Source organism: Neorhizobium populisoli, assembly GCF_019430945.1.
Lineage (GTDB): Bacteria > Pseudomonadota > Alphaproteobacteria > Rhizobiales > Rhizobiaceae > Neorhizobium > Neorhizobium populisoli.
This window is the reverse complement of the sequence record NZ_JAHYCB010000001.1, coordinates 398,028-626,326: the sequence shown is the minus strand read 5'-3', so window position 1 is coordinate 626,326 and position 228,299 is coordinate 398,028. Positions and strand designations below refer to the sequence as shown.

219 protein-coding genes and 8 tRNA genes (2 of these 227 cut by a window edge) are annotated in these 228,299 nt (G+C 59.7%); 143 read left to right on the top strand and 84 right to left on the bottom strand.

Annotation, left to right across the window (positions count from 1 at the left end; translation table 11 throughout):
* On the bottom strand, positions 1-639 hold the 5' portion of the coding sequence (locus KX729_RS03055; protein WP_219740943.1) for an aldo/keto reductase. 348 nt of this gene lie to the left of the window's left edge; the window shows 639 of its 987 coding nt (coding positions 1-639); the start codon lies at positions 637-639; the stop codon falls past the left edge of the window.
* A gap of 121 nt (positions 640-760) precedes the next feature.
* On the opposite strand from KX729_RS03055, the gene KX729_RS03050 reads away from it, so the two are divergent.
* Positions 761-1,996: a metallophosphoesterase family protein gene (locus KX729_RS03050; protein ID WP_219740942.1), complete on the top strand. Its 1,236-nt coding sequence runs from the start codon at positions 761-763 to the stop codon at positions 1,994-1,996.
* A 3-nt stretch (positions 1,997-1,999) separates the two neighbouring features.
* Positions 2,000-5,452: a YhaN family protein gene (locus KX729_RS03045; RefSeq protein WP_219740941.1), complete on the top strand. Its 3,453-nt coding sequence runs from the start codon at positions 2,000-2,002 to the stop codon at positions 5,450-5,452.
* A gap of 2 nt (positions 5,453-5,454) precedes the next feature.
* Here KX729_RS03045 and KX729_RS03040 read toward each other — a convergent pair whose 3' ends face one another.
* Positions 5,455-6,297, bottom strand: a complete 843-nt coding sequence (locus KX729_RS03040; RefSeq protein WP_219740940.1) for a DUF6030 family protein — start codon at positions 6,295-6,297, stop codon at positions 5,455-5,457.
* Between the two features lie 456 nt (positions 6,298-6,753).
* Between KX729_RS03040 and KX729_RS03035 the strand changes: the two genes are divergently transcribed.
* The 4 genes from KX729_RS03035 to KX729_RS03020 all read left to right on the top strand — a co-directional run bounded on the left by KX729_RS03035 (position 6,754) and on the right by KX729_RS03020 (position 17,863).
* On the top strand, positions 6,754-7,938 hold the full coding sequence (locus tag KX729_RS03035; RefSeq protein ID WP_219740939.1) for a polysaccharide biosynthesis/export family protein: 1,185 nt from the start codon (positions 6,754-6,756) through the stop codon (positions 7,936-7,938).
* A 246-nt stretch (positions 7,939-8,184) separates the two neighbouring features.
* Positions 8,185-15,618 carry a type I polyketide synthase gene (locus KX729_RS03030; RefSeq protein WP_219740938.1) on the top strand — a complete coding sequence of 2,478 codons (7,434 nt, stop codon included), beginning with the start codon at positions 8,185-8,187 and terminating at the stop codon, positions 15,616-15,618.
* Positions 15,618-17,051, top strand: a complete 1,434-nt coding sequence (locus KX729_RS03025; RefSeq protein ID WP_025554415.1) for an aminotransferase class I/II-fold pyridoxal phosphate-dependent enzyme — start codon at positions 15,618-15,620, stop codon at positions 17,049-17,051. Before KX729_RS03030 ends, KX729_RS03025 begins: the two co-directional genes overlap by 1 nt.
* A 26-nt stretch (positions 17,052-17,077) precedes the next feature.
* A complete protein-coding gene (locus KX729_RS03020) occupies positions 17,078-17,863 on the top strand; it encodes an SDR family oxidoreductase (RefSeq protein ID WP_219740937.1) in 786 nt (261 codons plus the stop codon).
* Between the two features lie 17 nt (positions 17,864-17,880).
* Here KX729_RS03020 and KX729_RS03015 read toward each other — a convergent pair whose 3' ends face one another.
* Complete coding sequence (locus KX729_RS03015) at positions 17,881-18,666, bottom strand: metallophosphoesterase family protein (RefSeq protein ID WP_025554419.1); 786 nt, start codon at positions 18,664-18,666, stop codon at positions 17,881-17,883.
* A 307-nt stretch (positions 18,667-18,973) separates the two neighbouring features.
* On the opposite strand from KX729_RS03015, the gene KX729_RS03010 reads away from it, so the two are divergent.
* From KX729_RS03010 to KX729_RS02995, 4 genes are all read left to right on the top strand, one after another.
* Complete coding sequence (locus tag KX729_RS03010; RefSeq protein ID WP_219740936.1) at positions 18,974-19,729, top strand: glycosyltransferase; 756 nt, start codon at positions 18,974-18,976, stop codon at positions 19,727-19,729.
* Entirely contained in the window at positions 19,726-20,298 is a 573-nt protein-coding gene (locus KX729_RS03005; RefSeq protein ID WP_219740935.1) for an LbetaH domain-containing protein, read from the top strand. The genes KX729_RS03010 and KX729_RS03005 overlap by 4 nt, the downstream gene beginning before the upstream one ends.
* Complete coding sequence (locus tag KX729_RS03000; protein ID WP_219740934.1) at positions 20,295-21,206, top strand: glycosyltransferase family 2 protein; 912 nt, start codon at positions 20,295-20,297, stop codon at positions 21,204-21,206. Before KX729_RS03005 ends, KX729_RS03000 begins: the two co-directional genes overlap by 4 nt.
* A 70-nt stretch (positions 21,207-21,276) precedes the next feature.
* Positions 21,277-22,254, top strand: coding sequence for an acyltransferase (locus tag KX729_RS02995; protein WP_219740933.1), 978 nt, complete (start codon positions 21,277-21,279; stop codon positions 22,252-22,254).
* A 63-nt stretch (positions 22,255-22,317) separates the two neighbouring features.
* Here KX729_RS02995 and KX729_RS02990 read toward each other — a convergent pair whose 3' ends face one another.
* The 4 genes from KX729_RS02990 to KX729_RS02975 all read right to left on the bottom strand — a co-directional run bounded on the left by KX729_RS02990 (position 22,318) and on the right by KX729_RS02975 (position 27,063).
* Positions 22,318-24,267, bottom strand: coding sequence for an SGNH/GDSL hydrolase family protein (locus KX729_RS02990; RefSeq protein WP_219740932.1), 1,950 nt, complete (start codon positions 24,265-24,267; stop codon positions 22,318-22,320).
* A 340-nt stretch (positions 24,268-24,607) separates the two neighbouring features.
* A complete protein-coding gene (locus tag KX729_RS02985; RefSeq protein ID WP_219740931.1) occupies positions 24,608-25,243 on the bottom strand; it encodes a hypothetical protein in 636 nt (211 codons plus the stop codon).
* Entirely contained in the window at positions 25,192-26,787 is a 1,596-nt protein-coding gene (locus KX729_RS02980; RefSeq protein WP_219740930.1) for a right-handed parallel beta-helix repeat-containing protein, read from the bottom strand. Before KX729_RS02980 ends, KX729_RS02985 begins: the two co-directional genes overlap by 52 nt.
* A gap of 200 nt (positions 26,788-26,987) precedes the next feature.
* Positions 26,988-27,063: transfer RNA gene (locus tag KX729_RS02975), tRNA-Val, on the bottom strand.
* A gap of 290 nt (positions 27,064-27,353) precedes the next feature.
* Between KX729_RS02975 and KX729_RS02970 the strand changes: the two genes are divergently transcribed.
* The 25 genes from KX729_RS02970 to KX729_RS02850 all read left to right on the top strand — a co-directional run bounded on the left by KX729_RS02970 (position 27,354) and on the right by KX729_RS02850 (position 51,291).
* Positions 27,354-27,430 (top strand) — tRNA-Asp (locus KX729_RS02970).
* A gap of 63 nt (positions 27,431-27,493) precedes the next feature.
* Positions 27,494-27,570 (top strand) — tRNA-Asp (locus KX729_RS02965).
* Positions 27,571-27,849: 279 nt separating this feature from the next.
* The gene (locus tag KX729_RS02960; protein WP_025554758.1) at positions 27,850-28,215 is read left to right on the top strand and encodes an NADH-quinone oxidoreductase subunit A; all 366 of its coding nucleotides are present in this window, start codon (positions 27,850-27,852) and stop codon (positions 28,213-28,215) included.
* Entirely contained in the window at positions 28,206-28,787 is a 582-nt protein-coding gene (locus KX729_RS02955; protein ID WP_025554760.1) for a NuoB/complex I 20 kDa subunit family protein, read from the top strand. Before KX729_RS02960 ends, KX729_RS02955 begins: the two co-directional genes overlap by 10 nt.
* Before the next feature lie 18 nt (positions 28,788-28,805).
* Entirely contained in the window at positions 28,806-29,408 is a 603-nt protein-coding gene (locus KX729_RS02950; RefSeq protein WP_219740929.1) for an NADH-quinone oxidoreductase subunit C, read from the top strand.
* Positions 29,409-29,485: 77 nt separating this feature from the next.
* Positions 29,486-30,676 carry an NADH-quinone oxidoreductase subunit D gene (locus tag KX729_RS02945; protein ID WP_219740928.1) on the top strand — a complete coding sequence of 397 codons (1,191 nt, stop codon included), beginning with the start codon at positions 29,486-29,488 and terminating at the stop codon, positions 30,674-30,676.
* The gene (locus KX729_RS02940; RefSeq protein ID WP_219740927.1) at positions 30,676-30,942 is read left to right on the top strand and encodes a hypothetical protein; all 267 of its coding nucleotides are present in this window, start codon (positions 30,676-30,678) and stop codon (positions 30,940-30,942) included. Before KX729_RS02945 ends, KX729_RS02940 begins: the two co-directional genes overlap by 1 nt.
* Positions 30,943-30,958: 16 nt before the next feature.
* Positions 30,959-32,074, top strand: coding sequence for an NADH-quinone oxidoreductase subunit E (locus KX729_RS02935; RefSeq protein WP_219740926.1), 1,116 nt, complete (start codon positions 30,959-30,961; stop codon positions 32,072-32,074).
* Between the two features lie 11 nt (positions 32,075-32,085).
* Positions 32,086-33,390, top strand: coding sequence for an NADH-quinone oxidoreductase subunit NuoF (gene nuoF / locus KX729_RS02930; RefSeq protein WP_025554832.1), 1,305 nt, complete (start codon positions 32,086-32,088; stop codon positions 33,388-33,390).
* Positions 33,391-33,395: 5 nt separating this feature from the next.
* Positions 33,396-34,169 carry a helix-hairpin-helix domain-containing protein gene (locus KX729_RS02925; protein ID WP_219740925.1) on the top strand — a complete coding sequence of 258 codons (774 nt, stop codon included), beginning with the start codon at positions 33,396-33,398 and terminating at the stop codon, positions 34,167-34,169.
* Positions 34,170-34,228: 59 nt separating this feature from the next.
* Entirely contained in the window at positions 34,229-36,310 is a 2,082-nt protein-coding gene (nuoG, locus tag KX729_RS02920; protein WP_219740924.1) for an NADH-quinone oxidoreductase subunit NuoG, read from the top strand.
* A gap of 8 nt (positions 36,311-36,318) precedes the next feature.
* Positions 36,319-37,362, top strand: coding sequence for an NADH-quinone oxidoreductase subunit NuoH (gene nuoH, locus KX729_RS02915; protein ID WP_219740923.1), 1,044 nt, complete (start codon positions 36,319-36,321; stop codon positions 37,360-37,362).
* Positions 37,363-37,414: 52 nt separating this feature from the next.
* On the top strand, positions 37,415-37,906 hold the full coding sequence (gene nuoI, locus KX729_RS02910) for an NADH-quinone oxidoreductase subunit NuoI (protein ID WP_219740922.1): 492 nt from the start codon (positions 37,415-37,417) through the stop codon (positions 37,904-37,906).
* 163 nt (positions 37,907-38,069) lie between these two features.
* Entirely contained in the window at positions 38,070-38,684 is a 615-nt protein-coding gene (locus tag KX729_RS02905) for an NADH-quinone oxidoreductase subunit J (protein ID WP_219740921.1), read from the top strand.
* Between the two features lie 22 nt (positions 38,685-38,706).
* Positions 38,707-39,015, top strand: a complete 309-nt coding sequence (nuoK, locus tag KX729_RS02900) for an NADH-quinone oxidoreductase subunit NuoK (RefSeq protein WP_219740920.1) — start codon at positions 38,707-38,709, stop codon at positions 39,013-39,015.
* A gap of 7 nt (positions 39,016-39,022) precedes the next feature.
* Complete coding sequence (gene nuoL / locus KX729_RS02895; protein ID WP_219740919.1) at positions 39,023-41,023, top strand: NADH-quinone oxidoreductase subunit L; 2,001 nt, start codon at positions 39,023-39,025, stop codon at positions 41,021-41,023.
* Positions 41,023-42,534: an NADH-quinone oxidoreductase subunit M gene (locus KX729_RS02890; RefSeq protein WP_219740918.1), complete on the top strand. Its 1,512-nt coding sequence runs from the start codon at positions 41,023-41,025 to the stop codon at positions 42,532-42,534. Before nuoL ends, KX729_RS02890 begins: the two co-directional genes overlap by 1 nt.
* Positions 42,535-42,552: 18 nt before the next feature.
* Positions 42,553-43,995 carry an NADH-quinone oxidoreductase subunit NuoN gene (gene nuoN / locus KX729_RS02885; RefSeq protein WP_219740917.1) on the top strand — a complete coding sequence of 481 codons (1,443 nt, stop codon included), beginning with the start codon at positions 42,553-42,555 and terminating at the stop codon, positions 43,993-43,995.
* 2 nt (positions 43,996-43,997) lie between these two features.
* Complete coding sequence (locus tag KX729_RS02880) at positions 43,998-44,768, top strand: biotin--[acetyl-CoA-carboxylase] ligase (RefSeq protein ID WP_219740916.1); 771 nt, start codon at positions 43,998-44,000, stop codon at positions 44,766-44,768.
* A gap of 8 nt (positions 44,769-44,776) precedes the next feature.
* Positions 44,777-46,444, top strand: coding sequence for a ribonuclease J (locus KX729_RS02875; protein WP_219740915.1), 1,668 nt, complete (start codon positions 44,777-44,779; stop codon positions 46,442-46,444).
* Positions 46,445-46,506: 62 nt separating this feature from the next.
* Positions 46,507-46,911: a methylmalonyl-CoA epimerase gene (gene mce, locus KX729_RS02870; protein ID WP_219740914.1), complete on the top strand. Its 405-nt coding sequence runs from the start codon at positions 46,507-46,509 to the stop codon at positions 46,909-46,911.
* A gap of 149 nt (positions 46,912-47,060) precedes the next feature.
* Positions 47,061-47,330, top strand: a complete 270-nt coding sequence (locus KX729_RS02865; protein ID WP_219740913.1) for a DUF1467 family protein — start codon at positions 47,061-47,063, stop codon at positions 47,328-47,330.
* Positions 47,331-47,874: 544 nt separating this feature from the next.
* Positions 47,875-49,200, top strand: coding sequence for a proline--tRNA ligase (gene proS / locus KX729_RS02860; RefSeq protein WP_219740912.1), 1,326 nt, complete (start codon positions 47,875-47,877; stop codon positions 49,198-49,200).
* An 82-nt stretch (positions 49,201-49,282) separates the two neighbouring features.
* On the top strand, positions 49,283-50,590 hold the full coding sequence (locus tag KX729_RS02855) for a lipoprotein-releasing ABC transporter permease subunit (RefSeq protein ID WP_219740911.1): 1,308 nt from the start codon (positions 49,283-49,285) through the stop codon (positions 50,588-50,590).
* 14 nt (positions 50,591-50,604) lie between these two features.
* Positions 50,605-51,291, top strand: coding sequence for an ABC transporter ATP-binding protein (locus KX729_RS02850; RefSeq protein ID WP_219740910.1), 687 nt, complete (start codon positions 50,605-50,607; stop codon positions 51,289-51,291).
* A gap of 12 nt (positions 51,292-51,303) precedes the next feature.
* Here the strand turns inward: KX729_RS02850 and KX729_RS02845 are convergent, their stop codons facing one another.
* Both KX729_RS02845 and KX729_RS02840 read right to left on the bottom strand, forming a co-directional pair.
* Complete coding sequence (locus KX729_RS02845; protein ID WP_219740909.1) at positions 51,304-51,882, bottom strand: hypothetical protein; 579 nt, start codon at positions 51,880-51,882, stop codon at positions 51,304-51,306.
* A 23-nt stretch (positions 51,883-51,905) separates the two neighbouring features.
* Positions 51,906-52,466: a hypothetical protein gene (locus KX729_RS02840; protein WP_219740908.1), complete on the bottom strand. Its 561-nt coding sequence runs from the start codon at positions 52,464-52,466 to the stop codon at positions 51,906-51,908.
* A gap of 410 nt (positions 52,467-52,876) precedes the next feature.
* Between KX729_RS02840 and dnaE the strand changes: the two genes are divergently transcribed.
* The gene (gene dnaE / locus KX729_RS02835; RefSeq protein ID WP_219740907.1) at positions 52,877-56,374 is read left to right on the top strand and encodes a DNA polymerase III subunit alpha; all 3,498 of its coding nucleotides are present in this window, start codon (positions 52,877-52,879) and stop codon (positions 56,372-56,374) included.
* A gap of 81 nt (positions 56,375-56,455) precedes the next feature.
* Here dnaE and KX729_RS02830 read toward each other — a convergent pair whose 3' ends face one another.
* The 4 genes from KX729_RS02830 to KX729_RS02815 all read right to left on the bottom strand — a co-directional run bounded on the left by KX729_RS02830 (position 56,456) and on the right by KX729_RS02815 (position 60,345).
* The gene (locus tag KX729_RS02830) at positions 56,456-57,826 is read right to left on the bottom strand and encodes a L,D-transpeptidase family protein (protein ID WP_219740906.1); all 1,371 of its coding nucleotides are present in this window, start codon (positions 57,824-57,826) and stop codon (positions 56,456-56,458) included.
* Positions 57,827-57,954: 128 nt separating this feature from the next.
* Positions 57,955-59,247, bottom strand: coding sequence for a DNA polymerase IV (locus KX729_RS02825; protein ID WP_219740905.1), 1,293 nt, complete (start codon positions 59,245-59,247; stop codon positions 57,955-57,957).
* Positions 59,248-59,390: 143 nt separating this feature from the next.
* On the bottom strand, positions 59,391-60,035 hold the full coding sequence (locus KX729_RS02820; RefSeq protein WP_219740904.1) for a hypothetical protein: 645 nt from the start codon (positions 60,033-60,035) through the stop codon (positions 59,391-59,393).
* A 13-nt stretch (positions 60,036-60,048) separates the two neighbouring features.
* On the bottom strand, positions 60,049-60,345 hold the full coding sequence (locus KX729_RS02815) for a DUF3572 domain-containing protein (RefSeq protein WP_219740903.1): 297 nt from the start codon (positions 60,343-60,345) through the stop codon (positions 60,049-60,051).
* 132 nt (positions 60,346-60,477) lie between these two features.
* Between KX729_RS02815 and KX729_RS02810 the strand changes: the two genes are divergently transcribed.
* On the top strand, positions 60,478-60,849 hold the full coding sequence (locus KX729_RS02810; RefSeq protein ID WP_085423079.1) for a response regulator: 372 nt from the start codon (positions 60,478-60,480) through the stop codon (positions 60,847-60,849).
* 15 nt (positions 60,850-60,864) lie between these two features.
* Complete coding sequence (locus tag KX729_RS02805) at positions 60,865-62,235, top strand: PleD family two-component system response regulator (RefSeq protein WP_219740902.1); 1,371 nt, start codon at positions 60,865-60,867, stop codon at positions 62,233-62,235.
* Positions 62,236-63,020: 785 nt separating this feature from the next.
* Here KX729_RS02805 and rpmG read toward each other — a convergent pair.
* From rpmG to topA, 6 genes are all read right to left on the bottom strand, one after another.
* The gene (gene rpmG, locus KX729_RS02800) at positions 63,021-63,188 is read right to left on the bottom strand and encodes a 50S ribosomal protein L33 (RefSeq protein WP_003547442.1); all 168 of its coding nucleotides are present in this window, start codon (positions 63,186-63,188) and stop codon (positions 63,021-63,023) included.
* Positions 63,189-63,278: 90 nt separating this feature from the next.
* On the bottom strand, positions 63,279-64,466 hold the full coding sequence (locus KX729_RS02795; protein ID WP_219740901.1) for an MFS transporter: 1,188 nt from the start codon (positions 64,464-64,466) through the stop codon (positions 63,279-63,281).
* A 10-nt stretch (positions 64,467-64,476) separates the two neighbouring features.
* A complete protein-coding gene (locus tag KX729_RS02790) occupies positions 64,477-65,130 on the bottom strand; it encodes an NUDIX hydrolase (RefSeq protein ID WP_246617394.1) in 654 nt (217 codons plus the stop codon).
* 32 nt (positions 65,131-65,162) lie between these two features.
* Positions 65,163-65,651, bottom strand: coding sequence for a DUF983 domain-containing protein (locus KX729_RS02785; RefSeq protein ID WP_219740899.1), 489 nt, complete (start codon positions 65,649-65,651; stop codon positions 65,163-65,165).
* Between the two features lie 2 nt (positions 65,652-65,653).
* Positions 65,654-68,002 carry a ribonuclease R gene (gene rnr / locus KX729_RS02780; RefSeq protein ID WP_219740898.1) on the bottom strand — a complete coding sequence of 783 codons (2,349 nt, stop codon included), beginning with the start codon at positions 68,000-68,002 and terminating at the stop codon, positions 65,654-65,656.
* Positions 67,999-70,683 (bottom strand): type I DNA topoisomerase, encoded by a 2,685-nt coding sequence (gene topA / locus KX729_RS02775; protein WP_219740897.1) that lies wholly within the window; start codon positions 70,681-70,683, stop codon positions 67,999-68,001. The genes rnr and topA overlap by 4 nt, the downstream gene beginning before the upstream one ends.
* Before the next feature lie 245 nt (positions 70,684-70,928).
* On the opposite strand from topA, the gene KX729_RS33440 reads away from it, so the two are divergent.
* Positions 70,929-71,162, top strand: a complete 234-nt coding sequence (locus KX729_RS33440; protein ID WP_246617352.1) for a hypothetical protein — start codon at positions 70,929-70,931, stop codon at positions 71,160-71,162.
* On the opposite strand, the gene dprA is transcribed toward KX729_RS33440, so the two are convergent.
* From dprA to KX729_RS02750, 5 genes are read right to left on the bottom strand one after another with little or no spacing between them, the layout of a single operon-like run.
* Positions 71,115-72,257, bottom strand: a complete 1,143-nt coding sequence (gene dprA / locus KX729_RS02770; protein WP_219740896.1) for a DNA-processing protein DprA — start codon at positions 72,255-72,257, stop codon at positions 71,115-71,117. The genes KX729_RS33440 and dprA overlap by 48 nt on opposite strands.
* Positions 72,258-72,261: 4 nt before the next feature.
* Positions 72,262-72,879 carry a glycerol-3-phosphate 1-O-acyltransferase PlsY gene (gene plsY / locus KX729_RS02765; RefSeq protein WP_219740895.1) on the bottom strand — a complete coding sequence of 206 codons (618 nt, stop codon included), beginning with the start codon at positions 72,877-72,879 and terminating at the stop codon, positions 72,262-72,264.
* A gap of 31 nt (positions 72,880-72,910) precedes the next feature.
* Entirely contained in the window at positions 72,911-73,321 is a 411-nt protein-coding gene (locus tag KX729_RS02760; RefSeq protein WP_219740894.1) for a hypothetical protein, read from the bottom strand.
* Positions 73,318-74,625 carry a dihydroorotase gene (locus tag KX729_RS02755; protein WP_219740893.1) on the bottom strand — a complete coding sequence of 436 codons (1,308 nt, stop codon included), beginning with the start codon at positions 74,623-74,625 and terminating at the stop codon, positions 73,318-73,320. The genes KX729_RS02760 and KX729_RS02755 overlap by 4 nt, the downstream gene beginning before the upstream one ends.
* Positions 74,622-75,563, bottom strand: a complete 942-nt coding sequence (locus KX729_RS02750; protein ID WP_219740892.1) for an aspartate carbamoyltransferase catalytic subunit — start codon at positions 75,561-75,563, stop codon at positions 74,622-74,624. Before KX729_RS02750 ends, KX729_RS02755 begins: the two co-directional genes overlap by 4 nt.
* Positions 75,564-75,761: 198 nt before the next feature.
* On the opposite strand from KX729_RS02750, the gene KX729_RS02745 reads away from it, so the two are divergent.
* The gene (locus KX729_RS02745; RefSeq protein WP_219740891.1) at positions 75,762-77,414 is read left to right on the top strand and encodes an acyl-CoA dehydrogenase family protein; all 1,653 of its coding nucleotides are present in this window, start codon (positions 75,762-75,764) and stop codon (positions 77,412-77,414) included.
* Here the strand turns inward: KX729_RS02745 and KX729_RS02740 are convergent.
* Complete coding sequence (locus tag KX729_RS02740) at positions 77,396-78,331, bottom strand: AEC family transporter (protein ID WP_219740890.1); 936 nt, start codon at positions 78,329-78,331, stop codon at positions 77,396-77,398. The genes KX729_RS02745 and KX729_RS02740 overlap by 19 nt on opposite strands.
* Before the next feature lie 180 nt (positions 78,332-78,511).
* On the opposite strand from KX729_RS02740, the gene KX729_RS02735 reads away from it, so the two are divergent.
* The 3 genes from KX729_RS02735 to KX729_RS02725 all read left to right on the top strand — a co-directional run bounded on the left by KX729_RS02735 (position 78,512) and on the right by KX729_RS02725 (position 79,785).
* Complete coding sequence (locus KX729_RS02735; RefSeq protein ID WP_219740889.1) at positions 78,512-79,156, top strand: TetR/AcrR family transcriptional regulator; 645 nt, start codon at positions 78,512-78,514, stop codon at positions 79,154-79,156.
* 120 nt (positions 79,157-79,276) lie between these two features.
* Positions 79,277-79,456, top strand: coding sequence for a hypothetical protein (locus tag KX729_RS02730; protein ID WP_219740888.1), 180 nt, complete (start codon positions 79,277-79,279; stop codon positions 79,454-79,456).
* A complete protein-coding gene (locus tag KX729_RS02725; RefSeq protein WP_219740887.1) occupies positions 79,453-79,785 on the top strand; it encodes a DUF6105 family protein in 333 nt (110 codons plus the stop codon). Before KX729_RS02730 ends, KX729_RS02725 begins: the two co-directional genes overlap by 4 nt.
* Here KX729_RS02725 and ruvX read toward each other — a convergent pair.
* On the bottom strand, positions 79,722-80,216 hold the full coding sequence (gene ruvX, locus KX729_RS02720) for a Holliday junction resolvase RuvX (RefSeq protein ID WP_219741204.1): 495 nt from the start codon (positions 80,214-80,216) through the stop codon (positions 79,722-79,724). The two genes, KX729_RS02725 and ruvX, sit on opposite strands and share 64 nt — an antisense overlap.
* A 365-nt stretch (positions 80,217-80,581) precedes the next feature.
* On the opposite strand from ruvX, the gene KX729_RS02715 reads away from it, so the two are divergent.
* From KX729_RS02715 to KX729_RS02695, 5 genes are all read left to right on the top strand, one after another.
* Positions 80,582-81,289: a metal-dependent hydrolase gene (locus tag KX729_RS02715; RefSeq protein WP_219740886.1), complete on the top strand. Its 708-nt coding sequence runs from the start codon at positions 80,582-80,584 to the stop codon at positions 81,287-81,289.
* A gap of 108 nt (positions 81,290-81,397) precedes the next feature.
* Positions 81,398-81,685, top strand: a complete 288-nt coding sequence (gatC, locus tag KX729_RS02710) for an Asp-tRNA(Asn)/Glu-tRNA(Gln) amidotransferase subunit GatC (protein WP_219740885.1) — start codon at positions 81,398-81,400, stop codon at positions 81,683-81,685.
* Between the two features lie 57 nt (positions 81,686-81,742).
* On the top strand, positions 81,743-83,224 hold the full coding sequence (gene gatA, locus KX729_RS02705) for an Asp-tRNA(Asn)/Glu-tRNA(Gln) amidotransferase subunit GatA (RefSeq protein WP_219740884.1): 1,482 nt from the start codon (positions 81,743-81,745) through the stop codon (positions 83,222-83,224).
* 20 nt (positions 83,225-83,244) lie between these two features.
* Positions 83,245-83,712 carry a GNAT family N-acetyltransferase gene (locus KX729_RS02700; RefSeq protein ID WP_219740883.1) on the top strand — a complete coding sequence of 156 codons (468 nt, stop codon included), beginning with the start codon at positions 83,245-83,247 and terminating at the stop codon, positions 83,710-83,712.
* Between the two features lie 21 nt (positions 83,713-83,733).
* Positions 83,734-84,003, top strand: coding sequence for a hypothetical protein (locus KX729_RS02695; RefSeq protein WP_219740882.1), 270 nt, complete (start codon positions 83,734-83,736; stop codon positions 84,001-84,003).
* A gap of 48 nt (positions 84,004-84,051) precedes the next feature.
* On the opposite strand, the gene KX729_RS02690 is transcribed toward KX729_RS02695, so the two are convergent.
* A complete protein-coding gene (locus tag KX729_RS02690; RefSeq protein WP_219740881.1) occupies positions 84,052-84,309 on the bottom strand; it encodes a YjhX family toxin in 258 nt (85 codons plus the stop codon).
* Positions 84,310-84,618: 309 nt separating this feature from the next.
* Here KX729_RS02690 and KX729_RS02685 point away from each other — a divergent pair, with 309 nt between their 5' ends.
* Positions 84,619-85,128 (top strand): GNAT family N-acetyltransferase, encoded by a 510-nt coding sequence (locus KX729_RS02685; RefSeq protein WP_219740880.1) that lies wholly within the window; start codon positions 84,619-84,621, stop codon positions 85,126-85,128.
* Between the two features lie 2 nt (positions 85,129-85,130).
* Here KX729_RS02685 and KX729_RS02680 read toward each other — a convergent pair whose 3' ends face one another.
* On the bottom strand, positions 85,131-85,448 hold the full coding sequence (locus tag KX729_RS02680) for a DUF1294 domain-containing protein (protein WP_219740879.1): 318 nt from the start codon (positions 85,446-85,448) through the stop codon (positions 85,131-85,133).
* A 140-nt stretch (positions 85,449-85,588) separates the two neighbouring features.
* Between KX729_RS02680 and gatB the strand changes: the two genes are divergently transcribed.
* Both gatB and KX729_RS02670 read left to right on the top strand, forming a co-directional pair.
* Positions 85,589-87,091, top strand: coding sequence for an Asp-tRNA(Asn)/Glu-tRNA(Gln) amidotransferase subunit GatB (gene gatB, locus KX729_RS02675; protein ID WP_219740878.1), 1,503 nt, complete (start codon positions 85,589-85,591; stop codon positions 87,089-87,091).
* Positions 87,092-87,096: 5 nt separating this feature from the next.
* Positions 87,097-87,603, top strand: coding sequence for a GNAT family N-acetyltransferase (locus tag KX729_RS02670; RefSeq protein WP_219740877.1), 507 nt, complete (start codon positions 87,097-87,099; stop codon positions 87,601-87,603).
* A gap of 12 nt (positions 87,604-87,615) precedes the next feature.
* On the opposite strand, the gene KX729_RS02665 is transcribed toward KX729_RS02670, so the two are convergent.
* Positions 87,616-88,038: a hypothetical protein gene (locus KX729_RS02665; RefSeq protein WP_219740876.1), complete on the bottom strand. Its 423-nt coding sequence runs from the start codon at positions 88,036-88,038 to the stop codon at positions 87,616-87,618.
* A 64-nt stretch (positions 88,039-88,102) separates the two neighbouring features.
* Between KX729_RS02665 and KX729_RS02660 the strand changes: the two genes are divergently transcribed.
* The 3 genes from KX729_RS02660 to KX729_RS02650 all read left to right on the top strand — a co-directional run bounded on the left by KX729_RS02660 (position 88,103) and on the right by KX729_RS02650 (position 89,616).
* The gene (locus KX729_RS02660) at positions 88,103-88,567 is read left to right on the top strand and encodes a GNAT family N-acetyltransferase (RefSeq protein WP_219740875.1); all 465 of its coding nucleotides are present in this window, start codon (positions 88,103-88,105) and stop codon (positions 88,565-88,567) included.
* Positions 88,568-88,682: 115 nt separating this feature from the next.
* Positions 88,683-89,081 (top strand): NADH:ubiquinone oxidoreductase subunit NDUFA12, encoded by a 399-nt coding sequence (locus tag KX729_RS02655; protein WP_219740874.1) that lies wholly within the window; start codon positions 88,683-88,685, stop codon positions 89,079-89,081.
* Positions 89,082-89,172: 91 nt separating this feature from the next.
* Positions 89,173-89,616, top strand: a complete 444-nt coding sequence (locus KX729_RS02650) for a DUF2155 domain-containing protein (RefSeq protein WP_376775900.1) — start codon at positions 89,173-89,175, stop codon at positions 89,614-89,616.
* A 3-nt stretch (positions 89,617-89,619) separates the two neighbouring features.
* On the opposite strand, the gene KX729_RS02645 is transcribed toward KX729_RS02650, so the two are convergent.
* The 6 genes from KX729_RS02645 to KX729_RS02620 all read right to left on the bottom strand — a co-directional run bounded on the left by KX729_RS02645 (position 89,620) and on the right by KX729_RS02620 (position 94,548).
* Complete coding sequence (locus tag KX729_RS02645; protein WP_219740872.1) at positions 89,620-90,552, bottom strand: DUF2167 domain-containing protein; 933 nt, start codon at positions 90,550-90,552, stop codon at positions 89,620-89,622.
* A gap of 127 nt (positions 90,553-90,679) precedes the next feature.
* Positions 90,680-91,297, bottom strand: a complete 618-nt coding sequence (gene aat / locus KX729_RS02640; protein WP_219740871.1) for a leucyl/phenylalanyl-tRNA--protein transferase — start codon at positions 91,295-91,297, stop codon at positions 90,680-90,682.
* Positions 91,298-91,354: 57 nt separating this feature from the next.
* Positions 91,355-92,701, bottom strand: a complete 1,347-nt coding sequence (gene accC, locus KX729_RS02635) for an acetyl-CoA carboxylase biotin carboxylase subunit (protein ID WP_219740870.1) — start codon at positions 92,699-92,701, stop codon at positions 91,355-91,357.
* Between the two features lie 10 nt (positions 92,702-92,711).
* Positions 92,712-93,179, bottom strand: coding sequence for an acetyl-CoA carboxylase biotin carboxyl carrier protein (gene accB / locus KX729_RS02630; RefSeq protein ID WP_219740869.1), 468 nt, complete (start codon positions 93,177-93,179; stop codon positions 92,712-92,714).
* Positions 93,180-93,207: 28 nt separating this feature from the next.
* Positions 93,208-93,645: a type II 3-dehydroquinate dehydratase gene (aroQ, locus tag KX729_RS02625; RefSeq protein WP_219740868.1), complete on the bottom strand. Its 438-nt coding sequence runs from the start codon at positions 93,643-93,645 to the stop codon at positions 93,208-93,210.
* Between the two features lie 141 nt (positions 93,646-93,786).
* Positions 93,787-94,548, bottom strand: a complete 762-nt coding sequence (locus tag KX729_RS02620) for a DsbA family protein (RefSeq protein WP_219740867.1) — start codon at positions 94,546-94,548, stop codon at positions 93,787-93,789.
* Between the two features lie 278 nt (positions 94,549-94,826).
* On the opposite strand from KX729_RS02620, the gene KX729_RS02615 reads away from it, so the two are divergent.
* Positions 94,827-95,213 carry a hypothetical protein gene (locus tag KX729_RS02615; protein WP_219740866.1) on the top strand — a complete coding sequence of 129 codons (387 nt, stop codon included), beginning with the start codon at positions 94,827-94,829 and terminating at the stop codon, positions 95,211-95,213.
* 99 nt (positions 95,214-95,312) lie between these two features.
* Here KX729_RS02615 and KX729_RS02610 read toward each other — a convergent pair whose 3' ends face one another.
* Entirely contained in the window at positions 95,313-98,267 is a 2,955-nt protein-coding gene (locus KX729_RS02610; RefSeq protein ID WP_219740865.1) for an Rne/Rng family ribonuclease, read from the bottom strand.
* A 643-nt stretch (positions 98,268-98,910) separates the two neighbouring features.
* On the opposite strand from KX729_RS02610, the gene KX729_RS02605 reads away from it, so the two are divergent.
* The 3 genes from KX729_RS02605 (at position 98,911) to prfB (ending at position 104,114) form a co-directional block, all read left to right on the top strand.
* Positions 98,911-100,158 (top strand): N-acetylmuramoyl-L-alanine amidase, encoded by a 1,248-nt coding sequence (locus tag KX729_RS02605; RefSeq protein ID WP_376775899.1) that lies wholly within the window; start codon positions 98,911-98,913, stop codon positions 100,156-100,158.
* Between the two features lie 259 nt (positions 100,159-100,417).
* Positions 100,418-102,874, top strand: coding sequence for a penicillin-binding protein 1A (locus KX729_RS02600; RefSeq protein WP_219740864.1), 2,457 nt, complete (start codon positions 100,418-100,420; stop codon positions 102,872-102,874).
* A gap of 108 nt (positions 102,875-102,982) precedes the next feature.
* Positions 102,983-104,114 (top strand): peptide chain release factor 2 gene (gene prfB / locus KX729_RS02595; protein WP_219741202.1). Its coding sequence is split into 2 segments (ribosomal slippage): positions 102,983-103,051 and positions 103,053-104,114, totalling 1,131 coding nucleotides; the frame shifts between segments, so codons are not numbered across the junction.
* Between the two features lie 71 nt (positions 104,115-104,185).
* Here the strand turns inward: prfB and KX729_RS02590 are convergent.
* The gene (locus tag KX729_RS02590) at positions 104,186-105,388 is read right to left on the bottom strand and encodes a multidrug effflux MFS transporter (RefSeq protein WP_219740863.1); all 1,203 of its coding nucleotides are present in this window, start codon (positions 105,386-105,388) and stop codon (positions 104,186-104,188) included.
* A gap of 170 nt (positions 105,389-105,558) precedes the next feature.
* On the opposite strand from KX729_RS02590, the gene KX729_RS02585 reads away from it, so the two are divergent.
* Positions 105,559-106,227 (top strand): TetR/AcrR family transcriptional regulator, encoded by a 669-nt coding sequence (locus KX729_RS02585; RefSeq protein WP_219740862.1) that lies wholly within the window; start codon positions 105,559-105,561, stop codon positions 106,225-106,227.
* 44 nt (positions 106,228-106,271) lie between these two features.
* Here the strand turns inward: KX729_RS02585 and KX729_RS02580 are convergent, their stop codons facing one another.
* Positions 106,272-107,045: an NAD kinase gene (locus tag KX729_RS02580; RefSeq protein ID WP_219740861.1), complete on the bottom strand. Its 774-nt coding sequence runs from the start codon at positions 107,043-107,045 to the stop codon at positions 106,272-106,274.
* A 245-nt stretch (positions 107,046-107,290) separates the two neighbouring features.
* On the opposite strand from KX729_RS02580, the gene KX729_RS02575 reads away from it, so the two are divergent.
* A tRNA-Thr gene (locus tag KX729_RS02575) sits at positions 107,291-107,366 on the top strand.
* A gap of 70 nt (positions 107,367-107,436) precedes the next feature.
* On the opposite strand, the gene KX729_RS02570 is transcribed toward KX729_RS02575, so the two are convergent.
* Entirely contained in the window at positions 107,437-107,760 is a 324-nt protein-coding gene (locus tag KX729_RS02570) for a hypothetical protein (protein WP_219740860.1), read from the bottom strand.
* 247 nt (positions 107,761-108,007) lie between these two features.
* Here KX729_RS02570 and KX729_RS02565 point away from each other — a divergent pair, with 247 nt between their 5' ends.
* From KX729_RS02565 to KX729_RS34365, 3 genes are all read left to right on the top strand, one after another.
* Complete coding sequence (locus tag KX729_RS02565) at positions 108,008-109,141, top strand: cache domain-containing protein (RefSeq protein ID WP_219740859.1); 1,134 nt, start codon at positions 108,008-108,010, stop codon at positions 109,139-109,141.
* 8 nt (positions 109,142-109,149) lie between these two features.
* Positions 109,150-110,235, top strand: coding sequence for a ligand-gated ion channel (locus KX729_RS02560; protein ID WP_219740858.1), 1,086 nt, complete (start codon positions 109,150-109,152; stop codon positions 110,233-110,235).
* A 183-nt stretch (positions 110,236-110,418) separates the two neighbouring features.
* Positions 110,419-111,459, top strand: a complete 1,041-nt coding sequence (locus KX729_RS34365; protein ID WP_219740857.1) for a calcium-binding protein — start codon at positions 110,419-110,421, stop codon at positions 111,457-111,459.
* A gap of 87 nt (positions 111,460-111,546) precedes the next feature.
* Here KX729_RS34365 and KX729_RS02550 read toward each other — a convergent pair whose 3' ends face one another.
* The 4 genes from KX729_RS02550 to KX729_RS02535 all read right to left on the bottom strand — a co-directional run bounded on the left by KX729_RS02550 (position 111,547) and on the right by KX729_RS02535 (position 115,444).
* Entirely contained in the window at positions 111,547-112,851 is a 1,305-nt protein-coding gene (locus KX729_RS02550; RefSeq protein ID WP_219740856.1) for a UDP-glucose dehydrogenase family protein, read from the bottom strand.
* A gap of 218 nt (positions 112,852-113,069) precedes the next feature.
* Entirely contained in the window at positions 113,070-113,843 is a 774-nt protein-coding gene (cysQ, locus tag KX729_RS02545) for a 3'(2'),5'-bisphosphate nucleotidase CysQ (RefSeq protein ID WP_219741201.1), read from the bottom strand.
* Positions 113,844-113,924: 81 nt separating this feature from the next.
* Entirely contained in the window at positions 113,925-114,464 is a 540-nt protein-coding gene (locus KX729_RS02540) for a DUF982 domain-containing protein (RefSeq protein WP_219740855.1), read from the bottom strand.
* 101 nt (positions 114,465-114,565) lie between these two features.
* On the bottom strand, positions 114,566-115,444 hold the full coding sequence (locus KX729_RS02535) for a TrmH family RNA methyltransferase (protein ID WP_219740854.1): 879 nt from the start codon (positions 115,442-115,444) through the stop codon (positions 114,566-114,568).
* A gap of 203 nt (positions 115,445-115,647) precedes the next feature.
* Here KX729_RS02535 and KX729_RS02530 point away from each other — a divergent pair.
* The 4 genes from KX729_RS02530 (at position 115,648) to tuf (KX729_RS02515) (ending at position 118,183) form a co-directional block, all read left to right on the top strand.
* Positions 115,648-115,732, top strand: a tRNA-Tyr gene (locus KX729_RS02530).
* A 24-nt stretch (positions 115,733-115,756) separates the two neighbouring features.
* A tRNA-Gly gene (locus KX729_RS02525) sits at positions 115,757-115,830 on the top strand.
* Positions 115,831-116,245: 415 nt separating this feature from the next.
* Positions 116,246-116,740 (top strand): histidine kinase, encoded by a 495-nt coding sequence (locus KX729_RS02520; protein ID WP_219740853.1) that lies wholly within the window; start codon positions 116,246-116,248, stop codon positions 116,738-116,740.
* A 267-nt stretch (positions 116,741-117,007) separates the two neighbouring features.
* The gene (gene tuf / locus KX729_RS02515; RefSeq protein ID WP_219740837.1) at positions 117,008-118,183 is read left to right on the top strand and encodes an elongation factor Tu; all 1,176 of its coding nucleotides are present in this window, start codon (positions 117,008-117,010) and stop codon (positions 118,181-118,183) included.
* A 102-nt stretch (positions 118,184-118,285) separates the two neighbouring features.
* Here the strand turns inward: tuf (KX729_RS02515) and KX729_RS02510 are convergent, their stop codons facing one another.
* Positions 118,286-119,362, bottom strand: a complete 1,077-nt coding sequence (locus KX729_RS02510; RefSeq protein WP_246617390.1) for a capsular biosynthesis protein — start codon at positions 119,360-119,362, stop codon at positions 118,286-118,288.
* Between KX729_RS02510 and KX729_RS33430 the strand changes: the two genes are divergently transcribed.
* Positions 119,279-119,572 (top strand): hypothetical protein, encoded by a 294-nt coding sequence (locus KX729_RS33430; protein WP_246617410.1) that lies wholly within the window; start codon positions 119,279-119,281, stop codon positions 119,570-119,572. The genes KX729_RS02510 and KX729_RS33430 overlap by 84 nt on opposite strands.
* 163 nt (positions 119,573-119,735) lie before the next feature.
* On the opposite strand, the gene KX729_RS33425 is transcribed toward KX729_RS33430, so the two are convergent.
* Positions 119,736-120,050 carry a hypothetical protein gene (locus KX729_RS33425; protein WP_246617409.1) on the bottom strand — a complete coding sequence of 105 codons (315 nt, stop codon included), beginning with the start codon at positions 120,048-120,050 and terminating at the stop codon, positions 119,736-119,738.
* On the opposite strand from KX729_RS33425, the gene KX729_RS02505 reads away from it, so the two are divergent.
* The 10 genes from KX729_RS02505 to rpoC all read left to right on the top strand — a co-directional run bounded on the left by KX729_RS02505 (position 119,994) and on the right by rpoC (position 133,702).
* Positions 119,994-121,139 carry a capsular biosynthesis protein gene (locus KX729_RS02505; RefSeq protein ID WP_246617389.1) on the top strand — a complete coding sequence of 382 codons (1,146 nt, stop codon included), beginning with the start codon at positions 119,994-119,996 and terminating at the stop codon, positions 121,137-121,139. The genes KX729_RS33425 and KX729_RS02505 overlap by 57 nt on opposite strands.
* A 111-nt stretch (positions 121,140-121,250) precedes the next feature.
* Positions 121,251-121,326: transfer RNA gene (locus KX729_RS02500), tRNA-Trp, on the top strand.
* 195 nt (positions 121,327-121,521) lie between these two features.
* Positions 121,522-121,722: a preprotein translocase subunit SecE gene (gene secE, locus KX729_RS02495; RefSeq protein WP_219740850.1), complete on the top strand. Its 201-nt coding sequence runs from the start codon at positions 121,522-121,524 to the stop codon at positions 121,720-121,722.
* Between the two features lie 15 nt (positions 121,723-121,737).
* Positions 121,738-122,268, top strand: coding sequence for a transcription termination/antitermination protein NusG (gene nusG, locus KX729_RS02490; RefSeq protein WP_219740849.1), 531 nt, complete (start codon positions 121,738-121,740; stop codon positions 122,266-122,268).
* Positions 122,269-122,449: 181 nt separating this feature from the next.
* Positions 122,450-122,881, top strand: coding sequence for a 50S ribosomal protein L11 (gene rplK, locus KX729_RS02485; protein ID WP_219740848.1), 432 nt, complete (start codon positions 122,450-122,452; stop codon positions 122,879-122,881).
* Between the two features lies 1 nt (position 122,882).
* Positions 122,883-123,578, top strand: coding sequence for a 50S ribosomal protein L1 (rplA, locus tag KX729_RS02480; protein WP_219740847.1), 696 nt, complete (start codon positions 122,883-122,885; stop codon positions 123,576-123,578).
* 378 nt (positions 123,579-123,956) lie between these two features.
* Positions 123,957-124,478: a 50S ribosomal protein L10 gene (gene rplJ, locus KX729_RS02475; protein WP_219740846.1), complete on the top strand. Its 522-nt coding sequence runs from the start codon at positions 123,957-123,959 to the stop codon at positions 124,476-124,478.
* Between the two features lie 68 nt (positions 124,479-124,546).
* Positions 124,547-124,924, top strand: coding sequence for a 50S ribosomal protein L7/L12 (gene rplL / locus KX729_RS02470; RefSeq protein WP_219740845.1), 378 nt, complete (start codon positions 124,547-124,549; stop codon positions 124,922-124,924).
* 249 nt (positions 124,925-125,173) lie between these two features.
* Positions 125,174-129,307: a DNA-directed RNA polymerase subunit beta gene (rpoB, locus tag KX729_RS02465; protein ID WP_219740844.1), complete on the top strand. Its 4,134-nt coding sequence runs from the start codon at positions 125,174-125,176 to the stop codon at positions 129,305-129,307.
* 189 nt (positions 129,308-129,496) lie between these two features.
* Positions 129,497-133,702, top strand: coding sequence for a DNA-directed RNA polymerase subunit beta' (rpoC, locus tag KX729_RS02460; protein WP_219740843.1), 4,206 nt, complete (start codon positions 129,497-129,499; stop codon positions 133,700-133,702).
* A 175-nt stretch (positions 133,703-133,877) separates the two neighbouring features.
* Here rpoC and KX729_RS02455 read toward each other — a convergent pair whose 3' ends face one another.
* Positions 133,878-134,588, bottom strand: a complete 711-nt coding sequence (locus KX729_RS02455; RefSeq protein WP_219740842.1) for an acid phosphatase — start codon at positions 134,586-134,588, stop codon at positions 133,878-133,880.
* A gap of 288 nt (positions 134,589-134,876) precedes the next feature.
* On the opposite strand from KX729_RS02455, the gene KX729_RS02450 reads away from it, so the two are divergent.
* Entirely contained in the window at positions 134,877-135,965 is a 1,089-nt protein-coding gene (locus KX729_RS02450; RefSeq protein ID WP_312990539.1) for a helix-turn-helix transcriptional regulator, read from the top strand.
* Positions 135,966-135,969: 4 nt separating this feature from the next.
* Here the strand turns inward: KX729_RS02450 and KX729_RS02445 are convergent, their stop codons facing one another.
* Positions 135,970-136,263: a transcriptional regulator gene (locus KX729_RS02445; protein ID WP_219740840.1), complete on the bottom strand. Its 294-nt coding sequence runs from the start codon at positions 136,261-136,263 to the stop codon at positions 135,970-135,972.
* A 484-nt stretch (positions 136,264-136,747) separates the two neighbouring features.
* On the opposite strand from KX729_RS02445, the gene rpsL reads away from it, so the two are divergent.
* The 33 genes from rpsL to KX729_RS02280 all read left to right on the top strand — a co-directional run bounded on the left by rpsL (position 136,748) and on the right by KX729_RS02280 (position 157,147).
* Positions 136,748-137,119 carry a 30S ribosomal protein S12 gene (gene rpsL / locus KX729_RS02440; protein WP_003547537.1) on the top strand — a complete coding sequence of 124 codons (372 nt, stop codon included), beginning with the start codon at positions 136,748-136,750 and terminating at the stop codon, positions 137,117-137,119.
* Positions 137,120-137,203: 84 nt separating this feature from the next.
* Positions 137,204-137,674, top strand: coding sequence for a 30S ribosomal protein S7 (gene rpsG / locus KX729_RS02435; protein ID WP_219740839.1), 471 nt, complete (start codon positions 137,204-137,206; stop codon positions 137,672-137,674).
* 33 nt (positions 137,675-137,707) lie between these two features.
* A complete protein-coding gene (fusA, locus tag KX729_RS02430; protein WP_219740838.1) occupies positions 137,708-139,807 on the top strand; it encodes an elongation factor G in 2,100 nt (699 codons plus the stop codon).
* A 66-nt stretch (positions 139,808-139,873) separates the two neighbouring features.
* Positions 139,874-141,049, top strand: a complete 1,176-nt coding sequence (gene tuf / locus KX729_RS02425; RefSeq protein ID WP_219740837.1) for an elongation factor Tu — start codon at positions 139,874-139,876, stop codon at positions 141,047-141,049.
* 325 nt (positions 141,050-141,374) lie between these two features.
* Positions 141,375-141,683 (top strand): 30S ribosomal protein S10, encoded by a 309-nt coding sequence (gene rpsJ, locus KX729_RS02420; protein WP_003547547.1) that lies wholly within the window; start codon positions 141,375-141,377, stop codon positions 141,681-141,683.
* 37 nt (positions 141,684-141,720) lie between these two features.
* Entirely contained in the window at positions 141,721-142,362 is a 642-nt protein-coding gene (rplC, locus tag KX729_RS02415; protein WP_219740836.1) for a 50S ribosomal protein L3, read from the top strand.
* A gap of 13 nt (positions 142,363-142,375) precedes the next feature.
* Positions 142,376-142,996 (top strand): 50S ribosomal protein L4, encoded by a 621-nt coding sequence (gene rplD / locus KX729_RS02410; protein WP_219740835.1) that lies wholly within the window; start codon positions 142,376-142,378, stop codon positions 142,994-142,996.
* The gene (locus KX729_RS02405; protein WP_219740834.1) at positions 142,993-143,286 is read left to right on the top strand and encodes a 50S ribosomal protein L23; all 294 of its coding nucleotides are present in this window, start codon (positions 142,993-142,995) and stop codon (positions 143,284-143,286) included. Before rplD ends, KX729_RS02405 begins: the two co-directional genes overlap by 4 nt.
* Before the next feature lie 11 nt (positions 143,287-143,297).
* Positions 143,298-144,131 carry a 50S ribosomal protein L2 gene (gene rplB / locus KX729_RS02400; protein WP_219740833.1) on the top strand — a complete coding sequence of 278 codons (834 nt, stop codon included), beginning with the start codon at positions 143,298-143,300 and terminating at the stop codon, positions 144,129-144,131.
* 16 nt (positions 144,132-144,147) lie between these two features.
* Positions 144,148-144,426: a 30S ribosomal protein S19 gene (gene rpsS, locus KX729_RS02395; RefSeq protein ID WP_219740832.1), complete on the top strand. Its 279-nt coding sequence runs from the start codon at positions 144,148-144,150 to the stop codon at positions 144,424-144,426.
* Between the two features lie 2 nt (positions 144,427-144,428).
* Positions 144,429-144,818: a 50S ribosomal protein L22 gene (gene rplV / locus KX729_RS02390; protein WP_219740831.1), complete on the top strand. Its 390-nt coding sequence runs from the start codon at positions 144,429-144,431 to the stop codon at positions 144,816-144,818.
* Positions 144,818-145,564: a 30S ribosomal protein S3 gene (rpsC, locus tag KX729_RS02385; protein WP_219740830.1), complete on the top strand. Its 747-nt coding sequence runs from the start codon at positions 144,818-144,820 to the stop codon at positions 145,562-145,564. Before rplV ends, rpsC begins: the two co-directional genes overlap by 1 nt.
* 38 nt (positions 145,565-145,602) lie before the next feature.
* Complete coding sequence (gene rplP, locus KX729_RS02380; RefSeq protein ID WP_219740829.1) at positions 145,603-146,016, top strand: 50S ribosomal protein L16; 414 nt, start codon at positions 145,603-145,605, stop codon at positions 146,014-146,016.
* A 12-nt stretch (positions 146,017-146,028) separates the two neighbouring features.
* Positions 146,029-146,229 carry a 50S ribosomal protein L29 gene (gene rpmC, locus KX729_RS02375; RefSeq protein WP_219740828.1) on the top strand — a complete coding sequence of 67 codons (201 nt, stop codon included), beginning with the start codon at positions 146,029-146,031 and terminating at the stop codon, positions 146,227-146,229.
* A gap of 11 nt (positions 146,230-146,240) precedes the next feature.
* Positions 146,241-146,477 (top strand): 30S ribosomal protein S17, encoded by a 237-nt coding sequence (rpsQ, locus tag KX729_RS02370; protein ID WP_219740827.1) that lies wholly within the window; start codon positions 146,241-146,243, stop codon positions 146,475-146,477.
* 245 nt (positions 146,478-146,722) lie between these two features.
* A complete protein-coding gene (gene rplN, locus KX729_RS02365) occupies positions 146,723-147,091 on the top strand; it encodes a 50S ribosomal protein L14 (protein ID WP_105374405.1) in 369 nt (122 codons plus the stop codon).
* Positions 147,092-147,106: 15 nt separating this feature from the next.
* A complete protein-coding gene (rplX, locus tag KX729_RS02360; protein WP_219740826.1) occupies positions 147,107-147,415 on the top strand; it encodes a 50S ribosomal protein L24 in 309 nt (102 codons plus the stop codon).
* A complete protein-coding gene (gene rplE / locus KX729_RS02355) occupies positions 147,408-147,965 on the top strand; it encodes a 50S ribosomal protein L5 (RefSeq protein WP_219740825.1) in 558 nt (185 codons plus the stop codon). Before rplX ends, rplE begins: the two co-directional genes overlap by 8 nt.
* Positions 147,966-147,998: 33 nt before the next feature.
* On the top strand, positions 147,999-148,304 hold the full coding sequence (gene rpsN, locus KX729_RS02350) for a 30S ribosomal protein S14 (protein WP_219740824.1): 306 nt from the start codon (positions 147,999-148,001) through the stop codon (positions 148,302-148,304).
* Positions 148,305-148,316: 12 nt separating this feature from the next.
* On the top strand, positions 148,317-148,715 hold the full coding sequence (gene rpsH / locus KX729_RS02345) for a 30S ribosomal protein S8 (RefSeq protein ID WP_219740823.1): 399 nt from the start codon (positions 148,317-148,319) through the stop codon (positions 148,713-148,715).
* A gap of 43 nt (positions 148,716-148,758) precedes the next feature.
* Positions 148,759-149,292, top strand: a complete 534-nt coding sequence (rplF, locus tag KX729_RS02340) for a 50S ribosomal protein L6 (protein ID WP_219740822.1) — start codon at positions 148,759-148,761, stop codon at positions 149,290-149,292.
* A gap of 12 nt (positions 149,293-149,304) precedes the next feature.
* Entirely contained in the window at positions 149,305-149,667 is a 363-nt protein-coding gene (gene rplR, locus KX729_RS02335; RefSeq protein ID WP_219740821.1) for a 50S ribosomal protein L18, read from the top strand.
* 206 nt (positions 149,668-149,873) lie between these two features.
* Positions 149,874-150,443 (top strand): 30S ribosomal protein S5, encoded by a 570-nt coding sequence (gene rpsE / locus KX729_RS02330; protein WP_219740820.1) that lies wholly within the window; start codon positions 149,874-149,876, stop codon positions 150,441-150,443.
* A gap of 14 nt (positions 150,444-150,457) precedes the next feature.
* Positions 150,458-150,667, top strand: coding sequence for a 50S ribosomal protein L30 (gene rpmD / locus KX729_RS02325; RefSeq protein WP_219740819.1), 210 nt, complete (start codon positions 150,458-150,460; stop codon positions 150,665-150,667).
* A 10-nt stretch (positions 150,668-150,677) separates the two neighbouring features.
* Complete coding sequence (rplO, locus tag KX729_RS02320) at positions 150,678-151,160, top strand: 50S ribosomal protein L15 (RefSeq protein WP_219740818.1); 483 nt, start codon at positions 150,678-150,680, stop codon at positions 151,158-151,160.
* A 248-nt stretch (positions 151,161-151,408) separates the two neighbouring features.
* Positions 151,409-152,749: a preprotein translocase subunit SecY gene (gene secY / locus KX729_RS02315; protein WP_219740817.1), complete on the top strand. Its 1,341-nt coding sequence runs from the start codon at positions 151,409-151,411 to the stop codon at positions 152,747-152,749.
* Complete coding sequence (locus KX729_RS02310) at positions 152,746-153,330, top strand: adenylate kinase (RefSeq protein ID WP_219740816.1); 585 nt, start codon at positions 152,746-152,748, stop codon at positions 153,328-153,330. The genes secY and KX729_RS02310 overlap by 4 nt, the downstream gene beginning before the upstream one ends.
* A 237-nt stretch (positions 153,331-153,567) precedes the next feature.
* Positions 153,568-153,936, top strand: a complete 369-nt coding sequence (gene rpsM, locus KX729_RS02305) for a 30S ribosomal protein S13 (RefSeq protein WP_219740815.1) — start codon at positions 153,568-153,570, stop codon at positions 153,934-153,936.
* A gap of 112 nt (positions 153,937-154,048) precedes the next feature.
* Entirely contained in the window at positions 154,049-154,438 is a 390-nt protein-coding gene (gene rpsK / locus KX729_RS02300) for a 30S ribosomal protein S11 (protein WP_007766864.1), read from the top strand.
* 164 nt (positions 154,439-154,602) lie between these two features.
* Complete coding sequence (locus tag KX729_RS02295) at positions 154,603-155,613, top strand: DNA-directed RNA polymerase subunit alpha (protein ID WP_219740814.1); 1,011 nt, start codon at positions 154,603-154,605, stop codon at positions 155,611-155,613.
* Positions 155,614-155,747: 134 nt separating this feature from the next.
* Complete coding sequence (gene rplQ, locus KX729_RS02290) at positions 155,748-156,173, top strand: 50S ribosomal protein L17 (protein WP_219740813.1); 426 nt, start codon at positions 155,748-155,750, stop codon at positions 156,171-156,173.
* Between the two features lie 78 nt (positions 156,174-156,251).
* Entirely contained in the window at positions 156,252-156,653 is a 402-nt protein-coding gene (locus tag KX729_RS02285) for a ribosomal maturation YjgA family protein (RefSeq protein ID WP_376775913.1), read from the top strand.
* Positions 156,650-157,147, top strand: a complete 498-nt coding sequence (locus KX729_RS02280) for a DUF6985 domain-containing protein (RefSeq protein WP_219740812.1) — start codon at positions 156,650-156,652, stop codon at positions 157,145-157,147. Before KX729_RS02285 ends, KX729_RS02280 begins: the two co-directional genes overlap by 4 nt.
* A gap of 18 nt (positions 157,148-157,165) precedes the next feature.
* Here the strand turns inward: KX729_RS02280 and msrQ are convergent, their stop codons facing one another.
* Together msrQ and msrP are read right to left on the bottom strand one after the other, a co-directional pair.
* Positions 157,166-157,807, bottom strand: a complete 642-nt coding sequence (gene msrQ / locus KX729_RS02275; RefSeq protein WP_219740811.1) for a protein-methionine-sulfoxide reductase heme-binding subunit MsrQ — start codon at positions 157,805-157,807, stop codon at positions 157,166-157,168.
* Positions 157,807-158,751 carry a protein-methionine-sulfoxide reductase catalytic subunit MsrP gene (gene msrP / locus KX729_RS02270; RefSeq protein ID WP_219740810.1) on the bottom strand — a complete coding sequence of 315 codons (945 nt, stop codon included), beginning with the start codon at positions 158,749-158,751 and terminating at the stop codon, positions 157,807-157,809. The genes msrQ and msrP overlap by 1 nt, the downstream gene beginning before the upstream one ends.
* A gap of 205 nt (positions 158,752-158,956) precedes the next feature.
* Between msrP and KX729_RS02265 the strand changes: the two genes are divergently transcribed.
* From KX729_RS02265 to KX729_RS02245, 5 genes are all read left to right on the top strand, one after another.
* Positions 158,957-159,367 carry a DUF4112 domain-containing protein gene (locus KX729_RS02265; RefSeq protein WP_219740809.1) on the top strand — a complete coding sequence of 137 codons (411 nt, stop codon included), beginning with the start codon at positions 158,957-158,959 and terminating at the stop codon, positions 159,365-159,367.
* Between the two features lie 155 nt (positions 159,368-159,522).
* Positions 159,523-161,358 (top strand): dihydroxy-acid dehydratase, encoded by a 1,836-nt coding sequence (gene ilvD / locus KX729_RS02260; protein WP_219740808.1) that lies wholly within the window; start codon positions 159,523-159,525, stop codon positions 161,356-161,358.
* 96 nt (positions 161,359-161,454) lie between these two features.
* Entirely contained in the window at positions 161,455-161,679 is a 225-nt protein-coding gene (locus tag KX729_RS02255) for a DUF433 domain-containing protein (RefSeq protein ID WP_219740807.1), read from the top strand.
* Positions 161,676-161,840, top strand: coding sequence for a DUF5615 family PIN-like protein (locus tag KX729_RS34515; protein ID WP_219740806.1), 165 nt, complete (start codon positions 161,676-161,678; stop codon positions 161,838-161,840). The genes KX729_RS02255 and KX729_RS34515 overlap by 4 nt, the downstream gene beginning before the upstream one ends.
* Positions 161,806-162,009 carry a DUF5615 family PIN-like protein gene (locus KX729_RS02245; RefSeq protein WP_246617351.1) on the top strand — a complete coding sequence of 68 codons (204 nt, stop codon included), beginning with the start codon at positions 161,806-161,808 and terminating at the stop codon, positions 162,007-162,009. The genes KX729_RS34515 and KX729_RS02245 overlap by 35 nt, the downstream gene beginning before the upstream one ends.
* Before the next feature lie 13 nt (positions 162,010-162,022).
* On the opposite strand, the gene KX729_RS02240 is transcribed toward KX729_RS02245, so the two are convergent.
* Both KX729_RS02240 and KX729_RS02235 read right to left on the bottom strand, forming a co-directional pair.
* The gene (locus KX729_RS02240) at positions 162,023-162,385 is read right to left on the bottom strand and encodes a lysozyme inhibitor LprI family protein (RefSeq protein ID WP_219740805.1); all 363 of its coding nucleotides are present in this window, start codon (positions 162,383-162,385) and stop codon (positions 162,023-162,025) included.
* 32 nt (positions 162,386-162,417) lie between these two features.
* Entirely contained in the window at positions 162,418-162,798 is a 381-nt protein-coding gene (locus KX729_RS02235; RefSeq protein WP_219740804.1) for a YkvA family protein, read from the bottom strand.
* 135 nt (positions 162,799-162,933) lie between these two features.
* On the opposite strand from KX729_RS02235, the gene KX729_RS02230 reads away from it, so the two are divergent.
* Both KX729_RS02230 and KX729_RS02225 read left to right on the top strand, forming a co-directional pair.
* Complete coding sequence (locus tag KX729_RS02230; protein ID WP_219741198.1) at positions 162,934-164,334, top strand: DegQ family serine endoprotease; 1,401 nt, start codon at positions 162,934-162,936, stop codon at positions 164,332-164,334.
* Between the two features lie 13 nt (positions 164,335-164,347).
* The gene (locus KX729_RS02225; RefSeq protein WP_219740803.1) at positions 164,348-165,664 is read left to right on the top strand and encodes a replication-associated recombination protein A; all 1,317 of its coding nucleotides are present in this window, start codon (positions 164,348-164,350) and stop codon (positions 165,662-165,664) included.
* Between the two features lie 16 nt (positions 165,665-165,680).
* Here the strand turns inward: KX729_RS02225 and KX729_RS02220 are convergent, their stop codons facing one another.
* The 3 genes from KX729_RS02220 to KX729_RS02210 all read right to left on the bottom strand — a co-directional run bounded on the left by KX729_RS02220 (position 165,681) and on the right by KX729_RS02210 (position 167,606).
* Positions 165,681-165,992, bottom strand: coding sequence for a DUF1883 domain-containing protein (locus tag KX729_RS02220; protein WP_219740802.1), 312 nt, complete (start codon positions 165,990-165,992; stop codon positions 165,681-165,683).
* A gap of 319 nt (positions 165,993-166,311) precedes the next feature.
* Entirely contained in the window at positions 166,312-167,310 is a 999-nt protein-coding gene (locus tag KX729_RS02215) for a ketopantoate reductase family protein (RefSeq protein WP_219740801.1), read from the bottom strand.
* Between the two features lie 77 nt (positions 167,311-167,387).
* On the bottom strand, positions 167,388-167,606 hold the full coding sequence (locus KX729_RS02210) for a hypothetical protein (protein WP_219740800.1): 219 nt from the start codon (positions 167,604-167,606) through the stop codon (positions 167,388-167,390).
* A 230-nt stretch (positions 167,607-167,836) separates the two neighbouring features.
* Here KX729_RS02210 and ftsZ point away from each other — a divergent pair, with 230 nt between their 5' ends.
* The 3 genes from ftsZ to KX729_RS02195 all read left to right on the top strand — a co-directional run bounded on the left by ftsZ (position 167,837) and on the right by KX729_RS02195 (position 170,647).
* On the top strand, positions 167,837-168,859 hold the full coding sequence (gene ftsZ / locus KX729_RS02205; protein WP_219740799.1) for a cell division protein FtsZ: 1,023 nt from the start codon (positions 167,837-167,839) through the stop codon (positions 168,857-168,859).
* Positions 168,860-169,051: 192 nt separating this feature from the next.
* A complete protein-coding gene (locus KX729_RS02200) occupies positions 169,052-169,837 on the top strand; it encodes a class I SAM-dependent methyltransferase (protein ID WP_219740798.1) in 786 nt (261 codons plus the stop codon).
* 108 nt (positions 169,838-169,945) lie between these two features.
* Complete coding sequence (locus KX729_RS02195; RefSeq protein WP_219740797.1) at positions 169,946-170,647, top strand: DUF1223 domain-containing protein; 702 nt, start codon at positions 169,946-169,948, stop codon at positions 170,645-170,647.
* Between the two features lie 204 nt (positions 170,648-170,851).
* Here the strand turns inward: KX729_RS02195 and KX729_RS02190 are convergent, their stop codons facing one another.
* Positions 170,852-171,760, bottom strand: coding sequence for a hypothetical protein (locus KX729_RS02190; protein ID WP_219740796.1), 909 nt, complete (start codon positions 171,758-171,760; stop codon positions 170,852-170,854).
* A 253-nt stretch (positions 171,761-172,013) separates the two neighbouring features.
* Positions 172,014-173,123: an acyltransferase family protein gene (locus KX729_RS02185; protein ID WP_246617350.1), complete on the bottom strand. Its 1,110-nt coding sequence runs from the start codon at positions 173,121-173,123 to the stop codon at positions 172,014-172,016.
* A gap of 378 nt (positions 173,124-173,501) precedes the next feature.
* Between KX729_RS02185 and KX729_RS02180 the strand changes: the two genes are divergently transcribed.
* Entirely contained in the window at positions 173,502-174,155 is a 654-nt protein-coding gene (locus tag KX729_RS02180) for an outer membrane protein (protein WP_219740795.1), read from the top strand.
* Positions 174,156-174,541: 386 nt separating this feature from the next.
* Here the strand turns inward: KX729_RS02180 and KX729_RS02175 are convergent, their stop codons facing one another.
* From KX729_RS02175 to KX729_RS02165, 3 genes are all read right to left on the bottom strand, one after another.
* Positions 174,542-175,816, bottom strand: coding sequence for a peptidoglycan L,D-endopeptidase MepK (locus KX729_RS02175; protein WP_219740794.1), 1,275 nt, complete (start codon positions 175,814-175,816; stop codon positions 174,542-174,544).
* Between the two features lie 1,128 nt (positions 175,817-176,944).
* The gene (locus tag KX729_RS02170) at positions 176,945-177,778 is read right to left on the bottom strand and encodes a hypothetical protein (protein WP_219740793.1); all 834 of its coding nucleotides are present in this window, start codon (positions 177,776-177,778) and stop codon (positions 176,945-176,947) included.
* A gap of 71 nt (positions 177,779-177,849) precedes the next feature.
* The gene (locus KX729_RS02165; RefSeq protein WP_219740792.1) at positions 177,850-181,638 is read right to left on the bottom strand and encodes a vitamin B12-dependent ribonucleotide reductase; all 3,789 of its coding nucleotides are present in this window, start codon (positions 181,636-181,638) and stop codon (positions 177,850-177,852) included.
* An 870-nt stretch (positions 181,639-182,508) separates the two neighbouring features.
* Here KX729_RS02165 and KX729_RS02160 point away from each other — a divergent pair.
* Together KX729_RS02160 and KX729_RS02155 are read left to right on the top strand one after the other, a co-directional pair.
* Positions 182,509-182,721 (top strand): hypothetical protein, encoded by a 213-nt coding sequence (locus KX729_RS02160; RefSeq protein WP_219740791.1) that lies wholly within the window; start codon positions 182,509-182,511, stop codon positions 182,719-182,721.
* Positions 182,722-182,791: 70 nt separating this feature from the next.
* Positions 182,792-185,857, top strand: coding sequence for a M10 family metallopeptidase C-terminal domain-containing protein (locus tag KX729_RS02155; RefSeq protein WP_219740790.1), 3,066 nt, complete (start codon positions 182,792-182,794; stop codon positions 185,855-185,857).
* Positions 185,858-185,921: 64 nt separating this feature from the next.
* On the opposite strand, the gene gpt is transcribed toward KX729_RS02155, so the two are convergent.
* From gpt to KX729_RS02140, 3 genes are all read right to left on the bottom strand, one after another.
* Positions 185,922-186,419 carry a xanthine phosphoribosyltransferase gene (gene gpt, locus KX729_RS02150; RefSeq protein WP_219740789.1) on the bottom strand — a complete coding sequence of 166 codons (498 nt, stop codon included), beginning with the start codon at positions 186,417-186,419 and terminating at the stop codon, positions 185,922-185,924.
* A gap of 121 nt (positions 186,420-186,540) precedes the next feature.
* Complete coding sequence (locus KX729_RS02145) at positions 186,541-187,380, bottom strand: putative universal stress family protein (protein ID WP_219740788.1); 840 nt, start codon at positions 187,378-187,380, stop codon at positions 186,541-186,543.
* 131 nt (positions 187,381-187,511) lie between these two features.
* The gene (locus KX729_RS02140) at positions 187,512-188,285 is read right to left on the bottom strand and encodes a competence/damage-inducible protein A (protein WP_219740787.1); all 774 of its coding nucleotides are present in this window, start codon (positions 188,283-188,285) and stop codon (positions 187,512-187,514) included.
* A gap of 249 nt (positions 188,286-188,534) precedes the next feature.
* Between KX729_RS02140 and wrbA the strand changes: the two genes are divergently transcribed.
* Positions 188,535-189,134: an NAD(P)H:quinone oxidoreductase type IV gene (gene wrbA / locus KX729_RS02135; protein ID WP_219740786.1), complete on the top strand. Its 600-nt coding sequence runs from the start codon at positions 188,535-188,537 to the stop codon at positions 189,132-189,134.
* Between the two features lie 77 nt (positions 189,135-189,211).
* Here the strand turns inward: wrbA and KX729_RS02130 are convergent, their stop codons facing one another.
* The gene (locus tag KX729_RS02130) at positions 189,212-189,802 is read right to left on the bottom strand and encodes a hypothetical protein (protein WP_219740785.1); all 591 of its coding nucleotides are present in this window, start codon (positions 189,800-189,802) and stop codon (positions 189,212-189,214) included.
* A gap of 220 nt (positions 189,803-190,022) precedes the next feature.
* Between KX729_RS02130 and KX729_RS02125 the strand changes: the two genes are divergently transcribed.
* Both KX729_RS02125 and KX729_RS02120 read left to right on the top strand, forming a co-directional pair.
* Positions 190,023-190,108, top strand: a tRNA-Leu gene (locus KX729_RS02125).
* Between the two features lie 91 nt (positions 190,109-190,199).
* Entirely contained in the window at positions 190,200-190,871 is a 672-nt protein-coding gene (locus KX729_RS02120) for a metallophosphoesterase family protein (protein WP_281423204.1), read from the top strand.
* Between the two features lie 21 nt (positions 190,872-190,892).
* On the opposite strand, the gene KX729_RS02115 is transcribed toward KX729_RS02120, so the two are convergent.
* Positions 190,893-192,350 (bottom strand): TrkH family potassium uptake protein, encoded by a 1,458-nt coding sequence (locus KX729_RS02115; protein WP_219740783.1) that lies wholly within the window; start codon positions 192,348-192,350, stop codon positions 190,893-190,895.
* A 117-nt stretch (positions 192,351-192,467) separates the two neighbouring features.
* On the opposite strand from KX729_RS02115, the gene ilvA reads away from it, so the two are divergent.
* A complete protein-coding gene (gene ilvA / locus KX729_RS02110; RefSeq protein WP_219740782.1) occupies positions 192,468-193,742 on the top strand; it encodes a threonine ammonia-lyase in 1,275 nt (424 codons plus the stop codon).
* Here ilvA and KX729_RS02105 read toward each other — a convergent pair.
* Together KX729_RS02105 and KX729_RS02100 are read right to left on the bottom strand one after the other, a co-directional pair.
* Positions 193,735-194,733, bottom strand: a complete 999-nt coding sequence (locus KX729_RS02105; protein ID WP_219740781.1) for an alpha/beta hydrolase — start codon at positions 194,731-194,733, stop codon at positions 193,735-193,737. The two genes, ilvA and KX729_RS02105, sit on opposite strands and share 8 nt — an antisense overlap.
* Before the next feature lie 279 nt (positions 194,734-195,012).
* Positions 195,013-196,032: a glycerophosphodiester phosphodiesterase family protein gene (locus KX729_RS02100; protein ID WP_219740780.1), complete on the bottom strand. Its 1,020-nt coding sequence runs from the start codon at positions 196,030-196,032 to the stop codon at positions 195,013-195,015.
* Positions 196,033-196,136: 104 nt separating this feature from the next.
* Here KX729_RS02100 and KX729_RS02095 point away from each other — a divergent pair, with 104 nt between their 5' ends.
* The 3 genes from KX729_RS02095 to KX729_RS02085 all read left to right on the top strand — a co-directional run bounded on the left by KX729_RS02095 (position 196,137) and on the right by KX729_RS02085 (position 201,140).
* A complete protein-coding gene (locus KX729_RS02095) occupies positions 196,137-196,460 on the top strand; it encodes an HlyU family transcriptional regulator (protein ID WP_219740779.1) in 324 nt (107 codons plus the stop codon).
* A gap of 190 nt (positions 196,461-196,650) precedes the next feature.
* A complete protein-coding gene (amt, locus tag KX729_RS02090; protein WP_312990537.1) occupies positions 196,651-199,764 on the top strand; it encodes an ammonium transporter in 3,114 nt (1,037 codons plus the stop codon).
* An 86-nt stretch (positions 199,765-199,850) separates the two neighbouring features.
* Positions 199,851-201,140 carry a GGDEF domain-containing protein gene (locus KX729_RS02085; RefSeq protein WP_219740777.1) on the top strand — a complete coding sequence of 430 codons (1,290 nt, stop codon included), beginning with the start codon at positions 199,851-199,853 and terminating at the stop codon, positions 201,138-201,140.
* On the opposite strand, the gene KX729_RS02080 is transcribed toward KX729_RS02085, so the two are convergent.
* A complete protein-coding gene (locus KX729_RS02080; RefSeq protein WP_219740776.1) occupies positions 201,137-201,754 on the bottom strand; it encodes an FMN-dependent NADH-azoreductase in 618 nt (205 codons plus the stop codon). The two genes, KX729_RS02085 and KX729_RS02080, sit on opposite strands and share 4 nt — an antisense overlap.
* A 141-nt stretch (positions 201,755-201,895) precedes the next feature.
* Between KX729_RS02080 and KX729_RS02075 the strand changes: the two genes are divergently transcribed.
* Positions 201,896-202,864 carry a LysR family transcriptional regulator gene (locus KX729_RS02075; protein ID WP_219740775.1) on the top strand — a complete coding sequence of 323 codons (969 nt, stop codon included), beginning with the start codon at positions 201,896-201,898 and terminating at the stop codon, positions 202,862-202,864.
* Positions 202,865-202,969: 105 nt separating this feature from the next.
* On the opposite strand, the gene KX729_RS02070 is transcribed toward KX729_RS02075, so the two are convergent.
* Positions 202,970-203,998: a CorA family divalent cation transporter gene (locus tag KX729_RS02070; RefSeq protein ID WP_219740774.1), complete on the bottom strand. Its 1,029-nt coding sequence runs from the start codon at positions 203,996-203,998 to the stop codon at positions 202,970-202,972.
* A gap of 271 nt (positions 203,999-204,269) precedes the next feature.
* Between KX729_RS02070 and KX729_RS02065 the strand changes: the two genes are divergently transcribed.
* Entirely contained in the window at positions 204,270-204,830 is a 561-nt protein-coding gene (locus KX729_RS02065) for a DUF2087 domain-containing protein (protein WP_219740773.1), read from the top strand.
* Positions 204,831-204,837: 7 nt separating this feature from the next.
* The gene (locus tag KX729_RS02060; RefSeq protein WP_219740772.1) at positions 204,838-205,737 is read left to right on the top strand and encodes an alpha/beta fold hydrolase; all 900 of its coding nucleotides are present in this window, start codon (positions 204,838-204,840) and stop codon (positions 205,735-205,737) included.
* Between the two features lie 9 nt (positions 205,738-205,746).
* Here the strand turns inward: KX729_RS02060 and KX729_RS02055 are convergent, their stop codons facing one another.
* The 4 genes from KX729_RS02055 to KX729_RS02040 form a co-directional block, all read right to left on the bottom strand.
* Positions 205,747-206,583 (bottom strand): PhzF family protein, encoded by an 837-nt coding sequence (locus KX729_RS02055; protein ID WP_219740771.1) that lies wholly within the window; start codon positions 206,581-206,583, stop codon positions 205,747-205,749.
* 262 nt (positions 206,584-206,845) lie between these two features.
* A complete protein-coding gene (locus KX729_RS02050) occupies positions 206,846-208,834 on the bottom strand; it encodes a bifunctional 2',3'-cyclic-nucleotide 2'-phosphodiesterase/3'-nucleotidase (protein WP_219740770.1) in 1,989 nt (662 codons plus the stop codon).
* A 115-nt stretch (positions 208,835-208,949) separates the two neighbouring features.
* Positions 208,950-210,593: a DUF6892 domain-containing protein gene (locus KX729_RS02045; RefSeq protein WP_219740769.1), complete on the bottom strand. Its 1,644-nt coding sequence runs from the start codon at positions 210,591-210,593 to the stop codon at positions 208,950-208,952.
* A 101-nt stretch (positions 210,594-210,694) separates the two neighbouring features.
* Positions 210,695-211,039, bottom strand: a complete 345-nt coding sequence (locus KX729_RS02040) for a PilZ domain-containing protein (RefSeq protein WP_219740768.1) — start codon at positions 211,037-211,039, stop codon at positions 210,695-210,697.
* A gap of 235 nt (positions 211,040-211,274) precedes the next feature.
* Between KX729_RS02040 and KX729_RS02035 the strand changes: the two genes are divergently transcribed.
* Positions 211,275-212,108, top strand: coding sequence for an EamA family transporter (locus KX729_RS02035; RefSeq protein WP_219740767.1), 834 nt, complete (start codon positions 211,275-211,277; stop codon positions 212,106-212,108).
* On the opposite strand, the gene KX729_RS02030 is transcribed toward KX729_RS02035, so the two are convergent.
* Positions 212,103-212,564 (bottom strand): Lrp/AsnC family transcriptional regulator, encoded by a 462-nt coding sequence (locus tag KX729_RS02030; RefSeq protein ID WP_219740766.1) that lies wholly within the window; start codon positions 212,562-212,564, stop codon positions 212,103-212,105. The genes KX729_RS02035 and KX729_RS02030 overlap by 6 nt on opposite strands.
* Before the next feature lie 153 nt (positions 212,565-212,717).
* Here KX729_RS02030 and ald point away from each other — a divergent pair, with 153 nt between their 5' ends.
* Entirely contained in the window at positions 212,718-213,836 is a 1,119-nt protein-coding gene (ald, locus tag KX729_RS02025; RefSeq protein WP_219740765.1) for an alanine dehydrogenase, read from the top strand.
* 37 nt (positions 213,837-213,873) lie between these two features.
* On the opposite strand, the gene KX729_RS02020 is transcribed toward ald, so the two are convergent.
* Positions 213,874-214,545 (bottom strand): hypothetical protein, encoded by a 672-nt coding sequence (locus KX729_RS02020; RefSeq protein ID WP_219740764.1) that lies wholly within the window; start codon positions 214,543-214,545, stop codon positions 213,874-213,876.
* Positions 214,546-214,743: 198 nt separating this feature from the next.
* Between KX729_RS02020 and KX729_RS02015 the strand changes: the two genes are divergently transcribed.
* Positions 214,744-215,418, top strand: a complete 675-nt coding sequence (locus tag KX729_RS02015; protein WP_219740763.1) for a PadR family transcriptional regulator — start codon at positions 214,744-214,746, stop codon at positions 215,416-215,418.
* Between the two features lie 75 nt (positions 215,419-215,493).
* Here KX729_RS02015 and KX729_RS02010 read toward each other — a convergent pair whose 3' ends face one another.
* From KX729_RS02010 to KX729_RS01985, 6 genes are all read right to left on the bottom strand, one after another.
* Entirely contained in the window at positions 215,494-215,997 is a 504-nt protein-coding gene (locus KX729_RS02010; protein ID WP_219740762.1) for a DUF1203 domain-containing protein, read from the bottom strand.
* Between the two features lie 69 nt (positions 215,998-216,066).
* Positions 216,067-216,720 (bottom strand): hypothetical protein, encoded by a 654-nt coding sequence (locus tag KX729_RS02005; RefSeq protein WP_219740761.1) that lies wholly within the window; start codon positions 216,718-216,720, stop codon positions 216,067-216,069.
* Positions 216,721-216,799: 79 nt separating this feature from the next.
* Positions 216,800-217,354: a GNAT family N-acetyltransferase gene (locus KX729_RS02000; protein ID WP_219740760.1), complete on the bottom strand. Its 555-nt coding sequence runs from the start codon at positions 217,352-217,354 to the stop codon at positions 216,800-216,802.
* A gap of 4 nt (positions 217,355-217,358) precedes the next feature.
* Positions 217,359-218,225 (bottom strand): 3-mercaptopyruvate sulfurtransferase, encoded by an 867-nt coding sequence (sseA, locus tag KX729_RS01995; protein WP_219740759.1) that lies wholly within the window; start codon positions 218,223-218,225, stop codon positions 217,359-217,361.
* A 75-nt stretch (positions 218,226-218,300) separates the two neighbouring features.
* Entirely contained in the window at positions 218,301-219,038 is a 738-nt protein-coding gene (locus tag KX729_RS01990) for an alanyl-tRNA editing protein (protein WP_219740758.1), read from the bottom strand.
* A 38-nt stretch (positions 219,039-219,076) separates the two neighbouring features.
* Positions 219,077-220,114: a cysteine synthase A gene (locus tag KX729_RS01985; RefSeq protein WP_219740757.1), complete on the bottom strand. Its 1,038-nt coding sequence runs from the start codon at positions 220,112-220,114 to the stop codon at positions 219,077-219,079.
* 344 nt (positions 220,115-220,458) lie between these two features.
* On the opposite strand from KX729_RS01985, the gene KX729_RS01980 reads away from it, so the two are divergent.
* Positions 220,459-221,103 (top strand): ChrR family anti-sigma-E factor, encoded by a 645-nt coding sequence (locus KX729_RS01980; protein ID WP_219740756.1) that lies wholly within the window; start codon positions 220,459-220,461, stop codon positions 221,101-221,103.
* Positions 221,104-221,148: 45 nt separating this feature from the next.
* Here KX729_RS01980 and KX729_RS01975 read toward each other — a convergent pair whose 3' ends face one another.
* Together KX729_RS01975 and KX729_RS01970 are read right to left on the bottom strand one after the other, a co-directional pair.
* On the bottom strand, positions 221,149-221,391 hold the full coding sequence (locus KX729_RS01975; RefSeq protein ID WP_219740755.1) for a DUF982 domain-containing protein: 243 nt from the start codon (positions 221,389-221,391) through the stop codon (positions 221,149-221,151).
* A gap of 143 nt (positions 221,392-221,534) precedes the next feature.
* A complete protein-coding gene (locus KX729_RS01970; RefSeq protein ID WP_219740754.1) occupies positions 221,535-221,924 on the bottom strand; it encodes a DUF1236 domain-containing protein in 390 nt (129 codons plus the stop codon).
* A 361-nt stretch (positions 221,925-222,285) separates the two neighbouring features.
* Between KX729_RS01970 and KX729_RS01965 the strand changes: the two genes are divergently transcribed.
* Complete coding sequence (locus KX729_RS01965; RefSeq protein ID WP_219740753.1) at positions 222,286-222,921, top strand: alpha/beta hydrolase family protein; 636 nt, start codon at positions 222,286-222,288, stop codon at positions 222,919-222,921.
* Here the strand turns inward: KX729_RS01965 and KX729_RS01960 are convergent, their stop codons facing one another.
* The gene (locus tag KX729_RS01960) at positions 222,922-223,977 is read right to left on the bottom strand and encodes a LacI family DNA-binding transcriptional regulator (protein ID WP_219740752.1); all 1,056 of its coding nucleotides are present in this window, start codon (positions 223,975-223,977) and stop codon (positions 222,922-222,924) included.
* A gap of 65 nt (positions 223,978-224,042) precedes the next feature.
* Entirely contained in the window at positions 224,043-225,230 is a 1,188-nt protein-coding gene (locus tag KX729_RS01955) for a glycoside hydrolase family 88 protein (protein WP_219740751.1), read from the bottom strand.
* A gap of 195 nt (positions 225,231-225,425) precedes the next feature.
* Here KX729_RS01955 and KX729_RS01950 point away from each other — a divergent pair, with 195 nt between their 5' ends.
* The 3 genes in view from KX729_RS01950 to KX729_RS01940 are tightly spaced (at most 48 nt apart) and all read left to right on the top strand, a layout consistent with a single transcriptional unit that may run on beyond the window.
* Complete coding sequence (locus KX729_RS01950) at positions 225,426-226,340, top strand: carbohydrate ABC transporter permease (protein WP_376775912.1); 915 nt, start codon at positions 225,426-225,428, stop codon at positions 226,338-226,340.
* Positions 226,333-227,220, top strand: a complete 888-nt coding sequence (locus tag KX729_RS01945; RefSeq protein WP_219740749.1) for a carbohydrate ABC transporter permease — start codon at positions 226,333-226,335, stop codon at positions 227,218-227,220. Before KX729_RS01950 ends, KX729_RS01945 begins: the two co-directional genes overlap by 8 nt.
* A 48-nt stretch (positions 227,221-227,268) precedes the next feature.
* Positions 227,269-228,299, top strand: the 5' portion of a protein-coding gene (locus KX729_RS01940) for an ABC transporter ATP-binding protein (protein WP_219740748.1). Its footprint extends 67 nt past the window's final position; the window shows 1,031 of its 1,098 coding nt (coding positions 1-1,031); its start codon is at positions 227,269-227,271; its stop codon lies beyond the right edge, outside the window.

The following is a 228,299-nucleotide window of genomic DNA, read 5'->3' as shown; positions in this document are numbered from 1 at the left end:
GATCCTGCCGGAGAGCAGTCCGCTTGCGAGCGGCACGCGTACGATCACCGCGACATTCTTTCTCTTGGCTTCCTTGAAGAACAGGTCGGCCGGTCGCTGGCGAAAGATATTGTAGATGATCTGGATGCTGGTGACGTCGGGATATTCGATCGCCTTCAGCGCCTCTTCGACCTTCTCGACGCTGACGCCGTAATTCTTGATCTTGCCGGCCTTCTTGAGGTCATCGAGCGCACCGAACACTTCCGGGCGATAGAGCACTTCGGTCGGCGGGCAGTGCAACTGCACGAGATCGAGGCTGTCGATTTCGAGGTTCTTCAGGCTACGGTCGATGAAGCCTTCAAGGTTCGCCTTGGTGTAACCGTCCGCCACATGCGGGTTCAACCGACGGCCAGCCTTGGTGGCGACCATCGGGCGGGCGTCGCCGCGCGATTTCAGCACGCTGGCAATGATCTTCTCCGAGCGCCCGTCGCCATAGACGTCGGCGGTGTCGATAAAGGTAACGCCGGCATCAAGTGCAGCTTCCAGCGCCGCACGGCCGTCCGCCTCGCTGATTTCGCCCCAGGAGCCGCCGATCTGCCAGGCTCCGAAGCCGATTTCACTGACGTTGAAGGATGTGCGTCCGAACGCGTGCTGTCTCATGGGTGTTCTCCGAATGAATGAGAATGGGACTATCCACAGGCTGCGGATACCCGAGCTTTCTTCGTGCCCGGCATTTGCCTAAAACACCTGTTCATCTCCGGCAATCAAAACAAGCGATTCGATGAGTTCTTTCCGTTTCATTCATGCCGCCGACCTGCATCTCGGCAGCCCCTTCCAGGGGTTGGCGATGAAGGATGTCGCGATTGCCGAGATGTTCATCGAGGCGAGCCGCAAGGCGTTTTCCGCGCTGGTGGATCAGGCCGTCGAGCGTAAGGTCGATTTCTTCATCGTCGCCGGTGACGTTTATGATGGCGATTGGAAGGACAACAAGATCGGCCTGTTCTTCAACCGCGAAGTCGCGCGGCTGGAGCGCGCCGGCATCCCGGTCTTTCTGCTCAAGGGAAACCACGACGCCGAAAGCGTCATCACCAAAACGATCACTCTGCCGAAGAATGTCAGCGAGTTTCCGGTCAATAAACCTGGTACCTTTAAGCTGGAGCACTTGAAGGTGGGCCTGCACGGGCAGGGTTTTGCGGAGCGGTCGGCGGTCGAAAACCTCGCGCTCGCCTATCCGAAACCGGAGCCCGGCTGGTTTAATATCGGCGTGCTGCACACCTCGTTGACGGGCCGCGAACCGCATGCGCCCTACGCGCCATGCTCCGTCGAGGACCTGCGTTCACGCGGCTATGACTACTGGGCGCTCGGCCATGTCCACGATTTCGAAATTGTCTCGACCGACCCTTTGGTCGTTTTTCCCGGTAACCTGCAGGGACGCTCGATCCGCGAGCAGGGGGCAAAGGGCGCTGTGCTGGTGACCGTCGAAGACGGTCGCATTTCTTATGAGCGGATCATCACCGATCATGCCCGCTTCGGTGAGCTTGCCCTTGAGATAGCGCCTGACGATGATGTTCTGATGATCCTGCGCCGGATCGAGGCCAGGCTGGAATCGATTGCCGGAGATATGCAGGATCGGCCGTTGGCGCTACGAATCCGTCTAACCGGACAAAGCCGCCTGCGCAATGAAATCACGGCGCGTCCTGCCGATTTCCGCGATGAGGTGCAGGCCGCCTGTCACCGCAGCCATGCGGACATCTGGCTGGAAAAGCTGGAAATGCGGCTCGACCCCATATCTGTTGGTGCTGCGCTTCCAACCGATATACTCGGCCTTGAAAGTTTGATCCCGTCCGGCGCGTTCCCGCCTGAGCTTCTGGCAGATGCCGAGACGAAAATCGCCGAGATCGCCTCGCGTCTGCCAGGCGGTATCGGCGCGGGCGAACTGCCGCTTGGCGACGATGCCGCCGCGTTGTTGGCGGAAGCTCGCGATCTGCTCCTCTCTCGTGCGGCAAAGGCGGGCTGATCCATGCGCTTCCACCGCCTTGATATCCTCCGTTATGGAGCCCTGACCAACCGGGCATTGACCTTCCGGCCGGATGCGAAACTGCATGTCATCTACGGTCCGAACGAGGCAGGCAAATCCTCGGCTCTCTCGGCGATTTCGGATCTGCTCTTCGGTTTTCCATCCGCGGCAGAGATGAGCTTCCTGCACGATCCGACATCCCTGCGCGTCGGGGCGGAGATCGTGGCACGTGATGGGATGAAGCTCGAATTCCGCCGTCGCCGTGGCCGCAAGAATACACTTTTGGCGGCAAACGACGCGGAGGACGCGCTGCCGGAAGATGCCTTGGCGCCTTTCCTCGGCACCCTGTCCCGCGACGTCTTCCAGCGCGCCTTCGGCCTCGATTCCGGCTCGCTTCGCGCCGGCGGCGAGACCATGCTGAAAAGCGGCGGCGAGATCGGCAGCTTGCTGTTTTCCGCCGCTTCAGGTTTGACGGGACTTTCCACTCTCAGAAAGTCGTTCGATGCCGAAGCGGACAGTATTTACAGCCCGCGCAAGTCGAAGGATCGGTCGTTCTATCAGGTTCTCGATGCTCACGACGAGGCTCGCAAGGCCGAGCGTGACAATGAGCTGAAGGCCGGGGACTGGAAAGGCCTGCTCAAGGAGCAGGCGGAAGTCGAAGCCGATCTTCAGCTCGTCCAGGCCGAACGCAGTGAAACGAAACATGCTCTGGAGCGCCTGCGCAAGCTGATCAGGCTGGAGCCGGTGCTGCGCGAAATCGACCGTGAGCAGGATCAGTTGGCGCAATTTAAGGCGCTGGCCACGCTGCCTGCCGGTTATGAAGATCGTCTCTCGGAGGTCATGGACAACAGGCGGGAGAGCGCGGAAGCGCTTCGGGCGGCTGAGGCAGATGTCGAACGCCTCAGGCAGGATGTTGCCACCGTGCATGTGGATGACGCGCTGATCGCGGCAATGCCGAAGATCCTCGCGGCATATGCGGAGAAAGGAGCCTATCTCAAGGCTCGCGAAGATATCGCCCGCGTGCAGGGCGAGGTGGATGATTTCGATCTTCGCCTCTCGCAGGCCGCGCGCCGTCTCGGTTTTGCGCCGGTGGAAGAACTTCAGCGCGCCCAGCCGACGGATCCCGATCTCGTCCGTCTCCGCAAGCTGGTGGAGGAGGGCGCCGAGCTCGACCGAAGCCTGATCCAGCTTCGCAAGCGGATCGAGGAAGAGCGCGATGCTCTCAGACGTCTTGAGGCAGATGGCGCCGGTGCCCGCTTGATCGATCCTAAGCCTTGGGCAGATCAGCTTGCGGCGCTTCGGCCCGAGCTTGCCGACCTTGCGAATATCGATTCGGCCAAGGTCCGAATGGCTCGCGCGGAGAGCGATCTCGCGTCCGCTGCCGGCAGGCTCGATCCGCCGGTCAAGGACGTTACGCGACTGTTATCCGCTCCGCTGCCGGACATTGCTACGCTAACGCACCACCGTCGTCTGATCGAAACGGCCAAAGCCGAGGCTCAGCAGGCAATGCAAAAGCTGGAGGCGGTCAGGGAAGACGCAAAGTCCGTTGCTTCGCAGCTGGAAAGACTGGAAGGCCAAGGGCGTATCGTCTCGCGCGATGACATCGCCACGGCCCGTGCGCGCCGCGATGCCATCTTCGAGACATTCGCGACCAGACCATCGGCCGATGCGCCGGAAGAGCTGCGAATCTCCATCATCGAAACGGATGAACTTTCGGACGCGGCTCTCTCCGATGCTGAACGGGTTTCGCAGCATGCGCAGCTGACATTGCGTATGCGCGACATTCGCCAGGCGATCGCATCTGCCGAGGCAATCGTCAAAGAGGCGGAGATTGCTTCTTCCGACGCGGTGACCGAATTCGAGGATCTTTTCCACGCGGCTCCCGTGGCTCCGTCCACGCCGGAGCGGATGATCGAATGGCGCCGCGGTGTCGACGGGGTTTCGCTTCTCTCCAGCGCCTTGAACGATACTGCCGATCAGCTGGAGACCCTGCGCCTCAGGGAGGAGGCCGTTCGTCCCACCTTGATCGGCCTCGCCGAAGCGATCGATCTTGCCCATGCAGCCCTGCCTCCGATGGCGCTTGCCCGCGCGCTCGAACGACGCATTGGCGAGATTGCCGAACGCTGGACGGAGGGACGGTCTCTGGATCGCCTCCGCCGCTCGGCGCAGGAGGCGCTGGAGAGACTGGAGGAGCGTGAGGCGGAGCAGCGCCGGGATATCGAACTCTGGCGCAAGAATTTTACCCATGCTGCCGTGATGGCAAGCCTTTCCGAGGATGCGACAGTCGAAATGGCGGTCGCCGCGCTTGAGGTCTGGCGAACGGTTCCGGATCTGCTTTCCGAGCGGGAAAATCGCGATCGGCGGGTGCGCGGCATGACCAGGGACATGGAGCATTTCGAAACCGCGCTTCAGGAACTCTGCCGTGAAGCGGCGCCGGATCTTGCGACACTTCCGGCCGATGCAGCGGCGGGCATGCTGAATGACCGGGCCATGGATGCCAAGGCCGCGGAAAATCACCTTTCGACGCTTGCGGTCGCGCTGGAGCGTGCCGAGTTGTCGTTGGCCCATCATCTCGACGAAAAAGCTGCAATCGAGGTCCGATTATCCAAGTTGTCACAATCCCTTCCGGAGAATGGCGATGATCTCGAAAAGGTGCTGGAAGCAATACGGGAGTGGACGCGTGTCGAGACAAGTCTTCGGCACTGCCGGGTTCGATTCGCGGAACAGGCCGATGGTGCGGATGAGGAGGATATCCGCTCGAGGCTCGCAGGTTTCGACCGGGTCGCCGCGGCACTGGAAATTGAAAGGCTCGAGGCCGAGGACAATCGCCAGGTCGAGCGGCTTGCGGCAATTCGGACCGCCGAAGCTGATAACCAGCGGCGCCGGCGCGAGCTGGAAATCGGCATCGGCGCTGAGCGCGCCGTCTTCCAGAAGCTTGCCGCTGAGCAGGAAGCGAAGGAGCTGGCGCGGCGTTGGGTAGTGCTGAAACTCGCCGCAAGCCTGCTTGCCAGTTCGATGGAAGCCTACCGGGAGCGGCAGGCCGATCCGGTGATGACACGCGCCGGGCAAGTTTTCGCCGATCTGACGGGTGGCAGGTTCTCACGCCTTGTCCAGCTCTACGATGAGCGGGACGAGTTACAGCTTGCCATGGAGCGCAAGACGGGCGAACAGGTGCCGCTTTCCGGCCTTTCGGAAGGTACGGGCGATCAGCTTTATCTAGCTCTGCGCCTGGCTTTCCTTGAAGACTATTGCAGCAAAAACGAACCGGCGCCGCTTGTGCTGGACGACATCTTCCAGACATTCGACGACGAACGCACTGCGGCGGGCTTGAGAACGCTGGCGTCAGCTGGCGGGAAGTTCCAGACCATCCTTTTCAGCCACCAGAAAAGTCTGGTGGATGCGGCGTTGCAGACGCTTGGTGAAGAGGTTGATATCGTCCAATTGGATCGGGCCTGAAATCAGGAGGCCGGCCCGCCCTTTACCGGACGAAGCGCCAGGCATCCGACCGGCATTCGGTAGACACTGGTCGCTGTGCTGTCCGGCTGCGTCTCGGGAGCGTCGCCGCATTTGATTGTCTGAGGTCGGGGCAGGATCAATAGATTGTAGCGCCGCTCGTCGGTGATCTCCTTGCTGAAGGTCATCCGATAAGTCTCGACGATCGATGTAAACTCCCGGCGCGTCGAGATCATCTCCTTGATGTAGGAACGGGTCTCCGGCGTCATTGGCAAGCCAAAGCGTTCGATCGCGGCCGTCGCCTCGTCGATCACCGCCTGATCGGAGGTCGAATCGACGAGACTGAGCTTGATGCGGAAATTGCGTATTGTGTCGGGCAGGGCACCGCGTGCCTGGACGAACAGGGACGCCTTTTCACTTGCCGATCCGAATTCCTGGAAAAACAGGCATTCCCAATCGTTGCCGGCCGGGGTGAAGGTGGCTTCGGTCGCCTTTTCGGTCTTCAGCGAAGCGCAACGCTCTTCGGCAGTGCGCGTTTCAGGAGCTTCGAAAGTCGCCGCCCGCTCAAGTCCCGCCTTTATCAACCAAGGGGGATAGTGCTCCGAAGGTGGGGAAATCTTCAATCGGCCGACCCGGATATTCTGCGTGGGCGGCGCAAGGAAATAGTGCTCAAGACCAAGCCGCTGCACGAGGCGCCGATAATTTCGTCCGTCATTGACCGCAAGCACGGTCGCCGCCAGACCCGCCAGCACAACCATCAGGAAAAGGCTGAAAACCAGCACGCCGGACCGGCGCCGTCGGCGCAGGTCCGCGGGGGTCAGTCCTTCGGCCTCATCCTCTTCCCGCATCGTCCCAATCGATCCCGCTCTTCGTCCGATCGGGGAAACTCCGGCGGTCGGCGAGGGCGAGTAACATATTATGCCGGTGGCTAAAACAGATCATCACAAAGCATAGTAAAATATGAGAGAGGCGGGAAGGTTGGGACCAGCCCAATCGCTGGATTGAAGCCGGGGCCGTAGGGCACGAGCAAGCGTGTGTTAAGGCCGATCAGGAGTGCCATGGCTGCCGGATTAACCATGTTACTTAGATAGCATTTAACTCAACTTGTTTATGTTCCCTTTGGAATATTAGTATCTTGCCAGTCTATGGCCTTAAAAGCGCACAGGATTTTTATTTCTGTGGTTGAGTACGATCCGACTTGATTGTCGGCTGCTCTGTGTGCTTTTCAGAGGGCAACCGGATTCACGAGGGTATCTGGCTTCTGTCGCATACCCTCAAACCGGAGCTGATTTGGAGTATCGAATTTGTTTCGACTGACTGCGATCATTATCTGTGCGGCGCTCGCAGGCTGCACGGCTGTACCCGGTGAAGGCCCGCTTACCGCTGATATCAAGGCGGATGCAGGCCGGTCGCCTGAGCAGGTCGGCCGTGCCGATGCTGCGGTATTCGACGTTGTCAACGTCGACAGCCGGAGCGCCAAGCTCGTATCCGACTATGTCGCCACAGCGCTCAATCGCCGATTCGGGATTGGCGGCGGTGTGGGGCGCGTCGTCATCGGCGTCGGCGATCAACTGAAGGTTAGCATTTTCGAAGCCGGAGCGGATGGTTTGTTTTCGACGGCTGAGTCCAAGCAGACCAGCCTCGATGTTGTCATTCAACCGGACGGTACTGCGGCAATTCCCTATGTCGGTACCATTCGTTTCGCAGGTAAGACGCTGGAGGAAGCGCGTCAGGCGATTCTAGGCTCCCTCGCAAAGAAAGCTGTCGAGCCGGATGTGGTCGTCGCCAGCGTGAATACCGCCTCCCGTCGTGTGACAGTTTCGGGCGCTGTAACAACTTCTGCTCAGGTGCCGCTCGGTCTTGTCGGTGAGAAGATCACGGATGTCATCGCCAAGGCAGGCGGTCCGACGGGGCAGCCCTACGAAACCTACGTGACGCTCGTTCGCGGCAGGAAAACCGGAACGGCGCTTCTTTCGTCTGTGATCGGTAATCCAAACGAAAATATTTACGTTCAGCCTGGGGACCAGATTTTTGTCTCCCGCGATCCTCGCACCTTCACCCTGCTTGGCTCGGTCAAGTCGAATGCGAGGGTCAATTTCGGCGCCAGTGACCTCAATCTGCTTGAGGCTGTCGCTCTCGGCGGCGGTGGCGACGATGCGGCCGTCGATGCGAAAGGCTATTTCCTGTTCCGCTATGAGGAGCCGGATGTGGTCATGAGTCTGCTAGGTACGCAGCGCTTCAACGAATTGCTTGGCAAGGGCATGAGAACTGATCGGGAAGGCCGTTATCCGATCGTCTATAGCTTCGACATGAGCCACGCCGACAGCTTGCTGGTCGGGCAAACGTTCCCGATTAAAAATCGTGACGTCATCTATGCTTCGCGTCACAATACGGTCGATTTGCGCAAATTCCTGGCAATTGTTGGCGCGCCGATAGGTGTTGCGTCTCAGGGCGCCAGCACGGCTTATAGTTTCGGACGCATTAACTAAAGCGTTCGACCAGGATGGTTTTAACCCTGCCCGGTTTCTCGGGCAGTTTTTTTTGTATACTGTCTTCCGACGGCCGTTGCTCCGGAAAGCAATGTTTTTCCGGTAAATTGCGACAGTTCTGTATTTTACTGACGCCTGTGGGAAAGCTATTTTTTGGTGACAACCCACGATAAGTGTGTTGTTAAGGTCGTCTGGCGGGACGGCTTGTACGATTTGCCACGGTAGATTGATAAACACCGAGTGACCATGACGATAGAAATCATCGGCAGGGCGAGTATTGCCCCGGGTGCGAATTCCGTAACCGAGCTTCAGAATGTCCTGACCGAAGGGCGCTGCACTATCACGCAGATCCCGGGCGATCGATGGGACATGGCACGCTTCTGGCATCCGTCTCAAGGAATTCCGGGCAAGACCTATACGTTTGCAGCTGGCGTTCTCGATAATCTCTACGATTTCGATCCTGCCGTTTTCGGGCTTTCGCAGCGCGAGGCGCTGCAGATGGATCCGCAGCAGCGCATCGTTCTCAATCTGGTATGGCAGGCCCTCGAAGACGCCAATATTCCCGTCAGCAAGCTGGCTGACGAGCGCGTCGGTGTTTATGTCGGGGCGTCGAATCTGGAAGCCGGTAATCTGCTGACGGAAGATCCGGCGGCTGGTAGCCCGTATTTCATGACCGGCAACACGCTGTCGATCGTCTCGAACCGTATCTCGCATGTGTTTGGCCTGAAGGGGCCGAGCATGACGATCGATACAGCCTGTTCCTCCTCGCTGGTCGCTCTCGACCAGGCTGCTGCCGCTCTGGAAAAGGGTGAGATTGACACTGCCATCGTTGGCGGCGTCAACATTCTCGTCCATCCGCTTTCCTTTGTCGGCTTCGCCCAGGCCCGTATGCTGTCGCCGGAAGGTCTGTGTCGTGCCTACGACACGAATGGCCACGGATATGTACGGTCGGAAGGCGGCGTAATGATCGTCCTGAGGCGCACCGACCGCGTTCGACAGGAGAAGGATAGAAGCTACGCCCGCATTCACGCTGTCGCAGTGAATTCATCGGGTCGTACGAACTTCATCAGCCTTCCATCGCGTGAGGCTCAAGCCGATCTGCTGCATTCGATCTACGATAACAGCGCGATTGACGTGAACCGGCTGGCCTTCATGGAAGGGCACGGCACAGGTACGCGCGTCGGCGACCCGGCAGAAGTCTGGGCTATCGGTGAAGTCGTCGGCAAGAAGCGCCGCGCGCCGCTTCCGATCGGTTCGATCAAGACCAATATCGGCCATACCGAACCGGCATCTGGTCTTTTCGGCCTCTTGAAGGCGATGATTGCGTTGGAGAACAATACTCTCCCGCCGTCGCTTCATATCGAGAAGGTCAATGAGGATATCGATTTCGAAGACCTCAATGTTCGGGTCAATACCTCGCCGGTAAAGCTTCTGCCTGCCAAGGAGCCGCGTTTCGCTGGCATCAACTCTTTCGGTTTCGGCGGCACTAACGCGCATGTGGTGATCAGCGATCCCGAGCGCCTGGCGCCGCTCGATCCGCCGCGTAGCGAAAGCGCTCTGTTCGTGGCCACGGCCCATTCTGCGTCGGCCCTGTCGAAGCTGCTTGAAGACTATCGCGATCGTCTCTCGCAGGCTTCGTCGGACGAGGCCCGTCGGGTCGTGTCTGCCGCTGCAGCCAACCGCGAGGCTCTCCGTCATCGCTTTGCCGTCGAGGCGAAGGATGCGGATGGCGTGCTGAAGGCGCTGGAAGCCCATCTGACAGGCGAAGCCTCGCAGGGCGAACGGGGCGAAGCTCCGGCCCAGGCAGCCAAGATTGCCTTCGTCTTTTCCGGTAACGGCGCCCAATGGGCGGGCATGGGTGTCGAAGCTTATAACGAGAACCGCCATTTCAGGCAGTGTTTCCAGTCGTTCAGTGCTCTCTTCGAATATCATCTCGGAGAAAAGCTGACCGACGTGCTCGTTTCGTCCGATCTCCCGCTGCGTCTTGGCGATACCAAAATCGGCCAGCCGTTGCTGTTTGCAGTCCAGGCATCGCTTTCCGATTGTCTGGCGGCGCTGGGCGTGCGGCCGGAAGTCGTTTTCGGTCATTCGGTCGGCGAGATCGCGGCTGCCTACGCAGCCAAGACCCTGACGGCGGCGGAAGCCGTGGCGATCGTGTCCAAGCGCTCCAGGTATCAGGATATCTTCGCTGGCCAGGGCAAGATGGCAGCCGTCGTCCTGAATGAGGAGGCGGCACTCGCCTTTGCCAAGTCGCATGGCCTCGACAACGTCTGCATTGCCGCGATCAACGCTCCGAATTCGGTCACCATTTCCGGTCCAGTCGAGGAAGTCCAGGCTTTCCGCGATGCCGCCCGCAAGGCACAGATCGTCGCGCATGTTCTGGATATCAACTATCCGTTCCACCACCCGATCATCGATAGCGCGAAGGACGCCTTCCTGGCGGATCTTCCCGAAATCGAGCCCGAAACCGGTTCATGCACCTATATTTCGACGGTCACCGGCAAGGTCCAGGATGGTCGTGGTCTCGATGCGGAATACTGGTGGCACAACGTCCGAGAGCCGGTCCTATTCAAGTCTGCGGCTGAAACCGCACTGGAGTTGGGTTGCAACCTGTTCATCGAAATTTCGCCACGGCCGATCCTCGGCAATTATGTGAGCGAAGTCGCCAAGCAGCATTCCGCGCAGGCAGTCGTCACCTCCACACTCCAGCGCGAGGTTCCGGTACCGGGTCGCGATCCGGTGGCGCAGTCCTTTGCCCGCGCAGTCGCGTTCGGCGCGTCGCCGCTGATGTCGCGGCACAGTGGCAAGCGCAATGCTTTCGTCAATTTGCCGCGTCTGCCGTTCGAGCCGATCGAGCTGAAAAACCCGTCGACCACGGACGAACTCGACGTGTTCGGCCGAGAAGGCAGGAAGCCATTCACGCTGCTCGGCTGGCGTTCCGACCCCAATGCGGCGCACTGGAAGAATCATATCGACGCTCGGCTTTTCCCCGATCTGGCGGAACATGTCGTTGATTCCCGTGCTATCCTCCCGGGCAGTGGTTTCATCGAAATCGCTGTGACGGCAGCGCAGCGCTACTACGGCACTGCCGAAGCCGAGGTCACCAATCTCGAGATCGTGAGGCCGCTCGAACTACGGCAGGACCGCATCGTCGAGCTCTCGACATTGTTGTCGCCGGAGACGGGCTATATCGAAATCCGCTCGCGCGAACGTCTGAGCAACGACGACTGGACGGTGCATGCGATTGCGCGCAGCCGCCGGCCGATCGAAGGCGAAGGCGAGGCCGTGCTGAAGAAGCCTGACGGCGAACAGCCTTCGATCGTTGGCGCGCGTCAGGCCTATGAGACAGCCGAGCGTTTCGGCCTGCAATACGGGCCGCATTTCCAGCTGCTTTCGGAAGCCCGCTCTTATGGCCGGAATTTCATCGAAGTGGATTTGAAGCCGGCCATGGCCGCCGCTCATCCCTTCATCGAATACAACCTGAATCCGTTTTCCGTCGACGCCGCGTTCCACGGTCTGGTCGCTCTGTTCGACCAGCTGTCGGGCAGCGAAGCCGGTTCGCCGTACATTCCGGTCCGTTTCGGCTCCGTCAAGGTGTCGGGCGCGACCGGCCGTATCGCCCGCGCCGCGATCGAGATCGAACGCTTCAGCGGCTTCTCGATCAAGGTCCGCTTCCAGATGTTCGATGCGGCGGGCAACCACATCGCGACGTTCGACGATTGCCGTTTCCGCCGTACCGCGCTGAGACGACATCACACGCTTGCATCCGTGGCCTTCCACTATGACAGCGTGCCGTCCGCTCTGACCGTGACGCAGGCTGCAGGTTCTCTCCATGCTCTCGCACCGTTCGCGCCTTCCACAGCGGGTAATCCGGACAATGCGACCCTTCTGATCGATGCGGCCATCTACCGAGCCTGTCATGAGATCGCGGCACTTCTGGCTGACCATCGTGGCATTGTTTCCACGCGCCGCCTTCCAGGCGATGGCGCCTTCCGCGCCTTCCTGACCAGCTGTTTCTTCATCCTTGAGGATGCAGGCATCGCAACGGCGGATGAGGGCGAGTGGCATGTGCCGCGTGAATTTACCCTGCCGCCCGTCAGTGAGATCCTGCAGGAAATCTATCGCGAGGACGCGGGCCGCGTCGCCGAAGCCGTGATGATCAACAATGCCTATCGCGATGCGTTGGAGCGGATGTCGGTCGCTGCGCGGCGTGACGACGGCGACAAGCTCGACACGACGAGCGAGGCGACCGTTGATCATGTTTTGGTCCATTCTCCGCTTGCAAGCCGGCATTTCACAGCAGTTGTAGATGCCGTCGAACAGGCCCTGGCAGCTGGCAAGGGCCGTATTCGCCATGTTCTGGAAGCGGGTTCTACCTCGATTACCATGAGCCGCCGCCTTGCCGCTGCCGCTTCTGCCAACGGTGCCTCGCTGGTTATCCTCGAACCGCGCGAAAGTGTTCGCCGGACGATGGAAATCGCCTTCGAGAACGACGTGAATGTGCTCCTGCCGGATACCGCAAAGTTGACGGTTCTGCCGGTTGCGGATCTCGTCGTGGCCGCCGGTGTGCAGACCCGCACGTTGCTGGCCGGGCATGATGGCATTCGTTCGGCAATCCGTGCGGCCGCTTCGGCAGGTACGCGGCTGGTTTTTGCGGACCGTGCGCCCTCGGCCTTTCATGACTTCGTCTTCGGCCAGTCCGAAGGCTGGTTCGAAAAGACCAAATCCGCTGATTTCCCGATTGGCCAGCTCAACACAATCCGGCAGGTCGAAGAAATTTTCGCCTCGCTTGGTTTTGCAAAGCCGGACGTCTCTGAGCGTGTCTACCCTGAAGGTTCGCTGATCGTCACCACCGCGCAGTCGGAAAGCCAGGCAGCGGAAAAGGCCGCCGGGTTTGAAGGTAGCGTGCTGCTCCTCGCGGAGCAGGCGGGCCGGACGATGACCTTTGCCAAGGGCAAGGTGCAGGTCCTCCGCGCCGATTGTGGCCAGGACGCTTTGCAGGCTGCTCTGAACGGTTTCCAGGGGCCGATCCGCATCGTTTATGGTGCGGAGCGTCTGGGCAACCGTGCGGCTTCGGCCCTTTCTCAGGATCGCCTACACCGGCTTGGTGTTCTGGCGGAAACCCTGTCTGCGCATCTGCGACAGGCTGGATCTTCTGCCGGCCGCCCGGAAATCGTCATCGTTGCCCCCGGCGGTTCTCCGCTTGCCGAGGGCCGGACGGATGCCGCGAATGCCGGCCTCTGGACGTTCGCACGCGTGTTGCAGAACGAGTACGACACCGTCGATGTCCATCTCCTGGATGCCGAAACGGGTGAGGCAACGACCGCACATGCGATCGAAGCGATCTTCTCCGAAGCGGCGATCAACCGTGAATGGATGATCGCCGGCGGTAACCTGCGTGAAGTGCGGGCCGCCAGCGGTCCGTTCCCAACGTCGGATGTGATGGTCAGCGATTTCAAGGCAGCCACGATCCGCCAGCTGGTTGCCAGCCGCGTCGACAGCATTGCCTGGGAAGCCTGCGACCTGCCGGCGCCCGCAAGCGAAGAAGTCGTTATCGCCGTAGAGGCGACGGGTCTCAACTTCCGTGACGTTATGTGGGCCATGGGCCTGTTGCCGGAAGAGGCTCTGGAAGACGGCTTCGCAGGCGCGACAATTGGCATGGAGCTTTCCGGCCGCGTTGTGCAGGTCGGCTCTTCCGTGACCGATCTCGCTCCGGGCGACCGTGTGATGGGTATCGCGCCGGCTGCATTCTCGACCCATGTGAAGGTTCGTCGCGACGGTGTCACGAAGTTCCCCGACCGCCTGGACTTCGCAGCCGCCGCCACGGTGCCGGTTGCTTTCCTGACGGCCTATTATGCCATGGTGCAGCTCGGCCATATCGAACGCGGCGAAACGATCCTGATCCACGGCGCCGCCGGCGGCGTCGGCTTGGCTGCGCTGCAGATCGCCAAGCTCAAGGGCGCGACGGTCATTGCCACGGCAGGGACGGTCGAAAAGCGCCGTTTCCTGGAAGCGCTGGGTGCCGATCACATCTTCGATTCCCGTTCGTTGGACTTTGTCGCCCGCGTGCGCGGCGTGACCAAAGGCGAAGGCGTCGATCTGGTGCTCAACTCGCTCTTCTCCGAAGCGATGGAGCGCAGCATCGAACTGGTGAAGCCGTTCGGCCGCTTCCTGGAACTCGGCAAGCGCGATTATTATTCGGACCGCAAGATCGGTTTGAGGCCGTTCCGCCGCAACATCAGCTATTTCGGCATCGACGCCGACCAGCTGTTGGTGAACCTACCGGCCGTGACCAAGAAGATTTTCGCGGAAATCGGACGTCTGTTCAGCGAAGCAAAGCTTTCGCCGCTTCCTTATCGTGCCTTCGCGCATGATGAGATCGGCAGTGCTTTCCGCCTGATGCAGAATGCCGGCCATATCGGCAAGATCGTCGTCCGGCCTCCGGTCAGCGGCAGGGATCAGGTTCTTGCTGCTCCGGGCAAGTCATTGCGCTATTCGCCGGAGGGTATTTTCCTCGTGGCGGGCGGCATTGGCGGCTTTGGTCTCGCGGCCGCGGACTGGCTCGTTTCCAAGGGTGTCTCGCGCATCGCGCTCTGCTCGCGCCGCGGCATCGCGGACGCCGAGACGCTTGCGGCGATCGCCGAATGGCAGAAGAAGGGTACGTTTGCGACCGTTCACGCCTGCGATATTACCGATGAAGCGGCGGCCGACGCGCTCCTGAAGGAACTGCGTTCCGAAGGCCCGCTGAAGGGCATCATCCATGCCGCCATGGTGCTGGACGATGCGCTGATTTCCAACTTGACGCCGGAGCGCAACAAGCCCGTCGTCGACGTGAAGGTGAAGGGGGCTGAAATCCTGCATCGCCTGACGTCGGGTGACGCGCTTGAACTCTTCCTGCTGTTCTCGTCGGCAACGACTATGCTCGGAAACCCGGGCCAGTCGAACTACGTGATCGCCAACGGCTATCTCGAAGGTCTGGCGCGGCAGCGTCGGGCTGAAGGCCTGCCGGCGCTTGCCGTCGGTTTCGGCGCGATTGCCGATACCGGGTTCCTCGCCCGCAACGCCGAGGTCAACGAGCTGCTTTCGAAGCGCATCGGCAAGACGGCGATGAAGGCGCGCGAGGCGCTTGAACAGGTCGAGCGATATATCGTCGAAGACACGGGTCAGATCGACGCGGCGGCGGTCATGATCGCCGAAGTCGATTGGAATGCGGTGCGCATGCTGCCGATTTCCAAGACGGCGATCTTCGAAACGCTTCTCCGTCATGCCGGCAGCAATACGGCATCGAGCGATGGAGACACGATCGACCTGGAAGAGCTGATCGCCGGCAAGTCGGCTGAAGAAGCCCAGCAGCTTCTGCACAAGCTCGTCGCGGCCGAGATCGCCTCGATCCTGCGCGTGACTGAAGATTCGGTGACCCCGGATAAGATCCTCAAGGAGATCGGTCTGGACAGTCTGATGGCGATGGAGCTCGGCATGGGCTTCCAGCAGAAGACAGGGTTTGATATTCCGTTGAGTGGCGTCGGCGACGACACCACGGTCGGTGACGTGGTAACTCGCCTTCGTGAGCGTGTGTCGAAGCATAGCGACGAGCCGGCGGAAGATGCCTCCGCTCAGAACGAAGCTGTCGGCAGCCTCGTCAAGCGACACTCGGTTACCCAGAAAGCAGCGACTCAGTGATGAATAACAAGTCGGATGACGGAAAACCCTCAGGGCTCGGCGCTGAGGGCAAGCGCGGTTTGCTGGATAAAATGCGCCAGGCAAACGAATCGTCCGGTCGCAATCGTGCTGCGCGGCTCAGCCGCCAGCCACAGGCGCCGGTGCGCCAGGTCCAGCGCTTCGAAGATCTTCCGGAATATCAGCGGGTACAGTTCCAGCGTACGGTTGGTGAGGTGACGGGTGTCGCAAACCCCTTCTACCGTTCCCATGACCGGGCGGCAGGCGCGACAACCGCGATGGGCGGCCGCGAATTCATCAATTTCGCTTCCTACGACTATCTTGGCACTAATACGGACCCGCAGACGATCGAGAAGGCCAAGGCGGCGATCGACCAGTTCGGCATATCTGCGTCTGCAAGCCGGGTGGTCGCCGGTGAAAGGCCGATCCACACCGCACTCGAAGAAGAGCTTGCGACGGTTTATGGCGTCGATGCCGCCGTCTGCTTCGTCAGCGGCTATCTGACCAATGTCGCGTCGATCAGCTGTCTGATGGGGCCGCAGGATCTGGTGATCCATGACGAGTTCATCCACAACAGCGCGCTTGCCGGCATCAAGCAGTCGGGCGCGACCCGTCGTCTGTTCCGCCACAACGATATCGAGAACCTCGAATCGGTGCTGCGCACGCTTTCGTCCGAGTTCCGCCGGATCATGGTCATCGTCGAAGGCGTCTACTCGATGGACGGCGATATCACCGATCTGCCGGCGCTTGTGGAATTGCGGTCCCGCTACGGTTTCTGGCTGATGGTGGACGAAGCCCATGCGCTCGGCGTCCTCGGCAAGACGGGCCGCGGGACGTTCGAGCATTACGGTGTCGATCCGCACGAGGTCGATATCTGGATGGGCACACTGTCAAAGACGACGTCGAGCTGCGGAGGCTATATCGCAGGCTCGCAGGCCTTGATCGATGTGCTGAAGGCCGAGGCCGGCGGTTTCGTCTACAGCGTCGGCCTGGCGCCGGTATTGGCGGCTGCGGCGCGTTCCGGCCTGGATATTCTGCGTAACGAGCCGGAGCGCACAGAGAAGCTGCATCGCAATGGTGCGCTTTTCCTGGAATATGCCAAGGCGGCTGGCCTCGATACTGGTCTCAGCCTCGGCTTTTCCGTTGTGCCGGTGATCGTTGGAGATTCGCTGAGGGCCGTGCAGCTGTCCAACGTCCTGTTGGAAGAGGGTGTGAACGTCCTGCCGATCATTCATCCCGCCGTGCCGGAAGGCATGGCTCGGCTACGCTTCTTCATCACGTGCGACCACACGGAAGAGCAGATCCGCCACTCGGTGGAAGTGACCGCAGCGAAGCTGAAAGAGCTTCATGCCAGCAATTTCGGCCTTGCGTCGCTTGACGTGGAAAAGGTCATGCAGCTGGCGCCGATGATGCAGGCAAGCGGCGGCAAGCCTTGACCAACTGAAGCTGGGGGCGGTCGGATATGCACGTCATCGTCACCGGCGGATCGAGCGGAATAGGGCTTGAGGTTGCCCGTATCTACGGCCTGCGCGGTGCTCGACTAACCTTGATAGGGCGAGACGATGCGCGGCTTGTGGAGGCCCGTCGCAATCTGGTCGACATCAGCAATATTCCCGAAGAAAATATTCACATCGGATCTGCCGACACAGGCGCAGGTCCGGATATCGCAGCGGTCTTCAAGACCTCCGAAGAGACTTTCGGGCCCTGCGACATCCTGGTAACGTCGGCCGGCATTGTCGATCCGGGCGTCTTCGACGAATTGCCCGGCGAAGCTTTCGACTATCAGGTGACGACCAACGTCCTCGGCATCGCCAATTCCGTCCGTGCGGTTTATTCCAGCATGAAGAGGCGAGGGCAGGGCCGGATCATGATCATCTCGTCTGGCGCGGCGCTGATCGGCATCTATGGTTATACCGCCTATTGCGCGTCGAAATCGGCGCTGACCGGCTTCGCCGAAGCATTGTCCTTCGAGGCGCTCGGAACGGGGGTGACGATCAGCCTCTGTTTTCCTCCCGATACAATGACGCCGCAATTCGAGCGGGAGATCGCCAAGCGACCGCGCGAGGCGCAGATGTTGATGGGCGCAGTCGCACCCTGGAGCGCGGATGCCGTCGCAAGGAAGATCGTCCGCGCGATCGATCGCAAGAGGCCGAAACTCTATTTCGGTTTCGCGCTGACCGCGCTCGGTCTTTACGGGCCTTTCATCAAGCCCTTTCTGAACTGGTGGTACCGGTTCCGGCTTGGCTGATCTGATCGGCGGATGCGTCAGAGAATGATGGCGCGCTCGCCCTCGATCTTCAGCACGGCGAGCTTGCCGGTGTAATAGGCGCCGGTATCGATGCCGATCCGTCCCGGCCCGCGGTCGGGTTCGGGTTTCGGTGTGTGGCCATGGATGACGACCAGCGGCAGCTTGGGGCCTTCGGCCAGAAACGGCTCACGAATCCACATCATGTCTTCGTCGCGCTGGTCTTCGAGAGGAATACCTGGCTTGATTCCGGCATGGACGAAAAGAAAGCCGCCGACTTTGAGGCTGATCGGAAGCTCGGTCAGGAAGTTGCGATGGGAGGCAGGCACGGCTTCGGCCAGGAGGTCCTCCATCTGGGGACCCTTGCTTTTGCTTCGCGTACCGACGTGATGCAGATCGATGCCATAGGACATCAGCGTCTGCTCTCCGCCAAGACCCAGCCATTCCGCATAGGCTTTCGGCTGGTCCAGGTAGCGCAGGAAGACGTCGTCGTGATTGCCGCAGAGCGGCAGCCGCTTCAGGCCGAATTCGCTTGGCCGGATCAGATAGTCGAGAACATGGCGGGATCGCGGACCTCTGTCGACATAGTCGCCAAGCAGAACCACAAGCCCCTGGCGCGAGGTCGCATCGATATCCGCCTTGATGCGGCTTTCGGCTGCCTTCAGCTCATCGAGACAACCATGTACGTCGCCAATGGCATAAATCGGATAGGCCGGAGCGGCGGCGCCGAGGTCTATCCTCCGGCGCTTGGATTGAGGCGGCGGCTCCTGCCGTTGGCCTGAAAACCAGTCAATCCATTTCCGCATGCGCCTTGCCGTCTCCGATTCCAGAATCAAATCGACAATGGGAAATGGCTCCCTAAAGGAACATTAACAATGCCGTGACCCGGCAATTTCTCTTCGAAATGCCGGATATATGCAGCAGAAGTCGCGCGATGAGAGATTTGCCGCCGGCGAGTGGCTCGACAGAGCTTCGCCAGCAGCGTATTGGATGCTCTATTTTCCGGCTAAGTATCAGATATTATTCCAGAAAAGAGGATTTTGAGGAGATTGGATTGTTTCACGGTCAAGTAAATTGAAGAAGCTAATATCGTGGCTCTATCAGGATCGTTTTTTGAAACGCGCTGCAGCGCTTCAAATTCTGACGGAAAAAGAACGCAGCGCTGTCGCGCATTATTCCAAGTCCCAGATTGTCAAAGAAATCCCCAATTACGTGATGCCCTTTTCAAAGGATTCGGAACGACCGTCATGGTGGCGTTCCTCGTTTGAAGGTAAAACGACCTATGTATTTTTGGGGCGCATTCACGAGAAAAAGGGATGTATCGAGTTCTTAGATGCTTGGGCAGATCTATGCCAGAGTAACAGCGAATTTGCGCAGGGTTCAGTGCTTGTGTTCTGCGGTTGGATAGATGGCTTGACCGGGTTTGAGGCGCATCTGGAGCAAGTGAATGTGCAATTCGGCAACGTTTTTTTTGCCGGCCCCCAATATGGCGAGGAAAAAAGCCGAACGCTTGCTGCCGCTTCGTTTTTTGTTCTCCCTTCGAAAAGTGAAGGGCTGCCTGTAGCAATATTGGAAGCATGGAGTGCGGGCATCCCGGTAATCATGACACCGGAGTGCAACCTCTCTGTGGGATTTAGCCGTGAGGCGGCGTTAGAAACCGGGTTCAATCGCCATGAGATCGTCGCAAGCCTTTTTGAGGCAAGCCGCATGAGCCTTGTTGATCGAGATCGGATGGGTGCCCGTGGAGCGGAGATTGTCCGGGAGTTATATTCTAGGCAGAAGGTCGGAGATGCGCTGCTGGCGCTCTATCGAGAAAGTACGGGCTCGATGGAGATTACTTCACAACGAGTGAGAGATGTCCGGCAATGACACCGCTTGACCACAAACAATCGAAGCCGCGTGATGGAGGCCCCAGTTTCTCCAAACGGCATCGGTTGATAAGATTCGCCTGGAATCTTGCTTGGACCATGCTTGCCGTTTGGACGCCGGTACCTCTTTACGGCTGGCGGCGGTTTCTCTTGAACGCTTTCGGAGCTGATATCCACCGAACGGCAAAGATTTATCCAAATGTTCGCGTTTGGTATCCCCGCAATCTTAAAATGGCAGAATATTCCTGCCTCGCTCCGGAGGTGAATTGCTATTGCATGGATCGTATCGAGATAGCCGCTTATGCGCTTGTCTCTCAGGGCGCCTACCTTTGTGGAGGTACGCACGATATCGACGATCCAAATTTTCAGCTCATCGTGAAGCCAATCACGATCAAGGCAAATGCCTGGGTCGCTGCGGAAGCATTTGTCGGTCCAGGTGTGACGATAGGGGAAGGCGCAGTACTTGGTGCCCGCGCCGTGGCATTCAAGAACCTGGAGCCATTTACGGTTTATGCCGGCAGCCCAGCTAAGCCCATCAGGAAGCGCATGATCAACGGAGCGGCCGCTTGAGCAATCTCGCTGTTGTCATTCTCACTTATAACGAAGAGCAGCATATCGCGCGAGCTATCGAGAGCGTCCGCACAATCGCGGCCGAAATCTTCGTCGTAGATTCGTTTTCATCGGACCGCACTGTCGAGATCGCCGCTTCGCTTGGCGCTGTCGTCCTTCAGAACCCATTCGTGAACCAGGCAAAACAATTCCAATGGGGTCTTGATAACGCTGCCATCACCGCTGAATGGGTCATGCGACTTGACGCGGACGAGGTGATCGAATCCGAATTGGCTTCGGAGATTAGAGATAAATTGCCTGCTCTCGGAGCCGATGTTGCCGGAGTCAATTTAAAGCGCAAACACATCTTCCTTGATCGATGGGTCCGACATGGCGGGCGGTACCCGCTCATCCTAACACGCATTTGGCGCAAGGGGCAGGGACGCGTGGAAGACCGGTGGATGGATGAACATATTCTGGTCTGGGGAGGCCGTACGGTACTCTTCGACGCTCCGTTTTCCGACCATAACCTGAATGATCTGGGTTTCTTTACCGACAAGCATAACAAGTATGCGGCTCGCGAAGCCGTCGATGTCCTCAATCGGCGTTATAGTCTGTTTTCTGAAGACGTTTCGTTGAAAAGTGAGACATCTTCGTTACAGGCATCACTGAAGCGATTTGTCAAGGAGAGGGTTTATAATAAAATCCCGTTTCCGGCCTCAAGTCTGGCCTATTTTTTGTACCGGTATATTTTTCAGCTTGGTTTTTTAGACGGACGAGAAGGCCTCATCTATCATTTTTTGCAGGGTTATTGGTATCGTTTCCTTGTTGGCGCAAAGGTACTGGAGTTTGATAAAGCGATCCGACATTTGCCGACAGCCGAAGAAAAGCGAACCGAACTCGCACGCCTGACGAAGCTTAAGCTGTAGGGCGTCTGGCCTGATTCCCGTCGAGTCTGGAGATAAAATGACGCTAACGAGCAGCCATAGAAGACTGGCGATGCTGGATGTCATGCGATTTTTCGCAGCGATCGGCGTGATCTTCGTACATGTCTCATTCGTTGCGCGACCGTCGCCCGATATGGGGGAGTTCCTGCGTTTTCTCATGCGGTGGGCCGTACCATTTTTCTTTCTTCTGACCGGATATTTCCTACGATCGGAATCGGGTCTGCCGGTCGTGACGACTGACAGATTACGTAAATTGATCGTAATTTTAATTGCGGCAAATGTAATTTATATTCCGGTTTTAATTGCTTTCGATGGCATTACTGCAATGGATGTGAAGATAATTTTATCCGGAGCGTGGTTTCATTTATGGTTTTTGAGCTCGCTGGTCGTGGGACTGCTCACGTTTTTGCTGATCCCTAAACTGGAGATTTCGAGAAAATATATTACTGTAGTCTCTGTGACCTTCATTTTGTTGGCTCACATTTTCGATATAGTTTCATCATTCGATCCAAAATATATCCCGATCGCGCGTTTTTGTCGCTTCCTGATGGCTGGGCCGCTTATGTGGGTCGGTTTTCTGCTGGTGGATTGGCGCCGCTGGCGGCCTAACTCCTCCGGCGCGTTAGTTTTGCTCGCAAGCGGAGTGCTGGTCTGCTTCGCAGAGACGCTTTTTTATTCGAAAATCCAAACAAGCATATTTGACCGACAATATTCACTGGGCAGTCTCGCCATAGCTGTCGGGGCCATTCTCTGGGCCAGCGAGACGCAGAGGCAGGCTTGGGACCCGCTAGTGAAAATTGGTCGTGATTGTTCGTTGATGATTTATATAATACATCCGATTTTCTTGAAGGTGACGGCGATACTCGTTGGCCTTCTGGGGGTGACGGCGTCGTTGCCCTATTGGCAGGTACTAATCGGCGGCGTTTTTTCCATCTGTGCTGCATTGCTGATTGACCGATATTTACCTGTGGTCGCTAATCTTCTGAGGGGAGAGATGCCGTCGCTTCGGAAAGATTTTCACGCACGTTGATCGATATCTCGGATGGTGACAACGGGCGACGAAGACGCCGCCCGTTGTCATTTCGAATGAGCCTTAAAGTCCGTTTGCAACAATCAGCGCAACGACTTCGTCAGCAACGGCAGCCATTGCGGCATTAGTCAGATGGACGGTGTCCTGTAACAGCGACTGGCAGACGACTCCGGCCGAAATGTCTTTCAGATCCTGAGCAGATCCTGCCGCAAGTGCATTCATGAGTGGCGTAGGATCGAAGCTATGGACCCCGCTTGCCGCAATGTAATCGCGGATGGTTTCCATATCGGATGTGTAGGACGTTTTAATCCCGTTCGACGACGGCCCCACCGATACGCTCGGCACGAAAATGATCTTGGCTGCGTCGCCATGCCATTCGATAATGTCGTCGATCAAGCCACAAGTATAGGCAACTGAGGTATAGCTGTTTGCCGATCCGTCCCAGATGATAAGAGGTTTCCCTTTGATGGAGGGGCTGCTGAGCAGGCGGTCACGGACCTGTACCAATGTGGAGCCGCCGACAGCAGTATTGATGACCGTACGGCCGCTATCCGAGCGGACGGCACCAGAGAGCGAGACACCATTGGCGCCAGCCGTATAACTATCGCCTTCTGCCCAGATGTCGCTTGCATCGAAATGGGTTGAAGCATGCTGTAGCCACCAGTTAGGCTGCTGTTGAGGAATATAGCATCCCTTTCGGAAGCCGCTCCATGCATTGCCGGCCAGATTGCCGGCAAAACGCATAATTGCATAGCTTTCGATCTGCGTTGCTCCTGTCTTGACGAAAGGCGCACTGCCATTCACGCACGCGGTAAACACGGCATCCTTCCAGGCAATCGCAATCCGGATGGGGGCGCCGTTTGCGACCGTGGCCATGTTCGCGCCCTCCGCCCAGACATTGGTCTGGAAGGCGAAAACTGAGCCCGAAATCTGGCCGGTTGAGGCTGAGCGTGTAAAGCGAATGTAGTCGCGATCTCCGCTTTGCCCTGTAAGCGTATTGCTCAACTCAAACAGAACCTGATCGGTACCTGAGCTATCGGCAATGCCTTCGATAACGATCGTTCCTTCCGCCTGATTGAATTGAGCGAAAGGCTTGACTTCCGTCAGGACTACATCGTCGAAATATGATGTGCCTGTCGTGGAATTTGCCTGGTAGACGCCGGCGTAGCGCTGGCCGGAAGATGCCGACGGTACGATCACCGACTGTTCCCCCATGACCGAATTGAAGTTCGCGCCGATATAAATTCCTCCCGTCATACCGAGGTTGAGCGCCGATGCCGGGGCGAGCTGACCGCTCGTATTCGTCCCGCGCCGGCCCTTGAGACGCCAACGATAGGCCTTGCGTAAAAGCGGCAGATTGAAGCGCCAGCGAGCGCCGCTACCACCCGACGTCAATTCAAGCTCCCCGCCGACCGAGGCGATGGATGAGCCGCTCCCCACGGCGGTTAGCGCTGTCGTTGCCGAAAGATCGGCGACGCCGGGAAACTCGTTCGCAGCGCCGGGGATATCGTAAGGGCCGAACGTGCGCACGCCGGAGGTGCGTATGCCGGAAACGCCTGGCGTGGTCAGGAAATCTGTCTCAGATGAATATACGGTCTCGTTATACCAGCCGCGATTGTTCTCTGCGTCGAGAACGAAAGGAACGGGGGCACCAAGGTGATCGCGGGGAACCCATGACGGGATGGGCTCTTCGACACTGAGCGTCTGGGTGATCGTCTGCGACCATCCGGTTTCGTTGGAGGCGATGACTGTCAGCGTATAGGTTCCGACACCGAGGTCGCCGCCCACGCGAATTTCGTTGCCGACGACTTCTAGGTTGGAGTTCTGATCGTCAGTAAGGGTATAGGTAATATCCACTGGAGGCTCCGTGAAAAAAGCACCAACGACATAGCCGACTGTGGCGTCAGAGGTCAGTGGTGCATTGGGACTGAAATTGATGTGCTGGGGAATGGCGCTTTGTGCTCGTTGCAGAGCAGAAAGACCGCAGATGCCTACATCCAAGAGAAGCATCACGACGCTATTCGGTAAGCAGCTAGCGCCTTGGCTACGCTGCTATTGCACCCGATGTTGCGAGGTTCTTCATGTCGCAACTGTCCGAAATGCTGAATTGGGGGCTTTCGCCAGCAACTGAGCGGCGGACTTGAGCATCGTCCGCGGGAATAAGAGCTTGAAATAAGATGGGCTGCCATTTCGGTCTCCTGTCAAACAAAACGAAGACGCAGTCTTTCCGTGGCATGCGCTTCGTAATGTCCGATTGTAGGGACGGGCTGGCAGGCGGGGATGATTTAGAGTGATATGAGCTCGATATCAGCTTAAAGATAATTTTTTAACAGGTGAGAAAGTCTAAGCTATCTTATTGGGAGGACAGTCGTTTTATAGGCGTCTGAACATTTTTGAATTTATTGTTTCGCAATATCAGATCTTCCACGCCTAATCCGATGTTGACGCCTATGTCGTTATATTCGACTTGATTATCTTCAATGAGGACGTTGCGAACCGCGGGGAACTGGCGCGATCGGCCGTCCACGATAATTGATGAGCCGGATTGCAACTGGTTGCCACGGATGACGATCCCGAGCGTAAGCAGGGTTGTATTGCCTTCGAACTGCCGCCCGGTGGCGTCGATTGCTGATGACCTTACCAAAGGAACGGAAGCAATCTTGTTGTCGAGAAACTGAATATAGAAATTGGGCTGCGCCTGATAATAATTGAGCGCGGTCGCAACGAGGCCGCTGCTGCGCTCTGTGCTGTTTTCCGCAAAGACATGCTTATAGCCAGTGCCGAATATCTGGGCAGGTCCCGTATCGGTAAAGCTGTTGCCGATGACGAGGAAGTTTTCCTGCATGCTTGTGATGGAGACAACGGACTTCTCGTCAATCAGACCGGAGATATCCCGATCCAGTTCCAGCGAATCGCCTTGGTGCCGTACGACATGCGCTAATAGGCCCAGACCGCGCCCTTGCAGCACAAAAAAACCGGCCCCGTCCAATTGCCGTCTTTTCGAGTGCCCAAACCCTCTGGGTTCGCTATCTTGACCGTGTTGGGGGACGTTACCGTGACCGCTCCCCGATAGTAACCGCCAGGACCATCCGAGGTCATGGCTTCCCGATCCCAACCCAGTATCGTTTCAAAGCTGTTGTGGCGTATCAGGACATTGCGGGCAAACGGCCCGTCGAATGTATTGATTCCTCCACCAGCCGCTTGCATGTCGTGGCCAACGATGCGGTTGTTCTCAAAAATCACGCCATCGGGCGCCGAAATTCCGTACCAGCCCAAACGGCCGTTACGAAACGTATTGTTGGTGACATAGGCGCCAGCTGTTTGCGTCAGAACGATCGGTCGCATCGACGTCAATATATCGCAGCCCTCGACTCGAATGTTGCGGCCGCCCAACAGAAGTCCGACGACGCCGTCGCGTCGGTGACGTTGCATCGGCTCAAGTCTCTCCCGCAACTGATCTTTTTGCAGGTGACCGGTAAACGCGCTGGCGCGGACGATGACGTTTCGAATGGTAATGTTCTGTCCGACAGTTGCGCCGGACGCCAGATCAAGGCCGCCTTTGACAATGTGGAAATGCCGTTGGGCGTAGATCGTCAGGTCTTCGACTGCAAAATCCCGCACCCCCTGGATCAGCGAATCGGGAGGCGTGTCGGCGTCCTTCCAGATCAGGGTAACAAGGCCGGAGCCTTCACCCTTCAAACTGACGCCGTCGGGAATGGTCAGAGAATCCGTGAAGCGATAGACTCCATAGTGCAGAAGCAGGGTGCCGCCGCCGCGTCTGCTCAGCGCCTGGAGGGACGCATTGATCCGCGCCGTATCGTTATTGGACGGTGCGTCTGGCTGGTTGGCAAAAAGCTCCATGACCGGCCTATCGGTGGGCGCAGACGCCTCCACGACAATTTTTCCCGCATCACGCCAGGCGGACAGATCGCCCGCGCCGTTCCAAAGCTTGACCTGATAGACGCCGGTCTTGAGTGATTCTGGAATGGGATAGGTCGCGGACCACATATCCGGCGTGGTGGCCCTGATTTCGGTAGCCTTGCCGTCGGTCGAGGTCAATTGTGCTACGGAGCCGTCTTTGATTGCGATATTACGGCCCGAAATACGCAGCCATCCCCCGGGCGTCACCGCGGTCCCGCGGTCTCCCTGGCTCCAATAGATGTCGGGCGCATTGATTTGAAAAACGGCGCGATCGGCGCCGGACTGAGCCGAAACGGAAAAAACACCAGTCTGGAACTGGGCGGGGAGAACAAAGGAAAGCGTATTTTCCGATTTCCCCAATATTTCCGCCTGCGTCGCTGCGGACTTTTTCAGATCGGCAGCAGAATCATCCAGCCTTGAAACTTCGACTCTGTCGACTTCTGCGAATCCCGAACCGCTTACCTGTACAGTCTGTCCAGGCTGAACCGGATCACTTGCCCAGAAAACCAAAGGCTCGGCGGCGCCTGCTTGGTGCGCAAGGGCAAGGCTGACAAACGTAGCGACGAATGCGGAATAAAAGCTGCGAGATTTATTCGAGGTTCCGAGGGTCATAGGCCAAATCATCGCTGTTCCGCCGTCAATTGTGGGCTACGGCAAGTTAAATGCCGCGCATGACGGCACTTTATAGCGAGTTCATTGCAACGCAATAAAGTCTGGCTGCAGTTGTAGGGATTCCGACCGCACAACGGCCAGATATCACCAAGAATACCTGGAAATGCGTGAAGAAAACAAATCTGACATTCAGGGAAAAATGGTGGGCGATGAGAGACTCGAACTCCCGACATCCTCGGTGTAAACGAGGCGCTCTACCAACTGAGCTAATCGCCCGTTCGCGTTTCGGATCATTCGTCCGCCGCGTCGGTGGCCGTGATCTATGCGGATCGTGGAAAAACCGCAAGAGCCTTCATGATGTTTTTTTGAAAATTTTGGGGAGAGCCTTACAGAACGTCGGCGTGACAAGGGCAGGGGTGTGGAAAGCGTCCGGCCGTCATTCTTTTGTCTTGAAGCCTGCTTGACACCCGAACGCGAACCTCCTAGTAAGCCGCCAACCGAGCGGTCGAGGCCGCCCGGAGCGGAGGGTTCGCCCTTCGGAGGGCGAAGGTCCTGGAGATAAAAGTGCGGGTGTAGCTCAGTCGGTTAGAGTGCCGGCCTGTCACGCCGGAGGTCGCGGGTTCGAGCCCCGTCACTCGCGCCATTCTCCTCCTCGAATTCTGCCTTTCGGTTTCGGCCGTCGGGTTTGCCGCATGCGGCAATATGCGCGGGTGTAGCTCAGTCGGTTAGAGTGCCGGCCTGTCACGCCGGAGGTCGCGGGTTCGAGCCCCGTCACTCGCGCCATTTTTCTCATAAATCCTCCGTGTCTGCTGATCCCTATTGCTGGTTGATCGGCATGTCTTCCGCCCGTTGCAAAGCGCACCTATCGTGCTTGTGATGATACGGTCTGGCGTAATCGTTTGAATTGCTCCATTTTGGCACAGGATGGTATGTTCAAAAGGCTTGCGCCACAGCGCGGGCTGCGCTAGTCACGGCATTATTGCAATGCACGTTCGCTTAGCCCGTGCATTGGGTTTCAGAAAGCGTCGCCAGACGCTTCAAGGCTAGCTGGGATCGAATACAATGAGTGAACTCCTCACTTCCTATATCCCGATCGCGATTTTCATCGGAATCTCCTTGGTGATCGGTATCGCGCTTCTGGTGGCGCCGTTTGCCGTCGCCTACAAGGCGCCCGATTCGGAAAAGCTGTCGGCTTACGAATGCGGCTTCAACGCCTTCGACGACGCCCGTATGAAGTTCGATATCCGATTCTATCTGGTCTCGATTCTCTTCATCATCTTCGACCTCGAAGTCGCCTTCCTGTTCCCTTGGGCTGTCTCGTTCGGTGACATGGGCTGGTTCGGTTTCTGGTCGATGATGGTGTTCCTCGGTGTTCTGACCATCGGCTTTATCTATGAATGGAAGAAAGGAGCGCTCGAATGGGAGTAGTCGATAACGGCAGCACCCTTGTCGCGCCTCAGGCCAAGGGTATCATTGATCCCAATACCGGTCGTCCGATCGGTGAAAACGACGCGTTCTTCGGCGAGATCAACAATGAACTCGCCGACAAGGGCTTTCTCGTCACCTCCACCGACGAGCTGATCAACTGGGCTCGTACCGGCTCGCTGATGTGGATGACCTTTGGTCTTGCCTGCTGCGCAGTCGAGATGATGCAGCTCTCCATGCCGCGTTACGACGTCGAGCGTTTCGGCTTTGCGCCGCGCGCTAGCCCACGCCAGTCCGACGTGATGATCGTCGCTGGCACGCTGACCAACAAGATGGCGCCCGCGCTCCGCAAGGTCTATGACCAGATGCCGGAGCCGCGTTACGTTATCTCCATGGGTTCCTGCGCCAATGGCGGCGGTTATTACCACTATTCCTATTCGGTCGTTCGCGGTTGCGACCGCGTCGTGCCGATCGACATCTACGTACCGGGCTGTCCCCCCACGGCAGAGGCGCTGCTTTACGGCGTGCTTTTGCTGCAGAAGAAAATCCGGCGGACCGGCACGATCGAGCGCTGACGGCTTGAGGACAAAATGATGAGTGAAGCCCTTATTGAGCTTTCGACCTATATCCGTGAAGCGCGTCCTGCGCTCGTCGATGATGCTGTGCTCGCCTATGACGAGCTGACGCTGACGACGAGCGGCGAGAGCCTGCTTCCGTTGCTCACCTTTCTGCGCGATGACGTGCAATGCGGTTTCATCAGCTTCATCGACATTTGCGGTGTGGATTACCCGGCGCGCGCAAAGCGCTTCGACGTCGTCTACCACCTCCTGTCGCCGCGCCAGAACATGCGCATCCGCGTCAAAGTGGCGACCGCCGAGGATGAGCCTGTTCCGTCGGCTTTCGGTATCTATCCGGGTGCCGACTGGTTCGAGCGCGAAGCCTGGGACATGTACGGCATCCTGTTCACCGGCCACCCGGACCTTCGCCGCATCTTGACGGATTACGGCTTTGAAGGTCACCCGCTGCGCAAGGACTTTCCGACGACTGGTTTTGTCGAGGTTCGTTACGACGACAACGCCAAGCGCGTCGTCTATGAACCCGTCGAACTGCGTCAGGAATTCCGCAATTTCGATTTCCTGTCCCCTTGGGAAGGTACGGATTACGTGCTTCCGGGTGACGAAAAAGCTAAGGCCTGAGACCGGCGCGATCGCGCCGGCCAACCGCACTTCTTTCCCGCTTGGCGCGGTGATCCGCCCGGCATGGAGCGAGCAGCATGACCGAACATAACGTCCGCAATTTCAATATCAACTTCGGACCGCAGCATCCGGCGGCGCACGGCGTGTTGCGTCTTGTCCTGGAACTGGACGGCGAAATTGTGGAACGCGTCGATCCGCATATCGGCCTGCTGCATCGCGGCACCGAAAAGCTGATCGAAACCAAGACCTACCTGCAGGCACTGCCCTATTTCGACCGCCTCGATTACGTGGCGCCGATGAACCAGGAGCATGCCTATTCCCTGGCCGTCGAAAAGCTTCTCGACATCCAGATTCCGATCCGCGGCCAGCTGATCCGTGTGCTTTATTCGGAAATCGGCCGCATCCTGTCGCATCTTCTGAACGTCACGACCCAGGCCATGGACGTCGGCGCGCTGACGCCGCCGCTCTGGGGCTTCGAAGAGCGCGAAAAGCTGATGGTGTTCTACGAGCGCGCCTGCGGTGCCCGCATGCACGCCGCTTATGTTCGTCCGGGCGGTGTTCATCAGGATCTGCCGCATGAACTGGTCGAGGATATCGGCAAGTGGTGCGACGAATTCCCGTCCAAGCTCGACGATATCGATGATCTCTTGACCGGCAACCGAATCTTCAAGCAGCGTAACGTCGATATTGGCGTGGTGAAGCTGGAAGACGCATGGGCCTGGGGCTTCTCGGGCGTCATGGTTCGCGGTTCGGGCGCTGCCTGGGACCTGCGCCGTTCGCAGCCTTACGAGTGCTATTCGGATCTCGAATTCGATATCCCGATCGGCAAGAACGGCGACTGCTACGATCGTTACCTGATCCGCATGATCGAGATGCGCGAAGCGTGCAAGATCATGAAGCAGTGCGTCAACCGTCTGCTTTCCGATGCCAAGACCGGCCCGTTCTCCTCGACGGACGGCAAGGTCGTGCCGCCGAAGCGTGGCGAGATGAAGCGCTCGATGGAAGCGCTGATCCATCATTTCAAGCTCTACACCGAAGGCTATCACGTGCCGGCCGGTGAGGTTTATGCCGCGGTTGAAGCTCCGAAGGGCGAATTCGGCGTCTTCCTCGTCGCCGATGGCACCAATAAGCCGTATCGCTGCAAGATTCGCGCTCCGGGTTATGCCCACCTCCAGGCCATGGACTTCATCTGTCGCGGCCACCAGCTGGCGGACGTGTCGGCAGTCCTCGGTTCGCTCGATATCGTGTTCGGTGAGGTGGACCGCTGATGATCCGCGCCGTTACCGTCATTGCTGGCCTGGCTGTTGCCGCACCGGCTGCGTTCGCGCAGAAGGCTCCGGACACATCGCCTCAGAACGGCTCGACGGCATCAGGCGGATCAAGGTCGATGCGCGATCTTCTGTCCGACGGGTACGAGATCAAGGCATCCGTTCCCAACGGAACAAAGTTCATAGTGTTCATGCAGAAAGACAAGTCTGCCTATGCCTGCGAATTCGTGACGCTCACGACTTCGCGGTGTGGATCCATAAACTGATAAGGCGTGGAAAAGAATGTCCGTTCGTCGATTAGCCGAAGACAAGGTGCAGCCGGCAGCATTCGGCTTCAATGAAGAGAATGCTGTCTGGGCCGATGCAACGATCAGGAAATATCCGGAAGGCCGGCAGCAGTCTGCCGTCATCCCGCTCCTGATGCGTGCGCAGGAACAGGATGGCTGGGTCACCAAGGCGGCGATCGAATATGTGGCGAACCGGCTGGAAATGCCGTTGATCCGTGTTCTCGAAGTCGCGACTTTCTATACCCAGTTCCAGCTGAAGCCGGTCGGTACCCGCGCCCATATCCAGGTTTGCGGCACCACCCCCTGCATGCTGCGCGGCGCCGAAGACCTGATGAAGGTCTGTCAGCACAAGATTCATCACGACCCGTTCGAGCTCAATGCCGACGGCACGCTGTCGTGGGAAGAGGTCGAATGTCAGGGCGCGTGCGTCAACGCACCGATGGTCATCATCTTCAAGGATGCCTATGAGGACCTGACGCCGGAACGCCTGGAAGAAATCATCGACGCATTCGAAGCCGGCAAGGGTGCTGAAGTAAAGGCTGGTCCGCAGATCGCCCGCGATTTCTCCGCTCCGGAAGGCGGCGCGACGACGCTGCTCGAAGACATCAAGCCGGTTCGCACCAATCTCGAGCCGCAGCCGGCTCCTGTCGTCGACGCAGCCCCGGTTCCACCGGCGGAAGCTGCACGTCCGAAGGACACGGCTCCCGAGACCGATCCCAAGTTGAAGACGCCGGTAACCGCTCCGGCTGCTGCCGCGGCAAACGCCAAGGCTGCCGAAGCCGAGCCGGTCGCCACGAAGTCTGCAGCCAAGGCCGAAAAACCTTCGCTCGACGATCCTCGCCGCCCAAAGGGCATCGACAAGCCGGCAACTCCGGACGATCTGCAGCTCATCTCCGGCGTCGGTCCGAAGATTGAGTCGATCCTCCACGATATCGGCATCTTCACCTTCGCCCAGATTGCAGCCTGGAAGCAGGACGAGATCGAGTGGGCGGATGGTTATCTGAATTTCCGTGGCCGCATCGAACGCGACGACTGGGTCAAGCAAGCTGATGCGCTGGCCAGGGGCGGTGAAGCCGAATACATTAAAGTCTTCGGCAAGAAGCCGCGGTAAGAGGGTGAGACATGCTTAAGGATCAAGATCGCATTTTCACCAATATCTACGGCCTCAAGGACAAGTCCCTGAAAGGCGCGATGAGCCGCGGCCATTGGGACGGCACCAAGATCATCCTTGAAAAGGGTCGTGACTGGATCATCAACGAGATGAAGGCTTCCGGTCTTCGCGGTCGTGGCGGCGCAGGCTTCCCGACCGGTCTCAAGTGGTCCTTCATGCCGAAGGAGTCGGACGGTCGCCCGCATTATCTCGTCGTCAATGCCGACGAGTCGGAGCCGGGCACCTGCAAGGATCGCGACATCATGCGCCACGATCCGCATACGCTGATCGAAGGCTGCGTGATCGCCGGTTTCGCGATGGGCGCCCACACGGCCTATATCTATCTGCGTGGCGAATACATGCGCGAGCGTGAAGCCCTGCAGGCCGCGATCGACGAATGTTACGATGCCGGCCTTCTCGGCAAGAACAACAAGAACGGCTGGGATTACGATATCTACCTGCATCACGGTGCGGGCGCCTATATCTGCGGCGAAGAGACGGCCCTGCTCGAAAGCCTCGAAGGCAAGAAGGGCCAGCCGCGCCTGAAGCCGCCGTTCCCGGCAAACATGGGTCTCTATGGCTGCCCGACCACGGTCAACAACGTCGAATCGATCGCCGTTGCCCCGACCATCCTGCGTCGCGGAGCTGGCTGGTTCTCCTCGATCGGCCGCCCGAACAATGTCGGCACCAAGCTCTTCATGATCTCGGGCCACGTCAACAAGCCCTGCACGGTCGAAGAGGCCATGGGCATCCCGTTCCGCGAACTGATCGACAAGCATGCCGGCGGCATCCGCGGCGGCTGGGACAATCTGCTCGCCGTCATTCCCGGCGGCGCATCCTGTCCGGTCATCAAGGGCGAGGACATGGGCGACGCGATCATGGACTTCGACGGCATGCGCGACAAGAAATCGTCGTTCGGCACTGCCGCGATCATCGTCATGGACAAGTCGACCGACATCATCAAGGCAATCGCCCGCTTGTCGGCCTTCTTCAAGCACGAGAGCTGCGGCCAGTGCACGCCGTGCCGCGAAGGCACCGGCTGGATGTGGCGCGTCATGGAGCGCATGGTGAAGGGCAATGCCCAGAAGCGCGAAATCGACATGCTGCTGCAGGTGACCAAGCAGATCGAAGGTCACACCATCTGTGCGCTGGGTGATGCGGCCGCCTGGCCGATCCAAGGTCTCATCCGGAATTTCCGGCCTGAGATCGAAGCACGTATCGATCAGTACAGCCACAATGCCACGGCGCATGGCGCCGTTCTGGAAGCTGCGGAGTAACGACATTGGTACAGTCGGGCAAAGATCGGGATACGGAGGCGACGGAACGTCCGGCGCACGATCCCGCGCGCCCGGCAAACCCGATGTCCGACCTGCCGTATTTTTCCGAGGCATTGTCGCTTAACCCGCTTCTGGCAAACCCTGCCGCAGCCATGGCTGCGGCAACCGCGATCGGTTTCGGTTTTGCAAACCAAATGGCAAGTGCGTTCTTCGGCGTGATGCAGGGGGCGCTTGAAACGGCCAATCGTCAGGGCGCTGTGAAAGAGGCAGAGGTGGCTCCGGTCAAGGCTGAAGCGCCGGTCGTCGCCGAGCCCGCCAAGGCTCCCGAGGTGGTCGCCGAAGCAGTCGAACTGCCGAAGGCGAAGCCCGCGAGTAAGCCGGTTGCCCAAAAAGCGACTGTGCAGCCCGTGGGTATGGTCATTCCGGAAGCGGCTGTGAAGCCGAAACCAAAAAAGGCCACGAAGCTTGCAGCCGGAATTGCGCCGGCGGCGGTTGTCGAGCCCGCGCTACAGGCAGTCATCGCGTCTGCGCCGGAGGCCGTCATCAAGGCGGCAGCGAAGACCAGGAAGGTTTCGGTAAAACCGGCTGACGGCGACCTGAAGGGAATTTCAGGCATCGGCCCGAAGCTGGAAGGCCTTCTGAAAGAGAAGGGCGTTACCGTCGCCAAGATCGCGGCCTGGACGAACAAGGATATCGCCCGGTTCGACAAGGAACTGGGTTTCGAAGGGCGCATCGTTCGAGACGACTGGGTCGGCCAGGCGAAAGCTCTGTTGAAATAAAAAGGATTATGTCCCGTGAGTCGCGGCTCGAGGGATGAACTGAGGACGTAAGTGAGACGATGGTTAAGCTGAAGGTTGACGGCAGGGAAGTCGAAGTTCCGGATCATTTCACGCTGCTCCAGGCGTGCGAGGAAGCCGGTGCCGAGGTTCCGCGCTTTTGTTTCCACGAGCGTCTTTCGGTGGCGGGTAACTGCCGCATGTGTTTGATCGAGGTAAAGGGTGGCCCTCCGAAGCCGGCGGCATCCTGCGCAATGGGCGTGCGCGATATCCGCGGCGGCCCGAACGGCGAATTGCCGGAAGTCTTCACCAACACGCCGATGGTCAAGAAGGCCCGCGAAGGCGTGATGGAATTCCTGCTGATCAACCATCCGCTGGATTGCCCGATCTGCGACCAGGGCGGCGAATGCGACCTGCAGGACCAGGCGATGGCCTTCGGTATCGACAGCTCGCGCTACACTGAAAACAAGCGCGCCGTCGAAGACAAGTATATCGGCCCGCTGGTCAAGACCGTGATGAACCGCTGCATCCACTGCACGCGCTGCGTCCGCTTCACCACCGAAGTCGGCGGTATTTCCGAACTCGGCCTGATTGGCCGCGGTGAAGATGCCGAGATCACCACCTATCTCGAACACGCCATGACCTCCGAGCTGCAGGGCAATGTCATCGACCTTTGCCCGGTCGGCGCGCTGACCTCGCGTCCGTTCGCCTTCACGGCTCGCCCGTGGGAATTGAACAAGACCGAATCGATCGACGTCATGGACGCGCTCGGCTCGGCGATCCGCGTCGATACCCGCGGCCGCGAAGTGATGCGCATCATGCCGCGCGTCAACGAGCAGGTGAATGAGGAGTGGATCTCCGACAAGACCCGCTTCATCTGGGATGGCCTGAAGACCCAGCGCCTTGACCGTCCTTATGTTCGCAAGAACGGCCGCCTGGCAGCCGCTTCCTGGGGTGAAGCCTTCGGCGCTATCAAGGCAGCCGTTTCGGGCGTTGCTGCCAGCAAAATCGGCGCGATCGCCGGCGATCTTGCTTCCGTCGAAGAAATGTACGCGCTGAAGGAACTGATCCGTTCGCTTGGCTCGGAGAACCTCGACTGTCGCCAGGACGGGACGGCGCTTGATCCGTCGCTCGGCCGCGCAAGCTACCTCTTCAACCCGACCATCGAAGGCATCGAACAGGCCGGCGCTCTGCTGCTGATCGGCGCCAACCCGCGCCTCGAAGCGGCCGTCCTCAACGCCCGCATCCGCAAACGCTTCCGCCGCGGCAATTTCCCGATCGGCGTGATCGGCGAAGTCAACGAACTGCGTTATCCTTACGAATATCTGGGTGCCGGCACCGATACGCTTGCCGATCTCGCTTCGGGCGCCAACGGCTTCGTCGACAAGCTGCGCGCTGCCAAGAACCCGATGATCATCGTGGGGCAGGGGGCTCTGACGTCTCCGAATGGCGCGGCGATCCTCGCTGCCGCTGCCCAGTTGGCCGGTTCGGTGGGCGTTCTGACGGAGGAGTGGAACGGTTTCGCCGTGTTGCATACCGCAGCAGCGCGTGTCGGCGGCCTCGACCTCGGCTTCGTGCCGGGTGCGAACGGTGTCGATGCGGCTGCTCAGCTTTCCGGCATGGACGTTCTCTTCCTGCTCGGTGCCGACGAACTCGAGTTCTCGAAGAAGGGCGCCAAGTTCACCGTCTATATCGGCAGCCACGGCGATGCCGGCGCGCATCATGCCGACGTCATCCTGCCGGGTGCGGCCTATACCGAAAAGTCCGGAACCTGGGTCAATACCGAAGGCCGCGTTCAGATGGGCAACCGCGCCGGTTTCGCACCGGGCGATGCCCGCGAAGACTGGGCGATCCTGCGCGCACTTTCCGACGTGCTCGGAAAGAAGCTGCCCTTCGATTCGCTGCCCGCGCTGCGTGCAAAGCTTTACGCTGACTACCCGCATTTCGCGGCGATCGACGAGATTGCAGCCGGCTCGGTGAACGAAATTGCCGCACTCGGACAAAAAGCCGGTGACATGACCAAAACCGGGTTTGCGTCGCCGATCAAAGACTTCTATTTGACGAACCCGATCGCTCGCGCATCCGCCGTCATGGCGGAGTGCTCGGCATTGGCCCGCAACAATTTCCAGGCTGCGGCGGAGTAATTCAGACCATGGACTCGTTCTTTTCCATCTACGTTTGGCCGGGCCTGATCATGGTCGCGCAGTCGCTGCTGCTGCTGGTCTGCCTGCTCGTCTTTATCGCCTATATCCTGCTTGCCGACCGTAAGATCTGGGCAGCCGTCCAGCTGCGCCGCGGCCCGAACGTCGTCGGTCCCTTCGGTCTGTTCCAGTCCTTTGCAGACTTGCTGAAGTTCGTCTTCAAGGAGCCTGTCATCCCGGCCGGCTCGGACAAGGCGGTTTTCCTGCTCGCTCCGCTGGTCGCCGTGACCCTGGCGCTTGCCACCTGGGCGGTCGTGCCGGTTGCGGATGGCTGGGTTATTTCCAACATCAATGTCGGCATCCTCTACATCTTCGCGATCTCGTCGCTCGAAGTGTACGGCATCATCATGGGGGGCTGGGCTTCGAACTCGAAGTACCCGTTCCTCGGCGCGCTCCGTTCGGCAGCGCAGATGGTGTCCTATGAAGTGTCGATCGGTTTCGTCATCGTCACCGTTCTGCTGTGCGTCGGCTCGCTGAACCTGACCGACATCGTCAATGCCCAGCATGACGGTCTCGGTACCATGATCGGCCTGCCGGCCTCCTTCCTCGACTGGCACTGGCTGGCGCTCTTCCCGATGTTCGTGGTGTTCTTCATCTCGGCACTGGCTGAAACCAACCGCCCGCCCTTCGACCTTCCGGAAGCGGAATCGGAACTGGTTGCCGGTTTCATGGTCGAATACGGCTCCACCCCGTACATGATGTTCATGCTGGGTGAATATGCCGCGATCGTCCTGATGTGCGCGCTGACCACCATCCTGTTCCTCGGTGGCTGGCTGCCGCCGGTCGATATCTGGATCCTCAATTGGGTACCGGGCATCATCTGGTTCATCCTGAAATGCCTGCTCGTCTTCTTCATGTTCGCCATGGTGAAGGCCTTCGTACCGCGCTACCGCTACGACCAGCTCATGCGTCTTGGCTGGAAAGTCTTCCTGCCGATCTCGCTCGCCATGGTCGTCATCACCGCATTCGTGCTGAAGCTGACGGGATGGGCATGAGAATGTCGATTGACAATTCCCGTCAAGCCTCTGGCGTCATTGGAGAATAACGATGGCAAGTCTCTCAGCAGCCGTCAATTCGGTCTTCCTGAAGGAATTCGTCGGGGCGTTCTTCCTGTCGATGCGCTATTTCTTCAAGCAGAAGGCGACGATCAACTACCCGTTCGAAAAAGGCCCGGTTTCGCCGCGCTTCCGCGGCGAGCACGCGCTGCGCCGTTATCCGAACGGCGAAGAGCGCTGCATCGCCTGCAAGCTGTGCGAGGCGATCTGTCCTGCCCAGGCGATCACCATCGAGGCAGGTCCGCGCCGCAATGACGGCACCCGCCGCACGGTGCGTTACGATATCGACATGGTGAAGTGCATCTATTGCGGCTTCTGCCAGGAAGCGTGCCCGGTCGACGCCATCGTCGAGGGCCCGAACTTCGAATTCTCGACCGAGACGCGCGAAGAACTCTATTTTGACAAAGCGCGTCTGCTTGAGAACGGCGACCGCTGGGAGCGGGAAATCGCCCGCAATATCGCTCTGGATGCGCCCTACCGCTGAGGCAGGACGCATTCTTCCCGGTGCTGCTTCAGTCTGGCCCTTGGTCAGCGAGCGAAGTGCCGGTGACATCTGGATGAAATGCCCGGTGCGTAACACTCCGCCGGGTTTCGACGGGTAGGGCTTGTGAAGCCCGATCCTGGTTGAGGGACGAAAAGGCACCACGATGGGTCTGCAGGCTATCTTCTTCTATCTCTTCGCGTTCGTCGCGGTGGCGTCGGCGTTCATGGTCATTTCGGCCAAGAACCCGGTCCACTCGGTGCTCTTCCTCATTCTCGTCTTCTTCAACTCGGCGGGCCTCTTCCTGCTGACGGGCGCCGAGTTCCTGGCGATGATACTGTTGGTCGTTTATATCGGCGCGGTCGCGGTTCTCTTCCTCTTCGTCGTCATGATGCTCGACATCGATTTTGCGGAATTGCGCTCCGGCGTGCTGCAATATGCGCCCGTCGGCATCCTGATCGGCCTGATTGTCGCAGCCGAGCTGGTCGTCGTGGTCGGCGGCAGCGTGCTGACGCCGCAGGCCGCCAAGGCGATCACCATGCCGATCCCGAACCCGGCGGTGCGCACCAACACCGCGGCGCTCGGCGATGTGCTCTATACGAATTATGTCTACTTCTTCCAGCTCGCCGGCCTCGTGCTGCTGGTGGCGATGATCGGCGCGATCGTGCTGACGCTCCGTCACCGTCAGCACATCAAGCGCCAGGATATTTCTGCACAGGTTGCGCGCACGCCCGAAACCGCCGTCGAGGTGGTCAAGGTCAAGCCGGGCCAGGGCGTCTGAAGCGGTTACAAGGAACAGAAAAATGGAAATCGGTCTTTCCCATTATCTCACGCTCAGCGCCATCCTGTTCACGATCGGCGTCTTCGGCATCTTCCTGAACCGCAAGAACGTCATCATCATCCTGATGTCGGTGGAGCTCATCCTGCTCTCGGTCAACCTCAACATGGTGGCCTTCTCGTCTTTCCTGAACGACATCGTCGGGCAGGTCTTCGCATTGTTCATTCTGACCGTCGCGGCCGCGGAAGCCGCTATCGGTCTTGCAATTCTCGTCGTCTTCTACCGTAACCGCGGCTCGATCGCGGTCGAAGACGTCAATATGATGAAGGGCTGATCGGGTCATGATCTACAAGGCAATTGTCTTCCTTCCCCTGATCGGCTTCCTGATCGCCGGCCTTTTCGGCCGCCAGATCGGTGCCAAGGCATCCGAATACATCACCAGCGGCCTGATGATCGTCGCGGCCGTGCTGTCATGGATCGTCTTCTTCAACGTCGCGCTCGCCCACGGCGAAGCCGGCGAGGTGATCAAGGTTCCGGTCATGCGCTGGATCCAGTCCGGCGGCATCGATGTCGAATGGGCTTTCCGCGTCGATACGCTGACGGCGATCATGTTCGTCGTCGTCAATTCCGTCTCGACGCTCGTGCATGTCTATTCGATCGGCTACATGCACCACGATCCGCATCGGCCGCGTTTCTTCGCCTACCTGTCGCTCTTCACCTTCGCGATGCTGATGCTCATCACGTCGGACAATCTGGCCCAGATGTTCTTCGGATGGGAAGGCGTTGGTCTGGCGTCCTACCTGCTGATCGGCTTCTGGTTCAAGAAGCCGTCCGCTTCGGGCGCCGCGATGAAGGCCTTCATCGTCAACCGCGTCGGCGACTTCGGTTTCGTGCTCGGCATTGCCGGCGTCTTCGTTCTGTTCGGCTCGATCAGCTTCGAGACGATCTTCGCGGCTGCCGCCACCTACCTGCCGCATGAAGGTTCGCCGGAAGCCGCCCAGGCGGTCGTCAACATTTTTGGCATGACGCTCGACAAGGCGAACGCCATCACCGTCGTCTGCCTGCTGCTCTTCATGGGCGCCATGGGCAAGTCGGCGCAGTTCCTGCTCCACACCTGGCTGCCGGACGCGATGGAAGGCCCGACACCGGTCTCCGCGCTCATCCATGCCGCAACCATGGTCACCGCCGGCGTTTTCCTCGTCGCCCGCATGTCGCCGCTGTTCGAACTGTCGCCGAATGCGCTGCTCGTCGTGACGATCATCGGCGCGATCACCGCCTTCTTCGCGGCGACCGTCGGCCTCGTGCAGAACGACATCAAGCGCGTCATCGCCTATTCCACCTGCTCGCAGCTCGGCTACATGTTCGTGGCGCTCGGCGTCGGTGCCTATGGCGCGGCGATCTTCCACCTCTTCACGCACGCCTTCTTCAAGGCTCTGCTGTTCCTTTGCGCCGGCTCGGTCATCCATGCCGTCGATGGCGAGCAGGACATGCGTTACATGGGCGGCCTGCGTCCGCATATCAAAGTCACCTTTGCGATGATGATGATCGGTACCTTCGCCATCACCGGCGTCGGCATTCCGTTCACGCCGGTCGGTTTCGCCGGCTTCTTCTCGAAGGACGTGATCATCGAGGCTGCCTACGCATCGCACTCGGCTGCTTCCGGCTTTGCCTTCACGCTGCTGGTCATCGCCGCGATGTTCACCAGCTTCTATTCCTGGCGCCTGATCTTCCTGACCTTCTTCGGAAAGCCGCGTGCGAGCCACGAAGTCATGCACCACGTGCATGAGAGCCCGCAGGTCATGCTGGTCCCGCTTTATCTTCTGGCGATCGGCGCGGTCGTGGCAGGCTTCGTATTCGAAGGCTACTTCTACGGCGAGGAATATGCCGAATTCTGGAAGGGCGCGCTGTTCACCTCCGAACATAACGAACTGCTGCACGAATTCCATCACGTGCCGGCGCTGGTGGCCCTGAGCCCCTTCATCGCCATGGTGATCGGTTTCGTCACTGCCTGGTATTTCTACATCAAGTCGCCGTCCACGCCGCGTCGTCTGGCCGCTTCCCAGCAGGGCCTCTACCAGTTCCTGCTCAACAAGTGGTACTTCGACGAACTTTACGACTTCCTCTTCGTCCGCTCCGCCAAGGCGCTCGGCCGGTTCCTTTGGAAGAAGGGTGACATCGGCGTCATCGACACTTACGGCCCGAACGGCGTTGCCGCCCGCGTCGTCGACGTCACCAACCGGGTCGTCAAACTGCAGTCCGGTTACCTTTATCACTATGCGTTCGCGATGCTGATCGGTATCGCCGCCCTCGTCACCTGGATGATGCTCGGGAGCTCAATCTAATGACCGACTGGCCAATTCTCTCGACGGTCACCTTCCTGCCGCTGGTCGGCGTCCTCCTTCTGCTTCTGACGAAGGAAGACGGCCAGTTCGGTCGCCGCAACATCCTGAACGTCTCGCTGTTCACGACGGTCTTCACCTTCATCGTCTCGCTCTTCATCTGGATCGGCTTCGACAATTCGAACCCGGGCTTCCAGATGGTCGAGAAGCACGAGTGGCTGAGCAGCGGCATCTCCTATCATCTCGGCGTCGACGGCATTTCCATGCTGTTCGTCATCCTGACGACCTTCCTGATGCCCTTCTGCGTGCTCGCAAGCTGGGAATCGGTCGGCAAGCGCCTCAAGGAATACATGATCGCCTTCCTGCTTCTGGAAGTGGTCATGACCGGCGTCTTCGTCGCGCTCGATACCGTTCTGTTCTACGTCTTCTTCGAAGCGACGCTGATCCCGATGTTCGTCATCATCGGCGTCTGGGGCGGCAAGGATCGCGTCTACGCGTCCTACAAGTTCTTCCTCTACACGCTGCTCGGCTCGGTCCTCACCATGCTCGCCATCATGGCGATGTACTGGCAGGCCGGCACGACCGACATTACCGAGCTGCTGAAATACGGCTTCCCGGCCGGCATGCAGACCTGGCTCTGGCTCGCCTTCTTCGCAGCCTTCGCCGTTAAGATGCCGATGTGGCCTGTGCATACCTGGCTTCCGGACGCCCACGTTCAGGCGCCGACGGCAGGTTCCGTCATCCTGGCCGGTGTCATGCTGAAGCTCGGCGGTTACGGCATGATCCGGTTTTCGATCGCCATGCTGCCGATCGCCTCGGACTATTTCGCGCCCTTCGTCTTCTCGCTGTCCGTCATCGCGATCATCTACACATCGCTGGTGGCGATGATGCAGGAAGACATCAAGAAGCTGATCGCCTATTCGTCTGTCGCCCATATGGGTTATGTGACGATGGGTATCTTCGCCGCCAACGTTCAGGGCGTGCAGGGTGCGATCTTCCAGATGCTGTCGCACGGCATTGTCTCCGGCGCGCTCTTCCTCTGCGTCGGCGTGGTCTATGACCGCCTCCACACCCGCGAGATCGCGGCCTATGGCGGTCTGGTCAACAACATGCCGAAATACGCCGTGGCCTTCATGATCTTCACCATGGCGAATGTCGGCCTGCCGGGCACGTCCGGCTTCATCGGCGAATTCCTGACGATCATCGGCGTCTTCCGGGTCAACACCTGGGTGGCACTCTTCGCGGCAACCGGCGTCATCCTGTCGGCTTCCTACGCGCTGTGGCTCTATCGCCGGGTGATCTTCGGTTCACTCGACAAGGAAAGCCTGAAGAGCCTGCTCGACCTTTCGACCCGCGAAAAGATCATTCTCTATCCGCTGATCGCGCTCACCATCTTCTACGGCTTCTACCCGGCACCGATCTTCGATGCCACGGCGGCCTCCGTGGACCTGCTGGTAAACAACTATTCCGCAGCCCTTGCGGCGGCGAAAACCCTTGCACTCAACGTGCACTGAGACGGGACACGACTGGACATGACCGCTGAACTCCTTTCCCAAAGCCTGCAGCTCTCCATGCCGGAGCTTATCCTGGCTGTGGGTGCGCTCGTTCTCCTGATGATCGGTGTCTTTTCCGGTGAGAAGTCGTCGGTGACGGTCACCGGACTGGCGGTGGCGCTGCTCGCCGTCGCCGGCCTCTGGCTGATCTTCGCACCCGCCGAAGGCCAGGCCTATGGCGGCGCTTTCATCCTCGATCCCTTCGCCCGCTTCATGAAGGTTCTGGCGCTGATCGGCTCGATCACCGCCATGGTCATGTCGGTCGGCCATGCGAAGTCTGACCAGCTGAACCAGTTTGAATTCCCGGTCCTGCTGGTGCTTTCGACGCTCGGCATGCTGGTGCTGATCTCGGCAAACAGCCTGATCTCGCTTTATCTCGGCCTCGAACTGATGTCGCTGGCGCTCTACGTCGTGGCTGCTTTCAACCGTGACAGCCTGCGTTCGACGGAAGCCGGCCTCAAGTATTTCGTCCTTGGCGCGCTCTCCTCCGGCATGATGCTTTACGGCATGTCGCTGGTCTACGGCTTCACCGGCAATACCGGCTTCGATGGCATTGCCGCCGTGCTTTCCAGCGAACACCGTCACCTCGGCCTCGTCTTCGGCATGGTCTTCATGCTGGCCGGCGCCTGCTTCAAGATTTCCGCCGTGCCGTTCCACATGTGGACGCCGGACGTTTATGAAGGCGCACCGACCCCGGTTACCGCCTTCTTCTCCGCCGGCCCGAAGGTCGCGGCCATGGCGATCTTCGTCCGCCTCGTCTCCGACGCCTTCCTGCCGATCGTCGCCGACTGGCGCCAGGTTGTCGTTTTCGTGGCGATCGCCTCGATGCTGCTCGGTTCGTTCGCAGCCATCGGCCAGCGCAACATCAAGCGACTGATGGCCTATTCGTCGATCGGTCACATGGGTTACGCGCTGGTGGGCCTTGCCGCCGGCACCGAGACCGGCGTCTCGGGCGTCGCGCTTTATATGGCGATCTACATGGTCATGACGCTTGGCACCTTCGCCTGCATCATGGCGATGCGCCGCAAGGAGGGCGGCAATGTCGAGAATGTCGACGATCTCGCCGGCCTGTCCTCCACCAAGCCGTTCATGGCGATCGTGCTGACCGCGCTGATGTTCTCGATGGCAGGCATTCCGCCACTCGCAGGTTTCTTCGCAAAGTACTTCGTTTTCGTCGCCGCGATCCAGGCCAAGCTTTATGTCTTGGCCGTCATCGGCGTCCTGTCTTCTGTCGTCGGCGCCTACTACTATCTGCGCATCGTCAAGCTGATGTGGTTCGATGAAGCCAAGGGCGAGTTTGCCCGCATCTCCGGCGAACTGCGTCTGGTCTTCGGTCTTTCCGGTCTGTTCGTCGTCGGCTACGTGCTGTTCGGCGGCCCGATCGGCACGGCTGCAAGTGCTGCCGCGAAGTCCTTCTTCTGAGAATGGCAGTCAGCGGCCGACGCTTCTCGCTCGATGCGTTTCGTCATGAAGCCCTGAGCGAAGTCGGTTCCACCAATAGCGAATGTCTCGCCCGCGCTCGCGCGGGCGATTCCGGTTTGTTATGGCTCACGGCCACACGCCAGAACGCCGGTAGAGGCCGTCGTGGCCGCGCGTGGACCTCCGAGCCGGGCAATCTCTATGCCTCCCTGCTACTGATCGATCCGGCCGAGCCCGAACGCCTGGGCTCGCTGCCATTGGCGGTCGCCGTGGCCGTTCATGCCGCTCTTCGCTCCGTCCTGCCACCTGGCGGTGATGCGCTGGAGGTAAAGTGGCCGAACGACATCCTGATTGGCCGCAGGAAGACCTGCGGCATTCTGCTGGAAGGCGAGGGACTGCCGAATGGTCGCCGGGCGCTGGTGATCGGCATCGGCATCAACATCCGCCATATGCCTGACAATGCGCCCTATGGCGTGACCCGGCTCGCAGATCACGGCGCCAATATTTCGCCTGAAGAATTGTTCGCCCACCTCTTTCGGGAAATGGCCGATGTGCTCGGAACCTGGAATGAGGGACGCGGTATCGCTGAAATCAGCCGGCGCTGGCGGGAAATCGCCTGCGGTATCGGTGAAAAAATCACCGTGAACCTCCCTGACCGCTCGCTTGTTGGCACGTTCAGGGGTATCGATGAACGAGGATTTCTGCTGCTCGACACCGAAGATGGCCTGGCTGTGCCGATTGCCGCCGGTGATGTGTTTTTCGCAAGAACGGAATAATAAAGAATATGTCTAAACAGGAAGAACTGGTGTTCCTGCCGCTCGGCGGCGTGGGCGAGATCGGCATGAACCTCGCTCTCTACGGCTATGGCACGCCGGAGAAACGCCAGTGGATCATCGTCGATTGCGGCGTGACTTTTCCGGGTCCGGATCTACCGGGCGTCGATCTCGTTCTGCCGGATATCCGCTATCTCGCCAACCAGCGCAGCAATGTGAAGGGCATGATCATCACTCATGCGCATGAGGACCACTACGGCGCGATGAACGATCTGTGGCCAGGCCTCAACATACCGGTTTATGCCTCGCCCTTTACCGCCGGCATGCTGGAAGCCAAGCGCAACTATGAAGGCTCGCGCGCCGAAATCCCGGTGACGATCTTCAAGGCAGGCGACAAGATCAATGTCGGCCCGTTCGAGATCGAAGCCGTTGGCGTCAACCATTCGATCCCGGAGCCGATGTCGCTGGTCATCCGCACGCCGCTCGGCAATGTCGTGCATACCGGCGACTGGAAGATCGACCATGCGCCGTCGCTTGGGCCGATGACGGACGAAGCCCGGTTCCGGAAGCTCGGTGACGAGGGCGTCCTGGCGCTGATGTGCGATAGCACCAATGCAATGCGCGAAGGCGTTTCGCCCTCTGAAGAAGAAGTCTCCGAAGGCCTTCGCAAGGTTATCGAAAGCGCCGAAGGCCGCGTGGCGATCACCACATTCTCCTCGAATGTCGGCCGTATCCGCTCGATTGCACAAGCCGCAGAGGCCGCCGGCCGCGAGGTGCTGTTGCTCGGTTCGTCGCTGAAGCGCGTCGTCGCGGTCGCACAGGATATCGGCATTATGGAGGGCCTGAAGCCCTTCATCGCCGAGGATGAGTTCGGTTATATCCCGCGCGACAAGGTCGTGGTCATCCTGACCGGCAGCCAGGGCGAACCGCGCGCAGCTCTTGCCAAGATCGCCCGCGATGAAATGCGCAACGTAGCGTTTGCCGCGGGTGATACGGTCGTGTTTTCCTCACGCGCCATCCCGGGCAACGAGAAGGCGATTATCGAGATCAAGAACGGCTTGATCGAACAGGGCATCAAGGTGGTGACCGATGGCGATGCGCTGGTGCATGTCTCCGGCCACCCGCGTCGCAACGAACTGCTCCAGATGTACGAATGGACGCGGCCGCAAATCCTCGTGCCCGTACACGGCGAGGCGGCCCACCTCGTGGCCCAGGCCGAACTTGGCGCTTCCGCCGGCATCAAGACCATCCCGCGCGTCCGCAATGGCGACATGCTGCGGCTGGCGCCGGGCCCTGCCGAAGTTATCGATGAAGCGCCGCATGGCCGCGTCTTCAAGGACGGCAAACTGATTGGCGATTTCGAGGAGATGGGCATCGGCGACCGCCGCAAGCTCTCCTTCGTCGGCCATGTCTCGGTCAACGTATTGCTGGACAACCGCTACGACTTCCTGACCGATCCGGATGTCGTCGCTTTCGGTCTGCCGGAATTCGATGACGAGGGTGAAGCAATCGAAGATGCGCTCTACGACGCGGTTCTCGGCGCCATCGAAAGCGTCCCGCGTGCACGCCGCAAGGACCTCGATATGCTGCGCGAAGCGGTACGGCGGGCGGTTCGCGCGGCCGCCAACGAGGCTTGGGGGAAGAAGCCGGTGGTAACGGTGTTTGTGACGCGGGTGTAAAAGGGCTTCGAAGCTCGGGTGAGGGGATCTGCAGCCGGCCGCATAACTTCGGAGGAGACATCATGCTCGGACGCGTCAACCACATCGCCATAGCAGTATCGGATCTCGCCGCCGCGACTGCCACCTATCGGGATACGTTGGGCGCCCGCGTATCCCAATCGCAGGCTCTGCCGGAGCATGGCGTCACGGTCGTCTTCGTCGAACTGCCGAACACCAAGGTCGAGCTTCTCGAACCGCTCGGTGAAAATTCGCCGATCGCAGCTTTCCTGGAAAAGAACCCATCCGGTGGCATGCACCACATTTGCTACGAGGTAGAGGACATCCTCGCCGCCCGGGACCAATTGAAGGCTGCCGGTGCACGCGTGCTGGGCGATGGCAATCCGAAGATCGGTGCGCACGGCAAGCCGGTGCTTTTCCTGCACCCGAAGGATTTCAACGGTACGCTGGTCGAACTGGAGCAGGTCTGACTGCCGCGTTTTATATCCTTTCAAGGCTTTATGCGAATTTCCGGATTCTTTTTCGCAAGGTGCGGCATTGCGTCATCGCCCGCCCGTTTGAGGTTGCCGGACATTCAGCCTATAAGGCCGAACATCTTCTCTAGCCCGGACAAATGATCATGTCGCTGCTGACGGTTGCCGCCGTTTTCTTCATCATCTGGTGGACGGTGCTGTTCATCGTCCTGCCGCTCGGCTATCGCAGCCAGGAAGAGGATGGCGAGGTGGCGCTCGGGACCAGCGAAAGCGCGCCCACGAAGTTTCGCGGTGGCAAGGTGCTGCTTTTGACGACGGTGATCTCCATCGCCATTCATGTCGGCTATTATCTGCTTTCGTCCTATTTCGGCGTCGGGATCGCTGACATCCCGAACATCGTGCCGGACTTCCAGTAAAGGTGAGGGGGCGGGTGCTTTAAATCCGTTGCCTGTCATTCAGCTGTCACGATTTTGAGGCAATAGAGCGTCGATCAGGCGGCTGAGATCAAAGGCGCCGGCAGACAGATAAGCAAAAAAAAACAAGGCGGTTAAGCCTTGTTTTTCAGTTTCGCGTGATCCTTAACCGTTGCCGGGGCAGCGTGCGAGCGCGCCTAAGATCTGATCCTCCCAAGACTTGACCGCGATTGGCAAGAATTTGAACTCCTTGCCTCTTTTGTGAGCTGAACGTAGCCCAACAGATAGGCTTTGTCATCCGCTTTTTTTGTATTTTTGACACAGTTTGATAAAATTTTCCCGTTGACACAAATGTCGCACGCCTGCCACGAAATCCCCACTTTTTGTGGTTCTGCAGGTTGCGGACCTGAATCGAGAACAGCGTGCTAATCCTGCCGAAGCGGGTTCCCATCAGGGCCTGGAACGGCTATGTACCCTGCCGATATCACCCAATAAATGGCCGATTCCCGATGTTTTGAGGGTAGGCCCGGCAACCTCGGAAATCTCGATGCGCCTGTCCCGCTATTTTATGCCCATCCTGAAGGAAAACCCCAAGGAAGCGGAAATCGTTTCGCACCGGCTGATGCTGCGTGCGGGCATGATCCGCCAGCAGAGCCAGGGCATCTATTCCTGGCTGCCGCTCGGCAAGCGGGTACTCGACAAGGTCAACAACATCATCCGCGAAGAGCAGAACCGCTCTGGCGCGGTCGAGCTTCTGATGCCGACGCTGCAGTCCGCCGAACTCTGGCAGGAAAGCGGTCGTTACGACGCCTATGGCAAGGAAATGCTGCGCATCAAGGACCGTCAGGAGCGGCCGATGCTTTACGGCCCCACCAACGAGGAAATGATCACGGACATTTTCCGGTCCTACGTCAAATCCTACAAGAACCTGCCGCTCAATCTGTATCATATCCAGTTGAAGTTCCGTGACGAGATCCGTCCGCGCTTCGGCACGATGCGCTCGCGCGAATTCCTGATGAAGGATGCCTATTCCTTCGACCTGACGAAGGAAGCTGCCGAGCACGCCTATCGCAAGATGTTCACCGCCTATCTGCGCACTTTCTCGCGGCTTGGTCTGCGCGCCATTCCGATGCGCGCCGATACCGGCCCGATCGGCGGCAATCTCAGCCATGAATTCATCATCCTGGCGGAAACCGGCGAGTCGGAAGTCTTCAGCCACAAGGATTTCGTGAACTTCGACATTCCGGCCGAAGACATCAGCTTCGACGACGTCGCCACCATGCAGGCTGTGTTTGACAAGTGGACTTCGGTCTACGCTGCGACCTCCGAAATGCATGACGAGGAAGCCTTCAACGCCATTCCTGAAGGCGATCGCCTTTCCGCGCGCGGCATTGAAGTCGGCCACATCTTTTATTTCGGCACGAAATATTCCGAGCCGATGGGCGCCAAGGTGCAGGGACCGGATGGCAAGGAGCACCTTGTCCACATGGGTTCCTACGGCATCGGACCGACACGCCTTGTTCCCGCCATCATCGAAGCATCGCATGACGAGAACGGAATCATCTGGCCGGCTTCGGTCGCGCCGTTCGACGTCGTGGTGATCAACATGAAGCCCGGCGACGATGCATGCGACCGGATTTCGCAGATTGTCTATGGCGGCCTTCAGACGGTCGGCAAGGATGTGCTCTACGACGATACGGATGAGCGCGCCGGCACCAAGTTCGCCACCGCCGACCTGATCGGCGTGCCGTTCCAGGTGATCGTCGGTCCGCGCTCCGCCGCAGCCGGCGAAGTGGAACTGAAGAACCGCAAGACCGGCGAGCGCGAAACGCTTACCGTCGAAGCGGCCATGAACAAGCTTGCCGGGCGCTGATCCGGCAGCAAGCCGGAGTGGATGCGGGCGATAGCCGCCCGTATCTGCCTAACAGAAGAATGCGCAAGGTTGAGGAGACGGCATGGCGAGCGTCGCGGCGAACGGTGAGGCGAACACGAAGGAACGGTCGCCTTCTGCCGGTCCATTTTCGGCCTTCGAACGCATGGTCGCCTGGCGTTATCTCCGCTCGCGCCGCAAGGAAGCATTCATCTCCGTCATTGCAGGCTTTTCCTTCGTCGGCATCATGCTCGGTGTCGCGACGCTGATCATCGTCATGGCCGTGATGAACGGTTTTCGCACCGAACTGATTTCCCGTATCCTCGGCATCAATGGCCACATGATCGTCCAGCCGATCGATGGTCCGCTGACCGATTACGCCGAGTTGACACGCAAGTTCGCGGCTGTTCCGGGTGTCCGGATGGCTCTGCCTCTGGTCGAGGGCCAGACGCTGGCATCCGGCCGCGGCGGTGCAGGCTCCGGTGCCCTGGTGCGCGGCGTGCGGCCGGAAGACCTGGAAAAACTCACCGAAGTCTCGGGTAACATCAAGTCGGGCGACATGGTCGGTTTCGCGGCCGGGCAGGGCGTTCTCGTCGGCTCACGGCTCGCGGCGCAACTCGGCCTGAGCGCCGGAGAGCAGATCACGCTGATCTCTCCGGAAGGCGACGTGACGCCGATGGGCGTCAATCCACGCGTCAAATCCTACACGGTTTCCGGTATCTTCGAGATCGGCATGTCGGAATATGACGCGACGATCATCTATATGCCGCTTGAAGAATCGCAGATTTATTTCAACGCCGACGGCCTCGTGCAATCGATCGAGCTATTCATCGATAATCCGGACAATGTCGACGGCCTCCGGCCTTTGATCGAAGCGGCTGCCGGCCGGCAGATCTTCATCACCGACTGGCGCCAGCGCAACCAGACCTTCTTTTCCGCCCTGCAGGTGGAGCGTAACGTCATGTTCATGATCCTGACGCTGATCGTGCTCGTCGCCGCGCTCAACATCATTTCCGGCCTGATCATGCTGGTGAAGGACAAGGGCAGCGATATCGCCATCCTGCGCACCATGGGGGCAGGGGCGGGCGCCATCATGCGCATCTTCTTCATGACGGGTGCGGCGATCGGCATCGTCGGCACGCTGGCCGGCGTCGCGCTCGGCGTCGTCGTCTGTCTCAATATCGAATCGATCCGTCAGTTCTTCTCCTGGGTGTCCGGCACGATCCTGTTCGATCCGGAACTTTATTTCCTCAGCCAGCTTCCGGCGGAAATGAGCCTCAGCGAGACGATGACCGTCGTCGTCATGGCGCTGACGCTCTCCTTCATCGCCACCATCTTCCCGGCATGGCGGGCCTCCAGGCTCGACCCGGTCCAAGCCCTTCGCTACGAATAGGACTTTCACGCTTCATGCCACCTCGCAAACCCGTCCTGCAGCTTTCGGGCGTTGAACGTCACTACGGCCAGGGAGAAACCACGCTTTCGATCCTGAAGGGCGCTGATTTCGAGATGAGGAGCGGCGAGATCATCGCGCTTGTCGCGCCGTCCGGCACCGGCAAATCGACGCTGCTGCATCTCGCTGGCCTGCTGGAGCATCCGGATGGCGGCGAGGTGATGATCGGCGGCCATGCCTGCAACGGTCTGCTGGATAGCGAGCGCACCGCAATCCGCCGCTCCGAAATCGGCTTTGTCTATCAGTTCCATCATCTGCTGCCTGAGTTCTCGGCAATCGAGAATATTATGATGCCGCAACTGATAGCTGGCCTCACCAAGGCGGATGCTCGGGAACGGGCGGCGCAACTGCTCGATTACATGCGCATCGGCCACCGCGGCGAGCACCGCCCGGCGGAGCTTTCCGGCGGCGAACAACAGCGTGTCGCGATTGCCCGCGCCGTTGCCAACGCGCCGCGCCTGCTGCTTGCAGACGAGCCGACCGGCAACCTCGATCCGAAAACGGCATCCTACGTATTCGATGCGCTGGAGGCGCTGGTCCGCCAGTCCGGCCTCGCCGCGCTGATTGCTACCCACAATCACGAACTGGCCGGGCGCATGGACCGGCGGGTGACGATCGAGGGCGGCAAGGTCGTGGAACTTTAGGCCAACTCGCGTTCATTCCCCGCAGATTGAGCGGAGTACATTCTGGTCGAAATCTGCGATCGGGATAACCTTTGCGGGCTGCGGTTTGAGGTCCTTGTCGTCGATCTTCAGTTTGCCGGTGAGAACATTGTAATCGCAATTGCCGTGGGATCGAATTCCGAGCGTATCGTAGAAGCTGTAGGTGAAGCCCGCGACCACGAAGCGGTCCTCGCGATAAGCCACAGTCACCGTCTGCTCCCACATGTTGCGCCCGCTCGTATCGCTTTTTGAATATATGGCGATCGAGCCGTTGGGGCGTGCTTCGACCGAGGCGTCCAGTCCGTACTGGTCGTATTTATCGAAATTGCCCGTAACCTTCTCTCGTGCCCGCGTGACGAGCTTCAACTGCGAGCGGTCGCCTTCGCGGAGATAGAAATAGATGTCGATCAGAAACGAGTCCCTGCTCTTGGCGACCATGAGCACGAGATCGGTCTGCTTGTCACGATTCCAGTCCCCCGTTGCCGCGCTGATGATACGCGTCGGATCAATGGGCTCTTCGGCGAGGGCCGGCATTGCGAAAAGGAATGCCGTAGCGGCGACGGATAGTTTCATAATGATGTGTCCCCCCAAAAAATCTAGCGTCGGCAGGCCTGTTGTCCGGTGTCGTTGGACCAATGGTCCAGCGGAGTAGCGCTGGCCGCAGTGGTGATGGCTTTACCGTTTTTCATGCCCTTGCCGGTCAGCATGTTGACCTCGCAGTCAAGCGGATAGGGCACGTTCTCTTTCAGACTATAACCGGCCACGATGAAATCGCTGTTGCGGTAGGCGATCGTCAGCTTGATCTCGTAGTGCCGTTGTTCCGGCGTATCGTTTTTCGCGGTCACCAGGATTGAACCATTGGGTAAGGAAGCGATCGCAAGCGATTCTCCCGCATAGATAAATGAGTCCTGCACGGTATTGGGTGCTGCAGATTTCAGCACCATCCGTCCCTCGCTGGGATCAGCGAGATAAATATAGATGCCGTTGTCGTCACCGCTACGGCCGGGCGGCGGCTGGCGGATCATGGCGAGATCGATATCGCCGTCTTTATCGAAGTCGCCGGTCGTCACTGCCGCGATCCGGCCCGGGTCGATTGCCTCCTCGGCAAGTGACGGGTTCGCAGCAAGAAGCGCGGCCAGCAAAACGGATGTTTTCATTCGCTCGGTCCTTCCATTCGCGGCAATCCTAACGAAGTCAAGACAGCAGGAAAAGCCGGCGGATGCCGCCGAATTTAACCATATTGCGGAAACCGTGTTTCTTGTTTTGTTCTTCTGTTGACTCTCAAACAAAATGAGAACAAATTAAAAACATAAGAGAACACGGGAGACGATGATGACTGACCTTCTTCGTGATATTGCCGCATTCGCTTCGATCGCCACCTTCGTGGCCAGCCTGTCGATGATCATGATGGCTATGTAATCAGCGGTGGCTGCCACTTTCTGACGGTGGCATCCTGCTCGCTCGCCGGCGCTTCGCTCGAAACACGTTGGGCGAGGAAATCCGAACTGGACTCTCGGCATGCGGCGCCGGACAATAGGGCCGATTCATTTGAAGGGCATGGCGCGGCATGGCGGACGATAAGGCAGGTGTGAAAACCGAAACGGAAGAGCTGGGAGACACCCCGCAATTCGTGCACCTTCGGGTTCATTCCGCCTATTCGCTTCTCGAGGGCGCGCTGCCGCTCAAGAAGATTTTGGGAAAGGTGGTCTCGGATAATCAGCCCGCGATCGCAGTGACCGACACCAATAATCTCTTCATCGCGCTGGAATTTGCGCAAAAGGCGATCGGTGACGGGATTCAGCCGATTATCGGCTGCCAGCTGTCGATCGACATGCAGGACCAGACCGAAGAGCGGCGCCCGGGCGTGCAGCTCGCCAAGCTGCCGTCGATCGTCGTCCTGGCCGCAAGCTCTGCGGGTTACGATCGTCTCGTCGATCTCGTCAGCCGCGCCTATTTGGGCGGCGAGGGCCACAGCGCCATCCACATTGCACTGTCCTGGCTCGAAGAGGGAGGGACAGATGGCCTGATTGCCTTGACCGGGGCCAAGACCGGCCCGGTCGATATGGCCATCAAGGAAGGCAATGCGGCTCTGGGCGAGGCGCGGCTGCACAAGCTCAAGCAGGCGTTCGGCGATCGGCTTTATGTCGAGCTGCAGCGTCACGGCGCTTATGATCGCCGGCACGAGCAAAGAATGATCTCGCTTGCCTATGAGCACGACCTTCCGCTGGTCGCGACCAACGAAGCCTTCTTCCCGTCCAAGGCCGATTACGATGCCCATGATGCGCTGATGGCGGTCGCCCACAATGCGATCGTGTCGGACGACAGCCGCTTCCGCCTGACGCCAGACCATTATCTCAAGAGCCGCAAAGAAATGGCGAAACTGTTCGCCGACCTGCCGGAAGCGCTGGAGAACACGGTCGAGATCGCCAAGCGCTGCTCGTTCATCCTGAATACGCGCAACCCGATCCTGCCCCGCTTCACCGGCGCGACGGATGATCCCGCGGAGGCCGAACGTGCAGAGGCCTCGGAACTGCGCCGCCAGTCCGTGGAGGGCCTCGAGAACCGCATAGCCACGCTCGGCATGACGCCCGGTTACACCGAGAAGGATTATCGCGAGCGGCTGGATTTCGAGCTCAGCGTCATCGAGAAGATGAAGTTCCCCGGCTACTTCCTGATCGTTGCCGACTTCATCAAATGGGCCAAGAATCACGACATTCCGGTCGGGCCCGGCCGTGGTTCTGGTGCGGGCTCGCTGGTCGCCTATGCGCTGACCATCACCGACGTCGATCCGCTGCGCTTCTCGCTTCTGTTCGAACGCTTCCTCAATCCGGATCGCGTTTCGATGCCGGACTTCGATATCGACTTTTGCCAGGATCGCCGCGAAGAGGTGATCCGCTATGTGCAGCAGAAATACGGCCGCGAACAGGTGGCCCAGATCATCACCTTCGGTTCGCTGCAGGCGCGTGCCGCATTGCGCGACGTCGGCCGCGTGCTGGAGATGCCGTATGGTCAGGTAGACCGGATCTGCAAGCTGGTGCCGAACAACCCGGCCAATCCGACGCCTTTGTCGAAGGCGATCGAGGAAGAGCCCAAGTTCCAGGAAGAGATCGACAAGGAGCCGGTGGTCGGCCGCCTTCTCGATATCGCCCAGAAGATCGAAGGCCTCTACCGGCATGCCTCGACCCACGCCGCTGGCATCGTCATCGGCGACCGGCCGCTGTCGAAACTGGTGCCGATGTATCGAGACCCGCGTTCCGATATGCCGGTCACCCAGTTCAATATGAAATGGGTGGAACAGGCCGGCCTCGTGAAGTTCGACTTCCTCGGCTTGAAGACGCTGACGGTGCTGAAGACGGCTGTCGATTTCTGCAGGAAGCGCGATATCGAGGTCGATCTTGCGAAAATCCCGCTGGACGACAAGCTGAGCTACGAGATGCTGTCTCGCGGCGAGACGGTCGGCGTGTTCCAGGTGGAAAGTGCCGGCATGCGCAAGGCGCTGATCGGCATGCGACCTGACTGCATCGAGGACATTATCGCGCTCGTGGCGCTTTATCGTCCGGGTCCGATGGAGAACATCCCGACCTACAACGCCCGCAAACACGGCGAGGAGGAAATCGAGTCGATCCATCCGATGATCGACTATCTGCTGAAGGAAACGCAGGGCGTTATCGTCTACCAGGAACAGGTCATGCAGATCGCGCAGGTCCTGTCGGGCTATTCGCTCGGCGAGGCCGATCTTCTGCGCCGTGCCATGGGTAAGAAGATCAAGGCGGAGATGGATCAGCAGCGCGAGCGTTTCGTCGACGGTGCGATCAAGAACAAGGTTTCAAAGCCGCAAGCCGACAACATCTTCGAACTGCTCGCAAAATTCGCAAACTACGGCTTCAACAAGTCGCACGCGGCAGCTTACGCGATCGTCTCATACCAGACGGCCTATATGAAGGCGCATTACCCGGTCGAGTTTCTGGCCGCGTCTATGACCTACGATATGGCCAACAGCGAAAAGCTGAACGACTTCCGGCAGGATGCCGGGCGTCTCGGTATTTCCGTCATCCCGCCGTCGATCCAGACCTCGTTTCGACATTTCGAAACCGGAGAGAACCGCATCTATTACGCACTCGCGGCGATCAAGGGCGTCGGCGAATCCGCGGTCGAGCACATTACCGAAATACGCGGCGACCAGCCGTTCAAGAGCCTTGAGGATTTCTGCCTTCGCATCGATCCTAAACAGGTCAACCGGCGCGTGATGGAAAGTCTGATTTCCGCCGGTGCCTTCGATTGTTTCGGCACCGATCGGGCGGAACTGATCGGCGGCCTCGACCGCATCATCGGTTACGCCCAGAGCGCCCATCAGGAAAAAGCCAGCGGCCAGATGGGCTTTTTCGGCGCATCCTCGAGCGCCGGCCCTGAAAAACTGATCCTGCCGCCGTTCAATCCTTGGACGCCGTCCGAAAAGCTGATGCGCGAGTATCAGGTGCTCGGCTTTTATCTCTCGGCCCATCCGCTGGATTCCTACGCCAGCATCCTTACCAAGATGCGGGTCCAGACGTTCGCCGAATTCTCCGTCTCGGTTAAGGGCGGCGCAACCTTCGGCAAGCTCGCCGGCACGGTGACCAGTCGTCAGGAGCGCAAGACGCGCACCGGCAACAAGATGGGCATCGTCGCCTTCTCCGATGCCTCCGGCCAGTACGAAGCGGTGCTTTTCTCAGAAGGGCTGGCTCAATATCGCGACCTTCTGGAGCCCGGCAAATCGCTGCTGATCACCGTCCAGGCGGAAGAGCGGCCGGAAGGTATCGGGCTTCGCATCCAGACGGCGCAGTCGCTCGAAGAGAAGTCCGTGCAGATGCAAAAGGCCCTGCGTGTTTATGTGCGCGACTCAGGCCCGCTGCGCACCGTAGCGCGGCATCTGAATGCCAGGGGGGATGGACTGGTGTCTTTCGTCGTCATCAAGGATGACGGCAAACGCGAGATCGAGGTGGAGCTCACCGAAAAATACCGCATCTCGCCAGAGATAGCCGCAGCACTCAGGGCGGCACCCGGCGTGCTGGATGTCGAACTCGTCTGATTTTTATCCATTAAAAGTAGAACCCGCGGATCAGCTCTGATCCGCGGGTTCTCTGTTTTCGAACTGCGTTGGATGGAGGCCTCAATAGAGGCCGATGCCGCCGCGCTTTTCCGCCTTCACCTTGACCGGGCGCGGCTTGGTGATCGAGCTTTCCATCTCCGCCTTGGCTTCCGCAACCTGCGTTGCGGGCTTGGTGATGGTGATGAAGTCGGTGCCGTCGCCGGTATCCGGGCCAAGACCCTGATCGTTGATGGTGATCGATGTACCGTCGGCCATCGCGGACTCGATCCGGTCCCGCACATCTGCCGGCATTTCTATACGGTCGAGAGCCTTCGCGGCAGCATTCGGCGCGAACGGGTTGTCGTCGACGGTGATTCCGAGACGCTGCCTGGTGGCGTCGGGCAAGCCGTTCGGCAACGTCACGCCATGCCATTCGGCCGTTTCAGTGCTGCGATCGATCTTGTCAACGGTGAAGAAATGCGTGCCGAGCGCCATTTCGGGGTTCTTGATGCCGACCGGCGCCTCGAAGAGAGGGGCGAAATCCTGCCGTACCATGATCTGGCCTGCCGGTGGACGTGGCTTTCCTGCCGCTTCGTAAAGCGCGCTCAGGAATTCCGGCGTCACCATCCCGCCTTTTTCAGAAAGGTTCTTCCAGCGCTTGAAGCCCGATATGGCACTTCGCGTCAACGGTCCCGCATAACCGTCCGAACCGCCGGTTTCAAAACCGAGATCCTCAAGGATCACCTGCGCATCCATCAGCGCCTCGCGATCGCCGCGGCGGGTAATGAGAATGCGAAGCGGTGCTGCATCCGCAGCAACCGGTGTTGCGCCCGTAGCCGCCGCCGGCGGCGTCATGACGGGGTGAGAGGCGGCCGGATTATCCGGAGTGATATTCATCGCCACCTCGACCGGCTTTGCCTCGTTCTTGATCGATGACGTCCGCAATTCGACATCCGGGAAAAGCGGGCCGTTGGGCAGCGATTTGTGCGGCTTGAATAGGTTGACGTCGGCGATCAGCACCGGGGTCACCGGCGCATCGGTGACGATCACATGTGCGCCGCGCTCGGTCATGCCGAAAAGCGTTTTTGCAAATGCGCCGGGCATCCGGATACAGCCATGCGAGGCCGGGTAATTCGGCACGACGCCTTCATGAAGCGCGATACCGGACCAGGTCAGCCGCTGCATCCAGGGCATCGGCGCGTTCGAATAGATATTCGATTCGTGGTATTTCTTCTTTTCGAGGATCGAGAAGATGCCGCTCGGCGTCGTGTGACCGGCCTTGCCGCTGGAGATCTTGGTCGTCGCGACGACGGCTTCGCCATCGTAGACGACCATCGACTGCTTGTCCTTGGAGACGATGATCTGGAGGGTGCGGGCACCTTCCGCAAACGCAGTAGACGACAACATCGTCGCAGACAGGAGACCAACCCCGAACACTAGGTGACGCAACATACCGGACCTCTTACGCAATACTTTGGACCGCCGCATATTAGGGGATGAGGTTTAATGAAGATTTTCGAGCCGGCGAATAGTTTTAAAGTGATGACCGGAAACGGATCACTTTTCATTGAACCGGGAGGTCATTGATCGCGCCGGCGGTCGCCGAACGTGTAGCCGGTCTCGATCGTCGCCTTGCCGAATTTGTCGCGCAATTTGTCCATGGCTGCCTCCGCCGCCGCCCGCCGCCCGGCCTGCTGGTCCACGAGATCGGGCGGATCGGCGCGGCCGGGATCCGTCAGGTCAGTCACGCCGATGCCGAGAAGGCGGAATTTCGTCCCGTCCGTTTCCCGTTCCATCAGGGACAGGCCGGTGCGGAAAATGCGATCGGCGAGCTGAGTCGGGTCTTCGAGCCGCTTGTTGCGGGTCCGGCTTTTGAAATCGGCAGTCTTCATCTTCAGCACGACGGTGTTGCCGGCAATGCCATGTTTCTTCAGTCGTGTGGACACCTTTTCCGATAGCCGCCGCAGGATCGGCACGAGATCGTCGTGTCGGGAAATATCGTCGAAGAAAGTCGTTTCGGCAGAAACGCTTTTCGCCGCCTCGTTCGGATGCACCTCGCGGTCGTCCATGCCACGGGATAGACGATAGAGCCGCTGGCCCATGGAGCCGTAGCGGCGCATCAGATCGCCTTCCTCCATCGTTTGCAACTGGCCGATTGTGCGGATACCGTCCGCCTCCAGCGTTGCGTTGAAGGCCTTGCCGACGCCCCAGATCGTCGTGACGGGACGTGCCGCCAGGAACTCAAGCGCCTCTTCCTGACCGATCACCGAAAAACCGCGCGGTTTCTGCAGGTCGGAGGCGACTTTGGCGAGGAATTTGCAATAGGAGAGACCGACCGAGATCGAGATGCCGAGCTCCTCCTGGACCCTGTTGGCGAGCCTGGCGAGAATGCGCGCCGGCGGGTCATGATGCAGCCTCTCGGTACCGGAAAGCTCCAGAAAGGCCTCGTCGATCGAAAGCGGCTGCACCAATGGCGTCAGGTCCATCATCATCTGCCGTACCTGCCGTCCGACGGTGACGTATTTTTCCATGTTGGGGCGAATGACGACGGCGTCCGGGCAAAGTTCCAGTGCCTTGAACATCGGCATCGCCGAACGCACCCCGTTGATGCGGGCGATATAGCAGGCCGTGGAGACGACGCCGCGTTTGCCGCCGCCGATGATGACCGGTTTGTCGGCAAGCTCCGGATTGTCGCGCTTTTCGATCGTCGCGTAGAACGCGTCGCAGTCGATATGCGCCAGCGTCAGGTCAAAGAGCTCTTTATGGTAGACGAGTCGGGGGCTGCCGCAGGCGCGACAACGGCGCATTTCCGCCTTCTGCCCGGCAAGGCAGTCGCGACAAAAGCCGGATGTCTTGTCAGGCGCGCTCATCATCTCAGGAACAAAGGTTGAACATTGCTACGCTAGGCCCTAAGTTCATCACTCACAAGCAGCGTCGCGAGGTTTTCCTCTCGAAATAACGGTGAATTTCGTGTCGCCGGAGGAGGCATAGCGGCGACCGATACGAGCCGGGCAAATTAGGTTTTGGAACCGATATGCGTGCGGATAAGCTCTGCAGCATGGGCCCAGTCCGTCGCCCGGGTCACGCCTTCCGGCTTCGGCGCCAGCAGATGCAGAGCCGAGTCGGGCATCATGTGCAGGAGAAGAGAATGGGGCAGGTGATCGCGAACCGAATGCAGGTTATGCGCCATGTCGTCGATGAAGACCGATGGCAAGGCCCGTTCGGCATGCAGGCGGCGCATGATCGGTCCCTTGGGCTCCTCGCTGGCGATCAGCGGGAAGGGAAGCTCAAGCCTGTCCAGCAACCGCCGGCGCTGATCGCGATAACGCGGCGGCATGGCGGTGAGGAACACGACATCGGCATCGTCGGAAAGCGACGTCAGTGTCTGCACAGCCAGTTCAAACGGCATCTGCCAGGTTTCTTGCGCCTCGAAGAAGGTTTCGATCAGCCGCCGCACGTCTGCATGCTCGAGGGCGATCTGTGTCTCGATCGAGACGATATTGCCAGTGAGTCGGAAGGAGCGCGGCAGCAGCTCATGGCCTTCGCCGCGCAGAAAATCTTGGAAGGGCGCCGCGAAATGCAGAACCACGTCATCGACGTCGCAAACGACGAGCGGACGTTCGCCAAGCCGGACATGGGAAATATCGAGAATTTCGGTCATCGTAAAATCCGGCTTAATAGTCGACGGGGCCGGAATAATGGCGCGAAGCCGCAGCCACGGCTTCCGGCTTTGTGCCCGTCGCTTCGCAGAAGGCGAGCAGAGTGGGTTCATGCTCCATCAGGAAGTCGATCATGCCGGCCAGAAAGCCCGGATCGTTCACCGCGGTCCGAAGCTGGTTCGGCTGGACACCTGAGAGAGCCAGGAAGCGTCCGAACATGTCGGGTTCGTTCGCCAGCCAGCCCAGAATGGCGCCGGCCGTTTCTTCCGCATGAGCCGCATTGCCTGCGAGATTTGTCGGTTCGCGCCGCATTGTCCGTCAAGTTACCTTTTCTTCAACCAAATAGCCTTACCCTGCCTGAGAGGGGCTCCTTGGAATCGACTGTTCCGGGAGCTTATAGACTGAAGGCACGCTTGCAAGGCGGGATTTAAGGAACGCATCACCATGCCCAAACGGGTCATGATCGTCGAGGACAACGAGCTGAACATGAAGCTCTTCCGCGACCTGATCGAAGCATCGGGATACGATACCATCCAGACCCGCAACGGCATGGAAGCGCTTGATCTCGCGCGCAAGCATCGTCCCGACCTCATCCTCATGGATATCCAGCTTCCCGAGGTCTCCGGCCTCGAAGTCACCAAGTGGCTGAAGGAAGACGACGAACTGCACATCATTCCGGTGATCGCGGTGACGGCTTTTGCGATGAAGGGCGACGAGGAGCGTATCCGCCAGGGCGGCTGCGAGGCTTATGTTTCCAAGCCGATCTCGGTGCCGAAATTCATCGAAACCATCAAGACCTATCTCGGCGATGCGTGAGGTTAAAGGGGCGGCATGACGGCGCGTATCCTTGTAGTCGACGATATCCCGGCCAACGTGAAGCTGCTCGAAGCGCGGCTTCTGGCCGAATATTTCGACGTGTTGACGGCCGATGACGGCTACAAGGCGCTGGCGATCTGCGACAATACGCATGTCGATCTGATCCTGCTCGACATCATGATGCCTGGTATCGATGGTTTCGAGGTCTGCGAGCGGCTGAAGGCCAATCCGCGAACCGCCCATATCCCGGTCGTCATGGTAACCGCGCTCGACCGGCCTTCCGATCGCGTGCGCGGCCTAAAGGCTGGTGCCGACGACTTTCTGACGAAGCCGGTCAACGACCTGCAGCTCATCTCCCGCGTCAAAAGCCTCGTGCGGCTGAAGACGCTGAGCGACGAATTGCGCATTCGTGCCGACACCGCCAACAATATCGCCCTGGAAGACATCCTGAAGGGGCTGGACGGCCGTGACGAGACTTCCCAGGTCTTGCTGGTCGACGGCCGCGCAAGCTCGCAGGAGCGCATCATAAAGGCGCTGAAGCCGGTTGCCGAAGTCATTGCCATGTCGGACCCGCAGGCCGCGCTTTTCGAGGCTGCGGAAAACCCGGTCGACCTTGTGATCGTCAATGCCAATTTCGAGGACTACGATCCGCTCCGGCTATGCTCGCAGCTGCGTTCTCTGGAGCGCACCCGCTTCCTTCCGCTGCTGCTGGTGACGGAAATGGGAGCCGACGAAATCATCGTCCGGGCGCTCGATCTCGGGGTGAACGATTATATCGTCCGCCCGATCGATCCCAATGAACTGGTGGCGCGCGTGCTGACCCAGATCAAGCGCAAGCGTTATAACGACCGCCTGCGCACCAGCGTGCGCCAGACGATCGAGCTTGCGGTGACGGATGGCCTGACCGGTCTCAACAATCGCCGTTATCTCGACAACCATCTGAAGGTTCTGTTCAACCGCGCCGCTGCCCGCGGCCGTCCGCTCTCGCTCTGCATCACGGATATCGACCGCTTCAAATCGGTCAACGATACCTATGGCCATGATGCCGGTGACGAAGTGCTGAAGGAATTTGCCGCCCGCATCCGCTCCACGGTGCGGGGAGCGGATCTCGCATGCCGGTATGGTGGCGAAGAATTCGTCGTCGTCATGCCGGATACGGATGCTGCGGCCGCGGCCGCCATTGCCGAACGGCTGCGTGGCATCGTTGAAAGCTTCCCGTTTCATTTGAAGACGGCGGGCAAGATGCTGAACATCACGGCGTCGCTCGGGATCTCCTGCAACACGTCAGGCGCCGAAACGCCGGAGCAGCTTCTGAAGCAGGCTGACCGCGCGCTCTACGAAGCGAAGAATAACGGCCGAAACCGGGTCGTGGCCGCTGCTGCGTAAGAGAATCATTTAATTCTAAAATAATAGATCGCCGGTCAATTTTACCGGTTCAGTTGTGGATAACGCCGTTTGCAGGTGGCCATTTTTGGTTGCCGACAACTTTTTGCGGGTGCGAAGTAAGGGAAGAGTTTTCGTGAATAATGCGGGCGAAAATCTCTTGCCGCAGCGCATTCAAGAAAAATCGAATGTATCAGCGCGCGGCGATTATGCGCAGTCTACAGAATAGCTGATGATTTTAGCATTGATGTTTTTGCATGGCTTGAGATTAGAGACGGCCTTCCACCAAGATATGCTTCAGGCTTGCAAAGCGTTTCTGAGTGTTTAAGCGAAATAAAAAGTACCGTAACCTAAGAACATCTTTTGATTTAGATCAAAGAAAAGTCGTCAAATGCCGTTTGTCGATGCGAATTTTAACCAATAACCGAAGGTCATGCGGTATGGGATTAAGAATCTGTTGATTTTCTTCCCGTTTTGCGCAATTTTGACCTCAGCAAACAAAAGGTTCCCGAGAGGGACGCCGATACCCCATGATGCTCAGGTCCGCCGCATCTCCTGGGTCGTGGGGTCGGTCGACTGGCAGGCATACCAAAGCGGTTCCTCGTGCCGTGATTGCAGGCTGGTCGACCCCCATTTGAAAGCGCCGCTTCAGAAGCTCTGGAGCGGCGCTTTTTTGTTTCTACGCACTATGTCCCATTTTGGATCACAGGACACCTTAAAAATAACCAAATAAAAAGGCGCCGGACCCAGTCGGGCGGCGCCTTCCGACAAAACCTGTCGATCAAGTCTTACTTGATCTTGGTTTCCTTGAACTCGACATGCTTCTTCGCGACCGGATCGTACTTGGTCTTGGTCATCTTGTCGGTCATCGTGCGGCTGTTCTTCGTGGTGACGTAGAAGAAACCGGTGTCAGCCGTCGACAGCAGCTTGATCTTGATGGTCGTAGCTTTCGCCATGGTGTTCTGCCTCTAAGAAAAATGAAAGCCGTGAACGCGGTGGGGCCCACGGCGAAACGTGGCGCGAAATTACAAATCACGCCCGAAAAGTCAACCTCGTTTTGATCGGAAAATTACCCGGCAAAGGGAAACTACCACGTAAAAGCCGAAGAAACCGGCCAGAGCCCAGGCGTAACCGTCATTTCCGCCCACATCCATGGCCGCACCGATGCTCTGCGGACCGGCAACAGTGCCGACCGCATAGCAGAAGATGAAGGCCGCATTGGCCGCCGCCAGGTCGGGACCGCTCAGCCGCGCGCCGAGATGCGCCAGGCCGACCGTATAAAGGCCCGAGACGCAGCCGCCCCAGAAAAACAGGATAACCGCCATCATGATCCAGTGATCGATCAGGTAGGGCAGCGCGAGCGAGCCAAGCACGCCGAGCACGGCCATCGCGGCCAGAAGCGGTCGTCGGTCCTTCAGGCGGTCGGAATAGAGGCCGAGCGGGATCTGGAAGGCCATGTTGCCGATTCCCATCACCGTCAGCAGAACCGCTGCCTGTGCTTCGCTGAGCTGCTCACGCAGCGCGTAGATCGGAAACAGCGACAGCCCGCCGGACGAAACGGCGCCAAAGGCGAAGACGGCGGCGGTGGCTGTCGGGACCAGGAATATGTAGTGGAAGAAGTGGCGATCCGGCTTGGTGTCGATAACCGGGCTCTCGTGTCGCGCAATGAAGATCGGGATGACCGCCAGCATGATGATCGCCGCACCGGTCAGGAACGGATAGATGCCCTCGCTGCCCAGCGCCGAGAAAATCAATGGGCCGACGGCGAAGCCGATGGCCAGCACGGTTGCGTAGATCCCGAGCACCAGCCCCCGGCGCCTCGGCGGCGCGGCTTCGTTGATCCAGAATTCCGACAGAATGAACAGCGTTGTGGTGGCGCCGTGGAAGGTGAAGCGCAGCGGGAACCACATCCAGAACTGGTCTGCGTAATAGAAACCCATGGCGCTTGCCGCGGCGATCACCACCGCCGCCATCATGACCTGCGCCACGCCAAAGTCATGCGCAAGCTTGGTGGTGATGGGAGCGGCGATCATCGAAGCGACGCCTGCCATGGCGGCATTGAGGCCGATCAGCGTCGAGGAAACCTTGAGCTTGTTCTCAAGGATGATGCTCAGCAGCGGCAGGCCCAGGCCGATGGCGATGCCAACGGCGCTGATGGCGGATATGGCGGCGATCAGCGACGGCCAATGGATATGCTCCACATGACCGTTGGCGTCGGTCGTCGGCTGAGGCATTCAATGTTCCTTACAGTCGGCTGCGGACGAACTGTCCACGACGCATGAAGTAGAAGTTGACAGGGCTTCCGAACGGCAGGGCGGGATCGGTGTCCATCAGGCCCCTGACATCCTCCAGTACCGTCTTGGTAATGGCCGGGAGTTTCAGACTGGAAAGGCCCTGGATGTCAAGCCAGCGGAGGTCCTGAAGCTCGTTAGAATCGGTCAGATGGTTTACGTCGAAGCCTGTTTCGTCCAGAAACGCCAGGAAGAACCGGGTATCGAAGCGGCGAACGTTGCCAGGTGGCGTAATCGCCCGCGCAACGTAGCGAAGACGGGAAAGGTTGGGGGCGCCGTCTGCGATCGACAGGCCGGTCTCTTCACGAAGCTCGCGTAGCGCGGTCAGGGCCAGTGCGCGGGCGCGGCTGTGTCCCATACGCGCCGACCCGCCGGCGAGAAGCTTTTCCGTCACTTGCGGGTCGAGATCGGCGGCGAAGGGCAGGGCGTAGTCCTTGGGATCGCGCCGCCCACCCGGAAAGACATAGACATCCGGCATGAACACATGCGCGCTGCCGCGCTTTCCGACCAGAACACGGGGGCCGCCGCCGGATCGGTCGATCAGTATCAGAGAAGCTGCGTCCTTAGGCTTCACGCCGGCAATGCGGGCGTGCTTCAGCGCGTCCATGGCGGACGGGACGTGTTCCTCTTCAGAGGACGTCATGCCGTCGGCTCGTTCTGGCGCGGCTTGGCGATCGGCTCGATGGCGTCGTCCTCATGGCCACTGAAACCGTGCATGCGATAGGCCCATTGCAGGCCGATCACGCCGCCCTTGATCGGCTGGATGGTCACAAGTGCCGCCAGCACCGCAAGCGGCACCCAGATGGCGAGATGAACCCAGGGCGAGACGCGCAGCACCATGTCGGTCAGCATATAGCCGGTCATCAGCACGTGGCCGACGACGACGATGACGAGATAAGCCGGCAGGTCGTCAGCGCGCTGGTGGAATATCTCCTCGCCACAAACGGCGCAGGTATCGACCGGCTTCAGGAAGGCGCGAAACAGGCGGCCTTCACCGCAGTTCGGGCAGCGGCAAAGCATGCCGCGCTTGATCGAGCGGCCGAGAGGGCGTTCGGTTTTCGCGTCGCCGCCGAACCGAACCACCGTGTCGCCGTTGCCCTCAACCTGACTTTGCCCCTGGCCCTGCATTCCTATCTCCTTCGACCTCTGGGAGGCCGTGTTCCTGGCGTCGGGCGGCCGCGCCGCCCCGATTTGTGGAACGAGCGAGTCGCAGTCGGCAGCTTCTTGCCTTCGCTCAGCATCTCGAATGTCAGAGAGCCGGCGAGCGGTATGGCCGCCTTGAGCCGGACATCGACCGAATCGCCGATCTGATAACCGAGACCCGACTTCTCACCCGAAAGCGCCTGATGCGCCTCGTCGTAGATGAAGTAGTCGTTGCCGAGCGTGGATATAGGGATGAATCCGTCCGCACCATAGGTCGGCAGCGAGACAAAAAGTCCCGCCTTGGTCACACCGGACACGCGGCCTTCGAATTCCTCGCCGATCTTTTCCGAAAGATGGTGCGCGATCAGCCGGTTGATCGTATCGCGCTCGGCCGCCATCGCACGCCGCTCGAAGGTCGAGATTTCCGCCGAAATATCGTCGAGCTGCGCTTCCTCGTCTGGCGTGATGCCACCTTCGCCGAGCCCCAGCGAACCAACCAGCGCACGATGCACGATCAAGTCGGCATAACGGCGGATCGGTGAGGTGAAATGCGCATATTTCATCAGGTTGAGGCCGAAATGGCCGATATTGTCCGGGCTGTAGATCGCCTGGCTCTGGGAGCGCAGCACCATCTCGTTGACCATCACCTGATGGGCAGTGCCTTCCGCCTTCGACAGGATGCCATTGAAGGAGTTGGAGCGCATCTGGCCGCCCTTGGCCATGGGAATGCCCAATGTGGCCAGGAATTCGCGCAGCGTCTCCTGTTTGGCAAGCGACGGGCCGTCATGGATGCGGTAGATCAGCGTCTGCTTTTTCTTCTCCAGCGTTTCCGCCGCGGCGACGTTCGCCTGGATCATCATCTCTTCGATGAGCTTGTGCGCGTCGAGCCGCTCTGGCACATGCACGCGATCGACCGTGCCGTCGGGCTTCAGAAGAATCTTGCGCTCCGGCATGTCGAGTTCGAGCGGCTGGCGACGGTCGCGGCCGCGCTTCAGCACGCCATAGGCATGCCAGAGCGGCTTCAGGATCGTGTCGAGCAACGGCCCCGACTTGTCGTCCGGCTTGCCGTCGATCGCCGCCTGAGCCTGCTGATAGGAGAGTTTGGCGGCACTCTTCATCATGATGCGATGGAAGGTATGGCCTGCCTTGCGGCCTTCCTTCGAAAAGGTCATGCGCACGGCGAGCGCCGGCCGGTCTTCGCCTTCGCGCAACGAGCAGAGATCGTTGGAAATCCGCTCCGGCAGCATCGGCACGACGCGATCCGGGAAATAGACTGAGTTGCCACGCTTCAGCGCCTCGCGGTCGAGCGCCGAATTCGGCCGGATATACCAGGAGACGTCGGCGATCGCCACGGTGACGATCACGCCGTCCGGATTGTCGGGCGAGGGGTCGAGCTCGGCATAGACCGCGTCGTCATGGTCCTTGGCGTCGGCCGGATCGATGGTGATCAGCGGCACGTCGCGCCAGTCTTCGCGCTTCGACATGCTGGCGGGCTTGGCGTCGGCTGCCTCATCCATCACTTGCTTCGGGAAGATGTGGGGAATGCCGTGAGCATAGATGGCAATCATCGAGATCGCCCTTTCCGAGCCCACCGAACCGACAACCGTCAGAACGCGGGCACGCGGCAGGCCGAAACGGCCAGAGCGCACGACTTCCGACTCGACCAGATCGCCATCCTTGGCATCGCCGATGCCATCATGCTCGATCACCATTTCCTCACCGCGCCGGTCGATCGGCAGCAGGCGAAGTTCGCCATCGGCAAGCTTGTGGACGACGCCGAGCGAGGCGCCGCGGCGCTTGTCGATGATCTTGATGACGCGGGCGGTATAGGCCGGGCCGCTGCGATCCTTGTTCGGAAAGATCTTCGCGAGGATGCGGTCGTTGAGGCCGACGGCAGGCGCTTTGCCCTTACCGCGGCTCTCGGAAGACTGGCGGATCAGCACAGCCGGTGCCGCGCCTTGTTCTTCCGGCCATTCCGTAGGCCGGCCGATCAGTTCTCCGTCCTTGTCGCGGGTGGTGATGTCGAGCACCGTCACCGGCGGCAGGGCGCCCGGACGGCTGAGCGATTTGCGGTCCTTCTTGAGAAGGCCGTCGTCTTCGAGTGTGCGCAACAGATCTTTCAGCTCGACGCGGGTCTCGCCTTTCAGGCCAAAAGCCTTGGCGATTTCACGCTTGGAAGCCTTGTCCGGATTGTCGGAAATGAATTCCAGCAACACTTCGCGCGGCGGAACGGCGCCATGGATGATCACCGGCTTTTCGCTGGAATTGGCCTTGTCGCGCCCGGCTCTGTCCGGGCGCCGATCCGATGGTCTCGATCTGTCGCGTGGTTCTCTCACGTTTCCGTCTTCTTCGCCTTCGGGGCCGCTTTCTTTGCGGGTGCTTTTTTCGCGGCCGTCGTCTTAGCCTTGGCGGGTGACTTTTTCGTGTCGCCCTCGGCCTTCGCCGCCGCCTTCTTGGCTGGCTTTGCCTTCCCCTTGGCCGGTGCCGCCTTGCCGCCCTTTTCGATGATGAAGGCCATCGCCTGTTCCATCGTCACGGATTGCGGGTCGAGGCCCTTCGGCAGGGTCGCGTTGACCTTGCCCCAGTTGACATAGGGGCCGTATTTGCCGTCGCGCACGGTGATCGCGCCGCCATCCGGGTGATCGCCGAGTTCCTTCAGCGCCGCCGGTGTGCCGCGTGTGCGCCCGCCGCCGGCCGCCACCGCCGCCTTCTTTTCGGCGATCACGGTCACGGCGCGATTGAGACCGATCGAGAACACATCCTCGATACTTTCGAGATTGGCATAGCTGCCGTCATGCAGCAGGAAGGGTCCATACCGTCCAAGCCCGGCAGAGACCATCTTGCCCGATTCCGGGTGCTGGCCCACATCGCGCGGCAGGTTGATCAGCGCCAAAGCCTTCTCGTGGTCGATATCTTCCGGCTTCCAGCCCTTGGGCAGCGACGAGCGCTTGGCTTCCTTGCCTTCTCCGCGCTGGATATAAGGTCCGAAACGGCCCGAACGCAGCGTCAGTTCCTCGCCGGTATGCGGATCGGCACCGAGCGCCTTCGGCTCGTTGAGGCCGTTCGCGTCGGCTTCGGCGCCGCCTTCAGAGGAAAGCTGACGGGTGTAGTTGCATTCCGGGTAGTTCGAGCAGCCGACAAAGGCGCCGTATTTGCCGAGCTTGAGCGACAGGTTGCCGGTGCCGCAGACCTGGCAGATACGCGGGTCCGAACCGTCTTCTCGCTTCGGGAAGACGAGCGGCGCCAGTGCCTCGTTCAGGGCGTCAAGCACGTTGGTGACGCGCAGTTCCTTGGTGTCTTCGATCTGGCCGAAAAAATCCTGCCAGAATTCGCGCAGAACCTGCTTCCAGTCGAGTTCGCCCGCCGAAATCTTGTCGAGCTTTTCCTCGAGATCGGCCGTGAAATCGTATTCCACGTATTTCGTGAAGAAGCTTTCGAGAAAAGCCGTGACCAGCCGGCCCTTGGAATGCGGGATCAGCTTACGCTTGTCCATCGTGACATATTCACGGTCGGACAGCGTCTTCAGCGTCGCGGCATAGGTGGAAGGACGGCCGATGCCGAGTTCTTCCATCTTCTTGATCAGCGAGGCTTCCGAATAACGCGGCGGCGGCTCGGTGAAGTGCTGGCTGGCATTCACTTTATTCTTGTCGAGCTTTTCACGCGCATTGATCGGCGGCAGGCGACCATCTTCCTCGTCGTCATCCGACTTGTCGGTATCTTCGCGGCTGTCGACATAGGCGCCGAGGAAGCCGTCGAAACGAACGACGGAACCGACGGCACGCAGGCCGGCCTTCTGGCCATTGTTGTCGGCCAGGATTTCGACCGTGGTGCGCTCGATTTCGGCCGATGCCATCTGGCTGGCAATGCCGCGCTTCCAAATCAGTTCGTAAAGACGCGCCTGGTCGGAATCGAGGAACTTCCTCACCTGGTCCGGGGTGCGGTTGAAATCGGTCGGGCGGATCGCTTCGTGGGCTTCCTGGGCGTTTTTCGCTTTGGTGGAATAGAAGCGGGCCTTTTCCGGCAGGTAGCGGTTGCCGAACTGATCGACGATGGCGGCGCGCGCCGCTTCGATCGCTTCCGGCGCCATCTGTACGCCGTCGGTACGCATGTAGGTAATGAGACCGACGGTTTCGCCGCCGATATCGACACCTTCATAAAGCTTCTGCGCCACCTGCATGGTGCGCGACGCGTTGAAGCCGATATTCGACGATGCGGCCTGCTGCAATGTCGAGGTGGTGAACGGAGGGCCCGGATTGCGCTTGACCGGCTTTGCCTCGACCGTGTCGACCGTATAGGCGGCGCCGTCGAGCAGCGCCTTCAGCCGGTTGGCTTCCTCGCCGGTCTTGACCGAGCGACCCTGCAGGCGCTTGCCGTCTGCGGAAACCAGCTTGGCTTCGAACTCGTCGCCGCGCGGAGTGCGCAGCAGCGCCGACAGGTTCCAGTATTCTTCCGAAACGAACCGCTCGATTTCCGACTCGCGGTCGCAGACGAGGCGCAGCGCCACCGATTGCACGCGGCCGGCAGATCGCGCACCCGGCAGCTTGCGCCACAGGACCGGCGAGAGATTGAAGCCGACGAGATAGTCCAATGCGCGGCGTGCCAGATAGGCATCGACCAGCGGCACGTCGATATCGCGCGGATTGGCCATCGCGTCGAGCACGGCCTTTTTGGTGATCGCGTTGAACACGACGCGCTTGACCGGCTTGTCACCGATCAACTTCTTTTTCTTCAGCAGGTCGAGCACGTGCCAGGAAATGGCTTCGCCTTCGCGATCCGGGTCGGTCGCGAGGAACAGGCCATCGGAACCCTTCAGGGCGTCGGCAATGTCCTTCATACGCTTCTGCGACGCGGGATCGACCTCCCACAGCATTTCGAAGTCCTGGTCGGGAAGTACCGAGCCGTCCTTGGCGGGAAGATCGCGCACATGGCCGAAAGAGGCGAGAACCTTAAAACCGGAGCCGAGATACTTATTGATAGTCTTGGCTTTGGCTGGAGATTCTACAACAACAACATTCATCTTGCTTCTCTGGAATAGAGGCTTTGCCCGGAACCGCGGCGGCCCAGGCGAAAATCTTGACTTTCCGACATGGAGGGCTCTTGCGCCGTGGTCAAGAGGCGACGGTCAAATATGGGGAACAAAACCGCTCAACTTCAAGAGGTTCTGCAATTGGTTGCAATTCTAAATAAATGCACTATGGTCCAAATCAACCATAAAAAGTGAATTTAATTGGACTTAACGTGCCTTCACGCGGGAACGGGGACATGGTTTCTTATAACGAACTGAATGGCCGACGGGACGACCCGAACAGGGAAAATATCGCGTATATAAGACAGATGCTGGGAGAGCTCCGGCAGGTCGCCTTAGGGGAAGGGGCGGATATGCTCTGCTACCTGATCGAGATGGCCTATGTGGAGGCGGGCGACGTCCAGGCGGGCCGGCGTCCCCGCTCACTCCTGCATCGAGAGCGAGACAAGCCCACCAGCGTGTCGGTGTAATCTTCCCGCGAGATCGAGTTCCAGCAGGATGAGATAGACGGAGGAGGGCGGCAGGCCGGTATGCCGGATGATGTCGTCCACCTCGACAGGAGTGGGGCCAAGCGCCGATACAAGCCTTGCCCGATCGTCGTCATCGGGCGGCAGCATGTCGGCAATCTTTTCCGGCTCTTCCACCACTGATCCCGAAAACAGGTCCAGTTGCGAAAGCGGCGCCAGCGCCTCGATCACATCCGCCGAGCCGGTCGTAACGATCGCGCCCTGTTTCAACAGGCCATTGGTCCCGTGGCACCGCGGGTCGAGCGGTGAGCCCGGTACGGCAAAGACCAGCCGCCCGGTTTCGGTCGCAAGCCGGGCCGTGATCAGTGAGCCGGAGCGCTCGGCGGCCTCCACCACGACGACACCCAGCGATATGCCGGAAATCAGACGATTGCGGCGAGGGAAGTCACGAGCCCGCGGCTCCCAGCCGAACGGCATTTCGCTGACGGCCAGGCCCGCGCCATCGGTAATCTCTTCCAGCAGGGGAATGTTTTCCGGCGGATAGGGCTGGTCGAGCCCGCCGGCCAGCACGGCGATCGTGCCAGCCTCAAGGCTGGCGCGATGGGCTGCCGTATCGATGCCGCGGGCAAGGCCGGAAGTGATCGTATAGCCCGCCCGGCCACAATCGCGGGCGATCATCGCGGCGAATTTCGCTCCGGCGATGGAGGCGTTGCGGGAGCCGACGATCCCGACGGACGGATGAGCGGTGGCGTCGAGATTTCCCTTGGCGGCGAGAAGCGGAGGGGCGCCGTCGATCTGCCGTAGCGCCTGCGGATAATCCGGTTCGCCGATGCCGATGAAGCGCGCGCCGTGCCTTTGGGCGGCTTCCAGTTCCCGTTCTGCTTCGGCTTCGGAGGCAATCCGGATCGCCCGCATTGCGCCGCCGCGGGCCGAAAGCTCCGGCAGGGCCGCAATCGCATTTTCCGCCGTGCCGCAATGATTGATGAGATCGCGGAAGGTTGCCGGGCCGACATTGTCGGAGCGGATCAGCCTTAGCCAGGCGATCCTTTGCCTTTCCGTCAGCGCAATTCCCGTTCGTCTTGCGCTGCCGTCCGGCATGTCCTTATCCCTTTTGGCCGATCTTGCCTTCCGTGCCGGCGATCAGCCGTTCGATATTAGTCTTGTGCTTGTACCAGGAGATCAGCGTCATGACGGCCATGACGATCGAGATCTTCGGCTCACCTATGAACCACAGCACAACCGGGATGACAAGCGTTGCAACCAGGGCGGAGAGCGACGAATATTTGCTGAGCTTGGCGATGGTGAGCCAGACGAAGGCGAACACCAGAACCATGGCCGGCGCGATGCCGAGCAGGGTGCCGATATAGGTCGCCACACCCTTGCCGCCTTTGAACCCCAGCCAGATCGGGAAAAGATGGCCCATGAAGGCCGCAAAGCCGGCCAGAAGCCCGGCTTCCTTGCCGAAGAAATACCAGCCAATCGCGGCCGCTGCGGTCGCTTTCAGCGCATCGAGAAGCAAGGTTGCCGCGGCGAGCTTCTTGTTGCCGGTGCGCAGCACGTTGGTCGCACCGATGTTTCCGGAGCCGATCGAACGGATATCGCCGAGGCCGGCCGCACGGGTCAGAAGCAGGCCGAAGGGGATCGAGCCCAGCAGGTAGCCGAGGATCAGCGCGGCCGCCGCGATGGGCAGGGTGATCTGCCAGTTGAAAAGATCGGTCATGTATGTCCCCCGCAGCCTATTCTCTATCCCGTCAACTTCTTGCGCGTAACGCTTCAAGAACCTTGCGCATTTCACGTTTTCGCTTCCTGCGATGCTTCGAGAGATAACGATAGATATCTCTTTCCGCGTCCTGCACTTCCCCGATAGGATTGGCGACATTTGTAAACGGCTGCAACATTTTCTTCAGCTTCCGTTCGTCGGCATAGCGAAAACGTCGTGCAATATATCCGACGCCGAGAATGGCGGCGGAGAGAACGTACCGATCTGTTTCGGCTCTTAGCAGGCGCTCGAATCGATCCACTAGCCAATGATAGTCATCGATCATGTCAGCGGCTCGAAAGGCCGCCAGCCTTTTATCGTCGCTTGAGCCGCTCTCCATTATGCCGTCGAACTCAGCCTGGCCAATGGGCTTCAGCGCCTCGTAGAACAATTGTTCGGTCAAAACGACTTCTCGGGAGAATATGTGTAGCGTAGCGATCCTGAAACATAAGTCGCCACAGCCCGCCCAGAGAACCGCGCATCCTCGAACGGCGTATTCTTCGAGCGCGAGAGAAGCATATCCTTCGAAACGAGCCAAGGCTCGTCGAGATCGATCAGCGTGATATCCGCTTTCGCACCGGGCTTCAGCGTGCCGGCATCGAGGCCGAAAATCTGTGCCGGGCGGGTAGACATCGCATCGATCAGGCGCATCAGTGGCACGCGCCCGCTGTGATGCAGGCGAAGGGCGGCTGCGAGCATGGTTTCAAGCCCGATCGCGCCGTCTGCTGCATCCGCGAAGGGCAGACGCTTGGTATCGACGTCCTGCGGGTCGTGAGATGAGACGATGATGTCGATCGTGCCGTCCGCCAGCGCATCGGCCATGGCGATCCGATCGTCTTCGGAACGCAGCGGCGGCGAAAGCTTGAAGAAGCTGCGATATTCGCCGATGTCGTTTTCGTTGAGCGACAGATGGTTGATCGACACGCCGCAGGTGACATTGGCGCCGCGCGAACGGGCAACCCGCATCGCCTCGGCCGATTCCGCCACGGAAATCTTGGCGGCATGATATTTCGCGCGCGTCAGACCCGCGATGCGCAGGTCGCGCTCCAGCGGAATGATTTCTGCTTCCTTCGGCACGCCGGAAAGGCCGAGCCAGCTGGCAAACAGGCCTTCGTTCATCACGCCGTTGCCGAGGTATTTTTCTTTCAGTTCAAGCGAGATGACGGCATCGAATTCGCGCGCATAAGTCATCGCACGGCGCAGCAGCAGGCTGTCGTTGAGGCCGTGACGACCGTTGGTGAAGGCAACCGCACCGGCTTCCTGCAGCAGGCCGAACTCGGTCATTTCCTTGCCTTCAAGGCGCTTGGTCAGCGCCGCCGCCACGTGGACGTTGACGACGGCCTTGTCGCGGGCGTTCTTCTGCACGAATTCGACAAGCGCGATATCGTCCAGCACCGGATCGGTATCCGGCATCATGATGAAGGACGTGATGCCGCCGGCCGCTGCCGCGCGGCTTGCCGATTCGATCGTTTCGGTGTGCTCGGCGCCGGGTTCGCCGACATAGACGCGGGCATCGATGAGGCCTGGCGTTGCGACGAGGCCCTTGCAGTCGCGAACGGTCGCACCTTCCGGAGCGCCCTGGTTCTGCGCATCCTTGCCGGCGGCAAGAATGCGGCCATCATCGCCGATGATGATCGTGCCGATTTCATCGAGATTGCGCGACGGGTCGATGATGCGAAGGTTTTTGAGGACCGTTGCGGAGGTCATGCGCGCTCTCCCTGGTTCTGCGAGACGAGCAGCGCCTCCATCACGGCCATGCGCACCGCAACCCCCATTTCCACCTGTTCCTCGATCACGCTCTGCGGACCGTCGGCCACCTCAGACGCGATTTCGACGCCGCGGTTCATCGGGCCGGGATGCATGACAAGCGCATCGTCCTTGGCTGCTTTCAGCTTTTCGGCATCGAGCCCGTAGAAGCGGAAATATTCGCGCACCGACGGCACGAAGGCGCCGGCCATGCGCTCGCGCTGCAGGCGCAGCATCATCACGACATCCGCATCCTTCAAGCCTTCTTCCATCGAGTGGTAGACCTCGACGCTCATGTCGCGAATGCCGGAGGGAAGAAGCGTCGAGGGTGCTACGACCCGCACTCGCGCACCCATCGCGTTCAGCAGCAGGATATTGGAGCGCGCTACGCGCGAATGCAGCACGTCGCCGCAGATCGCCACGATGATGCGCGATAGCTTGCCCTTGGCGCGGCGGATGGTCAGCGCATCGAGCAGTGCTTGGGTCGGATGTTCATGCTGGCCGTCGCCGGCGTTGACCACCGAGCAGGCGACCTTCTGGGCCAGAAGTGCGGCGGCACCGGCCGATGAATGGCGCAGCACCAGCACGTCGGGGCGCATGGCATTCAGCGTCATCGCCGTGTCGATCAGCGTTTCGCCTTTCTTCACCGATGAATTGCCGACCGACATGTTCATCACGTCAGCGCCGAGGCGTTTGCCAGCGAGCTCGAACGAGGACTGCGTCCGCGTCGAGGCTTCGAAGAAGAGATTGATCTGGGTAAGGCCCCGAAGCGTGGACGTCTTCTTTTCCCGCTGCCGGGAAATCTTCACGGCCTCGTCGGCCTTGTCGAGAAGAAAGGTGATGTCCTGTTCGGTGAGACCCTTGATGCCGAGGAGGTGGCGATGGGGGAAGAAGACCATATTTGGTGTCTCCGCTTGCGTTCGGCGGTCTATAAGGTCTGTAGGGGTGGGCTGCAAGCGTTGAAGAGGATATCCGATGCCTTGTTTTGCACGTGTCCACCGGCGATTTGAGAAGTGGTGATCGCCTTTTGTGAAGAACCCTTGAATTCGTGGCTCCGCGCCGTTCCCACGGTTGTTAACTTCCGCTAGAACGCAGCCATGAACCAGATGTCGCGCGCCGAAGAAAAATTTGCCGAATTGAACCAGCCAAAACTCTGGTCCGGCATCAATGCCTACCGTTCCGATCCGCTTGTGGTCGATCTGACGAGCACGCTGCACCGCACGATCCGTGAGGAATACGATCAGCTCGGCCGTTACGTCACCTCGCCGGAAGCGCAGGAACTGGCGCGCATGGCCAACGAAAATCCGCCGAAGCTGAAGACCCATGGTCCGCGCGGCGAGCGGCTGGATGTGGTCGAATACCATCCGGCCTGGCATGCGCTGATGCGTCGTTCGATGCAGACCGGCCTGCATTCCTCCGTTTGGGAAAATATACCCGAAGCCAAGAGCCACGAGCACAAGGTCCGCGCGACGCGCTTCTATCTGACCTCGCAGCTCGAATGCGGCCATCTTTGTCCGCTGACCATGACCAGCGCCTCGGTCGCCGCCTTGATGGCCTCGCCGCGCGTCCAGAAGGAATGGGCGCCGAAAATCCTGTCGCGCAAATACGATTCGACCAACAAGCCGGCGCTGCAGAAGACGGCCGCGACGCTTGGCATGGGCATGACGGAAAAACAGGGCGGCACGGATGTTCGCGCCAACCGCTCGACGGCCGAACGCGTGGGCGAGGGCATCTATCGCCTGTCGGGCCACAAGTGGTTCATGTCGGCGCCGATGAGCGACGGTTTCGTCATGCTTGCCAAGACGAACGAAGGCATCGGCTGTTTTCTCGTGCCGCGCATGCTGGAAGACGGCACCGCGAACGGCCTGCAGTTCCAGCGGCTTAAGGACAAACTCGGCAACCGTTCCAACGCGTCTTCCGAAGTCGAATTCACGGATGCCTTTGGCTATCTGCTCGGCGAGCCGGGCGGCGGCATCCGCACCATTCTCGATATGGTGACGCTGACCCGGCTCGATTGCGCTCTGGCATCTGCCGGCATCATGCGCGCTTCGTTGGCCGAAGCCGTGCATCATACCCGCGGCCGCAGCGTGTTCGGCAAGAAGCTCGTCGATCAGCCGCTGATGACGCGGGTGCTGGCCGACATGGCACTTGATGTCGCCGCCGCCACGGCGCTTTCCTTCCGTCTGGCCGATGCTTTCGACCGCGCCGCCTCCAATCCCGGTGATGCCGCCTTCGCCCGCGTCATGACGCCGGTCATCAAATACTGGAACTGCAAGATCGCCCCGTCGCTGATCTATGAAGCGATGGAATGCCTCGGTGGCAATGGTTACGTGGAAGAGCGTCCGATCGCCCGGCATTATCGCGAAGCGCCGGTCAATGCGATCTGGGAAGGTTCAGGCAACGTCATGGCGCTCGACGTGCTGCGCGTCCTGTCGCGGGGCAGGGACCTGTTCGACACGGTCCTGGCCGGTTTCGAACGCGATCTCGGCGCATCCGGCCGCAAGACGGTAGAGGTGCTGCGCGCCGCCATGGCGCTCTGTGAAACCGATGAAGGTGCCGCCCGTCTTCTGGTCGAGCAACTAGCGCTGGCCGCCGCTGCCGCCGAACTCGTGCGGCTCGGTGCAGGCAAGATCGCCGACGCCTTTCTGGAAACGCGACTGGCGGGCGGCTGGCGCTCCACCTACGGAATGCTCGATTCGCGCTTCGACGCCCGTTATATCGTCGACCTGCTTTATCCTGCCGCTACGTAAGCCACGGTCGCCATCACGGCGGGGATGGTCACGAAAGAGGCTATGACCTGCACTGTTGCGGCGGCGGCATAAAGATCTGCATCGCCGTTGAGCTGCTTGGCGAGAAGATAGCCGTTCATTGCGGTCGGCACGGCGGCGGACAACGCCAGCAGTATCAACCCGTCCCCCTTGATGCCGAAGATCGTTCCGACGCCAACCGCGACGATCGGGAAGACGATCAGCTTCAATACGACGGCAAGAAGCGTCGCCGGCTTCGGTTTCAGCGCATCCAAGATCCTCAGGCCGGCGCCGACCGTGATCAGGCCGAGGCTGAGCGAGGCTTGCGACAGAAGGTCGACCGTCGTCATGACCGGTTCGTAAATATGGATGCCGCTGAGATTGACGAGGATGCCGAGCGCGGTCGAAAGGATCAGCGGGTTGGTGATGATCCGGTAGAGGATCGCCCGGTAATTCCGGTCGCGGCCGGAAAACCACAAGAGTACCGTAACATTGATCAGGTTGAGCGGAATGATGATCGCCGCCATCACCAGGCCGACCATGACAAGCCCTGCCGGTCCATGTGTCTTGGCGGCGATCGCCAGTGCCATGAAGGCGTTCCAGCGCGTCGCGGTCTGGAAGATCGAGGTATAGGCCGCCGGGCTGACGTGCAGCTTGGATAACAGCGGCCATGCTATGAGCAGCCCGCCGGACATGACGCACACAGAAACGATCGCCGCAAAACTGACGGAGAGGTTTTGCGTGTTCGAAAAATCCGCCTTCGCCATCGTCATGAACAGCAGGGCAGGGAAGAGAACCCAATAGCTGAACTGTTCCAGCCCATCCCAGAGTTCGACATTGATGACCGGCGCCCGCTTCAGCGCGATGCCGAGCAGGACGAGCAGGAAGATGGGAAGAATGCTTTGGAAAACGATGAGCATGGGAGGGACGCCGGCGGGAAAATCTGCGCTTGGTTAGTCCTCTCGTGCCGATAGTGCAATGCACGAGCGCTCATTCACGCAAAGCGAGCGCAATCCTGTGCATGGCCGCTGCCGACGCTTGCGATGCAACGGGCCTCAGATTATCGCGGGACGGAGCAATATAGTTAATACAGGCGAATCATGCTGCAGATCCCGGACGTTACCGCCAAGGAAGGTTCAGCACCGAAGCTGCGTAACCGCGCCAGCACCGAACGGGCGATCTTCGTAGCGGCTCGCGATCTCCTGGCGGAGCAGGGGTTCCAGGGTTTCGGCATCAATGCTGTTGCCCGGCGCGCCGGCTGCGACAAGCAGCTGATCTATCGCTATTACGGCGGTCTCGATGGCCTGATCGAGGCGATCGGCGCCGATCTTGGCACCTGGGTCAACGATCGCATCCCGCAGGATACCGGCGGAGCCTTCCTTTTGACCTATGGCGACCTGATGGAAAAGCTCGCCATCTATTTCATGGAAGCGCTGCGCAACGATCCGCTTGTCTGCAAGATCGTCGCCTGGGAGGTCTCGCAGGACACGCCACAGGTACGCCGGCTTTCGGAGGCGCGCACCAAGGCGCTCGGCAAATGGCTTGAAAAGATGCGGGGCTCGCTGACGCCGCCAAAAGGCGTCGATACCGCGACCACCAATGCGCTGCTCTTCGCAGCTATTCAACACCTTGTGATTTCGGCTGCCGTCAGCGGCCAGTTTGCCGGCGTGCCGCTCAAGTCGGCCAAGGATTGGGACAAGGTCCAAAGCGCCATAAACCGCCTTGTCCGGGCCATTTACGGCTGATCGCCGGGTTTTCCACAGCCGCATCTCCGATGTTAACCATATTACCGGGTTTGCGTTGCGGGAAATCCGCCACGCTCTAGTTTGTCGTTAACGCATTGTTAACCACGAGTTTGGCCGGTTATGTTCGCAGTCGGAACCGTCGTCAGGGAAAGGGCATTGCTGATCGCCATGACGGCAATCTTTGCAATGCTGGCGCTCGATATCGCCGTTCCCGCGCTGGTCCTGAGCCTCATGGCATTGTCGCGATGGCTCGTGGTGCCGGAAATGTATCCGGCTGAGCCGAGAGGAAAGACCGCATGAAGTGGTTCCTGATCTTGTGGGCGGGTCCCGTCCTGCTGCTGACGAGCTGGTATGGGCTCTCCTATTACGACATGAGCTTCGGCTTCTTCATGTTGACGCGCCAGACCCATGACCTGGTCTTCCAGATCTATGGCAATATTCTCGGCATTCCGCCGGAAACCATCCCGCCGCTCGTCGCCCGCGCCATCGCTTTCGACAGCCTGGTTGTGTTTGCGATCATCGCCTTCCGCAAGCGCAGGCAGATCGCCGCCTGGTGGCAGAAGCGTCAGGCGTCGCGCTCGTCGGTTACCGTTCTGCCGAGCGACAAGAGCCTGTCCAGCGCGCCCTGAAGAATGAAGCTGGCCGCAGCGGAATCGATCCGCTCGGCCCGTTTGGCCCGTGACACATCCATTTCCAGAAGTGCCCGTTCGGCTGCGACCGTCGATAGCCGCTCGTCCCAGAAAACGAAGGGAAGGGCAGTCTTGTCGCTCATCGACCGCACGAAGGCACGCGTTGCCTGAACCCGCGGACCGGCCGAACCGTCCATATTCATCGGCAGGCCGATCACGAAGCCGGCGACCTTTTCCTTTTCCGCAAAAGCCAGCAGGACCTCCGCATCCTGGGTGAACTTCACCCGCTTGATGACCGGCCGGGGCGATGAGAAACGCCGGCCGAGATCCGACATGGAAAGCCCGATCGTCTTGGTGCCGAGATCGAGCCCGGCAATCGCCTGTCCAGGCTGAAGATGCTCGGCCAGTTCCTCGATCGTCATCACTGTCATGCGTTCGTCATCCCTGAAAGGATAGGAACGCATGTCCTATACCTGTCCCACTTTTCTTTGGCGGCATATAGGTTATCTGGAAGCGTGTCGAACTTTGAAATCGTCCGGCGGCATGTTATGGTTTTGATCAGGAGGTGAGACGACTTCCCTTCCGGTGGGAGCCGGGCTTTCGCCCGACCCCCGTTTTCTTAGCTGATTGTCAGGGTGAACCGCAAAGTCCTGAACCTGATCGTCAGCGTAAGCCGGATCTTCAATCGTCTCACCTCCTTTCGTTTGCCAAGGCATTCGCCTCGACGATTTCCTTCTATCAAATTTCGCGCATTTGTTGAGATTTTGCGCCAAACTCTACTGAAGGGAGTTGTCCTATGAAGATCACCTGGCTCGGCCATGCCGCGTTTCGTATCGAAACCGCCAAGGCGAAAATCCTGATCGATCCGTTCCTGACCTACAATCCCGCCTTTGCCGGCCAGGATATCAAGGACGCGACGGAAGGTCTGACCCACATCCTGCTCACTCACGGCCATGGCGACCATGTCGGCGATACCGTGCAGATCGCCAAGGATACCGGTGCCGTTGTTCTCGCCAACTACGACCTCGGCGTCTGGCTGCAGAAGAAGGGCGTCGAGAAGCTCGAAATGGGCAATACCGGCGGCACGATCGGTTTTGACGGCTTTGGCTTTACCGCCACTTTCACCAACGCGCTGCATTCCTCTGCCTCGCTCACCGAAGACGGCGTTTCGCACTGCCTCGGCAATGCCAACGGCCTGATGATCCATTTCGAAGACGAGCCGTCGGTTCTCCACATGGGCGACACCGACATTTTCTCCGACATGGCGCTGATCAACGAACTGCATGTGCCGGATATCGGCATCGTGCCGATCGGTGACCGCTTCACCATGGGCGGTGCCGTTGCCGCGCTGGCCTGCCAGCGCTTCTTCGACTTCAAACACGCGCTGCCGTGCCACTATGGTCTGCCGGGCGTTGATCAGACGGCGGAAAAATTCGTCAAGGGCATGGAAGGCTCTCGCACCCGCGTCGAAGTCCCCGCTCCGGGCGGCAGCGTTTCCTATTGATCTTTTGCAAACATCCCGGCGCGCTTCATATTTGAGGCGCGCTGCCTGTTGCGGGAAGCGGGCATGGTCAGTATAGCGAGTAGGAATTTTCTTGCTTGGAGCTATGCCATGTCCGTCGATCTCGCCACTGTGAAGCGCGTCGCGCGCCTTGCCCGCATTGCGGTTACCGAGGAAGATGCCAATCGCATGGTCGGCGAACTCAATGGCATCATCAATTTCGTCGAGCAGTTGAGCGAAGTCGATGTTTCCGGCGTCGAGCCGATGACATCCGTCACGCCGATGGACATGCGCAAGCGCAAGGACACCGTCAACGACGGGAGCAAGGCAGCCGATATCGTTGCCAACGCGCCGAATACCGATCGCGATTTCTTCCTGGTGCCGAAGGTCGTCGAATAAGCGCTTGAATAAAGTGCATCCGACCTTTTCCCGCATTCGAACGATTTGAAGAAGACCATGACCGAACTCACCAGCCTCACCATTGCCGAAGCCCGCGAGAAGCTGAAGGCCAAGGAAATCACCTCCGTCGAACTGACGACAAGCTATCTGAAGGCGATCGATGCGGCGAACGAGGTGTTCAACGCCTATGTCGCTGTGACGCCGGAAAAGGCGATCGAGATGGCCAAGTCTTCCGACGCCCGCCGCGCATCCGGCACGGTTGGCGCTCTGGAAGGCATTCCGCTCGGCATCAAGGACCTGTTCGGCACCCGCGACGTCCACACTCAGGCCTGCAGCCACATTCTCGACGGTTTCAAGCCGAAATACGAATCGACCGTTACCCAGAACCTCTGGGATGACGGCGCGGTCATGCTCGGCAAGCTGAACATGGACGAGTTCGCGATGGGCTCTTCCAACGAGACGTCGTATTACGGTGCGGTGGTCAACCCCTGGAAGGCGAACGGCTCCAACCAGCAGCTCGTGCCAGGCGGTTCGTCCGGCGGTTCGGCTGCAGCCGTTGCCGCGCATCTCTGCGCCGGCGCCACCGCGACCGATACCGGCGGCTCGATCCGCCAGCCGGCCGCTTTCACCGGTACCGTCGGCATCAAGCCGACCTATGGCCGCTGCTCGCGCTGGGGCGTCGTGGCATTTGCTTCCTCGCTCGATCAGGCTGGCCCGATTGCCCGCGACGTGCGCGATGCGGCCATCATGCTGAAGTCCATGGCTTCAGTTGATGCCAAGGATACGACCTCCGTCGATCTGCCGGTGCCGGATTACGAAGCAGCACTCGGCCAATCGCTCAAGGGCATGAAGATCGGCATTCCGAAGGAATACCGCGTCGATGGCATGCCGGAAGAGATCGAAAAACTCTGGCAGCAGGGCATCGCCTGGCTGAAGGACGCCGGTGCCGAGATCGTCGACATCACCCTGCCGCACACCAAATACGCCCTGCCGGCCTATTACATCGTTGCGCCTGCCGAAGCCTCGTCGAACCTCGCCCGTTACGACGGCGTGCGCTACGGCCTGCGCGTCGACGGCAAGGACATCGTCGACATGTACGAAAAGACCCGCGCCGCCGGCTTCGGCACCGAGGTCAAGCGCCGCATCATGATCGGCACTTACGTTCTTTCGGCAGGTTATTACGACGCCTACTACCTGCAGGCCCAGAAGGTCCGCACGCTGATCAAGCGCGACTTCGAAATCGTTTTCGACGCCGGCGTCGATGCGATCCTGACGCCCGCAACTCCGTCCTCCGCCTTCGGCGTCGCTGACGAGAACCTCGCCGCCGATCCGGTCGCCATGTACCTGAACGACATCTTCACGGTCACGGTCAACATGGCTGGCCTGCCGGGCATCGCGGTTCCAGCCGGCCTCGACAAGAAGGGCCTGCCGCTCGGTCTGCAGCTCATCGGCAAGCCGTTCGAGGAAGAAACTCTCTTCCGCACCGCCCATGTCATCGAACAGGCCGCCGGTAAGTTCTCGCCGGCCAAGTGGTGGTAAGCGGACTAAAAATCCGGATGATGACGACCGCCGATCATCCGGCGGTCGTGAGCACAGGCTTCGCGGCCTGGCTATCCAGCGACGCTTTCAAAGGCGTCGATCTTGGCGTGGACGTCGTGGAACGGACAAGAAAGGCATATGCCGACTTTCCGCCACAGACGCGAGCCGAAGTTTATGTTGCCGATCTCGATGGCGAGGTCATAGGCTGGGGCGCTCGCGATGGAGCGCCGAATTACATTTCCGATCTTTGGGTGCATCCTGATCACCAGGGCAAGGGAGCCGGCAAGGCGCTTTTGCTGCACATCTGCGACCTTATTCGGTCGGAAGGGCACGACAAAGCCACGCTGCACACTCAGGCCAACAATACAGGCGGCATACGTCTCTATGAACGTTGCGGATTCGTCATCGTCTGGCGCGGCATGGAGCATTCGAAGAGCATGGGCATCGATCTCGAAAAGGTACATTTGGAGAAGCTGCTCGACGCGTAACCTGCATTCCGGGAGACTTGCATGGCCACGACTGATCTCTCACGTCTGATAGAAGCATTCGATAGGCTCGCCGCCGCCGGCTTCCATATGGGTGCCGAGTGGGAAGCGGTTCACAATATCTGCCAGGCTCACGAGGGCGAAAAGCCGTTCGACTGGGGCCACGCACTTTGCCATCGCATCGAAGGCGATGATTGGAATGCCGACTACTGGTATCGCCGCGCCGGCAAGGCGCGCACCGGGTCGATTGCTGATGACTGGGCTGTGATGAAGGTCGAACTGACGGTTGCCTAGCGCGTGTGAAGTTGCCGCGCGCCGTTGCGACGCGCGGCTTTTCCTAATTCACCGATTATCCTGCTCGGCCCTCACGAGCACCAATCCCCTTTCGGTGATCCGGTACGGCTTGCCGCCTTGGGATTTGATTGCTTTCTTCTGCCTGAGTTTTCGGAAAACGATCAAGTCTAGACCTGAAAATGCCCAGCCTTCGCGAGTAACGAGCTGCAGCTTCTCGATCTTTCGGTTTTCGTCACGGGTTATCTCGATCCTGCCGCCCTGGGCGAGCAGGTGGAGGATGCGCTGTTCGGCGCGGGAAATGTCCATTGTATTGATGTCCGGAGAAGCGCCTCCCTGGAGGCGCACAAAAACGTTGCCGGCGCTTGTTCAGCGTCGGGGTGGTCGTTTTGTCTGGGCCGGTGCGCTTTTAAGGCGGGCCGGCCCCTCAGCAGGTCTCTCTGAACGAGAACATCAAAACTCCATGACGCGAGGCCACTCGAATGGTTGCGGCCTGACGATGGAATCGTCGCTACCGAGGTTTTCCCCAACCGTCAAGCGTAGCAAGTCATCTGTCGACATGTTCCGCTGGTAAAAGCCAAAACAGAGTGTTCTACTGATCGGACATCAGGGGAAGACATGGCCACAATTCGCAATGCGCGGGAAGACGAAGCGGATATCCTGGCGGAAATCGGTTTCCGCTCGTGGGAAAAGGCCATGATTTCAATCGGTGAGGTGACCGACATGCAGGAAAGCGCCCGCGCGGCCTTCCTGAATTTCACCCGTTCGTCCTGGCTGACGATCACCGTTGTCGAGCAGTTCGGTTCCGTGACTGGTTGGGCTGCGCGCGAAAAGCTGGACGAGCTGATCACCGACTTCTGGATCGATCCGCATTATCAGGGGCACGGGCTTGGTCGCGCGCTCCTGGCCGAAATCGAGGCCGAAATCATCCATCAGGGTTTCGAGACGGCGCGTGTCGAAACGCACGCGCGCAATAACGAGGCGGTCGGCTTCTTCGAAAAGAACGGCTATGCGATCAATTGGCTGTCTGTCGCCTATTCCCCGAAGATCGATCGCGACGTCCAGTCGGTCGGCATGTCGAAGCAGCTTGTGGTAGATGAGGTCGATACGTACGGACCAGGCCTCTGATTTCAGGATATAGTCTTCAGAAGGAAGGCTGCAGTGCCGGAAAATAGGAAAAGTGCCGCCAAGCCCAATACGATGTGAAGCACCACGATTGCCGCAAGATATGTCCTGAACGGTTCTTTGCGGGTTTTGTGATTGAATAGCTGTTGTGCAACGATGGCGCCCAGACTCCCTCCGACAAAAGCAAATGTCAGCAAGGTGGATTCGCGCACCCGCCATCGGCCCTCGATGGCGGCGATCTTATCCCAGCAATACGCGCCGAATGCCAGGACGTTCACCAGCAGATAAGCCAGAAGAAAGATTGAAAGGCTTTCGGATTGCATTTTCTATCATTTGCACTCTAAGGTTAAGTTTAAACTAATCCGCCTTTCGACATTCTCGCTCGCCGCCGCGTTGTGCTTGCACGCGGCCGCTGTTTGCTCTACTCCCAAAATGAACGCCACGACCATTCCAAGAGCATAAAATGACCCTTGTCGACGTCCGCACGCCCGATCCGAAACGCTTCATCCCCGGCGCCACTGGCGATTGGGAAGTCATCATCGGCATGGAGGTGCACGCTCAGGTCCTGTCGAATTCGAAGCTCTTCTCCGGCGCCTCGACCGAATTCGGCAAGCCGGCCAATGCTAACGTCTCGCTCGTCGATGCGGCCATGCCTGGCATGCTGCCTGTTATCAACGAGGAATGCGTGGCCCAGGCCGTTCGCACCGGTCTCGGCCTGAAGGCGCAGATCAACAAGCGGTCGCTCTTCGACCGCAAGAACTATTTCTATCCCGACCTGCCGCAGGGCTATCAGATTTCGCAGTTCAAGGACCCGATCGTCGGCGAAGGCCAGATCGTCATCTCGCTCGGCCCGGATCGCCAGGGCCAGTTCGAGGATATCGAGATCGGCATTGAGCGTCTGCACCTGGAACAGGACGCCGGCAAGTCGATGCACGACCAGCATCCGACCATGTCCTATGTCGACCTGAACCGCTCCGGCGTGGCGCTGATGGAAATCGTCTCAAAGCCTGACATGCGCTCGTCCGATGAAGCCAAGGCCTATATGACCAAGCTGCGCTCGATCGTCCGTTACCTCGGCACCTGCGATGGCAACATGGACGAAGGTTCGATGCGCGCCGACGTCAACGTTTCCGTGCGCCGTCCGGGCGAAGGTTTCGGCACGCGCTGCGAAATCAAGAACGTCAACTCCATCCGCTTCATCGGCCAGGCGATCGAATACGAAGCGCGCCGCCAGATCGGCATTCTGGAAGACGGCGGCTCGATCGACCAGGAAACTCGCCTCTTCGATCCGGGCAAGGGCGAGACCCGCTCGATGCGCTCTAAGGAAGATGCGCATGACTATCGCTATTTCCCCGATCCGGACCTGTTGCCGCTCGAATTCGACGATGCCTTCATCGAGAAGATGCGCGCCGGCCTGACCGAACTGCCGGATGACAAGAAGGCCCGTTTCGTCAGCGAGCTCGGCCTGTCGATCTACGACGCTTCGGTCCTCGTTTCGGAAAAGGCGATCGCCGATTATTTCGAAGCCGTTGCCGAAGGTCGCGATGGCAAGATCGCCGCCAACTGGGTCATTAACGACCTGCTGGGCGCCTTGAACAGAACCGGCAAAGATATTGAAGAGACTCCGGTTTCGCCCGCCCAGCTCGGCGCGATCATCGACCTCATCAAGGCCGAAACGATTTCCGGCAAGATCGCCAAGGACCTCTTCGAGATCGTCCTCACCGAAGGCGGCGACCCGGCGGAAATCGTCGAAACCCGCGGCATGAAGCAGGTGACGGATACCGGCGCGATCGAAAAGGCCGTCGACGAAATCATCGCCGCCAATCCGGATCAGGTCGAGAAGGTCAAGGCCAAGCCGACGCTCGCCGGCTGGTTCGTCGGCCAGGTCATGAAGTCGACGGGTGGCAAGGCCAACCCGCAGGCCGTCCAGGCGCTCGTCAAGGCGAAGCTCGGCATCGAAGAATAAGGCCCATGGTCTACTTCGTCAGAACCGCAGGCGAGGAGGACGTGGAGAAAATCCGCGCCCTTCTGGCCGAGACATTCCACGCCACTTATGACCCGTTCTACGGCGCCGACAAGGTTGCGCGCATGGTGAGCGGCTGGCATTCCGCGAATGCGATCCGCGCCCGCATCCAGAAGAAGGATGGCGAGTTTCTGGTGGCTGACAGCGGCCGGGATATCGGCGGCATCGGTTATGCCGCCAAATATCCCAAGATGGAAAAGACGGCGATGCTGCATCAGCTCTACGTCAAGCCGTCCTGCCAGAATGAGGGCATCGGCCGCGATATCTTCGCGGAGATCGAGACCTGCTTCCCGGATGCGGAAATCATGCGCGTCGAGGTGGCTCTGCAGAATACGAGGGCGCTATCCTTCTACGAACGGCTCGGTTTTGCCGAGGTCGATCGCATGGAGGAATGGGGTGCCCCCAATTCCGGCCTGCCGGCCTTCATTCTCGAAAAGCGGCTGGCGACCGTCTGAGCTGGTTCGAGCTCATTGCTCGAAAGCCTCGCCTTCCTCGTTATAGATCGTCACGAGACTGCAATCCGAAAGGTCCTTGCGGCGCTTCAGGTTGCAGATGGTCTTGGAGGCCTGGATCGCGGCTTCCTTGCTGTCGAAGCCGCAAAAAGTCTCATGCCAATGCGGGCCTTCCTTGGATTGGGCGAAGATGTCGATGCTCCACCAGGCGGGGAAGCAGGCGGTCGTCTCCAGGCAATCTTCGGCCGTACCGCCGTCCTTGATGCATTTCTTCTTGGCGCAATCGAGCGCCTTGCGCACGGTTGACGCAAAGCAGACACCGCTGCTCATTTCCGGCGCCTGCGCAAAGCCCACCGCGCCGCGGCCTTCGGCAGCTGCAACCATCGGCCACGACAGGACGATGAGTGTGAAGAAAAGTGCCGTCAGTCTTTGTAACATTGCCAAATCCCCTTAAAGTCCGCCGGCAACATTCATTGCATAGGCGTGACTGAAAGGAAAAGACGTGTCGGAAAACATTCTCATCCGCCGGGCGCGGGAAGCCGATCTTGCCGCGCTGATCGCGCTCTTTGCTGCCGATGATCTGGGCGGCCATGGCGATACGACCGACCAATCCGCTTTCGAGGATTATCTCAAGGCTTTTCACGTCATCGACGCCTCGCAGAATGAACAGCTTTTCGTCGCGGAAGCGGATGGCGAGGTCGTCGGTACGTTCCAGCTCGTCTTCACCCGAACGCTGAGCGGCCGCGGATCGCTGTCGATGATCATCGAGGCGGTTCAGACGAGAGCCGATCAGCGCGGCAAGGGCATCGGCGCGCAGATGATCGGTTATGCGATTGAAGAGGCGAGGCGCCGTGACTGCCCGCTCGTCCAGCTGACGTCGAATGCAAGCCGAACCGATGCGCACCGTTTCTACGAGCGACTTGGTTTCGCCAAGAGCCATGCGGGTTTCAAGATGAAGCTCAAATAGGTGTGCGACAACGGGAATCACTGGACATCCGCCCCCTGAGGCGGCATAAGCGGGAATGGCCGCTCATGCGGCCGAACCTGTTGCTCACCTGCTTGTTCAAGCCGACGGAAAGCTCATGAAAAACCTCCTGCTGCAGATCTTCACCTGGTGGAACGGACAGACCATGGGCACGCGTTTCTTCACCTGGCGCTTCGGCAAGAAGGTCGGCGAAGACGAGTTGGGCAATATCTATTACGAAGGCCCGATGACCTCCTGGGGCAAGCCCAAGCGTTGGGTCATCTACAAGGATTACGCGGAAGCTTCCGCCATTCCGGCCGGCTGGCACGGCTGGATGCATTACCGCACCGACACGCCTCCGTCCAAGGAGGACTACAAGGCGCGTGAATGGCAGCAGGCTCATAAGGTCAACCTCACCGGCACGCCTTATGCCTACCGCCCGCAGGGTTCGCTTGCCGCCACCGGCGAGCGCCCGCGCGTCACTGGCGATTATGACGCCTGGACGCCCGGCAACTGATCTGCTGATCAGCCTCACACCGGCACCGCTTTTAGCCACAATCGCACTCTAGGTCTCGGCGCGGACGGGAAGTGTCGAGACGGGAAATATGATGGGATTGATGACGGGTTCTCCAGCGAAGTCTTGGGGCAAGCGAACTGTCGGCGCGCTCGTGGCGCTCGTCTCGATCCTTGCCGCGGATGGCGTTTCCGCAGCCCGCATTTCCAATCCCGTCGCCGTTTTCAAGGGCATTGACAAGATCACAGGCCGCATCACCACGTTCGACGTTTATGTCAACGAAACCGTCCAGTACGGCGCGCTGCAGGTAACCCCGAAGGTTTGCTATTCACGCGACGAGACCGAAGCCCAGAAGGTCGACGGTTTTATCGAGGTCGACGAGATCACCCTGGACCGCAAAATCCGCCGCATCTTCACCGGCTGGATGTTTGCCGATAGCCCCGGCCTCAACGCCGTCGAGCACCCGATCTACGATATCTGGCTGACCGGGTGCAAACAGAATTCCGACGTGCCGCCGCCCGCCAAGGCGACGAACTGATCATCACGCAGAGGGTGTCTTGTTGCGCTTGAACAGGCCGGTCAGGGCTTTATAGCCGCCGGCAATCGCCGCAATCACGACAAAGAAGCCGCCCTTTTTCAGCAAAGCCAGTATGATCGCGAAAAGTCCGAACTTTGCCGCAACCTTGGCGCCTGCGCCGGCGGCGATCATTCCCGCCATGCCGTAAGCAGCAATCGCGTCGCCGCTCTGAAAGTCGGTATAACCGGCCCCCTTGTCGAACGATGCCATCTTGGTTGCCGAAGGAATGGCTTCCCTGATTTCCGCAAGCTGGTCGAGGCTCGCCACGAAATTGAACTGCAGCACGCCCTCGCGCCCCAGGATACGGATCGAATAATTGAGCGTGTGCGCGGCGGACATGTTCTTGCCGAACACCAGGTCGCGTGCCCAGTGCAGCGCATGGACCGGTTGGTCGTAGCGCGGCGGAGAAGCCCAGCCAATCAGGGTGATCGGCTCGAAGCCCTGCTTCTCGCGCTCGACATTGTTTTCGGAAATGCCGCTTTTGATCTGCTGCAGCAGTTCGTCATAGTCGATCGTCGCGGCGTCCGCGTCCGAGACATAGCCATCGGCATCATAACCAATCACCGATCCCCAGGAAGCCCCCTCCGAGGGGAGATATTTGGTCGGGAAGATCATGCCGAGCGTATCGCCGGCGGCGGTCGCCGGATTGCCCCAGACATCGACCAGCACCTTCTTGGTATCGGCCGGCGACAGATAGTAGAAATTGCTCGGAACGTTGAGGCTGGCCTTGGCGGCCGGCAGCTTCACAATTCCCTGCTGGAAGTCGAAATCCTTGAAGAAGGCCTTTTCCTCATCGGAAAATTTGCTGGCGTCCGGGAAGATCTCTTCAAGTGTCTTGGCCGCAGCCGGGCTGGAAAGTGATGCAACAATAATGGCGGTCGCTAAAGCATATCTCATTGAAAATCCCTAGTTTACGAGACCACCTTAACGTGTCGGATTGTCGATGCAAACACGAAGGAAAGCGCACTGGTTGATTTTTGAAATGGCGCAACGGCCGCAGTCACGAAGCAGGAAAACGTTTTCCTCAGAATTCCCGGTGAGGCGTATCGACGGCGTCCCGCAGCAGCTTGATATAGCCGTCTTTCGGCACATCGATCGCGCCAAACGTTTTCAGATGCTCGGTCGTGAATTGCGTGTCGAGCAGGATGAAGCCTTTTTGCTTCAGACGCTTGACCAGATGGACAAGAGAGATTTTCGACGCATTGGTTCGCCTCGAAAACATGCTTTCGCCGAAGAAGGCGGCGCCGAGCGATACGCCATACAGTCCGCCGACCAGTTCGTCGCCGTCCCAGGCTTCGACGCTATGGGCATGGCCCATGCGGTGAAGCTCGGTATAGAGCTTGCGGATGGTGGAATTGATCCAGGTACTCGGCCGGTCCGTGGCCGGCTCGGCGCACATGCCGATGACCTCTTCGAATGCGGTATCGAAGCGGATATCGAACGGCTTTTTGCGGATCGCCTTTTCAAGGCTTTTTGAGACGTGAAAATCGTCGAGTGGCAGGATGCCGCGCATTTCCGGCTCGACCCAGAAGATTTCCGGATCCTCGGCCGATTCGGCCATGGGAAACAGGCCTATGGAATAGGCTCGCAACAGAACGTCCGGAGTAATTGCCGGGTAATACCTGCCGCGCCGCCCTGCCATGCTTCTCCCTGAAAAATGACGCCCAAAGCGGTTTTCAGCTTCAGGCGTCAGATCTGGTTAGTGTGCTTTGTCGCCGGCCAGATAGTTTTCTAGCCAGTGAATGTCGTAATCGCCGTTGGCGATGTCCGGATTGTCCACGAGGTCCTGGAAGAGCGGCAGCGTCGTCTTGATGCCGTCCACGACGAACTCGTCCAGCACGCGGCGCAGGCGCATCATGCATTCGACACGGGTGCGGCCGTGCACGATGAGCTTGCCGATCAGGCTGTCGTAATAAGGCGGGATCTTGTAGCCCGCATAGGCGCCCGAATCGACGCGCACGCCAAGGCCGCCCGGCGCATGGAAATGCGTGATCGTGCCCGGAGACGGAACGAAGGTGCGCGGGTCTTCTGCGTTGATGCGGCACTCGATCGCGTGACCCTGGAAAACGATGTCTTCTTGGCGCACGGAAAGACCGGCGCCGGAAGCGACGCGGATCTGCTCGTGCACCAGGTCGATGCCGGTGATCGCTTCGGTGATCGGATGTTCGACCTGAAGACGGGTGTTCATTTCGATGAAATAGAACTCGCCGTTTTCGTAGAGGAACTCGATCGTGCCGGCGCCGCGGTACTTCATCTTCTTCATGGCGTCAGCGCAAATCTGGCCGATCTTCATGCGCTGGTCGACATTGAGGGCAGGGGAGTTGGCTTCTTCCCAGACCTTCTGGTGACGACGCTGCAGCGAGCAGTCACGCTCTCCGAGATGGATCGCATTGCCTTCGCCGTCGCCGACGACCTGGATCTCGATATGCCGCGGCTTGCCGAGGTATTTTTCCATATACACGGCGCCGTTGCCGAAGGCGTTGAGCGCTTCGGTGCGGGCCGTATTGAAGGCTTCGTCGAGATCGGCTTCGGTCTTGGCAACCTTCATGCCGCGTCCGCCGCCACCGGCCGTCGCCTTGATCAGGACAGGGAAACCGATCTGCCGTCCGATCTCCAGCGCGTTCTCGGGCGTCACTTCGCCTTCGGAGCCCGGAACGACCGGAATTCCGAGTTCGACAGCCGTCTGCTTGGCGGTGATCTTGTCACCCATCAGGCGGATGTGCTCGGCGGTCGGGCCGATGAACGTAATGCCATGCGCCTCGAGGATATCGGCGAATTTGGCGTTTTCCGACAGGAAGCCGTAGCCCGGATGCACGGCGTCGGCGCCGGTGATCTCGCAGGCGGCGACGATCTGGTGGATGTTGAGATAGCTTTCGCGTGAGGGCGGCGGGCCGATGCAGACGCTTTCGTCGGCAAGGCGCACATGCATCGCGTCGGCGTCTGCGGTAGAATGCACAGCGACGGTGGCGATGCCGAGTTCCTTGCAGGCGCGCAGGACACGAAGGGCGATCTCACCGCGATTGGCTATGAGGATCTTCGAAATCATCAGCTCGACCTTATTCGATGATGACGAGCGGCTGGCCATACTCGACAGGCTGCGAGTCGCTCACCAGGATTTCCGTGATCTTGCCCGAGCGGGGCGACGGGATCTGGTTCATCGTTTTCATGGCCTCGACGATCAGGAGGGTCTGGCCTTCCTTCACGGTGGCGCCGACTTCGATGAAGTTGCGCGAGCCGGGGGCCGGAGCGAGGTAGATGGTGCCGACCATCGGTGAGGTGACGGCGTTCTTGTTGTCAGCTGCGGCAGCGGGCGCTGCAGCGGCGGCTGCCGGAGCGGCCGCGACGGCTGCCGGAGCGTAAGCCTGCGCCATCGGCGCCTGAACGTATTGCGTCGTGCCGGCGCGCGATACGCGAATGCGCAGGTCGTCCTGTTCGACTTCGATCTCGGTCAGGTCGGTATCGTTGAGGATGTTCGCGAGGTCGCGGATCAGTGCTTTGTCGATCCCGTTCTTTTTCTCAGACATGGCAAACCCTATTCTTCTGTTTATCTTGTCAGGCGGTAATGGTTTTCAAGGCGTGCAGCGCCAGAATGTAGCTCTGGGTGCCAAAGCCGCAGATCACGCCCTTTACCGCTGGTGCGATTGCCGAATGATGGCGGAATTCTTCCCGCGCATGGACATTCGATATGTGAAGCTCGATTACCGGCACGGAGATGGCCTTGATGGCGTCGTGCAATGCGATCGAGGTATGCGTATAGGCTCCAGCGTTGATGGCAACGCCGACAGCCTTCTCTCCGGCTTCATGAATCCAATCGATGAGCGTGCCTTCGTGATTGCTCTGCCGGAAGTCGACGGTCAGGCCGAGTTCCTTGCCGGCGGCGATGCAATCATTCTCGACGTCCTTGAGGGTCTGGCCGCCGTAGATGCCCGGTTCGCGTTTTCCCAACATGTTGAGGTTGGGCCCGTTGAGGACGAAGACCGTCTTGCTCATCACTGATATTGTTCCATCCAGAAATTCAGGGCCACCTATAGACCGCTAGGACGACAAGGAAAAGCCCCCGCCGCGCCGAAAGGGCGCGGCGTCCACTGTCATGGAACCTGTCATGGGTGTCGCGCGCTCAGCGGATGGCTTTCAGCACGTCGCCTTGCCGCATGCGCGGACGTTGGCGACCTTCTGCTCGATCGTCTCGAGGCCGACCGCGCCGAACACGGCTTCGTCGCCGACCACATAGGTCGGGGTGCCGGTAATGCCGATATCGTTCGCCAGCTGATAGGCTTCCTTTACGATATCGTCGTTCGGCTTGTCGGTCATCGACTTGCGGATCTGTGCTTCATCAACGCCCAGAGACGCTGCGACGGCAATTGCCGTCTTTTCCGTAGCATGTGCCTGGCCGCCGAGCAGCTTGCGGTGGAATTCGGAATATTTCTGCGGCGCGACAAGACGCACGGCATTGGCGACGCGATGTGCGGCAATCGAATCCGGTCCGAGGATCGGGAATTCCTTGAGAATGAACTTGACGTTCTTGTCCTTCGACAACACGTCGTCCATGTCGGAAAGCGCCCGCTTGCAGTAACCGCAATTGTAGTCGAAGAACTCGACCACGGTCACGTCGCCCTTAGGATTGCCGAGTGTGATGTCGGTCGGGGAGGAGAAGATGGCCGACTTGTTGTCGGCGATCGCCTTGGTCGACTGCTCGACCCGCTGGTTCTGCTGCTTCGACTGCAGCGCGTCCTGCACTTCCAGCAGCACCTCCGGATTCTGCAGGAGATATTCGCGGATAAACGCGCCCATCTCCTTTTTCTGCTGGTCGTCCAGCGCAAATGCCGGAGCGGCGGCCGAAGTTGCGAGCGCCAGCATCGTGCCGGCGGCAATCGTCTTGAAAAGGCGGGTCATCGATATCCTCTTGAGATGCGGGCGCGAATCCGGCTCACCATCATGTCGGTTTGCGCCGAAACTAAGCCAGTCTTACGGAAGACGAAACCGCAAATTGATTGCCATGTGGTTGATGGCTCTTCACAACTGCGTAATGGGCCGCTCGTGACCGCAAAAAGACTCTTGCCTCAAGGGTTTGGGAGCATTTCCGGATTCAGTCTCCTATGCCGTTGAAGTGGTTTGTGAGTTTGGGTTCGTTGAAAATTGTGTTTGGTGGGCAGCACTCTGGAGCAAGTCAGATGACGGAAGAGGTTTCAGCGAGGATCGTCGATCAACGAATCCGAAATCGGATAATCGAAGCTGTCGAGATGCTGGCTGATGGTGCTGAAGGCCTAGGGCATGTCGGTTTTGTCGAGTTCTTCGAAAGCTTCTATGATTGGATTCCCTATGGATCTCAGCTCCATCCGAACAGTGCATTGAACGATGAAGAACGCATCGAGTTAATCGATCTTGCCGAATTTTTGGATCGGGCCTGTGATGCCACTCCTTCAGATATGACGGCAGTGGAGTTTATAGCGACCGGATGGCCGGATCGTATCCAGCCACGGGCTCGAGAGGTCCTAGCGGTATTTGTCGGGAGAGGGAAGTTCGACGAAGAGCGCGAAGAGGAGCGACCGAGCCGGTAAGCCATATTGGTGAAGGCGTATCCAACCGAGTTCACGTATGATCGCAAATAAAAACGGCCGCGTCTGACGCGGCCGTTTCGGTATTCTCATTCAAACGGCTCAGAAGAAGCCCCGGCGCTGCCACCAGCCGGCTTTCTTCGGCTTCGTGGGTTCGCCATCGCCTTCCGGCGCAGCGGTCGGCTCGGAGCTCTTCACGACCGCTTCAGCCGAGGACGAGATGTTCGAGGCGCGATTGGCACGAGCGGGCTTTGCGTCTTCCGCCGGTGCCGTTTCCGCCGGTGCTGCAGCCGCAGGCTCTGCAGCAGGCACGGGTTCCGCGGCAACCGCTACGGGCTCTTCAGCGGCTTGCGGAGCTTCGCCGAGTGCGGCTTCCACCTGTTCGACCACGGCTTCCACCGGAGCCTCGACGACCGGAGCGGCTTCCGCGACGGGTGCTTCGGCAGAGGTCGCAGCCTTGCCACGGCGCGAGCGGCGCGGCTTGGCGGCGGGCACTTCCGCCGGTGCGGCTTCCGCCTCCACCGTTTCGATCACGGCTTCGAATGCAACGGTTTCGGATGCTTCCGCGTCCGATGCGTCATCGTCACCCTCATCGGCGTCGTCGCCTTCCGAGGCTTCGCCCGAAGCGTTCAGTTCGCCTTCTTCACCATTGCGATTGCGGCGGCCGCCACGCTTGCCACGGCGGCGGCGCTTGCGGCGCGAACCTTCGTCGCCTTCGCCATCCACATCGCCTTCAGCAGAAACGGCTGCGGCATCTGCTTCGGTGGCATCGTCGTCGCCTTCGTCGCCATCCTCGTCGTCGCCGGCATCTTCGCCATTCGCCTGCGCGGATTGGCCTTCACCATTCCGTTCGCCATTGCGGTTGCGACGACGGCGGCGGCGCTTGCGCTTGCGGCCGTTTTCATCGGTCTGGGCGCGATCCTGCGAAGCCTGCTGCGGTTTAGCTTCGACGAGTTCTTCCTCTTCTTCCTCATCGGCCTCGATGATGACGTCGTCTTCATCCTCTTCGACGGGGATAGCCGCGAACTGCATCAGGCTTTCGATCTTGACCGGGTTCTCGACCGGCTCGCCGCGATCGATCGCGAAGTGGGCGGAGCCGATGCTGATATCCGACTCGATGAAGATGGAGACGCCGAAACGGTTCTCGTAATCCATCACGGTCTGGCGCTTGTGGTTCAGGAGATACAGCGCAATGTCCGGCGTGGTGCGGACGGTGATGTCGTGGGTGGTGTTCTTGAGGAGGTATTCCTCGATGCCGCGCAATACATGCAGGGCGACCGACGACTGCGAACGGACATGACCCGTGCCACCGCAATGCGAGCAGACCTGCGTCGTCGATTCGAGAACCGAGGCGCGAATACGCTGGCGCGACATTTCGAGCAGGCCGAAATGCGAGATGCGGCCGACCTGGATGCGGGCGCGGTCGTTCTTCAGGCAATCCTTCAGCTTCTTCTCGACGGCGCGGTTGTTGCGCTTTTCTTCCATATCGATGAAGTCGATGACGATCAGGCCGGCAAGGTCGCGCAGACGCAGCTGGCGAGCGACTTCTTCCGCCGCTTCCAGGTTCGTCTGAAGCGCGGTTTCCTCGATCGAATGCTCGCGGGTCGAACGGCCGGAGTTGACGTCGATCGCCACCAGCGCTTCCGTCTGGTTCATGATCAAGTAGCCGCCGGACTTCAGCGTCACCTGCGGCTGCAGCATACGGTCGAGCTGCGCCTCGATGCCCGAGCGGGCGAAGATCGGGTGCAGGTCGCGATAGGGCTGAACTACCTTGGCGTGGCTCGGCATCAGCATCTTCATGAAGTCTTTCGCTTCACGATAGCCTTCTTCGCCGGACACGATGATCTCGGAAATGTCCTTGTTGTAGAGGTCGCGGATCGAACGCTTGATCAGCGAGCCTTCTTCGTAGACGAGGGTCGGAGCCGTCGACTGCAGCGTCAGCGTGCGGACGTTCTCCCACAGGCGCATCAGGTATTCGAAGTCGCGCTTGACTTCGACGCGGGTGCGGTTTGCACCGGCGGTACGCAGGATGACGCCCATGCCCTGCGGCACGTCGAGCTCGCGGGCGATTTCCTTCAGGCGCTTGCGGTCCTGCGGCTGAGTGATCTTGCGGGAAATACCGCCACCACGTGCCGTGTTCGGCATCAGGACGGAATAACGACCGGCGAGCGACAGGTAGGTCGTGAGAGCGGCACCCTTGTTGCCGCGCTCTTCCTTGGCGACCTGCACGAGCAGGATCTGGCGGCGCTTGATGACTTCCTGGATGCGGTACTGTTTGCGCGGCTTGCGCACGACGCGATCCGGAACCTCTTCCATGGCGTCTTCGGCGCCGACGGATTCGATCACTTCCTTCTCGTGATGCTCGTCATCGTCATCATCATCGTCGTCATTGCGGCGACGGGAATCGACGTCTTCCGAGATCGAGTCCGTATCGACCATCGCGGCCATTTCGCCCGGCTTCGAATCGTCGTCCGCAAAGCTTTCGTTATTTTCGGCTGCGGCGCTTTCTTCGGCAGGCGCTTCCGCGACGGGAGCCTCTTCTGCGGCAGCTTCAACCGGCTTCTTGCGGGAACGGGTGCGCTTCGGCTTGGCTTTCGGCTTTTCGGCGGCTTCTTCGGCCGGCGCTTCTTCCGCAACAACCTCGGCAGCGGCTTCCGCCGGCTCGGCCTTTTCTTCAGCGGGCGCGTTGACGATGCCGATATCCGGCTGATCCTCATGGGCAAGATCGACCACCGGATCGGCAGATTCTGCTTCCGCGATCTTGCGCTGGTCTTCCGCTTCCTGCTGCATCAGCGCCTGACGGTCGGCGAGCGGGATCTGGTAATAATCCGGATGGATTTCAGCGAATGCCAGGAAGCCATGGCGATTGCCGCCGTAGTCGACGAACGCCGCCTGCAGGGAGGGTTCGACCCTCGTCACCTTCGCCAGATAGATATTGCCGCGTATCTGTTTCTTGTGCTGCGACTCGAAATCGAATTCCTCGATCCGGTTGCCGCGCACGACGACTACGCGCGTCTCCTCTTCATGAGACGCGTCGATAAGCATTTTGTCTGCCATTGAAATTCTGCTCCTCGGCGCAGCCGGGGGAGTGCAGAAAGGCCCGCCTCGAAGAGAACAGGCCTTTCAAGCAATTCGGTCGATGCGCCGGATAAAGATATTCTCGCCTGGCGGGTTTGTGACGGCAACCGGAAGGATGACGGGGCTCCTCGCTCCCTCAGTCTCTCCAGATTTTCAAAAAGGTGCCGCGACATCAAAGACCAAACGAGAATGACGATACGATAGGCCCCGAAAATCAAATCATCAGGACCCGATGAGTGTGCTCCGTGTGAGCGTGGGTGGCATGCCACCCGGGGGATTGTTCCGGCCACCGCCGGATGGGATCGAGTATCAGGACAAAGTGTGGCGACGGCGGATGACTGTCGGTCTTCGGCGCCAGTTCCAATGCGGCTGGCAGCCTTCCACAGACTATCCCGTCAACACTTTAACCCTCATGCGCGTTGTATGGTTTATCTGTCACAATAGCAAGGGAAAAGCCGGGTTTGCCATATTCTGGATGGAATTGGACGGCTTAAGAGTGTCTTGGGACGGGCGGATGATTCGCACTTTTTAACATGCAAATGCCCTTTGAAATGGGCAATTTGATGTAAATTAAGGAAGCGGCGGCGGGGCTTCGAATGCAGGTTCAGTTTTGAAGGCGGATTTGAGTGCGAAGGTAAAAAAGGCCTGCGCGGCGACGCTGCGGGTTTTTTTCGCGCGAATCGGTCTCGCTTTTCTCTTTTTGGTAGGCGCGATCTCGGCGCTGGCTGCGGCGCCGGAAATTTCGCCGTCGCGGCCGCTTCTGGCCTTTGCGGCGCGTGTCGCCGGAGACGAGGCACGCACTCGCATTGTCATCGATTTCGAAAAGAAGCCCGAATTCTCCGTTCATTATGTTTCTGCGCCCGAGCGTATCATCGTCGACCTGCCGGCGACGGCTTTCGGCTTTCCGGCCGATGATCTTGCTGCCCGTGGCCTGTTCAAGGATATCCGCTACGGCACGATGGACGAGCGCAGCGCCCGAATCGTGCTGACCGCCAGCCGTCCGGTGAAGCTCGCCGTCGCCAATGTCCAAGCAAACGATAATGGTAGCTTCCGCCTTGTGCTCGATGCCGAGATGACGACGAAGGAGACCTTCGCCAATCTGGTCAAGACGCAAGATTGGGCAAACCAGTCGGTGGCGCAGCCCGATCCGTTGGCGATGGTGGATCAGCAGGACAATGTCTTCACCGTTGCCGTCGATGCAGGTCATGGCGGCATCGACAATGGCGCGACAGGGGCGGGTACCAAGACGCCCGAAAAGACGATCACCCTTGGTTTCGCCAAGCTTCTGGCGGAAAAGCTGAACAAGATCGACGGCGTAAAAGCCTTCCTGACCCGCGATGACGACACTTTCCTGTCGCTTTCCGAGCGCGTCACGGTTGCCCGACAGGGCAAGGCGGACCTGTTCATCTCCCTGCATGCCGATACTTTGGGGCAGAAGGATATCCGCGGCGCCACCGTCTATACCCTTTCCGACAAGGCGTCGGACCGCATGGCGGAAAATCTCGCCCAGCGCGAAAATCTCTCCGACGAGCTTGCCGGTTTCAGTATTCAGGCGGGACCGCCGGAAGTCGCCGATATTCTGCTCGACCTTGCCCGCCGCGAAACGCAGGCATTTTCGATAGCTTTGGCGAGCAATGTCGTGAATTCCTTCGAAGGCCAGATCGGGCTGATCAACAATCCGCATCGCTATGCCGGGTTCCAGGTGCTGCGCGCGCCGGATATTCCGTCCGTGCTGCTGGAACTTGGCTTCCTTTCCAATCCGGAAGACGAGAAACAGCTGCTCGATGAAGCATGGCGCGGCAAGGTGACCGATCGTATTGCCGATGCGGTTCGTCGATATCGGGAAAAAGCGCTGGCAAACGGCGGTTGAAACGCGCGCTATTGGCGTGACCCGCATGCCACAGCTGAAAACCAATCTCCGTTGCACACAGCGCCTACGCGTAATTCGGGACGGCGAGCCCTATTTTACTCACATTCAAGCGGTTACTCGGGGCGAGTTGGCGCAGTGAATGACGCAGGGTTGATCCCGCTAGAGCCTTGCGCTCGTTCGATCACCGTGCAAAACGCCTTAAATCATGCGATGGTGCGTATTGCGCGCCGATGAAAGAAAGCTGAACGGTAGCTTCGATATGATCAGATTGATTGGTTATCTCTTTGGCCTGGCCTGCGTCCTGTTTCTGGTCGTGGCTGCAGGCGTAGGTATCTACCTCACCGGGATGACCAAGGACCTGCCCAACTACGAAGTTCTGGCTTCCTACGAACCGCCGGTCGCCACCCGCGTGCATGCCGGCAACGGCGCCCTGATGGCGGAATATGCCCGCGAACGGCGCCTTTTCCTGCCGATCCAGGCGGTTCCGGACCGGGTCAAGGCAGCCTTCCTGTCGGCGGAAGACAAGAACTTCTACAGCCATCCGGGCATCGACATCACCGGCCTTGGCCGCGCCATTCTCTCCAACCTGCAGAATTTCGGTTCCGGCCGCCGCCCCGAGGGCGCCTCGACGATTACCCAGCAGGTCGCCAAGAACTTCCTTCTGTCCGCCGACCAGACGATCGACCGCAAGGTCAAGGAAGCCATCCTTTCTTTCCGAATCGAGCAGACCTATTCTAAGGACAAGATCCTCGAGCTTTATCTGAACGAGATCTTCTTCGGCTTGAATTCCTACGGTATCGCCGGTGCAGCGCTGACCTATTTCGACAAGTCGGTCACCGAGCTGACGACGGCAGAAGCCGCCTATCTTGCGGCCCTGCCGAAAGGCCCTGCCAACTATCATCCTTTCCGCCGCGAAAAGGCAGCGCTTGAGCGCCGCAACTGGGTCATCGATCGCATGGCCGAAAACGGCTACATCACCCAGGACGATGCCGCCGAAGCCAAGCAGCAGCCGCTCGGCGTCAAGCAGCGCCGCACCGGCACGCATCTTTTCGCCTCCGATTTCTTCTCCGAAGAGGTGCGCCGCCAGCTGATCGAGCGTTACGGCGAAAAGTCGCTCTACGAGGGTGGTCTTTCCGTCCGCACCTCGCTTGATCCCGACATGCAGGTCATTGCTCGCCGCGCGCTGCAGAGCGGCCTGATCGACTATGACGAGCGCCGTGGTTTCCACGGCCCGATCGCGCAGATCGCCGCTTCGGGCGACTGGGGTCCGGAACTCGCCAAACAGAAATTCCTGAGCGACGTGCCGGAATGGAAGCTGGCTGTCGTGACCGATGTCACCGCGAAAGCTGTCGGCATCGGCCTGCAGCCGCCGACGGACGGCGCCGGCAAGGTCGATCCCGCCCGCGAAATCGGTACGATCGCCGCAGACGATATGAAATGGGCCTATCGCGACTCCAACGATGCCCGCAAGCCGGCCAAATCGCCGGACGGCGTTCTGAAGCCGGGCGACGTCATCTATGTCGAGGCGATCAACGAGCAGGCCAAGACCTACAAGCTGCGCCAGCCGCCGAAGGTGCAGGGCGGCTTTGTCGCCATGGACCCGATCACCGGCCGCGTTCTCGCCATGGTCGGCGGCTTCTCCTACGGCCAGTCGGAATTCAACCGTGCCACGCAGGCGATGCGCCAGCCGGGCTCGTCCTTCAAGCCGTTCGTTTATTCGGCGGCACTAGACAACGGCTACACGCCTGCATCAGTCATTCTCGACGCTCCGATCGAGATCGTCTCGGGCGGTCAGGTCTGGCGTCCGGACAATTACGGCGGTGAAGCCGGCGGCCCGTCGACGCTGCGCACCGGTATCGAAAAGTCGCGCAACCAGATGACCGTCCGTCTTGCCCAGGATATGGGCATGGAACTGGTCGCGGAATATGCAGAGCGTTTCGGCATCTATGACAAGATGCTGCCGGTTCTGGCCATGTCGCTCGGCTCGGGCGAAACCACCGTCATGCGCATGGTCTCCGCCTATGCGGTGCTCGCCAATGGCGGCAAGCAGATCAAGCCGACCGTCATCGACCGCATTCAGGACCGTTACGGCAAGACGATCTTCCGCCACGAAGAGCGCAATTGCGACGGCTGCAATGCCAAAGACTGGTCCAACCAGGAAGAGCCGACTGTCGTCGACAACCGCGAACAGGTTCTCGACCCGATGACGGCCTACCAGATCACCTCGATGATGCAGGGCGTCGTGCTGCGCGGCACGGCTGCCGGCAAGATCCCGGTCAAGGATCGCGACGTCGCCGGCAAGACCGGCACCACCAACGACGAAAAGGATGCCTGGTTCGTCGGTTATACCCCTAACCTCGTCGCAGGCCTCTATATCGGCTTCGACACGCCAACCCCGCTCGGCCGCGCCGGTACGGGTGGTGGTCTGGCAGCGCCGATCTTCGGCAAGTTCCTGGCCGAAGCCGCCAAGCTGACCCCGCCCGCCAAGTTCCACGTGCCGGAAGGCATGCAGCTCGTGGCCGTCGACCGCAAGACCGGCATGGCCGCCAGCGAAGGCGACGCCAACACGATCGTCGAGGCGTTCAAGCCCGGCACCGGCCCGGCCGACACCTTCCAGGTCATCGGCGATGGCGAATACATGACCCAGGACCAGATCTTCTCGAATTCCCCGCAGGCGCAGCAGGCCGTCACATCCGGCATGCCGGGGCTGTTCTGATCCTTCTCTGACACGTTGCAAACAAGGCTCGGGCTTTACATCCGGGCCTTTGGCAACTATGTCGGGCGCACTTTCATCTTCCAGACATAGAGAGTGAAAACCAACGCCATGCGTGCGGAAATCATCAATGTAGTCGACGAAATCAAGCAGGCCATAAGCCTGCTGAGGAGGCATCTTTGACTGGGATCAGGCGGTAAGACGACTGGACTGGTTGAATAACAAGTCAGAGGATCCCAACCTCTGGAACGATGCCCAGGAAGCCCAGAAGCTGATGCGCGAGCGCCAGCAGCTCGATGACGGCATCGGTGGCGTCAAGGCCATGGAACAGCAGCTCAACGATAATATTGAGCTGATCGAGCTTGGCGAGGAAGAGGGCGACGAAGCGATCGTCAAGGAGGCCGAGGACACGCTGAAGGCGCTGAAGGTCGAGGCCGGACGCCGTCAGGTGGAAGCCATGCTGTCCGGCGAGGCCGACGGCAACGACACCTATGTCGAAGTGCATTCCGGCGCCGGCGGTACCGAAAGCCAGGACTGGGCGAACATGCTTCTGCGCATGTACACCCGCTGGGCGGAACGCCAGCGCTTCAAGGTCGAGCTTCTGGAAGTGCATGACGGCGAAGAGGCCGGCATCAAGTCGGCGACCATTCTCGTCAAGGGCCACAATGCCTATGGCTGGATGAAGACCGAATCAGGCGTTCACCGCCTTGTTCGCATCTCGCCCTATGATAGCAACGCGCGCCGGCACACGTCCTTCTCGTCGATCTGGGTCTATCCGGTCATCGACGACTCGATCAGCATTGAGATCAACGAAAGCGACTGCCGCATCGATACCTACCGATCGTCGGGTGCAGGCGGCCAGCACGTCAACACCACCGACTCGGCGGTGCGCATCACGCACATGCCATCAGGCATCGTCGTGCAATGCCAGCAGGAGCGCTCGCAGCACAAGAACCGCGCCAAGGCGTGGGACATGTTGCGCGCCCGTCTCTACGAAGCCGAATTGAAGAAGCGCGAGGAGGCCGCCAATGCCGAAGCCGCTTCGAAGTCGGATATCGGCTGGGGTCACCAGATCCGTTCCTACGTTCTCCAGCCCTATCAGCTGGTGAAGGACCTGCGCACCGGCGTTGCCAGCACAGCTCCGGACGACGTTCTGGATGGCGATCTCAACGAGTTCATGGAAGCAGCGCTCGCCCACCGCATCAGCGGCAAGGCGGATGTCGATGTCGGCGACGTCGACTAAGCTTTCCCATCGAGAAGACGAAAAACGCCGGGTCGCGAGACCCGGCTTTTTCATGCGTGTTTTCCGGTGGTCTATTCTGCCGCGGCCATCGCGCCTTGCCGGCTGCGCAGTACCGCGAGCGACAGCAGGAAGACGACCACCGAGCAGATTGCGATCACCGTCACCATCGGCCGCGAGGTGCCGTCGACGAACAGGCCGCCGAGACCGACGACGATCGCCGAGGTGATGAACTGGATCGTGCCCATCATCGCCGATGCCGTGCCGGCGATCCGGCCATGATGTTCGAGCGCCAGAACCGCCGCCGTCGGAATGATCATGCCCAGAAAGCCGTAACCGCCGAACAGGAAAGCGGCCATGACGTCGAGACGATCGACGCCGAGCGAAGTGACGAGCGCCAGCGCCACCATCATCGTCGCATAACCGGCAACCGCGCCGCGGATGACCTTCCGCAGGCCGATCTTGCGGGACAGCCAGCCATTCAGCTGCGACATGCCGATAAAGGCAACCGCGTTGCAGGAAAAGACCACGCTGTAGAAGGATGGCGACAGCCCGTAATGCTCGATCAGCACGAAGGAGGAGTTCGCCACATAGATCATGTAGCTCGACATGCCGAACGACGCCATCAGCACAAGGCCGAGGTAATAGCGGTCGCTGAGCAGCGTTCCATAGGACTTCAAGGCGCTGGCGATGCTGCTTTCGCTGCGGGCCGCCGGCAGACGGGTTTCTTCCAGGAAGAAGAACGCCACGGCGAGACCGACCAGGCCGGCCGCGACCATGACGAGGAAGATCAGCCGCCAGTCGCCGAACACGGTGACGATGCTGCCGGCCAGCGGAGCGAGGATCGGCGAAACGCTGAACACCAGCATCAGCCGCGACATCAACTGCGCTGCGGCCGGGCCGGTATGCAGGTCGCGAACGATTGCCCACGAGATGACGACACCGGCGCAGGCGCCCATGCCTTGCAGGAAGCGGAAGGCAATCAGCCATTCGATCGACGGCGACAGCGCGCAGCCGACGGCGCCGATCCCGTAAAGCACGAGCCCGACGTAAAGCGGCCGCTTGCGTCCGAACATGTCGGAGAGGGGACCATAAACGATCTGCGAAACCGCCATGGCAGCGAAGAAGGAGATGAGGCTTGCCTGAACCGCGTGGCTGTCAGCCTTCAGATTTTCAGCGATGGTGGGCAGGGCCGGGAGATACATGTCGAGCGCAAAAAGCCCGATCGCGGAGAGCAGCCCAAGGACGAGGGCATGCGAAGACGTTTCTCTTTGCATTTGGAAAAAACCTTTCCCGTCACCACATCTACCGTGTTAACGGCAGGGCGAGGACGACTATGGGAGATGAATATGAAAGCCTGCCGCGAGTGGGAGGATGGGCACTGGCGATCATGTAAAAGATTTTGGACACAATTGTCCAATCAGTCAAGTGCCGCTATGGTCATGTCATGAAAAATTCGTCAGCCGAACTCACGCACGATAGTTCCAAGGGTACCGGGACCTGGCCGCCGGCGCAGAACAAGCGCCAGGCGATCCTCAATGCTGCGGCCGATGTTTTTGCCGAGGAAGGCTTTGCCGGCGCCAGTATCGATGCGATCGCGGTCAGGGCAGGGGTCTCCCGCCAGACGATCTACAATCAGCTTGGCGACAAGGACAATCTCTTCAAGGTAGTGGTCGCCGAGATCACCGACCGGTCGAGCGCCGGCTTTTTCCGTGTGCTGGACACGTTTCCGGTCGCGCCTGCCGACCTTGAAGCTGAAATGACAGCTTTCTCCGGCCAACTCCTGCGCAAGGCAATCTGCGACCCGAACGGTCGCTGGCTGCGCAAACTGGTCGAGACGGAAGGTGCCCGGTTTCCGGAACTTTTCGAGACCTGGAAGGAATACGGTCCGGGCAAGAAATATCCGGCGATTGCGGCGCGGCTCGCGCAGCTTGCACATGGCGGATATCTGGAACTGGACGATCCGGCCCTTGCAGCCCGCCAATATATGGCGCTTCTGGCCACCGACTTACGTTACGACCAGCAGATTGGCCGCCAGACGCCCGAATCGGAAATAGACCAGATGGCCGCCAGCGCGACCCGCACGTTTCTGCGCGCTTTCGCCAGCCGTCGCTGAATACCCTTGAGATAATGCCTGCCGTTCGGTCGGCTGACCTTGAGTCAGTTGTTGAACTGTTCGGCGAGAATCCGGTCGGACCAGGAATGATCCGGATCGGAGAGGATGCGTGCCGTCAGGTCCGTCGATTGCGCCACCTTCACATGCACGACGGATTTGACCTCGCTATTGTCGGCAACCGCATTCACCGGCCGTTTGTCCGGCTCGAGGATATGCAGTTCGACACAGACATGATTCGGCAAAAGCGCACCCCGCCAGCGCCGCGGCCGGAAGGCGGAAACCGGTGTCATGGCGAGCAGCGGCGCCTCCAGCGGCAGGATCGGGCCGTGGGCGGAAAGATTATAGGCCGTCGAACCGGCCGGCGTCGCGATCATCAGTCCGTCGCAGATCAGCTCTTCCAGCCGCACATGGCCGTCGATCACGACCCTCAACTTGGCTGCCTGGTAGGATTGCCGGAAGAGATAGACCTCGTTGATCGCCAGCGCTTCGGAAACGGAGCCGTCCTCTGAGGTCGTGGTCATCTTCAGCGGATGAAACTCGTTGGCGACAGCCGCCTCGACCCGGTCTCGCAGGTCGTCCGTGCGATAGTCGTTCATCAGGAAGCCGACGGACCCACGGTTCATGCCATAGACGCTTTTGCCGCTGGTGAACATCTCGTGCAGCGTCTGCAGCATGAAACCGTCTCCGCCGAGCGCGACGATCACATCGGCATCCTCGACCGGCACATTCCCGTAAAGCCCTTCGAGCTCTTGAAGCCCCGCCTGTGCTTCGGAGGCGGTGGAGGCGATAAAGGATAGCTTTTTCGGCTGAGACGACATGAAAGGCCTTCAACAATGCGGCATGGCAGCCGCTTTACGCTTCAACCCGTTGAACTAACACGGTCACGTGACAATCCCGTGCTGTCGCAAGCGGCCTGTCGTACAGGAAAAACCCGTGTAAAGACAAGCGCTTTGCCAAGCCGGCAAGACGTGTCCCGTCCCCTTTATTGGGAAAGGATTTCCAACTTCACGGTGATTTTCCCTTTACAGAAAGACAAAATCTGCTAACTCCGCGCCTGTAGATTGCCCTTGTAGCTCAGTTGGTAGAGCACCTGATTTGTAATCAGGGGGTCGCGGGTTCGAACCCTGCCGGGGGCACCATTTTTCCCCATTGTCGATATCGGTTTTTCGGCCGGACAGCGTCGGGTCGTCTCGGTGGCCGGCGCCCGCTTTAAAGAATGGATATTTCCAATATGACTTCACCTTCCAGTGTTGTTCCATCCGCATAGGGACTGGAACTGACCGAAAGGGTGGAGCGGCCGAGCGGAACTTTGAATGGCGGGGAAAATACAAATGGATGGCCGGGTATTCCTTTGCCGCTTGCCACGACCGTGCCGTTGACCGTGATGACGAAATCCTTGGCTTCTGTAGAAGTTTGGCCGTTGATCGAAAGCAGCGCTGAATGAACCGATAGCGGGAGCGCAATGAAGGGCCTGGCTGTGAAAGCCATGGTTCCGCGCGACGTGGTTGCCGAAAATTTGCGCTTTATCTTCATGAAATCTCCAAGCGAAAAACGGATGAGCCTTTAGGGGGCGTATATTCCGATCCACGTTGGCATATACCGCCCGCCCCGTCGAGCCATTGAAACCCATCGATGCTCCTTAAACCCCCGGCAATTTGGAGTGGAATAATTGCGGGTCGCCCGAATGAGCATTTTTGACATCCTGGTTTTCCTCATCCTCGTTGGCTTAGAATCTGATATAAATCCCTACAGGCCCGGGGGCGGGCCTTAGGGGGTTAAAATGAAATTCAGGAAATCGGCTCCGGCCGCCATCGTGATTGCTATCGCGGTGGTTATCGGCGCAACGACATTCTCCTCCATGCGGCTCTTCGCCGGCATGGTCGGCGATGTGGAGAAGCAACAGTTCACGCTGATGCAGTCGATCGTCGAAACAGCGCTTTCCGACGCACAAAACAAGGCTTTGGCGCGGGCCGAGCTGATTGCCGATCTGCCGCGTGTCCAGCAGCTCTTCGCTGCGCAGGATCGCGCGGGCCTGATGGCTGAACTCGGCAAGATGTTCACCAATCAGAAGAACCGCCACGGCGTCGACCAGGCGCAGTTTCATCTTGCGCCGGCACAATCCTTCCTTCGCCTGCACGATCCGAACAAGTTCGGCGACGACCTGACGACGACGCGGCCCATGGTGGTTGCACTCAACCGGGACAAGGTTCCGCTGAAAAGCGGGGCGATCGCCGCCAATGGCCCAGGCATTTTCGGCGGCACGCCGGTCTTCGATGCGAGCGGCAAACATCTCGGCAGTTTCGAGGTCGGCATCGCCTTCGGACCGCTGCTGGCCTCGTTGAAATCGGCATATAATTTCGATCTCGGCGTGTTTGTCGAAGAGAAGCCGCTGCGCGAATTGGCCAAGGGCATCGATCCGGAGCGTCTCGGGGATCAGAATCGTTTCGGCAAATATATCCGCTTCGAATCGACCAATGGCGTTCTGATGTCGTCCGTTGCCACACCGGAAGACCTTGCCGTCGTCAACGAGCCCGTCACTTATGTACGCGAAGTGAATGGCATCGTCCGCGGCGTCGTTCTGCTGCCGCTTACGAATGTTTCCGGCACGCCGCTTGGGGTCATCGTCGCCACGGCGGATTTCAGCGGCTCGCGCGCCGCCGCCGACCGCACGTTCATCTGGCAGGCCGCTTTTGCCGGTATCGCCATCCTGCTTCTAGCCGGCGTGGTGGTCACCATCCTGCGCGGTTTCATCACCCGTCCGCTGCAAGTTCTGTCGGAAGGTTTCGAGAAGGTTTCCAACGGAGACACGCTTACCGAAATCGGCGGTGCCGATCGCTTTCCGGACGAAATGCGGCCGATCGCCCAGTTCTACGACAAAGTCCGGGCCCATCGGCTCGCCAACGCTTCGAAATGAGGCCGGCGATGACCCTTCCTTTCCGTTCTCTTTTCCTGGCGCTAGGGCTGGCCGTGATCGCCTTTGTTGCGTCTGCGGCGGCGCAGAATGATACCGGTCTGCCGCCCGACAAGGGCCTGCCGGTCGAGGTACAGCTCGGCATCGCCTTCGTCGACATTTCCGGCTTCGATGAAAACAAGGGCCAGTTTTCCGCCACGATCGATATCCGGGCGCGATGGGACGATCTGCGTCTCTCCGATCCCTCGGCGCCTGCCGGTGCGCCGCCGCAGACGCTGATTGGCGATGCGGCACGCGAAAAGATGAAATCCATCTGGGTTCCACCGCTGGTGATCGCCAACGCGGATGGGGAGCCGAGCCAGTCCGATTATGGGCTGCGGATCTACCCGACCGGACGCATGGAGCTGATGCACCGCGTGACGGGCAATTTCGCCGTCGATATCGACCTCAATCGTTTCCCGTTCGATCGGCAGGACCTGCCGGTGCGTGTGCGGGTAAAGGATTATCCGGTTGGTCAGGTCGCGCTGCGGATTACCCAACCCGATATCGAGTTCAGCCGGCCGTCTCAGGACGTCGAAATCCAGGACTGGATGATCGGTCTTGTCGATATGCGAACCGGCGCGGCCAAGGGGTGGTACAATAGTGCCGAATCTCAGGTCGTTGCGGCACTCGACATGCAGCGAAAGCCGGGCTTGATCGTTGCATCGATCTTTATTCCGTTGATGGCTTCGCTGCTCATCCCGCTTCTGGCCATCTGGCTGAACCGGACGGAAGATGGAATTTTCCAGGTCGATACGTTCGAGTTGGTGAATATCATCATCGGCGGGCTTTTTGCGGTCATTGCCCTGAATTTTACCGTCTACAGCAGCTTTACGGCGCTGTCGGTGGGGGACAACACGGTCAACCGGCTGTTTGCGTTAAACTATCTGACGCTCGCGGCGGCCCTGGTCATCAATATCCTCTTCTCGCGGTTCAACGTGGTCGAGAAAATGTTCGGTCGCTACGTTCAGGAACAGGCCTACGCGGCGGTCATGTGGGCGCTGCCGTTGATCGTGGCGCTGCTGGTGGCGACTTTCATGTTCACGGCCTATGTGTGAAGTGTTGCTTCTGGAAGCCCGCAGTGTCGCGCCACGGGCTCCTTTCACACTAAGGCCGCCGGCTCGGCCATTAACCTAGATGAACGGCAGACAACGACCTGTTATGGCTAGGTTTATTCTGTCCTGATAATATCGCGGCAGTCTTCCCAATTTTAGAAGGCAAACTGTTCTCAGGAGGCCAGCGTGGCGGCAGTAGTCAAGGGTACGAATAGCAGCAATACCATCTATCAGGATGATTACGGCCACGACCTCACCATCTACGGTTATGCCGGCAATGATCGCATCTATCTGAACCTCACCGGCAAATACGGCGGCTTCAACACCGTCTATGCGGGCGCAGATAACGATCTGGTGCGCAACTATTTCGAAGGCGGCAATCGCGTCGATCTCGGTTCCGGCAACGATTCGTATATTGCTACCGGTTTCTCGACCTCCTCCAAATATTATGACGTCGTCTACGGCGGCCTTGGCAACGACAAGTTCGAAGTATCGACCTATCACAGCGATTATTACGGCGAAGAGGGGAACGATGCTTTCTTCTCGGTCGGCTTCCGCAACTATTTCAATGGCGGCTCCGGCAATGACACGATCAGCTATGAGACGCAGGACGAGGATTCCGATCTTTCCGGCCGCGGCATGTCGATCGACCTGCAGAAGGGTGTCGCAGCAACCAAGGGCACGAGCTACAAGGAAACGCTGGTCAGCATCGAGAATGCCATCGGCACCGGTGTAGCGGATACGATCTACGGTTCCTCCGTCGCCAACAAGCTTTGGGGCGACGGTGGCAACGACATTCTGGACGGCAAGGCCGGCAATGACACGCTTTACGGCGGCAGCGGCAATGACAAGCTCTATGGCGGTTCCGGTAATGACAAGCTCTACGGCGGTTCCGGTATGGATTACCTGAATGGCGGCACGGGTGCCGACACGTTTGTCTTCACGACGTGGTCGGAGAGCGCCGTCGGATCCAAGCGCGATGTCATCCAGGATTTCTACGCCAGCGAAGACGACTATATCGACCTGCACGCCATCGACGCGGACACCACGTTCGGCGGCAACCAGAATTTCGAATTCATCGGCTCAAAGGCGTTTTCTGGCGAGGCAGGCGAACTGCGGTTCAGCGGCGGTATTGTTTCCGGTGACGTGAATGGCGACGGGGTCGCGGATTTCCAGATCGCGGTAACCGGCGTCACCAAGATGTATGCCGGCGATTTCTATCTCTGAAGCTGATCGACATTCCAAAAAGAAAGCGCCGGGGAAACCCGGCGCTTTTTCGTTGTCCATATTGGCCGTCTTTGAGGCAGGACGATATCAGTCCGCCTTGCCGACGCCGGTATAGGTGAAGCCATGCGCCTCGACTTCCGGCGCACGATAGACATTGCGCAGGTCGACGAGGATCGGGCTCTTCATCACGGATTTCAGTCGTTCGAGGTCGAGCGCACGGAATTCGTTCCACTCGGTCACGAGAACCGCCACATCGGCGCCTTCCGCAGCCTGATAGGGGCCGCTGGCAAACTCGATATCCATCATCTGTTTGGCATTTTCCATGCCTTCCGGGTCGTAGCCGGAGACAATCGCGCCGGCATCCTTCAGCGTCTGGACAACGGCGATGGCCGGGCTGTCGCGCATATCGTCGGTATTCGGCTTGAAGGTGAGACCGAGCACGGCAACCTTCTTGCCGCGCACGTCGCCGCCCACCGCCGCGATAACCTTGCGGCCCATTGCACGCTTGCGGTTGTCGTTGACGGCAATCGTCGTCTCGATCAGGCGAACCGGTGCGTCATAGTCCTGCGCAGTCTTGGCCAGCGCCAGCGTGTCTTTCGGGAAGCAGGAGCCGCCATAACCCGGACCGGCATGCAGAAACTTCGAGCCGATACGGCCATCGAGGCCGATGCCGCGGGAAACGTCCTGTACATCTGCGCCGACGCGCTCGCAGAGATCCGCCATTTCGTTGATGAAGGTGATCTTCATCGCCAGGAAGCCGTTTGCGGCATACTTGATCAGCTCGGACGTACGACGCGAGGTGAAGAGCAGCGGCGACTGGTTGAGATAGAGCGGGCGATAGACTTCCGTCATGACAGCGCGGGCGCGCTCGTCGGACAGGCCGACGACGATACGGTCAGGGCGCTTGAAATCTTCGATCGCCGCGCCTTCGCGCAGGAATTCTGGATTGGAAACGACAGCGAAATCGGCTTCCGGATTGGTTTCCCGGATAATGCGCTCGACCTCGTCGCCGGTGCCGACCGGCACGGTCGACTTGGTGACGATAACGGTAAAGCCCTTGATCGCAGCAGCGATCTCGCTGGAAGCTGCATAGACATAACCAAGGTCGGCATGGCCGTCACCGCGGCGCGAAGGCGTGCCGACGGCGATGAAAACGACGTCTGCTTCAGCGACGGCTTCGGTCAGGTCCGTGGTGAAGGACAGGCGGCCGGCCTTCACATTGCTCTCGACGAGCGCGTCCAGGCCGGGTTCAAAGATCGGGATAATGCCCTTCTTCAAGGCCTCGATTTTTTCCACAGCCTTGTCGACGCAAATGACATCGTGCCCGAAATCCGCAAAGCACGCACCAGAGACCAGGCCGACATAACCCGATCCGACCATTACAATACGCATAAAGCAGTCCTCTTTACGGTTGGGCAGAATATCCGCCCGCAATTCAAGTTTTTCCTAGCGCATCCTGTTTTTATTGCAATGCATCATGCGAGACAGGATTAATTCCACTTGGGAATTGCGCGCTTTTACCCCGCTGGTTGGAGATAGCGGGAGAGCGGAAATGCGACGCGGAATATTGGCGCGGCAGGTGACGCCGATATGACGATACGGCTTTGGCGTCAGCGCCCCCGGGAGATGAAATCCGGATTGACGAAATCTATGGCGCCATACGGGCCGATCTTGCCATATCGCAGCGGCACGCCGTGAATGTCGGTGGTCAGGCCTCCCGCCGCGCGCAGGACTGCGTCGCCTGCGGCGGTATCCCATTCCATCGTCCGGCTGAAGCGGGGGTAGAGATCGGCTATGCCTTCGGCGAGCAGACAGAATTTCAGCGACGAGCCGATGCACTGGATATCGCACACGCCGGATTTCTGAAGGAAGTCCTCCGTCTCGGCGGAGTTGTGCGACCGGCTCGCGACTACGACTGGAGGTGTCCTGGCCGGGCGGGCAGCAATAGTCTGCCGGCTTGTCACCTGGAAGTGACCGTCGATGACAAGCTTGCTTGCCTCACCACTCCCACCGAGATAGGCGACGGAAAGGGCGGGGGCGTAAACGGCGCCCAGCACCGGAAAGCCGTCTTCGATCAGCGCGATGTTGACTGTAAAATCGTCACGCCTGTTGACGAATTCCTTGGTGCCGTCGAGTGGATCGACGAGAATGAAAGACCGGCCGCTGATGTCCGGTATCCGGCCTGCAGCGACCGATTCTTCGGCGACGACCGGAATTTCCGGGCAGTGACGCTCAAGCTCCGCAAGGATGATGGCTTCGGCGCGCTCGTCCGCTTCCGTCACGGGAGAATGGTCGGCCTTGTAGCTGGTGTTCGGCCCGGCGCGATAGACGTCCATGATGGTCTGGCCGGCGAGCAGGGCGGCTTTTTCGAATGTGTCGAGCAATGCTTTCATGAAAGGCAGGCCAAGTACGGATCGGAGCCTTCCCATGACATATTTGAACGCTTCAGGGGAGTCGCAAACCACTCATCGCATCTGTCGGCGCAGCTTGCGTCGCACCTCTATGTCAAACAGGCCGGTGCCGCTTCGGAAAATCTTCACGGCAATCAGCATCAGGGTTTCGCCGAGGTGGCGGACCAGCTCGGAGATATGCGCATGTTCGGTATTTGAGGAGGAGGGCGCGATCCCCTTGCGGGCATAGGCCGGGGTGGGGCTTGCGTTGCGCGGGAGCGCGATCGGGGTATCCGGGCGAGGGAAAATATAGCCGCGATCTCCCTCTGCACTGACGGGCGGCCCCCAGCGCTCTTCGAGAAAGGTTTCCGGCAGGATGTGATAACCGGCATCAAGCACGGCATCGATAAACACCGCCCGGGCCAGACCCGGTTGCGCCTTGCCTTTCAAGACGTCCCGGCAAGTCAGAACGGCGGTGGCTTGGGCGTCGGTTCGCCTCGAATGCCAGTCGCCGAGGAGAAGAATAGCTGCGTCCAGCGTATCTCCGACCCGGATAATTCCGGGCCTTCCGTACATTTCCAGGACGACCGGCTTTTTCCATGCGCCACGATCCATGCGTCTCTCCCGCATATTGACATTAGGAGATATGCATATGGGCCTTGTGCAGGGGTGGATTCGCAATCGATGATTTGCATCGATCCGGGGAATACAGCTCGCTACTTGACCTTCGCCAGATGCTGCCGGGTGGCATAGAGAGCCACAGCTGCAGCATTCGAAACATTGAGGGATTTGATCTCGCCGGGCATGTCCAGTCGCGCCAGATCCGACACGGTCTCGCGGGTTTTCTGCCTGAGACCTTTTCCTTCTGAACCGAGCACCAGAGCGACACGATCACCCCGGAACGTGCCTTCGATCGGGGCAGGGCCCTCCGAATCAAGGCCGATCGTCTGGAAGCCGAGCTTGTGAAGTTCGGCGACCGCATCGGCGAGATTGGTGATCTGTATATAAGGGATGAGTTCAAGCGCTCCGGAGGCCGACTTGGCAAGCACGCCGGATTCGGTCGGGCTATGTCTCTGGGTGGTGATGATGGCGCCGGCGCCGAACGCAACGGCGGAGCGCATGATCGCGCCGACATTGTGCGGATCGGTGACCTGATCGAGGACGAGAAGCAGCGGGCTGTTCTTCAGCGCGTCCAGCCGGCGTGCCGGCAGCGCTCGGGTCTCCAGCATCACACCCTGGTGGATTGCTTCCGGGCCGAGCACATTGTCGATATCCTGCGGCGCGACGAATTCTACGGGAAACTTCAATGCTTCCGCTTCGCCGATATCCAGCCGCGCAAACGCATTCTGGGTGACCGAAAGCTTCACCAGCCTGCGTTCCGGATTGTCGATCGCCGCGCGCACCGTATGCAGGCCATAAAGGAAGACCTGTTCCGGCTGAAGCTGCGGCGGCTTCCAGTCCTTGTTGGATTTCTGTCGCTTTTGCTGCGGCGTCGGGATTTCGCCCCGCTCACGCTTGGCATCGCGCACGTTGCGGCGAAGCGTTGCATAGTGGCTGTCACGGCCGGATTTGTCTGGTGTTTTGTCCTTGCTCATGAGGCTTTATAGCTATCTAGGCTTCGCCGGCAAAGCCCTCGCTCATCCACAGGCTGAAAAGAAGGACTGAATTATTTTCGTCATTTTTGCACATTCATCGTGTTGACAGACTGAAATCATCCGGCCATATACGCGGCGCAGACGACGGGGCGACCAGCCAACGAAGTCTTGCAAACTTGGTCTAACGATCCGGACGAATAACTGGAGAGATGCCCGAGTGGTTAAAGGGGACGGACTGTAAATCCGTTGGCTCAGCCTACGTTGGTTCAAATCCAACTCTCTCCACCATTCGTCTCAGATCGGACCACCCCCGCGGGTATAGCTCAATGGTAGAGCAGCAGCCTTCCAAGCTGAATACGCGGGTTCGATTCCCGCTACCCGCTCCATCTCTTCCATAAAGTAATCCTCGTCAACGCAGGCAAGCACTCGTTCGTATTGCGCGCGCTCCGTTGCCTGCTCTGTGTTTATTTTTCGCATCCGGAGCCTTTGCGGCAGGCGATCTGCAGGCTGTTCATTCCTGCGAGATCGATAGCCAAGATTCTCGCGCCATGCTATATTTCCCCCGCCCGCATTCGTGACTTGATGTTGGGCATGGGGAGAGGGGTAAACAGGTGAAATGCCACATCGGGGCGTGTCACCTGGCTGGGTTTCAAGTTGCGTTCCTGAAATGCGTTCTGACTATTTTTGACAATCCATCATTCTCTCCTGGCGGCGCTGTAGAGTCTTTAATCGTGCCCGGTAGAACGTCGGTCGCCGGTATATCAAGACCGCTTCAATCGCTTTAGAGATGGAAACCTATCCATGAAGAAATTTCTTCTCGCCGCGGCAGTCGCAACCATGTTGCTGCCGTCCGCTTCGTTCGCCGCCACCTTGCTCTTCCCGACCGATGATCCGGTCGCACAGATATCGATCCCGGATTCCTGGGGCCCGGAAGAGACGGATTACGGTATTCAGGCGAACTCCGATGATGACGCGATCTACATCGCGTTCGACGTCGCCGACGACAAGACCACCGAAAAGGTCATCAACGATGCTTTCGCGTTCCTGCAGAACAACGGCGTAACCGTTGACACCGCGACCCAGAAGCAGGGGCAGGACAAGCTGAACGGCATGGACATGGTCACTTTCGATTGGAGCGGCAAGGACAAGGACGGTGACGTCTCGATCGGCATCGCTCTCATCGCCGCCAAGCCTGGCAAGCTTCTGGTCGCTACCTACTGGGGTTCCAAGGGCGAACAGGAAGCGCATGCCAAGGAACTGACCGGCATCCTCACCTCGCTGAAGCCGGCCAAGTAACCTTGTAAGGATAGGTCGGCACCGTCGATCGTCCGATGAACAGAGCCGTCGCACTCCTCGTCACAGGGGGCGGCGGCTTTTGCATTTATGCATTGCGCCGAATGCGATGGCAGGCAAATTTCGCGTTGTTTTTGCACACTTCGATAGCGGGAACCCTTGTCCTGCCGCCCGTCGTAATTATGTCTTGCGCATTCTGGTGGAAAGCCTTAAACGGCGACACCAAACCCGGCTTCCGGGTCCACCTCTTATGTTCACAGGATGCATTCAATGGCAAAGAGCAAGTTTGAGCGCAATAAGCCGCACGTCAACATCGGCACGATTGGTCACGTTGACCATGGCAAGACGTCGCTGACTGCCGCAATCACGAAGTATTTCGGCGAGTTCAAGGCGTATGACCAGATCGACGCAGCGCCGGAAGAAAAGGCACGTGGCATCACCATTTCGACGGCACACGTCGAATACGAGACGCCTGCTCGTCACTATGCTCACGTTGACTGCCCCGGCCACGCCGACTACGTCAAGAACATGATCACCGGTGCCGCACAGATGGACGGCGCGATCCTGGTTTGCTCTGCAGCTGACGGCCCGATGCCGCAGACCCGCGAGCACATCCTGCTCGCTCGCCAGGTTGGCGTTCCGGCAATCGTCGTGTTCCTGAACAAGGTCGACCAGGTCGACGACGCAGAACTTCTGGAACTCGTCGAACTGGAAGTTCGCGAACTTCTGTCGTCCTACGACTTCCCGGGCGACGACATTCCGATTGTCAAGGGTTCGGCTCTGGCCGCTCTCGAAGATTCCGACAAGAAGATCGGCGAAGACGCGATCCGCGAACTGATGGCGGCTGTCGATGCCTACATCCCGACGCCTGAGCGTCCGATCAACATGCCGTTCCTGATGCCGATCGAAGACGTGTTCTCGATCTCGGGTCGTGGTACGGTCGTGACCGGTCGCGTCGAGCGCGGCATCGTCAAGGTTGGTGAAGAAGTCGAGATCGTCGGCATCCGCGCCACCTCGAAGACGACGGTTACCGGCGTTGAAATGTTCCGCAAGCTGCTCGATCAGGGCCAGGCCGGCGACAACATCGGCGCTCTCGTTCGCGGTGTGAACCGTGACGGCGTCGAGCGTGGCCAGATCCTGTGCAAGCCGGGTTCGGTCAAGCCGCACAAGAAGTTCATGGCAGAAGCCTACATCCTGACGAAGGAAGAAGGCGGCCGTCATACGCCGTTCTTCACCAACTACCGTCCGCAGTTCTACTTCCGCACGACGGACGTCACGGGTATCGTTTCGCTGCCGGAAGGCACGGAAATGGTTATGCCTGGCGACAACGTCACGGTTTCGGTCGAGCTGATCGTTCCGATCGCCATGGAAGAAAAGCTGCGCTTCGCAATCCGCGAAGGCGGCCGTACCGTCGGCGCAGGCATCGTTGCCTCGATCATCGAGTAATTTCGATCGATCATTGAAATAAGAAAGGCCTCGCTGGAAACAGCGAGGCCTTTTTGCTTGTCGGCATTTCGGATGAATTGTGGCCGCCGCTGAGTCAGGCGTTCATGGGGGCGCCACGCCGAAAAGCTCGCTCTCGTAACGGAAGTCCCTCACACCCCGTGGCTTTCGAAGTCCGATCGGCAGTCTCGGCTCCGGTTCCATCAGCCTCTCGGCAATGTTTTCCGCGCCGGTACGGATTGCCTCGCGGCCGATGAAACCGCCACGGACCTGCGTGGTGGCGGCAAGCGCGCGGTTGAAGGTGTCGAACAACGTTCGGTCCGGTGCCGGAGGATTGCGCCAGAAATCCGCAAGGCTTCCCTGCGACGTCAGGCCGTCAATGTCGTATATCGCCGAGCCCAAAGCTAAGACCGGCCGCCCTGCGCCAAGCGCGGTCAGGCCGACCGTGGAATTGACGGTTACGATCCCGTCGGCGACCTCTATCAATGCGTCCGTGCTCCCGCCATCTGCCAGGAAAACGCGCTCCGGCACGCCATGCTGTCGCGACGCTTCCTCAATCCTCTCCTTCCACCGCGACAAGCCGTTGTCGATCGGATGGACCTTGAAAAGCAGTCGGCTTCGCTTCGGCGCATGCCGCGCGAAGGAGGCGATCGTTGCCTCCACGATACGGAAGATGTCTCCGCTCGGTGCATAATTGCGGAGCTGATAATCTCCCGGCAGTTGCAGGGGGAACAAAAAGAAATGCGGTTTGCCGTCGGGGCTGGGCGTCAGGCTTGCTGCGATTGCCTTGTCCGCTCGTGCCTTGCGACGACGCACCGTCAGTCCTTTCCATACCCATCCACCGTATTCCAAAACGGGATGTACCGGGCCGTGTGCGCGGTAATGCGGATGAAGCAGCCAGCCAAGCAATACATTCGGGATATGGAAGGTAAGATCGTAGACCGCGTAAGTCAGGAAGCTTGAAGCGAACAGCCCGCCCTTCACGACAGGCGGCTGACCGGCTGCAAATGATTGCAGCGCGGCAAGCTGGTTCGGAAAGCGCGAATGTGCCGTCATGCCGTCAGGTTCTATTGTCAGCCAGTCGGGCCGAAGATAGCCGTGTTCGAGGATATGGACGTTGATTCCTCGCTCAATTCCAAGTTCCGCAGCCGCTGCATGAAGCGCCCTGCCATCACCCAACATGACGAGATCGGTTATATTGTGATCGCTGATGTAGCGATCGAGATACACCGGCCAGTCAATCGCCTTGCCTCGGTAAAAATCGCTCCAACGCGGCCACCAAAACACCACATCTCCGATGCAGACCGAAATTTTACGGACGGAAGCGCCTTTCTTTTCAAGAGCTTTCGCGAGGATGCGCAGGAATGGCGACGCCGGCCCCTGAAGAAATAGAAACCTGCGCGACGATACGTCCCGCATGCTGTGGTCAGAGGCTGGCAGCTCATCGTTTAGCATTGACGGAGAGGGGGCCTTCATGAAAATAGGCGCTGGTCCTTACAGTTAAATCTCATAGTTGAATTCGCTTTCGTAATTTAGTTGAACGTGCCTCCGAGTCTCAAGCAGCATTGGCTTCCGCATGACCAAAGTTTTGTTTCTGCAAGGTCCCCCCTCGACGTTCTGGTATCAGCTGGCTGATACGTTCGAGGCGGAGGGGATCGAGACCAAGCGGGTCAACTTTTCTTTCGGCGACCAGCTCTACTGGCGCAAAAGCGGTGCTATCAACTATCGCGGCACGCTGCGCAAGTGGCCGCGTTTTCTGGCTGACCTGATTCGCCGCGAAGAGATTACCGACATTCTCTATTATGCCGACCGGTTGCCCTATCACCGGTTCGCGGCCCGTATCGGACGGAAACTCGGTGTTCGGTGTCATGCCGTGGAATTCGGCTACCTCCGGCCTGACTGGATCACGCTGGAGCGCGACGGGATGGGGCGGTTTTCCCACTTCCCCAGCGATCCGGATCATATCCGCCAGATCGCCGCAAAGGTCGAAGCGCCGGACCTTCACGCCCACTACGGCCATACGTTCGGCCAGGAGGCGACCAACGAGGTCATCTATAACCTGTCCTCCTATTTCGGTCGTTGGATGTTCCCGTTCTATCGGTCGGACAAATACTACGATTCTCTTGTCGACTATCTGTCCTGGTTGCCCCGCATGTTCAGGAAGCGCCACGATCTGCCGGAAGGCTTGCTCGAAGACAGCACCAAGAAGAATTACCTGATCGCGTTGCAGCTTCAGAGCGATTATCAGATCCGCGCAAACTCTCCCTACCGGCATCTGTCGCAGATGCTCGAGCAGGTGATGGGGTCCTTTGCGCGGCATGCGCCGGAAAACAGCCGGCTCATTATCAAGCAGCATCCTCTGGATAACGATCTTGAGGGCTGGAGGAAGATCGTAGAAAAACTCACCGATCGGTTCCGGCTACAGGGCAGGGTCTGTTTCATCGAGATCGGCAATCTTCCTGCGATCCTCAGTGCCTGTCACGGGGTCGTCGTCGTCAATTCGACGACAGGGCTTCACAGTTTGCGTGCGGGAGTGCCAACGATCGCGCTGGGAGCCGCGGTCTACGATGTTCCGGGTCTAACCCACCAAAGCGGAATTGACAGCTTCTGGCGTCATCCCAGTGAGATCAATCAGACGCTTTTGGCGGATTTCATCAAGGCGCTTGCGGGCAGCGTGCAAATCAAGGGCAATTTTTATCACGCGGAAGGACGGCGCCTCGGGGCCGAGAGAATCGTGGCCCGGATTCGCGACGGTCTGGTCAATGAGCCGGGTGCATATGTCGAGAAACCGCCGCGGTTTGCCTGGCGCCGGTTGCCGATGGCGGCGGAGCGGCGCGCACAATCCACAGGCCTTCTCGATCTCGCCGGCAAGGAAATCCTGGGTGGCTCGCCGGAAACAGCGCTTTCCGTGGCCGGTTTCGCCGACCTGCCGGATGGGCATGGCGGAAAGCTGAGATAGAACGCACAGATAATCGAAAAAATGCTCTTGCAATGCGTGACGCATCGCCTTAAAGGGAGCGCCTAGCCCGCTGACAGGGATCGGAAGTTCCGGTTCGGAAGTGGGAGCTGAAGGGGTGTAGCTCAGTTGGTAGAGCGGCGGTCTCCAAAACCGCAGGTCGTCGGTTCAAGCCCGGCCGCCCCTGCCATTTTCAGATGATTGCGCGAAACGATCCGCAGCAGAATTCCTCTGACAAGGCAGCCGTATATATGACGGTAAAATGAATCGAATGCTGTTTTCCTCTTGTGAAAGCGGGAAGCGGTGTTTATGTAGGTCAAAACAGACACGCGGTGCGTGGGGCTGAGAGAGTTCAGCTTTACGCGCCGTAATTGCGTGGGCAGCGATGGCATCGAAAACCAATCCCGTTACGTTTCTGCGCCAGGTGCGCTCTGAAGCGTCCAAAATTCATTGGCCTTCCCGTCGTGAGACCATGATCTCGACGGCCATGGTTTTGGTTATGGTCGTATTTGCCGCGCTGTTTTTCTTCGCTGCAGATCAGTTGATGGGTTGGCTTCTGCGCCTGATCCTGAACGTCAGCGTTTGATTCTGGAGAATAAAAATGGCGGCGCGCTGGTACATCGTCCACGCATATTCAAACTTTGAAAAGAAGGTTGCCGAGGACATCGAGAACAAGGCTCGCCAGAAAGGGCTTGAGCACCTGTTCGAGAAGATCCTCGTGCCGACCGAGAAGGTCGTGGAAGTGCGCCGCGGCCGCAAGGTCGATTCCGAGCGCAAGTTCTTCCCGGGCTATGTCATGGTTCGGGCGAACCTGACGGACGAGGCTTATCACCTCATCAAGAACACGCCGAAGGTGACGGGCTTCCTCGGTTCCGACAACAAGCCGGTTCCGATCCCGGACTTCGAAGCCGATCGCATTCTGGGTCAGGTCCAGGAAGGTGTCGAGCGGCCGAAGTCCTCGATCTCCTTCGAGATCGGCGAACAGGTTCGCGTTTCCGACGGCCCGTTCGCGTCGTTCAACGGCGTCGTTCAGGATGTCGACGAAGAGCGCTCCCGCCTCAAGGTGGAAGTCTCGATCTTCGGTCGCGCCACCCCGGTCGAGCTGGAATACGCTCAGGTCGAGAAGGTCTGATAGATTTTTAAGAATGAGGTCTGCTGTTTTTCAGCAGGCCTCGTGCGGCGTTTGCCGCAACCCGCGTGGAAGGTGAGGGGTCTTAGCCGGACCTCAACGATCCGCACCACGCAACCGCAGCCGCCGGGCATGCCCGGCATAAAGGACCGGGAGACCGGTCCGTTACGAAAGGCAGAGAGCAATGGCTAAGAAAGTTATGGGCCAACTCAAGCTGCAGGTGAAGGCAGGGTCGGCTAATCCGTCCCCGCCGATCGGTCCTGCACTTGGTCAGCGTGGCATCAACATCATGGAATTCTGCAAGGCGTTCAATGCCGCCACGCAGGAAATGGAAAAGGGCATGCCGATCCCGGTCGTCATCACCTATTTCCAGGACAAGTCCTTCACGTTTGCTATGAAGCAGCCGCCGGTTTCGTACTGGCTGAAGAAGGAAGCGAAGATCACCTCCGGTTCGAAGACCCCGGGCAAGGGCGCCAAGGCTGGCACCCTGACCAAGGCTCAGATCGAAACGATCGCCAAGGCGAAGATGAAGGATCTCAACGCTGCCGATCTCGAAGGCGCAATGGCCATGATCGAGGGCTCTGCCCGCGCCATGGGCCTGGAAGTGGTGGCATAACATGGCAAAGCTTGCAAAGCGTATTCAGAAGATCCGCGAAGGCGTTGATCCGACCAAGCTCGTAGCGCTCACCGACGCCATCTCGATGGTCAAGGTTCGTGCGACCGCGAAGTTCGACGAAACCGTTGAAATCTCCATGAACCTCGGCGTTGACCCGCGTCATGCCGACCAGATGGTTCGTGGCGTCGTCAATCTGCCGAACGGCACCGGCCGTGACGTTCGCGTTGCTGTCTTCGCACGTGGCGCCAAGGCTGACGAAGCCAAGGCTGCTGGTGCTGACATCGTCGGCGCAGAAGACCTCGTCGAAATCGTCCAGGGCGGCAAGATCGACTTCGATCGCTGCATCGCGACCCCGGACATGATGCCGCTCGTCGGCCGCCTCGGTAAGGTTCTCGGCCCGCGCGGCATGATGCCGAACCCGAAGGTCGGTACCGTCACCATGGACGTCACCGGTGCCGTCAAGGCTTCCAAGGGTGGTGCTGTCGAGTTCCGCGTCGAGAAGGCTGGTATCATCCACGCCGGCATCGGCAAGGCCTCGTTCGAAGCCAAGGCTCTGGAAGAAAACATCAAGGCATTTGCCGACGCCGTCATCAAGGCGAAGCCGGCTGGCGCCAAGGGCAACTACGTCAAGCGCGTTGCGATCTCCTCGACCATGGGTCCGGGCGTCAAGATCGATCCGTCGACCGTTACGGCCTGATTATGAATTGCCGGTGCCTTCGGGCGCCGGCCGATTGAATTCTCGGTCCTTCGGGGCCGGGGATTTCCGGAGAAATCCGGAACTCCTGTCCGAGATTGCGGGTGGCTTAAATCCCTCGGGATGACAGCCTTAATCATCTGACCTGCATGAGACGGGTAAGAACACGAGTTTTAAGGACGCCAAGCGTCCCCGAGTTCGGTTCGAGCCTAGTGTGCCTTGTGCCTGGAGCCATTCGGCGACAGTGCGGGGGGACAGGATCCTCAAGCGTCGCTTGGGGTCCTCATCAAGGGATCGACAGATCCTGAGTAAGGCCCCTTGAGGCAAAGGCAAACCCGGTAGGGCCTGCAGGATTGCGGTCCTACCTACTGGAGACAGACAGTGGAAAGAGCGGAAAAACGCGAATTCGTCACGGAGCTGAGCGAAGTCTTCAAGGCTTCTGGTTCGGTTGTCGTGGCCCACTATGCTGGTGTCACAGTTGCGCAGATGAACGACTTCCGTTCGAAGATGCGCGCTGCTGGCGGCACCGTCAAAGTCGCGAAGAACCGCCTGGCCAAGATCGCTCTTCAGGGCACGGACGCCGAAGGGATGACAAATCTCTTCAAAGGCCAGACGCTGATTGCTTACAGCGTCGACCCGATTGTGGCTCCGAAGGTCGTCTCGGACTTCGCCAAGACCAACGACAAGATCGTTGTCCTCGGTGGCGCCATGGGAACGACCACGCTCAACGCCGAAGGTGTCAAGTCGCTTGCGACCCTGCCTTCGCTGGACGAGCTGCGTGCAAGACTGCTGGGTATGATTCAGACCCCGGCCACCCGCATCGCAGGCGTCGTTCAGGCACCGGCAGCTCAGCTTGCCCGCGTGTTCGCAGCTTATGCCAAGAAGGACGAAGAAGCCGCATAAGGCGGAACTTCGCTGTTCAAACCCAACCTCGTTCGTTTCGAACCGAACATTGATAAGGAACTATCAAAATGGCTGATCTCGCAAAGATCGTTGAAGACCTCTCTGCTCTGACCGTTCTGGAAGCTGCTGAGCTTTCCAAGATGCTCGAAGAAAAGTGGGGCGTTTCTGCCGCTGCTCCGGTTGCTGTTGCTGCCGCTGGCGGTGGTGCAGCTCCGGCTGCAGTTGAAGAAGAAAAGACCGAGTTCGACGTCATCCTCACGGATGCCGGCGCTAACAAGATCAACGTCATCAAGGAAGTCCGCGCCATCACCGGTCTCGGCCTCAAGGAAGCCAAGGACCTCGTCGAAGGCGCTCCGAAGGCTGTCAAGGAAGCCGTTTCCAAGGCTGAAGCCGCTGACCTCAAGAAGAAGCTTGAAGACGCCGGCGCCAAGGTCGACGTTAAGTAATATCGGAATGCGGTGGGAGAAGTTCGCTTCTCCCACCCGTTTCCCCGAACTTATTACCCAGGGACCGTGAAAACGGTCCCTGGGTAATGGGTTCTCAAGAGGATAGTCCCGAATCGAACCGAAAAGGCAATCCGGCCTGGCGTGTTCGAGAAGTGGGACGAGATTGAGAAATTCCATTGTTGACGTGGGATCGACTGGCCAGCGAACCCCGTCCGTTGCAGGCCCGGATGCAATTTTGAAGGAGCGACGATGGCTCAGACCCTTTCCTTTAATGGTCGTAGGCGCGTACGCAAGTTTTTTGGAAAAATCCCCGAAGTCACTGAGATGCCGAACCTCATCGAGGTTCAGAAGGCGTCCTATGACCAGTTCCTCATGGTTGACGAACCGAAGGGCGGCCGCCCGGACGAAGGTCTGAACGCCGTCTTCAGGTCCGTCTTCCCGATCACCGATTTTTCCGGCGCCTCCATGCTCGAATTCGTGTCCTACGAATTCGAACCGCCGAAGTTCGACGTTGACGAATGCCGCCAGCGCGACCTGACCTACGCAGCGCCGCTCAAGGTGACGCTGCGCCTCATCGTGTTCGATATCGACGAGGATACAGGCGCGAAGTCCATCAAGGACATCAAGGAACAGTCCGTCTACATGGGCGACATGCCGCTCATGACCGACAACGGTACGTTCATCGTGAACGGCACCGAGCGCGTTATCGTGTCCCAGATGCACCGTTCGCCAGGTGTGTTCTTCGACCACGACAAGGGCAAGAGCCACTCTTCCGGCAAGCTGCTCTTCGCTGCCCGCGTCATCCCGTATCGCGGTTCCTGGCTCGATATCGAATTTGACGCCAAGGACATCGTGTTCGCCCGTATCGACCGTCGCCGCAAGATCCCCGTAAGCTCGCTGCTGATGGCTCTCGGCATGGACGGCGAGGAAATCCTCTCGACCTTCTATTCGAAGTCGAACTACGAGCGTGACGGCAAAGGCTGGCGCATTCCCTTCAATGCGGAAACGCTCAAGGGTGCCAAGGCTCTCTCCGAAATGGTCGACGCCGATACCGGCGAAGTCGTCGTGGAATCCGGCAAGAAGCTGACCCCGCGTCTGCTCCGTTCGCTGACCGAAAAGGGCCTCAAGGCCCTCAAGGCAACCGACGAAGACCTCTACGGCAACTTCCTCGCTGAAGACATCGTCAACTACCAGACGGGTGAAATCTATCTGGAAGCCGGCGACGAGATCGACGAGAAGACGCTGAAGGTCATTCTTGACCACGGTTTCGACGAGATCCCGGTTCTCGGCATCGACCACATCAATGTCGGCGCCTACATCCGCAACACGCTGTCGGCAGACAAGAACGAGAACCGTCAGGACGCTCTGTTCGATATCTATCGCGTCATGCGTCCGGGCGAACCGCCGACCATGGAATCGGCCGAAGCCATGTTCAACTCGCTGTTCTTCGATGCGGAGCGTTACGACCTCTCCGCCGTCGGCCGCGTCAAGATGAACATGCGCCTCGACCTCGACGTCGCTGATACCGTCCGCACGCTGCGCAAGGACGACATCCTGGCCGTGGTCAAGATGCTGGTCGAACTGCGTGACGGCAAGGGCGAGATCGACGACATCGACAACCTCGGCAACCGCCGCGTCCGTTCTGTCGGCGAGCTGATGGAAAATCAGTATCGCCTCGGCCTGCTCCGCATGGAGCGCGCCATCAAGGAACGCATGTCGTCGATCGAGATCGACACTGTCATGCCGCAGGACCTGATCAACGCGAAGCCGGCAGCTGCCGCGGTTCGCGAATTCTTCGGCTCCTCGCAGCTGTCGCAGTTCATGGACCAGGTGAACCCGCTTTCGGAAATCACCCACAAGCGCCGTCTTTCGGCTCTTGGCCCGGGTGGTCTGACCCGCGAGCGCGCAGGCTTCGAAGTCCGCGACGTTCACCCGACCCATTACGGCCGTATCTGCCCGATCGAAACGCCGGAAGGCCCGAACATCGGTCTGATCAACTCGCTCGCAACCTTCGCCCGCGTCAACAAGTACGGCTTCATCGAAAGCCCGTACCGCAAGATCACGGACGGCAAGGTGACAACGGACGTGATCTACCTCTCCGCCATGGAAGAGGCCAAGTATTACGTTGCGCAGGCCAACTCGGAACTGTCGTCGAGCGGTGAATTCGTTGAAGAATTCGTTGTTTGCCGTCATGCCGGCGAAGTCATGCTGGCTCCGCGCGACAACATCAACCTGATGGACGTCTCGCCGAAGCAGCTCGTCTCCGTTGCCGCGGCTCTGATCCCGTTCCTGGAAAACGACGACGCCAACCGCGCCCTCATGGGCTCAAACATGCAGCGTCAGGCCGTTCCGCTGGTTCGTGCCGAAGCTCCGTTCGTCGGCACCGGCATGGAACCGGTCGTCGCCCGCGACTCCGGTGCAGCTATCGCTGCCCGCCGTGGTGGTGTGGTCGACCAGGTCGATGCGACGCGTATCGTTATCCGCGCCACCGAAGACCTCGATCCGTCGAAGTCGGGCGTCGATATCTATCGTCTGCAGAAGTTCCAGCGTTCCAACCAGAACACCTGCGTCAACCAGCGCCCGCTGGTCACCGTCGGTGACATTCTGAACAAGGGTGACATCATCGCCGACGGCCCGTCCACGGATCTGGGCGACCTGGCACTCGGCCGCAACGCGCTCGTCGCGTTCATGCCGTGGAACGGTTACAACTACGAAGACTCGATCCTGATGTCGGAACGCATCGTCGCTGACGACGTGTTCACCTCCATCCACATCGAAGAATTCGAAGTGATGGCCCGCGACACCAAGCTTGGTCCGGAAGAAATCACGCGCGACATTCCGAACGTTTCGGAAGAAGCGCTGAAGAACCTCGACGAAGCCGGTATCGTCTACATCGGCGCCGAAGTTCAGCCGGGCGACATCCTGGTCGGCAAGATCACCCCGAAGGGCGAAAGCCCGATGACGCCGGAAGAAAAGCTTCTGCGCGCCATCTTCGGTGAAAAGGCTTCCGACGTTCGCGACACGTCCATGCGCATGCCTCCGGGCACGTTCGGCACGGTCGTCGAAGTTCGCGTCTTCAACCGTCACGGCGTCGAAAAGGACGAACGTGCGATGGCGATCGAACGCGAGGAAATCGAACGCCTCGCCAAGGACCGCGACGACGAGCAGTCAATTCTTGACCGTAACGTCTATAGCCGTCTGCTCGACATGCTGCGTGGCCAGGTATCGGTTGCCGGTCCGAAGGGCTTCAAGAAGGGCGTCGAGCTTGCGAACGCCATCGTCTCTGAATATCCCCGCTCGCAGTGGTGGATGTTTGCGGTCGAGGACGAGAAGGTCCAGGGCGAGATCGAAGCTCTGCGTGGCCAGTACGACGAATCCAAGTCGCGCCTTGAACAGCGCTTCATGGACAAGGTCGAAAAGGTCCAGCGCGGCGACGAAATGCCTCCGGGCGTCATGAAGATGGTCAAGGTCTTCGTCGCTGTGAAGCGCAAGATCCAGCCGGGCGACAAGATGGCCGGCCGTCACGGTAACAAGGGCGTCGTCTCGCGTATCGTTCCGGTTGAAGACATGCCGTTCCTCGAAGACGGTACGCATGTCGATATCTGCTTGAACCCGCTCGGCGTGCCTTCGCGCATGAACGTCGGCCAGATTCTTGAAACCCATCTCGCATGGGCATGCGCAGGCATGGGCAAGAAGATCGGCGACATGCTCGAAGAGTACCACAAGACCCTGGACATTTCCGACCTGAAGCGTGAGCTGACGGACGTATATGCCAGCCAGGCCAAGGACGAAGTCGCTCATTTCGATGACGCTTCGCTCATCAAGCTGGCCGAGCAGTCCAAGCGCGGCATCTCGATCGCCACGCCGGTCTTTGACGGTGCGCATGAGCCTGACGTTGCAGCGATGCTGAAGAAGGCGGGTCTGAACGAGTCCGGTCAGTCGGTTCTGTACGATGGCCGTACCGGCGAAACCTTCGACCGCAAGGTCACCGTCGGCTACATGTACATGATCAAGTTGAACCACCTCGTGGACGACAAGATCCATGCGCGTTCGATCGGTCCGTACTCACTCGTCACCCAGCAGCCGCTCGGTGGTAAGGCGCAGTTCGGCGGCCAGCGCTTCGGGGAAATGGAAGTCTGGGCTCTGGAAGCCTACGGCGCCGCCTATACCCTGCAGGAAATGCTGACCGTGAAGTCGGACGACGTGGCTGGCCGTACCAAGGTCTACGAAGCGATCGTTCGTGGCGACGACACGTTCGAAGCGGGCATTCCGGAGAGCTTCAACGTTCTCGTCAAGGAAATGCGTTCGCTGGGTCTGTCGGTCGAGCTGGAGAATTCCAAGCTCGATGAGAACGCTGGTCAGCTGCCGGACGCAGCCGAATAAAGAACGAGTAGGGCGCGCGCTCCAAGAAGCGCGCGCCACTCCCGCCGCCGGTTCCCGCCGGCTGGGCCGGGAAACTTTCGCCGCATTTCGCGGCTAAGACCGTATCTGAGCTTCGGTCCGCCCGTCCCGGGAAATCGGGCGGCATCGATAGCAAGCTGAGGGCTTTTTTAGCCCCTAAAGGAGCTAGGCATGAACCAAGAGGTCATGAACCTTTTCAATCCGCAGGTGCCTGCACAGCACTTCGACTCGATCCGGATTTCGATCGCGTCGCCGGAGAAGATTCTCTCCTGGTCCTACGGCGAAATCAAAAAGCCGGAGACCATCAACTACCGTACGTTCAAGCCGGAACGCGACGGCCTGTTCTGCGCGCGTATCTTTGGTCCGATCAAGGACTATGAGTGCCTGTGCGGCAAGTACAAGCGCATGAAGTACAAGGGCATCATCTGCGAAAAGTGCGGCGTCGAAGTCACGCTGTCGCGCGTTCGCCGCGAGCGTATGGGCCATATCGAGCTCGCAGCTCCGGTTGCCCATATCTGGTTCCTGAAGTCGCTTCCGTCGCGTATCTCGACGCTCCTCGACATGACGCTGAAGGATGTCGAGCGCGTTCTCTATTTCGAGAACTACATCGTGACTGAGCCGGGCCTGACCGCGCTCAAGGAAAACCAGCTTCTTTCCGAAGAAGAGTACATCATTGCCGTCGATGAATATGGTGAAGACCAGTTCACGGCGATGATCGGTGCTGAAGCCATCTATGAAATGCTGGCTTCCATGAACCTTGAGAAGATCGCCGGTGACCTTCGTGCGGACCTTGCTGAGACCACTTCGGATCTCAAGCAGAAGAAGCTGATGAAGCGTCTGAAGATCGTCGAGAATTTCATCGAATCCGGCAACCGCCCGGAATGGATGATCATGAAGGTCGTTCCTGTCATCCCGCCGGACCTGCGCCCGCTGGTTCCGCTCGATGGCGGCCGTTTTGCGACCTCCGACCTAAACGATCTCTATCGCCGCGTCATCAACCGTAACAACCGTCTGAAGCGCCTGATCGAACTGCGCGCTCCGGGCATCATCATCCGCAACGAAAAGCGCATGCTGCAGGAATCTGTGGACGCGCTGTTCGACAACGGCCGTCGTGGCCGCGTCATCACCGGCGCCAACAAGCGTCCGCTGAAGTCGCTGTCCGATATGCTGAAGGGCAAGCAGGGCCGCTTCCGCCAGAACCTTCTCGGCAAGCGCGTCGACTATTCCGGTCGTTCGGTCATCGTGACCGGTCCGGAACTGAAGCTGCACCAGTGCGGCCTGCCGAAGAAGATGGCGCTCGAACTGTTCAAGCCGTTCATCTACGCCCGCCTCGACGCCAAGGGTTACTCCTCGACCGTCAAGCAGGCCAAGAAGCTGGTTGAAAAGGAAAAGCCGGAAGTCTGGGATATCCTCGACGAGGTCATCCGCGAGCATCCGGTTCTGTTGAACCGCGCACCGACGCTGCACCGCCTGGGCATCCAGGCCTTCGAACCGATCCTGGTCGAAGGCAAGGCCATCCAGCTGCACCCGCTCGTCTGCACGGCCTTCAACGCCGACTTCGACGGTGACCAGATGGCTGTTCACGTGCCGCTGTCGCTCGAAGCCCAGCTCGAAGCCCGCGTCCTGATGATGTCGACGAACAACATCCTGCACCCGGCAAACGGTGCACCGATCATCGTTCCGTCGCAGGACATGGTTCTCGGCCTGTACTACCTCTCGATCATGAACGAGAACGAGCCGGGCCAGGGCATGGCCTTCTCCGACATGGGCGAACTGCTCCATGCACTGGAAAACAAGGTCGTCACGCTGCACGCCAAGATCAAGGGTCGTTTCAAGACGGTCGACGAGAACGGCAAGCCGGTCTCCAAGATCCATGACACGACGCCTGGCCGCATGATCATCGGCGAACTTCTGCCGAAGAACTTCAAGGTCCCCTACGAGACCTGCAACCAGGAAATGACCAAGAAGAACATCTCCAAGATGATCGACACGGTCTACCGTCACTGCGGCCAGAAGGACACGGTGATCTTCTGCGACCGCATCATGCAGCTCGGCTTTACCCATGCCTGCCGCGCCGGCATTTCGTTCGGCAAGGACGACATGATCATTCCGGACACCAAGGTGAAGATCGTCGGTGATACCGAAGCTCTGGTGAAGGAATACGAGCAGCAGTACAATGACGGCCTGATCACTCAGGGCGAAAAGTACAACAAGGTCGTCGACGCCTGGGGCAAGGCAACCGAAAAGGTCGCCGAAGACATGATGGCCCGCATTAAGGCTGTCGAATTCGACGACAACGGTCGCCAGAAGCCGATGAACGCGATCTACATGATGTCCCACTCGGGTGCCCGCGGTTCTCCGAACCAGATGCGCCAGCTGGGCGGCATGCGCGGCCTGATGGCGAAGCCGTCGGGTGAAATCATCGAGACGCCGATCATCTCGAACTTCAAGGAAGGCCTGACCGTTAACGAGTACTTCAACTCGACCCACGGTGCCCGTAAGGGCCTTGCAGACACCGCTCTGAAGACCGCGAACTCCGGTTACCTGACCCGTCGTCTCGTCGACGTGGCGCAGGACTGCATCGTCAACCTGGTCGATTGCGGCACCGAAAGCGGCCTCACCATGACGGCGATCGTTGACGCCGGTCAGGTCGTGGCTTCCATCGGTGCCCGCGTTCTCGGCCGTACCGCTCTTGACGATATCGATCATCCGGTCACGGGTGAGCGCATCGTTGATGCGGGCAAGATGATTCTTGAACCGGATGTCATCGAGATCGAAAAGGCCGGCATCCAGTCGATCCGCATTCGCTCGGCACTGACTTGCGAAGTCCAGACGGGCGTCTGCTCTGTCTGCTACGGCCGCGACCTTGCTCGCGGTACGCCGGTCAACATGGGCGAAGCCGTCGGCGTCATCGCGGCACAGTCGATCGGCGAGCCGGGTACCCAGCTGACCATGCGTACGTTCCACCTTGGTGGCACGGCAAACGTGGTCGACTCGTCGTTCCTGGAAGCGTCTTACGAAGGCACGATCCAGATCAAGAACCGCAACATGCTGCGCAACTCGGAAGGCGTTCTCGTCGCGATGGGCCGCAACATGGCGATCACCATTCTCGACGAACGTGGCGTCGAGCGGTCGTCGCAGCGCGTGGCTTACGGTTCGAAGATCCTTGTCGACGATAGCGACAAGGTTCGTCGCGGTCAGCGTCTGGCCGAGTGGGACCCCTACACACGCCCGATGATGACGGAAGTCGCCGGTACGGTTCAGTTCGAGGACGTCGTCGACGGTATCTCGGTTTCGGAATCGACCGACGAATCCACCGGCATCACCAAGCGCCAGGTCATCGACTGGCGCGCGACCCCGCGTGGCGTGGATCTGAAGCCGGCAATCGTCATCAAGGACGCTTCCGGTGCGATCATGAAGCTGTCGCGTGGTGGTGAAGCCCGCTTCAACCTCAACGTCGAGGCCATTCTGTCCGTAGAACCGGGCCAGAAGGTATCCCAGGGCGACGTGCTTGCACGTATCCCGATGGAAAGCGCCAAGACCAAGGACATCACCGGTGGTCTGCCGCGCGTCGCAGAACTGTTCGAAGCTCGTCGTCCGAAGGACCACGCCATCATCGCTGAGATCGATGGTACGATCCGCCTCGGCCGCGACTACAAGAACAAGCGTCGCGTCATGATCGAGCCGGCGGAAGACGGTGTCGAACCGGTCGAATACCTGATCCCGAAGGGCAAGCCCTTCCATCTTCAGGAAGGCGACTACATCGAAAAGGGCGACTACATCCTCGACGGCAATCCTGCGCCGCACGACATCCTGGCGATCAAGGGCGTGGAAGCACTCGCTTCCTACCTCGTGAACGAAATCCAGGAAGTCTACCGTCTGCAGGGCGTTGTCATCAACGACAAGCACATCGAGGTCATCGTCCGTCAGATGCTGCAGAAGGTCGAGATCACCGACTCTGGCGACAGCCAGTATATCGTCGGTGACAATGTCGACCGGATCGAGCTGGATGAAGCCAACGAGCGTCTTGCCGAAGAAGGCAAGAAGCCCGCTTACGGCGATCCGGTTCTGCTCGGCATCACCAAGGCATCGCTGCAGACGCCGTCCTTCATCTCGGCCGCATCTTTCCAGGAAACCACCAAGGTTCTCACGGAAGCTGCGATCGCCGGCAAGATGGACACGTTGCAGGGTCTAAAGGAAAACGTCATCGTCGGCCGTCTCATCCCGGCTGGTACGGGCGGCACCATGACCCAGATCCGCCGCATCGCCACTTCGCGCGACGACCTCATCCTCGAGGAGCGCAAGAAGGGTTCAGGCGCCGGTTCTGCCACCCCGATGCTGCAGGACATGAACCCGGAAAATACCCCGGCCGAGTAATCGGTCGGAACTTTCCGATAGAATTGAGAAAGCCGCCCGGAGCAATCCGGGCGGCTTTTTGCATATGGAGTTGAGGTGGAAGAACCAGGATGACGGCGGAGCGATGGGCGCCGTTTCAGAAACATGAAAGCCGCCGGATTGCTCCGGCGGCTTTTCACATCTCTGATTGAAGACTTTACATTCCAAGCGCGGTGCGCAGCTCTGCCTTGGCGGCCTCGAATTCAGCCTTGTAGTCGTCATGCTGCATGATCGTCTGGGCGATCGAGATGCCCGAGATGCGGCCGGCCTCGATATCGGACGGATAGTGAATGCCGCCGATGACGCGGTTCCAGCCGAATTCCCAGGCGCGAGCCATGATCGCATCCTTTTTCTCCGGCAGCATATTGGCGAGCACGACGCCCATCAGCGTGCCGACCGTCGTATGGCCCGACGGATAGGAGCCGGACTTCGACAGCGGAACGACCGGCTTGACGAGGTCGGGATAAAGAAGGTGAGGGCGGGGGCGCTTCCAGACATCCTTGGCCGGATCGACGACGGCCGCTTCGGTCTCGACGACGCGGTCGAAGAAGGCGGCGAGCTTCGGCAGGTTGTCCTTGGTGAACTTCGGATTGTTCACGACATCGGCGAAACGCCAGACGTTTTCCTCGACGTCGGCAATGGCGCGGTCTTCCATGGCCTTGGTGCGGGTAACCTGGATGGAAAGGAGCTCGCCGACTTCCTGCTTGGTCTTGGCGGAATCATTGGCTGCCGGCGGCGGAAGCAGATTGAGAAGATTGACTTCCTTCGCGTCGGTAAAAGGCTTGGCCTTTTCTTCGGCGAGAACTGGCGATGCGACGGCGAAGGCGAAAGCCAGGCCGAGCGAGATGAACTTGGAAGCGGTGCGCATGTCGGATTCCTTGATCTAGCGGTGACTGCGCAGCGAGCACTAGAGAGCGATTATTTTACTTCCATGACAGTCAACCGGTTTGGAAGATTAACTTTTATCCATGTTTTCAATGCATTATCCAGAGTGGTTCGGTGGCGGAAAGACAACCTTGCGAATCCTGCCGAGGGGCGTGCCCAGGATATGACGCCAGATCGGCGGAACAATATTGCGGCAGAGAGCTTCAAATTGTTGATGTTCCAGAAGAAATGCTTTTAAAAATTCGCCTGGGAAATGCGGAGGAACTCGTCGGTGGCGACTGAACTCGACGATATCATAGCCACTATTTACGAGGCCTCGGTCTTTCCGGAACGCTGGCCTGCCGTTATTTCCGCTATCTGCAAAACGGGCGATTTCTTCATCGGAGCAACCACGGCAAGCAGCGGCGCGCTCGGCACCTGGATGCTCACCCCGAACGCCGGCATATTATTCGATGATTTCGTCGCCGGTGGCTGGGCCGAAAGGAACGAGCGACTGGAGAGGGCCGTGAAAAAAGGCCAATATTCCTTCGTTCAGGATTTCGACCTGTTTTCCGAAAACGAATGGCAGGAATTGCCCATCTATCGTGACTTTCTTGTTCCGCGCGGTTTCGGCTACGGCACCGCGACGGTGATCCCCACGCCCGGTGCGCGCCAGATGGTGGTGATCTTCGAGCGCAGGCTCGAGCAAGGACGGATCGGTCCCCAATCGATCGACATGCTCAACCGCCTGCGGCCGCATCTGGCTCGCGGCATGCTTTTGTCAGCCGAGATGGAACGGCAAAGCGCTCAGAAAATGCTGATCGGCCTGTCCGCCATCGGTGCGCCTGCGGCAGTTGTCGCAGCCGACCGCCGCGTCATTGCCGCCAACGGTGATTTCGAAGAGTTGAACCAGATCACGTTTCTCAGCCGCGACATGCTTGCCCTCAAGGATCCCAAGGCGCATTCGCAGCTTGTCGAGGGCTTGAAATTGTTCAGTGGTGACGCCGTGCAATCCATCCCCTTGCCTGGCGGCGATGATAGGGACGCATGTGTCCTGCATATCGTGCCGCTGCAGAAGGATGCCCGCGATCTTGCGCCTTCGGCTGCGGCAATCGTCGTTGTCTCGAAACCGACGGAAACGCCGGACGGCGTTTTCCCGATCCTGCGCGGGCTTTATGATCTGACGAGAGGCGAGGCGAGGGTGGCATCCGAAATGCTGTCCGGCCATGCTCTGCCGGTCGTGGCCGAAAACCTGAACCTGTCGCATGAGACGGTTCGCAGCGTCGCGAAGTCCATCTATGCAAAGACGGCAAGCGCCGGACATGCCGACCTGATCCGCCGGCTGTCCGTTGTCACGCGGTATTCGCCGCAAGGCAATTGAGCGGTTATTCGAAACGGATGATGGCGACTTCGCCTTCGAGCGCGCCCTGATAGGCCGATGCGTGCGGCTCTTCGTTCGGCTCGTCGGTCAACACGCCGATCTGGTCGAGGTCGGCCTCGATGAAACCTTCCTCGGTGAGGGCATTCAACGCCTCGCGCACGGCAGAATCGTCGTCGGGGGCGCGCAGCATGATGTGAAGGTCGATGCCTTCGCCGCCCTTCACTTCATATCCCTTGCCGATGATGATAAAGACCATCGGGCCGTCGAGGTTGTTGTCGTTGTCGGGGTTGGCGATCATGGTCTGCTCCGAAGGCGATTCCCGGTCATTAGCCCAAAGGGCTGACCGAAAGGATTGTTCCAGCCTTCTTTAGTGTGGTCTGATGCGATTCCCAAACACTATTGGCGCGGACGCGCAAAATGTCACGAAACCTTGTCTGCCAAGGTTCCCGAAAGGGCGGCAAACCAAGGGTTTCGGGCATTAATTTCCCGGTAGCACTTGACGGGCAGGGGGGAAAACAGTACACGCCCCGCATCGGATGCGATGTGAGGCTTGTCCGTCCGGGATGACTCGTTCCGGAATACGCCTCAAACAAGCCTCCATACGCACGTTTAAGACACGAATGCTGCACGCATGACGCATGAGGAATGCGTCCTCTGCCTTCTGTGGTTCATCCGGATACGGATCGGGCCACGTTTAGCGCATGAGGAAATGTGTGTGCCGCCGCCGGAAACGGCACCATATCGGCCCGAGAGGGTACTGAAAACACGTAAGGGATGGGTATATGCCTACCGTAAACCAGCTGATCCGTAAGCCCCGTCAGGCAAACGTAAAGCGTAACAAGGTTCCTGCACTGCAGGAAAACCCGCAGAAGCGCGGCGTTTGCACCCGCGTCTACACGACGACCCCGAAGAAGCCGAACTCGGCTCTCCGTAAGGTTGCCAAGATCCGTCTGACCAATGGCTTCGAAGTCATCGGCTACATTCCGGGTGAAGGTCACAACCTGCAGGAACACTCTGTCGTCATGATCCGTGGCGGCCGCGTCAAGGACTTGCCGGGCGTTCGTTACCACATCATCCGCGGCGTTCTCGATACCCAGGGTGTCAAGAACCGTAAGCAGCGCCGTTCGAAGTACGGTGCGAAGCGTCCGAAGTAATCCTTCGGGCTTTCCAGATTTTTTGGCGCTGCGCGAGGTTCTCCGCGTGATAAAGCGCCCCGTAACAATTGAGAGACAAGAAGTATGTCCAGACGCCATAGTGCAGAAAAGCGCGAGATCAACCCGGATCCGAAGTTCGGTGATCTCATCGTTACGAAGTTCATGAATGCCATCATGCTCCACGGCAAGAAGTCTGTTGCCGAAAGCATCGTTTACGGCGCGTTTGACGTCGTGCAGGGCAAATCCAAGGGTGATCCGCTGGCCGTCTTCCATTCGGCGCTCGACAATGTCGCGCCGCATGTTGAAGTCCGTTCGCGCCGCGTCGGTGGTGCGACCTACCAGGTTCCGGTCGACGTGCGTCCGGAACGCCGCCAGGCTCTCGCGATCCGCTGGGTTATTGCTGCTGCCCGCAAGCGCAACGAAACGACGATGGTCGATCGCCTTTCCGGCGAACTCATGGACGCCGCAAACAACCGCGGCTCGGCTGTCAAGAAGCGTGAAGACACGCACAAGATGGCTGACGCGAACCGCGCATTCTCGCACTACCGTTGGTAATCCTCATCCGATCGAATTTCGAAAGGCAGTCCTATGGCTCGCGAGTATAAAATCGAAGACTACCGAAATTTCGGTATCATGGCGCATATCGACGCCGGCAAGACCACGACCACCGAGCGTATCCTTTATTACACCGGTAAGTCGCACAAGATCGGCGAAGTTCACGACGGCGCAGCCACGATGGACTGGATGGAGCAGGAGCAGGAGCGTGGCATCACGATCACGTCTGCTGCGACCACGACCTTCTGGAAGGGCCGTGACGGCAAGATGCGCCGCTTCAACATCATCGACACCCCCGGCCACGTCGACTTCACCATCGAAGTCGAACGTTCGCTGCGCGTTCTCGACGGTGCGATCGCTCTTCTCGACGCCAACGCAGGCGTAGAGCCGCAGACGGAAACCGTCTGGCGTCAGGCCGAGAAGTACAACGTTCCGCGCATGATCTTCTGCAACAAGATGGACAAGACCGGTGCGGACTTCTATCGCTCGGTCGAGATGATCAAGACCCGCCTCGGCGCAACGGCTGTCGTCATGCAGCTGCCGATCGGTGCAGAAACCGAGTTCAAGGGCGTTGTCGACCTGATCGAGATGAACGCTCTCGTCTGGCGCGATGAATCGCTTGGCGCGCAGTGGGACGTCGTGGAAATTCCGGAAGATCTCAAGGATCGTGCCGAAGAATACCGCGAGAAGCTCATCGAGACGGTCGTCGAAGTCGACGAGCAGGCTCTGGAAGACTACCTGAACGGCATCATGCCGGACAACGAGAAGATCCGCGCCCTGGTTCGCCGCGGCACGATCGACGTCAAGTTCCACCCGATGTTCTGCGGCACTGCCTTCAAGAACAAGGGCGTTCAGCCGCTTCTCGACGCCGTTGTCGAATACCTGCCGTCGCCGCTCGATATTCCGGCGATCAAGGGCATCGACTTCAAGACCGAAGCTGAGATCGAGCGTCACGCTGACGATAGCGAGCCGCTTGCGATGCTGGCGTTCAAGATCATGAACGACCCCTTCGTCGGTTCGCTGACGTTCGCCCGCATCTACTCGGGCAAGCTCGAAAAGGGCGTATCTGTCATCAACACGGTCAAGGACAAGCGCGAGCGTGTCGGCCGTATGTTGCAGATGCACTCGAATTCCCGTGAAGACATCGAAGAAGCCTTTGCAGGCGACATCGTTGCTCTCGCCGGCCTCAAGGAAACCACCACTGGCGATACGCTCTGCGATCCGCTGAAGCCGGTTATTCTTGAGCGCATGGAATTCCCCGAGCCGGTCATCCAGATCGCGATCGAGCCGAAGTCCAAGGGCGACCAGGAAAAGATGGGCCTCGCGCTCAACCGCCTGGCAGCTGAAGACCCGTCGTTCCGCGTCAAGACCGACCAGGAATCCGGCCAGACGATCATTGCAGGCATGGGCGAACTTCACCTCGACATTCTCGTCGACCGTATGCGTCGCGAGTTCAAGGTTGAAGCCAACGTCGGTGCTCCGCAGGTTGCTTACCGCGAAACCATCACGCGCCAGCACGAAGAAGACTACACGCACAAGAAGCAGTCCGGTGGTACCGGTCAGTTCGCGCGCGTCAAGATCGTCTTCGAACCGAACCCGGAAGGCGAAGAGTTCAAGTTCGAGTCCAAGATCGTCGGTGGTTCTGTTCCGAAGGAATACATCCCGGGCGTTCAGAAGGGTATCGAAAGCGTTCTGTCTTCGGGTCCGCTCGCTGGCTTCCCGATGCTGGGCGTCAAGGCGACCCTCATCGACGGCGCCTTCCACGACGTCGACTCGTCGGTTCTCGCCTTCGAAATCGCATCGCGTGCCTGCTTCCGTGAAGCAGCCAAGAAGGCCGGCGCTCAGCTGCTCGAGCCGATGATGAAGGTCGAAGTCGTGACGCCGGAAGATTATGTCGGCGACGTTATCGGCGACCTGAACTCCCGTCGTGGCCAGATCCAGGGCCAGGAACAGCGCGGCATAGCGATCGTGATCAACGCTCACGTGCCGCTGGCGAACATGTTCAAGTACGTCGACAACCTGCGCTCCATGTCCCAGGGCCGCGCGCAGTATTCGATGACTTTCGACCACTACGCACCGGTTCCGAACAACGTCGCAACCGAAATCCAGGCTAAGTACTCCGGTCAGAAGTGACCGGGGTAACCCCGCCCAACAATTTGAGAGATAACCCCTGACGGGGAAAAGAACGGAGAGCCGGAAATGGCAAAGAGCAAGTTTGAGCGCAATAAGCCGCACGTCAACATCGGCACGATTGGTCACGTTGACCATGGCAAGACGTCGCTGACAGCCGCGATCACGAAGTATTTCGGCGAGTTCAAGGCGTATGACCAGATCGACGCAGCGCCGGAAGAAAAGGCACGTGGCATCACCATTTCGACGGCTCACGTCGAATACGAGACGCCTGCTCGTCACTATGCTCACGTTGACTGCCCCGGCCACGCCGACTACGTCAAGAACATGATCACCGGTGCCGCACAGATGGACGGTGCGATCCTGGTTTGCTCTGCAGCTGACGGCCCGATGCCGCAGACGCGCGAGCACATCCTGCTCGCTCGCCAGGTTGGCGTTCCGGCAATCGTCGTGTTCCTGAACAAGGTCGACCAGGTCGACGACGCAGAACTTCTGGAGCTCGTCGAACTGGAAGTTCGCGAACTTCTGTCGTCCTACGACTTCCCGGGCGACGACATTCCGATCGTCAAGGGTTCGGCACTGGCCGCTCTCGAAGATTCCGACAAGAAGATCGGCGAAGACGCGATCCGCGAACTGATGGCGGCTGTCGATGCCTACATCCCGACGCCTGAGCGTCCGATCAACATGCCGTTCCTGATGCCGATCGAAGACGTGTTCTCGATCTCGGGTCGTGGTACGGTCGTGACCGGTCGCGTCGAGCGCGGCATCGTCAAGGTTGGTGAAGAAGTCGAGATCGTCGGCATCCGCGCCACCTCGAAGACCACCGTCACCGGCGTTGAAATGTTCCGCAAGCTGCTCGACCAGGGTCAGGCCGGCGACAACATCGGCGCTCTGGTTCGCGGTGTTAACCGTGATGGCGTCGAGCGTGGCCAGATCCTGTGCAAGCCGGGTTCGGTCAAGCCGCACAAGAAGTTCATGGCAGAAGCCTACATCCTGACGAAGGAAGAAGGCGGCCGTCATACGCCGTTCTTCACCAACTACCGTCCGCAGTTCTACTTCCGCACGACGGACGTCACGGGTATCGTTTCGCTGCCGGAAGGCACGGAAATGGTTATGCCTGGCGACAACGTCACGGTTTCGGTCGAGCTGATCGTTCCGATCGCCATGGAAGAAAAGCTGCGCTTCGCAATCCGCGAAGGCGGCCGTACCGTCGGCGCAGGCATCGTTGCCTCGATCATCGAGTAATTGATCCAAATAAATCGACGCAGACCAGATCTGCGTCGGTTGCATGGATTTCTTTTAAGCAAGCGGCCCAAAGCCGCTTGCTTATGACATAAAAATGTAGCAAATGGCGCGCGAGCGCAATTTGCCCCTGCTTCGGTTCATTGATTGAATCAATGGGTGGGGCGGCAATCAATAGACATAAGGTGGGCCGAATGGCCCGAAGACTGGAATGGGATGCAGCTCGCGTCCTCTTCGATCTTTGAAACCGGTGGTCCCGCCTTAGGAAAACGAACAACCCGTGTCCTGTCGTTAGGCACGGAGGTACAGATAACAAGGATAACGTCGAATGAACGGCCAAAATATCCGCATTCGCCTTAAGGCATTCGATCACCGGATTCTCGACGCTTCTACGCGCGAGATCGTGTCGACGGCGAAGCGCACCGGAGCTAGTGTCCGGGGCCCCGTTCCGCTTCCGACCCGCATCGAGAAGTTTACGGTTAACCGGTCCCCCCACATCGACAAGAAGAGCCGCGAGCAGTTCGAGATGCGCACCCATAAGCGCCTTCTCGACATCGTTGACCCGACGCCCCAGACGGTAGACGCGCTGATGAAGCTCGATCTCGCCGCAGGCGTCGATGTTGAGATCAAGCTCTGAGACCGAGGTCTCGAGCTGAGTGAGAAGGATTGAACCGATGCGTTCAGGTGTAATTGCACAGAAGGTGGGTATGACCCGCGTCTACAATGACGCTGGCGAGCATATCCCGGTAACCGTATTGCGGCTGGAGAACTGCCAGGTCGTCGCACAGCGCACTGTCGAGAAGAACGGTTATACCGCTCTTCAGCTGGGTGCAGGCGCGGCCAAGGTGAAGAACACCTCCAAGGCTGAGCGCGGCAGTTTTGCTGTCGCCAATGTCGAGCCGAAGGCGAAGCTCATCGAGTTTCGTGTTTCCGAAGACAATTTGATCGAAGTCGGCACCGAGCTGAAGGCGGACCATTTCTCCGCTGGCCAGCTGGTTGACGTAACCGGTACCTCGATCGGTAAGGGTTTCGCCGGCGCCATGAAGCGCCATAACTTCGGTGGTCTGCGTGCCACGCACGGTGTGTCCGTTTCGCACCGTTCGCATGGTTCGACTGGTAACAACCAGGATCCGGGCAAAGTCTGGAAGGGCAAGCGCATGGCTGGTCATATGGGCCAGACGCGTATCACCACGCAGAACCTCGAAGTTGTCTCCACCGATGAAGGCCGCGGCCTGATCCTCGTCAAGGGTGCCGTCCCCGGCTCCAAGGGCGCCTGGATCGAAGTTCGCGATGCCGTCAAGTCGGCCGCGAAGTAAGGGAGCCAGGAACATGGAATTTAACGTCAAGACCCTTGAGGGAAAAGACGCCGGCAAGGTCTCCCTGTCAGATGCGATCTTCGGCCTCGACCCTCGCGAGGACATCCTCGCACGTATGGTGCGTTACCAGCTCGCCAAGAAGCAGCAGGGTTCGCACAAGACGCTGACCCGCGCCGAAGTGTCGCGCACCGGCGCCAAGATGTACAAGCAGAAGGGTACGGGCCGCGCTCGTCACCATTCGGCACGCGCTCCGCAGTTCCGCGGCGGTGGTCGGGCTCATGGTCCAGTTGTCCGTAGCCACGAGCATGACCTTCCCAAGAAGGTTCGCGCTCTTGCCCTGCGTCACGCCCTGTCTGCAAAGATGAAGGCTGAAGACCTGATCATCGTCGACAACCTGGTTGCTGCTGAAGCAAAGACCAAGCTGCTCGCCGGTTCGTTCGAGACGCTCGGCCTCACCAACGTGCTCTTCATCGGCGGCGCCGAGCTTGACAATAACTTCAAGCTTGCTGCTCAGAACATCCCGAACGTGGACGTTCTGCCGGTACAGGGCATCAATGTTTACGACATTCTGCGTCGCGGCAAGCTCGTGCTGTCGAAGGCCGCAGTTGAAGCTCTAGAGGAGCGTTTCAAGTGACCGATCTTCGCCACTATGATGTGATCGTATCTCCCTCGATCACCGAAAAGTCGACGCTGGTATCCGAACAGAACCAGGTTGTCTTCAACGTTGCCAAGACTGCTTCGAAGCCTGAAATCAAGGCTGCCGTAGAAGCACTCTTCGGTGTGAAGGTCACTGCCGTCAATACGCTGGTCCGCAAGGGCAAGGTGAAGCGCTTCAAGGGCTTCACCGGCAAGCAGAAGGACGTCAAGAAGGCTGTCGTCACCCTGGCCGAAGGTCAGACGATCGACGTCTCCACCGGTCTCTGAGGTAAAGTACAATGGCACTTAAAAGCTACAATCCGACGACCCCGAGCCAGCGTCAGCTGGTCATCGTCGACCGCTCGGGCCTCTGGAAGGGCAAGCCGGTCAAGACGCTCACCGAAGGTCTGTCCAAGAAGGGCGGCCGCAACAACCTCGGTCGCATCACCGTGCGCTACCAGGGTGGTGGTCACAAGCGTTCCTACCGTCTCGTTGACTTCAAGCGTCGCAAGTTCGACATCGAAGGCACCGTAGAGCGTCTGGAATACGACCCGAACCGCACCGCGTTCATCGCGCTCATCACCTACACGGATGGCGACCAGGCCTACATCCTCGCTCCGCAGCGCCTCGCTGCCGGCGATAAGGTCATCGCTTCCGACAAGGCTGTCGACGTGAAGCCGGGCAACACCATGCCGCTGCAGTACATTCCGGTTGGCTCGATCGTTCATAACGTCGAGATGAAGCCGGGCAAGGGCGGTCAGATCGCCCGTTCGGCAGGCACCTACGTTCAGCTCGTCGGCCGCGACCAGGGCATGGCGATCCTTCGCCTGAACTCCGGCGAACAGCGCCTCGTTCCGGGCTCCTGCCTGGCAACCATCGGCGCCGTTTCCAACCCGGACCACGGCAACATCAACGACGGCAAGGCCGGTCGTTCCGTATGGCGTGGCAAGCGTCCGCACGTTCGCGGCGTTGTCATGAACCCGGTCGACCATCCGCACGGCGGTGGTGAAGGCCGCACCTCCGGTGGTCGCCATCCGGTGACCCCGTGGGGCAAGCCGACCAAGGGCAAGCGTACGCGTTCGAACAAGTCCACGGACAAGTTCATCATGCGTTCGCGCCACGTGAAGAAGTAAGAGAGGAAGTCGTTCAATGGCTCGTTCAGTATGGAAAGGTCCGTTTGTTGACGGCTATCTTCTCAAGAAGGCTGAGAAGGTGCGCGAAGGCGGACGTGCAGAAGTCATCAAGATCTGGAGCCGTCGCTCCACGATCTTGCCGCAGTTCGTTGGTTTGACGTTTGGCGTCTACAACGGTTCGAAGCATATTCCGGTCGGCGTCAACGAAGACATGGTCGGACATAAGTTCGGTGAATTCGCTCCCACCCGTACCTATTACGGTCACGGCGCGGACAAGAAGGCGAAGAGGAAGTAATCATGGCGAAGGCTAAGACCGAACGCCGGCTGAAGGACAACGAGGCGCAGGCAGTTGCGCGCACGCTCCGCGTCAGCCCCCAGAAGCTGAACCTCGTTGCCGCTCTCATCCGCGGCAAGAAGGTGGATCGCGCGCTCGCCGAACTCGAGTTCTCCCGCAAGCGTATCGCCGGCACCGTGAAGAAGACCCTCGAGTCTGCTATCGCAAACGCCGAAAACAACCATGACCTCGATGTCGACAGCCTGGTCGTTGCAGAAGCATACGTCGGCAAGTCGATCGTGATGAAGCGCTTCCACGCTCGTGGCCGCGGCCGTGCATCGCGCATCGAAAAGCCGTTCGCGCATCTGACGATCGTCGTTCGCGAAGTCGAGGAAAAAGGGGAGGCCGCATAATGGGCCAGAAAATTAATCCGATCGGCTTCCGCCTCGGCATTAACCGTACCTGGGACAGCCGTTGGTTCGCCGACAATGCCGAATACGGCCAGCTGCTCCACGAAGACCTGAAGATCCGCGCCTACCTGATGAAGGAACTCAAGCAGGCCGGTATCGCCAAGGTCGTCATCGAGCGTCCGCACAAGAAGTGCCGCGTCACGATCCACTCGGCTCGCCCGGGTCTGATCATCGGCAAGAAGGGTGCAGACATCGAAAAGCTTCGCAAGACGCTTTCCACGATGACCAACTCGGAAACGCACCTCAACATCGTTGAAGTGCGCAAGCCGGAAATCGACTCGACGCTCGTCGCCCAGTCGATCGCCCAGCAGCTCGAGCGCCGCGTGGCTTTCCGCCGTGCGATGAAGCGTGCCGTTCAGTCGGCCATGCGTCTCGGTGCAGAAGGCATCAAGATCACCTGCGCCGGCCGTCTCGGTGGTGCAGAAATCGCCCGTACGGAATGGTACCGCGAAGGTCGCGTTCCGCTTCACACGCTGCGTGCAGACATCGACTACGGTACGGCTGAAGCCGAAACCGCATTCGGCATCTGCGGCATCAAGGTCTGGATCTTCAAGGGCGAAATCCTTGAGCACGATCCGATGGCTTCTGAGCGTCGTGCGATGGAAGGTGATGCACAGGGTCCCGCAAGCCGTGAACGCGGCGATCGTGGCGACCGTGGTGATCGCCGTCGCGAACGCGAAAACGCTTGATCAACGCTGGCGAAAGATAAGCTCGGAGAAGTAATAAAATGTTGCAGCCAAAGCGTACCAAGTACCGCAAGCAGTTCAAGGGTCGCATCAAGGGTGTGGCCAAGGGCGGCTTCGACCTGGCTTTCGGCGAATTCGGCCTGAAGTCGCTGGAACCCAACCGCGTCAACGCCCGCGAGATCGAGGCGGCCCGCCGCGCGATCACGCGTGCCATGAAGCGCGCCGGTCGTGTCTGGATCCGCGTGTTTCCGGACGTTCCGGTCACCGCCAAGCCGACCGAAGTGCGTATGGGTAAAGGTAAGGGCGGCGTCGAATACTGGGCGTGCAAGGTCAAGCCCGGTCGTATGATGTTCGAGATCGATGGTGTTCCGGAGGAACTCGCTCGCGAGGCCCTCACTCTCGGCGCCGCCAAGCTCTCGGTTAAGACGCGCTTCGTACAGCGCATCGCAGAGTAAGGAGAAGGCAAGATGAAAGCCGAAGACGTTCGCGGCCTCACCGCCGATCAGCTCAAGGACAAGCTTGGCGACCTGAAGAAGGAGCAGTTCAACCTGCGCTTCCAGAAGGCCACCGGTCAGCTCGAAAAGTCCTCGCGCATCAACGAAGTTCGCAAGGACATCGCTCGCGTGAAAACCATTGCCCGCCAGAAGGCGGCAGAAGCCAAGGCCTAAGGAAGAATAATATGCCGAAACGCATTCTGCAGGGCGTAGTCGTTTCCGACAAGAACGAGAAGACCGTTGTTGTCCGCGTCGAGCGCCGCTTCGCGCATCCGCTGCTTCAGAAGACGGTCCGCCGTTCGAAGAAGTACAAGGCGCATGACGAAAACAACCAGTACAAGGTAGGTGATATCGTTTCCATCGAGGAATGCGCACCGATCTCCAAGGACAAGACCTGGACGGTTATCTCCGCCCAGGCCTAATTAATACAGTTTTGTGCCGGGCAGGGGCTTTGGGCCTTGCGTCCGGCACAGAATCCTGTAAGAAGCACGCCACTGGCGTGGAACGCTCGGCAACGAGCGTTCTTTTGCTTTGAGCGCAGGGAAGGTCCTTTTAAGGAAACCACCTTGGCAAGACCCCACCCGCGCACATGAAATTCTGTCCATAGCCGGCTCCGAGCGTTTCTGACGCCCGGTCGCTCCGGTTCATTAGAAAAAGGCGACCTGACATGATTCAGATGCAAACAAACCTCGACGTGGCGGATAATTCCGGCGCACGTCGTGTCATGTGCATCAAGGTGCTGGGCGGCTCCAAGCGCAAGTATGCTTCGATCGGCGACGTTATCGTCGTTTCGATCAAGGAAGCTATCCCGCGCGGCCGCGTCAAGAAGGGTGACGTGATGAAGGCGGTAGTTGTGCGTACCGCCAAGGACATCCGTCGTCCGGACGGCAGCGTCATCCGCTTCGATAACAACGCAGCGGTTCTCATCGACAACAAGAAAGAGCCGATCGGCACCCGTATCTTCGGACCGGTTCCGCGCGAACTTCGCGCCAAGAACCATATGAAGATCATCTCGCTGGCTCCGGAAGTTCTGTAAGAGGGAGCGGGACACATGAACAAGATCAAGAAGGGCGACAACGTCGTCGTATTGGCAGGCAAGGACAAGGGCCGTACCGGCGAAGTTCTCCAGGTCATGCCTAAGGAAGATCGCGCATTCGTGCGTGGCATCAACATGGTGAAGCGCCACCAGCGTCAGTCTCAGACGCAGGAAGCCGGCATCATCAACAAGGAAGCGTCCATTCATCTGTCGAACATCGCGATCGTCGCGAAAGACGGCAAGCCGACCCGCGTTGGCTTCTCCGTCGTCGACGGCAAGAAGGTGCGTGTCGCCAAGCGTACGGGAGATGTGATCGATGGCTGAGGCAAAGTATGAGCCGCGGCTCAAGGCAGACTACAACGCGCGCATCCGCGCCGCGTTGAAGGAGCAGTTCTCCTACGCAAACGACATGATGATCCCCAAGCTGGACAAGATCGTCATCAACATGGGCGTGGGCGAAGCTACCGCCGACTCCAAGAAGCCCACTGTCGCAGCTGCCGACCTTGCAGCGATCGCCGGCCAGAAGCCGGTCATCACGAAGGCCCGCAACTCGATTGCAGGCTTCAAGGTTCGCGAACACATGCCGATCGGCGCGAAGGTTACCCTGCGCGGCGCCCGCATGTACGAATTCATGGATCGCCTGATCAACATCGCGCTTCCGCGCGTTCGCGACTTCCGCGGCCTGAACCCGAAGTCCTTTGACGGCCGTGGCAACTTCGCCATGGGCCTCAAGGAACACATCGTGTTCCCTGAGATCAACTACGACAAGGTTGATCAGATGTGGGGCATGGACATCATCGTTTGCACGACGGCTACCAAGGACGACGAAGCACGGGCTCTTCTGAAAGAGTTCAACTTCCCGTTCCGCCAGTAACCGTAACGACGAGCGTTAAAAAGGAACTCCGATATGGCGAAGACCAGCGCAGTTGAAAAGAACAAGCGCCGCCGCAAGACCGTTGCCAACCAGGCTGCCAAGCGTGCAGTCCTGAAGGCGACCATCATGAACCAGGAACTTCCGATCGAAGAGCGGTTCAAGGCAACTATCAAGCTCGCCTCGCTTTCGCGCGATGGCTCGAAGACGCGTATCCGCAACCGTTGCGAAGTCACCGGTCGTCCGCGCGCTTTCTATCGCAAGCTCAAGATGTCGCGTATCGCGCTTCGTGAGCTGGGCAATCTCGGCAAGGTGCCGGGCATTGTTAAGTCGAGCTGGTAAGGAGATCGTTAGATGACCATGACTGATCCCTTGGGCGATATGCTCACCCGTATCCGCAACGGCGCAGCCCGCCGCAAGTCGACCGTTTCCACGCCTGCTTCCAAGCTGCGTGCACGCGTTCTCGACGTTCTGCAGGCTGAAGGCTACATCCGCGGTTATTCGGAAATCGATTACGGTAACGGCAAGGCCGAGATCGAAATCGAACTCAAGTACTATGAAGGCGCGTCGGTGATCCGCGAGATCGGCCGCGTGTCCAAGCCGGGCCGCCGAGTTTATGTCTCGGTCAAGTCCATTCCGCAGGTGTTTAACGGCCTCGGTATCACTATCCTTTCGACTCCGAAGGGTGTGATGGCCGATCACCAGGCTCGCGAACAGAACGTAGGCGGCGAGGTTCTCTGCTCGGTCTTCTAAGATCAGAGCAGGGGAACTCCATAACGGACAGACAGGATTAAAAATGTCTCGTATCGGTAAAAAAGCCGTCCAGGTTCCGGCAGGTGTGACGGCGACCGTCGATGGCCAGAAGGTCACCGCAAAGGGCCCGAAGGGCGAGCTGTTTTTCGTCGCCAACGACGAAATCAAGCTCGGCTTCGAAAACAACTCTGTTTCGGTCGCCCCGGTCAGCCAGACCAAGGATGCTCGTTCCAAGTGGGGCATGTCCCGCACGATGATCGAGAACATCTTCAAGGGTGTTAAGGACGGTTTCGAACGCAAGCTCGAAATCAACGGCGTCGGTTACCGCGCATCACTGCAGGGCAAGAACCTGCAGCTGCAGCTCGGCTTTTCCCACGACGTGGTTTATGAAGCCCCGCAGGGCATCACCATTGCCGTGCCGAAGCCGACGGAAATCGTCATCTCCGGCATCAACAAGCAGCAGGTCGGTCAGGTAGCCGCGGAAATCCGCGAATACCGTGGTCCCGAGCCCTACAAGGGCAAAGGCGTCAAGTACGCTGAGGAACGGATCGTCCGCAAGGAAGGCAAGAAGAAGTAAGGACGCGGAATCATGGCAACTCGTAAAGAAGCACTCACCAAGCGTGCGAGCCGTGTTCGCCGCCAGATCAAGAAGGTCGCAAACGGCCGTCCGCGTCTGTCGGTTCACCGCTCCTCGAAGAACATCTACGTTCAGATCATCGACGATGTCGCCGGCCGCACGCTTGCTGCCGCTTCGACCCTCGACGCAGGTCTGCGCACCTCGCTCAAGACCGGTGCTGACGTTGCAGCTGCTGCTGCCGTCGGCAAGCTGGTCGCCGAGCGTGCCGAAAAGGCTGGCGTGAAGGAAGTCGTGTTCGATCGCGGCGCCTTCATCTATCACGGCCGTATCAAGGCACTTGCCGAAGCTGCCCGCGAAGGCGGTCTGAGCTTCTAAGAAATTTCGCCCGATCTTTCCCGTGAAGGGGAGGGTCGGGCGAATTGCGGTTCGCCGCACCTTCCGGAATTTCCGGATTCCGTCGCAATGCCGGGAAATTTCCTGGGATCGCTTGGAATAAGACGGAGCCGATCAGAACGAAAAGTTCGATCTGCTTCATTGGGTTAACCTGCCGTTCCACCCGCAAAAGAAAAAGGACAAGGACAATGGCACAGGAAAGAAAGGGCCAGCGCGAAGACCGCCAGGCCCGTGAAGAGCGCGACAGCGAATTCGTTGACAAGCTCGTAGCAATTAATCGCGTCGCCAAGGTCGTCAAGGGCGGCCGTCGCTTCGGTTTCGCAGCTCTCGTCGTCGTCGGCGACCAGAAGGGCCGCGTCGGCTTCGGCCATGGCAAGGCACGTGAAGTGCCGGAAGCCATCCGCAAGGCGACCGAATCCGCCAAGCGCGACCTGATCTTCGTACCGCTGCGCGACGGCCGTACGCTGCATCACGACGTCAATGGCCGTCACGGCGCCGGCAAGGTTCTGCTGCGCTCGGCCAAGGCCGGTACGGGTATCATCGCAGGCGGCCCGATGCGCGCTGTCTTCGAAACCCTCGGCATGCATGACGTCGTCGCCAAGTCGACCGGTTCCTCGAACCCTTACAACATGGTTCGCGCTACCTTCGACGCTCTGAAGCACCAGGTACACCCGAAGGACGTAGCAGCACAGCGCGGCATCAAGTATGCAACGCTTCAGGCTCGCCGCGCCGCTTCCGGCAATGCCGCGGAAGAATAAGAGGGACCTGACTCATGGCTAAGGCTACGAAGAAGACAGAAGCAAAGACGGTTACCGTTCAACAGACCGGCAGCCCCATCCGCCGCCCGGCCGTACAGCGTGCAACGCTGATCGGTCTCGGCCTCAACAAGCTGCACCGGACCAGCACTCTGGAAGATACCCCTTCCGTTCGTGGCATGATCCGCGCTGTCCAGCATCTCGTCCGCGTCGTTGACGAGAAGTGAGGATTTGACCATGAAACTCAATGAGATCAAGGACAACGAAGGTTCGTCCAAGGACCGTATCCGCGTAGGTCGCGGTATCGGTTCCGGCAAGGGCAAGACCGGTGGTCGCGGCGTCAAGGGTCAGAAGGCTCGTTCGGGCGTTGCCATCAACGGCTTCGAAGGCGGTCAGATGCCCATCTACCGTCGCCTGCCGAAGCGCGGCTTCACCAACATCTTCAAGTCTGAATACGCAACCGTATCGCTCGGCCGTATCCAGACCGCGATCGATGCCGGCAAGCTGGATGCCAAGGCAACCGTTGACGCAGCCGCCCTCAAGGCAGCCGGCGTCATCCGTCGCCCGAAGGACGGTGTCCGTATCCTCGCCGACGGCGAGCTGACGGCAAAGGTTTCGATCGAAGTCGCCGGCGCCTCCAAGGCTGCCGTCGAGAAGATCGAAAAGAGCGGTGGCTCGATCAAGCTGCTCGTCGTAGCTGCTGAATCTGCCGCAGAATAAATCGTTTAGAATCGCCCGGTTTGAGCTTCACACCGGGCGATTTTATCTCCATATGTGAGCCTCACGATCCATTCGGTCCACCGGACTTTCACCAGGTACCAGCTGGCCGGGATCATACGGAAAACAGGGTGAGGCATCCGGTTGCTTTCGCAATCTCCGCGCCCGGTTTTTTGAACCAGAATTGTTAGACGACTTTCCGGACCAGGCACTTTCCCCGCCGCCGGAGAATGGGTCGGGCGGAGAATTGCATGGCGTCTGCAGCGGAACAACTTGCCTCCAATCTGAATTTTTCCACCTTCGCCAAGGCAGAGGATCTCAAGAAGCGGCTGTGGTTCACGCTTGCTGCTCTCCTCGTTTACCGCCTCGGCACGCATATCCCGCTTCCGGGCTTGAACCCCGAAGCGTATGCGCAGGCCTTCCGCGGCCAGGCCGGCGGCATCCTCGGCCTCTTCAACATGTTTTCGGGCGGCGCCGTCGAGCGCATGGCGATCTTCGCGCTCGGCATCATGCCTTACATTTCCGCATCGATCATTGTGCAGCTGATGACTTCGGTCGTTCCCTCGCTTGAAAACCTCAAGAAGGAAGGCGAACAGGGCCGCAAGATCATCAACCAGTACACCCGTTACGGTACCGTCCTTCTCGGCACGCTGCAGGCCTATGGTATCGCGGCCGGCCTCGAGAGCGGCAACGGTCTCGTTCTCGATCCGGGCTGGTTCTTCAAGCTTTCCACTGTCGTGACGCTGCTTGGCGGCACCATGTTCCTGATGTGGCTCGGCGAGCAGATCACCTCGCGCGGCATCGGCAACGGCATCTCGCTGATCATTTTCTCCGGTATCGCCGCAGGTCTTCCGACCGCGCTCGCCGGTACGCTGGAACTGGGCCGCACCGGCGCTCTGCCGACGGCACTGATTCTCACAGTTCTCATCGTTGCGATCATCGTCATTGCACTGATCGTCTTCGTCGAACGCGCCCAGCGCCGTCTGTTGATCCAGTATCCGAAGCGTCAAGTTGGCAACCGCATGTTCCAGGGCGATACGTCGCACCTTCCGCTGAAACTCAACACGTCTGGCGTCATTCCGGCGATCTTCGCGTCCTCGCTGCTGCTTCTGCCGGCGACTGCTGCGGGTTTTGCCGGCAATAGCGAACTTCCCAGCTGGGCGACCGCGATCATCTCGTCGCTCGGCCACGGCCAGCCGCTGTTCATGCTGCTTTACGGCCTGCTGATCGCCTTCTTCGCCTTCTTCTACACGGCTATCGTCTTCAATCCGAAGGACACGGCCGATAACCTGAAGAAGCATGGCGGCTTCATTCCGGGCATCCGTCCGGGCGAGCGTACCGCTGAGTATATCGATTATGTGCTGACCCGGATCACGGTCATCGGCGCGATCTACCTTGTCGTCGTCTGCATTCTGCCGGAATTCCTGGTGGCCCGCACCGGCGTGCCATTAGCCCTTGGTGGTACTTCGCTTTTGATCATCGTGAGTGTAACCCTTGATACGGTTGCGCAGATTCAGGGACACCTCATTGCTCAGCAGTATGAGGGCCTGATCAAGAAGTCGAAATTGCGTGGAGGAAAGAGGGGACGATGAGACTGATTCTGTTAGGACCGCCGGGCGCGGGTAAGGGGACCCAGGCCCAGCGGATCGTGGAGAAGCACGGCATCCCGCAGCTCTCCACGGGTGATATGCTGCGTGCGGCGGTAACCGCCGAGACGGAAGTCGGCAAGCGCGCCAAGGCTGTCATGGACGCCGGCAACCTCGTTTCCGACGAAATCGTCAATGCGATCGTTTCCGAACGCATTGACCAGCCGGATTGTGCCAACGGCTTCATACTCGACGGTTATCCGCGCACCTTGGTGCAGGCTGACGCAGTCGAGGTGATGCTCAAGCAGAAGGGTCTGGCGCTGGACGTTGCGATCGAATTGGCTGTTGACGATTCGGCCATGGTCGGCCGCATCCTCCACCGTGCGGAAGAAGCCCGCGCCGCCGGCCAGCCGGTCCGTAAGGACGACAACGCAGAAATCTACGCCGATCGTCTGCGTGCCTATTACAAGAGCACGGCGCCGCTGATCGGCTACTATCATGCCAAGGGCAAGCTGAAGAGCATCGACGGCATGGCGTCGATGGACCAGGTTACCGGCGAAATCGAAAATATCCTGTCGGCTCTTTGAGCCGTCATTGAACTATTAAAGAATCTTGGGGTCGGCGGTTGCAATTCAACGCTGATTCCGTTAAACACCGCGCCAACTCGCGACATGTTTGAGCGATTGGCGCGGATTTCCGCAAGGGCATCCGGGGCTGATCGTTTTGAGCTGTCTCGTATGGTATTGAACTGGCGGCTCAAGATGGTCGCTTTCATGGAAGAAGTACCGCTTGCCGGATGGCAACCGGAACCAAGGAGAATAGGCGTGGCACGTATCGCTGGCGTCAACATCCCGACTGCGAAGCGCGTTGTCATCGCGCTGACCTACATTCACGGGATCGGCCCGAAATTCGCACAGGAAATCATGGAGAAGACCGGTCTGGCCGCTGACAAGCGCGTCCACCAGCTGACCGACTCCGAAGTCCTGCAGATCCGCGAAACCATCGACCGTGATTATCAGGTCGAAGGCGATCTTCGTCGCGAAACCGCGATGAACATCAAGCGTCTGATGGACCTTGGCTGCTACCGCGGCCTGCGTCACCGTCGTGGCCTCCCGGTCCGCGGTCAGCGCACGCACACCAACGCCCGCACCCGCAAGGGCCCGGCGAAGGCGATCGCAGGTAAGAAGAAGTAATTTTGGATGGACGTCGCAAGCGGACAGGGTTCTGTCCGCTGTTTTGTGACGTTTCGTTCCAAGGTGGAGCCGCTGGAATTACGGCGGTGCAGAGATCAACGAAAGGGATAAAATGGCCAAGGAAGCCACCCGCGTCCGTAGACGCGAGCGTAAAAATATCACGTCGGGCGTTGCCCACGTCAATTCTACCTTCAACAACACGATGATCACCATCACCGACGCACAGGGCAATGCTATTGCCTGGTCGTCTGCTGGTGCCAAGGGCTTCAAGGGTTCGCGCAAGTCGACCCCGTTCGCGGCTCAGATCGCTGCCGAAGACTGCGCCAAGAAGGCTCAGGAGCATGGCATGAAGTCGCTGGAAGTCGAAGTTTGCGGTCCGGGTTCCGGCCGTGAATCGGCTCTGCGCGCTCTCCAGGCTGCCGGCTTCATGATCACCTCGATCCGCGACGTGACCCCGATCCCGCACAACGGCTGCCGCCCGCGCAAGAAGCGCCGCGTCTGATCGTCGGAATTCGAGAAGCCGCCGAGCCCTTTGAGGATTGGCGGTTTCTTCGTTGAGTTCGGGCATGGCCGCCTGATCCTCCGTGGAGGGTTCGGCGGCTTTGCCTGTATAGCCGACACGGTTGCCACGATTGGATGGTGGCAACGAACGGAAGGTATCTAGTGATGATCCAGAAGAACTGGCAGGAACTGATCAAGCCGAACAAGGTGGACTTCACCTCGTCTGGCCGTACCAAGGTAACGCTTGTTGCCGAACCTCTTGAGCGCGGCTTCGGCCTGACGCTCGGCAACGCGCTTCGTCGCGTGCTTCTGTCGTCGCTTCGCGGCGCTGCCGTCACGGCAGTCCAGATCGACGGCGTATTGCATGAATTCTCGTCGATCCCGGGTGTGCGGGAAGACGTGACGGACATCGTGCTCAACATCAAGGAAATCGCCATCAAGATGGATGGCGATGACGCAAAGCGCATGGTCGTGCGCAAGCAGGGCCCGGGCTCGGTCGTTGCCGGCGACATTCAGACGGTCGGCGATATCGAAATTCTGAACCCCGACCATGTCATCTGCACCCTCGACGAAGGTGCGGAAATCCGCATGGAATTCACGGTCAACAACGGCAAGGGTTATGTCCCGGCCGAGCGTAACCGTGCAGAAGATGCTCCGATCGGTCTCATCCCGGTCGACAGCCTCTATTCGCCGGTCAAGAAAGTGTCCTACAAGGTGGAAAACACCCGCGAAGGTCAGGTTCTTGACTACGACAAGCTGACCATGACCATCGAAACCGATGGCTCGGTCACGGGTGAAGACGCCGTAGCCTTTGCCGCCCGCATCCTTCAGGACCAGCTCTCGGTCTTCGTCAACTTCGACGAACCGCAGAAGGACGTCGAGGAAGAAGCCGTTACCGAACTCGCGTTCAACCCGGCACTCCTCAAGAAGGTCGACGAACTGGAACTTTCCGTCCGTTCGGCCAACTGCCTGAAGAACGACAACATCGTCTACATCGGCGACCTCATCCAGAAGACCGAGGCGGAAATGCTCCGTACTCCGAACTTTGGTCGTAAGTCGCTGAACGAGATCAAGGAAGTTCTGGCATCCATGGGCCTCCATCTGGGTATGGAAGTTCCCGCCTGGCCGCCGGAAAACATCGAAGATCTCGCCAAGCGTTACGAAGACCAGTACTGAAATCAACAAAGGCAGGTCTTGACTGCCTTTCCCCGTCAAACAGCGGGCCTCTCGTCGAAGACATGAGTGCCCGTATGTGCCAGGAAACGGCAGGCCGCACGAAGAGCGGATACCTGCATTAAAGGAGAATAGCCATGCGCCACGGAGTAGCCGGCCGCAAGCTCAACCGCACCGCAAGCCATCGTAAGGCGATGTTCGCCAACATGGCTGCTTCGCTCATCACTCATGAGCAGATCGTCACCACCCTGCCGAAGGCGAAGGAAATTCGCCCGATCGTCGAAAAGCTCGTCACGCTCGGCAAGCGCGGCGACCTGCACGCTCGTCGTCAGGCGATCTCGCAGATCCAGGACCAGGACGCTGTTCGCAAGCTGTTCGACGCCATCGCTTCGCGTTACGCAAACCGCAACGGCGGCTACCTGCGCATCATGAAGGCCGGCTTCCGCCAGGGCGACAATGCTGCCATGGCCGTCATCGAGTTCGTCGAACGCGACGTCGATGCCAAGGGCGCTGCCGACAAGGCTCGTGTTGCCGCTGAAGCAGACGCTGCCGAAGCCGCTTGATTTATCCGCATCGCGGATTTGAAAAAGCCGGGTGGAAACACCCGGCTTTTTTGTGTTTCGGGTTCGGGGAGGAAACGGATGATGTGGCGAGGTTGGTCTGAACGAAAGAGCCGCTTGATTGCCGCGGTCGCCGTCATCGCTGCCGGCCTTGCCTTGCGACGGTTCGGCTATGATCTGGGCCTGCCGTTCGTCGTCGTCAAATACGGCGGCTCGATACTCTGGGGCGCGATGGTTTATTTCCTCGTTGCGGCACTCTTGTATCGCCACAGCCGGACAGCAGTTCTCGCCTATTCGGTCACTGTCGCAATCTGCATAGAGATGCTGCGATTGTACCATGCTCCCTGGCTGGACGAGTTTCGCCTGACCACCGCCGGAGCGCTCTTGCTCGGACGCGTCTTCTCACTTTGGAATATCCTTGCCTATATGGCGGGCATCCTGATGGCATTTTGGCTGGATCGCCGCTTGAGGAAGACAAGATGACGGAAACCCGCATTCCATATTTCGATCATGCCGAGGTCGAGGTTGACGACATCGATCTTGAGGAGCCGGCGGCCGCGGCTTTGAAAGCGTTCCTTTGCCTCGATACCTCCAATCGTCTCGCAGACGCGCGCCATGTCTTCGCCTATTACGCAGATTTCCGGGCGCTCATCGGCGAAGGCGAGTGGCTGGATGACGAAATGGGAGTTGTATCAAACGCTTCCGAAATCTGGCGGCACGTTACGCCCGGCCCGGTCTTTGTCGAGAAAGGCAGGCGTGATGACGACAACTGCTACGTCGTCATGGAGGCCGAATGTGCCTGGGATCGGGAGCATGGCCTGATGATGGTCTGGCGCGGCGGCACGACGCTGTGCAAGGTCGGTGGCTACGATGGGCATATCACCAATGCCAATGCCTATGCCGACGACACGCTTGCGGACGTGGTATATCGCGCTGTCCATCCGCAGCATATGACGCGCTTGACGGATCCGTCCTGAAACAGATTTCGACTGCCTCTACCGAGTTGCCTGAGCCATCTTCGTTTTGCCGCGCTTCCAATCCAAAATCGGCCGTCGCACCGCCCGATAGGCCACCAGCAGCACGATCAGCGCGATATAGGTCGACGGTACCAGCGTTACCGATTTGACCGACAGGATGTAGTGGATCACCCCACCGATGGCGATCAGATAGATCAGCTTGTGCAGCTTGTTCCAGGCGCCGGATAGCTTGCGGATCGACCAGTTGTTGGAGGTTACCGCGAGCGGGATCAACAACAGCAGGCAGGCCATGCCGATGGTGATGTACCAGCGCTTGACGATGTCGCTCCAGACAGCGCCGAAATCGAAACGCAGGTCGAGCGACACGTAGACCGCCACATGCATCAACACATAATAGAAGGCGATCAGGCCAAGCGCACGCCGGTAGCGCATCCAGTTGATGCCGAACAGGTCACGGATCGGCGTGATCGCCAGCGTCGCGATGATGAACCTGAGCGCCCAGGTGCCGAGCAGGTGTTCGAATTCCTTGACCGGATTGAAACCCAGCGCGCCGGAATATGCGAGATAAAAATCCCAGACTGCCGGACAGAGCCCGATCACATACAGGGCCCAGATGCTGGCCTTGTGGTAGCGGCGAGGCAAGGCAGGGATGGAAACCATCAGTAATTCGCCTTCAGGTCCATGCCGTTATAGAGGCTCGCCACCTGCTCGGCATAGCCGTTGAAGGGCAGGGTGGGCCGACGATTGGAGCCGAAGAAGCCGCCTTCGCCGATGCGCTGTTCCGTCGCCTGGCTCCAGCGCGGATGATCGACCGCCGGGTTGACGTTGGAATAGAAGCCGTATTCGCGGGCGTTGGAATTCTTCCAGGTCGTCTGCGGCTGCTTGTCGACGAGCGAAATCCTGACGATCGACTTGATGCTCTTGAAGCCGTATTTCCACGGCACGACAAGCCGGATCGGCGCACCGTTGGCGTTCGGCAGGGTTTCACCGTAGAGGCCGACGGCAAGAATAGTCAGCGGATGGCGGGCTTCATCGAGGCGCAGCCCTTCGATATAGGGCCAGGGCAGGGCCTGGAAAAAGCCCTTCTGACCCGGCATTTCTTCCGGACGCACGACGGTCTCGAACGAGACATATTTCGCACTGCCGAGCGGCTCGACCTTGTCGAGCAATGCCGAAAGCGAAAAGCCGACCCACGGGATCGCCATCGACCAGCCTTCGACGCAGCGCATGCGATAGGTGCGGTCTTCGAGCGGCATCTTGAGCAGATCTTCCAGCCCGATTTCGGTCGGTTTGCCGACCATGCCATCGATCTTCACCGACCATGGGGTTGGCTTGAAGTCGCCGGAATTGGCGGCGGGGTCTTCCTTGTTGACGCCGAATTCGTAGAAATTGTTGTAGGTCGTCACCGCTTCCTTCGGCGTCAGCTTTTCGTCGAGCTTGTAGGCGCCGGGAGTGGTCGTCAGCGGCGCGGCAAAGGCCTCGCCCACGCCTGTCATCGCCAGACCGGCTGCAGCCGCCGCACCCATGAAATGGCGGCGCGACATGTAGATTTCGCGCGGGGTGATCTCCGAGGCTGAAATACGCGGCGGGCGATAGGCGGGCATGACGAATCTCCTTCAGGCAAACGCTGCCTTTTCCTCTCCATACGTAGCGCCAAACCAAACGGTTTCACAGCATGCGAAAATAGTGCGAAAGCCACGTTTGCGTGAAAATTCGTGCGATCCTTTGATGGAATAAACCGACGGGGAACTTCCGGCGGGTCTGTTTCATTTCCATCTTTAGAATGTCGCGCGCCAAGGAGTGCAATCCATGACGGACAATGCCTGGAATGCCGGATCAGCTGATGCTTTTGCTGATCGTGCCGAGAGACTGCGCCGCATTCGCCGTCTTTCCGGCATTGCCAGGCTGATGGATACCGCTATCGGCATTCCCGGCACGCGCATCCGCTTCGGCGCCGACTCCATCTTCGGCCTCATCCCGGTCATCGGCGATGCCGGCGGTGCGCTGGTCGGCCTTTACATCATCAACGAAGCCCGCCGCCTCGGCCTGCCGCCGGCCAAGCTCGTCCAGATGCTCGGCAATGTCGCCGCCGACAGCGTTCTCGGCAGCGTCCCACTCGCCGGCGACGTCTTCGACCTGTTCTTCAAATCCCACCGCCGCAACGTCCAGATGATCCTCGATCATTTCGGGGTCCATCCGGATGAGCTGAGAAGACAGTAGGTCCGCAATCTGAACCGTACCGCTTTGGCCTGTCGTGATAGTGACATGTTTTAGGGGTTGCGCTAGGAAAGCCGCAAAACCCGAGGGCTTTTGCGCGTCTGCCGGTAAAGCGGTAGACTGCAGCGAGCCCGCAAGAAGCGATCGAGGACAACACCATGCCAGCTTATCGTTCGAGAACCACCACCCACGGCCGCAACATGGCGGGTGCGCGCGGCCTTTGGCGCGCTACGGGCATGAAGGATTCGGATTTCGGCAAGCCGATCATCGCGGTGGTGAATTCCTTCACCCAGTTCGTACCCGGCCACGTCCATCTGAAGGATCTTGGCCAGCTCGTTGCCCGCGAGATCGAGGCGGCCGGCGGCGTCGCCAAGGAATTCAACACGATCGCCGTCGATGACGGCATCGCCATGGGCCATGACGGCATGCTCTACTCGCTGCCGTCGCGCGAAATCATCGCCGACTCGGTAGAATACATGGTCAATGCGCACTGCGCCGACGCCATGGTCTGCATCTCGAACTGCGACAAGATCACCCCCGGCATGCTGAACGCCGCGATGCGCCTCAACATCCCGGCCGTCTTCGTCTCGGGCGGTCCGATGGAAGCCGGCAAGGTCGTCCTGAAGGGCAAGACCCATTCGCTCGACCTGATCGACGCCATGGTCGCCGCCGCCGACGACAAGATAAGCGATGAGGATGTTGCCGTCATCGAACGCTCGGCCTGTCCGACCTGCGGTTCCTGCTCCGGCATGTTCACCGCCAATTCGATGAACTGCCTCACCGAAGCGCTCGGCCTGTCGCTTCCTGGCAATGGCTCGACGCTCGCCACCCATGCGGATCGCAAGCGCCTGTTCGTCGAAGCCGGTCACCTGATCGTCGATCTCGCCCGCCGCCATTACGAGCAGGAGGATTACAACGTCCTGCCGCGTTCGATCGCCACCAAACAGGCCTTCGAGAACGCCATGGCGCTCGACATCGCCATGGGTGGCTCGACCAATACGGTTCTGCATATCCTTGCTGCAGCCTACGAAGGCGAGGTTGATTTTAATCTGGACGATATCGACCGCCTGTCGCGCAAGGTGCCTTGCCTGTCGAAGGTCGCGCCCGCCAAGAGCGACGTTCACATGGAAGACGTCCACCGCGCCGGCGGCATCATGTCGATCTTGGGCGAACTGGATAAGGGCGGCATCCTGAACCGCGACTGCTACACCGTGCATGCCGAAACGCTGGGCGATGCGATCGATCGCTGGGACATCACCCGCACCAATAGCGAAACGGTCCGCAACTTCTTCAAGGCTGCTCCGGGCGGCATCCCGACCCAGGTCGCCTTCAGCCAGAACGCCCGCTGGGACGAGCTCGATACCGACCGCATCGGCGGCGTCATCCGCTCGGTCGAACATCCCTTCTCGAAGGATGGCGGCCTTGCCGTGCTGAGCGGCAATATCGCGCTCGACGGCTGCATCGTGAAGACGGCCGGCGTCGATGAATCGATCCTGAAATTCACCGGCCCGGCGCGCGTCTTCGAAAGCCAGGATGCCGCAGTCAAGTCGATCCTCTCCAACGAGATCGTTGCCGGCGACGTCGTGGTCATCATCTACGAAGGCCCGAAGGGCGGCCCGGGCATGCAGGAAATGCTCTATCCGACCAGCTACCTGAAGTCGAAGGGCCTCGGAAAAGCCTGCGCGCTCATCACCGACGGCCGCTTCTCCGGCGGCACGTCCGGCCTCTCCATCGGCCATTGCTCGCCGGAAGCCGCCAACGGCGGCACGATCGGCCTCGTGCGCGAAGGCGATACGATCGAGATCGACATCCCGAACCGCACGATCAACCTCAAGGTTTCGGAAGCGGTGCTCGCAGAGCGTCGCGCTGAACAGGATGCAGCCGGCTGGAAGCCGTCGCAGCCGCGCAAGCGCAACGTCACGACGGCGCTGAAGGCCTATGCCGCTTTTGCTTCCAGCGCCGACAAGGGCGCGGTTCGCATTCTGCCGGAGTAAGAACGAAGCATACTTCGATCAATCCAAGGGCGCCGTCGGTTTTTCCGGCGGCGCTTTGTGCTATATGCGATATCGCTGCTGCCGAGAGGACATGGGATGTCTGAGATTCATCGTATTACGTTCGACCCGAATATTTGCTCTGGGCGCCCCTCTATTCGCGGTCTTCGTATCCGGGTAAAAGACGTTTTGGAGCTTCTGGCTTCGGGAGCAAGCCATGAAGAGATACTGGAAGATTATCCTCTTCTAGAGCCGGCAGATATCGTTGCAGCGCTCGAATACGCCGCCCGTCAGAGCGATCACGTCGTGCTGCGTGTCGCTTGACGCATTTTCTGGTCGATGCTCAGCTTCCGCCATTGTTGGCCCGCTGGCTTATCGAGCATGGCCACCAGGCTGAGCATGTTTCCGATATCGGTCTGCAGTCGTCTTCCGACCGGCAGATATGGGAATATGCTTTCGGCATCGAAGCGGGTGATCGTCAGTAAGGATGAGGATTTCGCACAACGACGAGCGGTGACGCTATCGGGGCCCTCCATCGTCTGGATCCGGCTGCCGAATACCAGAAGCCGCGATCTGTTGCGTTGGTTCGATAAGGCGCTTCCTGAAATCGTCACCTCGCTCGAGGCGGGCGAGGTGATTGCCGAGGTCCTGTGAGCAGCAACAGGCGCTAGAGCGGCCGTTCCAAATTCTTATACGCCTCGTCCAACTGTTTCAGCCGCTCGGCATAGGCCGCGCGGATGCATTCGACATCCTCGGCGCAGGCCTGGCGTTTCTTCAGCCAGGCGCTCTGCTCGTCCCGCAGCTTGTCGCGATTGCCCATGGCCAGCAGGCTGGTCAGGATGTCGAATGTCGTCACCATCTTCACATCGGCGTCGTTCAGCGAGCGGGTGTCACAGATGACCTTTTCGTCGGCAGCCAGATTGGCCTTGTCGCAGTCGAAGCTTGCCGCAGACGACGTACGGGGCAGGGCGGGCAATGCCAACCCCAATACAAGGGCGGCGAGGGCGGTTGCGGTAAGGATCTGTTTCATGGGCCTGCACTCCTGTTGCCTGTGGAGCCGGCTCAGAGGTATTTCGACAGGCTCCACAGAAGGAAGATGAGGCAGGCAAGCCAGATGGCAAGGATGAAGACGAGGCCGGTGCGGCTGATCGGGCGCTCCGCCCGCCGTGATGCCTCGGCACGAAACTCCGCCATCAGGGAGGGCCGGATCAGCCGGATTGCCAGCATGATGCCGAGCGGCACGATGAGGAGATCGTCGAGATAACCGAGCACCGGCACGAAATCCGGAATGAGGTCGATCGGTGAGAGCGCGTAGGCCGCGACGGCGCTGGCGACCAGTTTCGTATGGATCGGCACGCGCGGATCGCGCGCCGCAATCCAGAGGGCGATGACATCGCGCTTCAGGATCTTTGCCCAGTGTTTGGCTTTCGTCAGCAGTTCCATTGGCGTCTCTCCGGCCCGCGCCTATATAGCACGTTCAACTGGCGGATTTCCGCCATCTTCTCCCAGATTCGGCCACCTTTCTTTTCCAGCGTGCCGCGCTACAAACTGTTCCGGATTTTTTGAATGAGGAATCATATGCTGACCCTGCTGAAGCGCGTGTCGATCGGTCTTCTGGCCTTTGGCCTTCTGTTTCCCGCCAGCGCTTTTGCGCAGGAAAAGACGGTGCCGCAGAGCCGGCAGGAGATGCAGCTCTCCTTCTCGCCGCTCGTCAAGCAGACCGCCGGCGCCGTCGTCAACGTCTATGCCGAGCGCGTCGTGCAGCGGCTCAATCCGTTTGCCGGCGATCCCTTCTTCGAACAGTTCTTCGGCCAGCGCATGCCGAACCGGTCCGAGAAACAGTCTTCGCTCGGCTCCGGCGTCATCCTCTCGCAGGAAGGGCTGGTCGTGACGAACAACCACGTCATCGAGGGCGCAGACGACATCAAGATCGCGCTCGCCGATGGCCGTGAATTCCCTTGCGAAGTGCTGTTGAAGGACGAAAGCATCGACCTTGCCGTGCTGCGCATCAAGGCCAAGGAACAGTTCCCGGTCCTGCCGCTCGGCGATTCCGACAGGACCGAGGTCGGTGATCTCGTGCTCGCCATCGGCAACCCGTTCGGCGTCGGCCAGACGGTGACGAGCGGCATCGTCTCCGCGCTTGCCCGCAACCAGGTGAAATCCGGCGATTTCGGCTTCTTCATCCAGACGGATGCCTCGATCAATCCCGGCAATTCCGGCGGCGCGCTGATGAACATGAACGGCGAGCTGATCGGCATTAATACTGCGATCTTCTCGCGCGGCGGTGGTTCGAACGGTATTGGCTTTGCCATCCCGTCCAACCTCGTAAAAGTTTTCCTGGCGGCTGCAGCGGAAGGCCAGAAGGAATTCGCGCGGCCTTACGTCGGCGCGACCTTCGATGCCGTCACTTCTGACGTTGCGGAAGCGCTTGGCCTCAAGACCGCCCGCGGCGCGCTGGTCGTGCGTGTCGTCGAAGGCGGCCCGGCCGATCGTGCGGGTCTCAAGGCCGGCGAGATCGTCACCGCCGTCAACGGCATCCCGGTCGAACATCCGGATGCCTTCGGTTATCGCATCACCACCGCAGGCCTTGGCAAGAAGGCGAATTTGACGGTCCAGACCAGTGATGGCCAGCGGCAGGTCTCGATCGCGCTCGATACCGCGCCGGAAACGACGCCGAAGGACGAGCGCGTGCTGGATGGCCGCAATCCGTTTGCCGGCCTGCATGTCGCCAATCTCTCGCCGCGGCTCGCGACCGAGATGAGAATGCCGGCAGAGAAGGCCGGTGTAATCGTTACCGATGTCGCCCGCGGCTCGCCGTCTGCCCGCTACGGCTTCCAGCCGAAGGACATCGTCATCTCGCTTAACGGCACGACTGTCACCAACACCAAGGCGCTTGAAGCCATGCTGGATAGCGATCCGGGCTTCTGGCGCGTCGAGATCGAGCGTGACGGCCAGCGCATCCGGCAGTTCTTTCGATGAGCAGTAGAGAAGCATGAGCGGAGATCTTTTCGCGCCAAAGGTTCCCGATGAGGTCGCCAACCGGCGGCCTCTCGCTGATCGTCTGCGGCCGAAAACGCTGTCCGAAGTCACAGGCCAGCCGCATCTGACGGGTGAGGACGGCGCGCTTCGCCGCATGATCGATTCCGGTTCGCTCGGCTCGATGATTTTTTGGGGGCCGCCCGGCACCGGCAAGACGACAGTTGCCCGGCTTCTCTCCGGGGAGGCGGGCCTTGCTTTCGAACAGATCTCGGCGATCTTTTCCGGCGTCGCGGATCTGAAGAAGGTTTTCGAAACCGCCCGCCTGCGCCGCATGGATGGTCGTCAGACGCTGCTGTTCGTCGACGAGATCCATCGCTTCAACCGCGCCCAGCAGGACAGTTTCCTGCCCGTCATGGAAGACGGTACCGTCATCCTCGTCGGCGCCACCACGGAAAATCCGAGCTTCGAGCTCAACGCCGCTCTTCTGTCGCGGGCGAGGGTTCTGACTTTCCGCAGCCATGACGAGGAAAGCCTCAGCGAACTCCTGCAACGTGCTGAAGAGACCGAACAAAAGCCGCTGCCGCTGGATGACGATGCCCGCGCCAGCCTCGTCCGCATGGCGGATGGCGATGGCCGCGCGGTCCTGACGCTGGCGGAAGAAGTCTGGCGTGCCGCCCGGCCCGGCGAAGTCTTCGACACGGCCGGCCTGACAGCGATCGTCCAGCGCCGCGCCCCGGTCTACGACAAGGCGCAGGACGGCCACTATAACCTGATCTCGGCGCTGCATAAGTCGGTGCGCGGTTCGGATCCCGATGCGGCGCTCTATTATCTCGCCCGCATGTTCGATGCCGGCGAAGACCCGCTTTATCTCGGCCGGCGGCTGGTGCGCATGGCGGTGGAGGATATCGGCCTTGCCGATCCGCAGGCGCTGGTCGTCTGCAATGCCGCCAAGGACGCCTATGACTATCTCGGCTCGCCGGAAGGCGAACTGGCGCTGGCTCAGGCCTGCGTCTACCTCGCCACGGCGCCGAAGTCGAATGCGGTGTATAACGCCTTCAAGGCCGCCACCATGGCCGCCAAGCAGAACGGCTCGCTGCTGCCGCCGAAGCATATCCTGAATGCGCCGACCAAGCTGATGAAGGGCGAGGGATATGGCGACGGCTACCGTTACGACCACGATGAGCCGGACGCTTTCTCGGGCCAGGATTATTTCCCGGAGAGAATGGGCCGGCAGACATTCTACGAACCGGTGGAACGCGGTTTCGAACGGGAAATCCGGAAACGGCTGGACTGGTGGTCGAAGCTGCGCAAGGACCGCAACGCCGACTGACGTCAGGTAAGATGGCTCAGGACGCCTTCTGCGAGATCACGTTTGCCGGTGCTGCCAATATCTTGACGGATGATTCCGCCAGGCCGTGATGACCTTCCATATCGACGATCACGAACCAATGGCCGTTTTCCGGAATGACCAGACGGATCGGTGAACGCTTGGCGACGCCACCGACATATTTGAAATCCAGCCGTTCGTTGAATCGCTGGAAGTTCACGGCAGTCATCAGGCGCACGTTATTGACCGCACTCAGCGTCACTTCGATCGTCGTGCCGGCGCGTTGCGGCTTCAGATCGTAATGCGTGAATCGGAAACTCGGAGCGGCCATTCCTGCCTCGTTGGTGTCGGTAGAGAAAGTTCATCAATCCTAACGGTACGTCGTTAACGAAGCGTGGAACCATGAGGTTACTCAAGTGTTAGTATAGCGAAGGATCAATCGGCATGGTCTGAAAACGACACGGTGCCGACCTTGATAACATGGTGGCTTTCGTCCCCTGCAGCCGCCGAACAACAATAAATAGTGACCTCCAAAACTCAGATCCCGCCACCACCCCGTGGCGGGATTTCTTTTGTTTGGTCACCGGCTGGTGTCCTTGTTTTTCAATGGGCTGCGGCCGTTTGGTGAATCGGATCGGCAGCCGCTTGAATCAGTTTCTGAGGTTTTCTCGGTCGAGCTGGATGGTTAGTGCCAGCACGGTCTCGCAGGTCGGCGTCGGTATTCCGGCAAGCTTGCCGAGCGCCACGACCATGCCGGTCAGCGGCACGATTTCCAGAGGTTTTCCACCGATAAGATCCTGCAGCATCGAGGTTCGCACAGGCCCATAGCCGCCGGCGCGGTTGACGAGGGCGCCGACATCGTCCTTCAGCACAGCACCCAGCGCTTCACCCACGGCCTTGGTTTCCGACATGACCTGCGCCACTTGCGCAGCCACGGCGGGGTTCGCCATCATGTCGTTCATCCGCGCACGGGTCAGCGCGCTGATCGGGTTATAGGCGGCATTGCCCATCAGCTTGGTCCACAGGACATCGCGGATGCGGTCGCTCTGTGTAATGGTGATGCCCGCTCGGCCGAGCAGTTCCGAAATCGCCGCAAGATCCGCCGACATTTCTCCCGACGGCTCGCCGAGGTGGAAACGCCCGTCGCCGTTGAGCTGCACGGTGCCCGGTTCGATGACTTCCGCACCCTGATAGGCAACGCAGCCGATCGCGCGTTCGGGGCCGATCAGAGACCAGAGCTTGCCGTCCGGATCGACTTCCGGAAGTTGCCGTTCCGCATGGCCGCTTTGTTCGTCCCGGTGAAAGTACCACCAGGGAATGCCGTTCAGAATGTTGATGACGCGGGTGCCGTCCTTCAGCAGGCCGGCAACGCCGTCCGCTGCTTCGGCAAGCTGATGGCCCTTGAGGCCGGTGATGACGAGGTCCTGTTTCGGCAATTCGGACGGGTCGTTGGTCGCGGTAACCCGCGCATGCACCGGATCGCTATCCTGCTTGACGATGGTCAGGCCTTTTTCGCGGATGGCGGCCAGATGCGCGCCCCGCGCCACGACCGATACGTTGACCTCGTCGCCCAATCCATTGGCGATCTTCGCCGCAAACGCGCCGCCAAGCGCGCCTGCACCGTAGATGCAGATATTCCTGATCGTCATGCTTTCGCTCCGCTTATATGCAGTGCGATAGACTTAGAGCGTTGCAGGCTTCCTGACGAACGAGTTTTTGTGATGGATCAGTGGGGGCGATGGCCTGGCAGAAGTTCCGTACGGCGCAATTCGTCGATCGCGGCGACTGCGTCTTCCGCCGACCATCCAGCCTTGACGGCGGCGGCGATCATCTTCACCTCGGCTTCTTCTTCGAGGGCAAGGAACAACGGCTCAAGGGCTTCCTGAACGGTCAGGATATGGTCGTCCGGCGAAGTTACGGACGCGCGTGCGGCAGTCGTAGGCATGATACGCTGTGCTCCCTCTCTTTTGTGATCGAATCTTGACAATCGCCGAGACGCGAAAAAGTTCCGCCCAAGTTGTGGAAAATTTCACTTAAGGGATTTCCAGCCACGGATGCTTGTCCTTTTGCCAAGCCTCTGCCTACTTGCACAGCTAAAATAGCATTGATTCGGGCAGTCACATGCTGCCCGCGGCACAAGCCGATGCCCCTAAGGGGGATGCCAAGGAGATTGCGATGACGGACGGCAAGAAATTCCAGATCACCGAGATGCGGCCGAAGATCACCGTCATCGGCGTCGGCGGCGGCGGCGGCAATGCGATCAACAACATGATTGTCGAGGAGCTGGAAGGCGTCGAGTTCATTGCAGCCAATACCGATGCGCAGGTTCTGGCCACCTCCAAGGCGTCGCGCCGCATCCAGCTCGGCGCCAACGTCACGGAAGGCCTCGGCGCCGGTTCGCTGCCGGAAGTCGGCCGTGCGGCAGCCGAAGAGTCGATCGACGAGATCATGGATCATCTCGCCGGCTCGCATATGTGCTTTGTCACCGCCGGCATGGGCGGCGGCACCGGCACCGGTGCAGCCCCCGTCATCGCCCAGGCGGCCCGCAATGCCGGCATCCTGACGGTCGGCGTTGTCACCAAGCCGTTCACCTTCGAAGGCAACCGTCGCATGAAGATGGCCGATGCCGGCATTGAGGAACTGCGCCGCGCCGCAGACACCGTCATCGTCATTCCCAACCAGAACCTTTTCCGTATCGCCGATGCCAAGACCACATTCGCAGACGCGTTCATGACCGCCGACAAGGTGCTGTTTGCCGGCGTCAGCTGTGTTACCGACCTGATCGTCAAGGAAGGCCTGATCAACCTCGACTTCGCCGACGTGAAGTCGGTCATGAAGGGCATGGGCCGCGCGATGATGGGCACCGGCGAAGCCTCCGGCGATGGCCGCGCGCTGACCGCCGCTGAAGCCGCGATCGCCAATCCGCTGCTCGACGATATCTCGATGAAGGGCGCCAAGGGCGTGCTGATCTCGATCTCCGGCGGTTCCGACATGACACTGTTCGAAGTCGACGAAGCTGCAAGCCGCATCCGCGACGAAGTGCTGGATGAAGCCGACATCGTCGTCGGCGCGATCTTCGACCGCAATCTCGACGGCAAGTTCCGCGTCTCCGTCGTAGCGACCGGCCTTGATGGCGGCGGCGCGCCGGCGACCGCCGGAGCTGCAGGCATCCAGTCGGTGCCGCGCATCCTTCAGTAGGCCATCGACCTGGCCAGACCGATCTCTTCGCGCCCTCCGCAGGTTTCCGCCTTCGGGGGGCGTTTTCGTCTTTTCATTGTCATCTGCCGCCGATATAGGTCGCGGCCCGTTTGACCTGTATTTCGTTTCATCTGTTTTTACACCCGAGGCCGATTTATCGCCTGCGGGTTGCTTGCTATTGGAGGAATTCGCATGGACTGGACGAATGTTGCCGCCCATTGGGAAGCAAATGCCGAAAACTGGACCATTTATTCCCGGGCCGGTTATGACATCTATCGCGATGCGCTGAACACTCCCGCATTTCTGGAACTGCTGCCGCCGGTCGCCGGATTGAAAGGCCTCGATCTTGGCTGCGGCGAGGGAACCAATACCCGCGCCGTCGCCAAACTCGGCGCCACCATGACCGGCCTCGACATCGCACCGACCTTCCTGCGTTATGCCCGCGAGACCGAAGCGCAGGACCCACTCGGCATCGCTTATGTGGAGGGCAATGGCGAGACGATCGACTTTCCGGACGCGACATTCGATTTCGTCACCGCCTTCATGTCGATGATGGACATGGCCAACCAGCGGCAGGTGCTGAAAGGCGTGCACCGCGTCCTGAAGCCCGGCGGTTTCCTGCAGTTCTCCATCCTGCATCCCTGCTTCGTGCCGCCGAGCCGCAAGAACATTCGCGACGAGACGGGCGAGGCGGTCGCCGTGCAGATTTCCGACTATTTCGATGAGGCGGACGGCAAGGTGGAGCGTTGGACCTTCTCCTCCATTCCAAAAGAGGAGGCCGCGACGTTGAAGCCATTCTCCATCCCGCGCTTCCATCGCACTCTCACCACCTGGGTCTCGATGATCGTCGAGGCAGGCCTGACGATCCAGGCCTTTGGCGAGCCGATGGCGTCGGAAGAGGTGGCACGCGCCGAGCCGGTGGTCGCCGATACCCGTGTTGCGCCGATCTTCCTGCATATCCGGGCGGGCAAGAACTGATCGGCCCAAAAACCACCGGCCGATGTCACTAAGCCGTGAGGCCGTAACCGGACAGCCTCCGGCACCGAATTCCCTTGTGACGGCAATTCCGCCGCGAGGAACATTCCGATGAAGAACCAGAATTCTCTTCGTTTCGCCCTGGGCGCGCTGTTGGCCGGGCTGGCGGGTGCGGCGCCGGCTCTGGCCGAAACAAAAAATCCCGTCGTGGTCGAGCTCTTCACCAGCCAGGGTTGCTCGTCCTGCCCGCCGGCCAATGCAAATCTCGTCAAGCTCAGCAAGGAGCCGGATATTCTGGCGCTGAGTTTTGCGGTGACCTATTGGGATTATCTCGGCTGGAGGGATATTTTCGACAAGCAGGAATTTACCGATCGCCAGACGCGTTACGAACCGTCGCTCGGCGTAGACGGCCCCTTCACGCCGCAGATGGTCATCAATGGCCGTAGCTCGATTATCGGCCAGGACCTCAAGGAAATCCGCGCGACGATCGCTGCCCAACAGCGGCTGCCCGGGCCGGCGCTCAGCTTCAAGAGCAACGCCGTTGTGGTCGCCGCGGGTGACAGGCCGAAAGCCGCTGCCGATATCTGGCTGGTCAAATACGATGCGGGTGTCGTCACCGTGCCGGTGGCGCGCGGCGAAAATGCCGGCGAGAAGCTGCCGCATGCACATGTGGTACGCGAACTCACGCGCCTTGGCAGCTGGAGCGGTGACGCCGTCAGCCTGCCGGTTTCCAAGGCCGAGGCCGGCAAGAAACGCGCGGTGCTTGTGCAGGAGCCGGACGGCGGCAAGATTCTGGCCGCACTGACGGACTGAGGCGGGAGCGAAAAAGGGGAAGCGCAGGCTCAACGGTTGCTCCTTGCCGGAATGCACGAACGATCCGACGGCAAGGATAAATTGGGTTCGGACCACGGGAACGACGCGGCCTAAAATTTATCGCGATTGCCCAATGAAAAGCGGCCGCGCTTGGGGCGCGGCCGCATCTTTTCGATACAGTGTCTATTGGTTGGATTGCGCTGCTCAGCTACGTGAAATGAGGATGTCTTCTTCCTCATCACGCTGGCGGCCGCCGAGGGCTGCAGCGGCGCAGGAGATGAAGGCACCGACGAGAAGCGACAGGGAGCCGACAAGCGCAGTGGTTGCCGCGGCCTTGCGTGCCTTGTCGGTTGCCTCCTGGGCGGCGACCTTGGCGTCGTCGATCCGCTTCAGGACGGCATCGACACGGGCACGTGATTCCTGCGGAGACAGGCCGGTGCGGGCGGAAACGATGGCTGCCAGATAGGCTTTGTCGTTTTCCGGCACGCCGCCTTGCACGGCGCCGTTCAGGAGAATGCGCGATACTTCGGCAGTCGCCGCACCATCATCGTTCCGGGCTTGCGCCTGAACCTGCTGTGGCCGCAGAAGGGCGTCGGTAAAGTAGGAGGTTGCCGCGTTGGCGCTGCCGCTATCCGTCGAGGAAGCAGCCGCCGCGGAACCTGCCACACCGGCCGTTGCCGCTGCGGTTCCGAGAGCCTGCGCGCCGCCGCTGGCAAGCGAACCGAGCGACGAGGCCAGGAAGCCGGCAACGAAGACGGTCGCCACTGCCCAGGACACGAAACCATGCGCCGTATCGCGGAAAAACACTTCGTCCGTGTGGACTGCCGCCCATTTGGTGCGAAGCCGGCCGGTCAGATAGCCGCCGAGCGCTGCTGAAAGCCACTGCACCACGACCAGCCAGATTGCGGCGGTGATGCCGATGGTCGCCGCCGAACTGCTTTCGCCCGACCAGGGAGAAACCATGGTCAGTCCGAGACCGGAGCCGAAGAGAATGAGGATGAGGCTGATACCCGTGGCGGCAACCGCGCCACCGATGATCGGTCCCCAGGATATTGCGGACCGTGACGACTCCACCGGAGTTGCCACCGCAGAACCCGTCGTTGAGATTGCCATGTTTTTCGTCCTCAACGCATGAAGAGAACGAGAAGGATGACGATCGGCAGTGGAATGCCGAGAAGCCAGAGCAGAATACCGCGTCCCATGATGAACCTCCTGAAAGATCACAGTTTGTTTATGTGCTGCGCCTCCTCAACACACCTGCCGATCTTTGGTTCCTAGGGCTTGGAAATTTCTACGTTTTTCGTCTTGCGGTTGGCCGCGTGCCTGCAAGGCGCGGTTGGCGGGAAGGTGTTTTCCTGCCTCCGGATCAGTTCGCGGCTACGGCCGTCCGTGGCCGCCGCAGCCATCGCTTGAAGCGCTTCTGCAGCGGTTCGTCGAAGCCGACCGTCAGCAGCCATGAGATGAACGTGATCGCGGCAATCAGCGCGATCCCGGCGATCGCGCCGTTATCCGGTGACAGGACGTTCGGCCAGAGCACGATCGCCCAATCCGCGAGCGGCGTGTGCAGCACATAGACGCCGTAGGAGGCAGTGCCGAGAAAGCTGGCCACGGCGCCGGTGCGAGCATCCGGCACGATGCCGCTTGCGACATAGAGCAACGACGGCCAGACCAAGAGGACGACCAGGAGGTCGAAAGGCGCGCGAAGGTCCCTCGGCGTCGGGGAGGCCAGAACCGCGGCGACCGCCAGCAGGCAGAGAAGGGCAAGCACAGGGCGCGCCTTGGGCATCTTCGGCCTGAACCTGTAGATCAGCATGCCGACGGAAAACGAGAAGAAGACGCGCGCAAAACCGGCATACATCTCGTTCCACCGGAAACCGGCATGCAGGCGATCGAAATCGATCGCTGCAACGACCAGCAGCACGGCGCTTATGGCGATGACGATACCGACCCGCCGGACGCTCGCGTGAACACCCTTTGCGGCATAAACGACATTGGCGACCAGCTCGTTGAACAGCGACCAGGCCGGATGGACGAGAAAAAGCGCGGCATTGAACGAGATGGTGAAGGGCGTCGGCAGGAAGAACAGCCCGGTGACCACCGCAGCCGCCAGTTCGCCGGGGATCACATATTCCTCGGCCATGACGGCACGGCCTGCAAAATACATGTGGATGTAATAGGCGACCACCAGAACCAGCGCGATGCCGTAGAGCGGGTAGAGGCGCAGGAACCGGGCAGTCATGAACTGCAGCGGCGACATGCGGCCGTCTTTCAGCACCGCACCATAGGCATGCGCCAGCACGAAGCCGCTCAATGCGAAGAACAGGTCGACGCCGAGATAGCTGGAGGGCAGGGCCTTGCCCAAAAGAGGCTCGATATGCCGCTGAACGATGAACAGGGCGGCGATGCCGCGCAATCCGTCCAGGAGCACGAAGCGTTCGCGTTTCACCGGTTCGGTCATTGTCGGCAGAGCGGCCATGCTGATCCTTCGGTGAAGCCTGATCGAATGTGGAACGACCGCGAAACGATTCTGAAGAAACCCGGTCCGCCGAGCGAGCATCATAGTTGAGCGCAGATGCCCGTGGATGACGAAACGAAGATTTCGTCAATTCCTGCGTTTCGTCAACATCTGTGCCGTGCTCCCGATCCTGTTACACTTGTTGATCGGCGAAACGAAGCGCCGAACGGCCGAGGTTAAGACAACGTTTATGATTTCGTGAAAGTTAATCGATAATTGCAGACGATCCTGCCCGAGGGCGCAAAGGGGGGCCTTTGGGGGGAGACCTGGATCGCGAAGCAATGTCCCGGAGTTCGCCTGCCTCTGTTTGGTTCGCAGGCTGTGTATGGAGTTTAGAACATGACCAAGTCCATGAAGTCTTTCACCCTGGCGATGATTGCAGCAGTCGCCGCCACCCCTTTGATCGCTTCGGCCGTTTCGGCTGCCGACCTCACCAACAACGCCTATAACGAGCCGCCGACATTCAACGACGCCGGCGCGCCGAAGGCTGGTTGGGGCGGTGCCTATGTCGGTGGCGATCTCGGCATGTCTTCCCGCAAGCTGAACCCGTTCGATGGCGACAAGGGCCTCGTGCTCGGCGTCCACGGCGGTTACAACGTCGATCTCGATTCCGGCGTCGTCGGCGGTGAAATCGAAGCGTCGCATCTCGGCAACGTCGAAATCGGCGTGCCGGGCGGCAAGATCAAGGAACAGGGCCGCGTTGCCGCCAAGGCAAAGGCCGGCGTCGGTTTCGGCCAGACCCTCGTTTACGGCACCGGCGGCGTTGCGCTGACCAGCTTCGGCGGCAAGAGCGGCACCGATGGTCCGGACGGCTGGAAGCCGGGCTGGATCCTGGGCGCCGGTGTCGAGCAGAAGCTCACCGACAACGTCTCGGCCCGTTTCGAATATAACTACACCCAGACCAACAGCGTCCGCAGCACGACCGGCGGTGTTTCCAGCCGCAGCGACGTCAAGGACCAGACCCTGAAGGCTGGTGTGAACTATCGCTTCTGATCGGAAAATAGTTACGGGCGAACTGCTCGCGAGAGATAATCTTGGTCCCGCCGTTGTCGGCGGGACCAACTACCAGACTGCGCCGTCTCTTGCAGTCAGCTCGACAAGTTGAATGCTTACTTCGTGCAGTTGCCAGCCTTATCCTTGGCCAGGCATTCATTGCAGAGTTCGCCCTGTGTCGGCTTCGAAGGTTTCTCTTCGTAATCCGATGTTGGCCAGTTCGAGCAATTGCGGCACCAGTGCCAAGTATCCTTGCCTTTCCGTTTTCTGTAAGCCATGCACGCCTCCCTTTGGTTGCCGATGCAGGTTAGGCGGTATTTGCGGGTACTTCCACGAACCGACCACTCTTTCTGATTGTGTTTGCCTGCCGATAATCGAGCCGCTTTTTAGCTATCGGACGAAAAGCGGTTGTGATCGAAGGTTGTCGCCGGGGGTGGCGATGCTGCCTCCACGGCCGGCGTTTCCGCGGCCGTATCCGGAATTATCCTATACACCGCCACAGGCGCCAGCAGACCGACAGAGCTTCCCGGCGATGAGAGCGCCCAGGAGATGAGCGCTTCCTGCCCGTCGAACTCCTCTTCCTCGTCGATTTCCACCTCCGGCAGCGGCAGCGAGGCGATCGAACCCGTTGGCTCGCGCAGTTCCAGCCTCGGCGCCGGGCGGGCAAAGCTCGGCAAGGCCGCAAGAACCGGTGCCGGACCGAGCGACGCCGTCACGATCGGATCGGTTGGAGCCGATATCACCGGGCGGATTGCGGGTGTCGGGACCGCCAGTGAGGCGAGGTCGGCGAATTCCGGCTTTGCCTCGATGCGTGCTGCAGGCGGGGCGGTCTGTTCGGCGAGTGCTGCCTCGGCGCGGCTTTTCGGCGTCGGCAGCATGGCGGTGAGGACGGGGATCTTCACCCGTGCCGGCGCTGCATCGTCATCGTCGTCATCCGGTGCCGTGGAGGCGATCTGGATCGATTGCGAACCGACGCGACGCCTATAATCCGCGACCGCCTGTTCGTAACCGGGTAGCGGACGTCCGTCAGCCGGCAGGTGCATGGTCTTGCCGGACGGGAAGATGCGGGCCAGTTCCTGCCGCGACATGCGCGGCCAGGCGCGGACATTGCCGACATCGAGATGCACGAAAGGCGAACCGGAGGTCGGATAATAGCCGACGCCGCCGACCTGGACCTGCATGGCGAGCGCCCTGAGCGTCGCAAGCTTCACTCCCGGAATGTAAAAGTCCATCGCCTTGCCGAGCATGTGCTGACTCTGCTTGGCGACGCCGGTATTGCGCGAACGGCCGCGCAGCATGGCATTGGTGGCGGGCGACCGGTAGGCGGAGACGACATGGATATAGTCGCTGGCGCCGCTGCGGTCATAGACTTCCCAGACGAGATCGAGCAGGCGCGGGTCCATGCGGGCATTTTCGTTGCGCCGCCAGTCGCGCAGGAAACGGTTGATCTGCGCCATGCCGCGGGAATCGAACCTTCCGTCCCGCTTGTAGGTGATCGTCGCCCGCTCGCCCGTATGGGTGAAGTAGAGTTTCAGCGCCCGGTCTTCGGCAACGGCCAGCGAGGCCGAGCCGAACAGGGCGGTAAACGTCAGGATCGCGGTGCGCGACACTTGCACGGTATTTCGTGCCGCGTCTTGAGCGACGCTCAGAAAGGCACGCATAGCGGCCGGCGAAGATGCTTTCTGCGGAGACTCAGACACAACAAACCCGTTCGATACAAACCACGAAAACGCGACGCACAAGGACGCAGCCACCGGTAGAGGAAACGGGATTATGGTTGATGAATTGCTAATAACGGCCCGTTTGCGGAAATGTGATCGGGTTGGTTGCGGGTTGAGTGTGTCGCCGCGCCCTCCTTTCTTCCCCCTTGCGGGGAAGATGTCAGCGGAGCTGACAGATGGGGGTGGTGCCACAGACCCGACGTTAGAATGTGCCGGACCACCCCCATCTGTCGCCTTTGGCGACATCTTCCCCGCAAGGGGGAAGAAAGGAGCCCGCCGCACCGTCTCGTATCCCATATGCTGTTTCCGGTTCTGGCGAAAAAAACGAAAGAGACAGGCGAATGAAAAGCGATCCAAAACATAACCTGCGACTTCCACACACACTCCTCCCTTGGCGATCCCGGTTTTTGAAATCGGACGGGGCGCTGAAAGCTGCCTCGTAAATAAAGTAATAAGTGACACCTCTCAGCGCCCCGTTCGGCTGTTTTTATCCGCGACTTCGATCCCTCTGCGATGACGGGTTTTGTGGGCTATGCGGCGCCTCTCTTTTTGCAAAGAGGATCATGCACGCCACAATCTCCAGTGCCCGGCCATGACCGCCTTTCCCGACGATCGTTGCCGATCGACCGGGGGCACCTTCCGCCACCTGCGCCAAGCGGCTCGGATCACAAAAGACCCTCGAACGCCGCCTGACGCCGCCCGCCACCCTCCAATGCCTCACAGGCACGCCCGGACGCGCTCTGAGGGAATGACGAGGGGCCGGTCCGACGGCCTTGCCTTGTCATTCCCGGTCGCCGGAGGGAGACCATTTTCCGCGGACCCGAAACATGAGCTACTGCGTCTTCCCCTCACGCCCCGCGCCGACCCCGCCTCGCCAGCACGCCTGCCGGTGTATCCGTGACGGGATGGGGAGATTGTAGGCATGAGTTGAGAGGGCGGGGAAAATGGGGGATGGATTTTTTTGGTGGCGGGTCATCAGCCTTACGCATCATAACCGCCATGCAGTTCGGTCCGAATGCGATGCCTTAAGATATGTTTTTATCAAGCAGTTGGGCTTTTGGATAGGAATCAGGTTTGCTCGTATGACATTGATATTGAAGGAAAAGGATTTCGCTTAACGTCATTCACAGCTCGGAGCGAGCCCACAGTGAGGTGTTCGTTCAATTTGAGACGGCTTTTTTCATCTGCGCTTCCATCAAAGATAAATGTTGAAAGCAGCAAGTTATTGTGCATGAGGAATTGGAATACTGCATTTTTCTTATCATCGGTACTTCCGTATCGATAAGAAAATTGATCGGGAACACTCCAATTCCCCTGTTGCATCGTGTGAAATTCACCAAGAAAATTTAGCTGTTGCGGTATCGTGTTTTCTATGAGGTTTTTAGACGTATGAATGTAAATGGTTATATAAGCATCGCTGCTAGCGATGTTTCCTGAAACAAGATAGTATGCGGCAAGCGTCAATTTAAGTCCGAAAAGATTTATATGCTCACGTTGTTTTGGCCCGAGGGATACTATAACAACATCCTCGTTGTGAGTTTTTTTGTATCTCTTTTCTTCCTGCCTGTTTCCGAAGCGGCCCGACAATATTTCATCGTAGGTCTCAGGGCAATTTCTTAGAAGTCCTTTTGCGGTGGCTTCAAAATCGCTGTGGTATTTTTCGGAAAGATTTTGAATTGATGCGAATTTAGTGAGAAACGATACGACGGTATCCGTTTTTCGAGACGCCCTATTGCACTCTATGCAGGTTGGAAATTCAAAACCAGATGGGCGATGTTTATTAATAAACATAAACCGAGGCGGTATATGTTCAATTTCCTCGATCGCTCTTCCACCTCCACAAAAGCAACATACTGGGTGGTCTGAAAAGAACTTGCGGCGGTAGTTTTTGGAATCTCCCAACTTCTATCTCCAAGAAAAAGCCAGCCCAGAATTGACTGGACCGGCTGAGAGTTGGTTGGCTAATTCTAAAATCAAGAGCAACCGCTCGTCGCGCCGCACGTGTCGCACTTCTCACAAGTCCCGTTACGGACCATCGTGAAGTTCTGGCACTCGGAGCACATATTGCCCGTATAGCCCTGTGCGATCGACCGCATGCGGCGTTCGTTTTCCACCTTCTTGGCTTCCGTCTTGGCGGTTGCGGCAGCATCGGCCGAGGCGTCGGAGAAGAGGTTGGAGGTTGCGAGTTCCTCGTTCACTTCCTCAGCGATTTCCTCTGCCAGTTCCTTGGCGCGCTCTTCATAATCGCGCTTGAAGGCGGTGGCTGTGGCCGTTGCCGGTTCCAGCTTGCGGACCACGTTGCCGGAGATCGCGGTGACGCTGGCGATGGCGCGGGCAGGGGCGGCGGTGGCCGCACCCTTGATGTCGCCGCGGGCTTCAGCACCGCCATTGGTCGAAACCAGCGTCGGCTTGTAACCGCGGGTCAGGCCCTTGGAAACCACGTCCGCCTTGCCTTCCGACACGCCGCGGCCGAGCGCAGTGTTGTTGAAGTCCGACGTATCGACATGTGCGAGGTCGTGGCGCGACAGGTAGGAGATCGCCAGTTCGCGGAACACGTAGTCGAGGATGGACGTGGCGTTCTTGATCGCGTCATTGCCCGTGACGATGCCGGCCGGTTCGAACTTCGTGAAGGTGAAGGCGTCGACATATTCCTCGAGCGGCACGCCATATTGCAGGCCGAGCGAGACGGAGATCGCGAAGTTGTTGATGAAGGCGCGAAGGGCCGAACCTTCCTTGTTCATGTCGAGGAAGATTTCGCCGAGGCGGCCGTCATCATATTCGCCGGTGCGCAGGAAGATGGTGTGACCGCCGATCTTGGCCTTCTGGGTATAACCCTTGCGACGACCGGGCAGCTTTTCCTGATGGCGGACGACCTTTTCGATGATCCGCTCGACGATCTTTTCGGTGACCACGACGGCCTGGGCGGCTGCCGGCAGGGCCAGCAGTTCTTCCATCGCGTCTTCGTCGTCATTCTCGTCGATCAGCGAGGCATTCAGCGGCTGCGACAGCTTGGAACCATCGCGATAAAGGGCGTTCGCCTTCAGCGCGAGCTTCCAGGACAGCATGTAGGCGGAACCGCAATCTTCGACGGTCGCGTCGTTCGGCATGTTGATCGTCTTGGAGATCGCCCCCGAGATGAACGGCTGGGCAGCCGCCATCATGCGGATATGGCTTTCGACCGAGAGATAACGCTTGCCGATCTTGCCGCAGGGATTGGCGCAATCGAAGACCGGCAGATGTTCGGCCTTGAGGAAAGGCGCGCCTTCCAGCGTCATCGCACCGCAGACATGGATGTTGGCGGCTTCGATCTCCTTCTTGGAGAAACCGATATGCTCAAGCAGGTTGAAGCTCATGTCGGCGAGCTGCTCGTCGGTAACCTTCAGGGTTTCCTTCAGGAAGTCCTGGCCGAGCGTCCACTGGTTGAAGACGAACTTGATGTCGAAGGCAGCCTTGGTGGCGCCGTTGATCGCGGCGATTTTCTCGTCGGAAAAGCCCTTGGCGCGCAGCGAGCCGGGGTTCACGCCCGGAGCCTGGTTGATATTGCCGTGACCGACGGCATAGGCCTCGATCTCGGCAATCTGGCTTTCCGTGTAGCCGAGCGTGCGCAGGGCTTCCGGAACCGCACCGTTGATGATCTTGAAGTAACCGCCGCCGGCGAGCTTCTTGAACTTGACCAGTGCGAAGTCCGGCTCGATGCCGGTCGTGTCGCAATCCATGACGAGGCCGATCGTGCCGGTCGGGGCGATAACCGAGACCTGCGCGTTGCGGTAACCGTGCTTTTCACCGAGTTCGAGCGCCTTGTCCCAGGCAGCCTTGGCATGGGCCGCGAGATCCTGGTCCGGGTTTTCCGAATGGATCAGCGCCACCGGATCGACCGAAAGCTGTTCGTAACCGGCGGTCTCGCCGTGAGCGGCGCGGCGATGGTTGCGGATGACGCGCAGCATGCTGTCGCGGTTTGGCGCAAAGTTCGGGAACGGGCCGAGCTCGGAGGCCATTTCAGCCGACGTGGCATAGGAAATGCCGGTCATGATGGCGGTCAGCGCACCGGCAATGGCGCGGCCTTCAGCCGAGTCATAGGGAATGCCGGACGACATCAGCAGGCCGCCGATATTGGCATAACCGAGGCCGAGCGTGCGGTACTGGTAGGAGAGTTCGGCGATCTGGCGCGACGGGAACTGCGCCATCATGACCGAGACTTCGAGCACGACGGTCCACAGGCGGGTCGCATGTTCGTAATCGGCAATGTTGATGCGCTTGGTCGCCTTGTCCTTGAACTGCAGCAGGTTCATGGAAGCAAGGTTGCAGGCCGTGTCGTCGAGGAACATATATTCCGAGCACGGGTTCGAGCCGCGGATCGGGCCGCCGGCCGGCGAGGTGTGCCAGTCGTTCATCGTCGTGTTGAAGTGGATGCCCGGATCGGCGGATGCCCAGGCGGCGTAGGAAATCTTTTCCCACAGGTCCTTGGCCTTCAGCGTCTTCATTACGCGGCCGTCCTTGCGGGCGGTCAGGTTCCAGTCGCCATCGGTCTCGACAGACTTCAGGAAGTCGTCCTTCAGCGAGACGGAGTTGTTGGAGTTCTGGCCCGACACAGTCAGGTAGGCTTCCGAATCCCAGTCCGTATCATAGGTCTTGAACTCGAGGTCCTTGTAACCCTGTTTGGCGAACTGGATGACGCGGCCGACATAGTTTTCCGGAACCATGTCCTTCTTGGCAGCGCGGATTTCGCGCTTCAGGGCCGGGTTCTTGTTCGGGTCGAAGCAGTCGTCGCCATCGCCTTCGCAATTGACGCAGGCCTTCATGATCGCCTTCAGGTGACGATTGACGATCTTCGAACCGGTGACGAGGGCGGCAACCTTCTGCTCTTCCTTGACCTTCCAGTTGATGTATTCCTCGATATCCGGATGGTCGATATCGACGACGACCATCTTGGCCGCACGGCGGGTCGTGCCGCCCGACTTGATGGCGCCGGCAGCGCGGTCGCCAATCTTCAGGAAGCTCATCAGGCCCGAGGAGCGACCGCCGCCGGACAGCTTTTCGCCTTCGCCACGCAGCATCGAGAAGTTGGAGCCGGTGCCGGAGCCGTATTTGAACAGACGCGCTTCACGAACCCACAGGTCCATGATGCCGCCCTCGTTGACGAGGTCGTCCTGAACCGACTGGATGAAGCAGGCATGCGGCTGCGGATGTTCGTAGGCCGACTTCGACTGGGTCAGCTTGCCGGTGAACGGATCGACATAGAAATGGCCCTGGCCGGGGCCGTCAATGCCATAGGCCCAGTGCAGACCGGTGTTGAACCACTGCGGGCTGTTCGGAGCAACGCGCTGGGTGGCGAGCATATAGGCAAGCTCGTCCATGAAGGCGGCCGCATCTTCTTCGGAGGTGAAGTAGCCGCCCTTCCAGCCCCAGTAGGTCCAGGTGCCGGCCAGACGGGAGAAGACCTGGCGCGCATCGGTTTCGGAACCGTATTGCTCTTCCTTCGGCAGCGCCTTCATCGCTTCCTTGTCGGCTACGGAGCGCCAGAGGAAGGAGGGAACGTTGTTTTCCTCGACCTTTTTCAGGATCTTCGGAACGCCGGCCTTGCGGAAATACTTCTGGGCCAGAACGTCGGTGGCGACCTGGGAGAACTGCGTCGGCACGTCGATATCGGCCAGGCGGAAAACGATGGAACCGTCCGGATTGCGGATCTCGCTGACCGCCTTGCGGAATTCCATCTCTCCATAGGCGCCGGTAGCCGGCTTGGTGAAACGACGTTCGATACGCATTGTCTTCAAGTCCCTCGTCAGTTGGCGCCCTATCCAAGAAGGCGCAAGTTTTGCCGCTCCGGTTCACGCGGGTCGACGCGCTGAGCCGGTTCCAAGTTCCAGTTCCAGGTGATTCATCCGGAGATGTTTACCCTGTATTCTGTGGTGATGACGGCTGCAACATACTACATGTAGTGTTAACAGAAAGTTTCCGCCAGTCCAAGCCGTCGTTTCGGAGCGGAAATCGAGCGCACGCAGGGACCCGTCCGCAAACCGTCCTTCATGGCCGGAATCCGGGTGTTTTGATCCGCTAAGCTCGAAAAAGAACCGGCCTCGTTACTTCCGGTCCAGTCGCCGCCGCAACATAAAAACCACATTCGGCCGATGCGAGAGATTCGTCAAGGCGTAGATTGCAACGCTTTTATAACCACAAGATATTGTGCTTTTTGGCTGTGGATAACGGGGATGAAAAATCTCTCAGGAATCTCAGGCATTTGCGGGCATGACCTGAAGCTTGCTGCAGGGAACTTGCGAAACATTTCGTGACTGGAGGGTGTCATGTCGCCCGTCTGTGTCGGCCGAAACGCCAAATGTCGTGCCGAATTGACACATCCTGTGAATATCCTCGTCCACTATTAGGAGTGTGTTGGGGGCTGCACCGTTTTTCGGGCACGCCCGAACCGCGCGGCTGCGTGTTTGTCGAATGGTAATCGTTCCGGTGGTAAGGATCGGGCACAAGGCTCGGCCATGCTGGCCGCGTTATGGGGTTTTCATGGAAAACCGTTTTTCACGGCGCATGGAGGCGTCTTGGGCGAGAGGGATGCGAATCAGTCCGGCATGAAGGCGACGCGCCTCAATCGGTGTTTGTCGCTCTGTTCGGTGATTCTCATTTTGGGCAGCATGCCCGCCGCCGCGATCTCGCTTCCCAATCCGGAACGGCCTTTCCAGGAAAAGACCTGCGACAGCGCGATGCGCCGTCTGAAGGAGGCAAGGGCAGGAAGCCCGCTGATGCCGCCGAAGCGCAACCGCGAGCTCGCAGCCGAAGCGCAGCGGCATGCAAAGGCAGTCTGCGCCGGCGAAGGGCGTGCGGTGCCGGACCCATAGCGGACCTGACGAGTGACGTGCATGCCAGGAATTTTCGAGCAAGAAATCCATCGCGACAGGGGACGATAGAATGCCGAATGTCATCGAGACGACGGATGCGGCAGCGGGCAGCGGAACGACCTATACGCTGAAGGTCGGCCAGACGGGGCAGGGCGCGATTTCCTCGACCTCCGATCAGGACTGGTTCCGCGTCGATCTCGTTGCAGGGCAGACCTATACATTCGCGGCTACCGGTTCCGGCAACGGCGCCGTCGGTCTCGGCGATCCCGTATTGACGCTCCGCAACAGTGCCGGAGCGAGCCTGCGGACCGATGATGACAGTGGCCCGGACTACTGGTCGTCCATGACGTTCACCGCAACCTCGACCGGAACTTTTTATCTGGGCGTTGCAGGTTCCGGCGGGACCGGCCGCTACGGCGTGTCGGCGACCACCGGCACCAAAGCTCTCTACGACGAGCAGATGGGCGCCGCGACGCTGCAGCGCAATGCCTATCCGCATGACGGGCATCTCGGTTTCAACTGGGGCGCTGCCGGCCAAGGGGTCAATCTGACCTGGGCTGCCCGCGCCACCAATCCGGGCCAGACGGATGCCCAGGGCGGCGCGCGGGCTTTCATCCCGCTCTCGGCGCAACAGGTTGCCGCATCGGCCATGGCGCTTGGAGACTTCGCCGACGTATCGGGAGTGACCTTCACCCAGGTCAATCCCGGCGGTCGCAGCGACAATGCGACAATGCTGTTCTCGGCCTACAAGACCAATGCGGATGGCGCCGGCGCTTATGCGTCCTATCCCTATTCGACCGCCACCGGTTCGCAATTCTCCCATGGCGACGTCAACCTCAACAACGAATATGTTTCCACCACGTCGCTGGGGCGGGGCAGCTGGGAATATTCGACCCTGCTGCATGAAATCGGCCACGCGCTGGGCCTGGCGCATCCCGGTGAATATGCCGCGGCTCCGGGCCTCGCAATCAGCTACGCAAACAATGCGCAGTTCATCCAGGATTCCGAGCAATACACCGTCATGAGCTATTTCGGCTCGCATGAAACGAACGGCTCGAACGTCCGGAACTATCCCGATACGCTGATGCTCTACGACATTCTCGCCGTCCAGCAGCTCTATGGCGTCAACACCGCGACCCGCACGGGCAATTCCATCTACGGTTTCGGTGCCAATACCGGCGACGTTTTCGACTTTACCAAGAACACCGATCCGGCAGTATGTATCTGGGATGCGGGCGGTACCGACACGCTGAACGCCTCGGGCTTTTCGATGGCACAGAAGATCGACCTCAATGCGGGCAAGTTTTCCAATATCGGCGGCTTCCTCAACAATGTCTCGATCGCCTTCGGTGCCGTCATCGAAAATGCGATTGGCGGTTCCGGCAATGATACGATCTATGGCAATTCCGCCAATAACGTCCTTGACGGCCGCGGCGGCGTCGACACCCTGATCGGCGGGGCCGGCAACGACACCTATGTGCTCGGCGCGGAGAATGACAGTGTCAACGACAGTTCGGGCGTGGACACGATCACCTCGACGATCACCCGCTCGCTTGCCGCTTACACGACGATCGAGAACCTGACACTGCTCGGCACCGGCAATATAAACGGCACCGGCAACGACCTCAACAACGTCATCATCGGCACGTCCGGCAAGAACACGCTGGTCGGCGGCAACGGCAACGACACGCTGGACGGCCTGACCGGCATCGATATTCTCAACGGCGGCGGGGGCAGCGACATCTACGTGCTTGGCGCCGAGAGCGACAGCATTACCGACAGCTCCGGCGTGGATACGATCACCTCGACCATCACCCGCTCGCTGGCGGGCTATGCGATGATCGAAAACTTGACGCTGCTCGGCACCGGCAATATCAACGGCACCGGCAACGATCTTAGCAATGTCATCATCGGCACGTCCGGCAAGAACACGCTGGTCGGCGGCAACGGCAACGACACGCTGGACGGCCTGACCGGCATCGATATTCTCAACGGCGGCGGGGGCAGCGACATCTACGTGCTTGGCGCCGAGAGCGACAGCATTACCGACAGCTCCGGCGTGGATACGATCACCTCGACCATCACCCGCTCGCTGGCGGGCTATGCGATGATCGAAAACCTGACACTGCTCGGCACCGGCAATATCAACGGCACCGGCAACGACCTCAACAATGTCATCATCGGCACGTCCGGCAAGAACACGCTGGTCGGCGGCAACGGCAACGACACCCTGGACGGCCTGACCGGCGTCGACACGCTGAACGGCGGAGCCGGCAACGACATTTACGTCCTCGGCTCTGAAAGCGACAGCATCGTCGATTCTGCCGGTAGCGACACGATCACCTCGACGATCACACGCTCGCTCACCGGCTATACGGCGATCGAGAACCTGACGCTGCTCGGCACCGGCGACATCAACGGCACCGGCAACGATCTCAACAACGTCATCCGCGGCACGTCCGGCAAGAACACGCTGGTCGGCGGCAACGGCAACGATACGCTGGACGGCCTGACCGGCATCGATATTCTCAACGGCGGAGCGGGTAACGACACCTATGTGCTCGGCGCCGAAAGCGACAGCGTCACCGACAGCTCCGGCGTGGATACGATCACCTCGGCCATCAGCCGTTCGCTGGCAGGTTATGCGACGATCGAGAACCTGACGCTTCTCGGCACGGCCAAGATCAACGGCACCGGAAACGGCCTGAGCAACACGATCACCGGCAACGAGGCGGACAATGTTCTCAATGGCGGTGCCGGCAATGACAAACTGATCGGCGGAGCCGGTAAGGACACCCTCACCGGTGGAGCGGGAGTCGACAGCTTCCTGTTCAACGCCGCGCTGAGCGCCAGCACTAATGTCGACAACATTACCGATTTTGTCGTGGCCGACGACACGATCCTGCTCGAGAACGCGATCTTTACGGTCTTCACGACCGTTGGCGCGATCCTGACCGGCAATTTCGTCAAGGGCACCGACGGTCTTGCCAAGGATAATGACGATTATCTGATCTACGAGACAGATACCGGCAATCTCTTCTACGACAACAATGGCAAGGCGACCGGCGGCTCGACATTGATCGCCCATCTCACTGTCAATCTCGGCCTGACCTACAACGACTTCCTGATCGTCTGAAACGGAAAAGCCCCGGCGCCATGCGGCGCCGGGGCTTTTTGCTGGAAACCATATGGGCTCGTGATCAGCCCTTGGCACCCTTGGCGATCGGCTCCTGGTAGGTGAAGCCCATGTCCCAGGGGAAGTAGATCCAGGTATCCTGGCTGACTTCGGTCACGAACGTATCGATGGTCGGCACGCCGGAGGGCTTGGCGTAGACGCAGGCGAAATGTGCCTTCGGCAGCATGGCGCGCACTTCCGACGCCGTCTTGCCGGTATCGGTCAGGTCGTCGACGACGAGAACGCCGAGGCCTTCATCCTTGGAGAGTTCCGGCGTGATGCCCTTCAGGAGCGCCATTTCGCCCTGGTTGACGTAATCGTGGTAGGAGGCGATGCAGACCGTCTCGATCAGGCGGATGTTGAGTTCGCGCGAGATGATCGCCGCCGGCACCAGGCCGCCACGGGTGATGCAGACGATGGCGCGGAATTCCTGTCCGAGGCCGGCAAGCCGCCAGGCGAGCGCGCGGGCGTCACGGTGGAACTGGTCCCAGGAAACGGGAAATGCTTTTTCAGGAAGAGACATGTCGGTTTGCCAAGTGCAAGAGCTTCGTTGGCTCTCGCTAATAGCGGCAATAAGGGCAGAAGCGCAAGGTTTTGAACAGCGTCGCCCACCGTTTATGATGGGCGACGCATGATGTGCGTCATCAGCGCGACAGAAGCGTCAGCGCCGTCATCGAATCGAGCAGGTTGCGGGTAACACCGCCGAACAGCATTTCCCACCAGCGCGAATGGCCATAACCGCCCATGACGAGCAGGTCGATGCTGTTTTCCGTCAACCGGTTTTCGATCACCGCCGAGGCAGACAGCCCACCGCTCTGCTGCGTCGTCAGCGTCACATTGATGCCATGGCGGGAAAGTGCCGCGGCAATCTCGGTGCCGGCGAGCTCAGGCGTCTGGTCGCCGCGCTCCGGCGGGTCGATCACCAGCACTTCGACGCTTTCGGCCGCCTTAAGGAAAGGCATGGAATCGAATGTGGCACGCGCGGCTTCCCGCGAGCCGTTCCAGGCGACCAGCACCCGCTTGACCGGCTGCACCACCTTCATCGTATAGGGCACGAGCAGCATCGGCCGGCCGCTTTCGAACAGGAAGGTTTCAAGGTCGGCGCGATGATCCGCATGTGCCGGATCGCTCTGGCTGGCGACGATCAGGTCGACGCTGCGCGCCGTTTCCATCACCGAGGACGACCCGTAACCCGCCGACGACATGAAGCTGCGGCATTCGGTGGAAACGCCCTGGCTTGCCGTCAGTTCGCCAAAAATGCGCTGCACTTCGGCGGTTTCCTTCTGGGCCACTTCCTGCAACACCTGAACCGCGGCGGGATCGGGAATTTCCATCGGTGCGATCAGCGGCACGGCAGCCAGCGTCTCGGCATGCACGCCGATCAGGTGGGCGGAGAACTGTTCGGCCAGCGAGATCCCGAAATCGGTGATCTGCTTGGCATTCTGCGGCGTGTCGAGAACGGCGAGTATGGTCTTGTAGCCCATGTCGGTATCTCCTCATCGGCTGGTTTCCACGAATTGGAACCAGTGTCAGATAAATACGTGTGTCGCAGTTTGATCCCGGTCAAGGAGGGAGGCCTCCGCAATGCGCAGAGGCCGAATGCCGCAGGAACCTTTTAAGCGTCCGCGGTCGGATTGGTCGGCGTCCTGGCGCTTTCGATGCCGGCGATCATCGCCACCACCGCATCGGCGGCTGCATCCAGCACCGCCGCATCGCGGGCGCGCACGACGATCTCGGTCGAGAACCGCTGCCCGTCATATTTCGGATAGGAGCCGATGCTGGTTTCCGGATGCGCCTTCTGCACGGCCGAAAGCAGCGTGCCGATATCGCCTTCGCCATAGGGGCAGGGGATTCCTCGCGACAGCATTTTCGCCCCTGAACGGAGCATGGGCAGCACATTGTCCACCATCGCCTGGAAAACCTGCGGCACACCGGCCATCACGTAAACATTGCCGATGATGAAGCCCGGCGCCGTCGAGACGGGGTTCGGAATATGCTTCGAGCCTTCCGGCATGCGCGCCATGCGCTTGCGGGCATCGGTGAACTCCATCTCGCGGCGTTCGTACATGTCGCCGAGCAGGGTCATCGCGTCCGGATCGTAGATGCACGGCACGCCGAACGCCTTGGAGATCGCATCGGCGGTGATGTCGTCATGGGTCGGGCCGATGCCGCCGGAAGTGAAGACGTAGTCATAGCGCCCGCGCAGCGCATTCAGCGCCTCGACGATCGCGTCCTCCTCGTCGGCGACGATCCGCACTTCCTTGAGATCGATGCCGGACAGCGTCAGGAGATCGGCGAGATGACCGATATTCTTGTCCTTGGTGCGTCCGGAGAGAAGCTCGTCGCCAATGGCGAGCATGGCGGCGGTGACGATGGATGTATCTGACATCGGATTGTCCTTCATGAAGCGGCATCAGTCCTAAGCCCAAATTTTTCCACGTAGAAGCGGATTTTTCGATAGTCGGTGCAAAAGCCTGTTCGTTACGGATTTGTGATCCGCAAGCAGGAAATCGTCTTCAAAAAGCGAACAGTGCGTCAGGCATGGCGGGACTGTCCAAACCTGCCGAACCGGCTACTTGTAGCCTCAGGTTCTGGCCGCTGTTGGCCTTTTCAAAACAAGACACGATTGGAGAAGATCATGGCGAAGGTTCTCGTCCTTTATTATTCCGCTTACGGCCATATCGAGAAGATGGCCTACGCCGTCGCCGAAGGCGCAAAATCGGCCGGTGCCGACGTCACCGTCAAGCGCGTTCCGGAACTGGTTTCCGAAGAGGTCGCCAAGGCTTCCTACTACAAGATGGACCAGGAAGCCGAAATCGCCAGCCCGAGCGAACTCGACCAGTATGACGCGATCATCGTCGGCGCCGGCACCCGCTTCGGCACGGTCGCTTCGCAGATGCGCAATTTCTGGGACCAAACCGGTGGCCTCTGGGCGCAGGGCAAGCTGGTCGGCAAGCTCGGCTCGATGTTCACCTCGTCGGCTACCCAGCACGGCGGCCAGGAATCGACCATCCTCGGCTTCATCCCGACCTTCCTGCACCAGGGCATGGCTGTCGTCGGTCTTCCCTATGCCTTCCAGGGCCAGATGGGTACCGAGGAAGTCAAGGGCGGCTCCCCTTACGGCGCTTCCACCATCACCAATGGCGACGGTTCGCGCCAGCCTTCGGAAATCGAGCTGGAAGCCGCAAAATTCCAGGGCGCGCATGTCGCCAAGCTGGCCGCCAAGCTCTCGGCCTGATTTTTCGGCAATGCTATAAGGAAAGCGCGGTCTTCGGGCCGCGCTTACGTTTGTTTGATAGAATTAATTTCGGCAGATCATTTCTTGAAGCATCTGGCGCCGATCATATCGAGCGCCGCCATCGCCGCCTTCTTGTCGTCGGGCTCGGTGAGGATCACCGTCCAGGATTTTTCGCAGACTTCGAAATGCTGCGGCTTGGCGGGGTCGATATGCATCACCTGCTGGCAATGCAGGTTGTCGCCCTCGATCCAGATCGTCGTCACCTTCGGATCGTCCGGCTTTCGAGACTCTGCCTTCTCGTAATCGTCATCGTCTGCGAGATAACGCAGCTTCTGCACGCGGCTGAAATCATAGGTGATGAGGCTCGTCTGCGCCCAGTCCTTGTCGCCTTGGCTAATCATCAGCTTCTGGACGATGCATTGTCCCGGTCCGAGCGAAAGCAGATCGCCAGAGGCAAAGCGCTGGCCCGTCTTGGGGCCGAACTTCAGCACTCCGTTGGTCAGATTGATCTGCCGCCCGGGCTTGATCTCCCCATCCATCGCCATCGACGGCGGGGCGCCGGTGAGAAGCGAACTGTAGGCCTGCAGCCGCGCCTGGTCGTCGTCTGCCGCAAGGGCGAGATCGGCCGATAGGCCTGCGAGAACGAAAAGCGCTGCATTCACGCGCATCCAATGCCTCATGCCTGCCTCACGACAACCATATCCGCCACGGTGATGATGGGATTGTCACCAAAAGGAGACTTTCGGTCAATCCTCTGTCCGGGAGAGGTTTCCGATTACTGTGCCCAGGCTCGCGTTTCCCTGAGAACCTGTTTTTTGCCTCTCAGGTACGACTTCTGCGATTTCAGTGCTTGACGATTTATGACGAGTCCAAGAAACAGGGTGCGTGGCGGACGTGGCGAAACTGGTAGACGCAAGAGACTTAAAATCTCTCGGCCTATGGTCATGCGGGTTCGATCCCCGCCGTCCGCACCAATTCATGTCGTATCAAGCCTGCGTGCGCCTGCGGGTCCGTTTCCATTTCGAGATTTATTCCAGCACCATATCGTTCACTTTGGAGGATATCTTGAGCTTCACCTTTGCCATCGGCGATATCCATGGCTGCCTGTCCGAGCTGAAGGACATGCTGGGTCACATCGAATACCAGGCGCCGTCCGGCCATGTCGTGTTCATCGGCGATTATATCGATCGCGGACCGGCAAGCCGTGGCGTGGTCGAGTTCGTCATGGCCGGACCGAAGAAGGAGGGCTGGCGCTGGACGGCACTCAAGGGCAATCACGAAGACTGGATGGTGAAGGCCCATGCCGAGGATGGGGCGGAGATGGTCTCATGGCTGGAGAACGGCGGATATGAAACGATGGAATCCTTCGGCGGCAGCGTGCCTGATGAGGTGATGGCATGGTGCGCAAGTCTTCCGACGATCCATGTCGATGAGCATCGCATCTTCGTGCATGCCGGGGTCGACGAAGCCTTGCCGCTCGACGGGCAGCGGGAGCGCGATCTGATCTGGAAGCGCTATCGCGGCAACGAGACCGGTTATTTCTGGGACCGCCATCTCTGCCACGGCCATACGCCGGTTACGGGCAATCCGATGACGATCGACAACCGCACCAATATCGATGCCGGCTGCGTCTTCGGTGGCGAGCTTGCCTGCGCGGTTTTCGATGACGACAGGCCGGAAGGGCCGATCCGGTTTCTGCGGGTGCCGGCAACCGGCACATGGAACCCAAGATCCTGATCGATCCAAGCGTTAGCTGCGTCAATAACGCCAGAAGGCCGGGGTGAGCAGCACCAGTACGGTCAGGATTTCCAGGCGGCCGAGCAGCATCATCACCGACAGGAGATAGAGCGCCGGATCGCTGAGCGTCGAGAAATTGCCGACCGGGCCGATGATCGAGCCGATGCCGGGGCCGACATTCGACAGGCAGGTCAAAACGCCGGACAGCGATGTCAGGATATCGTAGCCGAGCATCGTCATGCCGAGACTGCCGACCACCCAGAGAAACAGGAACAGGCTGACGAACAGGAAAACGCCGCGTTGGGTTTCGGCATCGATCGTCATCGCGCCGTAACGCACCGGATAGATGGCGCTCGGATAGATGAGCTTGTTCAGGCCGGCCCGCGCACTGTTGAACATCACCACGAAACGATAGGCCTTGATGCCGCCGGCGGTCGAGCCCGAGCAGCCGCCCATGAACGTCGCGAAAAAGGCGAGCATGATCGCGAAGGGACCCCAAAGCGTATAGTCGTCGCTGGCAAAACCGCCGGTCGAAAGGATCGAGGACATGTTGAAGAAGGAGTGGATCAGCGCATAATCCAGTTCCACGCCGTTGCGCAGATGATTGTACACGCCGAGCGCGATCGAAAACCCGCAGAGATAGCCGAGGAATACAATGATCTGCGGATCACGCAGCGTATCCATCCGGCCGCGCATGGCGAGCAGGATCAGCACCGAGAATGGTAGGCTGCAGATGGTCAGGAACACAGTGCCGAAAATCAGGATGGCCTGGTTATCCTTGAAATAACCGAAAGACGCATCGTGCGTCGAGAAGCCTGCGGTGGCGACCGTCGACAGCGCATGGTTCAGCGCATCAAAATGATTCATCCCGGCCATGTCGTAGGCGACAGTGCAGGCGATCGTCAGCAGGATATAGACGGCGAGAAACGCACGGGTGAAGCTCGCAAGTCGGGCAAAGGGCTTATCGTTGGTCTCCGATGATTCGAGCTTGAAGATCGAGGCGCCGCCGACTTTCAGGAACGGCAGCACGAAAAGCCCGAGGCCGACGATGCCGATGCCGCCGAGCCAGGTGAGCAGCGATCGCCAGAGCAGGATGCCCGGCGGTTGGCTGTCGAGCCCGACCATCACGGTCGAACCGGTCGTGGTAATGCCGGATACCGATTCGAACAGCGCCTGGGCAAACGTCGTCGGATATTCCGCGAGGTAAAGCGGAATGGCGCCGACCACCGAGAACATGATCCACAGGACATTGACCAGCAGGAAACCGAGGCGCTTGTTGAAGACCGGCGGCTCGCCGCGGGTGGCGAGTGCGGCACCTGCCGAAAAGCCGCCGACCATGAAGCCGGACATGGCGAAGACCTGCCAGTCGGGATGACCGTAATAAAGGTCTATCAGCGCCGGAATGAACATCGCAGCGGAAAGATAGAGCGCCGAAAGCGCCGTGATGTAGATGACCGAGCGAAAGAGGCTGGCGTTCAAAAAGTCATCCTTGCTGCGCTGGGCCTGTTGTGGTGGTCCTGTTGCGGTGCGACGGAAAGATATTTGTCACCACCCCTTCGCCTATGGCATAGCGGGGCCGTTCTTTGATTTCAATGGATGACCGAAGTGACCGAAGCAGGCGTAAGTAAAGCCGGAGTGGACGAAGCCAAGGCGGCGATGCGGGAAATTTTCCCCGAAACGCCGCTGCAGATGAACGAGCATCTCAGCCGCCGTTATGGCGCCGACATCTGGTTGAAGCGCGAAGATCTTTCGCCGGTGCGCTCCTACAAGATCCGCGGGGCGTTCAATTTCTTCCGCAAGGCGATCGCGGCTGGTGCAAAAGACCGGACCTTCGTCTGCGCTTCCGCCGGCAATCATGCGCAGGGTTTTGCCTTCGTTTGCCGCCATTTCGAAGTGCCGGGCGTCGTCTTCATGCCGGTCACCACGCCGCAGCAGAAGATCGACAAGACCCGCATGTTCGGCGGCAAGTTCATCACCATCAGGCTGATCGGCGATATTTTCGACCAGTGCTATGCGGCGGCCCGCAAGCATGTGGAAGAGACCGGCGGCATGATGGTGCCGCCCTTCGACGACCGTGACATCATCGAGGGCCAGGCGACAGTGGCGGCCGAGATCGTCGACCAGTTGCCGGAAGGCGTAATCCCCGATCTCGTCATCCTGCCGGTCGGCGGCGGTGGCCTGTCCTCCGGCACGACCGGTTATCTGAAAGACGTCGTGGCGCCCGAAAACTTCATCTTCACCGAGCCGGAAGGCGCTCCGAGCCTGAAGAAAAGCCTGCTCGCCGGCGAACCGATCACGCTCGCAAAACTCGACAATTTCGTCGACGGGGCGGCGGTGGCGCGCATCGGCGACCTGAATTTCGCGGCGCTGAAGACGTTCTCAGCCGATCAGGTCATGCTGATGCCGGAAAATGCCATCTGCGTGACGATCACCGAAATGCTGAATGTCGAAGGCGTCGTGCTGGAACCGGCCGGCGCGCTGTCGATCACCGTGCTCGAGGCTTTGGGCCGAGAAAAGCTCGCCGGCAAGACGGTGGTCTGCGTCGTCTCGGGCGGCAATTTCGATTTCGAGCGCCTGCCGGACGTCAAGGAACGCGCCATGCGGTATGCCGGGGTGAAGAAATACTTCATCCTGCGCCTGCCGCAGCGCCCCGGCGCCCTGCGCGATTTTCTCAACCTGCTCGGCCCGGACGATGATATCGCCCGTTTCGAATACCTGAAGAAATCGGCCCGCAATTTCGGCTCGATCCTGATCGGCATTGAAACGGCGAACCCGGAGAATTTCGCAGGCCTCGTCGAACGTTTCGAGACGGCCGGCCTCGGCTATGAGGATATTACCGAGAACGAGATTCTCGCCAATCTGGTCATCTGACGCCAAGCGTCGATTTCAGCCAGCTGATTGTGCGGTCGGCCAGAGCGCCGGTCGTGCCGGGAGACATGATGTCGCCGGCAATCACGTGATTGCTGGGATCGTCCGTTTTGCCGGCGTCGAAGATCTCGTGTGGGCCGCCCCAGCGGCCGGCGACGTCGCGCACCTTGTCGGGCCTGACGATATGGTCCAGCGACGAATAGACGAAGAGGGCAGGCGTTCGGACCTGCTCGACCGGGCCGTTGACCGACAGCTTCACCAGCGCCGCCATCGGCAGAAGCGCGCTGGTCGGATATTGCGTCGTCCAATGCGCAGCATGTCCCTCGTTATACGGCGCGAAACTGCGTGTCGGGCCGATCAGCAGGCGTGAGAGCTGCGGTGCGATCGGCGTCGTCAGCAGGAAGGCGCCAAAGCTGTTGATGCCGTAATTCGGTGAGAAGAACACGGCGGCGGAGACGCGCGGCGCGATCTTCGGGTCGGCAAGCGCCAGTGTCGCGAGCGAGCCGCCGGTCGATGTGCCCATCAGGATGACGCGTTCGCCCAATGCCTCGCCGATGGCGAGTGCTTCGGAAAAGTCCGCCAGCCAGTCTTCCAACCGCGCTTCGCCCATCGCCTCGCTGCTGCGGCCATGGCCCGCAAGCCGGGTGAAGAACAGGTTGGCGCCGAGTGCGGCGGCGACCTTGTCGGGCAGGGGGCGCAACTCTTCCCCCGATGCCGAAAAGCCATGCAGGTAGACGATCGAGAACGGCGTCTTCGCCTTGGTTGCCGGATCGGCCCAGAGGATGAGTTTCGCATCGCCCGGCCGGATATCCGGATAGCGGCGTTCGCTGGCGGCGAGATAGGCATCAAGGTCGGTGCCGAGATTTGCCTTGTCGAAAACCGGAAATCCTTCAGGCGGCATGCGTGGTCCTTGGGTGAGGAGAAAGCCGGTGCCGATTATCAACACCAGCAAGGCGTAAAGGATGAGCCGCCACGAAAACGATATCCTCCGCATTTGGATCTCCGTGAAAATAGCACGTAGTCGCATATTGAAGGTGAAGTGGTACCACGCACTCCCATCTTCCCCCTTGCGGGGAAGATGTCAGCGGAGCAGACAGATGGGGGTGGTTCAGCATATTCTATGTTGGGTTTGTGGCACCACCCCCATCTGTCGCCTCTGGCGACATCTTCCCCGCAAGGGGGAAGAAACGGAGATCGCGGCACCGCCGTGCTCTCCTTCCACTGCCTCCACACCTCGATCGCGAGAATAAAGGCATTTCACGTCACAAAAAATCTACCGACCACATATCACCGGCTTCGCCGTCCGAGCGCAAAACCCGCGCCGCTCCACTTCCGGCTTTGTCTTCTCGATCACATTCGTCCAGACCAGCCCGGGAAAGCCGTCCGGCACCAGATCCCACGCAGCAGCATCGTCGATACCGGCGCTGCCGCTATCGCCGGTCTCGAACGGGCCGAGCAGCACGACATCCGATCCGGCTGCTTGCATTCGCCCATAAAAGCGCTGCGGCCATCCCCAAAGCAGGAAGGCATAATTTGCCGGCACCGGCACCAGACCGCCGCGACAGGCTTCCGGCACATAACCGCTCCAGCCAAACGCCAGATAATTGAGAAGGCAGGATTTGGCGGAAGACGCCGAATAACCCGGCAGATCGCTGATCAGAGACATGCTTTTTTCCGTCGGCCGGTCGCCGCCGTAAACGCCAAAGGTTACGTTACGGAAGGCAGGTTGATCGTTGACGAGTGCCGCCAGTGCCTCGCCTTCTTCCACCCGCCGGCTTTTGAAATTGACGAGGAAACGACCCTGCGGCAGCGCCTGATAAACCTCGGGCAGGGTCGGCATCAACCCGACGCCCTTGCCGCGAAAAGGGAAAGTCCTGCCGCCATCAGCCGTATATCCGTAACCGATGTCGAGCGTCTTCAACACGCTCATCCGCGTTAGCTCGGTCACGCCCTTGGCCTCAGTGCGGCAGTCGAGCGTCCAGTCGTGGAAGACGGCGAACTGCCTATCCGGGGTCAGGTGAACGTCGAGTTCGACGATATCCGCACCCGCATCGAAGGCTGCCTTCATGCCGGCGATCGTGTTTTCCAGATAGGGATGGGTAGACGGGAAAATCCGGCTCGCCGTGCAGGTGTCGTTTGCAAGGTCGGTCCGGTCGAAGATCTGGTGCTGGCCGCGATGGGCGATGATCCTCAACGCCCGGTCCTCTGGAAAGTGCGAAAACATCGCCGTATTGCCGATCCACAGGGCACCGATCGCGGCAACGGGCAGGGCAGCGACGATTTTCCATTTCATGCGAAATCTCCCGGATCGGTCGGATATCTCCTCAGACGTTCGATCGCGTCTTTTCCTTGGCCGCCCCGCTTCCGGCCTACAAAGGAATATGCTAGTCAGCCGCCATGGCTTCGTTCTTGTCCAATATCCTGTCGATGTTCTCCGGTGGCGCAAAGTCCGCCGAGGCTCCCGCGTCCAAGGTAGAATCGGTGGAGTATGCCGGCTGCCTCATCCATCCGGCACCGATCCGCGAAGGCAGCCAGTTCCGGCTGGCAGGCCGTATCGAGAAGGATGTGAACGGCGAGATCCTGGAACGCACCTTCGTGCGTGCCGATGTCTTCACGTCGATGGAAGACGCGGTGGAATACACGGTCAAGAAGGCCCAGCAGATCATCGACCAGAATGGCGCATCGCTGTTCTCCGACGGTGCCAAGTCCCGCAACGCATAATCTGTTCCGTATTGTGAACAAAATTGCGATCAACACTCAAAATTAAGGGCTGCACCCTAGAGTAGGCCGCTGTACCAGTGGTCTTTTAGCGGTCGGCTTAATGCGATCACGCCATTTATATTGGATGCGTTTCAGTGGCTTAGGGCTTTTTGCCTGGCTTGCGCCGCATTACGCTTTCGCCGATGACGCCGTGTCGAGCACGTCGCGTCTGGATATGACGTGGGTTCTCGTCGCGGCCGGTCTGGTGATGCTGATGCAGGTCGGTTTCCTCCTGCTCGAAGCCGGCATGGTGCGATCGAAAAATTCCATCAACGTCGCCCAGAAGAACCTTCTCGATTTCGTCTTCGGCGTGGTGGCCTTTGCCGCCGTCGGCTTCATGCTTGCCTTCGGCCGATCGGGCGGATTGCCCTTCGGCACGCAGGGCGACTTCTATTTCCTGCGCAATATTGATCCCTGGCAGTCGGCGTTTTTCGTCTTCCAGGTAATGTTCTGCGGCACCGCCGCGACGATCGTCTCCGGCGCGGTGGCAGAGCGCATGAAGCTGCCGGCCTATGTGTTCGGTTCGCTGGTGATGTCGGGCCTCATCTACCCGGTCTTCGTCCACTGGGTCTGGGGTGCCGCCCTGTTCGAAAACGGCACCGCCATCCTGGCCCAGATGGGCTTTGTCGATTTTGCCGGATCCACGGTCGTGCATTCGACCGGCGGATGGGTGGCGCTGGCCGCCTGCATGGTCATCGGCCCGCGTATCGGCCGGTTCAACGCGGACGGTACGGCGGTGCGGATCGCCGGCCATAGCCCTGTCCTGTCGACGACGGGCGCTCTTCTGCTGTTCATCGGCTGGATCGGCTTCAACGGCGGCTCGACCCTTTCGGCCTCCGAAAGCATTGCGCCGATCATCATGAACACCGTGCTTGCCGGCGGCATGGGCACCTGCGTGGGATATATCATCGGTTTTTATCAGGATGGCGTGATTCTGCCGGAAAAGGCCAATTCCGGCATGCTCGGCGGCCTCGTCGCGGTGACGGCCGGCTGCCATATCCTTGATCCTGCCAATGCGCTGATCATCGGCGCGATCGGCGGGGCAGTAGCGATCTTCGGAAATGCCTTCGTCGAAAAGCGGCTGAAGATCGATGACGCGGTCGGTGCGATCGGCGTGCATGCCTTTGCCGGCGTTGCCGGAACCCTGCTTCTGGCGCTGCTGGCCCCGGTCGAGCTTCTGCCGGCCGGCGGCCGACTGGCGCAGCTACATGTGCAATTGGTCGGCGTGGGCATCAATTTCTACTGGTCCTTCGGCCTGGGCTACGCCTTCTTCTGGAGCCTCGACCGGCTGATGCGCATCCGCGTTTCCGCCAAGGATGAGGAGGAGGGCTTGAACATCGCCGAACACGCGACCCGTCTCGGTGTCGGCCATGTGGAGAATGCGATTTCCGATCTTCTGGATGGCAATGCCGACCTGACCAAGCGGCTGCCGGTCGTCAACGGCGACGAGGCGGAGAAGCTGACCGGCCTGTTCAATCGCCTGATGGACAATGTCGAGGCGGAGGAGCGTAATCGCGGCGAACTGGTGCAGATGCGGCGCGACCACGAAGAGGCCGAGCGCGTCGCCGCGATCGCAAACTCCACTTTCGAGGCGATCGTCATGCATCGCGACGGCCTGATCGTCGATGGCAACGAGCAACTTGTGAAGCTGGTCGGTTATCCGATGGACCATCTGATCGGCAAGCCGATCTTCGATTTTCTCGACAAGGACGACCGGGAAATCATCGCCAAGATGATGACGGACGACGACGGTCGTTCCTATGAAATCCGCGTACAGACCGCCGTCGGCGAGTGGATTCCGGTTCAGGCGCGCGGCCGGTACATGACCTATCGGGGCGAAATCGTACGCGTCGGTTGCCTGGTCGACCTGCGCGAGCGCAAGGCAGCCGAAGGCCGGATGCGGCATCTCGCCATGCATGATTCCCTGACGGGCCTGCCCAACCGCACCCTGTTTGCCGAGCGGCTGACGGACCTCGTGGCGCGTTCGGCAGAGGTGAGCAGCGGCGTGGTCATGGTCGATCTCGACCGTTTCAAGGATATCAACGACATTCACGGCCACCAGGCCGGCGATACGGTGATCCGCGAGGCGGCTAACCGCCTGAAATCCGAGGCTGGTCCTCAGAACATCGTCGCCCGTCTCGGCGGCGACGAGTTTGCGGTGATCTTCACCTATGCCGCGACGGCGGAACAGCTTGAAGATTTCGGCAGCCGCGTCCTGGCGGTGATGGCTGCGCCGATCGATATCGGTCACGGCGAGCAGGTCAATATCAGCGTCAGCATCGGCGGCGCGCTCTGCCCGGAACATGCGACCGACATGGATGCGCTGATCGGCTGTGCCGACGTGGCGCTTTATCACGCCAAGAATGCCGGGCGTAATGCCTGCCGGATGTTCAAGCATGGCATGAACGATCTGATCGAGAAGCGCCGTGCGCTCGAGGTCGATCTGGAGATCGCCCTTCAGCGCGAAGAATTCGAGCTTTACCTCCAGCCGCGCGTCGATGCGGAGAATGGCGACATTATCGGTTATGAGGCGCTATTACGCTGGAACCATCCGAAGCGCGGCATGATCAGCCCCGGCGACTTCATCCCCGTCGCGGAAGCGTCCGGAAAGATCATCCGGCTCGGCGAATGGGTGCTGGCCGAGGCCTGCCGCCTTCTCGAGCGCGTCGAAGGGCATATCAGCGTCAATGTCAGCCCGCTGCAGTTCCGCCGCGCAGATTTCGTCGCCGACCTTGCCTCGCTGTTAAAGACGACAGGCGCCGATCCACACCGCCTCGAGCTGGAGATTACCGAAGGCGTGCTGATCGAGGACGACCGGCGTGCGGTGCAGATCCTCAATGACTTGAAGGGAATGGGCTTCCAGATCGCGCTTGACGATTTCGGCACCGGTTATTCGTCGCTGAGTTATCTGAGCCGTTATCCCTTCGACACGATCAAGATCGATCGCAGCTTCGTCAACAATATCGGTATCGTGGAAAATGCCCAGGTGATCGTGCGCACCATCATCGAGCTCGGCACGGGGCTTGGCATGAAGATCGTCGCGGAAGGCGTCGAGACGACGGAACAGGCGCTTTTCCTGGCGCATGCCGGCTGCGACGAACTGCAGGGCTTCCTTCTCGGCCGGCCGAGCAAGGTGTCCGACATCCTTCGCGAGATCGACCCGACGATTGCCACCCAGCTGCGCAACATGCCGAAGAAACTGCCGGAAATTCAGGATTACGCGGCCTATGACGGCGACTTCGAGCCGTTGCAACAGCATGCATAATCGAGATAATGCCGCACGCCGGGAGAATCGCTGAAACACCAGCCGCTACAGGAATGTAACGGCTTCGAGATTGAAGACGGATCGCAATGCACTGGTTCAATCTTGATCTGTTTTTGTGCGAAGCCGCCATCTACTTTGCGGTGATGACGACGTTCCTGCATTTCCGGCGTCAGCTGGGTCTCGGCGTGTTTTTGACCGCGCTCGGCGTCATGCATTTCATGGAAACCTATCTGGCGGCGGTCTTCTACATCCAGCTGCCGTTCGGCACGGTGTCGCCCGGTTCCTCGGTCTTTTTTGCCGGCAAGCTGATGATGATCCTGCTCCTTTATCTCAAGGAGGATGCGGCTACCGTTCGCCAGCCGATCTACGGGCTTTTCCTCGGCAACCTCTTGACCGTCGGCATCGCGCAGATCCTGCATGCCCACCAGCTCGTCGTGCTGCCGGGCGGCCGGCCGGCGGATATGGCTTTCCTCAACGAGATGGGCTGGCTGATGGTCTGGGGCACGGCGCTGCTCTATATCGACGCGATCGGCATCATCCTGCTCTACGAGCGGATCGGCAAAATCCTGCGTGGCCATGTGGTCATCCGCTTCGCCTTGAGCGGGCTATTGATGCTGACCTTCGACCAGATCGGCTTCTATAGCGCGTTGCATTTCCTGTTCGATGCGCCGCCCTCCGTGTTTTTCGGTGGTCTCTACGCCAAGCTGCTCGCGGTTCTCATCTATTCGGTCATGTTTGCGATCTATCTGCGCATCGACCATATCCCGCGCCGGGCCAAGTCGGGCCGCGAGATCACCGATATCTTCAACGACCTGACCTTTCGCGAGCGCTATCAGGCTCTCCTGGCGCGCACCGGCATCGACGGACTGACAGGGGTGTTCGACCGCAGCAGGCTGGAGGCGGATGCGCCGAAACTGATCCGCGAATGTATCGACCAGCATCGCTGCATCAGCCTCGTTATCGTCGATGCCGACAATTTCAAGGAAGTGAATGACCTGTTTGGCCACCTGAGGGGCGATCAGGTGCTGAAGGATGTCGCGTCGCGCCTGCAGATCGGCTCGCGACCGAGCGACCATCTCTCCCGCTTCGGCGGCGAGGAATTCGTGCTGCTTTTGCCGAACACGGATCACGACGGCGCCCTCGCTTTGGCGGAACGGGCCAGGCTGAATGTCCGCCGCTACGTCATCCGGCCGGATGGGCGTCCGGTCACCGTATCGATGGGTATCGCGACGGCACCGGAGGATGGCCAGACGCTCGACCTGCTGCTGGCCCGCGCCGACGAGCGGCTGTACCGCGCAAAAAGCGACGGCCGGGACAATGTCCACGGCCGTCTCGGCAGGTTCGTCGGGCCTCTGGCAGGGGCAGGGGGAAGTTAGGCCGCCAGAGCGAGCTGCCGGTTACGCTGCTGGGCGCTGGCAATCGCCTTTTCAGCGGCTTCCGGACCGAAGGCCAGGCCTTCGACGTAAACCACTTCGACATCGGTCATGCCCAGGAAGCCAAGCACGGTGGTGAGGTATGGCACGGCATGGTTCATGCCGGCTGCCGGGCCTTCGGAATAGACGCCACCCGATGCCATCACCACATAGACCTTCTTGCCGGTGGCGAGGCCCTTCGGGCCTTCGGCCGTGTAGCTGAAGGTCTGGCCGGCGCGAGCGATATTGTCGATCCAGCTCTTCAGCGTCGAATAGATGTTGAAGTTGATGAGGCCGGTGCCGATGATCACGGTATCGGCGGCCAGCAGTTCGGCAACCAGCTTGTCGGAATAGTCGGCTGCTGCGGCTTCTTCCGGGTTGCGGTCGGCCGGAGCCTTGCGGATTGCCGAGGTGGTGACGCTGTCCAGATGCGGGATCGGGTTGACGCCGAGGTCGCGGTGGATGATCGAGGTGCCGTTGTCGCGGGCGCTGAGGCTGTTGGCGAGGTCATGGGCGACCTTCGAGGAAAGCGATTCATCGCCGCGCGGGCTGGAAGTGACGAGAAGGATGGAGGACATGCTATTTTCCTTGTCTGGAGATCTTGGATTTTGTTGGAACGGTGGATCCCGTTCGCCTCGAGACAGAACATAGGCATGGACCTCCATCGATAAAACTGAGATAATCTAGAAGCTATCTATCGAAAATTTGGATGACCCCTCATGGATGCCAATCCGACCCTCGACCAGCTGCAGGTCTTTCTCGCCGTTGCCGAAACCGGCAGCTTTTCGGCCGCCTCGCGCGTGCTGAACCGGGCGCAATCGGTGGTGAGCTACACGATCGGCAATCTGGAGGCCCAGCTCGAAGTGCCGCTGTTCGAACGCAGCGGTGCCCGCCAGCCGAGGCTGACCGAAGCCGGAAAGGCGTTGCTCACCGATGCCCGGCGCATCGTCGCCGACCTGCAGGTCATGCGGGCGAGGGCAAAGAGCATCAGGCAGGGGCTGGAGGCGGAGTTGTCGCTGGCGCTCAGCGTCATGGTGCCGGTCGAAGCCGTGGTTGCCGAACTGCGCGAATTCCGCGAACTGTTTCCGAGTGTCCAGCTGAACCTCAATGTCGGTGAACTCGGCATGGTGATGGACATGGTGCTCTCCGGCAAAGCCGATATCGGCATCGGCGGCGCGTTGCTGCGCCAGGACGACGCCTTGACGGCGGAAAAGGTCGGTTACTCCTTCATGATCCCCGTCGCAGCACCGGACCATCCGCTGGCAAGGATCGAACGGCCGCTGAGCATGGCGGATGTGCGCGAAGAGGTGCAGATGGTCGTCACAGACCAGTCGGGCCTCACCAACGGCCGCGATTTCAATGTTCTTTCCTACAAGACCTGGCGGATCAGCGACATTTCGACCAAGCACGAGATGATCCGCGGCGGTCTTGGCTGGGGCGGTCTGCCGGCCTCCGTCGCCGGCAAGGACATCATGAGCGGCCAGCTTGTGGCGCTCAATCTGCCAGCCTATGAGCAGAGCGAATATCCGCTTTATGCCATGTCCAAGACCTCGAGCCCGCCGGGACCTGCCGGGCAGTGGTTGGTGGACGCCTTCAAGCGCCGCCTCTCGACCTGCCCGAGCCATGGCGATTTCAAGCTGATGCTGGGCCTGGAAGAGCCGCATTCGCTGCCGGCCGCGGCGGAGTAACCGGCCTCAGAGCAATTCCAGCAAAGTGTGAAGCGGTTTTGCGTTCGCAATTGCGCAAAGGAAAAGTCCAGAGCCATTTCGCGATTCGAAGAAAGCGGAACGGTCCTAGAGCCAGTCGATCCGCTTCAATATCCATAGGGTGAAAGCGGAGATGACCACGACCAGGCCGACGATGATGATGAAGGCCCAGGTATCGTCGACACCCGGAATGCCGCCGACATTCATGCCGAACAGGCCGGCGACGACGCTGGGCGGCAGGAGCAGCGCCGCGAGCGCCGCAAGCCGGTTCGAATTGCGGGCGATCCGCTCACCGATCACCGTCGAAAGGTCGTCATGCAGAATGCCGGTCCGGTCGCGGATCGCATCGAGATATTCGATGAAGCGCATCAGCTTGTCGATCACCTCGCGCAGGCGCAGCTTGTCGCGTTCCTTCAACCAGGGCGCATCGTCATGTTCGATCCGGTTCAGGGCATCGCGCTGCGGCGCCATATAGCGGCGCAGCTGCACGGCGCGGCGGCGAAGCAGCTTCAGTCGCAGGCGAACCTCGCTCGCTTCGCCCTTGAAGATCAGGTCGTCCAGCTCGTCGACTTCCTCGTCCATGCCGTCGAGCACCGGTTCGAGGTCGCGCACCAGCTTGTCGCTGACGAGAGCCAGCAATTCACCGGCCTTTTTCGGACCTTTGCCATTCTCAAGCGCCAGCCGGATATCGCGCAGCGCGGTGATATAGTGGCCGCTGTCGCGCAATGTCACCAGCCGGTGTTCGTCGATCCAGATATGCAGAGGCACGAGATCAAGATCGTCCGGCGCTTCGGTGACGTCCTCCGGTGGCGCGGCGCAGAGCCCACGCAGGATGATCAGCAGCCCGTCGTCGATCGGCTCGACACGTGGCCGGGAATCTTCTGCCAGCAGCGCTTCGGCGACCAGCGGATCGAACCCGCCATCATTGTTGACCCAGTTCGCAGCAGCCGGATGGTCGCGCTCGAAATGCAGCCAGACGACGCCGTCCTCCGGCTTCCAGCTGCAGGCCTCGGCAATGTTCAGCGTCCGGCAGCCGCCGTGACCGTCGAGGACGACGGCGAAACGCAGGCCCGGTTCGTCGCCATAGATGAGCGCGGTTTTGGTCTTCTCGAGCATGGGCGTTCTCCTCACGCCATATTCCGTAAATTTTATCAGCAAATCGTTAGTCGGCGAAGCATGATTATGATGGCAATAAGCTGCGAGTTGACGGCATCGCCGGCTTCGTTGTAAGAGCAGCCACGGTCTGCAGTTCACCGAGGCGTTGCCGTCCCGCAAGGGAAGCTAAACCTGCTATCCAAAAAGATGATCAGCACTTATCCTGTGCCGAAGTCGAAAGCCGGCGACCACCGACACCCAACTCCGGGAACGGCACGTTCGAGGATAAGACATGCCGAGATCCATCTTTCCGATGGCGATCGCCGATCTGTCGGCCTTTGCCAAATCCATCCGCACTGAAATCGACAAGCTCGACCACAAGCCGAGCCATCTGGAGATGCTTAATCTCCTGGCCCGCGCCGCCGGTTACCGCAACTACCAGCACTTTCGTGCCGCCGGGAAGACTGAAGAGGTCCTTGCGACCTGGAGCGTCGCCGCCGCGCCCGAGCCGATGCCTGACGAGAAGCGGGTGCTGCATACGCTGCGCGTCTTCGACCGTGAGGGCAAGCTCGTCCGCTGGCCGACCAAGCGCTCGCAGCAGGAGCTTTGCCTCTGGTTCCTCTGGTCGAAAATCCCGCGTGGCCGAAGCTTCTCCGAACGCGAGATCAGCGAGTTCCTGAACGGCCTGCATCACTTCGGCGATGCCGCACTTCTGCGCCGCGACATGGTCGACCTGGCGCTGATGCAGCGCAAGCGCGACGGCAGCGACTATCGCCGCATCGAGAAGAAGCCGCCGCCGGAACTGAAGTTGCTGCTGTCGCGGATTGGCGGCGCTGTCGCCAAGGCAGCATGAGGCGCCGATGAACCTGTCCTTCAAAATCGGTGCGGGCGGCATGGTCATGCCCGCACCCTCTATCACCCGGACCACCGCCGGCCCGATCCAGCATATCGATGCGGGGCAGGGCGAGGCCCTGTTGTCATTGCATGGTGGCCTGGGTGGTTTCGACCAATCCTGGCTCCTGGCACGCGCGCTGTTTCCCAAGCCGGAGCCCTGGCGTTTTCTGGCGCTGTCACGGCCGGGATATCTAGGCACGCCGCTCGCGATCGGCCGGACGCCGGAAGAGCAGGCGGATGCCTATGCCGCCTTGCTGGACAGGCTCGGCATCGAACGGGCGGTCGTCGCCGGTCTTTCTGCCGGCGGGCCGTCCGCCATTCACTTCGCTGCGCGGCATCCCGACCGTTGCAAGGCATTGATCCTGTTCTCCGCAGTCACCGCCAGTCTCGATATTCCGCCCCACGTATTGCGGCGTCTCCGGATGGTGACGTGGCTGATGGCGATCCCCGGCATGCAGAACTGGCTCCGGCGAAAGGTTCAGCGCGACCCGAAGGAGACGGCGAGATGGTCGATCAGCGACCCCGCGCTGGCGGCAAGGGTGCTCGCCGATCCGCAGGCCGGCGATCTTTTTCTGGCATTTCAGGAACGCGTTGCCGAAGAGATCAAGCGGCGCCTGCCGGGGATGATCAACGATGTCGGTCTGTTCCGCGACCTGCCGGATTTGCCTTTGGGCGAGGTTCGGCAACCGGTTCTGGTGGTGCATGGCACGGCCGACCCGGTCGTGCCGTTCGGCCATGCGGAGCGGGCGATGGCGGCCATCCCGCATGCAAGGTTTTGCCGGATCGAAGGCGGTGAGCACGCCGCGCTTTTTACGCACCTTGATCGGGTCCGGGCCGCGGCCTCTTCGTTTCTCGCGGATATCTGATCGGGTAGCCTAAAGCTCCACCGTACCCTTGATACAGGTCACCACATCCCCGCCGATCCAGATGTCGTCGCCGACTTTGTCCACATATACGCGCCCGGCGCGGCCGAGAACCGTGCCCTGGGCGGCGACATAGCTTTCAGGCGCAATACCGGTGCCGATCAGCCATTGGGCAAGGCCTGCATTGAGGCTGCCGGTGACCGGGTCTTCATAACCGTTGCGGGTAAAGGCGCGGACCTCGAATACGGCCTCAGTGCCGTCCTGAGCCGGATCGAAGCGCCCGACAAGGCCGACCCGTGCGCCGGCAAGCGCGGCATAATCCGGTTTGACGGCGAGCACATCGGCGCGCGAGGGCAGGCGGACACCGATCCAGTCCGGCCCGTTTTCGCACCAGTTGGCATCTTCGATCAGATTGGCCGGCAGGCTGAGGGCCTTGGCGATGCGCTCCACCAGCGCCGGATCGACCGGGCCGCTACGCTTGAGCGGCGGCGCTGCAAACGCAAGCCGGTCGCCATCGCGGCGGATGCGGACGAGGCCCGCGCCGCATTCCTGCACGATATCTCCGGTTGGCGACGTCTGTTGCTGCGAGAGCCACACATGCGCGCTGCCGAGCGTCGGGTGACCGGCAAACGGCAATTCTTGGCTCGGCGTGAAGATCCGGACCCGATAGCTCGCCTTCGGATCTGTCGGCTCGAGCAGGAAGGTCGTTTCGCTGAGATTGGTCCAATTGGCGAAGGACTGCATCTGCGCATCGCTCAGGCCATCGGCACCCACCACGACGGCCAGCGGATTGCCGCGCATCGGCTGGCGGGAGAAGACGTCGACCTGCTGGAAGGGGAATGTGGGCATGATGGATCAATCCGCGATTTAAAATGGAAAACAGAAAGCGAGCCGGTGCAGCATACTCCCTTCTTCCCCCTTGCGGGGAAGATGTCGCCAGCGGCGACAGACGGGGGTGGTTCAGCAAATTCAAGTCGGGTTCGTGGCACCACCCCCATCTGTCAGCTCTGCTGACATCTTCCCCGCAAGGGGGAAGAAGGGAGCTCGGTGCACCGTCTACACTGATTTGGCGGCAGCCTTGCAGCTGCCGTCTCTCATCGGTGATTTCAGCTCAAAGCACCAGCCTGAACTTCGCGAACCCGTTCTCGCCATCACCGGCATCTTCGATCTTGGCGCCCTTGACCGCCGAGGCGAACTGGCGGGCTTTCGGGCCGGTTTCGAAGATCGCGGTCGTGCCCGGCAGCGGCTTGAACGTCCAGTTGGCGTCGGCCGACGGGTTGATCGTGCCCTGGGCGACGATATAGCGGACGATGACGTCGCGGTTGGTGTCGGGTGCCACGAAGATCACCTTGTCGGCGGCGATTTCCGGGAAGTTGCCGCCGCCGCCGGCGCGATAATTGTTGGTGACGACCACGAACTTCTGGGCCGGATCGATCGGCTTGCCGTTGAACTGCAGATTGACGATGCGGTTGGAGTCCGCGTTCACCACCTTGCCGTTCTTGTCGAAGCGTGTCGGCTGCGACAGGTCGATCTGGTAGGTCACGCCGTCGATGACGTCGTAGTTATAGGACGGGAAATCGTTGTTGAGCAGCGGCGCGTCCTTGGCGCCGGCCTCGACCTTGTTGAACATGCCGGCCGACATTTCCAGCCAGTTCTTGACCTGCGCGCCGGTGATGACCACGGCCTGCACCGTGTTCGGATAGAGGTAAAGATCGGCGACGTTCTTGATGGCGATATCGCCGGCCGGCACATCAGTGAAATAGTCCGCGCCGCCACGGCCGCCGGCCTTGAAGGGCGCCGCGGCCGACAGAACCGGAAGGTCCTTGTACTGGCCTTCCTTCAGCATGTCCTTGATGTACCAGGTCTGCGCGTTGGAAACGATCTGCACCGACGGATCGTCGGCGACCAGCGAGAAATAGGAGTAGAGCGGCGCCGAAGTCTTGCCGACCGCGCGGCGGACATAGGCGAGCGTCGCTTCATGTTCCGCCTTGGCGGCGGCCACCACTTCCGGCTTGTCCTTGACATCGGCGACGACCTTCTTGGCCTCGTCGCGATGGTAGATCGGCCGGGCTTCGGAGGTGAAGTCGACCACCTTCCACTTGTTGCCGTCCTTTTCAACCAAGAGGTCGATCAGGCCCATATGCGAGCCCCAGAAGCCGCCCATGACGGCCGGCTTGCCTTGCAGCGTGCCCTTCTTGGTATCGGCGCCCTTGACGCCGTCGAAATCCTTGGAGTTCGGGAAGACCAGATGCTGGTGGCCGGTAAAGACCGCATCGATGCCCGGAACGCCCGCCACATAAAGCGAGGCGTTCTCCATCCCGTCCGTCTGGCTGCCGCCGTCGATGCCGGAATGGGAGAGCGCGATGACGACATCGGCGCCCTGTTCCTTCATCACCGGCACCCAGGCCTTGGCAGCATCGACGATGTCGCGGGTCTGCGCCTTGCCTTCGAGGTTCTTACTGTCCCACACCATGATCTGCGGCGGCACGAAGCCGATGAAGCCGACCTTGATCGTGCTCTCGGCACCAGAGCCGTCCTTGATCTTCTTTTCGACGATCACGAAGGGCTTGAAGAACAACTCGTCCTTCTTCGGGTCGGAGGCAAGCTTGCCCTTGGTCAGGTTGGCGCAGACGATCGGGTAGTTCGCGCCGTTCAGGGTCTTGAACATGAAGTCCAGACCGTAGTTGAATTCGTGGTTGCCCAGCGTGCCGACATCGTAACCCAGCGTGTTCATCGCGTTGATGACCGGATGCTTGTCGCCATCCTTCATGCCGCGCTCATAGGCGATGTAATCGCCCATCGGATTGCCCTGCAGCACGTCGCCATTGTCGATCAGCATCGAGTTGCCGGCTTCGGCGCGGATGGAATCGATGATCGAGGCGGTGCGCGAAAGGCCCATCGTGTCGTTCGGCTTGTCGGCGTAATAGTCGTAGGGGAAGACGTTGACGTGAATATCCGTGGTTTCCATGATGCGCAGATGCGCCTGGTTGGCAGCGGCGCGCGCCGCGAACGGATGCAGCATCACGAGGGCCGAGGAGGCGGCAATGCCTCCGAGCAGCGAACGGCGGGTCATGGGTTGAAAACCGGCTAGAAACGACATGAACATTCTCCCTCAGGTCTTTTGCTAGAGCGAGCTTATGCCTAATTGCACAGGCTTGCATCAGTAAAATGACAGTTTCAAAATGCGTTTTGACGACAATATTTTCGTTTGAATTTCAAAAGCTTGCTTCTTCCTCGCTGACCAGTCGGATGCCGTGTGCCTGAAGCGCCGCCAACAGATTTTTTGCAGGCTTGCTGTTTTCCAGCCCGCTGATTGATTTGAGGTTCGGCAGAAGCTCCAGATCGTCGATCGCTCCCTTTTTCACCGGAATGGCATCGTCGCCGGCGCCTGGATCCCAGAACGGATAGAGGTGTTCGATGAAGGCCGGCCCGCCATCCAGCCCGCTTGACTGGTGAAGCGTCTCGACCTTGGCAAGCAGGTCGTCGCCGATCGCAAGGTCGCGGAAATATTGCTGCACTTCCGGAATGATCGCATAACCGTCGCTTTCGACGGAAATCTCCCGCTTCTCGTATTCCTTAGCGAACTCATGCACGTCGAATTTCGGCTGGAGCAGGTTCTGCCGGTACATCAGTTCCTCGATCACCAGTAGTTTCAGCCCGAAATCCTTGAAACGGTTGCCGGCCCGGCCGGGCATCGGAAACTTCTTTCTCTGGGTTTCTTTAGCCGCTGCGGCGGCGTCGAGCACGTCCTGCACGGAGGCCTTCTCGGATTTCGGCAGGCGTTTGACGACGGCCTGCATGATGGCCCGCGTGGTCGCCGAGACGCCGATGCGTTTGAACGCCTTGACGTTGCGTTTCTGCAGCCAGCGATCGAAACCGGTCTCGATCAGATTGAGCTCCGCTTCCGCTTCGCCGAGGCTTTCCTCGTAATTCTGCTTGCGCTGCGCCGCAGACATGCCGAGAGAACCTTCGATCGGCTTGGCAAGCATGTTTCTATAGGCATTGACCGTGCCGCGCACTTCACTGGCGGCCTCCTCCTGTGTCATCGGCGCGATGTGCAGGGGTTTGAGTATGGCCGCATTGACGAAGGCGCGTACGGTTTCGACCGGCCAGTCCTCGATATCGGCCATGACCGCCGTCAGGATCGCCTTGCCGTTCTTGTGGGTAAACCTGTTCCGGTCCGCGTAATAACCGAGCATGTCGAGAAACAGGCTTTCCATTTGACTGGAATTGCCGTCGTTTCCATCCGGAAGATGTAGGCGGATCAGACTGGCCATTTCCTCCACCGCCTGCGGATGGTTTTCCAGCATATGCAGGATGATGCCGTTTTCCTGATTGGGAAAAGCGCGGAAGAACCGGGGAATATAAGGCGTCACCGTCGCTTCGAGCGCTCTTCCGGTTTCGCCGAATGTCGTGTGGAAGCGATAAAGCAGGATCATGCCGCCGACAATATCGCCCCAGCAGCCGGTATCGAGCCTTAGATGCCGCTCGGTTATACGGTCGTCCGCAAGCTGCAGGCCGTGTTCGATTAGTGCCAGATGTTCTTCACCGTGGCCCGCAAGCAGCTCCTGCGCGGCTGTCTTGGTGACATGCCGTTCGAGATAGCCCGATCCGGCGAAGGTGATGATGAACTTGTAGCCCTGAAGGTCGTCGAGCGCATCCGGTGCCGGATCGAGACCGGGCACGCCACGCCGGGCCATCATTGCTTTCACGGTCTCGAAATAGAGCGAATAGAGCCGGCCGACGGGGCCGGCATCGTCCTGCAGCAGGTTTTTCCAGATATCGCGCGTGCCGCGCACCGCGTCATAATTATCCGGTTCCGCAGCAAACAATTGCTGCAGGCTCTCTTCAAAATTCATAGGCAATATCTCCCGTCCTTGTCCGGTCCGCAGCCGGACTTAGGGCGGGAGGTACATGGAAGTCAGGGGCGCACGGGCAAAAAATCCGGCGGCCGAATCCGTCAGCGCGCCAGGCCTGCCGGCACATCCTTGTGGAAGAAACGGAAATAGGAGGAGACCTGCGCCCAAGCGTTGCTGTTGACGTTGAACTGCACGCCAAGACGCCCGCTGCGGCGCCATTTGACGGTGCCTTCCAGAATGCCGAGTTCTTCGCTTTCCACCTTGACCGGGCTGCCGTCGGCGGCATCCAGAACGCGCCCGCCGAGATCAAGCGCCAGGCCCTTCGGCGAAATGTCGGTGACGCGGCCTTCGACGATCTGGTTGAAATACCGGACCTTGCCGAGAATGCGCGTTTTCCGGCGCTCGGCTCCGCGTGTCTTGATCCGGCCATTGGGAGTGCTGGTCATGTTTTTGGTCCCTCGTTGTTCCCTTGTAAGACACCGTACACAACAGCCATTGAGATCCCTTTAGAGCGATCGGTAAAAAACGACATTTCCGGGTAAGGTCTTTAGCCGGCTTTGACAAAAAGATCGGAGCGGCTACGCATAGGCGGTCGGGGGTGAGGCCTGGCCACGGACATATCGCCGTCGCAAAAACGCTCCGACAGCGCAGCCGACCAGAAGGGGACCGGTCCGGAATTCCATGAGCACTTTCGTCGTCATGCTGGCGCTCTGTGCCGCCATTCTTCATGCCAGCTGGAACGCCTTCCTGCGGTCGGGCGCCGACCGTTTATGGACCATGACAGTCATGACATTGGCGATGACCATCGTGGCAGTTCCGGTGGCCTTGTTCCTGCCACTGCCGGCGCAGGCATCCTGGCCCTATCTTGCCGCCTCGGCGCTCTTCCAGATCGTCTATGGCCTTCTTCTCGTCGCCGCTTACCGACATGGCGAGTTGGGACAGGTCTACCCGATCATCCGCGGCAGCGCGCCGCTTCTGGTCACCCTCGGCGGCCTCTTGTTCATGGGGCAGGTTCTGCTGCCGCTCACCATGGCCGGCGTTCTGCTCGTGGTCATCGGCATCATGCTTCTGTCGCTCGGCAAGGGCAGGGCGTCGGTCAGTTCCATGGGGTTCGCGCTAGCAACCGGCGTCTCGATCGCCGGATATTCGACGATCGATGCGATCGGTATCCGGCTTTCGGGCAATACTGCCGCATACATCACCTGGGTTTTCCTGCTGCCCGGCATCCTGATGGGGATCACATTCATCGCCATGCGTGGCGCAATCCATATCGATCTGCGGGCACGCGAAACCTGGAAAGCATCCGCCGGCGGCATGGTCTCGCTGCTTTCCTATGGCGCGGTGCTGATCGCCTATTCCATGGCGCCCGCCGGCCCGGTCTCGGCGCTGCGCGAAACCAGCGTCGTTTTCGCAGTGCTGATCGGCCGGCTTTTCCTCGGCGAAACGCTATCCGCAAAGCGCATCGCCGCCTGTATCGTGGTCGCCGCCGGCGCGATCCTTATCGGCATTTCATAATCCCACATTCGGCCGGTCGATGATCTCGCGCAGCGCGAAGCTGGAATTGATCTTCACCACATGCGGCAGGGCGGAGAGCCAGTCGCGGTGGATGCGCTCGTAGTCTTCCAGATCCTTGGCTGCGACGCGCAGGATATAATCGTATTCGCCCGACATCAGGTAACAGACCAGAATGTTCGGACAGAGCTTCACCGCCGCCTCGAATTCCGTCAGCGTCTTGGCGAACTGGCCCGATAGCGAGATGTGGACGATCACCATCATCTTGTAGTCGAGCGCCTTGTTGGAAAGACGCGCATGATAACCGCTGATCGTGCCGTTCTTTTCGAGGATGTCGAGCCGCCGCGAACAGGCGGAAGGCGACAGGCCTATCCGCTCTGCAAGCTCCGCATTGGAGATGCGGCCGTCGTCCTGCAATGTCCGCATGATCGCAAGATCAATGGCATCCAGGTTGCTCATTCGATGATCCTTCGAAAATTTTCAAGATGACGCAATAATCTTCGAAAACTCGCTTTTCGGCAATTCCTCTTCGCAAGGACATGCAATCGATTCTCTGCTTTTCTATCGGCGGGAACATTGACTGGCGAAAGCCGCAACTGAGAGGAACGCTGAATGCGTGTCGGATGCCCGAAGGAAATCAAAAACCATGAATACCGTGTGGGCCTGACGCCCGGCGCGGTGCGTGAATATGTGGCCCACGGCCACGAGGTCCTGATCGAGACCAAGGCTGGCGCCGGCATCGGTGCCGATGATGCCGCCTATATCGCCGCCGGCGCCAGGATCGTCGGTTCGGCCAAGGAAATCTTCGAGAAGTCCGACATGGTCGTGAAGGTCAAGGAACCGCAGCCGGCCGAGTGGGCGCAACTGCGCGAAGGCCAGCTTCTTTACACCTATCTTCACCTTGCTCCGGATCCGGAACAGACCAAGGGCCTTCTCGCCTCAGGCGTTACCGCTGTCGCCTATGAGACCGTCACCGACGAGCGCGGCGGCCTGCCGCTGCTGGCACCGATGTCGGAAGTTGCCGGACGCCTTGCCATCCAGGCCGGCGCGACCGCGCTCCAGAAGGCACATGGCGGCCGTGGCATCCTGCTCGGCGGCGTTCCGGGCGTTCTGCCGGCCAAGGTTGCCGTTATCGGCGGCGGTGTCGTCGGCCTGCATGCGGCTCGCATGGCAGTCGGCCTCGGCGCTGACGTCTCCATCATCGACCGCTCGCTGCCGCGCCTGCGCCAGCTCGACGATATCTTCAACGGCCGTGTCCACACCCGTTATTCGACGATCGACGCGCTGGAAGAAGAAGTCTTCTCCGCCGATCTCGTCATCGGCGCCGTGCTGATCCCGGGTGCCGCCGCGCCGAAATTAGTGAGCCGTGAAATGCTGTCGGGCATGAAGCAGGGCGCGGTCATGGTCGACGTCGCGATCGACCAGGGCGGTTGCTTCGAGACCTCGCATGCGACGACGCATTCCGAGCCCACCTATGAAGTCGACGGCATCGTGCATTATTGCGTCGCCAACATGCCTGGCGCCGTGCCGGTCACCTCCGCACATGCGCTGAACAACGCGACCCTGCAGCACGGTCTGGCACTCGCCGACCGCGGCCTGCGGGCGATTGCGGAAGACAAGCACCTGCGCAACGGCCTCAACGTCCACAAGGGCCGCGTCACCAATCGGCCGGTTGCGGAAGCTCTGGGCTATGAGGCATTCGCGCCGGAGAGCTTGCTGAACGTGGCCTGATTTGAATGAAAAGAAGATGGCCGGAGGGCCATCTTCGTCAGTTCGGCTTCGACACCTTGCGTCCCTTGATGCCGAATATCACGTCACTTTCGCCATAGGTGGACACTTCCTTCCCAAGTTCGAAGCTGAATATGCTGGCGCTCTTGTCGATAGACAGGAGCGACTGTTCCGTGACATCGACCTTGTCCGCCGTTGCGACTGCGGTGACCACATAATAGGGCCTGTTTCGAGGCAATACCTCACTACGGCATTTGCGTGCCAGATTGGCAAGGATATACGCTGCTGTATCTCCATCGCCCGTAGCTGCCTTCACCTCGTCGATCTTGTAACCCGTGACTTTAATTTTCTTATAAGGGAAGCCTGCACGAAGTCCTATAACATCGGCATGAATGCTGCCCCTAATATTGTCTTCGACAATTTTGTTTGAAAAGTTTGTAGTCTCTGGTTTTAGCGTTTGAAGGCTCGTCTGCTTCTTAAAGTCGTCTTCGCAGATCCCGAACACTTCCCCGTTTGGTTTGACGTGAAAAATCCGCCCTGGGGTGAATGTCTTTCCCGGCACCAGATTTGTGTAAATGGCGCCACTGCCGAGAGCCTTGCTCGCAGCTGTCCGTGAAATGAGTATATTCTCAGGAGGGAATGGATCGGATGTTTCACAACCGTTGCAGACGACGAGTATCGACGTAACAGCCAATATAGAGCTTAATTTCATTCGGAATCCCCCGTTCTGATAATAGGGGATTCATAGGAAAATCCGCAAAGGTGTAAACTAACCGTAAGCAATCGTGGATTGCATTATGCGTTGTCGCTTGGTTTTAAAAAGATATGATTTAGATATATCGAACATCTTGACGAAGCAGTTTCTTCGACTATCTTTAGATATATCGAAAGACAGTCTGAGGAGACAAAAATGTTTGGACACAAATTTGAAGGCCGCCATGGTTGTGGCGAGCGTAATAGCCGTCGTGGCTTCGAGGAAATGTTTGCCGCCCGTGGCGGCCCGTTCGGCGGCGGTTTCGGTCGTGGCTTCGGTGGCCGCGGCGGACGTGATGGTCGCGGCTTCGGCGATGACGGCGACGGCCGGATCGGTCGTTTCCTGATGCAGGGCGATCTTCGCCTTGTCGTGCTGGCCCTGATCGAGAAGGAGCCGCGCCACGGCTACGAGATCATCAAGCACATCGAAGACCTGACCTACGGCTTCTATGCGCCGAGCCCCGGCGTCATCTATCCGACGCTCACCTATCTCGAAGAAGCGGGCTATGTGACAGCCGAAGCCGACGGCAACAAGAAGCGTTACGCGATCACCGAAGAAGGCCGGAAGTATCTTGAGGAAAACCGCAGCTTTGCGGCGACCATCCTCGACCGGCTCTCGCAGTTCGCCGAGCGCATAAAGCAGAAGCAGGAGCGCCACGAGCGTGGCCGCGACCACGGTCCGGACCTGCCGCGCAGCGTCGATGCGGCCTTCTTCAATCTTCGCGAGGTGATCGCCCGCAAGCTGGAAGAAGACGAGAAGAAGGGTGGCGAGATCGTCCGCCAGCTTCTCGATTTCGCCGAGCAGCTGGAGCGGGAAAACAGCCAGAACTGAGGGCCTCCAGCCTCAGCTCAAAAAGCGCACCGGCGACAAGCCGGTGCGCTTTTGCGTTCAGATTAGCTCTTGTTTTCAGATCGCCAGGGCTGCTTCGGCAAACACCGGAGCTTCCACCTTGTCGATCCGGCACTGGTAGCAATTGTTGCGGGCCGAGCGGACATGCACATAGGCGATATCCGCCCGGGCAAGCAGCTCCTCGGCGCGGGCCGCAATCTTCTCGGTCAATGTCACCGCGCCGCTGCCGTAAACGATCCGGTCGTCCGCGCCGTAGCCGCGCACGATATATTCCGGGCTCGACAGGACCGGCGGCAGGATCTCTTCCGCCGCATAACGACGGCAATCCGTCTTGTGCAGGAAGATCGGCCCGGTTTCCGCATAGGGCTGAAGTTCGGGGAAGGGGCGGTAGGCCAACACCAGCACATCCTCGCCGGCATCGATATTCTTCAGGCAATGGCGGCAGGGATATCCCGGGCCGTTCGAAACCCTGGTTTCCGGCAGTCTTCCATAAGCGTCGGCGCCACCGTTGCGAAGATGTTCGACATCCGAGGTGGGCAGGGCGATGAAAGCGATGGTCATGGGTGGATCTCCTCTGTTTCTGCAGAAGAGATGCGCGCAAAGCAGGGGCGCAGCCACCCGATACTTGCGCTATCTGCGCCTGTCGAATTCGAACGCCGCAAATATTTCGAACTGTGCCGCCCAGAGCGCCAGATAAGCGCCGAGTTCGATGATCTCCTCGACATTCTGTGCCGAATCCTTGTCGATCGGCAGCCGGAAACCGAGATTGCCTTCCGCAATGCTGGACACGATCATCGCGAAGGTCACCAGCCCCAGCGAGAACCACGGCGCCCGGCCTTGGCGCAAAAGCTGGAGACCGAGTTCTGCCAGCCGCTTCCAGACGATGATGCCGATGCTGAAGGCGATCAGCAGCAACACGACCGGCGTGATGATCGGCTTGTAGGGAAGATGGTTGACCGAGAAGGCCGGTCCATGCGCCGACATGCCCGTCGGCGGCAGGAAAACCGCGCCGAAACTGAACTCGCGGGCGATCAGCACGAACCACAGCGGAATGCCGGCAAGCCAGAGCCATTTCGACCGCTCGTCGGCACGGCGATACAGCACGACGGCGTGGATCAGGCCGAAGATCAGCATCGCGGCCTGGGTATTCTCGACGGGCTGGTTTTCCCAACCCCACCAGCCCGGCAGAGCCATGCCGAGTGGAAAGCCGATGACGATCAGCAGAATGGAAAGGATTTTGAGGATTTTGGCGGCGAACGGCCGCGGAAAGGCTTGCGTATTCATCGTGTGACGGTTCTATGACCGGCATCGGCGCGCAGCAAGCCCGCGCCGATCAGTTATTGTTGATCGCTGTCCACAAGAATTAGCCGTCCAGCGCCTTGAGAAGTTCCGCATCGGTCATCGGCGGTACCAGCGCCTCGTAGGTCGACACAGGCGAGAAGCCCATCATCTGGTAAAGCTGCAGGGCGCGCGGGTGATCGAGCGTATTGGTGGTGACCGTCACCTTTTTCGGATTGCTCTGCCAGGCGGCGTAAAGCGCCTGCAGCAGGAACCATTTGCCGATGCCGAGCCCGATCGCGCGTTCGAACAGTCCGAAATAGGAGAGTTCGACGGTGTCTTCGCTCTCCTGCAGCAACTCGAAGAACCCGGCCGGCGCGCCGTTGACGTAAAGCACGGTCACCGAAACGCGCGGATCGTGAATGGTCTTGGCCAGTTCCTCGTCGCTCAATCTCAACCGCTTGTACCAGTGCCAGCGCTTGCCGACCTGCCGGTAGAGATAGCGGTAATAATGCAGCGGGATTTCCGGTGCGCGGATGATCGCCGTCTGGATGTTGACAGGCACCGGAAGGCTCGCCTTGGGCGGCGCGGTCATTTCCAGCTGGGTGACGTGAGCCTTGAGCGGAGGCTTTTTCGCCATGAGATCAGGCCGCGTTCGGGGAAGAGGGGCCGGTGACGACCGGCGTATCCTGCCGGCTTCCCCATTCCGTCCACGAGCCGTCGTAAAGCGCGTTATCCTCGTGGCCGAGCGATTCAAGCGCCAGCGTGATGATCGCGGCGGTAATGCCTGAGCCGCAGCTCGTCACCACCGGCTGGCCGAAATCGATACCGGCATCTTCGATCGCCTGGCGCAGTTCAGAGAGTGGACGCAGCTTGCCGTTGACCGAGAAGGTGCCGGACGGAAGGCTGACCGCGCCCGGCATATGACCGGAACGCATGCCGGCACGCGGTTCCGGCTCGGTGCCGGTGAAACGGCCACCCGGACGCGCATCGGCGATCTGCCGCGTGCTGTCGCTGACGATCGACAACATGCTCTGGAAATCGATGACCTTTTCGACCTGAAAATCGGTATTGAAGGAAACGGGTGTCGGCGAGGGGATGTCGGTTTCGAGCCGCCGTCCTTCTGCCTTCCAGCCGTCAATGCCGCCGTCGAGGACGAAGACCTGTCTGGCGCCCATGATGCGGAACAGCCACCAGCCGCGCGGCGCCGAAAAAATGCCCGGGCCGTCATAAACGACGATGCGGTCGTTTTCCGAAATGCCCATCAGGCCGACAGCATCGGCAAACACGTCCGGGGTCGGAACCATATGCGGCAGGCCGGTGGAGTGATCGGCAACCTTGTCATGGTCGAAACGGATCGCACCCGGAATGTGGCCCGCGGCATATTCCGCATCCGCATTGCGGTTCTGCGCCGGCAGATAGAAGGAAGCGTCGAGGATCTTCAGGTCCGGGCTGCCGAGCTCGGCGTGAAGCCATTCGGACGAAACGACGAAACGGCTGGTCTCGCTCATATTCATGTCTCCCTTGAGAGCGCCGCGCGTTCGAAAGACGCGCAAGAGCCGCTCTGTCTTCTTGATTTGACGCTATCAGGCTTCCGCCACGGGTTCGCCGAACTTGATCCGGAACCGGCGGTTTTCCTTGCCCTTCTTCTCGATCTTGGCGATGTGAATCGCACCGACCTCCTGCGTTTCCGAGACATGTGTGCCGCCGCAGGGCTGGCTGTCAACGCTGGAGTTTTCGCCTATGCAGACGAGGCTTACCCGGCCGAGCCCCACAGGCGGACGCACGTTTTTCGACTTGACGATGCCGGGATTGGCGGCAAGTTCTTCGTCGGTAATCCATTGGAGATAGACCGGATGGTTCTGGTTCACCAGTTCCATCAGCTTCGCCGTCACGTCATCCTTGTCGATCGTGTCGGTCATGTCGAAATCGACGCGCGATTCGTCCTCGCCGACGGCAGCACCGGTGATCGGGTACTGGCAGACGACGGACAGCAGATGGCAGGCGGTGTGCATGCGCATCAGCTTGTAGCGGCGTGCCCAGTCGATATGCATGACCAGCTTCTCGCCGACGCTCGGTTGTGCCTGGTCCTCGAGCGGCACGTGGATGACAATATCCTTGGTGGCGCCGTGCTTGGTTTGGCCGAGCGCGATCTTTGACCCGTCGGCCCGCTCGAGAAAACCGGTATCGCCCGGTTGGCCACCGGACGTCGCGTAAAAGCAGGTGCGATCCAGCTCGATGCCACCGTCCTCATGGACGGCCGTCACCACCGCTTCGGCTGTCGAAAGATAGAAGTCGTCGCGGTAGAGGGCTTCAACGGGCATGGATCACTCTGTTTTCTGCAATTATGCTGTCTGGCCAGTCACGGAGTCTGGAAAGGGATTTCGATATTGCGTTTCTGCGTCAGCCAACCTGGCACCGGCAAGCCCTTCGACTTCAGGAAGTCCGGGTTGAAGAGCTTCGACTGGTAGCGGTTGCCGTAGTCGCAGAGTATCGTCACGACCGTGTGGCCGGGGCCGAGATCCTTGGCGAGGCGGACAGCACCGGCAATGTTGATGCCGGTCGAGCCGCCGAGGCACAGGCCCTCATGTTCAACGAGATCGAAAATGTAGGGCAGGGCTTCCGCATCCGGGATCTTGTAGGCGAAATCCGGCGTAAAGCCTTCGAGATTGGCGGTGATGCGGCCCTGACCGATGCCTTCGGTGATCGAATTGCCGTCCGACTTGAATTCGCCATGGGCGTAGTAGTCGTAGAGCGCCGCACCTTCCGGATCGGCAATGCCGATCTTGATCGCGGCGTTCCTGGCCTTCAGCCCCATCGCGACGCCGGCAAGCGTGCCGCCCGAGCCGACGGCGCAGATGAAACCGTCAACCTTGCCGCCGGTCTGTTCCCAGATTTCCGGAGCCGTAGTCTCTATATGTGCTTCGCGGTTGGCGACGTTGTCAAACTGGTTCGCCCAGATGGCGCCCGCAGGCTCGGTCTTCGCCAGTTCCTCGGCGAGGCGTCCCGAAATCTTTACATAGTTGTTGGGGTTCTTGTAGGGAACCGCCGGAACCTCGACCAGTTCGGCGCCGAGCAGTTTCAGCGCATCCTTCTTTTCCTGGCTCTGGGTTTCCGGAATGACGATGACGGTGCGGTAGCCGAGCGCCTTGGCCACCAGCGTCAGGCCGATGCCGGTATTGCCGGCCGTGCCTTCGACGATCACGCCGCCCGGGCGGAGCAGGCCCTTCTTTTCGGCATCGCGGATGATGAAGAGCGCGGCACGGTCCTTGACCGACTGTCCGGGATTGAGGAATTCGGCCTTGCCGAGGATTTCGCAGCCGGTCGCTTCGGAAGCGCCCTTCAGTCGGATAAGCGGCGTATCGCCGATTACGTCGAGGACGGAGGAATGGGAGGTCATCGGGGAAGCCTTCTTGTTCTTCGCTGATTTAAGCTCGGACTTTTCGGCGGACAAGCACCGGACGGCAAGAAATTCTGTTTCTGGAAGACGCTGGCATCTGCAAAATCCATCTTCCGGCAACGAGCGGCGGCGCCGGCCTCTTCCAACGCGGCCTGATAAATATGGTCTGTGCCAAAATGGGACGGTCCGCCGTTGCAAAAATAGTCATTATTGTTTTGGAAAGCGGTAATCCAAAAGGCCTGCCGTACGTATATCAATTGTGGTTGAAGCAGAATACCTAGCCGTGTCACTTCTGGATTCATCGTGCAGAACGTGGATCTGAAGCACGGGATTGGCCATCGGATATGCGACTTAATCTTGAACGGCTTGATCTTCTGATTGCGCAATATGTCTCCGGAGCGCTTCCGGAGCCCGCCCATGTTTTGATCGGATCGCATCTTGAAATGCGCAAGCCTGCGGTGCGTTTCGCGCGGACCTTGGAACATCTTGCAGGTCAGGCTCTGAACGACAACCAGCCCTTGAAGCTCGCATCGCGCGATGCGCTGCTGCAGAGGATATTTTCGTCTACTGCTCCGGCGGAAGAAAAGCCTTCGCTCATATCCCGGGACGGACAGTTGCCGCGATCTCTGCGCGGTTATGCCGGCAGGGATCTTCTCGATATCCCGTGGAAACCGAAACTGCCGGGCCTTCGCCAGCATGTGATCGAAAAGTCCCCGGACGTCGAAACCAGCCTGCTCTGGGCGAGACCCGGCAGAGCCCTGCCGCATCACGGCCATCATGGACTGGAATTGACCCTGGTTCTTGGAGGGGAGTTTCACGACCATCGTGGCAATTTCGGCGAAGGCGACGTGTCGGTTGCCGATGAAACGCTCGATCACCGCCCGGTCGCGGGTGATACCGGACCGTGCGTCTGTTTCTCCGTTCTCTTCGCGCCGATCGCCCTGTCCGGCTCTACCATCCGGTTGCTGGGCGATATTCTCGGTCTTTGAACCGATTTCTCTGAAGCAAAAAAGCCGGTCTATGGCCGGCTTTGTTCAATTCAGATGCAATTGCGCTTCGCTTACCGCCTGCTCGAAGTGCTGGCGTGCCTCCTCCGGGGAACGCCGCCCATCCACCGCTGCGCGGCACACGCTTCTTGCCTTGACGAAATGCGGTCCGCGCAGGTCGGGCCAGCGATCCGTCAACAAGGCCAGAGCCTCGAAAGGTCCATTGATGGTTTCCGTGCCGAGATGGCCGAATGCAACGCGTACCGGTTTCTGCCAGCTTGCCTGAGGCATGTTCAGTCTCCTCCCTGATGCCAACAGACAAAAACGCACGGAGCCGGGATCGGTTCCGTGCGTTTTCAAAAAAATGCGCAGATTTTTTCAGGTATTAAAAAGCCGCCGCACCAGACAGTGCGACGGCTTTGAAATGACGCTGCTTAGTTGACGACCTGCACGACGGTGTGGGTGCGCGGATCGACGATGACACGCTGCTGATTGACGACTGCATAGGAGTAGTTCGGGGCTTCCGGAACTGGGGTCAGGACGACCTGCTGCGGGATCGGCTGACCGACCACGACGCGCTCCTTGACCACGACCGACTGCTGCATCGGCTGCTGCTGGACATAGGTGACGACGCGCTCCGGCGGCGGATCGATGACGGTGCCGGCTGCGGCACCGACAACGCCGCCGACGGCTGCGCCGATCGGGCCGCCGACAATCGCGCCGGTGACTGCGCCACCGACGGCGCCGTTGACGGTGCTCTGCTGAGCAAGTGCGCCGGTAGCGGCAAGACCGAGTGCTGCGGTCATAAGGATAATCTTCTTCATAGCCAGTCTCCTCTTGGGTTGAAGTGGCCGAAGAACGTGAGTGCGGAAAGTTTCGTTCCGCCAAAAAAGGTCTGTCGGACTTTGGTCCTAATGGGAGGTCTGATATGGAAATGGGCAGATGCAGGTCATCAAATCTGGAATACGAGGGATGCCGCGACCTCCAGTCTTCCCCCTTGCGGGGACGATGTCGCCAGCGGCGACAGATGGGGTGGTTCAGCAAACTCTAACGTCGGGTTCGTGGCTCCACCCCCATCTGTCAGCGCCGCTGACATCTTCCCCGCAAAGGGGAAGAAGGGAGGGTGTGGCACCGCCGAAAACTTATATACGATTGCCCTGTGGGCACCGGGAGAGGCAGAAAATCATGTCCGAACGCTTTTTGATCGAAGGACCGGATGATGCCGGCACGACGATTCTGCTAGCGCACGGAGCCGGCGCTCCGATGGATTCCGCATCCATGACCGCGGCATCTAAAGCCTTGGCAGATCAAGGATTCCGCGTCGCCCGGTTCGAGTTCGGCTATATGGCCGCCCGCCGCACATCCGACCAGCGCAAGCCGCCGCCGAAGGCGGAGCTCGTCAAGCCGGAGTACCTTTCTGCAATCGCCGATCTCGGCATCAAAGGCCCGCTCATCATCGGCGGCAAGTCGATGGGCGGGCGTGTGGCGAGCATGATCGCCGACGAGGTCTATGAGCAGGGCCTGATCGCCGGCTTGCTCTGCCTCGGTTACCCGTTCCATCCGCCGGCCAAGCCGGAACAGCTCCGAACCGCGCATCTTAAGGACCTGAAGACGCCGACCTTGATCTGCCAGGGAACACGCGACGAGTTCGGCACCAAGGACGAAGTGCCGGGTTACGATCTTTCCGACCGGATAAAGCTTCTTTGGCTGGAAGATGGCGACCACGACCTAAAGCCGCGCAAGAAAATCTCCGGCTTTTCAGCCGCCGATCATCTCGCGACGATGGCGAAGACGGTAAGGGACTGGGCGGATCGCCTCTGATCAGCCTTTGCGTGGAGCGCCGATCGACGCCCGCTCGATCAGTTTTACGCCGAGATTGACACGGCGCACATTGGCCTCCGGATCGGAAATCCGCTCCATCAGCAACTGCACGCCGGCCCGGCCGAGTTCGGCGCGGTCGATACGGATCGTGTTGAGCGGCGGCCGGCTGTGGCGGGCAATGGCGATATCGTCGAGCCCGATGATCGAATAATCGTCCGGCACCGAAAGGTTTTCGTCGGACAGCGCCTGCATGACGCCGACGGCAACAAGGTCGGTGCCGCAGAAGAAGGCGGTCGCATCCTTGAAACGTCCGGCCTTCAGTGCGGCGCGGATGGCATTTTGCGTGTCCGCCTCGCCGAAACCCAGGCCTTCCAGATCGAAGACATGACGTTCTGGAACGAACTCGATCCCGGCCTCCTCCAGCGCGATGCGGAACCCTTCGAGGCGCCGCTGCATCGAAAGGCGATGCGCCAGCGAAACATGCACGATCTCGCGGTGACCGGCCTGCAACAAGGTGCGTGTGGCGAGCCAGCCGGCCGACCAGTTGTCCGGCAGCACGCAGGAAAGCCGCATGCTGCGGTCCATCCCGTTGATGATGACGGTCGGCAGTCCGCTCTCGGCCAGTCGGTCGATGATGACGGGGTTATCGACGCCCAGCATGATCAGCGCGCCGGGCTGCATATCCTTGATGATACCGTCGATTTCCGGTGCGAGCAGTTTGGGATTGAGCGGCACAAGCCGTACGTCGATCTTCAACGAATTGGCAACGGCCTCGTCCAGCGCGCCGCGGATGACTTCCTCGTAGAACTGCGAGCGGGAGTAATATTCGGCCGGGATGACGAAGGCGGTATTGGTGACGCCGGCGCGTTGCAATGTGCGGGCCGCGCGCCCCTGATAGCCGAACCGTTCGGCGGCATCAAGAATGCGCTGGCGGCTTTCGTAACCGACGCCGCCGCGATTGTTCAGCACCTTGGAGACCGAGGCGATCGAAACGCCGGCGGCATCCGCGATATGCTTCAGCTTCGGCGCGCCGGCATCTTCCGAACCGTCATCCATCGACAATGTCCCGGCCTTTCGTTCGCAAGATCAATCCTTCAATCGCGTCAAAACCTGCCCAGCCTCTACCAGAAGAACTGCCTGTGCCCAAGGGAGCGCATCAGCGCCTCCATGAAATAGTAGTCGCCATAGGGAAGCATGTTGTCGGCAAAACCGGAGGTCACATGCGCCGCCCCGTGCGCCAGGAGGCCCAAGGCATTCGGATCGGTCGTCAGGTCGCAGCTATCGAGCAGGCCGCCGAGCAGCCGGTTGCCGAATTCCCGCCAACGGGCCGCTTCGTCCTCGTCGCAGACATCCGCGAGAATGAAGAGACCGGCCGCCATGATCGCCGCAGCCGAACTGTCGCGATAATCCGTCTTCGGTTCCGGAACCGAGTAGTCCCACACCGGAACGCTGTCGTCGCCCATCAATTCCTGTGCTTTCGCAGCAAGACGACGCGCCACGTCGGCATAGGCCTGGTTGCCGGTCTTCAGCGCACATTGCGCAAAGCCATGGATCATCCAGGCCTGGCCGCGCGACCAGCAGGAATCGTCCGCATAACCCTGATGCGTCTGGCCGCGCAGCGGTTTGCCGCTGACCGGATCGAATGCGAATGTATGGAAACTCGTGGCATCCGGGCGCACCAGATGCGCCATCGTGGTTTCCGCATGTCCGTCCGCCGCTTCCTTGAAGTCGGTGCGGCAGGTCTCGTCATAGGCCCAATAGAGCAGGGCGAGGTTCTGCATCGTATCGGCGATCACCCTTCCGTTGGAAAAATCCGGGCGGAAAGCACCGTGGACCGATCGCGGGTTCCAGGCCTGGATATAACGACCCTCCGGACGGTAGCGGTTCATCAGCACATTGGCCGCCTCCAGCGCCATGTCGCGCGGTTCGCGGTCGCCGGTCAGTAGATAGTCGCTGATGCAGGCGAGCGAATACTGAAAGCCCAGATCGTGGTCCTGCGCATCGCGATTGCGCAGAATGCCGCGAAAGATCGCCCGCCGGGCCCGTGCTGCATTCAGGAAAACCGGATCGCCGGTCAGCGAAAGCCCCAGCCAGTATTGACCAGCCAGAAAGCTCACCACCCAGTCATAAGGCCCGCAATAGGACCAGGTATTGTCCGCCAGTCCGATCTTTGGATTACGTAACCCGATCACCGGCATGGTCGTGCGCAGGCGGTCCAGGCAACGTTCCAGCGCCTGCTGATGGCGCGTCGATGTGGCTGCGGAGCCCGACTGCACGGTTTTGAAATAGTTGTTCGCTTCGGCCAACATGGATCGCCTCATTGAAGTTTCGCGATGTTTTCGCATTTTCGTTGAGTTTTCGTCAATGGAGAAAATTTCTATTGACGTTAGTTTTTTCGCAATTTACGTTGATGATTATTGGAGGAGATGACCGGTTTCAGCCGCGGCTTTGCTGCGCGCTTCCGGCCTTTTCCGGATTGCAGGGGATTTTGGCGAATGGCGAGCATGGGCGATACCAGCCCCGACGTGGGGCGTTTTGCGCGCCTCCAGGACCAGCTGGCCGGTTACGGCTTCCTGGCGCCGTGGCTGATCGGCTTTTTCGTGCTGACGCTCGGCCCTGCGGTCGCGTCCTTTTATCTGTCGCTGACGGATTATTCCGGCCTCAACGCGCCGCATTGGGTGGGTGCCGAAAACTATCTGCGCATCGCCACCGATGACGACCGTTTCTGGACGGCGATGAATGTCACCTTCACCTTCGTCCTCCTGTCGGTACCGTTGAAGCTGCTCTTCGCGCTCGGCGTCGCGGTCGCGCTGAACAAGGGGCTCAAAGGCCTGTCGCTGTTTCGGGCGATCTTCTATCTCCCGTCACTCGTCGGTGGCAGCGTGGCGATCGCCGTGCTCTGGCGGCAGGTTTTCAGCGGCGATGGCCTGCTCAATCAGGCGCTCAACATGCTGTTCGGTTACGAAGGACCGAGCTGGATTTCCAATCCCTCGACCTCGATCTACACGCTGGTCCTGCTTGCGGTGTGGCAGTTCGGTTCGTCGATGATCATCTTCCTTGCCGGCCTCCGGCAAATCCCCAAGGACATGTATGAGGCGGCCAGCCTCGATGGCGCGAGCCCTGCACGGCAGTTTTTCAAGATCACGCTGCCGCTTCTGACGCCCGTCATCTTCTTCAACGCGGTCATCATCACCATCGATGCGTTCAAGGCCTTCACCTCGGCCTTCATCATCAGCGACGGAACCGGCGGGCCGATCGATTCCACGCTGTTCTATACGCTCTACCTCTACCAGGAAGCCTTCACCAATTTCCGCTTCGGTTACGCCTCGGCGCTGGCCTGGGTGCTGGTGGTGATCATCGCCTTCTTCACCGCGATGTCCTTCCTGTCGGCAAGATACTGGGTGCATTACGATGACTGAAGCGACCATGACCGCTGCAATCGCACGGAGCGAAAAGGAAGTCTCGGAGCGCTCGCCGCTGGCCCGCGCCTTCATCTATGCGGCGCTCGTCGCCGTCAGCTTCGTGATGCTCTATCCGCTGCTCTGGATGATCGCCAGTTCGTTCAAGCCGGATGACGAAATCTTCACCTCGACCTCGCTCCTGCCGCACGCCTTTTCCGCCGATGCCTATCGCCGTGGTTGGAACGGCCTGAGCGTCGGTTTCGGCCAGATGTTCTTCAATTCGCTGGTCGTCTGCATCCTGGTGGTGATCGGCAACCTGATCTCCTGCTCGATGGCGGCCTATGCCTTCACGCGGTTGCGCTTCAGGGGCAGGGGCTTCTGGTTCGCGCTGATGCTCGGCACGCTGATGATGCCGCAGCATGCGGTGCTGATCCCGCAATATGTGCTGTTCCTGAAGCTCGGCTGGGTCAACACGATCATGCCGCTCGTCGTGCCGAAATTCCTCGCCATCGACGCGTTCTTCGTATTCCTGATGGTGCAGTTCTTCCGTGGCATTCCGCGCGAGCTGGACGAGGCGGCGGTCATGGATGGCTGCGGACCCTTGAGGATTTTTCTCAAGGTCATCCTGCCGCTCTCGACCCCGGTTCTGGCGACGGCCGCGGTCTTTTCCTTCATCTGGACTTGGGACGATTTCTTCGCCCCGCTCATCTATCTGAACGACATCGAGAAATACACGGCGCAGCTTGGTCTTAGGACCTTTGTGGACGCCACCGCCCAGTCGGACTGGAGCGCGCTTTTCGCCATGTCGACGCTGACCGTTCTGCCCGTCTTCATCCTCTTCGTCCTGTTCCAGCGGCTGCTCATCGAGGGCATCGCGACGACCGGCATGAAGCGCTGACGGCCCAGAGATGTCGAGGGAACAAGAGATTTCGAAGGACATAAAGACGTGACATCACTGGCTTTGAAAAAGGTGACCAAGAGCTTCGGCGCGGTGGACGTGATCCGCGGCGTCGATCTCGATATCGCCGCGGGCGAGTTCGTCGTTTTCGTCGGCCCGTCGGGCTGCGGAAAATCGACGCTGCTGCGGATGATCGCCGGCCTGGAGCCGATTACCAGCGGCGATCTTGCCGTCGGCGGCGCGCGCATGAACGAGGTCGCTGCCGCACGGCGCGGCGTCGCCATGGTCTTCCAGTCCTATGCGCTCTACCCGCATATGAACGTCTACAAGAACATGTCCTTCGGTCTGGAAACGGCCAAGATGCCGAAGCCGGAGATCGACACCCGCGTCCGCAAGGCCGCCGATATCCTGCAGATCACCCATCTTCTCGACCGCAAGCCGAAACAGCTTTCCGGCGGCCAGCGCCAGCGCGTCGCGATCGGCCGCGCCATTGTCCGCGATCCGAAAATCTTCCTGTTCGACGAGCCGCTGTCGAACCTCGATGCGGAACTGCGTGTCCAGACCCGCGTCGAGATCGCCAAGCTGCATGCCGATATCGGCGCGACGATGATCTATGTCACGCACGATCAGGTGGAGGCGATGACGCTCGCCGACCGCATCGTCGTGCTGCGCGCCGGCGTCATCGAGCAGCACGGTTCGCCGCTCGATATCTACAATAAGCCGGTCAATCGTTTCGTCGCGGGCTTCATCGGCTCGCCGAAGATGAATTTCCTGTCGGTCGCCGTCGCCGCATCGCAAGACGATAGCGTCGTCCTGAACCTTGCCGGCAAGCAGCTGACCCTGCCACAGCCGGTGCCAGTCGGGCAGGGCGCCCCGCTGACGCTCGGCGTGCGGCCTGAACATATTGTCGCTGAAGGCGCTGGCGGCGTTTCGCCCGATGGCGTTTCGCTCGGTACGTTCACGGTTATGCATGTGGAACGCCTCGGCGGCCAGACGATCGCCTATGGCAATCTCGACGACAGACAAACCCTGACGGTAGCCCTCGACGGCCAGCGCAGCATCGCGGCCGGAGACAAGCT

Coding starts and splice junctions, on each gene's coding strand:
- KX729_RS33440 (WP_246617352.1), top strand. CDS start 70,929: ATGGTTTCTTATAACGAACTGAATGGCCGACGGGACGACCCGAACAGG.
- KX729_RS02850 (WP_219740910.1), top strand. CDS start 50,605: ATGCCACCTCGCAAACCCGTCCTGCAGCTTTCGGGCGTTGAACGTCAC.
- KX729_RS02100 (WP_219740780.1), bottom strand. CDS start 196,032: ATGAAATGGAAAATCGTCGCTGCCCTGCCCGTTGCCGCGATCGGTGCC.
- rplE (WP_219740825.1), top strand. CDS start 147,408: ATGGCTGAGGCAAAGTATGAGCCGCGGCTCAAGGCAGACTACAACGCG.
- KX729_RS02805 (WP_219740902.1), top strand. CDS start 60,865: ATGACGGCGCGTATCCTTGTAGTCGACGATATCCCGGCCAACGTGAAG.
- KX729_RS02535 (WP_219740854.1), bottom strand. CDS start 115,444: ATGAGCAAGGACAAAACACCAGACAAATCCGGCCGTGACAGCCACTAT.
- KX729_RS02745 (WP_219740891.1), top strand. CDS start 75,762: ATGAACCAGATGTCGCGCGCCGAAGAAAAATTTGCCGAATTGAACCAG.
- KX729_RS02075 (WP_219740775.1), top strand. CDS start 201,896: ATGGATGCCAATCCGACCCTCGACCAGCTGCAGGTCTTTCTCGCCGTT.
- ftsZ (WP_219740799.1), top strand. CDS start 167,837: ATGACGGACGGCAAGAAATTCCAGATCACCGAGATGCGGCCGAAGATC.
- KX729_RS02045 (WP_219740769.1), bottom strand. CDS start 210,593: ATGAATTTTGAAGAGAGCCTGCAGCAATTGTTTGCTGCGGAACCGGAT.
- KX729_RS02140 (WP_219740787.1), bottom strand. CDS start 188,285: ATGTCAGATACATCCATCGTCACCGCCGCCATGCTCGCCATTGGCGAC.
- KX729_RS02750 (WP_219740892.1), bottom strand. CDS start 75,563: ATGGTCTTCTTCCCCCATCGCCACCTCCTCGGCATCAAGGGTCTCACC.
- ilvD (WP_219740808.1), top strand. CDS start 159,523: ATGCCAGCTTATCGTTCGAGAACCACCACCCACGGCCGCAACATGGCG.
- nuoG (WP_219740924.1), top strand. CDS start 34,229: ATGGTTAAGCTGAAGGTTGACGGCAGGGAAGTCGAAGTTCCGGATCAT.
- KX729_RS02000 (WP_219740760.1), bottom strand. CDS start 217,354: ATGGCGAAAAAGCCTCCGCTCAAGGCTCACGTCACCCAGCTGGAAATG.
- KX729_RS02240 (WP_219740805.1), bottom strand. CDS start 162,385: ATGAAACAGATCCTTACCGCAACCGCCCTCGCCGCCCTTGTATTGGGG.
- rpoB (WP_219740844.1), top strand. CDS start 125,174: ATGGCTCAGACCCTTTCCTTTAATGGTCGTAGGCGCGTACGCAAGTTT.
- KX729_RS02255 (WP_219740807.1), top strand. CDS start 161,455: ATGTCTGAGATTCATCGTATTACGTTCGACCCGAATATTTGCTCTGGG.
- KX729_RS03030 (WP_219740938.1), top strand. CDS start 8,185: ATGACGATAGAAATCATCGGCAGGGCGAGTATTGCCCCGGGTGCGAAT.
- KX729_RS02085 (WP_219740777.1), top strand. CDS start 199,851: ATGCACTGGTTCAATCTTGATCTGTTTTTGTGCGAAGCCGCCATCTAC.
- rpsK (WP_007766864.1), top strand. CDS start 154,049: ATGGCCAAGGAAGCCACCCGCGTCCGTAGACGCGAGCGTAAAAATATC.
- rplA (WP_219740847.1), top strand. CDS start 122,883: ATGGCAAAGCTTGCAAAGCGTATTCAGAAGATCCGCGAAGGCGTTGAT.
- KX729_RS01945 (WP_219740749.1), top strand. CDS start 226,333: ATGACTGAAGCGACCATGACCGCTGCAATCGCACGGAGCGAAAAGGAA.
- gatC (WP_219740885.1), top strand. CDS start 81,398: ATGTCCGTCGATCTCGCCACTGTGAAGCGCGTCGCGCGCCTTGCCCGC.
- KX729_RS02810 (WP_085423079.1), top strand. CDS start 60,478: ATGCCCAAACGGGTCATGATCGTCGAGGACAACGAGCTGAACATGAAG.
- rplR (WP_219740821.1), top strand. CDS start 149,305: ATGGCAACTCGTAAAGAAGCACTCACCAAGCGTGCGAGCCGTGTTCGC.
- KX729_RS02215 (WP_219740801.1), bottom strand. CDS start 167,310: ATGACGATCAGGAATATCTGCATCTACGGTGCAGGCGCGCTTGGCGGC.
- KX729_RS02185 (WP_246617350.1), bottom strand. CDS start 173,123: ATGGCCGCTCTGCCGACAATGACCGAACCGGTGAAACGCGAACGCTTC.
- ruvX (WP_219741204.1), bottom strand. CDS start 80,216: ATGACAGTGATGACGATCGAGGAACTGGCCGAGCATCTTCAGCCTGGA.
- KX729_RS02855 (WP_219740911.1), top strand. CDS start 49,283: ATGGCGAGCGTCGCGGCGAACGGTGAGGCGAACACGAAGGAACGGTCG.
- KX729_RS02940 (WP_219740927.1), top strand. CDS start 30,676: ATGATCCGCGCCGTTACCGTCATTGCTGGCCTGGCTGTTGCCGCACCG.
- KX729_RS02510 (WP_246617390.1), bottom strand. CDS start 119,362: ATGTTGGGTGATGGCAGGGCGCTTCATGCAGCGGCTGCGGAACTTGGA.
- rpsL (WP_003547537.1), top strand. CDS start 136,748: ATGCCTACCGTAAACCAGCTGATCCGTAAGCCCCGTCAGGCAAACGTA.
- KX729_RS33425 (WP_246617409.1), bottom strand. CDS start 120,050: ATGACACCGAACACCGAGTTTCCGTCCGATACGGGCCGCGAACCGGTG.
- KX729_RS02645 (WP_219740872.1), bottom strand. CDS start 90,552: ATGAGATATGCTTTAGCGACCGCCATTATTGTTGCATCACTTTCCAGC.
- KX729_RS02180 (WP_219740795.1), top strand. CDS start 173,502: ATGACCAAGTCCATGAAGTCTTTCACCCTGGCGATGATTGCAGCAGTC.
- KX729_RS02790 (WP_246617394.1), bottom strand. CDS start 65,130: ATGGACGCGCTGAAGCACGCCCGCATTGCCGGCGTGAAGCCTAAGGAC.
- msrP (WP_219740810.1), bottom strand. CDS start 158,751: ATGCCCGCCTATCGCCCGCCGCGTATTTCAGCCTCGGAGATCACCCCG.
- KX729_RS03020 (WP_219740937.1), top strand. CDS start 17,078: ATGCACGTCATCGTCACCGGCGGATCGAGCGGAATAGGGCTTGAGGTT.
- rpmD (WP_219740819.1), top strand. CDS start 150,458: ATGGCTAAGGCTACGAAGAAGACAGAAGCAAAGACGGTTACCGTTCAA.
- KX729_RS02520 (WP_219740853.1), top strand. CDS start 116,246: ATGAAGAAATTTCTTCTCGCCGCGGCAGTCGCAACCATGTTGCTGCCG.
- KX729_RS02845 (WP_219740909.1), bottom strand. CDS start 51,882: ATGAAACTATCCGTCGCCGCTACGGCATTCCTTTTCGCAATGCCGGCC.
- KX729_RS01980 (WP_219740756.1), top strand. CDS start 220,459: ATGCGACTTAATCTTGAACGGCTTGATCTTCTGATTGCGCAATATGTC.
- KX729_RS02815 (WP_219740903.1), bottom strand. CDS start 60,345: ATGCGGCGCGAACCGACAAATCTCGCAGGCAATGCGGCTCATGCGGAA.
- KX729_RS02580 (WP_219740861.1), bottom strand. CDS start 107,045: ATGTCGTCTCAGCCGAAAAAGCTATCCTTTATCGCCTCCACCGCCTCC.
- plsY (WP_219740895.1), bottom strand. CDS start 72,879: ATGACCGATCTTTTCAACTGGCAGATCACCCTGCCCATCGCGGCGGCC.
- rplD (WP_219740835.1), top strand. CDS start 142,376: ATGGAATTTAACGTCAAGACCCTTGAGGGAAAAGACGCCGGCAAGGTC.
- proS (WP_219740912.1), top strand. CDS start 47,875: ATGCGCCTGTCCCGCTATTTTATGCCCATCCTGAAGGAAAACCCCAAG.
- KX729_RS02065 (WP_219740773.1), top strand. CDS start 204,270: ATGCCGAGATCCATCTTTCCGATGGCGATCGCCGATCTGTCGGCCTTT.
- rplP (WP_219740829.1), top strand. CDS start 145,603: ATGTTGCAGCCAAAGCGTACCAAGTACCGCAAGCAGTTCAAGGGTCGC.
- rpsQ (WP_219740827.1), top strand. CDS start 146,241: ATGCCGAAACGCATTCTGCAGGGCGTAGTCGTTTCCGACAAGAACGAG.
- topA (WP_219740897.1), bottom strand. CDS start 70,683: ATGAATGTTGTTGTTGTAGAATCTCCAGCCAAAGCCAAGACTATCAAT.
- ilvA (WP_219740782.1), top strand. CDS start 192,468: ATGACCGAAGTGACCGAAGCAGGCGTAAGTAAAGCCGGAGTGGACGAA.
- fusA (WP_219740838.1), top strand. CDS start 137,708: ATGGCTCGCGAGTATAAAATCGAAGACTACCGAAATTTCGGTATCATG.
- KX729_RS02560 (WP_219740858.1), top strand. CDS start 109,150: ATGACCCTTCCTTTCCGTTCTCTTTTCCTGGCGCTAGGGCTGGCCGTG.
- rpsH (WP_219740823.1), top strand. CDS start 148,317: ATGACCATGACTGATCCCTTGGGCGATATGCTCACCCGTATCCGCAAC.
- KX729_RS02960 (WP_025554758.1), top strand. CDS start 27,850: ATGAGTGAACTCCTCACTTCCTATATCCCGATCGCGATTTTCATCGGA.
- rpsC (WP_219740830.1), top strand. CDS start 144,818: ATGGGCCAGAAAATTAATCCGATCGGCTTCCGCCTCGGCATTAACCGT.
- KX729_RS02220 (WP_219740802.1), bottom strand. CDS start 165,992: ATGGCCGCTCCGAGTTTCCGATTCACGCATTACGATCTGAAGCCGCAA.
- rpsE (WP_219740820.1), top strand. CDS start 149,874: ATGGCACAGGAAAGAAAGGGCCAGCGCGAAGACCGCCAGGCCCGTGAA.
- nuoI (WP_219740922.1), top strand. CDS start 37,415: ATGGCAAGTCTCTCAGCAGCCGTCAATTCGGTCTTCCTGAAGGAATTC.
- KX729_RS03050 (WP_219740942.1), top strand. CDS start 761: ATGAGTTCTTTCCGTTTCATTCATGCCGCCGACCTGCATCTCGGCAGC.
- KX729_RS02935 (WP_219740926.1), top strand. CDS start 30,959: ATGTCCGTTCGTCGATTAGCCGAAGACAAGGTGCAGCCGGCAGCATTC.
- rplB (WP_219740833.1), top strand. CDS start 143,298: ATGGCACTTAAAAGCTACAATCCGACGACCCCGAGCCAGCGTCAGCTG.
- KX729_RS03045 (WP_219740941.1), top strand. CDS start 2,000: ATGCGCTTCCACCGCCTTGATATCCTCCGTTATGGAGCCCTGACCAAC.
- KX729_RS02570 (WP_219740860.1), bottom strand. CDS start 107,760: ATGAAGATAAAGCGCAAATTTTCGGCAACCACGTCGCGCGGAACCATG.
- nuoF (WP_025554832.1), top strand. CDS start 32,086: ATGCTTAAGGATCAAGATCGCATTTTCACCAATATCTACGGCCTCAAG.
- KX729_RS02070 (WP_219740774.1), bottom strand. CDS start 203,998: ATGCTCGAGAAGACCAAAACCGCGCTCATCTATGGCGACGAACCGGGC.
- secE (WP_219740850.1), top strand. CDS start 121,522: ATGGCATCGAAAACCAATCCCGTTACGTTTCTGCGCCAGGTGCGCTCT.
- rpsJ (WP_003547547.1), top strand. CDS start 141,375: ATGAACGGCCAAAATATCCGCATTCGCCTTAAGGCATTCGATCACCGG.
- KX729_RS02610 (WP_219740865.1), bottom strand. CDS start 98,267: ATGGCAGACAAAATGCTTATCGACGCGTCTCATGAAGAGGAGACGCGC.
- KX729_RS02695 (WP_219740882.1), top strand. CDS start 83,734: ATGGCCACGACTGATCTCTCACGTCTGATAGAAGCATTCGATAGGCTC.
- rplK (WP_219740848.1), top strand. CDS start 122,450: ATGGCTAAGAAAGTTATGGGCCAACTCAAGCTGCAGGTGAAGGCAGGG.
- KX729_RS02725 (WP_219740887.1), top strand. CDS start 79,453: ATGAAGTGGTTCCTGATCTTGTGGGCGGGTCCCGTCCTGCTGCTGACG.
- dnaE (WP_219740907.1), top strand. CDS start 52,877: ATGGCGGACGATAAGGCAGGTGTGAAAACCGAAACGGAAGAGCTGGGA.
- tuf (WP_219740837.1), top strand. CDS start 117,008: ATGGCAAAGAGCAAGTTTGAGCGCAATAAGCCGCACGTCAACATCGGC.
- KX729_RS01990 (WP_219740758.1), bottom strand. CDS start 219,038: ATGCCCGTTGAAGCCCTCTACCGCGACGACTTCTATCTTTCGACAGCC.
- KX729_RS02740 (WP_219740890.1), bottom strand. CDS start 78,331: ATGCTCATCGTTTTCCAAAGCATTCTTCCCATCTTCCTGCTCGTCCTG.
- KX729_RS02670 (WP_219740877.1), top strand. CDS start 87,097: ATGGTCTACTTCGTCAGAACCGCAGGCGAGGAGGACGTGGAGAAAATC.
- KX729_RS02945 (WP_219740928.1), top strand. CDS start 29,486: ATGACCGAACATAACGTCCGCAATTTCAATATCAACTTCGGACCGCAG.
- KX729_RS02865 (WP_219740913.1), top strand. CDS start 47,061: ATGTCGCTGCTGACGGTTGCCGCCGTTTTCTTCATCATCTGGTGGACG.
- rpsS (WP_219740832.1), top strand. CDS start 144,148: ATGGCTCGTTCAGTATGGAAAGGTCCGTTTGTTGACGGCTATCTTCTC.
- KX729_RS02145 (WP_219740788.1), bottom strand. CDS start 187,380: ATGGGCTACAAGACCATACTCGCCGTTCTCGACACGCCGCAGAATGCC.
- KX729_RS02615 (WP_219740866.1), top strand. CDS start 94,827: ATGACGGAAGAGGTTTCAGCGAGGATCGTCGATCAACGAATCCGAAAT.
- rplC (WP_219740836.1), top strand. CDS start 141,721: ATGCGTTCAGGTGTAATTGCACAGAAGGTGGGTATGACCCGCGTCTAC.
- accC (WP_219740870.1), bottom strand. CDS start 92,701: ATGATTTCGAAGATCCTCATAGCCAATCGCGGTGAGATCGCCCTTCGT.
- msrQ (WP_219740811.1), bottom strand. CDS start 157,807: ATGGTTTCCATCCCTGCCTTGCCTCGCCGCTACCACAAGGCCAGCATC.
- KX729_RS02700 (WP_219740883.1), top strand. CDS start 83,245: ATGACGACCGCCGATCATCCGGCGGTCGTGAGCACAGGCTTCGCGGCC.
- nuoL (WP_219740919.1), top strand. CDS start 39,023: ATGATCTACAAGGCAATTGTCTTCCTTCCCCTGATCGGCTTCCTGATC.
- KX729_RS02020 (WP_219740764.1), bottom strand. CDS start 214,545: ATGAAATTAAGCTCTATATTGGCTGTTACGTCGATACTCGTCGTCTGC.
- KX729_RS02155 (WP_219740790.1), top strand. CDS start 182,792: ATGCCGAATGTCATCGAGACGACGGATGCGGCAGCGGGCAGCGGAACG.
- KX729_RS02210 (WP_219740800.1), bottom strand. CDS start 167,606: ATGCCTACGACTGCCGCACGCGCGTCCGTAACTTCGCCGGACGACCAT.
- KX729_RS02030 (WP_219740766.1), bottom strand. CDS start 212,564: ATGAGCAACCTGGATGCCATTGATCTTGCGATCATGCGGACATTGCAG.
- KX729_RS02875 (WP_219740915.1), top strand. CDS start 44,777: ATGTCTAAACAGGAAGAACTGGTGTTCCTGCCGCTCGGCGGCGTGGGC.
- KX729_RS02690 (WP_219740881.1), bottom strand. CDS start 84,309: ATGGACATTTCCCGCGCCGAACAGCGCATCCTCCACCTGCTCGCCCAG.
- KX729_RS02905 (WP_219740921.1), top strand. CDS start 38,070: ATGGGTCTGCAGGCTATCTTCTTCTATCTCTTCGCGTTCGTCGCGGTG.
- dprA (WP_219740896.1), bottom strand. CDS start 72,257: ATGCCGGACGGCAGCGCAAGACGAACGGGAATTGCGCTGACGGAAAGG.
- aat (WP_219740871.1), bottom strand. CDS start 91,297: ATGGCAGGGCGGCGCGGCAGGTATTACCCGGCAATTACTCCGGACGTT.
- secY (WP_219740817.1), top strand. CDS start 151,409: ATGGCGTCTGCAGCGGAACAACTTGCCTCCAATCTGAATTTTTCCACC.
- KX729_RS02280 (WP_219740812.1), top strand. CDS start 156,650: ATGACGGAAACCCGCATTCCATATTTCGATCATGCCGAGGTCGAGGTT.
- KX729_RS01960 (WP_219740752.1), bottom strand. CDS start 223,977: ATGGATGACGGTTCGGAAGATGCCGGCGCGCCGAAGCTGAAGCATATC.
- KX729_RS02680 (WP_219740879.1), bottom strand. CDS start 85,448: ATGCAATCCGAAAGCCTTTCAATCTTTCTTCTGGCTTATCTGCTGGTG.
- KX729_RS02825 (WP_219740905.1), bottom strand. CDS start 59,247: ATGATGAGCGCGCCTGACAAGACATCCGGCTTTTGTCGCGACTGCCTT.
- KX729_RS02565 (WP_219740859.1), top strand. CDS start 108,008: ATGAAATTCAGGAAATCGGCTCCGGCCGCCATCGTGATTGCTATCGCG.
- KX729_RS03025 (WP_025554415.1), top strand. CDS start 15,618: ATGAATAACAAGTCGGATGACGGAAAACCCTCAGGGCTCGGCGCTGAG.
- nuoK (WP_219740920.1), top strand. CDS start 38,707: ATGGAAATCGGTCTTTCCCATTATCTCACGCTCAGCGCCATCCTGTTC.
- KX729_RS02190 (WP_219740796.1), bottom strand. CDS start 171,760: ATGGCAATCTCAACGACGGGTTCTGCGGTGGCAACTCCGGTGGAGTCG.
- KX729_RS03040 (WP_219740940.1), bottom strand. CDS start 6,297: ATGCGGGAAGAGGATGAGGCCGAAGGACTGACCCCCGCGGACCTGCGC.
- KX729_RS02265 (WP_219740809.1), top strand. CDS start 158,957: ATGACGGACAATGCCTGGAATGCCGGATCAGCTGATGCTTTTGCTGAT.
- KX729_RS01975 (WP_219740755.1), bottom strand. CDS start 221,391: ATGCCTCAGGCAAGCTGGCAGAAACCGGTACGCGTTGCATTCGGCCAT.
- gatB (WP_219740878.1), top strand. CDS start 85,589: ATGACCCTTGTCGACGTCCGCACGCCCGATCCGAAACGCTTCATCCCC.
- KX729_RS02040 (WP_219740768.1), bottom strand. CDS start 211,039: ATGACCAGCACTCCCAATGGCCGGATCAAGACACGCGGAGCCGAGCGC.
- KX729_RS02820 (WP_219740904.1), bottom strand. CDS start 60,035: ATGACCGAAATTCTCGATATTTCCCATGTCCGGCTTGGCGAACGTCCG.
- aroQ (WP_219740868.1), bottom strand. CDS start 93,645: ATGAGCAAGACGGTCTTCGTCCTCAACGGGCCCAACCTCAACATGTTG.
- rpsG (WP_219740839.1), top strand. CDS start 137,204: ATGTCCAGACGCCATAGTGCAGAAAAGCGCGAGATCAACCCGGATCCG.
- KX729_RS02195 (WP_219740797.1), top strand. CDS start 169,946: ATGAAGAACCAGAATTCTCTTCGTTTCGCCCTGGGCGCGCTGTTGGCC.
- KX729_RS02980 (WP_219740930.1), bottom strand. CDS start 26,787: ATGACCCTCGGAACCTCGAATAAATCTCGCAGCTTTTATTCCGCATTC.
- KX729_RS02060 (WP_219740772.1), top strand. CDS start 204,838: ATGAACCTGTCCTTCAAAATCGGTGCGGGCGGCATGGTCATGCCCGCA.
- rpmC (WP_219740828.1), top strand. CDS start 146,029: ATGAAAGCCGAAGACGTTCGCGGCCTCACCGCCGATCAGCTCAAGGAC.
- KX729_RS02445 (WP_219740840.1), bottom strand. CDS start 136,263: ATGATCGCCAACCCCGACAACGACAACAACCTCGACGGCCCGATGGTC.
- KX729_RS02245 (WP_246617351.1), top strand. CDS start 161,806: ATGCTTTCGGCATCGAAGCGGGTGATCGTCAGTAAGGATGAGGATTTC.
- tuf (WP_219740837.1), top strand. CDS start 139,874: ATGGCAAAGAGCAAGTTTGAGCGCAATAAGCCGCACGTCAACATCGGC.
- KX729_RS02055 (WP_219740771.1), bottom strand. CDS start 206,583: ATGCCCACATTCCCCTTCCAGCAGGTCGACGTCTTCTCCCGCCAGCCG.
- rplO (WP_219740818.1), top strand. CDS start 150,678: ATGAAACTCAATGAGATCAAGGACAACGAAGGTTCGTCCAAGGACCGT.
- KX729_RS02080 (WP_219740776.1), bottom strand. CDS start 201,754: ATGTCCTCCATCCTTCTCGTCACTTCCAGCCCGCGCGGCGATGAATCG.
- nuoN (WP_219740917.1), top strand. CDS start 42,553: ATGACCGCTGAACTCCTTTCCCAAAGCCTGCAGCTCTCCATGCCGGAG.
- KX729_RS02880 (WP_219740916.1), top strand. CDS start 43,998: ATGGCAGTCAGCGGCCGACGCTTCTCGCTCGATGCGTTTCGTCATGAA.
- KX729_RS02285 (WP_376775913.1), top strand. CDS start 156,252: ATGATGTGGCGAGGTTGGTCTGAACGAAAGAGCCGCTTGATTGCCGCG.
- rplQ (WP_219740813.1), top strand. CDS start 155,748: ATGCGCCACGGAGTAGCCGGCCGCAAGCTCAACCGCACCGCAAGCCAT.
- wrbA (WP_219740786.1), top strand. CDS start 188,535: ATGGCGAAGGTTCTCGTCCTTTATTATTCCGCTTACGGCCATATCGAG.
- KX729_RS02010 (WP_219740762.1), bottom strand. CDS start 215,997: ATGACCATCGCTTTCATCGCCCTGCCCACCTCGGATGTCGAACATCTT.
- KX729_RS01955 (WP_219740751.1), bottom strand. CDS start 225,230: ATGTTGGCCGAAGCGAACAACTATTTCAAAACCGTGCAGTCGGGCTCC.
- KX729_RS01965 (WP_219740753.1), top strand. CDS start 222,286: ATGTCCGAACGCTTTTTGATCGAAGGACCGGATGATGCCGGCACGACG.
- KX729_RS02840 (WP_219740908.1), bottom strand. CDS start 52,466: ATGAAAACATCCGTTTTGCTGGCCGCGCTTCTTGCTGCGAACCCGTCA.
- KX729_RS02165 (WP_219740792.1), bottom strand. CDS start 181,638: ATGCGTATCGAACGTCGTTTCACCAAGCCGGCTACCGGCGCCTATGGA.
- KX729_RS02005 (WP_219740761.1), bottom strand. CDS start 216,720: ATGAATACGCAAGCCTTTCCGCGGCCGTTCGCCGCCAAAATCCTCAAA.
- KX729_RS02755 (WP_219740893.1), bottom strand. CDS start 74,625: ATGACCTCCGCAACGGTCCTCAAAAACCTTCGCATCATCGACCCGTCG.
- KX729_RS02095 (WP_219740779.1), top strand. CDS start 196,137: ATGGCTTCGTTCTTGTCCAATATCCTGTCGATGTTCTCCGGTGGCGCA.
- KX729_RS02590 (WP_219740863.1), bottom strand. CDS start 105,388: ATGCAAAGAGAAACGTCTTCGCATGCCCTCGTCCTTGGGCTGCTCTCC.
- KX729_RS02600 (WP_219740864.1), top strand. CDS start 100,418: ATGATCAGATTGATTGGTTATCTCTTTGGCCTGGCCTGCGTCCTGTTT.
- KX729_RS02955 (WP_025554760.1), top strand. CDS start 28,206: ATGGGAGTAGTCGATAACGGCAGCACCCTTGTCGCGCCTCAGGCCAAG.
- KX729_RS02230 (WP_219741198.1), top strand. CDS start 162,934: ATGCTGACCCTGCTGAAGCGCGTGTCGATCGGTCTTCTGGCCTTTGGC.
- KX729_RS02130 (WP_219740785.1), bottom strand. CDS start 189,802: ATGCGCGTGAATGCAGCGCTTTTCGTTCTCGCAGGCCTATCGGCCGAT.
- KX729_RS01950 (WP_376775912.1), top strand. CDS start 225,426: ATGGGCGATACCAGCCCCGACGTGGGGCGTTTTGCGCGCCTCCAGGAC.
- KX729_RS02995 (WP_219740933.1), top strand. CDS start 21,277: ATGCTGGATGTCATGCGATTTTTCGCAGCGATCGGCGTGATCTTCGTA.
- KX729_RS02620 (WP_219740867.1), bottom strand. CDS start 94,548: ATGACCCGCCTTTTCAAGACGATTGCCGCCGGCACGATGCTGGCGCTC.
- KX729_RS02225 (WP_219740803.1), top strand. CDS start 164,348: ATGAGCGGAGATCTTTTCGCGCCAAAGGTTCCCGATGAGGTCGCCAAC.
- KX729_RS02890 (WP_219740918.1), top strand. CDS start 41,023: ATGACCGACTGGCCAATTCTCTCGACGGTCACCTTCCTGCCGCTGGTC.
- KX729_RS02540 (WP_219740855.1), bottom strand. CDS start 114,464: ATGGATCGTGGCGCATGGAAAAAGCCGGTCGTCCTGGAAATGTACGGA.
- KX729_RS02650 (WP_376775900.1), top strand. CDS start 89,173: ATGGGATTGATGACGGGTTCTCCAGCGAAGTCTTGGGGCAAGCGAACT.
- rpoC (WP_219740843.1), top strand. CDS start 129,497: ATGAACCAAGAGGTCATGAACCTTTTCAATCCGCAGGTGCCTGCACAG.
- KX729_RS02795 (WP_219740901.1), bottom strand. CDS start 64,466: ATGCCTCAGCCGACGACCGACGCCAACGGTCATGTGGAGCATATCCAT.
- mce (WP_219740914.1), top strand. CDS start 46,507: ATGCTCGGACGCGTCAACCACATCGCCATAGCAGTATCGGATCTCGCC.
- KX729_RS02455 (WP_219740842.1), bottom strand. CDS start 134,588: ATGCGCACCGCTTCCAAGTTCATCTCGCTCGGCCTGGCTTTCGCCTTC.
- accB (WP_219740869.1), bottom strand. CDS start 93,179: ATGTCTGAGAAAAAGAACGGGATCGACAAAGCACTGATCCGCGACCTC.
- rplN (WP_105374405.1), top strand. CDS start 146,723: ATGATTCAGATGCAAACAAACCTCGACGTGGCGGATAATTCCGGCGCA.
- KX729_RS02295 (WP_219740814.1), top strand. CDS start 154,603: ATGATCCAGAAGAACTGGCAGGAACTGATCAAGCCGAACAAGGTGGAC.
- rpmG (WP_003547442.1), bottom strand. CDS start 63,188: ATGGCGAAAGCTACGACCATCAAGATCAAGCTGCTGTCGACGGCTGAC.
- KX729_RS02665 (WP_219740876.1), bottom strand. CDS start 88,038: ATGTTACAAAGACTGACGGCACTTTTCTTCACACTCATCGTCCTGTCG.
- rplX (WP_219740826.1), top strand. CDS start 147,107: ATGAACAAGATCAAGAAGGGCGACAACGTCGTCGTATTGGCAGGCAAG.
- KX729_RS02035 (WP_219740767.1), top strand. CDS start 211,275: ATGAGCACTTTCGTCGTCATGCTGGCGCTCTGTGCCGCCATTCTTCAT.
- nusG (WP_219740849.1), top strand. CDS start 121,738: ATGGCGGCGCGCTGGTACATCGTCCACGCATATTCAAACTTTGAAAAG.
- KX729_RS02015 (WP_219740763.1), top strand. CDS start 214,744: ATGTTTGGACACAAATTTGAAGGCCGCCATGGTTGTGGCGAGCGTAAT.
- KX729_RS02550 (WP_219740856.1), bottom strand. CDS start 112,851: ATGCGTATTGTAATGGTCGGATCGGGTTATGTCGGCCTGGTCTCTGGT.
- nuoH (WP_219740923.1), top strand. CDS start 36,319: ATGGACTCGTTCTTTTCCATCTACGTTTGGCCGGGCCTGATCATGGTC.
- KX729_RS02105 (WP_219740781.1), bottom strand. CDS start 194,733: ATGCGGAGGATATCGTTTTCGTGGCGGCTCATCCTTTACGCCTTGCTG.
- KX729_RS02715 (WP_219740886.1), top strand. CDS start 80,582: ATGAAGATCACCTGGCTCGGCCATGCCGCGTTTCGTATCGAAACCGCC.
- KX729_RS02200 (WP_219740798.1), top strand. CDS start 169,052: ATGGACTGGACGAATGTTGCCGCCCATTGGGAAGCAAATGCCGAAAAC.
- ald (WP_219740765.1), top strand. CDS start 212,718: ATGCGTGTCGGATGCCCGAAGGAAATCAAAAACCATGAATACCGTGTG.
- rplV (WP_219740831.1), top strand. CDS start 144,429: ATGGCGAAGGCTAAGACCGAACGCCGGCTGAAGGACAACGAGGCGCAG.
- KX729_RS02950 (WP_219740929.1), top strand. CDS start 28,806: ATGAGTGAAGCCCTTATTGAGCTTTCGACCTATATCCGTGAAGCGCGT.
- KX729_RS03005 (WP_219740935.1), top strand. CDS start 19,726: ATGACACCGCTTGACCACAAACAATCGAAGCCGCGTGATGGAGGCCCC.
- KX729_RS02830 (WP_219740906.1), bottom strand. CDS start 57,826: ATGTTGCGTCACCTAGTGTTCGGGGTTGGTCTCCTGTCTGCGACGATG.
- KX729_RS02735 (WP_219740889.1), top strand. CDS start 78,512: ATGCTGCAGATCCCGGACGTTACCGCCAAGGAAGGTTCAGCACCGAAG.
- KX729_RS02655 (WP_219740874.1), top strand. CDS start 88,683: ATGAAAAACCTCCTGCTGCAGATCTTCACCTGGTGGAACGGACAGACC.
- rplF (WP_219740822.1), top strand. CDS start 148,759: ATGTCTCGTATCGGTAAAAAAGCCGTCCAGGTTCCGGCAGGTGTGACG.
- gatA (WP_219740884.1), top strand. CDS start 81,743: ATGACCGAACTCACCAGCCTCACCATTGCCGAAGCCCGCGAGAAGCTG.
- KX729_RS02785 (WP_219740899.1), bottom strand. CDS start 65,651: ATGCAGGGCCAGGGGCAAAGTCAGGTTGAGGGCAACGGCGACACGGTG.
- sseA (WP_219740759.1), bottom strand. CDS start 218,225: ATGAGCGAGACCAGCCGTTTCGTCGTTTCGTCCGAATGGCTTCACGCC.
- KX729_RS02050 (WP_219740770.1), bottom strand. CDS start 208,834: ATGTCGTTTCTAGCCGGTTTTCAACCCATGACCCGCCGTTCGCTGCTC.
- KX729_RS02235 (WP_219740804.1), bottom strand. CDS start 162,798: ATGGAACTGCTGACGAAAGCCAAACACTGGGCAAAGATCCTGAAGCGC.
- rplL (WP_219740845.1), top strand. CDS start 124,547: ATGGCTGATCTCGCAAAGATCGTTGAAGACCTCTCTGCTCTGACCGTT.
- KX729_RS01970 (WP_219740754.1), bottom strand. CDS start 221,924: ATGAAGAAGATTATCCTTATGACCGCAGCACTCGGTCTTGCCGCTACC.
- KX729_RS02585 (WP_219740862.1), top strand. CDS start 105,559: ATGAAAAATTCGTCAGCCGAACTCACGCACGATAGTTCCAAGGGTACC.
- KX729_RS02685 (WP_219740880.1), top strand. CDS start 84,619: ATGGCCACAATTCGCAATGCGCGGGAAGACGAAGCGGATATCCTGGCG.
- KX729_RS03015 (WP_025554419.1), bottom strand. CDS start 18,666: ATGCGGAAATGGATTGACTGGTTTTCAGGCCAACGGCAGGAGCCGCCG.
- KX729_RS02730 (WP_219740888.1), top strand. CDS start 79,277: ATGTTCGCAGTCGGAACCGTCGTCAGGGAAAGGGCATTGCTGATCGCC.
- KX729_RS02175 (WP_219740794.1), bottom strand. CDS start 175,816: ATGCGTGCCTTTCTGAGCGTCGCTCAAGACGCGGCACGAAATACCGTG.
- gpt (WP_219740789.1), bottom strand. CDS start 186,419: ATGTCTCTTCCTGAAAAAGCATTTCCCGTTTCCTGGGACCAGTTCCAC.
- rpsN (WP_219740824.1), top strand. CDS start 147,999: ATGGCGAAGACCAGCGCAGTTGAAAAGAACAAGCGCCGCCGCAAGACC.
- KX729_RS02310 (WP_219740816.1), top strand. CDS start 152,746: ATGAGACTGATTCTGTTAGGACCGCCGGGCGCGGGTAAGGGGACCCAG.
- KX729_RS01985 (WP_219740757.1), bottom strand. CDS start 220,114: ATGACCTCCCATTCCTCCGTCCTCGACGTAATCGGCGATACGCCGCTT.